At 68.2% G+C, this 223,962-nt stretch carries 203 protein-coding genes, 3 tRNA genes, 8 pseudogenes and 1 riboswitch (1 of these 215 running past the window's edge); of the genes and pseudogenes, 128 read left to right on the forward strand and 86 right to left on the reverse strand.

Features of this window, described 5'->3' with window-relative positions; genetic code table 11:
• Positions 1 to 731: 731 nt before the first annotated feature.
• Both ACWPN3_RS00975 and ACWPN3_RS00980 read left to right on the forward strand, forming a co-directional pair.
• Positions 732 to 3,161 (forward strand): sensor histidine kinase, encoded by a 2,430-nt coding sequence (locus ACWPN3_RS00975; protein ID WP_492242275.1) that lies wholly within the window; start codon positions 732 to 734, stop codon positions 3,159 to 3,161.
• Positions 3,162 to 3,180: 19 nt separating this feature from the next.
• Entirely contained in the window at positions 3,181 to 3,870 is a 690-nt protein-coding gene (locus ACWPN3_RS00980) for a response regulator transcription factor (protein ID WP_158285388.1), read from the forward strand.
• 457 nt (positions 3,871 to 4,327) lie between these two features.
• Here the strand turns inward: ACWPN3_RS00980 and ACWPN3_RS00985 are convergent.
• From ACWPN3_RS00985 to ACWPN3_RS00995, 3 genes and pseudogenes are all read right to left on the reverse strand, one after another.
• Positions 4,328 to 5,506: pseudogene (locus ACWPN3_RS00985) on the reverse strand (HlyD family type I secretion periplasmic adaptor subunit); the annotation flags it as partial.
• Positions 5,503 to 7,296 (reverse strand): type I secretion system permease/ATPase, encoded by a 1,794-nt coding sequence (locus ACWPN3_RS00990; protein ID WP_492242273.1) that lies wholly within the window; start codon positions 7,294 to 7,296, stop codon positions 5,503 to 5,505. The pseudogene ACWPN3_RS00985 and the gene ACWPN3_RS00990, both read right to left, overlap by 4 nt.
• Positions 7,297 to 7,340: 44 nt before the next feature.
• Positions 7,341 to 8,435 carry a hypothetical protein gene (locus ACWPN3_RS00995; protein WP_492242272.1) on the reverse strand — a complete coding sequence of 365 codons (1,095 nt, stop codon included), beginning with the start codon at positions 8,433 to 8,435 and terminating at the stop codon, positions 7,341 to 7,343.
• A gap of 339 nt (positions 8,436 to 8,774) precedes the next feature.
• Here ACWPN3_RS00995 and ACWPN3_RS01000 point away from each other — a divergent pair, with 339 nt between their 5' ends.
• From ACWPN3_RS01000 to ACWPN3_RS01015, 4 genes are all read left to right on the forward strand, one after another.
• On the forward strand, positions 8,775 to 9,476 hold the full coding sequence (locus ACWPN3_RS01000) for a calcium-binding protein (RefSeq protein WP_199237589.1): 702 nt from the start codon (positions 8,775 to 8,777) through the stop codon (positions 9,474 to 9,476).
• A gap of 147 nt (positions 9,477 to 9,623) precedes the next feature.
• The gene (locus tag ACWPN3_RS01005) at positions 9,624 to 10,058 is read left to right on the forward strand and encodes a hypothetical protein (protein ID WP_109446809.1); all 435 of its coding nucleotides are present in this window, start codon (positions 9,624 to 9,626) and stop codon (positions 10,056 to 10,058) included.
• A 70-nt stretch (positions 10,059 to 10,128) separates the two neighbouring features.
• Entirely contained in the window at positions 10,129 to 10,677 is a 549-nt protein-coding gene (locus ACWPN3_RS01010) for a hypothetical protein (RefSeq protein ID WP_492261001.1), read from the forward strand.
• 1 nt (position 10,678) lies between these two features.
• A complete protein-coding gene (locus ACWPN3_RS01015; RefSeq protein WP_492261002.1) occupies positions 10,679 to 10,921 on the forward strand; it encodes a hypothetical protein in 243 nt (80 codons plus the stop codon).
• 62 nt (positions 10,922 to 10,983) lie between these two features.
• Here ACWPN3_RS01015 and ACWPN3_RS01020 read toward each other — a convergent pair whose 3' ends face one another.
• The 3 genes from ACWPN3_RS01020 to ACWPN3_RS01030 all read right to left on the reverse strand — a co-directional run bounded on the left by ACWPN3_RS01020 (position 10,984) and on the right by ACWPN3_RS01030 (position 14,304).
• Positions 10,984 to 11,418 carry an efflux RND transporter periplasmic adaptor subunit gene (locus ACWPN3_RS01020; protein WP_492242270.1) on the reverse strand — a complete coding sequence of 145 codons (435 nt, stop codon included), beginning with the start codon at positions 11,416 to 11,418 and terminating at the stop codon, positions 10,984 to 10,986.
• A 901-nt stretch (positions 11,419 to 12,319) separates the two neighbouring features.
• On the reverse strand, positions 12,320 to 13,609 hold the full coding sequence (locus ACWPN3_RS01025; protein ID WP_492242269.1) for an ABC transporter permease: 1,290 nt from the start codon (positions 13,607 to 13,609) through the stop codon (positions 12,320 to 12,322).
• Positions 13,606 to 14,304 (reverse strand): ABC transporter ATP-binding protein, encoded by a 699-nt coding sequence (locus ACWPN3_RS01030; protein WP_109446816.1) that lies wholly within the window; start codon positions 14,302 to 14,304, stop codon positions 13,606 to 13,608. The genes ACWPN3_RS01025 and ACWPN3_RS01030 overlap by 4 nt, the downstream gene beginning before the upstream one ends.
• Positions 14,305 to 14,496: 192 nt before the next feature.
• Here ACWPN3_RS01030 and ACWPN3_RS01035 point away from each other — a divergent pair, with 192 nt between their 5' ends.
• Positions 14,497 to 16,011 (forward strand): TolC family protein, encoded by a 1,515-nt coding sequence (locus ACWPN3_RS01035; protein ID WP_492242268.1) that lies wholly within the window; start codon positions 14,497 to 14,499, stop codon positions 16,009 to 16,011.
• A 175-nt stretch (positions 16,012 to 16,186) separates the two neighbouring features.
• On the opposite strand, the gene ACWPN3_RS01040 is transcribed toward ACWPN3_RS01035, so the two are convergent.
• Positions 16,187 to 16,750 carry a TetR/AcrR family transcriptional regulator gene (locus tag ACWPN3_RS01040; RefSeq protein ID WP_109446822.1) on the reverse strand — a complete coding sequence of 188 codons (564 nt, stop codon included), beginning with the start codon at positions 16,748 to 16,750 and terminating at the stop codon, positions 16,187 to 16,189.
• A gap of 112 nt (positions 16,751 to 16,862) precedes the next feature.
• On the opposite strand from ACWPN3_RS01040, the gene ACWPN3_RS01045 reads away from it, so the two are divergent.
• Entirely contained in the window at positions 16,863 to 18,272 is a 1,410-nt protein-coding gene (locus tag ACWPN3_RS01045; protein WP_492261003.1) for an amidase, read from the forward strand.
• Positions 18,273 to 18,457: 185 nt separating this feature from the next.
• Here the strand turns inward: ACWPN3_RS01045 and ACWPN3_RS01050 are convergent, their stop codons facing one another.
• Together ACWPN3_RS01050 and ACWPN3_RS01055 are read right to left on the reverse strand one after the other, a co-directional pair.
• Complete coding sequence (locus tag ACWPN3_RS01050; RefSeq protein ID WP_109446826.1) at positions 18,458 to 21,550, reverse strand: efflux RND transporter permease subunit; 3,093 nt, start codon at positions 21,548 to 21,550, stop codon at positions 18,458 to 18,460.
• Positions 21,550 to 22,707: an efflux RND transporter periplasmic adaptor subunit gene (locus ACWPN3_RS01055; protein ID WP_492242266.1), complete on the reverse strand. Its 1,158-nt coding sequence runs from the start codon at positions 22,705 to 22,707 to the stop codon at positions 21,550 to 21,552. Before ACWPN3_RS01055 ends, ACWPN3_RS01050 begins: the two co-directional genes overlap by 1 nt.
• Positions 22,708 to 22,861: 154 nt before the next feature.
• Between ACWPN3_RS01055 and ACWPN3_RS01060 the strand changes: the two genes are divergently transcribed.
• From ACWPN3_RS01060 to ACWPN3_RS01085, 6 genes and pseudogenes are all read left to right on the forward strand, one after another.
• Positions 22,862 to 23,677: an oxidoreductase gene (locus ACWPN3_RS01060; RefSeq protein ID WP_109446828.1), complete on the forward strand. Its 816-nt coding sequence runs from the start codon at positions 22,862 to 22,864 to the stop codon at positions 23,675 to 23,677.
• Between the two features lie 51 nt (positions 23,678 to 23,728).
• On the forward strand, positions 23,729 to 25,153 hold the full coding sequence (locus tag ACWPN3_RS01065) for an MATE family efflux transporter (protein WP_492242265.1): 1,425 nt from the start codon (positions 23,729 to 23,731) through the stop codon (positions 25,151 to 25,153).
• 73 nt (positions 25,154 to 25,226) lie between these two features.
• Positions 25,227 to 25,805 carry a TetR/AcrR family transcriptional regulator gene (locus ACWPN3_RS01070; protein WP_109446832.1) on the forward strand — a complete coding sequence of 193 codons (579 nt, stop codon included), beginning with the start codon at positions 25,227 to 25,229 and terminating at the stop codon, positions 25,803 to 25,805.
• Between the two features lie 47 nt (positions 25,806 to 25,852).
• Entirely contained in the window at positions 25,853 to 26,476 is a 624-nt protein-coding gene (locus ACWPN3_RS01075) for a TetR/AcrR family transcriptional regulator (RefSeq protein ID WP_247873004.1), read from the forward strand.
• 112 nt (positions 26,477 to 26,588) lie between these two features.
• A complete protein-coding gene (locus ACWPN3_RS01080; RefSeq protein ID WP_146208046.1) occupies positions 26,589 to 26,807 on the forward strand; it encodes a hypothetical protein in 219 nt (72 codons plus the stop codon).
• Positions 26,808 to 27,065: 258 nt separating this feature from the next.
• Positions 27,066 to 28,058: pseudogene (locus ACWPN3_RS01085) on the forward strand (two-partner secretion domain-containing protein); the annotation flags it as partial.
• A gap of 211 nt (positions 28,059 to 28,269) precedes the next feature.
• On the opposite strand, the gene ACWPN3_RS01090 reads toward ACWPN3_RS01085, so the two are convergent.
• From ACWPN3_RS01090 to ACWPN3_RS01105, 4 genes are all read right to left on the reverse strand, one after another.
• Positions 28,270 to 29,031: an ABC transporter permease gene (locus ACWPN3_RS01090; protein WP_109446834.1), complete on the reverse strand. Its 762-nt coding sequence runs from the start codon at positions 29,029 to 29,031 to the stop codon at positions 28,270 to 28,272.
• Positions 29,028 to 29,954 (reverse strand): ABC transporter ATP-binding protein, encoded by a 927-nt coding sequence (locus tag ACWPN3_RS01095; protein ID WP_492261004.1) that lies wholly within the window; start codon positions 29,952 to 29,954, stop codon positions 29,028 to 29,030. Before ACWPN3_RS01095 ends, ACWPN3_RS01090 begins: the two co-directional genes overlap by 4 nt.
• Positions 29,955 to 30,040: 86 nt before the next feature.
• Positions 30,041 to 31,306, reverse strand: coding sequence for a sensor histidine kinase (locus ACWPN3_RS01100; protein WP_492242262.1), 1,266 nt, complete (start codon positions 31,304 to 31,306; stop codon positions 30,041 to 30,043).
• 355 nt (positions 31,307 to 31,661) lie between these two features.
• Positions 31,662 to 32,354, reverse strand: a complete 693-nt coding sequence (locus ACWPN3_RS01105) for a response regulator (RefSeq protein ID WP_492242261.1) — start codon at positions 32,352 to 32,354, stop codon at positions 31,662 to 31,664.
• 209 nt (positions 32,355 to 32,563) lie between these two features.
• On the opposite strand from ACWPN3_RS01105, the gene creD reads away from it, so the two are divergent.
• Positions 32,564 to 33,847 carry a cell envelope integrity protein CreD gene (gene creD / locus ACWPN3_RS01110; RefSeq protein WP_492242260.1) on the forward strand — a complete coding sequence of 428 codons (1,284 nt, stop codon included), beginning with the start codon at positions 32,564 to 32,566 and terminating at the stop codon, positions 33,845 to 33,847.
• Complete coding sequence (locus ACWPN3_RS01115; RefSeq protein ID WP_492242259.1) at positions 33,844 to 35,160, forward strand: glycoside hydrolase family 3 N-terminal domain-containing protein; 1,317 nt, start codon at positions 33,844 to 33,846, stop codon at positions 35,158 to 35,160. Before creD ends, ACWPN3_RS01115 begins: the two co-directional genes overlap by 4 nt.
• Positions 35,161 to 35,268: 108 nt before the next feature.
• On the opposite strand, the gene ACWPN3_RS01120 is transcribed toward ACWPN3_RS01115, so the two are convergent.
• The 7 genes and pseudogenes from ACWPN3_RS01120 to dapA all read right to left on the reverse strand — a co-directional run bounded on the left by ACWPN3_RS01120 (position 35,269) and on the right by dapA (position 40,450).
• Complete coding sequence (locus tag ACWPN3_RS01120; RefSeq protein WP_042700347.1) at positions 35,269 to 35,685, reverse strand: DUF3830 family protein; 417 nt, start codon at positions 35,683 to 35,685, stop codon at positions 35,269 to 35,271.
• A 48-nt stretch (positions 35,686 to 35,733) separates the two neighbouring features.
• Positions 35,734 to 37,158, reverse strand: coding sequence for a dihydropyrimidinase (hydA, locus tag ACWPN3_RS01125; RefSeq protein WP_492261005.1), 1,425 nt, complete (start codon positions 37,156 to 37,158; stop codon positions 35,734 to 35,736).
• Positions 37,159 to 37,204: 46 nt separating this feature from the next.
• Positions 37,205 to 37,621 (reverse strand): FCD domain-containing protein, encoded by a 417-nt coding sequence (locus ACWPN3_RS01130; RefSeq protein WP_492261127.1) that lies wholly within the window; start codon positions 37,619 to 37,621, stop codon positions 37,205 to 37,207.
• A gap of 45 nt (positions 37,622 to 37,666) precedes the next feature.
• A pseudogene (locus ACWPN3_RS01135) lies at positions 37,667 to 37,825 on the reverse strand (GntR family transcriptional regulator); the annotation flags it as partial.
• An 83-nt stretch (positions 37,826 to 37,908) separates the two neighbouring features.
• Entirely contained in the window at positions 37,909 to 38,604 is a 696-nt protein-coding gene (locus tag ACWPN3_RS01140; protein WP_098737327.1) for an amino acid ABC transporter permease, read from the reverse strand.
• 77 nt (positions 38,605 to 38,681) lie between these two features.
• The gene (locus tag ACWPN3_RS01145; protein ID WP_492242256.1) at positions 38,682 to 39,509 is read right to left on the reverse strand and encodes an ABC transporter substrate-binding protein; all 828 of its coding nucleotides are present in this window, start codon (positions 39,507 to 39,509) and stop codon (positions 38,682 to 38,684) included.
• A gap of 47 nt (positions 39,510 to 39,556) precedes the next feature.
• Positions 39,557 to 40,450 carry a 4-hydroxy-tetrahydrodipicolinate synthase gene (gene dapA, locus ACWPN3_RS01150; protein ID WP_109446850.1) on the reverse strand — a complete coding sequence of 298 codons (894 nt, stop codon included), beginning with the start codon at positions 40,448 to 40,450 and terminating at the stop codon, positions 39,557 to 39,559.
• Positions 40,451 to 40,587: 137 nt separating this feature from the next.
• On the opposite strand from dapA, the gene ACWPN3_RS01155 reads away from it, so the two are divergent.
• The 3 genes from ACWPN3_RS01155 (at position 40,588) to ACWPN3_RS01165 (ending at position 45,148) form a co-directional block, all read left to right on the forward strand.
• A complete protein-coding gene (locus tag ACWPN3_RS01155; protein WP_492242255.1) occupies positions 40,588 to 43,545 on the forward strand; it encodes an FAD-dependent oxidoreductase in 2,958 nt (985 codons plus the stop codon).
• Positions 43,546 to 43,605: 60 nt separating this feature from the next.
• Positions 43,606 to 44,334 (forward strand): amino acid ABC transporter ATP-binding protein, encoded by a 729-nt coding sequence (locus tag ACWPN3_RS01160; protein ID WP_492242254.1) that lies wholly within the window; start codon positions 43,606 to 43,608, stop codon positions 44,332 to 44,334.
• Between the two features lie 121 nt (positions 44,335 to 44,455).
• Entirely contained in the window at positions 44,456 to 45,148 is a 693-nt protein-coding gene (locus ACWPN3_RS01165) for a GntR family transcriptional regulator (protein WP_492242253.1), read from the forward strand.
• Positions 45,149 to 45,197: 49 nt separating this feature from the next.
• Here the strand turns inward: ACWPN3_RS01165 and ACWPN3_RS01170 are convergent.
• A pseudogene (locus ACWPN3_RS01170) lies at positions 45,198 to 45,503 on the reverse strand (DUF6537 domain-containing protein); the annotation flags it as partial.
• Between ACWPN3_RS01170 and ACWPN3_RS01175 the strand changes: the two are divergent.
• On the forward strand, positions 45,503 to 46,933 hold the full coding sequence (locus ACWPN3_RS01175) for an MATE family efflux transporter (RefSeq protein ID WP_492242252.1): 1,431 nt from the start codon (positions 45,503 to 45,505) through the stop codon (positions 46,931 to 46,933). The pseudogene ACWPN3_RS01170 and the gene ACWPN3_RS01175 sit on opposite strands and share 1 nt — an antisense overlap.
• Positions 46,934 to 46,944: 11 nt before the next feature.
• Here ACWPN3_RS01175 and ACWPN3_RS01180 read toward each other — a convergent pair whose 3' ends face one another.
• Positions 46,945 to 47,886 (reverse strand): AraC family transcriptional regulator, encoded by a 942-nt coding sequence (locus tag ACWPN3_RS01180; RefSeq protein WP_492261006.1) that lies wholly within the window; start codon positions 47,884 to 47,886, stop codon positions 46,945 to 46,947.
• Here ACWPN3_RS01180 and ACWPN3_RS01185 point away from each other — a divergent pair.
• Genes ACWPN3_RS01185 through ACWPN3_RS01195 form a run of 3 tightly spaced genes read left to right on the forward strand, consistent with a single transcriptional unit; the run spans position 47,872 to position 51,130 of the window.
• Positions 47,872 to 50,037 (forward strand): FUSC family protein, encoded by a 2,166-nt coding sequence (locus tag ACWPN3_RS01185; RefSeq protein WP_492242250.1) that lies wholly within the window; start codon positions 47,872 to 47,874, stop codon positions 50,035 to 50,037. The genes ACWPN3_RS01180 and ACWPN3_RS01185 overlap by 15 nt on opposite strands.
• Positions 50,034 to 50,249, forward strand: a complete 216-nt coding sequence (locus ACWPN3_RS01190; RefSeq protein WP_492242249.1) for a DUF1656 domain-containing protein — start codon at positions 50,034 to 50,036, stop codon at positions 50,247 to 50,249. Before ACWPN3_RS01185 ends, ACWPN3_RS01190 begins: the two co-directional genes overlap by 4 nt.
• Complete coding sequence (locus ACWPN3_RS01195) at positions 50,246 to 51,130, forward strand: efflux RND transporter periplasmic adaptor subunit (RefSeq protein WP_492242248.1); 885 nt, start codon at positions 50,246 to 50,248, stop codon at positions 51,128 to 51,130. The genes ACWPN3_RS01190 and ACWPN3_RS01195 overlap by 4 nt, the downstream gene beginning before the upstream one ends.
• Positions 51,131 to 51,171: 41 nt before the next feature.
• On the opposite strand, the gene ACWPN3_RS01200 is transcribed toward ACWPN3_RS01195, so the two are convergent.
• Both ACWPN3_RS01200 and ACWPN3_RS01205 read right to left on the reverse strand, forming a co-directional pair.
• Positions 51,172 to 51,696, reverse strand: coding sequence for a hypothetical protein (locus tag ACWPN3_RS01200; RefSeq protein ID WP_492261007.1), 525 nt, complete (start codon positions 51,694 to 51,696; stop codon positions 51,172 to 51,174).
• Between the two features lie 97 nt (positions 51,697 to 51,793).
• Positions 51,794 to 52,543 (reverse strand): SDR family oxidoreductase, encoded by a 750-nt coding sequence (locus tag ACWPN3_RS01205; protein WP_492242246.1) that lies wholly within the window; start codon positions 52,541 to 52,543, stop codon positions 51,794 to 51,796.
• 97 nt (positions 52,544 to 52,640) lie between these two features.
• Between ACWPN3_RS01205 and ACWPN3_RS01210 the strand changes: the two genes are divergently transcribed.
• Positions 52,641 to 53,576, forward strand: a complete 936-nt coding sequence (locus tag ACWPN3_RS01210; protein ID WP_492242245.1) for an AraC family transcriptional regulator — start codon at positions 52,641 to 52,643, stop codon at positions 53,574 to 53,576.
• Between the two features lie 21 nt (positions 53,577 to 53,597).
• Here ACWPN3_RS01210 and ACWPN3_RS01215 read toward each other — a convergent pair whose 3' ends face one another.
• The 8 genes from ACWPN3_RS01215 to ACWPN3_RS01250 all read right to left on the reverse strand — a co-directional run bounded on the left by ACWPN3_RS01215 (position 53,598) and on the right by ACWPN3_RS01250 (position 61,346).
• Complete coding sequence (locus ACWPN3_RS01215; protein ID WP_492242244.1) at positions 53,598 to 54,431, reverse strand: enoyl-CoA hydratase; 834 nt, start codon at positions 54,429 to 54,431, stop codon at positions 53,598 to 53,600.
• A 40-nt stretch (positions 54,432 to 54,471) separates the two neighbouring features.
• Positions 54,472 to 55,539, reverse strand: a complete 1,068-nt coding sequence (locus ACWPN3_RS01220; protein ID WP_492242243.1) for an ABC transporter ATP-binding protein — start codon at positions 55,537 to 55,539, stop codon at positions 54,472 to 54,474.
• Positions 55,536 to 57,302: an ABC transporter permease gene (locus ACWPN3_RS01225; RefSeq protein WP_492242242.1), complete on the reverse strand. Its 1,767-nt coding sequence runs from the start codon at positions 57,300 to 57,302 to the stop codon at positions 55,536 to 55,538. The genes ACWPN3_RS01220 and ACWPN3_RS01225 overlap by 4 nt, the downstream gene beginning before the upstream one ends.
• Positions 57,303 to 57,419: 117 nt before the next feature.
• Positions 57,420 to 58,124 (reverse strand): ABC transporter substrate-binding protein, encoded by a 705-nt coding sequence (locus ACWPN3_RS01230; RefSeq protein WP_492261008.1) that lies wholly within the window; start codon positions 58,122 to 58,124, stop codon positions 57,420 to 57,422.
• Between the two features lie 412 nt (positions 58,125 to 58,536).
• Positions 58,537 to 59,289, reverse strand: a complete 753-nt coding sequence (locus tag ACWPN3_RS01235) for an SDR family oxidoreductase (protein ID WP_492242240.1) — start codon at positions 59,287 to 59,289, stop codon at positions 58,537 to 58,539.
• Between the two features lie 2 nt (positions 59,290 to 59,291).
• Positions 59,292 to 59,753, reverse strand: coding sequence for a MaoC family dehydratase (locus ACWPN3_RS01240; RefSeq protein ID WP_492242239.1), 462 nt, complete (start codon positions 59,751 to 59,753; stop codon positions 59,292 to 59,294).
• Positions 59,750 to 60,166 (reverse strand): Zn-ribbon domain-containing OB-fold protein, encoded by a 417-nt coding sequence (locus ACWPN3_RS01245; RefSeq protein WP_492242238.1) that lies wholly within the window; start codon positions 60,164 to 60,166, stop codon positions 59,750 to 59,752. The genes ACWPN3_RS01240 and ACWPN3_RS01245 overlap by 4 nt, the downstream gene beginning before the upstream one ends.
• Positions 60,167 to 60,176: 10 nt before the next feature.
• A complete protein-coding gene (locus tag ACWPN3_RS01250) occupies positions 60,177 to 61,346 on the reverse strand; it encodes a thiolase C-terminal domain-containing protein (protein WP_492261009.1) in 1,170 nt (389 codons plus the stop codon).
• 447 nt (positions 61,347 to 61,793) lie between these two features.
• Here ACWPN3_RS01250 and ACWPN3_RS01255 point away from each other — a divergent pair, with 447 nt between their 5' ends.
• The 17 genes and pseudogenes from ACWPN3_RS01255 to urtE all read left to right on the forward strand — a co-directional run bounded on the left by ACWPN3_RS01255 (position 61,794) and on the right by urtE (position 84,720).
• Positions 61,794 to 62,996: a CaiB/BaiF CoA transferase family protein gene (locus tag ACWPN3_RS01255; RefSeq protein ID WP_492242236.1), complete on the forward strand. Its 1,203-nt coding sequence runs from the start codon at positions 61,794 to 61,796 to the stop codon at positions 62,994 to 62,996.
• A 122-nt stretch (positions 62,997 to 63,118) separates the two neighbouring features.
• Entirely contained in the window at positions 63,119 to 64,045 is a 927-nt protein-coding gene (locus ACWPN3_RS01260) for a LysR substrate-binding domain-containing protein (protein ID WP_492242235.1), read from the forward strand.
• A 70-nt stretch (positions 64,046 to 64,115) separates the two neighbouring features.
• Positions 64,116 to 65,625: pseudogene (locus tag ACWPN3_RS01265) on the forward strand (malonate--CoA ligase).
• Positions 65,622 to 66,122, forward strand: coding sequence for a thioesterase family protein (locus ACWPN3_RS01270; protein WP_492242234.1), 501 nt, complete (start codon positions 65,622 to 65,624; stop codon positions 66,120 to 66,122). Before ACWPN3_RS01265 ends, ACWPN3_RS01270 begins: the two are co-directional and overlap by 4 nt.
• Positions 66,123 to 66,213: 91 nt before the next feature.
• Entirely contained in the window at positions 66,214 to 67,620 is a 1,407-nt protein-coding gene (locus tag ACWPN3_RS01275) for an ABC transporter substrate-binding protein (protein WP_492242233.1), read from the forward strand.
• Entirely contained in the window at positions 67,617 to 71,501 is a 3,885-nt protein-coding gene (locus ACWPN3_RS01280) for a sigma 54-interacting transcriptional regulator (protein WP_492261010.1), read from the forward strand. Before ACWPN3_RS01275 ends, ACWPN3_RS01280 begins: the two co-directional genes overlap by 4 nt.
• A 164-nt stretch (positions 71,502 to 71,665) precedes the next feature.
• On the forward strand, positions 71,666 to 73,021 hold the full coding sequence (locus ACWPN3_RS01285; protein WP_109446914.1) for an extracellular solute-binding protein: 1,356 nt from the start codon (positions 71,666 to 71,668) through the stop codon (positions 73,019 to 73,021).
• A gap of 87 nt (positions 73,022 to 73,108) precedes the next feature.
• A complete protein-coding gene (locus tag ACWPN3_RS01290) occupies positions 73,109 to 75,958 on the forward strand; it encodes an ATP-binding cassette domain-containing protein (RefSeq protein WP_492261011.1) in 2,850 nt (949 codons plus the stop codon).
• A gap of 12 nt (positions 75,959 to 75,970) precedes the next feature.
• The gene (gene gph, locus ACWPN3_RS01295) at positions 75,971 to 76,654 is read left to right on the forward strand and encodes a phosphoglycolate phosphatase (RefSeq protein ID WP_492242228.1); all 684 of its coding nucleotides are present in this window, start codon (positions 75,971 to 75,973) and stop codon (positions 76,652 to 76,654) included.
• The gene (locus ACWPN3_RS01300) at positions 76,648 to 77,175 is read left to right on the forward strand and encodes a histidine phosphatase family protein (protein ID WP_492242227.1); all 528 of its coding nucleotides are present in this window, start codon (positions 76,648 to 76,650) and stop codon (positions 77,173 to 77,175) included. Before gph ends, ACWPN3_RS01300 begins: the two co-directional genes overlap by 7 nt.
• 285 nt (positions 77,176 to 77,460) lie before the next feature.
• Positions 77,461 to 78,630 (forward strand): transporter substrate-binding domain-containing protein, encoded by a 1,170-nt coding sequence (locus ACWPN3_RS01305; RefSeq protein WP_109452788.1) that lies wholly within the window; start codon positions 77,461 to 77,463, stop codon positions 78,628 to 78,630.
• A gap of 22 nt (positions 78,631 to 78,652) precedes the next feature.
• Complete coding sequence (locus tag ACWPN3_RS01310; protein WP_158285391.1) at positions 78,653 to 79,258, forward strand: ANTAR domain-containing response regulator; 606 nt, start codon at positions 78,653 to 78,655, stop codon at positions 79,256 to 79,258.
• A gap of 541 nt (positions 79,259 to 79,799) precedes the next feature.
• Positions 79,800 to 81,047: a transporter substrate-binding protein gene (locus ACWPN3_RS01315; protein WP_492242226.1), complete on the forward strand. Its 1,248-nt coding sequence runs from the start codon at positions 79,800 to 79,802 to the stop codon at positions 81,045 to 81,047.
• Between the two features lie 55 nt (positions 81,048 to 81,102).
• On the forward strand, positions 81,103 to 81,972 hold the full coding sequence (gene urtB, locus ACWPN3_RS01320; protein WP_109446928.1) for an urea ABC transporter permease subunit UrtB: 870 nt from the start codon (positions 81,103 to 81,105) through the stop codon (positions 81,970 to 81,972).
• A 162-nt stretch (positions 81,973 to 82,134) separates the two neighbouring features.
• Positions 82,135 to 83,271, forward strand: a complete 1,137-nt coding sequence (gene urtC, locus ACWPN3_RS01325; protein WP_109446930.1) for an urea ABC transporter permease subunit UrtC — start codon at positions 82,135 to 82,137, stop codon at positions 83,269 to 83,271.
• 14 nt (positions 83,272 to 83,285) lie between these two features.
• A complete protein-coding gene (urtD, locus tag ACWPN3_RS01330; RefSeq protein ID WP_109446932.1) occupies positions 83,286 to 84,035 on the forward strand; it encodes an urea ABC transporter ATP-binding protein UrtD in 750 nt (249 codons plus the stop codon).
• Complete coding sequence (urtE, locus tag ACWPN3_RS01335; RefSeq protein ID WP_492261012.1) at positions 84,028 to 84,720, forward strand: urea ABC transporter ATP-binding subunit UrtE; 693 nt, start codon at positions 84,028 to 84,030, stop codon at positions 84,718 to 84,720. Before urtD ends, urtE begins: the two co-directional genes overlap by 8 nt.
• Positions 84,721 to 84,802: 82 nt before the next feature.
• Here the strand turns inward: urtE and ACWPN3_RS01340 are convergent, their stop codons facing one another.
• Positions 84,803 to 85,033 carry a hypothetical protein gene (locus tag ACWPN3_RS01340; protein ID WP_492261013.1) on the reverse strand — a complete coding sequence of 77 codons (231 nt, stop codon included), beginning with the start codon at positions 85,031 to 85,033 and terminating at the stop codon, positions 84,803 to 84,805.
• On the opposite strand from ACWPN3_RS01340, the gene ACWPN3_RS01345 reads away from it, so the two are divergent.
• From ACWPN3_RS01345 to ACWPN3_RS01365, 5 genes are all read left to right on the forward strand, one after another.
• Complete coding sequence (locus ACWPN3_RS01345; protein ID WP_492261014.1) at positions 85,032 to 85,877, forward strand: aliphatic amidase; 846 nt, start codon at positions 85,032 to 85,034, stop codon at positions 85,875 to 85,877. The two genes, ACWPN3_RS01340 and ACWPN3_RS01345, sit on opposite strands and share 2 nt — an antisense overlap.
• 354 nt (positions 85,878 to 86,231) lie before the next feature.
• Complete coding sequence (locus ACWPN3_RS01350; RefSeq protein WP_492261128.1) at positions 86,232 to 86,762, forward strand: CbbQ/NirQ/NorQ domain-containing protein; 531 nt, start codon at positions 86,232 to 86,234, stop codon at positions 86,760 to 86,762.
• Between the two features lie 41 nt (positions 86,763 to 86,803).
• Positions 86,804 to 88,570, forward strand: coding sequence for a nitric oxide reductase activation protein NorD (locus ACWPN3_RS01355; protein ID WP_492242222.1), 1,767 nt, complete (start codon positions 86,804 to 86,806; stop codon positions 88,568 to 88,570).
• Positions 88,571 to 88,733: 163 nt separating this feature from the next.
• Positions 88,734 to 88,976 carry a DUF4167 domain-containing protein gene (locus tag ACWPN3_RS01360; RefSeq protein ID WP_098737411.1) on the forward strand — a complete coding sequence of 81 codons (243 nt, stop codon included), beginning with the start codon at positions 88,734 to 88,736 and terminating at the stop codon, positions 88,974 to 88,976.
• A gap of 332 nt (positions 88,977 to 89,308) precedes the next feature.
• Positions 89,309 to 91,726: a PAS domain S-box protein gene (locus ACWPN3_RS01365; RefSeq protein ID WP_492242220.1), complete on the forward strand. Its 2,418-nt coding sequence runs from the start codon at positions 89,309 to 89,311 to the stop codon at positions 91,724 to 91,726.
• A gap of 16 nt (positions 91,727 to 91,742) precedes the next feature.
• Here ACWPN3_RS01365 and ACWPN3_RS01370 read toward each other — a convergent pair whose 3' ends face one another.
• Positions 91,743 to 92,540 (reverse strand): phosphodiesterase, encoded by a 798-nt coding sequence (locus tag ACWPN3_RS01370; protein ID WP_109446945.1) that lies wholly within the window; start codon positions 92,538 to 92,540, stop codon positions 91,743 to 91,745.
• A gap of 233 nt (positions 92,541 to 92,773) precedes the next feature.
• On the opposite strand from ACWPN3_RS01370, the gene ACWPN3_RS01375 reads away from it, so the two are divergent.
• The 10 genes from ACWPN3_RS01375 (at position 92,774) to ACWPN3_RS01420 (ending at position 102,142) form a co-directional block, all read left to right on the forward strand.
• The gene (locus ACWPN3_RS01375) at positions 92,774 to 94,075 is read left to right on the forward strand and encodes an alanine racemase (RefSeq protein WP_492242219.1); all 1,302 of its coding nucleotides are present in this window, start codon (positions 92,774 to 92,776) and stop codon (positions 94,073 to 94,075) included.
• Between the two features lie 21 nt (positions 94,076 to 94,096).
• The gene (locus tag ACWPN3_RS01380) at positions 94,097 to 94,765 is read left to right on the forward strand and encodes an amino acid ABC transporter permease (protein ID WP_109446949.1); all 669 of its coding nucleotides are present in this window, start codon (positions 94,097 to 94,099) and stop codon (positions 94,763 to 94,765) included.
• Between the two features lie 14 nt (positions 94,766 to 94,779).
• Positions 94,780 to 95,430, forward strand: coding sequence for an amino acid ABC transporter permease (locus ACWPN3_RS01385; RefSeq protein WP_109446951.1), 651 nt, complete (start codon positions 94,780 to 94,782; stop codon positions 95,428 to 95,430).
• Positions 95,417 to 96,145: an amino acid ABC transporter ATP-binding protein gene (locus ACWPN3_RS01390; protein ID WP_109446953.1), complete on the forward strand. Its 729-nt coding sequence runs from the start codon at positions 95,417 to 95,419 to the stop codon at positions 96,143 to 96,145. The genes ACWPN3_RS01385 and ACWPN3_RS01390 overlap by 14 nt, the downstream gene beginning before the upstream one ends.
• Positions 96,146 to 96,226: 81 nt before the next feature.
• Positions 96,227 to 97,030: a transporter substrate-binding domain-containing protein gene (locus ACWPN3_RS01395; protein WP_109446955.1), complete on the forward strand. Its 804-nt coding sequence runs from the start codon at positions 96,227 to 96,229 to the stop codon at positions 97,028 to 97,030.
• A 34-nt stretch (positions 97,031 to 97,064) separates the two neighbouring features.
• The gene (locus ACWPN3_RS01400; RefSeq protein ID WP_109046903.1) at positions 97,065 to 97,409 is read left to right on the forward strand and encodes a RidA family protein; all 345 of its coding nucleotides are present in this window, start codon (positions 97,065 to 97,067) and stop codon (positions 97,407 to 97,409) included.
• Between the two features lie 76 nt (positions 97,410 to 97,485).
• On the forward strand, positions 97,486 to 98,520 hold the full coding sequence (locus ACWPN3_RS01405) for a M14 family metallopeptidase (RefSeq protein ID WP_109446958.1): 1,035 nt from the start codon (positions 97,486 to 97,488) through the stop codon (positions 98,518 to 98,520).
• A 43-nt stretch (positions 98,521 to 98,563) separates the two neighbouring features.
• On the forward strand, positions 98,564 to 99,670 hold the full coding sequence (locus ACWPN3_RS01410) for a LacI family DNA-binding transcriptional regulator (protein WP_492242218.1): 1,107 nt from the start codon (positions 98,564 to 98,566) through the stop codon (positions 99,668 to 99,670).
• 197 nt (positions 99,671 to 99,867) lie between these two features.
• On the forward strand, positions 99,868 to 101,325 hold the full coding sequence (locus tag ACWPN3_RS01415) for a serine hydrolase (RefSeq protein ID WP_492242217.1): 1,458 nt from the start codon (positions 99,868 to 99,870) through the stop codon (positions 101,323 to 101,325).
• 208 nt (positions 101,326 to 101,533) lie between these two features.
• Positions 101,534 to 102,142: an undecaprenyl-diphosphatase gene (locus ACWPN3_RS01420; protein ID WP_109446964.1), complete on the forward strand. Its 609-nt coding sequence runs from the start codon at positions 101,534 to 101,536 to the stop codon at positions 102,140 to 102,142.
• Between the two features lie 242 nt (positions 102,143 to 102,384).
• Here the strand turns inward: ACWPN3_RS01420 and glmS are convergent, their stop codons facing one another.
• The 4 genes from glmS to ACWPN3_RS01440 all read right to left on the reverse strand — a co-directional run bounded on the left by glmS (position 102,385) and on the right by ACWPN3_RS01440 (position 108,345).
• Positions 102,385 to 104,211: a glutamine--fructose-6-phosphate transaminase (isomerizing) gene (gene glmS, locus ACWPN3_RS01425; protein WP_492242215.1), complete on the reverse strand. Its 1,827-nt coding sequence runs from the start codon at positions 104,209 to 104,211 to the stop codon at positions 102,385 to 102,387.
• A gap of 65 nt (positions 104,212 to 104,276) precedes the next feature.
• Complete coding sequence (gene glmU, locus ACWPN3_RS01430) at positions 104,277 to 105,629, reverse strand: bifunctional UDP-N-acetylglucosamine diphosphorylase/glucosamine-1-phosphate N-acetyltransferase GlmU (protein WP_109446968.1); 1,353 nt, start codon at positions 105,627 to 105,629, stop codon at positions 104,277 to 104,279.
• 685 nt (positions 105,630 to 106,314) lie between these two features.
• Positions 106,315 to 106,725 (reverse strand): hypothetical protein, encoded by a 411-nt coding sequence (locus ACWPN3_RS01435; RefSeq protein WP_492242214.1) that lies wholly within the window; start codon positions 106,723 to 106,725, stop codon positions 106,315 to 106,317.
• A 714-nt stretch (positions 106,726 to 107,439) separates the two neighbouring features.
• Positions 107,440 to 108,345 (reverse strand): DUF3108 domain-containing protein, encoded by a 906-nt coding sequence (locus tag ACWPN3_RS01440; RefSeq protein ID WP_492242213.1) that lies wholly within the window; start codon positions 108,343 to 108,345, stop codon positions 107,440 to 107,442.
• Positions 108,346 to 108,551: 206 nt separating this feature from the next.
• Here ACWPN3_RS01440 and ACWPN3_RS01445 point away from each other — a divergent pair.
• The 4 genes from ACWPN3_RS01445 to ACWPN3_RS01460 all read left to right on the forward strand — a co-directional run bounded on the left by ACWPN3_RS01445 (position 108,552) and on the right by ACWPN3_RS01460 (position 110,726).
• Positions 108,552 to 108,626, forward strand: a tRNA-Val gene (locus ACWPN3_RS01445).
• 216 nt (positions 108,627 to 108,842) lie between these two features.
• A complete protein-coding gene (locus ACWPN3_RS01450) occupies positions 108,843 to 109,007 on the forward strand; it encodes a sugar tyrosine-protein kinase (RefSeq protein WP_098737443.1) in 165 nt (54 codons plus the stop codon).
• A 196-nt stretch (positions 109,008 to 109,203) separates the two neighbouring features.
• The gene (panC, locus tag ACWPN3_RS01455) at positions 109,204 to 110,112 is read left to right on the forward strand and encodes a pantoate--beta-alanine ligase (protein WP_492242212.1); all 909 of its coding nucleotides are present in this window, start codon (positions 109,204 to 109,206) and stop codon (positions 110,110 to 110,112) included.
• A gap of 203 nt (positions 110,113 to 110,315) precedes the next feature.
• A complete protein-coding gene (locus ACWPN3_RS01460) occupies positions 110,316 to 110,726 on the forward strand; it encodes a flagellar basal body-associated FliL family protein (RefSeq protein WP_109446978.1) in 411 nt (136 codons plus the stop codon).
• A 79-nt stretch (positions 110,727 to 110,805) separates the two neighbouring features.
• On the opposite strand, the gene oxlT (ACWPN3_RS01465) is transcribed toward ACWPN3_RS01460, so the two are convergent.
• The gene (gene oxlT / locus ACWPN3_RS01465; RefSeq protein ID WP_492242211.1) at positions 110,806 to 112,113 is read right to left on the reverse strand and encodes an oxalate/formate MFS antiporter; all 1,308 of its coding nucleotides are present in this window, start codon (positions 112,111 to 112,113) and stop codon (positions 110,806 to 110,808) included.
• Between the two features lie 415 nt (positions 112,114 to 112,528).
• On the opposite strand from oxlT (ACWPN3_RS01465), the gene ACWPN3_RS01470 reads away from it, so the two are divergent.
• The gene (locus ACWPN3_RS01470) at positions 112,529 to 113,173 is read left to right on the forward strand and encodes a thiamine phosphate synthase (protein ID WP_492242210.1); all 645 of its coding nucleotides are present in this window, start codon (positions 112,529 to 112,531) and stop codon (positions 113,171 to 113,173) included.
• A 154-nt stretch (positions 113,174 to 113,327) separates the two neighbouring features.
• Positions 113,328 to 114,017 carry a GntR family transcriptional regulator gene (locus tag ACWPN3_RS01475; RefSeq protein WP_109446984.1) on the forward strand — a complete coding sequence of 230 codons (690 nt, stop codon included), beginning with the start codon at positions 113,328 to 113,330 and terminating at the stop codon, positions 114,015 to 114,017.
• Between the two features lie 60 nt (positions 114,018 to 114,077).
• On the opposite strand, the gene pyk is transcribed toward ACWPN3_RS01475, so the two are convergent.
• On the reverse strand, positions 114,078 to 115,544 hold the full coding sequence (pyk, locus tag ACWPN3_RS01480) for a pyruvate kinase (RefSeq protein WP_492242209.1): 1,467 nt from the start codon (positions 115,542 to 115,544) through the stop codon (positions 114,078 to 114,080).
• A 200-nt stretch (positions 115,545 to 115,744) separates the two neighbouring features.
• On the opposite strand from pyk, the gene ACWPN3_RS01485 reads away from it, so the two are divergent.
• The 4 genes from ACWPN3_RS01485 (at position 115,745) to ACWPN3_RS01500 (ending at position 118,988) form a co-directional block, all read left to right on the forward strand.
• On the forward strand, positions 115,745 to 116,527 hold the full coding sequence (locus ACWPN3_RS01485; RefSeq protein WP_492242208.1) for an NUDIX hydrolase: 783 nt from the start codon (positions 115,745 to 115,747) through the stop codon (positions 116,525 to 116,527).
• A 184-nt stretch (positions 116,528 to 116,711) separates the two neighbouring features.
• Positions 116,712 to 117,260 carry an NAD(P)-binding domain-containing protein gene (locus tag ACWPN3_RS01490; RefSeq protein ID WP_492242207.1) on the forward strand — a complete coding sequence of 183 codons (549 nt, stop codon included), beginning with the start codon at positions 116,712 to 116,714 and terminating at the stop codon, positions 117,258 to 117,260.
• Positions 117,257 to 118,102, forward strand: coding sequence for a PEP/pyruvate-binding domain-containing protein (locus tag ACWPN3_RS01495; protein ID WP_492261015.1), 846 nt, complete (start codon positions 117,257 to 117,259; stop codon positions 118,100 to 118,102). The genes ACWPN3_RS01490 and ACWPN3_RS01495 overlap by 4 nt, the downstream gene beginning before the upstream one ends.
• On the forward strand, positions 118,062 to 118,988 hold the full coding sequence (locus ACWPN3_RS01500) for a PEP-utilizing enzyme (RefSeq protein ID WP_492261016.1): 927 nt from the start codon (positions 118,062 to 118,064) through the stop codon (positions 118,986 to 118,988). The genes ACWPN3_RS01495 and ACWPN3_RS01500 overlap by 41 nt, the downstream gene beginning before the upstream one ends.
• Positions 118,989 to 119,034: 46 nt before the next feature.
• Here ACWPN3_RS01500 and ACWPN3_RS01505 read toward each other — a convergent pair whose 3' ends face one another.
• Together ACWPN3_RS01505 and ACWPN3_RS01510 are read right to left on the reverse strand one after the other, a co-directional pair.
• Positions 119,035 to 119,964: a histone deacetylase family protein gene (locus tag ACWPN3_RS01505; RefSeq protein WP_492242205.1), complete on the reverse strand. Its 930-nt coding sequence runs from the start codon at positions 119,962 to 119,964 to the stop codon at positions 119,035 to 119,037.
• Positions 119,965 to 120,045: 81 nt separating this feature from the next.
• On the reverse strand, positions 120,046 to 120,501 hold the full coding sequence (locus ACWPN3_RS01510; RefSeq protein ID WP_492242204.1) for a CBS domain-containing protein: 456 nt from the start codon (positions 120,499 to 120,501) through the stop codon (positions 120,046 to 120,048).
• Positions 120,502 to 120,928: 427 nt separating this feature from the next.
• Between ACWPN3_RS01510 and ACWPN3_RS01515 the strand changes: the two genes are divergently transcribed.
• Positions 120,929 to 121,150 (forward strand): hypothetical protein, encoded by a 222-nt coding sequence (locus ACWPN3_RS01515; RefSeq protein WP_109446998.1) that lies wholly within the window; start codon positions 120,929 to 120,931, stop codon positions 121,148 to 121,150.
• Positions 121,151 to 121,239: 89 nt separating this feature from the next.
• Here the strand turns inward: ACWPN3_RS01515 and ACWPN3_RS01520 are convergent, their stop codons facing one another.
• Positions 121,240 to 121,683 carry a GNAT family N-acetyltransferase gene (locus ACWPN3_RS01520; protein ID WP_085084000.1) on the reverse strand — a complete coding sequence of 148 codons (444 nt, stop codon included), beginning with the start codon at positions 121,681 to 121,683 and terminating at the stop codon, positions 121,240 to 121,242.
• A 475-nt stretch (positions 121,684 to 122,158) separates the two neighbouring features.
• Here ACWPN3_RS01520 and oxlT (ACWPN3_RS01525) point away from each other — a divergent pair, with 475 nt between their 5' ends.
• From oxlT (ACWPN3_RS01525) to ACWPN3_RS01555, 7 genes are all read left to right on the forward strand, one after another.
• On the forward strand, positions 122,159 to 123,463 hold the full coding sequence (gene oxlT, locus ACWPN3_RS01525) for an oxalate/formate MFS antiporter (protein ID WP_109447002.1): 1,305 nt from the start codon (positions 122,159 to 122,161) through the stop codon (positions 123,461 to 123,463).
• Between the two features lie 287 nt (positions 123,464 to 123,750).
• Positions 123,751 to 124,494 (forward strand): sulfite exporter TauE/SafE family protein, encoded by a 744-nt coding sequence (locus ACWPN3_RS01530; RefSeq protein ID WP_492242203.1) that lies wholly within the window; start codon positions 123,751 to 123,753, stop codon positions 124,492 to 124,494.
• 226 nt (positions 124,495 to 124,720) lie between these two features.
• The gene (locus ACWPN3_RS01535) at positions 124,721 to 125,749 is read left to right on the forward strand and encodes a 2-dehydropantoate 2-reductase (protein WP_109447006.1); all 1,029 of its coding nucleotides are present in this window, start codon (positions 124,721 to 124,723) and stop codon (positions 125,747 to 125,749) included.
• A gap of 88 nt (positions 125,750 to 125,837) precedes the next feature.
• Positions 125,838 to 126,335, forward strand: coding sequence for a CBS domain-containing protein (locus ACWPN3_RS01540; protein ID WP_109447008.1), 498 nt, complete (start codon positions 125,838 to 125,840; stop codon positions 126,333 to 126,335).
• Positions 126,336 to 126,475: 140 nt separating this feature from the next.
• The gene (locus tag ACWPN3_RS01545) at positions 126,476 to 127,645 is read left to right on the forward strand and encodes a Re/Si-specific NAD(P)(+) transhydrogenase subunit alpha (protein ID WP_492242202.1); all 1,170 of its coding nucleotides are present in this window, start codon (positions 126,476 to 126,478) and stop codon (positions 127,643 to 127,645) included.
• Positions 127,646 to 127,658: 13 nt separating this feature from the next.
• A complete protein-coding gene (locus tag ACWPN3_RS01550; RefSeq protein ID WP_042704241.1) occupies positions 127,659 to 128,078 on the forward strand; it encodes an NAD(P) transhydrogenase subunit alpha part 2 in 420 nt (139 codons plus the stop codon).
• A 4-nt stretch (positions 128,079 to 128,082) separates the two neighbouring features.
• Entirely contained in the window at positions 128,083 to 129,477 is a 1,395-nt protein-coding gene (locus tag ACWPN3_RS01555; protein ID WP_492242201.1) for an NAD(P)(+) transhydrogenase (Re/Si-specific) subunit beta, read from the forward strand.
• A gap of 70 nt (positions 129,478 to 129,547) precedes the next feature.
• On the opposite strand, the gene uraD is transcribed toward ACWPN3_RS01555, so the two are convergent.
• Together uraD and puuE are read right to left on the reverse strand one after the other, a co-directional pair.
• Complete coding sequence (gene uraD, locus ACWPN3_RS01560; RefSeq protein ID WP_492242200.1) at positions 129,548 to 130,060, reverse strand: 2-oxo-4-hydroxy-4-carboxy-5-ureidoimidazoline decarboxylase; 513 nt, start codon at positions 130,058 to 130,060, stop codon at positions 129,548 to 129,550.
• A gap of 8 nt (positions 130,061 to 130,068) precedes the next feature.
• A complete protein-coding gene (puuE, locus tag ACWPN3_RS01565) occupies positions 130,069 to 130,998 on the reverse strand; it encodes an allantoinase PuuE (protein WP_492261017.1) in 930 nt (309 codons plus the stop codon).
• A gap of 184 nt (positions 130,999 to 131,182) precedes the next feature.
• Between puuE and uraH the strand changes: the two genes are divergently transcribed.
• From uraH to ACWPN3_RS01585, 4 genes are all read left to right on the forward strand, one after another.
• Entirely contained in the window at positions 131,183 to 131,545 is a 363-nt protein-coding gene (gene uraH, locus ACWPN3_RS01570; protein WP_492242198.1) for a hydroxyisourate hydrolase, read from the forward strand.
• A gap of 124 nt (positions 131,546 to 131,669) precedes the next feature.
• Positions 131,670 to 133,439: a glyoxylate carboligase gene (gene gcl / locus ACWPN3_RS01575; RefSeq protein WP_492242197.1), complete on the forward strand. Its 1,770-nt coding sequence runs from the start codon at positions 131,670 to 131,672 to the stop codon at positions 133,437 to 133,439.
• Positions 133,440 to 133,622: 183 nt separating this feature from the next.
• The gene (locus tag ACWPN3_RS01580) at positions 133,623 to 134,543 is read left to right on the forward strand and encodes a LysR family transcriptional regulator (protein WP_109451036.1); all 921 of its coding nucleotides are present in this window, start codon (positions 133,623 to 133,625) and stop codon (positions 134,541 to 134,543) included.
• A gap of 226 nt (positions 134,544 to 134,769) precedes the next feature.
• Positions 134,770 to 136,485 carry a methyl-accepting chemotaxis protein gene (locus ACWPN3_RS01585; protein WP_492242195.1) on the forward strand — a complete coding sequence of 572 codons (1,716 nt, stop codon included), beginning with the start codon at positions 134,770 to 134,772 and terminating at the stop codon, positions 136,483 to 136,485.
• Positions 136,486 to 136,488: 3 nt separating this feature from the next.
• On the opposite strand, the gene ACWPN3_RS01590 is transcribed toward ACWPN3_RS01585, so the two are convergent.
• Complete coding sequence (locus ACWPN3_RS01590; protein ID WP_109451039.1) at positions 136,489 to 137,322, reverse strand: IclR family transcriptional regulator; 834 nt, start codon at positions 137,320 to 137,322, stop codon at positions 136,489 to 136,491.
• A 129-nt stretch (positions 137,323 to 137,451) separates the two neighbouring features.
• Between ACWPN3_RS01590 and ACWPN3_RS01595 the strand changes: the two genes are divergently transcribed.
• From ACWPN3_RS01595 to ACWPN3_RS01625, 7 genes are all read left to right on the forward strand, one after another.
• Positions 137,452 to 138,306 carry a GntR family transcriptional regulator gene (locus ACWPN3_RS01595; RefSeq protein WP_247873250.1) on the forward strand — a complete coding sequence of 285 codons (855 nt, stop codon included), beginning with the start codon at positions 137,452 to 137,454 and terminating at the stop codon, positions 138,304 to 138,306.
• A 43-nt stretch (positions 138,307 to 138,349) separates the two neighbouring features.
• On the forward strand, positions 138,350 to 140,113 hold the full coding sequence (oxc, locus tag ACWPN3_RS01600; protein ID WP_492242194.1) for an oxalyl-CoA decarboxylase: 1,764 nt from the start codon (positions 138,350 to 138,352) through the stop codon (positions 140,111 to 140,113).
• Between the two features lie 46 nt (positions 140,114 to 140,159).
• Positions 140,160 to 141,374, forward strand: a complete 1,215-nt coding sequence (frc, locus tag ACWPN3_RS01605) for a formyl-CoA transferase (RefSeq protein WP_492242193.1) — start codon at positions 140,160 to 140,162, stop codon at positions 141,372 to 141,374.
• A 320-nt stretch (positions 141,375 to 141,694) separates the two neighbouring features.
• Entirely contained in the window at positions 141,695 to 142,894 is a 1,200-nt protein-coding gene (sucC, locus tag ACWPN3_RS01610; RefSeq protein ID WP_492242192.1) for an ADP-forming succinate--CoA ligase subunit beta, read from the forward strand.
• A 1-nt stretch (position 142,895) separates the two neighbouring features.
• The gene (gene sucD / locus ACWPN3_RS01615) at positions 142,896 to 143,771 is read left to right on the forward strand and encodes a succinate--CoA ligase subunit alpha (RefSeq protein ID WP_492242191.1); all 876 of its coding nucleotides are present in this window, start codon (positions 142,896 to 142,898) and stop codon (positions 143,769 to 143,771) included.
• 124 nt (positions 143,772 to 143,895) lie between these two features.
• Entirely contained in the window at positions 143,896 to 144,813 is a 918-nt protein-coding gene (locus ACWPN3_RS01620) for an IclR family transcriptional regulator (RefSeq protein WP_098737493.1), read from the forward strand.
• A gap of 423 nt (positions 144,814 to 145,236) precedes the next feature.
• Positions 145,237 to 146,235: an NAD(P)H-quinone oxidoreductase gene (locus ACWPN3_RS01625; RefSeq protein WP_492261018.1), complete on the forward strand. Its 999-nt coding sequence runs from the start codon at positions 145,237 to 145,239 to the stop codon at positions 146,233 to 146,235.
• Positions 146,236 to 146,309: 74 nt separating this feature from the next.
• On the opposite strand, the gene ACWPN3_RS01630 is transcribed toward ACWPN3_RS01625, so the two are convergent.
• From ACWPN3_RS01630 to ACWPN3_RS01640, 3 genes are all read right to left on the reverse strand, one after another.
• Positions 146,310 to 147,776, reverse strand: coding sequence for a hypothetical protein (locus tag ACWPN3_RS01630; protein ID WP_492242189.1), 1,467 nt, complete (start codon positions 147,774 to 147,776; stop codon positions 146,310 to 146,312).
• Between the two features lie 12 nt (positions 147,777 to 147,788).
• Positions 147,789 to 148,394: a BON domain-containing protein gene (locus ACWPN3_RS01635; RefSeq protein ID WP_492242188.1), complete on the reverse strand. Its 606-nt coding sequence runs from the start codon at positions 148,392 to 148,394 to the stop codon at positions 147,789 to 147,791.
• 222 nt (positions 148,395 to 148,616) lie between these two features.
• Positions 148,617 to 149,459, reverse strand: coding sequence for an N-acetylmuramoyl-L-alanine amidase family protein (locus ACWPN3_RS01640; protein WP_492242187.1), 843 nt, complete (start codon positions 149,457 to 149,459; stop codon positions 148,617 to 148,619).
• Between the two features lie 257 nt (positions 149,460 to 149,716).
• Here ACWPN3_RS01640 and ACWPN3_RS01645 point away from each other — a divergent pair, with 257 nt between their 5' ends.
• A complete protein-coding gene (locus tag ACWPN3_RS01645) occupies positions 149,717 to 149,884 on the forward strand; it encodes a hypothetical protein (protein WP_199235334.1) in 168 nt (55 codons plus the stop codon).
• A 156-nt stretch (positions 149,885 to 150,040) separates the two neighbouring features.
• Here the strand turns inward: ACWPN3_RS01645 and ACWPN3_RS01650 are convergent, their stop codons facing one another.
• Positions 150,041 to 150,427, reverse strand: coding sequence for a hypothetical protein (locus tag ACWPN3_RS01650; protein WP_492242186.1), 387 nt, complete (start codon positions 150,425 to 150,427; stop codon positions 150,041 to 150,043).
• Positions 150,428 to 150,650: 223 nt separating this feature from the next.
• Here ACWPN3_RS01650 and purU point away from each other — a divergent pair, with 223 nt between their 5' ends.
• Complete coding sequence (purU, locus tag ACWPN3_RS01655; RefSeq protein WP_109449702.1) at positions 150,651 to 151,517, forward strand: formyltetrahydrofolate deformylase; 867 nt, start codon at positions 150,651 to 150,653, stop codon at positions 151,515 to 151,517.
• Between the two features lie 28 nt (positions 151,518 to 151,545).
• Here purU and ACWPN3_RS01660 read toward each other — a convergent pair whose 3' ends face one another.
• Positions 151,546 to 152,349: a response regulator gene (locus ACWPN3_RS01660; RefSeq protein WP_109449705.1), complete on the reverse strand. Its 804-nt coding sequence runs from the start codon at positions 152,347 to 152,349 to the stop codon at positions 151,546 to 151,548.
• A 947-nt stretch (positions 152,350 to 153,296) separates the two neighbouring features.
• On the opposite strand from ACWPN3_RS01660, the gene ACWPN3_RS01665 reads away from it, so the two are divergent.
• From ACWPN3_RS01665 to ACWPN3_RS01675, 3 genes are all read left to right on the forward strand, one after another.
• Positions 153,297 to 153,800, forward strand: coding sequence for a hypothetical protein (locus ACWPN3_RS01665; RefSeq protein WP_109449707.1), 504 nt, complete (start codon positions 153,297 to 153,299; stop codon positions 153,798 to 153,800).
• A 355-nt stretch (positions 153,801 to 154,155) separates the two neighbouring features.
• A complete protein-coding gene (locus ACWPN3_RS01670) occupies positions 154,156 to 155,400 on the forward strand; it encodes an AMP-binding protein (RefSeq protein WP_492242185.1) in 1,245 nt (414 codons plus the stop codon).
• On the forward strand, positions 155,325 to 155,789 hold the full coding sequence (locus ACWPN3_RS01675) for an AMP-binding enzyme (protein WP_492242184.1): 465 nt from the start codon (positions 155,325 to 155,327) through the stop codon (positions 155,787 to 155,789). Before ACWPN3_RS01670 ends, ACWPN3_RS01675 begins: the two co-directional genes overlap by 76 nt.
• Before the next feature lie 5 nt (positions 155,790 to 155,794).
• Here ACWPN3_RS01675 and ACWPN3_RS01680 read toward each other — a convergent pair whose 3' ends face one another.
• The gene (locus ACWPN3_RS01680; protein ID WP_492242183.1) at positions 155,795 to 156,658 is read right to left on the reverse strand and encodes a ChbG/HpnK family deacetylase; all 864 of its coding nucleotides are present in this window, start codon (positions 156,656 to 156,658) and stop codon (positions 155,795 to 155,797) included.
• A gap of 86 nt (positions 156,659 to 156,744) precedes the next feature.
• Positions 156,745 to 157,695, reverse strand: a complete 951-nt coding sequence (locus tag ACWPN3_RS01685; protein WP_492242182.1) for a DMT family transporter — start codon at positions 157,693 to 157,695, stop codon at positions 156,745 to 156,747.
• A gap of 398 nt (positions 157,696 to 158,093) precedes the next feature.
• On the opposite strand from ACWPN3_RS01685, the gene ACWPN3_RS01690 reads away from it, so the two are divergent.
• From ACWPN3_RS01690 to ACWPN3_RS01725, 8 genes are all read left to right on the forward strand, one after another.
• Positions 158,094 to 159,692 carry an ABC transporter substrate-binding protein gene (locus ACWPN3_RS01690; RefSeq protein WP_109449711.1) on the forward strand — a complete coding sequence of 533 codons (1,599 nt, stop codon included), beginning with the start codon at positions 158,094 to 158,096 and terminating at the stop codon, positions 159,690 to 159,692.
• A gap of 222 nt (positions 159,693 to 159,914) precedes the next feature.
• On the forward strand, positions 159,915 to 160,925 hold the full coding sequence (locus ACWPN3_RS01695; protein ID WP_109050116.1) for an ABC transporter permease subunit: 1,011 nt from the start codon (positions 159,915 to 159,917) through the stop codon (positions 160,923 to 160,925).
• A 9-nt stretch (positions 160,926 to 160,934) separates the two neighbouring features.
• Complete coding sequence (locus tag ACWPN3_RS01700; RefSeq protein ID WP_199237671.1) at positions 160,935 to 161,846, forward strand: ABC transporter permease subunit; 912 nt, start codon at positions 160,935 to 160,937, stop codon at positions 161,844 to 161,846.
• A gap of 4 nt (positions 161,847 to 161,850) precedes the next feature.
• Positions 161,851 to 162,840, forward strand: a complete 990-nt coding sequence (locus tag ACWPN3_RS01705) for an ABC transporter ATP-binding protein (RefSeq protein WP_098737512.1) — start codon at positions 161,851 to 161,853, stop codon at positions 162,838 to 162,840.
• Positions 162,840 to 163,865, forward strand: coding sequence for a peptide ABC transporter ATP-binding protein (locus tag ACWPN3_RS01710; protein WP_492242180.1), 1,026 nt, complete (start codon positions 162,840 to 162,842; stop codon positions 163,863 to 163,865). Before ACWPN3_RS01705 ends, ACWPN3_RS01710 begins: the two co-directional genes overlap by 1 nt.
• Positions 163,866 to 163,981: 116 nt before the next feature.
• Positions 163,982 to 164,683: a hypothetical protein gene (locus ACWPN3_RS01715; protein ID WP_492242179.1), complete on the forward strand. Its 702-nt coding sequence runs from the start codon at positions 163,982 to 163,984 to the stop codon at positions 164,681 to 164,683.
• Between the two features lie 111 nt (positions 164,684 to 164,794).
• Positions 164,795 to 165,283, forward strand: a complete 489-nt coding sequence (locus ACWPN3_RS01720) for a YajQ family cyclic di-GMP-binding protein (RefSeq protein ID WP_098737515.1) — start codon at positions 164,795 to 164,797, stop codon at positions 165,281 to 165,283.
• 218 nt (positions 165,284 to 165,501) lie between these two features.
• Positions 165,502 to 165,909: a hypothetical protein gene (locus ACWPN3_RS01725; RefSeq protein WP_455183455.1), complete on the forward strand. Its 408-nt coding sequence runs from the start codon at positions 165,502 to 165,504 to the stop codon at positions 165,907 to 165,909.
• 82 nt (positions 165,910 to 165,991) lie between these two features.
• Here the strand turns inward: ACWPN3_RS01725 and ACWPN3_RS01730 are convergent, their stop codons facing one another.
• Complete coding sequence (locus tag ACWPN3_RS01730) at positions 165,992 to 166,204, reverse strand: hypothetical protein (RefSeq protein WP_492242178.1); 213 nt, start codon at positions 166,202 to 166,204, stop codon at positions 165,992 to 165,994.
• A 389-nt stretch (positions 166,205 to 166,593) separates the two neighbouring features.
• Here ACWPN3_RS01730 and oxlT (ACWPN3_RS01735) point away from each other — a divergent pair, with 389 nt between their 5' ends.
• Positions 166,594 to 167,889 carry an oxalate/formate MFS antiporter gene (gene oxlT, locus ACWPN3_RS01735; RefSeq protein ID WP_109449722.1) on the forward strand — a complete coding sequence of 432 codons (1,296 nt, stop codon included), beginning with the start codon at positions 166,594 to 166,596 and terminating at the stop codon, positions 167,887 to 167,889.
• 13 nt (positions 167,890 to 167,902) lie between these two features.
• Here the strand turns inward: oxlT (ACWPN3_RS01735) and ACWPN3_RS01740 are convergent, their stop codons facing one another.
• The 3 genes from ACWPN3_RS01740 to ACWPN3_RS01750 form a co-directional block, all read right to left on the reverse strand.
• Complete coding sequence (locus tag ACWPN3_RS01740; protein WP_109449724.1) at positions 167,903 to 168,793, reverse strand: S49 family peptidase; 891 nt, start codon at positions 168,791 to 168,793, stop codon at positions 167,903 to 167,905.
• 63 nt (positions 168,794 to 168,856) lie between these two features.
• Positions 168,857 to 169,591 (reverse strand): tRNA1(Val) (adenine(37)-N6)-methyltransferase, encoded by a 735-nt coding sequence (locus tag ACWPN3_RS01745; protein WP_492242176.1) that lies wholly within the window; start codon positions 169,589 to 169,591, stop codon positions 168,857 to 168,859.
• A 44-nt stretch (positions 169,592 to 169,635) separates the two neighbouring features.
• A complete protein-coding gene (locus ACWPN3_RS01750; RefSeq protein ID WP_109449728.1) occupies positions 169,636 to 169,842 on the reverse strand; it encodes a putative signal transducing protein in 207 nt (68 codons plus the stop codon).
• Between the two features lie 117 nt (positions 169,843 to 169,959).
• On the opposite strand from ACWPN3_RS01750, the gene ACWPN3_RS01755 reads away from it, so the two are divergent.
• The 3 genes from ACWPN3_RS01755 to ACWPN3_RS01765 all read left to right on the forward strand — a co-directional run bounded on the left by ACWPN3_RS01755 (position 169,960) and on the right by ACWPN3_RS01765 (position 171,511).
• Entirely contained in the window at positions 169,960 to 170,976 is a 1,017-nt protein-coding gene (locus ACWPN3_RS01755; protein ID WP_492242175.1) for a polyprenyl synthetase family protein, read from the forward strand.
• Positions 170,977 to 171,122: 146 nt separating this feature from the next.
• Positions 171,123 to 171,199: transfer RNA gene (locus ACWPN3_RS01760), tRNA-Pro, on the forward strand.
• A 235-nt stretch (positions 171,200 to 171,434) separates the two neighbouring features.
• Positions 171,435 to 171,511 (forward strand) — tRNA-Pro (locus ACWPN3_RS01765).
• 90 nt (positions 171,512 to 171,601) lie between these two features.
• Here ACWPN3_RS01765 and ACWPN3_RS01770 read toward each other — a convergent pair.
• Complete coding sequence (locus ACWPN3_RS01770; protein ID WP_492242174.1) at positions 171,602 to 172,390, reverse strand: metallophosphoesterase family protein; 789 nt, start codon at positions 172,388 to 172,390, stop codon at positions 171,602 to 171,604.
• Positions 172,391 to 172,708: 318 nt separating this feature from the next.
• Between ACWPN3_RS01770 and ACWPN3_RS01775 the strand changes: the two genes are divergently transcribed.
• Both ACWPN3_RS01775 and ACWPN3_RS01780 read left to right on the forward strand, forming a co-directional pair.
• A complete protein-coding gene (locus tag ACWPN3_RS01775) occupies positions 172,709 to 173,971 on the forward strand; it encodes an ABC transporter substrate-binding protein (protein ID WP_492242173.1) in 1,263 nt (420 codons plus the stop codon).
• 185 nt (positions 173,972 to 174,156) lie between these two features.
• Positions 174,157 to 174,914 (forward strand): IS5 family transposase gene (locus ACWPN3_RS01780; protein WP_492241372.1). Its coding sequence is split into 2 segments (ribosomal slippage): positions 174,157 to 174,481 and positions 174,481 to 174,914, totalling 759 coding nucleotides; the frame shifts between segments, so codons are not numbered across the junction.
• A 66-nt stretch (positions 174,915 to 174,980) separates the two neighbouring features.
• On the opposite strand, the gene ACWPN3_RS01785 is transcribed toward ACWPN3_RS01780, so the two are convergent.
• Together ACWPN3_RS01785 and ACWPN3_RS01790 are read right to left on the reverse strand one after the other, a co-directional pair.
• Positions 174,981 to 175,625: a trimeric intracellular cation channel family protein gene (locus tag ACWPN3_RS01785; protein WP_492242172.1), complete on the reverse strand. Its 645-nt coding sequence runs from the start codon at positions 175,623 to 175,625 to the stop codon at positions 174,981 to 174,983.
• Positions 175,626 to 175,698: 73 nt separating this feature from the next.
• The gene (locus tag ACWPN3_RS01790) at positions 175,699 to 176,259 is read right to left on the reverse strand and encodes a hypothetical protein (RefSeq protein ID WP_492242171.1); all 561 of its coding nucleotides are present in this window, start codon (positions 176,257 to 176,259) and stop codon (positions 175,699 to 175,701) included.
• Positions 176,260 to 176,422: 163 nt separating this feature from the next.
• Between ACWPN3_RS01790 and ACWPN3_RS01795 the strand changes: the two genes are divergently transcribed.
• Both ACWPN3_RS01795 and cueR read left to right on the forward strand, forming a co-directional pair.
• Entirely contained in the window at positions 176,423 to 178,861 is a 2,439-nt protein-coding gene (locus ACWPN3_RS01795) for a heavy metal translocating P-type ATPase (RefSeq protein ID WP_492242170.1), read from the forward strand.
• Positions 178,861 to 179,259, forward strand: coding sequence for a Cu(I)-responsive transcriptional regulator (gene cueR / locus ACWPN3_RS01800; protein WP_492261019.1), 399 nt, complete (start codon positions 178,861 to 178,863; stop codon positions 179,257 to 179,259). Before ACWPN3_RS01795 ends, cueR begins: the two co-directional genes overlap by 1 nt.
• A gap of 254 nt (positions 179,260 to 179,513) precedes the next feature.
• Here the strand turns inward: cueR and ACWPN3_RS01805 are convergent, their stop codons facing one another.
• Together ACWPN3_RS01805 and ACWPN3_RS01810 are read right to left on the reverse strand one after the other, a co-directional pair.
• Entirely contained in the window at positions 179,514 to 179,699 is a 186-nt protein-coding gene (locus ACWPN3_RS01805) for a hypothetical protein (RefSeq protein WP_492242168.1), read from the reverse strand.
• 256 nt (positions 179,700 to 179,955) lie between these two features.
• Positions 179,956 to 180,087, reverse strand: coding sequence for a hypothetical protein (locus ACWPN3_RS01810; RefSeq protein WP_492242167.1), 132 nt, complete (start codon positions 180,085 to 180,087; stop codon positions 179,956 to 179,958).
• On the opposite strand from ACWPN3_RS01810, the pseudogene ACWPN3_RS01815 reads away from it, so the two are divergent.
• Positions 180,038 to 180,586 (forward strand): annotated as a pseudogene (locus ACWPN3_RS01815) (MFS transporter); the annotation flags it as partial. The gene ACWPN3_RS01810 and the pseudogene ACWPN3_RS01815 sit on opposite strands and share 50 nt — an antisense overlap.
• A gap of 193 nt (positions 180,587 to 180,779) precedes the next feature.
• Complete coding sequence (locus tag ACWPN3_RS01820; protein WP_492261129.1) at positions 180,780 to 181,277, forward strand: MFS transporter; 498 nt, start codon at positions 180,780 to 180,782, stop codon at positions 181,275 to 181,277.
• Positions 181,278 to 181,281: 4 nt separating this feature from the next.
• Here the strand turns inward: ACWPN3_RS01820 and ACWPN3_RS01825 are convergent, their stop codons facing one another.
• The 4 genes from ACWPN3_RS01825 to metX all read right to left on the reverse strand — a co-directional run bounded on the left by ACWPN3_RS01825 (position 181,282) and on the right by metX (position 184,272).
• Complete coding sequence (locus tag ACWPN3_RS01825) at positions 181,282 to 181,875, reverse strand: PRC-barrel domain-containing protein (RefSeq protein WP_492242165.1); 594 nt, start codon at positions 181,873 to 181,875, stop codon at positions 181,282 to 181,284.
• A gap of 221 nt (positions 181,876 to 182,096) precedes the next feature.
• Positions 182,097 to 182,351 carry a DUF3072 domain-containing protein gene (locus tag ACWPN3_RS01830; RefSeq protein WP_109449749.1) on the reverse strand — a complete coding sequence of 85 codons (255 nt, stop codon included), beginning with the start codon at positions 182,349 to 182,351 and terminating at the stop codon, positions 182,097 to 182,099.
• 77 nt (positions 182,352 to 182,428) lie between these two features.
• Positions 182,429 to 183,037, reverse strand: coding sequence for a methionine biosynthesis protein MetW (metW, locus tag ACWPN3_RS01835; protein WP_109449751.1), 609 nt, complete (start codon positions 183,035 to 183,037; stop codon positions 182,429 to 182,431).
• A gap of 20 nt (positions 183,038 to 183,057) precedes the next feature.
• On the reverse strand, positions 183,058 to 184,272 hold the full coding sequence (gene metX / locus ACWPN3_RS01840; RefSeq protein ID WP_492242164.1) for a homoserine O-acetyltransferase MetX: 1,215 nt from the start codon (positions 184,270 to 184,272) through the stop codon (positions 183,058 to 183,060).
• Between the two features lie 177 nt (positions 184,273 to 184,449).
• Between metX and pheA the strand changes: the two genes are divergently transcribed.
• Together pheA and hisC are read left to right on the forward strand one after the other, a co-directional pair.
• Complete coding sequence (gene pheA / locus ACWPN3_RS01845; RefSeq protein ID WP_492242163.1) at positions 184,450 to 185,346, forward strand: chorismate mutase; 897 nt, start codon at positions 184,450 to 184,452, stop codon at positions 185,344 to 185,346.
• Positions 185,347 to 185,497: 151 nt separating this feature from the next.
• Entirely contained in the window at positions 185,498 to 186,589 is a 1,092-nt protein-coding gene (gene hisC, locus ACWPN3_RS01850; RefSeq protein WP_492242162.1) for a histidinol-phosphate transaminase, read from the forward strand.
• Positions 186,590 to 186,653: 64 nt separating this feature from the next.
• Here hisC and ACWPN3_RS01855 read toward each other — a convergent pair whose 3' ends face one another.
• From ACWPN3_RS01855 to ACWPN3_RS01885, 7 genes are all read right to left on the reverse strand, one after another.
• Positions 186,654 to 187,934 (reverse strand): amidohydrolase family protein, encoded by a 1,281-nt coding sequence (locus ACWPN3_RS01855; RefSeq protein ID WP_492242161.1) that lies wholly within the window; start codon positions 187,932 to 187,934, stop codon positions 186,654 to 186,656.
• The gene (locus tag ACWPN3_RS01860) at positions 187,934 to 188,857 is read right to left on the reverse strand and encodes an ABC transporter permease (protein WP_109449759.1); all 924 of its coding nucleotides are present in this window, start codon (positions 188,855 to 188,857) and stop codon (positions 187,934 to 187,936) included. The genes ACWPN3_RS01855 and ACWPN3_RS01860 overlap by 1 nt, the downstream gene beginning before the upstream one ends.
• A gap of 6 nt (positions 188,858 to 188,863) precedes the next feature.
• Positions 188,864 to 189,913 (reverse strand): ABC transporter permease, encoded by a 1,050-nt coding sequence (locus ACWPN3_RS01865; RefSeq protein WP_492242160.1) that lies wholly within the window; start codon positions 189,911 to 189,913, stop codon positions 188,864 to 188,866.
• Positions 189,903 to 191,459, reverse strand: coding sequence for an ABC transporter ATP-binding protein (locus tag ACWPN3_RS01870; RefSeq protein ID WP_492261020.1), 1,557 nt, complete (start codon positions 191,457 to 191,459; stop codon positions 189,903 to 189,905). The genes ACWPN3_RS01865 and ACWPN3_RS01870 overlap by 11 nt, the downstream gene beginning before the upstream one ends.
• Before the next feature lie 28 nt (positions 191,460 to 191,487).
• Entirely contained in the window at positions 191,488 to 192,513 is a 1,026-nt protein-coding gene (locus ACWPN3_RS01875; RefSeq protein ID WP_492242158.1) for a BMP family protein, read from the reverse strand.
• Positions 192,514 to 192,800: 287 nt separating this feature from the next.
• Positions 192,801 to 192,980 (reverse strand): DUF2256 domain-containing protein, encoded by a 180-nt coding sequence (locus ACWPN3_RS01880; RefSeq protein WP_492242157.1) that lies wholly within the window; start codon positions 192,978 to 192,980, stop codon positions 192,801 to 192,803.
• On the reverse strand, positions 192,977 to 193,864 hold the full coding sequence (locus ACWPN3_RS01885; RefSeq protein WP_199237673.1) for an IclR family transcriptional regulator: 888 nt from the start codon (positions 193,862 to 193,864) through the stop codon (positions 192,977 to 192,979). Before ACWPN3_RS01885 ends, ACWPN3_RS01880 begins: the two co-directional genes overlap by 4 nt.
• A gap of 189 nt (positions 193,865 to 194,053) precedes the next feature.
• Between ACWPN3_RS01885 and ACWPN3_RS01890 the strand changes: the two genes are divergently transcribed.
• The 8 genes from ACWPN3_RS01890 to ACWPN3_RS01925 are packed head-to-tail and all read left to right on the forward strand — an operon-like array spanning position 194,054 to position 200,791.
• On the forward strand, positions 194,054 to 195,148 hold the full coding sequence (locus ACWPN3_RS01890) for an ABC transporter ATP-binding protein (protein WP_492242156.1): 1,095 nt from the start codon (positions 194,054 to 194,056) through the stop codon (positions 195,146 to 195,148).
• Entirely contained in the window at positions 195,145 to 196,050 is a 906-nt protein-coding gene (locus tag ACWPN3_RS01895) for an ABC transporter permease (protein WP_109449769.1), read from the forward strand. The genes ACWPN3_RS01890 and ACWPN3_RS01895 overlap by 4 nt, the downstream gene beginning before the upstream one ends.
• Positions 196,051 to 196,054: 4 nt before the next feature.
• Positions 196,055 to 196,849 carry an ABC transporter permease gene (locus ACWPN3_RS01900; protein ID WP_109449772.1) on the forward strand — a complete coding sequence of 265 codons (795 nt, stop codon included), beginning with the start codon at positions 196,055 to 196,057 and terminating at the stop codon, positions 196,847 to 196,849.
• Between the two features lie 40 nt (positions 196,850 to 196,889).
• The gene (locus ACWPN3_RS01905; protein ID WP_492242155.1) at positions 196,890 to 197,180 is read left to right on the forward strand and encodes a (2Fe-2S)-binding protein; all 291 of its coding nucleotides are present in this window, start codon (positions 196,890 to 196,892) and stop codon (positions 197,178 to 197,180) included.
• Positions 197,177 to 198,565, forward strand: a complete 1,389-nt coding sequence (locus ACWPN3_RS01910; RefSeq protein ID WP_109449776.1) for an FAD-dependent oxidoreductase — start codon at positions 197,177 to 197,179, stop codon at positions 198,563 to 198,565. Before ACWPN3_RS01905 ends, ACWPN3_RS01910 begins: the two co-directional genes overlap by 4 nt.
• Entirely contained in the window at positions 198,565 to 199,683 is a 1,119-nt protein-coding gene (locus ACWPN3_RS01915; RefSeq protein ID WP_492242154.1) for an NAD(P)/FAD-dependent oxidoreductase, read from the forward strand. Before ACWPN3_RS01910 ends, ACWPN3_RS01915 begins: the two co-directional genes overlap by 1 nt.
• Before the next feature lie 45 nt (positions 199,684 to 199,728).
• Positions 199,729 to 200,211, forward strand: coding sequence for an extracellular solute-binding protein (locus ACWPN3_RS01920; RefSeq protein ID WP_492261021.1), 483 nt, complete (start codon positions 199,729 to 199,731; stop codon positions 200,209 to 200,211).
• Positions 200,212 to 200,230: 19 nt separating this feature from the next.
• Positions 200,231 to 200,791 carry an extracellular solute-binding protein gene (locus tag ACWPN3_RS01925; RefSeq protein ID WP_492261130.1) on the forward strand — a complete coding sequence of 187 codons (561 nt, stop codon included), beginning with the start codon at positions 200,231 to 200,233 and terminating at the stop codon, positions 200,789 to 200,791.
• Positions 200,792 to 200,848: 57 nt separating this feature from the next.
• Here ACWPN3_RS01925 and ACWPN3_RS01930 read toward each other — a convergent pair whose 3' ends face one another.
• A complete protein-coding gene (locus ACWPN3_RS01930) occupies positions 200,849 to 202,240 on the reverse strand; it encodes a class II 3-deoxy-7-phosphoheptulonate synthase (RefSeq protein ID WP_109449780.1) in 1,392 nt (463 codons plus the stop codon).
• 321 nt (positions 202,241 to 202,561) lie between these two features.
• Between ACWPN3_RS01930 and ACWPN3_RS01935 the strand changes: the two genes are divergently transcribed.
• On the forward strand, positions 202,562 to 203,926 hold the full coding sequence (locus ACWPN3_RS01935; RefSeq protein WP_492261022.1) for an AmpG family muropeptide MFS transporter: 1,365 nt from the start codon (positions 202,562 to 202,564) through the stop codon (positions 203,924 to 203,926).
• Positions 203,927 to 203,975: 49 nt separating this feature from the next.
• On the opposite strand, the gene ACWPN3_RS01940 is transcribed toward ACWPN3_RS01935, so the two are convergent.
• From ACWPN3_RS01940 to ACWPN3_RS01955, 4 genes are all read right to left on the reverse strand, one after another.
• The gene (locus ACWPN3_RS01940; protein WP_109449782.1) at positions 203,976 to 204,872 is read right to left on the reverse strand and encodes a manganese catalase family protein; all 897 of its coding nucleotides are present in this window, start codon (positions 204,870 to 204,872) and stop codon (positions 203,976 to 203,978) included.
• Between the two features lie 303 nt (positions 204,873 to 205,175).
• Positions 205,176 to 205,658, reverse strand: a complete 483-nt coding sequence (locus ACWPN3_RS01945; RefSeq protein ID WP_492261023.1) for a hypothetical protein — start codon at positions 205,656 to 205,658, stop codon at positions 205,176 to 205,178.
• 174 nt (positions 205,659 to 205,832) lie between these two features.
• Positions 205,833 to 207,200, reverse strand: a complete 1,368-nt coding sequence (gene gor / locus ACWPN3_RS01950) for a glutathione-disulfide reductase (protein WP_109453064.1) — start codon at positions 207,198 to 207,200, stop codon at positions 205,833 to 205,835.
• Between the two features lie 132 nt (positions 207,201 to 207,332).
• A complete protein-coding gene (locus ACWPN3_RS01955; protein ID WP_492261024.1) occupies positions 207,333 to 207,842 on the reverse strand; it encodes a flagellar basal body-associated FliL family protein in 510 nt (169 codons plus the stop codon).
• A gap of 417 nt (positions 207,843 to 208,259) precedes the next feature.
• On the opposite strand from ACWPN3_RS01955, the gene ACWPN3_RS01960 reads away from it, so the two are divergent.
• Positions 208,260 to 209,453, forward strand: a complete 1,194-nt coding sequence (locus tag ACWPN3_RS01960) for a nicotinate phosphoribosyltransferase (protein ID WP_247873170.1) — start codon at positions 208,260 to 208,262, stop codon at positions 209,451 to 209,453.
• Between the two features lie 142 nt (positions 209,454 to 209,595).
• Here the strand turns inward: ACWPN3_RS01960 and deoA are convergent, their stop codons facing one another.
• The 8 genes and pseudogenes from deoA to ACWPN3_RS02000 all read right to left on the reverse strand — a co-directional run bounded on the left by deoA (position 209,596) and on the right by ACWPN3_RS02000 (position 215,153).
• Positions 209,596 to 210,915, reverse strand: a complete 1,320-nt coding sequence (gene deoA, locus ACWPN3_RS01965) for a thymidine phosphorylase (protein ID WP_109449786.1) — start codon at positions 210,913 to 210,915, stop codon at positions 209,596 to 209,598.
• Between the two features lie 3 nt (positions 210,916 to 210,918).
• Positions 210,919 to 211,170 carry a hypothetical protein gene (locus ACWPN3_RS01970; protein WP_492261025.1) on the reverse strand — a complete coding sequence of 84 codons (252 nt, stop codon included), beginning with the start codon at positions 211,168 to 211,170 and terminating at the stop codon, positions 210,919 to 210,921.
• Positions 211,151 to 211,759 (reverse strand): deoxyribose-phosphate aldolase, encoded by a 609-nt coding sequence (gene deoC, locus ACWPN3_RS01975; protein ID WP_492261026.1) that lies wholly within the window; start codon positions 211,757 to 211,759, stop codon positions 211,151 to 211,153. The genes ACWPN3_RS01970 and deoC overlap by 20 nt, the downstream gene beginning before the upstream one ends.
• Positions 211,756 to 212,589, reverse strand: coding sequence for a purine-nucleoside phosphorylase (locus ACWPN3_RS01980; RefSeq protein ID WP_492242151.1), 834 nt, complete (start codon positions 212,587 to 212,589; stop codon positions 211,756 to 211,758). Before ACWPN3_RS01980 ends, deoC begins: the two co-directional genes overlap by 4 nt.
• A gap of 15 nt (positions 212,590 to 212,604) precedes the next feature.
• A complete protein-coding gene (cdd, locus tag ACWPN3_RS01985) occupies positions 212,605 to 213,024 on the reverse strand; it encodes a cytidine deaminase (protein ID WP_109449792.1) in 420 nt (139 codons plus the stop codon).
• A 4-nt stretch (positions 213,025 to 213,028) separates the two neighbouring features.
• Positions 213,029 to 213,670 (reverse strand): ABC transporter permease, encoded by a 642-nt coding sequence (locus ACWPN3_RS01990; protein ID WP_492261027.1) that lies wholly within the window; start codon positions 213,668 to 213,670, stop codon positions 213,029 to 213,031.
• A 34-nt stretch (positions 213,671 to 213,704) separates the two neighbouring features.
• A pseudogene (locus ACWPN3_RS01995) lies at positions 213,705 to 214,004 on the reverse strand (ABC transporter permease subunit); the annotation flags it as partial.
• A gap of 3 nt (positions 214,005 to 214,007) precedes the next feature.
• Positions 214,008 to 215,153 carry an ABC transporter permease gene (locus ACWPN3_RS02000; protein WP_492242149.1) on the reverse strand — a complete coding sequence of 382 codons (1,146 nt, stop codon included), beginning with the start codon at positions 215,151 to 215,153 and terminating at the stop codon, positions 214,008 to 214,010.
• Positions 215,154 to 215,332: 179 nt separating this feature from the next.
• Between ACWPN3_RS02000 and ACWPN3_RS02005 the strand changes: the two genes are divergently transcribed.
• The 8 genes and pseudogenes from ACWPN3_RS02005 to ACWPN3_RS02040 all read left to right on the forward strand — a co-directional run.
• On the forward strand, positions 215,333 to 215,665 hold the full coding sequence (locus tag ACWPN3_RS02005; RefSeq protein ID WP_492261028.1) for a (2Fe-2S) ferredoxin domain-containing protein: 333 nt from the start codon (positions 215,333 to 215,335) through the stop codon (positions 215,663 to 215,665).
• Between the two features lie 131 nt (positions 215,666 to 215,796).
• Entirely contained in the window at positions 215,797 to 216,711 is a 915-nt protein-coding gene (locus ACWPN3_RS02010) for a DMT family transporter (protein ID WP_492242147.1), read from the forward strand.
• A gap of 33 nt (positions 216,712 to 216,744) precedes the next feature.
• Positions 216,745 to 216,859: riboswitch (TPP riboswitch) on the forward strand.
• A gap of 81 nt (positions 216,860 to 216,940) precedes the next feature.
• Entirely contained in the window at positions 216,941 to 218,092 is a 1,152-nt protein-coding gene (locus tag ACWPN3_RS02015) for an ABC transporter substrate-binding protein (protein ID WP_492242146.1), read from the forward strand.
• Between the two features lie 4 nt (positions 218,093 to 218,096).
• A complete protein-coding gene (locus ACWPN3_RS02020; protein WP_492242145.1) occupies positions 218,097 to 218,969 on the forward strand; it encodes a branched-chain amino acid ABC transporter permease in 873 nt (290 codons plus the stop codon).
• Positions 218,962 to 220,686, forward strand: a complete 1,725-nt coding sequence (locus tag ACWPN3_RS02025; protein ID WP_492242144.1) for a branched-chain amino acid ABC transporter ATP-binding protein/permease — start codon at positions 218,962 to 218,964, stop codon at positions 220,684 to 220,686. Before ACWPN3_RS02020 ends, ACWPN3_RS02025 begins: the two co-directional genes overlap by 8 nt.
• A pseudogene (locus ACWPN3_RS02030) lies at positions 220,683 to 221,383 on the forward strand (ABC transporter ATP-binding protein). Before ACWPN3_RS02025 ends, ACWPN3_RS02030 begins: the two are co-directional and overlap by 4 nt.
• 126 nt (positions 221,384 to 221,509) lie before the next feature.
• A complete protein-coding gene (locus tag ACWPN3_RS02035; RefSeq protein WP_492242142.1) occupies positions 221,510 to 222,943 on the forward strand; it encodes a hypothetical protein in 1,434 nt (477 codons plus the stop codon).
• Between the two features lie 61 nt (positions 222,944 to 223,004).
• Positions 223,005 to 223,962 carry the 5' portion of a chloride channel protein gene (locus tag ACWPN3_RS02040; protein ID WP_492261029.1) on the forward strand. Its footprint extends 884 nt past the window's final position, so only the first 958 of its 1,842 coding nucleotides appear in the window; it begins with the start codon at positions 223,005 to 223,007; the stop codon falls past the right edge of the window.

Below are 223,962 nucleotides of genomic sequence, written 5' to 3' on the forward strand. Positions count from 1 at the left end.
CGAACATCACGTGGGACTGCCGCCCTGTCTCAAAGTAATTACCTCATTCTGCTATCTTATAGAATTCGCTCAATGCCTGTGAGTCGGTAAATGAAACGAATTGCAACCTCTTGAACAGTTGGCTTTTCGTTATCTTTCACTATCTTTCACTTCCTTTCAGAAGGTTTCATCATCCAATTAGTTGAAAGAAATTATGTTTCTTGCTCTGCGTTCGATTCGTTCGACGCGGCTGTGCTTCGGCTGACGAATGTCACGGTTGCGTGCGAGGGATTGCAGCACCGCTCCTCTTCCGAGGATGGCGTGTTCAATGAAGCGTTGCGGCAGCCGATTCGAGGCGGTGGCTTCCAGGAACACCACCCATGCCTCTCGAAATGAGCGCTTCCTGGCGGCAGTTATTTCAAAAGGCGGCAGCTACCAGTAATTGTCTCGAAGCGGAGTGGCCTGAGCTTTTTCCAGATCGGGCTTTCGAGCTTGCCGACGCCGGAATTCTTTTTGTTGGAGACGGGCGATAAGACCGCCCTAATATTTCATCCTGCTTTTATGTTTCACAATCTTTCATTTTCCGGCTGGCGGCTAGCCTGTATGGTGCCGATGGAAGCCAGAAGTCCGGTCATCCTTGAAGGTCGAAAGCGGATCCTTATGGAGGCGAAACGGAAGGCCGCTCATCGGCGGCGTGAGGCTTTCGCCGCCGGATGGCGGGAGAGAAACTCGTGGATCGGGATGTGCGGCGCGTGAAACGGCATTGGATCGCGGCGTGCAGCCTCATCGCCCTGTGCCTGAGCCTGGCCACCACCATAGTGCGGGCGGAACCCGTGCTGGTCGACGGCCGGGACCGTGTGGAGCTGTCGGATTTTTCCATGCGGCGCGATCCGGGTCGGCGACTGTCGATCGATGACCTGCGGGGAGGCGAGGCAGGCTCGTTCACGCCGTCTTCCCGCCTGTCCCAGGACTATAGCCTCGGAATCACCCGCGACGCCTTGTGGCTGCGGACCGAGATCGAGGTTCTTCCCGCGGCCGCCGGGCGCCGCATCCTCACCCTGGCGGTGCCCAACTTCGACCGGATGGAGGTGTGGGCCTCCTGGAGCGTGTCGCCGGACCCGGTCGCGGTCCTGGGCGACCGCGTTCCGCAGTCGCTGCCGGTCCGCCGCAATGCGGCCTTCATCGATCTGCCGGCGGGGCACCACACCCTGTGGTTCCGGGGGGTGACCAGCGGCTCGATGGCCGTCCCGCTCGATCTCTGGCGTCCTGGCGCCCTGATGCGGACCGAGCAGGTCGAGAACCTGATGCATACGGCGCTGATCACCATCGTCGTGCTGCTGGGGGTCGTCGCCCTGGCGCTGGCGGTGGCGCTGACCAGCGTGGCGCTGGCGTTCTACGGCGTTTCGGCTCTTGCGGCCGCCGGACACATCCTGGCGATGACCGGCCTGGACAGGCTGCTGTGGGGGCGGCACGTGCTGCCCGGTGACAACAATCCCTTCGTCTGGCTGGTCGTCTCGGGAGCGTTCGGCATCGGGTTCCTGTTCGCGGCGCTGCCGATGCGCCGCGATGTCCGGTGGATCGCCCCGATCCTGGCGACGCCGATCCTGTTCGGTGTCCTGATGCTCGCGGTCTACGATCTGTTCATCGAGGGCGACCTGGAGCCGGACGTGATCCTGCGCCCGCGCAACCTTGCGCTGCTGATCCTGGTGACGGGTCTTGCCGCCAGCATCCAGTCCTGGCTGGCCGGCGGGCACCGGGCCGCGCGTTACATGATTGCCGGCTGGACGGTGCTCGCGGCCGGCAACGTGGTGACGGCGCTGCGCAATGCCGGCATCGTGCCGTGGGTGGAATCGACCTACTTCCTGCCGGTCTACGCGCCCATGGCCGAAATGCTGCTGTTCGGGGCGATGATGGCGGCGCAGTTGCGTCTGCTGCGGGTGGAGAAGGACAACGCCCAACGTGCCCTGGTGGTCGCCCTGCGCCGCAACGAGGCCGAACTGGCGGACCGGGTGACGCAGCGCACGGCGGCGCTCGATCACGCCAACATGGCGTTGCAGGATCGCGAAGCGCAGCTTCGCCGGACCCTGGAGGCGGTGCCGCTCGCCATCGTCATCAGCCACAGAACCCGCGTGACTCCCCTCTATGCCAACCGGCGCGCGCGGGAGTCGCTGGGGGGCAGCGATCTCTATCACGATCCCGCCGACCGCGACCGGCTGCTGACCCTGCTGGAGCGCGACGGGCGGGTGGAGAACGCCGAGATCGAGATGCTGGACGCGGCCGGCATCCGGTTCTGGGCGCTGGCATCGATGGTGCCGCTGGACTACCAGGGCCAGCCGGCCCGGCTGCTCGCCGTCAACGACATCACCAGCCGCAAGCAGCTCGAACAGGAGCTGACAAAGGCGAAGGAGATGGCCGACGCCTCCGTCGCGTTGGAACGGGCCGCCCGCGAGGCCCAGCGCCAATTCCTCGCCATGATCAGCCACGAGTTCCGGACGCCGCTGGCGGTGATCAGCACCGCTGCCCAGAACATGGCGCTGACGGCCGGGGACGAGGCCACCGTACAGCGTGTGCAGCGGATCGAACGGTCGGTGCGCCATATGAACGGCATGATCGACGCCTGCCTGCTGGACGACCGTATCGAGGGGGCGGGCCTGATGCTGCGCTCCAACCGGTTCGATCCGGCAGCTCTGCTCCGCCGGATCGTAGAGGCGGCCGAAGGGGCGTCTCCGCATCACACCTTCGCCGTGAGGCTCGACGACGTGCCGGACCTGACCGGTGACGAACCGCTTCTGGGCATGGCGCTGGCCAACCTGATCGAGAACGCGGTGAAATATTCCGGCCCGGCCAGCGTGATCGAGGTCGGGCTGCGGCGGGAGGGGCACGAGACCGTATTCTGCATCGCCGACCGGGGGCCGGGCATTCCGGAGGGCGAGCGTGAGCGCATTTTCGAGAAATATTACCGGGGAGCCGGCTCCGCACGTATTCCGGGAGCGGGGCTGGGGCTGCATCTGGTCCGCCATATCGTGTCGGCCCATGGCGGCACTGTCGGCATGCGGAACCGGCCGGACGGGGGGACGCTGTTCACGATCCGGCTGAACGTCCTGGAAGACCTGCCGGCGGATGGCGATGACGGATTCGGCTGGGGAAGCATCCCGGAGAGGGCGAAGAACGGAAATGGCTGAGACTGGAGGGCCCGCGGCGATGCTGGACGTGCTGGTTGTCGAAGATCATGCGGATCTGAGCGAGGAGATTGTCTCCTATCTCCAGGCCCGCGGCATGACCGTGCGCGCTGCCGATTGCGGCCGGGCGATGGATCGGGCCATCGCCGAGCGTCGTCCCGACCTGATCCTGCTCGATCTCGGCCTGCCGGAGGAGGACGGCGTATCGATCGCCCAACGGTTGGCTGCCGGTGTCCGGCCCGGCGAACCCGAACTCGGCGTGGTGATGATCACGGCGCGCGGTCGTGTCGAGGACCGCATTCTGGGCCTGAATGCCGGAGCCGACATTTATCTGGTCAAGCCGCTGGACATGCGCGAACTGGAGGCTGCCATCGGCTCGGTGGTGCGTCGTCGCCGCGGTCCGGCCGGCCCCGCCGCGCTTGCCCAGCGCCCATGGCGTTTGGAAGCAACGCACTGGCGTCTGATGACGCCGGGCGGAAAGGCGGTCGCCCTCAGCGACGCCGAGGTCAAGCTTCTGGCGCCCTTCTTCGAGTTCCCCGAGCAGGTGATCCAGCGGCGCGTGCTGGCCGAGCGTCTGATGGTGGACGACCGCAGCATCGACCTGCTGATTCACCGGCTGCGCCGGAAGGTGGAGGGCGAGGCCGGGGAAAGCCTGCCGGTACGGACCTTGCGGTCTCGTGGCTATGCCTTCGCCGCACCTGTCGCACCTTGAGGAAGCGAGCGGGTCCCCATTTCCGGTTCACCCTCGCCGCCGGCGTCAGGACGAGGCAGCCGTCAAAGCGGCGCTCACCCTGCCCTGGAGCAGCGGGCAGGCGGAGGGGCAGGTCAACAAGCTGAAGCTGATCAAGCGTCAGATGTACGGACGCGCCAGCTTCGATCCGCTGCGCCGTCGCGTCCCCCTTGCAGCCTGATCCACGCAAAGTGCGGGAGAACCGGAAAACGGGGACCATCTCACAGATCGGATTTGCGGCATAACCGGAACCAGAGCCAAGCTTGTTCCAGCCGCAAATCTGTCCGGGAAACCGGGACTGTCTCCCTATTCTTCGCGGAACGCTTTCCGGAAGCCGTCCTCGATGGGCTGCACGAGGTAGTGCAGCAGTGTGCGCTCCCCGGTGACGATCAGGGTTTCCACCGGCATCCCCGGCAGCAGACGGATTTCCGGGGAGACGGTCGAGCTGGCCGGGATCGACGGCGACGCGGGCCTGATAATAGGGCTGTCCGGTCCGCTCGTCCGTCACCGCGTCGGCAGAGACGCGGAACACCGTGCCGTCCAGCTGCGGTGTCGTGCGGCTCTTGAACGCGCTTAACACCACCTTGGCGGGCAGCCCGGTATGGACCACGTCGATGTCCGTCGGGCTGATGCGGGCGTCGACCACCAGGCGGTCATCCAGCGGCACCAGGTCCAGCACCGTCTCCCCCGGCGACACGACCGCCCCGGACGCGAAGCGGCGCAAGGCCATCACCGTGCCGGCCTCCGGTGCAAGCAGATCGCGCCGGTCCAGGCGGATGCGGGCGGCCGACAGTTTTTCCTCCGTCTCGGCACGACGGATCTGCACGTCGCGCAACTCCGCCGCCACCTCGCTCTGCCGGTCGTCGCGCAGGGTGAGGATCTCCTGCTCGGCCTGGGCGATGCCCTCGCGCGCTTGGGCAATGCGGTTCGCGAGGTCGCCCTGTCCGCCTTCCAGATCGACCGCCTGCCGCATCAGGGCGAGCAGGCGCGGCTTGCGCTCCAGCCCCTTGTTGACCATGTCGGCGACGGCCTCGGTCTCTTCCCGGATCAGGGCCAGCTGCCTGAGCCCGGCCCGGCGCTGGTCCTCCAAACCGGCGATCTGTGCCTCCAGCTGCGCGATGCGCTGCCGGGTCATCAGGATGCGCCCATCCAGGCTGGCTTTGCGGCTGGTGAAGATGCGTTCCTGTCCGGCGACGATCTCCGCCACCGCCGGATCGCCGGCGCCAAGGCGTTGCGCCAGGAGCGGGATCGGCGCAAGCGACAGGGCACCGTCGCGCTCGGCCAGCAGGCGGGCTTCCTGGGTCAGCAGGGAGCAGAGTTGCCCATCCAGCAGCGTCGCGGTGGACCGGGCCTCCAGATCGTCGAAGCGGATCAGGGGCTGTCCGGCGTTGACCCGGTCGCCGTCCCGCACCAGGATCGCCGCAATGACGCCGCCGTCCAGATGCTGCACGGCCTTGCGGTTGCTGTCCGCGGTGATCGTTCCGGACGCGACCGCGGCGCTGGCAAGCGGCGTGAGGGCCGCCCAGGCACAGAAGCCGCCGAAGCCCGCCAGCGAGAGTGCCAGCCCTGCGGCGACAAGGCGCCCGACCGGCGGGCGCGCCAAGGGATCCCCGGTCATTCTGGCTCCACGCTGTGCAGTTTCGGCACCGGTGCCGCAGGAGGTCCAATCCGGTCGCCCGCAGCGTCCGGTAGCGCCGGCCGGGCCGCCACCGGATGCATCGTCCGGCGTTTCAGAGCGTCCAGAACCTCGGCGCGCGGGCCGAATGCTTCGATCCGGCCATCGCGCAAGGCCAGGATGCGGTCGACCTGGGCCAGCGTGCCGGGGCGGTGGCCGATGACGACCACGCAGGCCCCACGGTCCTTCAGGGCAGTGATTGCGCGGTTCAACGCCTGCTCGCCCTCGGCGTCCAGACTGGCGTTCGGCTCGTCCAGCACCACCAGCTTCGGAGCGCCGTACAGCGCGCGGGCCAGCGCCACCCGCTGGCGCTGGCCGCCGGACAGGAAGGCGCCGCCGTCGCCGACCTGGGTGTCGTATCCCTGCGGCAGGCGCAGGATCATGGCGTGGCAGTCGGCCTGGGTCGCAGCCTCCACCACGGCCCGGGGATCGGGGTCGCCCATCCGGGCGATGTTCTCCGCCACGCTGCCGGCGAACAGCTCCACGTCCTGCGGCAGATAGCCGATGTGCCGGCCGACGTCGTCGCGCCGCCACTGGAACAGGTCCGCCCCGTCGAGCCGCACCACCCCGGCAAGCGGCGGGTGCAATCCGACCAGCAGGCGCGCCAGCGTGGATTTGCCGGCAGCCGACGGCCCGATGACCGCCAGGGCTTCTCCCGGCCGCGCGTCGAACGAGATGTTGTGCAGCACGGCCCGCCCCGGCGTCGCGCCACCCGGTTCCCCGCCCTGTTCTCCTCCGCCGATGCGGAAGGCGACGTTGCGCACGGTGAGCTGTCCGACCGGCTTTGGCAAGGGCAGTCCGGGCACGCGCCGCCGTGGCCGCAGGAAGGCGGCGGACAGGCGCCGCCAGGCGTCCCGCCCGGCGCTGACCTGCCGCCAGCCGCCGATGGCCTGCTCGACCGGGGACAGGGCGCGCCCGACCACCAGGGAGGAGGCCATCATGGAGCCGGCGCCCATCTCGTGGCGCACCACCAGCCAAGCCCCGGTGCCGAGCAGGACCACCTGCACAAGCTGGCGCACGAACTTGGTGACGTTGAGCAAGACCGCACCGCGGCGATGGGCGCGGTCCTGCGCATCGAGGGCAAGGCTGTGGTCGCGGCCCCAGCGGCGGGCGAGCCCGGGCAGCAGATGCATGGCATCGACCACCTCGGCATTGCGCAAGGCGGCCTCGGCGGTGGCGACCGCGCGGTTGCTGGCAACCGTCGCGTCGCGCAGGCAGGTGCGGGTGACCCGGTCGTTGACCAGCGCCAGGGCGAACAGCAGCAGGGCGGAGGCCACCGCCAGATGCCCCAGCACCGGGTGGAGCGCGTAGATCAGCGCGAGGTAGACCGGGACCCACGGAACATCGAACAGGAAGGCGGCGCCGTTGCCGAGAACGCTGTGCAGCGTGCCGAGATCCTTCAGCATCGCTGTCCCGTCCCGCCGCCCGAGCAACGCCGCCTCGACCATGCGGTCCAGGACCGGTGGGGCGAGGCGGCGTTCCAGCCAATCGCCGAGCGTGCCCAGCAGACGGGCCCGCAAGAAATCGAGCGCGCTCAGTAGGGCAAGGGCGCCGGCGGTGATCAGCGACAGGAACAGCAATGTCGGCAGGCTGCCGGAGGGCAGCACACGGTCGTAGACCTGCATCATGTAGAGTGACGAGGCCAGCATCAGGATGTTGATCAGCAGGCTGAATCCCGTTGCCCAGACCAAGGGGGCCCGGCAACGGGACAGAAGGCCAGCCGTGTCCGTCACGTCGACGCCATCCGGAGGGCCGGAACATGGCGGCTGTCGCACGCTCAGCCATCCTGAGGGTCGCGGGGGGCGGCCTTCTGCGAAGCCGCCGCAGTGTTGGTGCCCGTCTTCAGGGCCTGGAGCATGCTTTCGGCCGCACCGGTCGCCGACCCGGCGTCGGCCGACGCCGAGCCGTTGAACGGGCTGGCCTGCTGCGACGCCGAACGGGCGGTGAGCGCCGATTGCAGCATCGACAGGGCCGCCGCGGCGTTGGAGCGGTCGGCGGCGGGGCGCGGTTCGGCTGTGGCTGCGGCGGTTGCGGGCGTCGGCGGCGCATCGGGTTGCGAAGTGGCCTGGGGGGCGGAGTTGTGGGCGGCCTGGGAGGTCGCTTTCGCGGACGCGGCCGGTTCGGCCCCGGCGGCATAGCGGGTAAAGGCGGACTGGTAGACCGACGCGTCGAAACCCATCGACGTCAGCTTGTCGTAAGCCTTGAATTCCTTCGACTGGGTGTCGTCGGTCGGCAGCTGATCCGCGCCCTGCTGGTCGGCATACCGGTCCCGCCGGCTCGAAATGACGAAGCCCATGCTTTGCCCCATCTCTTCGAGGGCGTTCCCGCTGTCGGCGTATTTCGCCTGGGAGGCCTCGAACGCCTTGCCCGCCTGCCTGACCTGCACGGCATAGTCCGCGTCCGAGACCTGGCCCTTGCCGTGGGCCTGGTCGAGAGCGGACATGGCGGCAAGCGCGCGGTCGCCGGCCTGTCCCCGCTCGCCCACCTGACGGCTCAGGTCCGCCATTTTCTGACCCGCCTGCGCTTCGCCTGCCGTCGCCGGGGATTGCGTCATGAAGAGGTCGAACCCTGCCGTCTTGGCAAGATGGTTCAGGCCGTCGACGACCTCGTCGGCACTCATCTTGCCCGAGGTCACCAGCCCTTCCAGCATCCCGCGGGCCTTCGGGTCCAGATACTGGAAGGCATCGGCCGCGGGACCTTTGAGCGCCTTGGCGAGCTTCCCCACGGACACGCTGTCGCCGGTCGGGGTGCCGGTGCCGGCCGAAACGGAGGATGGGGTGGTGGAGGGCGCCGAGTCCGCAGCGCGCCGGGTTCCACCTGCCGAAGACAACGGTGCGGGGGATCGCCCGATATGATCGATAGACATGGTCATTTCCCCGTCCTCCGGTTGATATTCTCTCCGGCCAGATTCCTTTCACAAGATTATTAGCGAAATGTTAAAATTCCATGGTTCATAATCAAATAGCGTCAGGTCAAAAGAGTAGGAGAAAGAGAATAGAATTCTAATCGTTAGAATTCTAAGGAATTTTCAGTGAAACCCTTGTAACCATGCAATCTTCCGCATGAAAACGCGGGAAAAGATTTGAAACCAAACTAAGTTGATTAAAAATCTCTATATACAACCCTTTGGACGTAATTTATAAGCGTTACCACCGCCACGACATCGCGGCGTGTGCAAATGCAAGAAATTTTACTACCGGAAAGGCATCCAATGACGACGTGGTTTGGCGGTCCCGGGAACGATGTTCACGATGCTCTCCCGGATGAGACGACGCTCTATGGCGGTGCCGGTAATGACGATCTGCTTGGAACGACCAGCGCAGATCTCATCTCCGGCGACGATGGAAATGACACGCTGTATGGGTGGAGCGGAAACGACACCATCTATGGCGGAACCGGGGACGACCTTCTTTACGGCAACAATGAAAACGATCTGCTGGTGGGGGAGGCCGGAAACGACACGCTCGTCGGCGGCAACAACAACGATACTCTCTATGGCGGTGCCGGAAACGACCTGATCTACGGCGACGGCGGGGATGCGCTGGGACAGGATGTCCTGGCCGGCGGGGCCGGAAGCGACACCTTGTACGGTGGGGCTTACAACGACACCTATCTGTTCACCTTCAACGCCGATGGACAGGATTACATTTCCGACAGTTCAGGGGAGTACGACACTCTGAACATCGGCGGGGTCACGAACATCTCCGGCCTGGAGTTCCATCGGGCGACCTATTACAGCTCCAGCAACGATTCCAATGATCTCGTCGTCCAGCGGGTGGGGGACAGCGCCGTCAGCGAGTTCGTTTACATCGACAATTACTGGAGCGGGACGGCGCCGGGCGCCGGGCGCGTGGAGTATCTCTACGTTGGCGGAACCACTTACTGGTTCAACAGTGTCACGCAGAATCTTTGACCTTGCGCGCTGACGAAGCATTTCGCCGCTGACTTCGGTCCATTGGCGGTCATCGGTGCGATGGCCGCTTCAAAACATTCTCAAGGCTTGCCTGCCGCAGGAACGATCTGCCGGACAGGCCGCCGCAAAGGCAAAAAGGATTCAAAAATGAACGCCATTCTCAAGGGTGCCGTCGGCTTTGCGGTCGCGTCGTTCGTCTCGCTGGGGGCCGGCGCGGCTTCGGCGCAGTCCGCCGCGACGCTCACGCTGAAGGACAACACCGCCGTGTCCTTGACCTACCAGACCAGCAGCTGCGTCGGCACCCTCAATCAGTCCTGGCCGTCCTCGATCCTGGCCGGTTCGTTCGCCACCCGCACGGCCACAAGCTCGCTGACGTCGAACGGGTGCAGCGTCACCTATCAGCGGGCCGACAATGGCCGTTCCTGCCGCTTCGTCGCCACGCGGCTCCGCAGCTCGCTGACCGGCCCGTGGAATTACCCGACGGTCAACACGACCGCCAGCGGCAGCGGGATCACCTGCACCTACACCATCACCAGCGTCAGCTCGAACGGCGACTGGGCCGTGACGCTGAACGTGAACTGATCGTAGCCCGGGCGTCCGGCCGCATCGCGTGGCGGCCGGACGCCTCTCTTTTCCAAGGAGGGATGTTGCGATGATGATCTCCGGCCAGAGCGTGGCAAGCACCGCCGTCACGGTTAAAAGCGCGAAGGTCTCTGCGGACGCGCGCGCGAACGCGACGGCGGACGGCGGGGCCGCCACCGCCACCGCCACCGCCACTGCCTCCGCCACCGCCGGGGGGAGCGCGGTGAAGAAGGACTTCGCCACCGTCGCCAAGGACGCCCGTGCCGCGCTCGATGCCGTTTACCAGCAGCGCGGCAAGGCCATGGACATGCACACGTCCGGCAAGGACTGGGAAGCCGCCTTCCAGGGCATGGACCGTCGCGCGCTCTATGCCGTCGCCAGCAATGCGGGCGGCCAGTTCAGCAAGGACGAGCAGGGCGCGGCCGACTTCCTGATGGGAAAGCAGGTGGAGCAGGCGCAGGGCATCGATTCGGCCAATCCCGCCAGCATCGCCGCCTTCCAGGGAAATCTTGCGAACGCGATGAAAGCCGGGGCCAAATTCCTCGAACTCGGTCAGCGACGAGGAAAAGCAATCGGTGAACTGGGCCATGTCCCGCGCGTCGATGCAGCAGAGCCATGAAATGCTTGCGGAACGGGACGGGCAGCCGGTTGAGAACCTGGACAGCGACAATCCGCTGGTCAAGGTCATCAAGGCCGCGTTGAGCGCGGCAAAAGGCGACCCCGCCCGCGAGCGGAGCGAAGGCCGCATCGACAGTCTGGAAAGCCTGAAGAGCCAGCCCTGGGCGAAGGGCCTCGAAACGCAGATCGACCAGGCCCACCGCGCCTCGACCAAACAGGGGTCCCTGCTTGACAGCAAGGTGTGACGGAAGGGGTGTGACGGAAAAGCCGTGACGGGACTGGGCAGGGCAGGCCGCAGGAAAGCCGCTCAGGGCGGCGCGACCACGACCCTGTCGCCCACCCGCACGCCGTCGCGGATTTCCACACCGGCCGGCGTCGCCTCGCCGAGGGTGACGGGAACCTCCTCCTCGGCACCGCTCGCCGGATCGCGCCGAAGCACCGCGGGTCCTGCGGCGGTGCGCCGCACCGCTTCGGGCGGCAGGACGATGCCGGCCGGGTTGTCGTGCAGGGTGATCGACAGGGCGGCCGACATGCCGATGCGCACGGGCGTGCGCTGCTCCTCCGTCAGCGACGGCAATTCCACCCGCAGGGCGAAAGACGCGCCCGGCGCCCCGTTCTCCGCCGGCGTCGCCTGATGCGCGACCCAGGCGAGGCGCCCATGCAGCGGGCCGCCTGGAAAAGCGTCGCCGGTCACCGTCACCGGCTGGCCGACGCGCAGGCGGTTGACGTCCATCTCGTCCACGCGCGCCGTTACCGCCACGCTTTCCAGTTCGGCGATCAGAAGCAGAATCTCGGTTTCCAGTCACGCTGCTGCCGGTCTCCACGGCGGTGGCGCCCGTCTGGGCGGTTGCCGGCGGCTTCAACACCAGCCCGGATACCGGCGCCGCCACCGTGGCGCGGCCGCGCTGCTCCTGCAAATCCGCGAGCCGGGCAGTCGCGGAGGCGAGGTCCAAGTCCGCCAGGCGGCGGGCCTCCGCTCCGCCGCGGCGGAGCAGGGCGTCCAGATCCTCGCGCGCCGTCGCCAGGGCGGCGGCCTGGCCCTCCGCCTGATGGCGCAGATCCTCGTATTCCTGGCGAGGGATGATGCCCTGGTCGATCAGTGGCTTGGCGTCCCGCAGGCGCCGTTGCGCCTGGGCGGCGTCGCGTTCCGTGCCGGCGACCTGACGGCGGGCGCGGGACACCTCGGCGCCGCGGGACCAGTCGGCCAGTTCCCCGACCCGCTGCGCCGCCTTCAGCATGGTGGCTTCGGCGTCGCGCAACCGCAGATCCAACTCGAAGGAATCCATGACGAACAGCGGCTGGCCGCGCTCCACGCGCTCGCCATAGGCGAATCGCTTGTCCCGAACCATGCCGCCGAACGGCGCGATGACGTTCACCGTGCGGGCGGGCTCGATGGTGCCGACCAGGGAGAGGCGTGCCGTCACGGGCGTGGCTTGCGCGATGATGGTGGCGCCCGGCGCATGTTCCGGTGCTGCCTGTGCCACCATCGCCGGGCCGGACCTGTCCCCCCCGGGAAACAGGCCGGTGCCGGGCGAGGCGGCCCAGCCACCGAGCGCGGCCACCGCAGCCACTGCCGCCACCCCCACGACCTTCGCCATGCCGATCCTGGGCGATCCCGTCATGCCCGCAGCTTCCTTCATGGCTCACTCTCCCCGCAGGGCCTGGATTGGATCGAGGCGGGAGGCGCGCAGGGCCGGCAGGATGCCGAAGAGCAGGCCCACCAGCACCGACATGCCCAGTCCCAGCGGCAAGGCCGCGGCCGGCAGCGCGAAGGGCCAGCCGGCGGACCGCGCATAGACCGCCGCCGCTGCGATGCCGAGCACGGTGCCGAGAATCCCGCCGCCCAGCGACAGGACGGACGCTTCGACCAGGAACATGCCCAGTATGTCGCGTGGCCGTGCGCCGAGCGCGAGACGGATGCCGATCTCCCGCCGCCGCTCCACCACGCTCATCAGCATGACGTTCATCACCCCGACGCCGCCGACGATCAGCGAAATCCCGCCGACCGCCGCGAGCAGCAGCGTATAGACCTGCATCTGCTCGGCCATGGCGGCGATCATCTGGCGGGCGCTCTGGACCACCACGGGGCGGGGATGGGGGGCATCGGCGAAATGCGCGGCCACGGCGTGCCGTGCCGCCGTGTCGTCGGTGTCCGGTGCCATGCGGGCCACCAGCGCCGTCAATCCGGTGTCCGCGGCGATGCGCCGCAGGCCGGGGAGGGGAACGAGCGCTGCGCCGTTCAGGTCGACCGGAAGCAGCGGGTTGGGGAGCGTTTCCTCCAGGATGCCGATGACCGTGTAGCGGTATCCGCCCAGGCGCAAATCGTCGCCGACCGCCGGACCGGCTCCATCCGGGCCATCATTCCAGCCGTCCTTCCGGCCGCCATCGCCGCCAAGCTTCCGGGCCAGCCCGCCGCCCAGCACCACGAAGCTTTGCGATCCGTCGAACGCGGACAGGAACCGCCCTTCGGCCATGCGCAGACGTGCCACCGCCGCAAGGTCGCCGGTCACCCCGGCCACGCTTGCCACCGCGCGGGCGCGTCCGTGCGCCAGTTCCATTCCGGTGACGGCGATGGGAGCGACCGCCACCAGTCCGGACCGCCCGAGCAGTGCCGAGGCGTCGCCTGGCATCAGCGGCGCCGGCCGGCCGGCCTGGGCGGTGTCCGCCTGGATCGCCAGCAGGTCGGTGCCCATCGCCCGGAACTGGCCCAGCGCCTGCCGCTTGGCGGCGTCACCGACGCCAAGCATGGCGATGACCGCCGCCGTGCCGATCCCGATGCCCAGCAGCGCCAGCAAGGATCGCTGCCGTACCGCCCGGAGGTTGCCGAGCGCGTCGGCCACCAGCGCACGCCACAGGCCGGGACCGCCAGCCTCCTCCGGCTCCGCCGCATCCGTTCCGGCAGGAAAAGAACCGGTCGTGGGCGATCCGGTCATGCGCTTGGCGTCCGGGATGCCGCGTCCTCCGGGGCGGCCACCCGGCCGTCCCGCATGAGGATGCGGCGCGGGCAGCGCGCGGCAATGGCAGGGTCGTGCGTCACCACGACGATCGTCACGCCGGTGTCGGCATTCAGTGCGGCGAACAGGTCGATGATCCGCCGGGCCGACTCGCTGTCCAGGTTGCCGGTCGGCTCGTCGGCCAGGAGCAGCCGGGGCTTGCCGACAATGGCGCGGGCGACGGCGACGCGTTGCCGCTGGCCGCCGGACATGGCATCGGGCCGATGATGCGCGCGGTCGGCCAGCCCCACCCGCTCCAGGGCCGCCATCGCCCGGTCGCGGCAGGAGCGCGGCGAAAGGCCCCGGTACAGGAAGGGCAGGGCCACATTGTCCAGGGCCGACAGCCGGGGCAGCAGATGGAAGGATTGGAAGACGAAGCCGATGCAGCGGTTGCGCAGCCGGGCGCGCCGGTCCACCGATGTCGCGCCCAAATCCTCGCCGTCGAACAGGACGCGGCCGGCGTCCGGCCGATCCAGCAGCCCCAGCAGGTTGAGCAGCGTCGACTTGCCCGATCCGGACGATCCGGTGATCGCGCAAACCTCGCCCGCCCGGATGGCGAGCGACACGTCGCGCAGCACCGGGACCCGCGCCGCTCCGGTGCCATAGGTTTTGTGAACGCCCGTAAGGTCGAGCATGGGCAGGCCGTCCCGCTTCGATGCACCGCCCGAAGGCTGTGCAGCTTCTAGCCTGTACGCACATCGCTTGCAAGCATGGGTGGAGAAAACAATCGTCTTCCGTTAATCTTCCAACCCTGTTTCAAGGCGGATGGGGAAGGGCTGGGCGGTTTGGGAGCGGAGTTTGCAACGTGTGAGGGCCGTCTCGCGGTCTTGATCGCGCTGGCGGGTGCCTTGCTGGCCGCCGCCTCGCTTTGGGCCGGCACCGTCCGGGCGCAGACCGTGCCCGTGCGGTCCTATGCCCAGCCGGGCACGCCGGTGCCGGCGGTTGTTCCGGGACCGGAGCTGCCCCTGACCCTGCCGGAAGCGGTCTATCTGGGCCTGCGCCAGAATTCGGCGGTGCGCGGCGCCTATCTGCAACGGGTCCTCGACAGCTTCAACCTGCGCGTCGCGGAATCGCTGTTCTCGCCGAAAGGCGTCCTCATCACGTCGGCGCTCATCGACCGCACCGGTTCCAGCCGGAACGGCGAACTCCGTGCGGCACCCACGGTGCAGTTGCTGACCCCGCTTGGCACCACCATCAGCTTCGGCTGGGATGTCGGCCAGCGGGCACGGCGCCAGACAGGAAACGGGCAGGTGGGCAACGGCATGCTGGCCGGCAGTTCCGACCTGACCCTGAGCGTGATCCAGCCTTTGCTGAGGGGCGCCGGCCCCGACGTGGCGACGGCGCCGCTCCGTCAGGCACGGCTTGAGGAACGCTACAACCGGCTCCGCCTGAAGAGCACCGTCGCCAACACGGTGACCGAGATCGTCGGCGCCTACCACCAGTTCCTCCAGGCCCGCCAGCAGATCGCGCTCGCCCGCACTGCGCTTGACCGCGCCCGCGGGCTGGAGACCACCAACCAGGCGCTGATCCGTGCCGGCCGCATGGCGGAGGCGGAGCTGGTCCAGGCGCAATCGACCGCGGTGAACCAGGAACTGGCGGTGTTGCAGGCCGAGAGCGGCTTCGACGCGGCGCGGCTCCGCCTGCTTGGCCTGCTGGCGCTCGACCTGAACACGCGGATCGTTCCGTCGGACCGGCTGACGGCCGAGCCTGTCCGGGTGGAGCTGGAGACCGCGCGGGCGCTCGCCTTCGAGAACCGTCCCGACTATCTGTCGCAGATCATCTCCAACGAGGCCGCCAAGATCGGGCTGGACGTCGCCCGGAACCAGCGGCTGTGGGACCTGACGGTGGTTGCAGGGGTCAGCCTGCCCGGCAGCGGCCGAACGGGGCTGCGCGCCAGCGAACGCCTGCCGAGCACCAAGACCGATCTGCGGGGCGGCATCCAGCTGAGCATCCCCATCAACAACCCGGCCATCGAGCAGCAGGAGGTGCAGGCCACCGTCGGCCTGCGCCAAGCCGAGGTGCAGCTCGACCAGTTGCGGATCCAGGTGGAGACGCAGGTGCGGGATGGCGTGCGCGACCTCGAGGCCTCCTGGCGCCGTTACACGCTGAGCCGGCGCTCACGGGACCTGGCGGAGCGGACGCTGGCGGTGGAAACGGTGAAGCTGCGGGCCGGGCGCTCCACCAACTTCCAGGTCGTGGCGTTCCAGGACCAGCTGCGCGCCGCCGAGGGCGCGGAGCTGGGCACGCTGATCGCCTATCTGGACAGTCTGGTGGCTCTCGACCAACTGCTCGGCACCACGCTGGACACCTGGCGCATCGAGCTGAACGACACCGCCCGATAAGGCCATCCCGTTGCTTTGGCCACCAGTTGCGACACCGTCAACTCGCCCCGGATCGCCTCCAGCGCCACCTTCGCCTTGAACTCCGCGGAATACCGCGTCCGTTTCCCCGTCATCGGGGCCGTTCTTCCTCGTGGCGAACCAAGCTTATCCGACTGTCCGGGAAACGGGGACCAGCTCAGGCTGCAATGAGCCCTGAGCTTCGGTAGCTTTCGATCAGCGCATCGAACACTGAGATGTCCGCTCGGCTTCGAGCAAGCAGTTGAGCTCCGGCGACGGCCGCGAAGATCGCGCGCGCCTTGGCTGCATTGGCTTCGACACGAGAGCCGTTCGCGGCGGCCAGCGTCCTTGCAAGCCAATCCACGTTGACATCGGTAAAAGCCTGGACCTCGGTCTTCACCGCATCGGGAAGATCATCGTACTCGGCGGACATGAAGCTGCAGAGGCATAGGCGGTTTTCGCGCTCCAGCGAGCGCCGGAAAATCCGGGAATAGGCCTGCAACGCCCGTGTCGGATCCCCGGTCTCGATCAAGAGCGCTTCAAGGTCGGACGCGGTGGTCTCCCAGTAGCGCTTCGCCACCGCGGCACCAAGGTCGGCCTTGCTCGGGAAATGATGATAAATGCTCGCCGCTTTGATGCCCACGGCACTGGCAAGCTCACGATAATTCATGCCGCCATAGCCATGCGCCTGCGCGATGTCGGTCGCTGCGGCGAGTATCGCCTCCCTGGAGTTCGTGCTCATCTTCGTCCCTTGGACCAATCGGCGTTGTGACCTACCGGCTGTTAGTTAGGGCTTGACGGTCCAGAATGGAAGATCTAAATCTGTCACCTATCGAACGTTAGGTAGGTGCACCATGAGCGATGATGTCTTCTTTTCCGATGCCACCCGGCTTGCCGAACTGATCCGCACCCGCGAGGTCTCGCCGGTCGAGGTCGTCCAGACCCATCTCGACCGGATCGCGGCGGTAAATCCCAAAATCAACGCCATTGTCACCATTGCCGGTGGTGCACTCGATGCCGCCAAGGCAGCAGAGGCTGCGGTGCTGGCGGGCGAAGAGCTTGGCCCGCTGCATGGCGTCCCCTTCACGGCCAAGGATTCGATCGATACGGCTGGCGTAATGACGCAACGCGGCTCGCCGATCTTCAAGGGGCGCATCCCCGACATGGACGCGACCAGCGTTGCGCGGCTGAAAAAGGCGGGTGGCATTCTGCTCGCCAAAACCAACCTTCCTGAATTCTCGTATTGGATTGAAAGCGACAACCTGCTTTCCGGCCGTTCCAACAATCCCTGGGACCTGGAGCGGACGCCGGGCGGCTCAAGCGGTGGCGAGTCTGCGGCGATCGCGGCGGGCATGTCGCCGCTCGGTCTCGGCACCGACCTCGCCATCTCGGTTCGCGGCCCCGCCGCCCAGACCGGCATCGTGTCTCTCAAAGCAACGCACGGGCGCGTCCCGATGACGGGCATCTGGCCGCGTGCGCCGCGCCGTTTCTGGCACGTAGGCCCGATGGCTCGCAGCATTCGCGATCTGGCGCTCGCCTTCTCACAGCTTTCAGGCCCGGACGGTCACGACGCTTTCTCGACCAGCGCCGCCCGGTTCGACGCCGGCGTCGGTCGTCAGCCCTACCGCCAGCTGCGGGTGGGCTGGATGGTCGAGCCGGGCTTCGGGCCGGTCGATCCCGAGGTCGCTGCGACCGTCAAGGCGGCCGCCGAGGCTCTCGCGACCCTTGGCATCCATGTCGAGCAGGTACGGATCCCTGCGTTGGAGCGCGACTTCGCCCTCGACGTGTTCAACAAGCTCCATGTGATGGAGATGAAGCCCGCCTTCCGCATGGCGACGGCCGGCCGTCGCGACGACGAGCTTTACAAGATGGCCAAGACCATGCTGTCGCTGCCAGACACATCGATGGACGATTTCATCGAGGCTGAGCAGGCGGCGGAGCGCCTACGCGATGGCTACGCGGGATATTTCCGCGGGTATGACGCTCTGATCACGCACGTCCTGCCCATTCCTGCGCACAAGCATGGGCAGGACGAGTTCGTGATCAACGGCCAAAAGGTCGATGCAACCTACCTCCAGGGCGCGACCGTGCCGCTCAACATCACCGGCCTGCCTGGTATTGCGATGCGGTTCGGCACGAGCAACGAGGGCCTGCCGATCAATGTGCAGATCGTCGGAAGCTGGTTCGCGGAGTCGACGATCCTGCACCTCGCGACTCTGCTGGAGGGCGTAAGTCCCGTTCGCGGGGGCCACCCAACTCTTTGAGGTCAATCCGCAGCCGGAAGCTGCATGCTTCCGGGTGAAATATTTCCGTTGATCGCGGAAAAGGAAAGCATGCGCTCCTCTTCAACATGCAAATAGCGAGTTTTCGCATGTTGTCGGTCAAAGGGTCGATTGGCGGACACAATGAGAGGTGGTTCCCCGTTCCGGAGAACCACCTCGAAAGCACTTCAGATCAAGCCGAGACCGGCCTGTGGGCTGGACGTCTCCTCGACCGCCGCCGGCTTGATGCGGAACCATGCCGCATAGAGAGCGGGGAGGAAGAGCAGGATCAGCACCGTGCCGACCGCCGTGCCGCCGATCAGCGTGTAGGCCATAGACCCCCAGAAGACCGAATGCGTGAGGGGGATGAAGGCCAGCACCGCGGCAAGAGCGGTCAGGATCACCGGCCGCGTCCGCTGCACCGTGGCTTCGATGACGGCGTGGTAATCGTCGAGACCGGCCGCCTGGTTCTCCTTGATCTGTTCGGTCAGGATCAGCGTGTTGCGCATCAGGATGCCGGCCAGACCGATCAGCCCGAGGATGGCGTTGAAACCGAAGGGCTGGTTGAAGGCGAGCAGCATCGGCACGACGCCGACGACGCCGAGCGGTGCGGTCAGCAGGACCATGGCCATCATCGAGAAGGACCGCACCTGCAGCATGATGAAGACCAGCATGGCGGCGATCATGACCGGGAAGACCTTGCCGAGGGCGGTGTTGGCCTTGGCGGATTCCTCGATCGACCCGCCCGCTTCGATGCGATAGCCGGCCGGAAGCGAGGCGATCAGCGGCTGAAGGGCCGTCATGATCTGCTTGGAGACCTCCGGCGGCTGGGTCGCCTCGTTGTAGTCCGAGCGGATGGTGATGACGGATGTCCGGTCCCGGCGCTTCATCATCGGCTCTTCCAGCCTGATGTCGGCATGGCCGATCTGGTCGAGCGGGATTTGCTGGCCGGTGCGGCTCGTCAGCGAGAAGTCGGCAAGACGCGCCGGGTCCAGGCGTTCGCCGCCGGCGCTGCGCGCCACGATGGGGACGTTGCGGATGTCCTCGCGCACCTGGGTGACGGCGATCCCGGTCAGAAGGAACTGGAGTTGCTGGCCGACCTCGGCCGGAGAGAGACCGATGAGGTTCAGGCGATCCTGGTCGGGCGTGAAGCGGAGCACCGGCGTGCGGTTGCCCCAATCCCGGTTGGCCTGCCGGACATCCGGCACGCTCCGCATGATGGCGAGGGCCTTTTCGGAAATGTCGTAGAGCTTTGCCGGATCGGGGCCCATCACCCGGAATTCGACCGGGAACGGCGTGTAGGGGCCGAACACGAGCTGGGTGACGCGGACATAGGCCTCGGGCACCAATCCCTGCGCCACCGTCTGCCGCAGCCGGTGCTTCAGGGCCTCGCGCGTCTCGGCGTCCGGGGTGAGCACGACGATCTTGGCGAAGGCGGGATCGGGCAGTTCGGGCGACAGGGCGATGAAGAAGCGGGGCGCGCCCTGGCCGACATAGCTGGTGACGATCTTCGCCTCCGGCTGATCGGCCAGCCAGCGTTCTATCTTCTGGACCGAGGCCGTCGTCGTCTCTATGCTGGTGCCTTCCGGCAGGCGGACCTCCACCAGCACCTCGGGGCGGTCGGAGGTCGGGAAGAACTGCTGCTTCACGCCGCCCATGCCGACGATGGCGACGGCAAAGGCGAGGCCGACGACGACGCAGGTCACGATCTTGTGGCGCACGGCGAAGCCGATGATCCCCCGCAGGCGCCGGTAGTTCGGGGTGCCGTAGATCGCCTCGTGACCGCCGGCGACCGGTTTGATCGCCGGCAGCATCTTGACGCCCAGATAGGGCGTGAAGACCACCGCCACGATCCAGGAGACGATGAGGGAGAAGCCCACGACCCAGAAGATGTTGCCGGCATACTCGCCGGCGGTCGAGCGCGCGAACCCCACCGGCAGGAAGCCGGCGATCGTCACCAACGTCCCCGACAGCATCGGCGCCGCCGTGTGGCTCCAGGCGTAGGCGGCCGCCCTGATGCGGTCGACGCCCTCCTCCATCTTCACCACCATCACCTCGATGGCGATGATGGCGTCGTCCACCAGCAGGCCGAGCGACAGGATCAGCGCGCCGAGCGTGATGCGGTCGAAGAAGCGCCCGCTTTCCAGCATGATCAGGAAGACGACGGCGAGCGTCAGCGGGACGGCGGCCGCCACGACGATGCCGACGCGCCAGCCGAGGCTGAGCAGGCTGACCAGCAGCACCACGCCCAGCGCCATGGCGAATTTGATCATGAATTCGTCGACCGCCGAGGCGATGTTGACGGCCTGATCGGTCACCTTGTCGAGCGTCATCCCGAGCGGAAGCGACCGCGCGATGCCCGCCGCCCGGTCCTCCAGCGCCTTGCCGAGCGCCAGGCCGTCCCAGCCCTCCTGCATCACCGCCGCCAGCATGACGGTGGGTTCACCCTGGTGGCGGATGATGTAGGTCGGCGGATCCTCGTAGCCGCGGCGGACCTCCGCGATGTCCGACAGCTTCAGCGTCCGCCCGGCGGCGACGATCGGCGTGTCGGCGATCGCCTGCACGCCGTCATAGGCGCCGTCGATCCGGATGAAGACCTGCGGCCCCTGGGTGTCGATGGACCCTGACGGCGTGACGGTGTTCTGCCGCTGCAAGGCGGCGATGATGTCCTGGGCCGACACGCCGAGCGTCGCCAGCCTGGCATAGGAGAACTCGACGAAGATCCGTTCCGGACGCTCGCCCAGGATGTTGACCTTCTTGACGCCGGGCACATGCAGCAGGTCCTGGCGGATCGTCTCCGCCTGCCGGGCCAGCTCGCGCATCGGCAGGCCCTTGGCCTTCAGCGCATAGAGCGCGAAGCTGACGTCGGAATATTCGTCGTTGACGAAGGGGCCGAGCACGCCGGGCGGCAGGTTGCGCGTCTCGTCGCCCATCTTCTTGCGGGCCTGGTAGAACTCCTCCTGCACCTTGGCCGGCGGCGTGCTGTCCTTCAGCGTCAGGGTCATATAGGCGTAGCCGGGCCGGGTCGTCGTCTCCACCCGGTCGTACCAGCTCAGTTCCTGAAGGCGTTTCTCCAGCGGTTCGGCGACGAGATCCTGCATCTCGCGCGCGGTGGCGCCCGGCCACACGCTGGTGACGGTCAGGGTCTTGATGGTGAAGGAGGGGTCTTCCGCCCGGCCGAGCATGACGAAGGCGAAGGCGCCCCCCGCCGCCAGCAGGAGGATGAAGAACAGGGTGACGGCCCGTTCACGGACGGCGATGGCGGAAAGATTGAGGCTCATCACCGGCCTCCGCTCTCGGCGGCGGTCCTGACGCGGACCCCGTCCTGGAGAAGATGGGCGCCGAGCGACACCACCGGGTCGCCGAGGCCGAGCCCGGAGATCACGGCGGTGTCGCCACTCACCCGGACCAGCCGGACCGGCTGGAAGCGCACCGTCGAACTGGCGCGGTCCAGGGTCCAGACACCGGTTTTCCGGCCATCGTCCAGCACGGCGCCCAGCGGCACCTGCATGTCCGCCTGACCTGTCCGATCCACTGCCCGATCCACTGCCGGATCCATTGCCCGGCCCGCCGTCCATCCGGCCAGCCTGATGGTGACCGTCGCGCCGAGCGGTGCCGAGGCGGCGTCGCCATCGAGCACGTAGCGCGCCTCGTAGGTGCGGGTCTGGGCATCGGCGGCGTCCGACAGCTGGCGCAGACGCGCACCGTAGCGCTGCCCGTCGGTGCCATAGAGGCTGGCCTCGGCCGGCGAGCCGATCTGCGGCCGGATGGTTTCGGGCAGCGCCACCACCGCCTCGCGCGGGCCGGCCTGGGCGATCCGGACGACGGTCTGGCCGGCGGCGACGACCTGTCCCGGCTCGCCCAGCGTTTCGACCACCGTGCCGTCGCTGTCGGCGACCAGGACCGAATAGGTCGCCTCGTTCTCGGCGACCCGCGCATCGGCTTCCGCACTGGCGAGCTGCGCCCTGGCGGTGTCCAGCGCGGCCTTCGCCTGTTCATGACGCTGCCGGGTGGCCCAGCCGTCATTGACCAGACTGGCGTAGCGCCGCTCGTCCGCCTGGGTCTGCACGGCCGTTGCACGCGCCGCGGCGACCGCGTTGCGCTTCGCCGTGAGGGCGAGGCGCAGGTCCGTCTCGTCGATGCGCATCAGCGGCTGGCCGGCCTTGACCGGCTGCCCGACCGTCGCCAGCCGCTCGATGATCTTGCCGGGGACGCGGAAGCCGAGATTGCTCTGCACCCTCGCCCCGACGACGCCGGTGAAGCCGCGCTCCGATCCGGCGACCGGAACCGCTGCGGCAAGCCGGACGATCGGCGCCTCCTGCCGGGGATCGCTCACCGCCGACGCCTCCTGTGTGTGCATGGACAGCGTCACGACCGCGGCAGCGCCGAGCGCCACCGTCAGAACGCCACCCGCCACGACCATGGGTCTCTTTTTCATGCCCGCCGCCTCGATCAAATTAGATTGCGTACGACATCTATATTGATTATAGAGGTCGAACGCAATCTAAATGACAGGGCGCTCTTGCATGGCGGCACCGCCATCGGGGCGCTTCCGGGGCCCACCCCGACACGAGGAAGAAAGAGAGACATCGATGGCAAAGATCGAACGTGGCATCGCGCTGGTGACGGGCGCATCGTCCGGCATCGGCCACGCGGCGGCCAAGGCCCTGCAGGCCGCAGGATTCGATGTGTTCGGAACCAGCCGTCACGCGGATGCCGAAGGCCCCGAGGGCGTCACCATGCTGACCTGCGACGTCACCGACGACGCTTCCGTGGCCGCGCTGGTCGATGAGGTGCTGGACGACGCCGGCCGCATCGATCTGCTGGTCAACAATGCCGGCGTCGGGCTTTTCGGCGGTGCGGAGGAGTCCTCGCTCACCCAGGCGAAGGCGTTGTTCGACGTGAACATGTTCGGCGTCATCCGCATGACCAACGCCGTGCTGCCGATCATGCGGCGCCAGAAAAGCGGCAGGATCGTCAATCTCAGCTCGGCGCACGGATTCATTCCGGCCCCCTATTTCGCACTCTACGCGGCGACGAAACATGCGGTGGAGGGCTACTCCCAATCGCTTGACCATGAACTGCGCACGCTCGGCATCCGGGTGACGCTGGTCGAGCCCGCCTACACCCGGACCTCGTTCGACGGGAACCTCTTCAAGCCGGACCGCTCGCTCGACGCCTATGCGTCCGCGCTTGCCGGCGTGACCGTGGCCGTCGAGGACGCGATCGGGAAGGGCGACACGCCCGAGACCATCGCCGAAACCATCGTCAAGGCCGCGACGGACTCCGATCCGAAGCTTCGCTACCCGGCGGGGAAACTGGCCCGGCAGGTCAGCCTCCTGCGCCGCTTCGTCCCGGCCGCCGCCTTCGACAAGAGCCTGCGCAAGATGCTGCGGCTGCCGGTCTGATCCCGTTTTTGGGAACAAACCCGTCACATCCGCTGCAAGGAAGGAGAGTCCATGACCGCCCTGTCCCGTCGGGAGGGTCCGGCGACGCCGGCGCCCACCTACAAAGTGCCGCCCGGCGTTCTCGACGGGCCGGTGGTGCCGACGATGCTCCGCCTGGCGGTCCCGACGACCCTGGTGCTGGTCGTCCAGACGCTGGTCGGGGTGGCCGAGACCTGGTTCGTCGGCTTTCTCGGGACCGATGCGCTCGCCGGAGTCGCCCTGGTCTTTCCCGTGCTCATGCTCATGCAGATGATGGCGAATGGCGGCATCGGCGGCGGCGTCTCCTCGGCCGTCGCGCGGGCCTTGGGGGCGAAACGCCACGAGGATGCCGAAGCGCTGCTCTGGCACGCGGTCGTCCTGGCCGGCGCATTCGGCCTGCTCTTCACCGTGGCGGCTCTTCTCGCCGGACCGACCCTCTATCGGGCGATGGGAGGAACCGGACCGGCGCTGACGGCGGCGCTCGCCTATTCCGGGGCCGTGTTCGCCGGCTCCATTCCGGTCTGGCTCACCGCCCTGCTGTCGTCGGTCCTTCGCGGTGCCGGGAATGTGAGGGTGCCGGCGCTCGTGATCTCGGCCGGCACCGTGCTCCTCCTCCTGCTGTCGCCGGTCCTGATCTTCGGCTGGGGCCCCTTTCCCCGTCTCGGCGTTGCCGGCGGCGGGGTTGCGGTGGTCGTCTACTATCTGGTCGCGGCGCTTGCGCTGACACTGTATCTGCGCTCTTCACGGAGCCTGCTGAAGCTCAGGGCCGTTCCCCTGCGCGCCCGCCTGTTCAAGGATATCCTCGGGGTCGGCTTCCTGTCGGCGATCGGCACCGTCCAGGTCAACCTCACCGTCACCCTCGTCACCGCCGCGGTCGGCCGGTTCGGCGCCGATGCCATCGCCGGGTACGGCATCGCATCGAGGCTCGATTACATCCAGATTCCGCTGATCTTCGGGCTCGGCACCGCCTTGGTCACCATGGTCGGCCACAACATCGGGGCCGGGCAGCCGGCGCGGGCGCGCCGCATAGCCTGGAGCGGTGCCGCCATCGCCTTCGGGATGACCGAGGCCATCGGCCTTGCCGCCACACTCTGTCCGCAAGCCTGGATCGGCCTGTTCAGTGACGAGCCACAGGTACTGGCGATGGGCACCCTCTATCTGCGGACCGTGGCGCCGGTTTACGGCGCGGTCGGGTTGGGGCTGGCGCTCTATTTCGCCAGCCAGGGAGCCAAGCGCGTCCTGTTTCCCGTCCTGGCCGGCACCGTCCGCATGATCGTCGCCGCCGTCATCGGCTGGGCGGCGGTGATCTGGTTCGGTGCCGGACTGTCGACCCTGTTCCAGATCACCGCCCTGGCCGCGCTCTCATATGGGCTTCTGACGGCCGCCGCGATGATGGGGGGTGCCTGGGGCCGGCATCACGCGTCCCATCCGCCAGTTCGGAGACGTCCTGCGGAGTAGGTCGAGGTGGAGAATTGTGTCGGTCATCCATATCTCCTATAGATGTCAGTCGAAATCTAAATAGGAGCATACCATGCGTGTGAGTCGCGTTCAGGCTGAGGAAAACCGGCAGACCGTGATCAACGTGGCGAGCCGTCTTTTTCGGGAGCACGGTTTCGACGGCATCGGTCTCAAGGATTTGATGGAGGCGGCGGGCCTGACCCAGGGTGCCTTCTACAAGCAGTTCGCCTCTAAGGAGGATTTGGCGGCTCAGGCGTCGACGCGGGCGTTGGAGAGCGCTTACTGCCGATGGACGGCGGCGGCCACAGCAAATCCAGAGGATCCGCTTGGCCCGGTGATCGGCTTCTATCTCAGCGCCGGGCACCGCGAGGAAAAGACCGACGGTTGCCCAATCGTGGCGCTCGGTTCCGACGCCGCCAGACACGGCGCCGCGGTGAAGACGTCGTTCGAAGCCGGGATCAGGGCTCATCTCGACATCCTCGAACGGCTGATTTCGGAAACGCAGGGCGAAGAGTTCAAAAGCAAGGCGATGGCAATTCTTTCACTGATGGTCGGTGCGCTGACGCTCTCGCGTGTCGTCAACGATCCCGGCCTTGCTCAGGCCTTTCTGGATACGGCTGCTGCGCAGGTCCGAAATATTGCCGCCGCGTGACCGGGCATGACCACACCGTGAACTGGTCGATCGGAGGGTGTTTGACCATGCCAGCAGGTACATCCGCCCGGCGGACCGCAATCCTGACGATCGCCGGCAGAACCTTTCTTCGGCAGGGCTATGCCGATGCCTCGATGGATGGTATCGCCGCCGAGGTGGGCGGCTCCAAGAGCACCCTCTATCGGTATTTCCCTTCCAAAGCGGCGCTGTTCGCAGCCTATGTCGAGGAAATCGGGACGTTGACCTGGTCCGCCCTTGCCGCTGTACAGGTGGAGGAAAAGGGAACCGAGGCTGTGCTGGAGGACACGGCGCGGGCCTATCTGGACTTGATACTGTCTCCTTCAGCGCTTGCCGTGACCCGCCTCGTGATGGCTGAAACCGGTCGTTTCCCGGAGATCGGCCGCATCTTCTACGAGCGCGGAATTCGGCGCGCGGAGAGTCAGATCGCAGCCATATTGCAGCGTTTGGCAGAGCGGAGCGACAAACCCGGCTGGGACTTTCTGGCACTGCCCGGCGCTGCTGCTCATTTCCGGGCTCTCTGTGAAGCCGGTCTGCATGAGGAATGCCTGTGGGGTGTATTCGAATCGGCTTCCCCGGAGGATGTCGGCAGCGTCGCCCAGCAGGCGGTCGCCCGCTTCCTGCGAGGCTGTCTGAGACAAGTATATCTCTGATTTTCAAAATAATGAGAAGAAACGGACGGAATTTTCCCGTATATCCGTCAAAGGCTGATAGTGCGAACAGTCTGATCTGGAAAGACCGGAAAGTCGCGGAGGTGAGAGACAAGTGCCTGAAGCGGCAAGCTCGCCATCAGTCGGAAATGTGGGAGCCTACAGCCGAAATGCTCCACTTGCTCATGCCGGTTTCCGATGGTTTGGCGTCACTGAATTTACGATTGGTCATTACGTCAAAGACGACGGCAAGGTCATTGCCTGTGCTGGACTCATTTTTGAAATGAAACGGCAAAGTTCCGACACGCTAATCAATGATTTTGTGCCTTTATAGCCGTCAAAGCTTGGGACGGAACTCGCACTCTGGGTGCATAAAACACACACAGGCTGGCGGCCTGACACGAACCTGAAACAAGCTTAATCCAGCCGCCGAACTGTCCGGGAAACGGGGCCATCTCACATGAATACGGGATGTCCCATAGGTAGAACGGGCCATACACTCCTCCCCAAAATTGATGAAACCTATGCCGTCCGGATCATCCTGGCGGAGGCGATCATCGACGGCGGCTGAGCGAATGGGAGCGTCGGCAGCATGACCTGGAAGGGGTGGTTGAGCGTCATTCTGAGCACGAGCAGCTTGACCAGCCTGTTGGTCCTGAACGGCCCGCTGTCGGCGCAAACCCTTCCGACCGGCGGGGAATTCGTGGCGGGAAGCGGCGGCATCGCCACCACCGGCGCGACCATGACCGTCACCCAGCAAGGCAGCCGTGGCATCGTCAACTGGAACGGCTTTTCCATCGGCCAAGGCGCCAAGGTCGCGTTCGAGAATGGCAGCGGCGCCACCCTCAACCGGGTCGGCGGCGGCAATCCGTCGGCGATCGCCGGTTCGCTGACCGCCACCGGCTCGGTTTATCTGATCAACCCCGCCGGGGTGGTGGTCGGCCCCACCGGCACCGTGACCACCGGCGGCAGTTTCGTCGCCAGCACCCATGACGTGCCCAGCGACGATTTCATGTCGGCCAAGCCGTTGACCTTCAAGGGCGACAGCACGGCCAAGGTGGAAAATCTCGGCGCCATCTCTTCGTCCGGCGGCGACGTCCTGCTGATCGCCCGCGAGGTGTCCAACAAGGGAAGCTTGTCCGCGCCGAATGGAACCGCCGCCCTTGCCGGCGGACATGAGGTGCTGCTGACCGAAGGGGGCGACAGCCGGCGGGGACGGGTGCTGGTGCGGGCCGGAACCGGCCAGGTCGACAACCAGGGAACCGGAATCGGGCCGGACCGCCTTGCGTTGCTGTGCCACAGCCCCGATCATTTCAGTCATCTGAACAGCTATGGCGAGATCGACATCGCGCTCGATCCCATTCCCTACAACGGCACCACGACCACTTGCGAGGCGTTGTGGATGGGCGTGCCGATGCTGACGCTCCCCGGTGATCGCCATGCCGCGCGGGTGGGCGCCAGCCTGTTGACCACCGCCGGTCTGACCGGCTGGATTGCCGCCGATGAGGAGGATTTCGTGGCCAAGGCGGTGGCTCTGGCTGCCGATCCCGATCATCTGGCGACGGTTCGCCAAGGACTGCGCGGTCGTCTGATCGCGTCGGATTCTGTGCGATGCCCAACGATTTGCCGAGCGGTTCGAGGCGATGTGCCTTTCCGTGGTGCAATCTCGTTCGCAACAGGATTGAAGGGGCTGACGCTGCCCGAAGCGGAGAGGACCCGGCCGCGGACCGAGGCCGGGCGGGCGGTTCACCCGCCGGGGCCTCTCCTTGACTGCTCTGGGCGACGCCGGTGGCCGGTCAGTTCTTCAGCTTGTAGCCCGTGCGGAAAATCCACCATACGACGGCAAGGCAGATCGCCAGCAACAGGGCGGTCATGCCGAGGCTCAATCCGACGGGCATGTCGGCGGCGCCGTAGAAGCTCCAGCGGAAGCCGCTGACCAGATAGACGACCGGATTGAACAGGGTGACCGTCTGCCAGAACGGCGGCAGCATGTTGATCGAATAGAAGCTCCCGCCCAGGAAGGCGAGCGGCGTCACGATCAGCATCGGCACGATCTGCAGCTTTTCCCAGCCGTCGGCCCAGATGCCCAGAATGAAGCCGAGCAGGCTGAAGGTCACCGATGTCAGCACGAGGAAGGCGACCATCCAGACCGGGTGGGCGATGGAGAAATCCACGAACAGCCGCGCCGTCAGCAGGATCAGCGTTCCAAGGATGAGGGACTTGGTCGCCGCCGCGCCGACATAGCCGATCACCGTCTCTAAGGCGGAGACGGGGGCCGACAGCAGCTCGTAGATCGTGCCGGAATAGCGCGGCATGTAGATGCCGAAGGACGCGTTCGACACGCTTTCCGTCAGCACCGACATCATGACGAGGCCGGGGACGAGGAACGCGCCGTAGCTGACGCCCTCGATCGATGCGAAACGCCCGCCGATCGCCGCCCCGAAGACGACGAAATACAGCGAGGTGGAGATCACCGGGCCGGCGATGCTCTGCGCCAGCGTGCGCCAGGTGCGGGCCAGCTCGAAGAGATAGATGGCCTTGATCGCATGAAGGTTCATGCCCGCTCCCTCACCAGATTGACGAAGATCTCCTCCAGGGAGCTTTCTTCGGTGCGCAGGTTCGTATAGGTGATGCCGTGGTCGCCCAGCTTGCGGAGAAGCCCGGCGATGCCGGTGCGCTCCTGCTGCGTGTCGAAGCTGTAGACCAGCTCCCGCCCGCCCTCCGACAGGGTCAGGGGATAGTCGGCGAGTTCGGCCGGGATGGCGCCCAGGGGGCTCTGCAATTGCAGGGTCAGCTGCCGCTTCCCCAGCTTCTGCATCAAGGCGGCCTTTTCCTCCACCAGGACGATCCGGCCGCCGGAGATCACGCCGATGCTGTCGGCCATCTCCTCCGCCTCCTCGATATAGTGGGTGGTCAGGATGATGGTGACGCCGCTGTCGCGCAGGCGACCGATCATCTCCCACATGCCGCGGCGAAGCTCCACATCCACGCCGGCGGTCGGCTCGTCCAGGAACAGGATGCGCGGCTCGTGCGACAGCGCCTTCGCGATCAGCACGCGCCGCTTCATGCCGCCGGACAGTGCCATGACCTTGGTGTCCTTCTTGTCCCACAGGGACAAATCCTTCAGGATCCGCTCGATCACCGCGGGGTTGGGCGGCTTGCCGAACAGGCCCCGGCTGAAGCTGACGGTCGCCCAGACGCTCTCGAACGATTTGGTCGTCAGCTCCTGGGGGACCAGGCCGATCAGCGACCGCGCGGCGCGCCAGTCGCGCCGGATGTCGTGGCCGTCCACCGTCACGCTGCCCGACGTCGCCCGGACGATGCCGCAGACGATGCTGATCAGCGTCGTCTTGCCGGCGCCGTTGGGACCGAGCAGCGCCAGGATCTCGCCGCGCCGGATGTCGAGATCGACTCCTTTCAGGGCCTGGAAGCCGGATGCGTAGGTCTTCTCCAACCCACGAATCTCAATTATAGGCTGCATATCTTTCCTCGGCTTGGGGCCAATTCCCGGCTGCGGACGCCACCAGGGCGGGGCCACCATAGCGCTCCGCGGCGCCCGGCGGAATTTTACCTGCGTGGTAGGACCCGGCGCAGGGCGACCTCGAACAGCGCGCCGCGGTCCGACGGCAGCAGGGCGATGCTTCCGCCATGGGCCTCCACCAGCCCCCGCGCGATGGTAAGGCCGAGACCGGTGCCGCTGCGGTCGCGCGCGGTGGTGAAGAAGGGGACGAAGACGCGGTCGGCATTGGCCGGCGAGATGCCCGGCCCGTCGTCGGCAACCCGCAGGATCGCCCGCCCGCCCTCGGCCCGCAGGGTGACGGTCACCCGCGCGTCGGCGCCGGCATGGTGTCTCGCATTTTCGATCAGGTTCGCCAGGACGCTTTCCAGGGAGTCCTGCCCGATGGCGACCGGCAGCGAGGCCGGCAGCGACGCGTCCGCGCCATGACGTTCGGCCAGACGGGCGGCGACCGGCACGGCGTCGGTCACCGCGGCGTCGGTCACGGCCATCACGTCGGCACGGGCCAGCTCCAGCAGGCGGCGGACGAGGCGGGACAGCCGTCCGGCCTCGGCGTCCATGTTGGCGAGGAAGCGGTCGCGGTCTTCGGCCGGCATGCTGTCCATATGGTCGCGCAGCAGCTCGACGGTGCCGCGGATGGTCGTCAGCGGCGTCTTGAACTCGTGCGAGACATGGGCGGCGAAGTCGCGGATATAGTCGGCCCGCTCCTCCAGCGTGCTGGCCATCCGGGTCAGCGCGTCCGACAGTTCGGCGACCTCGCGCACCACCGGGCGGGGCAGCGGGACCATCACGCCCCGTTCGCCGTCCGCCGTGCGCTTCGCCAAGCCCGTGACCGCGCGCAGCGGGCGGGCGATGGCGACCGTCCCCAGCCGCGCCAGCACCCCCACCGACACCAGCAGCAGCACCGCCAGCCCGGCGAGGTGCCAGCGCTTGCCGTAGAGGGTGTCGGCGATGCTGCGCGGCGTGCGCGACACCACCACCACGCCGACGACGCGCCCGTCGTCGAGCACCGGCTGGGCGGTGAAGACCCGCACCGACCGGCTGCGGTCCGGCACGGCCGGGCTGTCCGACCCGGACCGGTAGCTCACCCTGTCGTGACTTGTGCGTTCGCGCAGGACGCTGGCGGCCTCGCCGGCCAGGGCGCGGCGGACCTCGTCCTGCCGTTCCAGGGACAGGCCCATCTCCTCGCCGGTGCTGGCGACGACCACGCCCCGGCGGTCGGTGATCCGCATGCCGGCCAGGGTGATGCGCTGCGCCTCGCGCAGGATCGGGCCGAGCGTCGCTCCGGCAATGGCGGCGGACGGGTCGCTCGCCATCGCCGGGACCGGATCGGGGGCGGGGGAAGGATCGGATCCTCGGCAAGGTCGAGGCTGGCGAACCGCGGCGTCCAGGGCGGATCGAAGCCCGGCGGGCGTGTCCAGGCCGGATCGACCGAGGGGCCGAGCGCCTCCGCCTGTCCGCCGGCGCGGCGCCAGGCGTCGCGGTAGAAGGCCGCCACCACCCCGGCCTGGGCGATCAGTTCTGATTCGGTCTGGCGGATCAGGGCGCTTTCGTAGAGACGCAGGATCCACAGGCCGCTCAGCGGCAGCACCAGCGCCGCCACCGTCATGACCAGCAGAACGGTTCCGATGGACGGCCGCCGCGCGGATGGCGACCTCCCGAAAGGCGACCTCATCGGCAGTCCGACAGCTTGTAGCCCAGCCCATGCACGGTCTCGACCGGAGCGCCGCCGACCGCCTGGAATTTGGCCCGGACCCGGCGGATGTGGCTGTCCACCGTGCGGTCGGCGACATAGCGTTCGGTGGCGTAGGCGCCGTCCATCAGCGCGTCGCGGCTGAACACCTTGCCCGGCCGGTCGGCGAGGGTGCGCAGCAGGCCGAACTCGGTGGCGGTCAGCACCACCTCCGTCTCGTCCCAGAAGGCGCGCACGCCGTCGAGGTCCAGGCGCAGGCGGTTGTGGCGGAGGACCGGTGCCGGAGCCTCGGGAGCCGGCGGCTCCGGCGGGACCATCCGGCGCAGCACCGCCTTGACCCTCGCCGTCAGCTCGCGCGGCGAGAAGGGCTTGGTGACGTAATCGTCGCCCCCCAGTTCGAGGCCGAGAATCCGGTCGATCTCGTCGTCGCGCGACGACAGGAAGATGATGGGGACCCGGCTCTCCCGGCGCAGCCGGCGGCAGACCTCGGTGCCGTCCATCTCCGGCATGCCGATGTCGAGCAGGATCAGGTCGGGAGAGTCCGCGTGGGCCAGCGCCAGCCCCCGGACGCCATCCCCGGCCTCGACCACGGCGAAGCCCTCCCGGTTCAGGGCGAAGCGGACGATGTCGCGGATGTGGGGATCGTCGTCGATCAGCAGGATCTTGGTCATGGCAGCGCAAGCCTATCCGATAATCTGCACAAGTTCTGCACGGAGATTCCTTCCCGGCTGCACAACCGCGTCATCGCCGCGGCATGCCGGGACGCCACGCTGGGGGCCTGTCTCCCTTCCCCTCGTGGAGTGTCCGAATGACCGTGCCGCCTGATTCCCCACCCAGTCCCGCGCCTGCTTCCCCACCCGCGCGCCGGAACCGCCGGTCCGTGAAGTTCCTGCAGATCGTCCTGCTTCTGGTGGTGACCCTCATCGCCGGCCTGCCGGTCTCCGGGATCATCGGCGAACGCTCCGACCGGCAGGCCGAGATGCAGGAGGAGCTGGCGCGGAGCTGGAGTCCCGAGCAGACCGTGCGGACGCCGGTGCTGGCGGTGCCCTATCTCGCCGCCGACGGCAAGACCCGCGGTTACCTGAAGATCGCGCCGGCGACCCTGGCGACGCAGGCGGCCCTGGCGCCCGAGCGCAAGAGGCGCGGCCTGTTCTCCGCGACCGTCTATACCGCGGCGCTGGAGATGACCGGCAGCTTCGCGGTCCCGTCCGCGTCCAGCCTGGAGAAGCTGGTCGGGCGCGGCGGCTCCATCTCCTGGCAGGACAGCGTCTTCCTGCTCCAGCTGTCGGGGCTGGCCGGCATGACGGCCGAGGACCGCGTGGTCTGGAACGGGGAGACCATCCCCTGGCGCGGCTGCCAGGAGCTGGTCGCCCGCGCCGAGGATTGCTGGGGCGCCGCGCTCGCCGCCCGTCCGACGATGGCGGCTGCCCCCGCGGCAAGCGTGGAGATGAAGTTCCAGGCGACGGTGACCCTGCGCGGCACCGGGGCCTTCCACCAGACCCTGGACGGCCGGCAGGCGACGGCGGCCATCAGGGCGCCGTGGCCGACGCCGAGCTTCGTCGGCACCGTGCTGCCGTCCGACCCGACGGTGACCGCCGATGGCTTCGAGGCGCGGTGGACCGTCTCCGACTATTCCAGGCCGCCGCTCCGGTCCGACGCGGCGCTGCTGGACTCCGCCGAAGCCCAGTATCTCCCCTCGGTCGGCGTCGAGCTGCTGGAGGCGGTTCCCACCTACCGCATGATCAACCGTGCCTCGAAATACGCCAGTCTCTTCGTCGTGCTGTCCTTCACGGTCTATGCGCTGTTCGAGCTTCTCTCCAGCGTGCGCATCCACATCGTCCAGTATGGCCTGCTCGGGCTGTCGATGACGCTGTTCTCCCTGCTGCTGGTGTCCTTCGCCGAACCGTTCGGCTATGTCGCCGGCTATTGGATCAGCGCGGCGCTCGTCCTGGTCCAGGCGACGGCCTACACCGCGGCGGTCACCCGGCGCGCCGGTCCGACCCTGGTCTTCGCGGTGGCGCTGGCGGGCCTGTTCGCCTTCCTCCACCTCCTCATCGGGCTGGAAAACTACTCCCTGCTGGTGGGGACGGTTGCCCTGTTCCTGGTCCTGTCGGCGGTCATGGCCGTCACCCAGCGCGTGGACTGGCAGGGAGATGAGTCGTGAGGGCTTTCGTCTGGTGGGTCGGCGGCCTGCTGCTGGCTCTTGCCGGCGCCAACATCCACGATCCCTACCTGACCCCGGTCAAGGGCTGGTCGCTGCCCGTGATTGCGGCGGCCGGGCTGTGCGGCCTGCTGGTCCTGCGGCGGCCCCCGCTGCGGAAGGGCGTCGGCGGGCGGCCGGCGCTGGTACTGCTCTGGCTGGCGGTGCCGCTCTGCACGGTGGGGGCGGAGGCGGTGTTCCAGATCCGCAAGGCGCATGTCCTGGCGATGCAGGAGCCGCTGGCGGCCGGGCTGGGGCGGCACTTCATCGTCGGCTACCGGCGGGTCGCGGAGGTCGAGGCGCTGGCGGCGCGCGGACTGATCGGCGGGGTGTTCGTGTCCCGGCACAATCTGGCCGGACGGTCGGCCGAGGAACTGCGCGACGAGATCGGCCATTTGCAGGAGATCCGGCGGCGGGCCGGGCTGCCGCCGCTGGTGGTGGCCGCCGACCAGGAGGGCGGCATCGTGTCCCGGCTGTCGCCCTGGCTGCCGCATCGCCCGGCCCCGGCGTCGCTGGCCGGCCTGCCCGCCGAGGAGCGCCGGGCCGCCGCCCGCGCGCTCGGGCAGGCGCATGGGCGGGACCTGCAATCGATCGGCGTGACCGTCAACCTCGCGCCGGTCCTCGACCTGCGGCGCGACCGTCCGCCCGATCCGCTGGATTTCCACAGCCTCATCTCTCAGCGGGCGATCTCCGACGATCCGGAGGTGGTGGCCGAGGTCGCCGCGGCCTATGCCAGGGGCGTCACCGACGGCGGCGTCCGGCCGACGGCGAAGCATTTCCCCGGGCTGGGCCGGGCGCAAAGCGACACCCACCATTTCCGCGCCGTCATCGGCGAACCGCGCGAGGTGCTGGAGGCGACCGACTGGTTGCCCTTCCGCCGCGTGCTGGCCGGCGATCCGCAGACCCTTCTGATGGTCGGCCACGCCATCGTGGCGGCCGTCGATCCCGACCGGCCGGCCTCCCACTCGCGTCTGCTGATCGACGGGGTGATCCGCCGGGATTGGGGGTTCGACGGGCTGATCGTCACCGACGACATGGTCATGACGCCGGTCTATCAGTACGGTCTGTGCCGGGCCGTCGTCGAGGCGCTCAACGCCGGGGTCGATCTTCTGCTGTTCGCGCTCGACGGCAGCCAGTTCTACCGGGCCATGGCCTGCGCCATGGACGCCGGGAAGCAGGACCGGCTGGATCGGGCCATGCTGGCGGCGAGCGGCAGTCGCCTGGAAGGCTCCGGACAGTCCGGACCGATGAGCCGTGATCTCGCACTGGGCCGGTAAAGGGAATCGGCGGGGTTCTCACTGGGGAGCTTGGAGCTTGTTCGCGGCAGGCGCATCCCTGGCGGCGGGGCCGAGGCAGGCCCCGCGGCGCCAATGCCCTCTGCCGCGTCAGCGCGCCAGTTCGAAGCGGATCGGCTGCGCGCCCTGCCACAGGGTGCGCTTGCCGAGTTCCGCCAGGTTCTCCAGCCCGTCGGTGATGGTGATGAAATGGTTGCCGGCGAGCTGGCCCATCTTGCTGGAGAACTGGACGCCGCCATAGGCCAGCAGGATCTCGGTCTCGCTGATGCCGCCGGGATAGAGGATGATCTGGCCCGGCGCCGGGTGGCTGGTGTGGTTCTCGTAGCCGAGGCCGAAATCGGTGTCGCCCAGCGGAATCCAGACGCCTTCGCCGCTCCAGCGGACATGGACGATCTGGCCCTCGTAGGGCAGCAGGCTGCGGAATTTGGCGCAGGTCTTCGGCGCGGCGGCCGTCTCGAAACGGGCCCCGAAGGTGAAGGGGCCGGCGGTGATGGTCAGGGCGTCCATGCTGGATGATCCTCGCGTCTAAAATTCAAAAAATGGGCAATCGTCTTTTCAGGCGGCGCCGACCTTCGGCCGCGCCAGATCCGGGGTGTCGCAGTGCAGGAAGGCGCCGCGGCCGGGCTGCGCCACGCAGGCGCCCTTCTCCACCACCACCTCGCCGCGCGACAGCACGGTCTCCGGCCAGCCGGTCACCTCCAGCCCCTCGTAGGGGGTGTAGTCGACATTGTGGTGCAGCATGGCGTTGGTGATGGTGACCTTGCGGTCCGGGTCGTAGATGACGATGTCGGCGTCGGCACCGATGGCGAGGCTGCCCTTGCGCGGGTGCAGGCCGTACATCTTGGCCGGGTTGGTCGAGGACAGCTCGACGAAGCGCTGGAGGCTGATGCGGCCCTTCTTCACCCCCTCCGAGAACAGGATCGGCAGCCGCGTCTCGATGCCCGGCACGCCGTTGGGGATCCAGTTGAAGGGCGTGTCGGCGCCGTGCAGCATCTTGCCCTTGGGATCCTGGTAGCGGAAGGGCGCATGGTCGGACGAGACGATGTGGAAGGTGCCGCCGGCCAGCGCGTCCCAGACCGCCGCCTGGTTGGCCTTGTCGCGCGGCGGGGGAGAGCAGATGCACTTGGCCCCCTCCATGCCGTGGCCGTGCAGGTCATGCTCGGTCAGCACCATGTATTGCGGGCAGGTCTCGGCGTAGATGCGCATGCCGCGGCCCTGCGCCCAGTGGATCTGCTCGATGGCCTCGCGGCCGGAGACATGGACGATCAGGATCGGCACGTCGGCCAGCTCGGCCATGGCGATGGCGCGGTGGGTCGCCTCGCGCTCCACCAGCATCGGTCGGGAATCGGCGTGGTAGCGCGGTGCCGTGTGGCCGGCGGCGAGCAGCTTGTCGGTCAGCCAGCCGATGAAGTCGGCATTCTCGGCATGGATCATCGCCATGGCGCCGTCGCGCCGGGCGACGCTGAGCAGCTCCAGCACCTGCCGGTCGTTCAGCTTCATGTCGTCGTAGGTCATGTAGATCTTGAACGACGTGTAGCCGTCCCGGATCAGCGCCGGCAGATCCTGGCCGAGCAGCTGGTCGGTCGGGTCGCTGACGATGAGGTGGAAGGCATAGTCGATCACCGCCTTGCCGTCGGCCCGGCGGTGGTAGTCGGTCACCGCGTCGCGCAGCGACTGGCCCTTGAACTGGCAGGCGAAGGGGATGACCGTCGTGGTGCCGCCGCAGGCCGCCGAGCGGGTGCCGGTCTCGAAATCGTCGGCCGACTGCGAGCCGTCGCTGGTCGGCTGGTCGAGGTGGCAATGGCCGTCGACGCCGCCGGGCATCACGAGTTTACCGGTCGCGTCGATCTCGCGGGTGCCCGGCCCCAGCCCGGCGCCGATGGCGGCGATGCGGCCGCCGATCACGCCGAGGTCGGCGGCGAACACGTCGGACGCGGTGGCCAGCGTGCCGTTGCGGATTACGGTGTCGAACTGCGGCATGGAACTCTCCCTCGGTCCCGAAGGACGGGTCTTGCGGTTGCCGGGATTAGAGGAAATAGCCGCCCGGATTGGCCTCTGTGGCGATGGCGCGGCGGGCGTCATCCTGGAGGTTGCGCAGATGCGCCAGCATGGCGGCCTTGGCGGCGGCGGCGTCGCGCCGCTCCACCGCGTCCAGCACCGCCCGGTGCTCCGTGTCGATCTCGCCCTTGCGGTGGAAACTGCTGGAGATGCGGAACAGCCGGGCGACCACCCGCATGCGCGTGATGGTCTCGGCCAGCGTCGCGTTGCCGCTGACGCGGGCGAAGAAGCTGTGGAAATGGTTGTCGTAGAGCCAGTGCTGCATGTCGTCCTCGCCGTCCTCCAGCGCCTCGAGCCCGTGCCGCAGCTCGGCCAGATCGGCGTCGCCGACCAGCGGCACCGCGGTTTCGATGGCGTGGCACTCCAGCAGCTCGCGCATCTGCATGCACTCGAAGAACTCGCGGGCCGAGACGATGCGGACGCGGTAGCTGCGCTCGCTGGTGCGCTCCAGCAGCCCCTCGCCGACCAGCCGGACCAGCGCCTCGCGCATCGGCGTGCGCGACACGTTCAGCCGCTCGGCCAGCCGCCCCTCCGGCACCTCGGCACCGCCGGGGATCTCGCGGCTGAGGATCAGCTCGCGCAGGTGCGCGAAGGCGCGGTCGCCGAGGTTGGCGGTCCGGGAGGATGGCGGGAGGGCCGGGGGGAGGGGAGGAACTCATGGCAGAGCGCCCTTCACTGGCCGTCGACGATGGCGATGTTGCGGTAGGCGCGGCCGAAATGACGCTCGATGCGGCGCTGGACGATGTCCCACAGCGAGGTCATCAGCAGGTAATAGAGCGCGGCGACCGTGAACAGCTCCAGCACCATGAAGCGCTCCTGGATGAGCAGCTGGGTGCTGCGCAGCAGCTCCTCCATCGAGATGACGGAGGTCACCGAGGTCGTCTTCAGCAGCCCGTTCACGCTGTTGCCCAGCGCCGGAATGATGATGCGGACGGCCTGCGGCAGCACGATATAGGCCATCACCTGGGCCGAATTCAGGCCGAGCGCCCGGCCGGCATTGCTCTGCCCGGCGGCGACGCCGAGGATGCCGCCGCGGATGATCTCGGCCAGATAGGCGGCCTCGTTGAGGATCAGGCCGATCAGCGCCGATTCCGTCACCGACAGCTTGATGCCGATCTGCGGCAGGCCGGTGTAGATGATGATGAGCTGGACCAGCAGCGGGGTGCCGCGGAACACCCAGATGTAGGTCTGCGCCACCCGTGCGACCCAGCGATAGGGCGACAGCCGCAGCAGCGCCAGCACGCAGCCGAGCACGAGGCCGCCGGCGATGCCCGCCAGCGTCAGCCACAGGGTGGTGATCGCTCCGCTGAACAGATACCCGTTGAACAGGTACTCGAAGAAACCGTCCCAGTTCCAGCCGCTGGTCATTCCCTCACCCTTTCACTCTTGTCCGATGCGCGGGCGGCGGCGGGAACGGGTCCCTGCCGCCGCCCGCGTTATGCGTCTCACATGCCGGGGCCGTTGACCTTGAAGGCGCCGTCGTTGGGCAGCAGGCCGTACTCGTCCATCAGCTTCTTGTACGAACCGTCCTTCTGCATGTCGTTGAGGACGCCGACCACGGCCTCGCTCAGCGTCTTGCTCTTCATCGCCAGGGCGACCGGGGTCGGGAACAGGCCGTGCAGGGCGCGCTCGAAATCGCCGCGCTTGGCGTATTCCGCCGCCGTCGGGTCGATAGCCACCGACGCCTCGGTCTGGCCGGCGCGCAGCGCCTGATAGGCGGTGGCGAAATTGTCGAAGGTCTTGATCTCGATGGGCTTCAACCCCTTGGCGACGACCATCTTGTCGAGTTCGCGCAGCTTGCGCTCCTCGAAGCCGCCCAGCTCGACACCGACCGGACGGCCCGACAAATCCTCCGGCTTGGCGATCTTCAGCGGGTTGCCCTTGGTCACCGAAATGCTGATCGCCTGCGATTCATAATTGATCATCGGCATCATCTTGGCCCGTTCCTCGGTCCAGAAGATGCCGGTGTTGATCAGGTCCCAGCGGCCGGCCTGGAGGCCGGGGATCATCGCCGAGAACTCGATGCGGACATATTCCGGCGTCAGGCACAGGCGCTTGGCGATCTCGTTGCCCAGCGTGATGCGCATGCCCTTCAGCTGGCCGCTGCTGTCGACGAACTGCATCGGCGGCAGGGTCGGGTTGGTCGACATCACCAGCGTGCCGGGCTTGACCAGCTCGGAATCGGCGACTGCCGGCTTGCAGGCGGTCTGGGCAGCAGCGGGGAGGGCGAACAGGGTCAGGCCGGCGGCGATCAGCAGCGTGCGAATGGTCATCGTAAACCCCTTTTCTCGTGTTCGGATCTCGGATGCGGGCGAAGCGGTCAGGCGAGGGAGTCGATCAGGCCGTAGGCCGCCAGATCGGCGCGCAGGGCCAGGGCGTCGGCCTCCGGCAGCGGCAGGCGCGGTGCGCGGGGGTCGCCGACCGGCAGCCCCATCATGCCGAGCCCGGTCTTGGAGGCGGCGACGTAGCGGTGGCCGCCGACCCAGCGGACGATGGGCAGCATCTTCTTGTAGAGCGCCAGCGCCTGCTCCTTGTCGCCATGGTCGGCCACCAGCTCGAACAGGCGGGCCGAATCGCGCGGGATCAGGTTGGAGCAGACGGCGACCCAGCCCTGGGCGCCGAGCCAGAAGGATTCATAGCCGAGAATGCCGGCGAACACCGTCATGCGGTCGCCGCACAGCTCGATGATGTCGCGGACCCGCGTCACCTCCAGCGTCGATTCCTTGATGTAGAGGACGTTGTCGATCTCGCTGAGCCGCGCGACGATGGGCGGGGTGAGGTCGACGTTGGCGGTCGCCGGGTTGTTGTAGATCATCACCGGCAGCGAGATCGCCTCGCCGATGCGGCGGTAATGCTCGAACAGTTCGTCGGGTGTCGGCGAGCTGTAATAGGGCGGGATCACCATCACCCCGTCGGCGCCCATGCTTTCCGCTTCCTTGGCCAGCGCGACGGCGTCGCGCGTCCATTCGGCGCCGGTGCCGATCAGCACGGGCACGCGGCCCGCCGCCTCGGTCACGCAGATTTCGATGACCTGCGCCCGCTCCTCCGGCGTCATCGACAGGAACTCGCCGGTGCTGCCGAGCGGGATCAGCCCGTGGATGCCCTGCTCGATCTGCCAGTTCACCAGCTTCTTCAAGGCCGGAACGTCCACAGCGCCGCCGTCGGCGGTGAAGGGGGTGATGAGGACCGTGTAGGTGCCGCGCAATGCCGTCATGGGTTCCCCCAAGCTCCTGCCTAATTTTTGACCTTGCCTAAATACTACTCGTATACTACCTGTATACAGGAATCCAGCGCTAATTGACGCAGCCTCGAAAAGCGCTTTCCACCGCACCCGGACAAAGCCGACCGCCCATGCGCCTCGAACATCCAAGCGTCCGCCGCGACGGCGCCCCCATCGAGATCACCTATGACGGCGAGCGGATTCCCGCGCTGGCCGGGGAGACGGTGGCGGCGGCCCTGGCGGCGCACGGCGTCGCCGCCTACCGCCACAGCCGCGACGGCGGCCGGCGCGGCCTCTATTGCGGCATGGGCGCCTGCTTCGAGTGCCTGGTGACGGTCGACGGCAAGGCGAGCCAGCGCGCCTGCCTGACCAAGGTGGCGGATGGCCAGACCATCCGCTCGCAGCCGCCGGCCGGCACGCCGGAGGATCCGCTGGTCGCGCTGGTGCCGCCGCCGGTGGGCGATGCGCCGGAGGAGCGGGTGGTCGATGTGCTGGTGATCGGCGCCGGGCCGGCCGGTCTGGCGGCAGCGACAGCGGCGGCAAGGCGCGGTGCCGGGGTGGTGGTGCTGGACGAGCGGCCGCAGAGCGGCGGCCAGTATTTCAAGCCGCTCGCCCCCTCGCACCGTGCCGACCGGCCGACCGACCGCCAGTTCCGGGCCGGCCTCGCCCTGCTCGACGCGGCGAAGGCGGCGGGTGCTGCCATCGTCCAGGAGGCGACGGTGTGGGGTGCCCATGCCCCCGACGAGGTTGTCGCCGTCGTCGACGGGCGCGAGACCGTCTACCGGCCGCGCCGGCTGGTGATCGCCGGCGGCGCCTATGAGCGGCCGGCGCCTTTCGCAGGCTGGACGCTGCCCGGCGTGATGACGACCGGAGCCGGCCAGACCCTGGCGCGCGCCTACCGTGTCGCGCCCGGGCGAAAGGTTGTGGTCGCCGGCAACGGCCCGCTCAATTTGCAGCTGGCCTGCGAGCTGGTGGAGGGCGGCGTCGCGGTGGCCGCCGTGCTGGAAAGCGCGCCGCGCCCGTCGCCCGCCCAATGGCGGCAGATGCTGACCGCGCTGCGCGCCGCCCCCGGCCTGATCGGCGACGGCGCCCGCTATATGCTGACGCTGCGGCGCGCCGGGGTTCCGGTGCTGTGGGGGCATGGGGTGGTCGCGGCGGAGGGGGAGGGCAGGCTGGCACAGGTGCGCTATGCCCCGCTTGGCGCCAACGGCGCTGCCCGGCTGGAAGAGGCCGTCACCGTTGCCGCCGATGCCCTGTGCCTGGGATACGGCTTCATCCCCTCGACCGAGATCGCCCGCGCGCTCGGCTGCGCCCATCGGCTGGTCGAGGACCGCCATCTCGGCTATCTCGCCACCGAGATCGCGGTGGACGGCGCCACCAGCGTGCCGGGTGTGTTCGCAGTCGGCGACGGCGTCGATCTCGGCGGGTCCAGGGTGGCGCAGGCGCGCGGACGCCTCGCCGGCATCGCCGCCGCCGCCCAGCTCGGCCTGAGCGACAGCGACCCGGAGGAGGGCCGGCGGGTGCTGGCCGATCTGCGGCGGGCCGAGGGCTTCCAGGCGGCGCTGTGGTCGATCTACCAAGCGCCGCCGCCGCGGCTCGACATTGTGCCCGACGACGCCATGCTGTGCCGTTGCGAGGAAGTCACTTTCGGCCAAGTCCGCACCGAGATCGCCGCCGGCCATGACAGCCTCGCGGCGCTGAAGCGCAACACCCGGCTCGGCATGGGGCGCTGCCAGGGCCGCTACTGCGCGGCGACCGCCGCCCTGCTGCTGGAGCAGGCGACCGGCAGGAAGCGGGCGCCCGAGCAGTATCTGGCGCCGCGCCTGCCGGCCAAGCCGACGCCGGCCGGCGCCTTCGCCTTCGAGAAGCCGGAATGGGGCGGCCACCAGCGCGCCATCACGCCCAACCTCGCCCGTCCGCTGGAGGATGGGCCGCTGCCCGACCAGGAGGCGGAGATCCTGATCGTCGGCGGCGGCGTGGTGGGATCCTGCCTCGCCTATTACCTGACCCAGGCCGGGCGCGACGTGCTGGTGGTCGAGCGCGGCGACACCAATTTGCAGGCCTCGGGCGCCAATGCCGGCAGCCTGCATGTCCAGCTGCTGTCCTTCGATTTCGGCGCCAAGGCCGAGGCGGGGGGCGGACCGGCGGCGGCGACGCTGACGCTCGGCCCGCGCTCCATCGCCTTGTGGCGGGAACTGGAGACGGCCTGCGGGGCGGACTTCGAACTGGCCGTCACCGGTGGGCTGATGGTGGCGGACAGCCCGGCCGGCATGGAGTTCCTCCGCGCCAAGGCGGCGCTGGAGCGGCGCTACGGCGTCGAGAACGCCATCATCGACGCGGCCGAGCTGCGCCGCCTCGCCCCCGCCTTGTCCGACGGGCTGATCGGCGCCGAATACGCCCCGCAGGAGGGCAAGATCAACCCGCTGCGCGCGACCTACGCCGTGCTGGAGCAGGCGCGCCGCCAGGGCGCCCGCTTCCTGCGCGGGGTGAATGTCACGGGCATCGCCGCTTTGCCGTCCGTCGAGGGCGGCGGCTGGCGGGTCGAGACCTCGCGCTGCCGCATCCGCGCCAAGCAGATCGTCAACGCCAGCGGCCCGTGGGCGCGCGAGACCGGGCGGCTGGTCGGCATTGACGTGCCGGTGCACAGCGCGCCCCTGCAGATGATCGTCACCGAGCCGGCGCCCAAGCTGGTCGGGCAACTGGTCGCCCATGCCGACCGCCATCTCAGCCTGAAGCAGGCGGTCACCGGGGGCTTGATCATCGGTGGCGCCTGGACCGCCGTTTTCGACCCGGCGCGCCGCTTCAACACGGTGTCGCGCTCCAGCATCGAGGGCAATCTGTGGGTCGCCCGCCATGTGCTGCCGCAGATCGCCGGGCTGCATGTGGTGCGCGCCTGGGCGGCGATGAACATCAACATCGACGGCGCGCCGATCCTCGGCCCGGTGCCGGGACTGCCGGGCTTCTTCAACACGGTGACGTCCAACGGCTTCACCCTGGCGCCGGTCGTCGCCCGCATGACCGCCGACCTGCTGCTCGACGGCCGCACCGACATCGACCCGACGCCCTTCCTGATCGACCGGTTCGGCTGAACCGTCCTCTCATCCGCCCCGCTCATCCGTCCAACGCCCCCATCGCCAAGAGAAGCCCCCATGATCGCCATCGAGAATGTCAGCAAGAGCTACGGCACCTTCCAGGTCCTGAAGGACTGCACGACCACCGTGCGCAAGGGCGAGGTGGTGGTGGTCTGCGGCCCCTCCGGGTCGGGCAAGTCGACGCTGATCAAGTGCGTCAACGGGCTGGAACCCTTCCAGTCGGGCCGCATCGAGGTGGACGGCATGGATGTCGGCGCACCGGGCACGAAGATGTCGGCGCTGCGGGCCCGCGTCGGCATGGTGTTCCAGAATTTCGAGCTTTTCCCCCACCTGACCATCATGCAGAACCTGACCCTGTCGCAGCGCAAGGTGCTGGGCCGCCAGACGGACGAGGCCGTGGCGAAGGGCGAGGCGCTGCTGGCGCGGGTCGGGCTGGCGAGCCAGGCGCACAAGTTCCCCGGCCAGCTGTCCGGCGGCCAGCAGCAGCGCGTCGCCATCGCCCGCGCCCTGGCGATGGACCCCATCGCCATCCTGTTCGACGAGCCGACCTCGGCGCTCGACCCCGAGATGATCAACGAGGTGCTCGACGTGATGGTCGAGCTGGCGAACGAGGGCATGACGATGATCTGCGTCACCCACGAGATGGGCTTCGCCCGCAAGGTCGCCCACCGGGTGATCTTCATGGACCATGGCAGCATCATCGAGGACTGCACCAAGACCGAGTTCTTCGAGACCCAGCGGTCGGAGCGCGCCGCCCAGTTCCTCGCCAAGATTTTGCAGCACTGATCCCCGCCCGGGCGCGGCACCGCCCCCCATCCCCCCGGCCGGGCCGATCAGAACCTTTGCAGGACAACGGTTCGTCTGCTTTGTTAGGGGAGAAGATCAGCGTCAGGTGGCAGGACTTGGTATGAGCATGGACATGGAGGCTTCAAAAGCCGAAGGCCCCAAGGCCGCGACGCCGGCCACCGCCGGCGTCAACCTGGCGAGCATGGCCTACCGCACCATCCTGGAGATGATCCTCGACCGCCGCATCCCGAGCGGCGAGGTGATCGTCGAAGACCGGCTGGCCACCGCACTCAGCATCTCGCGCACGCCGATCCGCGAGGCGCTGGTGCGGCTGGCGAGCGAAGGGCTGATCCGCAAGGAGTTCAACCGCCCCTACCGGGTGCGCGAGGTCTCCAACCGCGAATATTTCCAGAGCATGCGCCTGCGCGAGATCCTGGAGGGGGAGGCCATCGCCGCCGCCGCGTCCAGGGTCGATCCGGTCCGCCTGCAGGCGATGAAGGCCGAGATGCTGCGGCTGCGCGACGAGCCCAAGATCCGCTTCGAGGACCATTGGGCGGCCGACGAGGAGCTGCACACCCTGATCGCCGAGGCCTCCGGCAACGCGGTGCTGGCGCAGATCATCCGCGACCTGCGGGTGACGACGCGCCTGTTCGAACTGTCCGGCCTGCCGTCGCGCATCCGTCCCGACTGCGACGAGCATCTCGACGTGATCGCGGCGCTGGAGAGCGGCGATGCGGCGGAGGCGCGGGCCGCCATGGAGCGGCACATCCGCAGCCTCGCCAAGGACGTGCTGGGCGAGATCGCCAAGAGTTGAGCGGGTCGCTCTGAGCGGCCCGCGGAGCCGGTCCGCGACGCCGGCGTTCCGCGGTGCGCCCGAACGGATCAACCGGCATTCCGCGCAGTCCTTTGAGTTTCGCCGGCACTTTGAACATGGTCGGCATCCAGGGACGATAGGCACTCTTCCTCACGTGGCCTGTCCGCTCGTCGCGGCCCGCAAGCAGGGGAGGAGCCGGATGGAAGCGCAGGCGGAAGCCGGCGGGCGAAGCGGTTTGCCGGCGGTCTCCGCTTGCGGCAGTGTGGCCAGGGACGACTTGATGGGAAAGGCGGCGAACCAATCTCTGACCCCAGAGGTCGCCATCCCAGTGCCGCCCAAGAGGAGACCGCTGCAATGGCCGAAACCGCCGTAGGGCGCTTCACCACCGGTTCGCCGATGCGCCATGTGATGGTGATGACCGCCACCGGCTCGGTCGGGCTGATCGCGGTGTTCGCCGTCGATCTGCTGAACCTGTTCTACATTTCACTGCTGGGCGAACGCGAGCTGGCGGCGGCGGTCGGCTTCGCCGGCACCGTCCTGTTCCTGCAATCGTCGCTGTGCATCGGGCTGTCGATCGGCGCCGGAGCGCTGGTCGCACGCGCCATCGGCGGCGGCCGGCGCGTGGAGGCGGCGAGGCTGGCGGGATCCAGCCTGATTCTGACCGCACTGGTCGCCGCAGCGGTCGGCCTGCTGACCCTGCCGCTGCTGGGGTCGGCGATGGATTTGCTGGGCGCCAGGGGAGCCACCAGGGAGCTTGCCGTCGGCTACCTGACCATCCTGTCGCCGACCCTGCCGCTGCTCGGCCTTGGCATGGGCTGTTCGGCGATGCTGCGGGCGCAGGGCGATGCGCGCCGCGCCATGACCGTCACGCTCTATGCGGCGCTGTTCACCGCGGCGCTGAACCCGATCCTGATCTTCGGCCTGCGGCTGGACCTGACCGGTGCGGCGGTGACGGTCGTGCTGTCGCGCTGCCTGCTCGCCGCCGTCGGCTGGCACGGCGTGGCGCGGGTGCACCGGCTGGTCGCCGCACCGGGCTGGACCGGCCTGCTGACGGATGCCGGGACGCTGGCCGGCATCGCCGGTCCGGCGGTCCTCACCAACCTCGCCACCCCGGTCGCCGGCGTCTATGTCACCACCAGCATGGCGCGTTTCGGCGATGCGGCCATCGCCGGGGCGGCCATCGTCGACCGCCTGGTTCCGGTCGCCTTCGGCACCATCTTCGCCCTGACCGGTGCCGTCGGCCCGATCCTTGCGCAGAATTTGGGGGCCGGCCGCCCCGACCGGGTGCGCGCGACCCTGCGGGCCAGCCTGGCGCTGATCGTCGTCTGGGTGCTGGCGGTCTGGCTGGGTCTGTTCCTTGCCCGCGATCTGGTGGTGGGCGCCTTTTCCGCCGAGGGCGTGTCGGCTGATCTGGTCCGCCTGTTCTGCACTGTGGTGGCCGGCGGGTTCCTGTTCGTCGGCTTCCTGTTCGTCGGCAACGCCGCCTTCAACAATCTGGGCTTCCCCCTGCTGGCGACCGGGTTCAACTGGGGCAGGGCGACGCTGGGGACCATGCCGTTCGTTGCGGTTGGCGGCTGGCTGGGCGGGGCGCCGGGGGTGCTGATCGGACAGGCGGCGGGATCGGTGCTGTTCGGCATCGCGGCGGTCCTGGTGGCGTTCCGGGTGACCGGGCGGCTCGGCCGGAGCGGAGGCGGCCCGGCACCGGAGGCGGTGGCGGTGCCGGCCGACGTTCCGCTGTCCGGCAAGGCGGCGGTCGCGCTGGCCGTGCAGGTCAACCGGCCGTGAGGCGGCATCGCTTACCTGACACCCGGCTTGCTCTTCCCTGTCCGTGACCCCGGCAGCCTCGCCCTGCGCTGGGTAAAATATTGTGCCGGCGTGCTTCCCAGGGCCTTCTTGAACATCGTGATGAAGGCGTTGACCGATTCGTAGCCGAGCGTGTCCGCCACCGTCTGCACCGCGGCCCCGCCGGCCAGTTCGCGAAGCGCCACGACAAGGTGAAGCTGCTGCCGCCAGCGCCCGAAGGTCAGGCCGGTCTCGCGCAGCATCAGACGGGCCAGCGACCGTTCGCTCATGGCGACGCGTTTGGCCCACTCTGCCAGGGTGCTGCGGTCGGACGGTTCGACCGTCAGGGCATCGGCGATCGTCCGGATCTTCGGATCGTTGGAGATGGGCAGGTTGAAGTGTTCGCGCGGCATCGCGGCCAGCTCGTCCAGCGTCACCCGTGCAAGCCGGGCGGCATGGCTGTCCGGCAGATAGTCCAGAACCTCGCCGGTCAGCCGGTTGACCAGCTCCCGCACCAGCGGAGAGATCGACAGGGTGCAGCAGAGCTCGGGCAGGTTTGCCGCTCCCGGCTCGACGAACAAATAGCTGAGCCGGGCATTCGCCGTCGTCCTGACGCTGTGCGGCATGCCGCCCGGAATCCACACCCCGCAATCGGGCGGCACGATCCAGATCTCGTCGTCCGCGGTGCAGGTGACGGCGCCATGCAGCGCCAGAATCAACTGTCCCCGCCGATGCACGTGCACCGGCACTTCCGCCTCGTAGTCCGCGAAGTCGAGCAGGCGTGCGACGGCAGGCCGGTCCGCGAGATCGGGGTCGAAGACGGAAACGGCGGACCGTGACCCGGACATCGCATTCGGCATGATCGGTTTTGGCAGGATTAAAGGATTTTTTGACAGGATACCTAATTTATCTGGCTGCGCAACGCGCCGATACTCGGGGGCATGAGAACCCACCATCCTTCGGACCGGCTCCTGACCGCCACGATCGCGCTGCTGCGGAGCGATGCCGACGCGCTGCTCTTCTCGGCGAAAAGCTTCGCCGCGGCGATGCTGGCCTATTACATCGCGCTGCGCGCAGGGGTGCCGAAACCCTCCTGGGCCATCGTCACCGTCTACATCGTGTCGCAGAATTCGGCCGGCGCGTCGCTCGGCCGCGGCGTCTACCGCTTCGCGGGCACGATTGTCGGGGCGGTGGCGACCGTGGCGATCGTCCCCTGTTTCGTGAACGATCCGCTTGTGTGCAGCGTGGTCCTCGCCGGCTGGATCGGCCTGTGCCTCTATTTCTCGCTGCTCGACCGCACCGCGCGGGCCTATGCCTTCGTGCTGTCCGGCTACACCGCCAGCCTGATCGGCTTCCCCGGCGTGTTCCATCCCGCCGCCATCTTCGACACGGCGTCGGTGCGGGTCCAGGAGATCTCCATCGGCATCCTCTGCGCCGTCCTGGTCCATCGCTTCGTCCTGCCGAAGCGCATGACCGGCCAATTCACCGCCAAGCTGTCGGCGACGCTGCGGGACGCCCGCCGGCTGGCGGGCGATGCGCTGCATGGACGCTCCGGGCAGGGGTTCCGCCGCGACCGCGACCGGCTCGCCGGCGATCTTCTCGCCCTGCAAGGGCTGGCCGCTCACCTGCCCTACGATCCGGTGCCGGTGACGCCGAGCCTGGAGACGCTGCACCTGATCCATGACCGGCTTGCGCGGCTGCTTCCGCTCGCCACGGAGGTCGGGGACCGCATCCATGCGCTGCGCAGCGGAGACCGCAGTTTGCGCAACGAGCGGCCAAACGAACTGGCCGACGAGCTGGCCGCGCTGCTGGATGGTGCGGGGGATTGGCTCGCCGCCGCCGATGCGGCCGGGCGGGATGCCGTCGCGATCCGTCTGATCGATCGTGCCCGCACGCTGCGGACACGCCTCGCCGCGGAGGCCGCGACGGCCGGCGACAGGCTGGCGGCCAACCTCGTCGGCCACCTCGCCGAGATGATCGGCCTGCTTCACGAGTGCGACCGGCTCGGACGGATCGTCGGACGGAGCAGTGCCCGGACCGCCCTTGCCGCCACCCGGCCGCCGGACGCCGCATCGCACCGGCGCGCCGGGCGCGCGACGGGCTACGTCTATCACCGCGACCCCTGGATGGCCGCCCGGAGCGCGCTGGGCGCGGTCGCCGGCATCGTCATCGGCTGTGCGTTCTGGATCTGGTCGGCCTGGCCGGAGGGTGGGCTGGCGGTGTCGATCCTGGGCGTCTGCTGCGCCCTGTTCGGCAATGTCGACACGCCGGCGCCGAATGTCGTCAAATACATGACCGGCTCGGTCGTCGGGGTGGCGGTCAGCCTGGTCTACAGCTTCGCCATCCTGCCCCGCGTGACGGATTTCGCCGGTCTCGCCGCGGTGCTGGCACCAGCCTTCCTGGTCGCCGGCTCGCTGCAAGCCCGGCCGCCGACGGCCTACATGGCGCTCGGCATCACGTTGACGATCCCGATCCTGTCGGGACTGGGCGCCAGCTATGCCGGCGACTTCGCCGGGTCGCTCAACAGCGTTGTCGCGCTGTTCGCGGCAACAGGATTTGCCGTCGCCAGCATGAGCCTGTTCCAGACCATCCCGGTCGATGCGGCAATCGGTCGGCTGCTTCGGCTGAACCGGCGGGATGTCAGGCGACGGGCCCTGGGCGGCGCACCCGACGAGGCGCTGTGGACGAGCCTGATGATCGACCGGACGGCGCTGCTGCTGCCGAGGCTCCGGCTGTCCGGGACGTCCCACCCGGATGTGCTCGACGACACGCTGCACCATCTGCGCGTCGGTCACGCCGCCGGCCGGCTTCATCGGGCGATCCGGCATCTCGGCGCGAATGACGGGGAGATCGCTCATGACGGGTTCGAGCTTCTCACCGCGATTGCCCTGCGCTTCGGCCCCGGATACCGGGCGGGGCCGTCGGATGCCACGGCCCTGCACCGGCGCATCGAAGCGCTGGCGGCGCGGATTGCCGACAGCCCGCCTGCTGATGGCCCGCCTGCCGACAGCCCTGTTGCCGACCGTGCTTTGCTGCTCGACCTGCTCATCGACCTCCGGTTCGCCCTCGGTCCGGGCGGGGCGGTGTCTTGGGAGACCGACCGATGATCCCCGATCTCGATTTCGGGGGAGTCTTCCTCCCCGGTCTGCTGGTGCTTGCCGTGGCGGCGCTCGCCGGAACCGTCGCGCTGGTCCGTCTCTTCGCGGCTGCGGGGCTCTTCCGCCTGACCGCCAGCCGGCCGCTCGTCGAACTCGCCATTTTCGCCCTTCTCTACGGCCTGCTTTTGCAGGCTCTGCCCTCCAGCGGAACATTCCAATGAAAGCTGTGCTGTCCCTGCTCGGGCGCTATGCCCTGACCCTGTGCTTCGGCACGGCTGCCGCCGTCGTGGCTTTGCAGGTGTGGAACCGCCACGAGCAGACGCCGTGGACGCGGGATGCCCGGGTGAGCGCGGAGGTGGTCCAGATCGCGCCGGAGGTCTCCGGGACCGTGGGCGCCGTCTCCGTCGCCGACAACCAGTATGTGCATCGCGGCGATGTCCTCTATGCGATCGACGCCGCGCGGTTCTCGCTCGCGGTGGCGTCCGCACAGGCCGAGGCGGAGGGCCGGCGCCAGGACATGCTTGTCCGGCAGGCGGCGGCGCGGCGGCGAAGCCAGCTCCGCGAGGTCATCTCGCAGGAGGATGTGCAGCAGACGGCCGGCGCCGCGGCACAGGCGGCGGCGACCTATGACGGCGCGGTGGCGGCGCTCGATCTCGCCAGGCTCAACCTCGCGCGGGCGACGATCCGGGCACCGGTCGACGGGTATGTCACCAATCTGCGGCTGCGGCCCGGCGACTATGCCACGGCCGGCGTGACGAAGATCGCCATCCTCGACGCCACCAGCTTCTGGATCACCAGCTATTTCGAGGAAACCAAGCTGCGGCGGATCCGTGTCGGCAGCCCGGCGCGGATCATGCTGATGGGCTTCGACGAGCCGCTGTCCGGCCATGTCGACAGCATCGGCCGCGGCATCGAGGACAGCAACGGAACGCCGGGACACCTCGGCCTGCCGAACGTCGAGCCGACCTTCAGCTGGGTCCGCCTCGCCCAGCGCATCCCGGTGCGCATCCACATCGACCGGGTGCCGCCCGGCGTCGAGCTGGCGGCGGGCATGACGGCGACCGTCGCCATCGGGTCCACAACGGACCCCGACGCGCTGTGACCGGCCGCATCGGCAGTCGCGTCAGGCGTCGCGACTGCCACTCAGGGCGGCGGGGGCAGCCGGTCGCAGGCGATTTCGACCGGGTAATCGGCGAAGAAGACCGGAAAGGCCCCATGCTCGGCGTGCCCGAGCATGGCGACATACCAGCCGGCATAGGCCCAGTCCGCACCCTGGCCGTCGCGGGCGATCTCGGGAAACCGCTCGACGAACTTCGCGGCGAGGTGACGGGCGGACTCCTGCGCCGAATCCTCCCATCCGAAATAGCGGTCCTTCTGGCCGGTGCTGTAGCTGGCGACCTGCCGGCTCCAATCGAGCGGCTCCCATCCGTTCGCGGCGACATTGCCCGCCGGCGTGACGTGGCAGCGCCAATGGCATCCCGACGGGGCCATGCCGGGGGCGATCCTGAGACGCTGATACCCGACCTTGTGAAGCTCGCCCACCATGGCGAGCAGGCGGCCGGCCCAGCGGATGGCCGGATCGGTGGGCGGAGACAGCGACACCGGCATGACCTGCGCTCCGTCCATCCGCATCTCCTTCCATGATCGACCGGTCGCCGATTCAGCCATCGCCGCTCCGGCCTTGCAAGCCTCCAGGGACAGCCCGGCCCCCGACCGTCAAGCGGCGGCTTCGCGCAGCCACCGCCGCATCGCGGTGTTCCGGAGTTCAGCCGGCCTCGGCCATCCATGCTTCGGCATCGGCGCCTGCGGGGATGCGCAGGGGCACCGAGGGATCGGTCGCAGTGCGCCAGATCGCCTGGGCGACATCCCCGGCATGGGTCACCGGACCCGCGCTGTTGCGCATTCCCGTCAGCATGCGCTCGATCAGCGGCTGGTAATCGGGGTCGTCGAGGCCGCGCAGATGCCGGCGCGCGCTGTCGCCGAACTTCGTTTCGGGCGAACGGCCGGGCATCACCAGATGCACCCGGATACCGAAGGGCTCCAGTTCGACCGCCAGGGATTCGGTGTACGCATCCACCGCGGCCTTGCTCGCGCGATAGACGCCGATCAGCGGCAGCGGCTTGAGGAGGGCGGCCGAGGTGACGTTGATCACCACGCCGGCACGGCGTTCGCGGAACTGCGGCAGCGCGGCCTGGAGCATCGCCAGCGTGCCGAGCGTGTTGGTCTCGAAGAGGGATTTCGCCGTTTCCGGGCTCGTCAGCTCCACCGGGACGGGTGCGCCGAAACCGGCATTGTTGACCAGCACGTCGATTGGACCGGCATCGCCGATCACCCGATCGATGCTGCTCCGGTCGGTGATGTCGAGCGGCAGGACGCGCAGACGCTCGGACGCGGGCAGCATGTCGGCGCGCCCGTTGCGCGTCGTCGCGACGACAGTCCAGCCGCGGTCGAGGAAGAGCCGGACGGTCTCAAGGCCGAAGCCGGATGAGCAGCCGGTGATGAGGATGGTGGACATACGAGGCCTCGTTTCAGGGGTGTGGCCTGCATGCTAGCCAGAGGAGGCAGGACGGTATACGGTCGGACGTCCTTATTTCTAAGCAGATGGTCCTGATTTGCGCGTCGATCCGCTTGCCGAAGTCGTCAGCCTCCTGAAACCCGCCGCACGGTTTTCCAAATTCGTGGAGTGCGCCGGGTCCTGGCGCATCCGGCGCGAGGGCACCGGCGAGCCGTTCTATTGCGCGATCCTGGAAGGCAAGTGCCGGATGATGGTGAACGGACACACGCCGGCGGTGCTTGAAGCCGGGGATTTCGTGATGGTCCCGGCCATGCAGGAACTCATCAACGAGAGTCCGGTGCCGCCTCCGCCCGGTGTGTTCGAAAGGCCGGCGGAGATCGGGCCCGGCCATTTTCGGGCAGGATGTGCGGAGGGGTCGCCGGATCTGCGCATGCAGATCGGGCACTGCGTTTTCGATTCGCCCGACGCCCCGCTTCTGGTGCCCCTGCTGCCCCGCACGGTAATCGTCCGCGGCGAACCCCGTCTTCTGACGGTGATGCAACTCGTCAGCGATGAATCGCGGGCGCGCAGGTCGGCCCGCGACCTCGTCCTGGAGCGGTTGCTGGAGGTGCTGCTGATCGAAGCGTTCCGCTGCGCCGGCAGTGTGGAGGGCGCACCGGGCCTGGCGAGCGGGCTTGCGGATCCGCGGCTGGCCGAGGCGTTGGGCGCAATGCACGCCGAGCCGGGCCGCGGCTGGACGGTGGCCGACCTCGCCGCCGAAGCGGGCATGTCGAGATCCGCCTTCTTTGCCCGCTTCAACCGGGTCGTCGGCGTGGCGCCGATGGAATATCTGCTCTCCTGGCGCATGGCGCTGGCCAAACAGCTTTTGCGCGACAGCGAATTCGGGGTCGAGGAGGTTGCGGAGCGTGTCGGCTACAGCTCGGCCAACACGTTCACCGTCGCCTTCACGCGCTTCCAGGGCGTTTCGCCGGCACGCTACTCACGGTTGGCCGAGGCCAGCGAAGGCCCGGCGTCTGCGAAGGATTGGCGCTGAGTTTTCAAATCCGCGCGGCACTCATCTCCCGCTCCAGACCGGGGGGCGCTTTTCCAGGAACGCGGCGATGCCCTCCTGATAGTCGGCCGACAGGTAGCAGCGGCGCAGCAGGTCGCCGTCGATGTCCCGCGGCAGGCTGTTGTCGCGCAGCCGGCGCAGCCCCTCGCGCGTCGCCCAGAGGGTCAGGGGGGCCAGCGCGGCCAGCTCCTCGGCCACCTGCTGGCCATGGGCGGTCAGCTCGTCCTCGCCGGCGACGACGGTGCGCACCGCCCCGGCCGCCGCCAGATCGTCAGCGCCCAGCAGGCGGGCGCTGAAGATCATCTCCCGTGTCCGCACGGTGCCGAGCAGCGCCGACAGCCTCGCCAGATTCTTGACGCTCAGGCAATTCCCCACCGTGCGGGCGATGGGGAAGCCGAAGCGCACCGACGGCGAGGCGATGCGCACGTCGCAGCAGGAGGCCAGCAGCGCCCCCTCGCCGATGCAGGGGCCCGAGAGGACGGCGACCGTCGGCACGCGCACCGCCTCCAGGGCCATCGCCGCCGCCTCGGCACGGGTTTCCAGGATGGTGAAATCCTCGGGCGAGGAGACGCTTTGCAGGCAGGACAGATCGGCCCCGGCCATGAAGGCCGGCTTGTCGCCGGCCGCACCGGTGAGGGCAAGCGCCTTCACAGTGGGATCTGCATCGACCGCCCGGCAGATCTCGATCAGCCGGTCCTCCATCCAGGGGGTCATGGCGTTGCGGGCGCGCGGGCGGTTGAAGATCACCCATTCCACGGCACCGCGCCGCTCCGTCAGGATTTCGGGTGCAGGTTCGGGGGCGGCGCCCGTCGGGGCGCCGGTCGTCGGATCGGTCATGATCGAGGATTTCCTTGAAAGGCCGCCAGGGGGAAGGCCGTCAGGCGGAGGGGGCCAGGATTTGGCAGGCGTCGATGGGGAGATGGACCGTCGTCGCCGCACCCGGTCCGTAACGCCGTTCCGGCGGCACGAAGGCGCGGATCGTCCGCCCTTCGCCGATGTCGACCAGCACGTCGCGATGCTCGCCGAGATAGGCGGAGCGGACGATCGTGCCGGGCAGGCTGTTGCAGGACAGGCCGCCGTCATCGTCCAGCCGCACCTTGGAGGGGCGCACGCAGAGCGAGACGGACCCGCCGCGCGCCACCCCGCTGCGGTCGGGAGCGGTCAGCACGCGGCCGCCGATGCGGATGCTGCCCTCGCCCTCGCCGGTGCCGGCCAGCTCGTTGTTCGAGCCGATGAAGCGGGCGACGAAGGCGTTGGCCGGCCGCTCGAACACATCCTCGGGCGTGCCGAACTGCTGGACCGCCCCCGCCTGCATCACGGCGATGCGGTCGGCGGTGACCAGCGCCTCCGACTGGTCGTGGGTGACGTAGACGGTGGTGATGCCCAGGAGGTCGTGGACCTGGCGGATCTCGAAGCGCATCTCCTCGCGCAGATGGGCGTCGAGGTTGGACAGCGGCTCGTCGAGCAGCAGGATGGAGGGCTCCACCACCAGCGCCCGGGCCAGCGCCACGCGCTGCTGCTGGCCGCCCGACAGCTCGGACGGGTAGCGGTCGCGCAGGCTCTCCAACCGGACGGTGCGCAGCGCGCGGGTCAGCCGCTCGGCGATCTCGGCCTTGGGCAGGCGGCGGATGCTGAGCCCGAAGGCGACATTCTCGGCCACCGTCTTGTGCGGCCAGACCGCATAGTTCTGGAAGACCAGCGAGATGCCGCGCCGCTCCGGCGGCAGCACCCCGCGCGGCGAGGAGAGCAGCACGTCGTCGGCCCAGATCTCGCCCTCGGTCGGGGCCTCGAAGCCGGCCAGCAATTGCAGGGTGGTCGATTTCCCGCAGCCCGACGGTCCCAGCAGCGCCAGCAGCGTGCCGTTGGGAACCTGGAGGTCAATGCCGCGCAGCGCGGTGTAGCTGCCGAAGGACTTGCGCAGATTGGTGATGCGGATGCCGCTCATGAGGGAACTCCGGCCGCCGTGGCGGTCTTGCGGGAGGTGCGCCGGGCGCCGGTCAACCCGGCCAGCGGGCGGGCCACCGCCACGAGGAACAGCGTGATCAGGAGGAGAAGGACGCTCATCGCGCAGACGGCTTCGTAATTGCCGCCGTCCTTGGCGTTGTAGATCAGCGTGGTCATCACGTTGGTCTTCGGTGTGATCAGGAAGACGGCGACCGACAGCTCGCGGATGATCGGGATGAAGACCAGGAACCAGCCCGACACCAGCCCGCCGCCCATCAGCGGCAGGGTGATCGACAGGAAGGTCCGCGCCTCGCCGGCGCCCAGGCTGCGGGCGGCGCGCTCCAGCTCTGGCCCGATGCCCTTCAGGATCGAGCCGCCATGGGAATAGGCGATCGGCAGGAAGGTGGCGGCGAAGGCGGCGATCAGCAGCAGCGGCGTGCCGTAGAGGTTGAGGGGGGCGCGGGTGTAGGCGGCGAAGAAGCCGACCGACAGGACGATGCCGGGGATGACGATGGGCACCGTCGCCACCGCCCCCAGCAGGGAGGCGCCGACCATCAGCCGCCGCTCGACGATGTAGGCGACCAGCGTGCCGAGCGCCACGCACAGCGTCGCTCCCAGCGTCGAATAGACCAGCGAATTGACGATGGCGGTGTGGGTTTCAGAATTGCCGAAGACCGCCCACCAGTACCAGTAGAGGGACAGGTTCTCCCAGCTCAGCCCCTGGCCCCAGGCGCGGGTCAGCGACACCGTCAGCAATGCCGCGTAGGGCAGGAAGACCGACAGCAGCGGCACCAGCAGGGCAAGGAACAGCGCGGGCCAGCGCCAGCCGCCGAGCCGGATCTGCCGCCCGGCGCGCGTCTTGCCGGAGATGGTGACGTACTGCTTGCGGCCGAGATAGCGGCGGCGCATCCAGAACAAGGTACCGGTGACCAGCAGCAGCGGCATGCAGTAGGCGGCGGCCAGATAAATCTCCGGCGGGAACAGCTGGTAGAACTCGGCCAGCTTGGTGGTGACCACCGGGATGCCGGTCGGCGTCAGCAGGAAGGCCGGGACGCCGAACAGCGTCAGCCCCTGGATGAAGGACAGGATGAAGCTGGCGATCACCGCCGGTGCGGCCAGCGGGATGGTGATGCTGGCCATCGTCCGCAGCACCCCGCAGCCCAGCGTCGTCGCCGCGTCCTCCAGCTCCACCGCCATCTCGTCGAGCGCGCTCGACACCATGGTGAAGCTGTAGGGGACGGTGTAGATGCCGCAGACGAAGATGGCGCCGGCCATCGAATAGATGTTCAGCGGCGTCCCGGCACCCTCGCCGGCCAGCCAGCGCCATGCCGTGTTGAGCCAGCCCGAGTTGGGCGCGGCCAGCAGGATCCAGCCGGTGGCGCCGATGAAGGACGGGGTGACGAAGGCGGTCAGCGTCAGGACGCGGATGGTGCGGCGCAACGGCAGGTCGGTGCGCGACACCAGCCAGGCCAGCGGCACGCCGATGCCGACCGCGATCACCGCCGTGGCGGCGGCCAGGATCAGGGAATTGACCAGCGGCTCGATCAGCTCGGCCGACTGGACGACGCGCGCGTAGTTGTTCAGGGTCCAGGCGCCGGTCGCGTCGTCGTGCAGGCTGTTGAACAGCACCCAGCCGAAGGGCTGGACCACCAGCAGCACCAGGAGAAGGATGACGGCGCCGAGGACCGCCGCCTTGACGAGCGGCACCCGCGCCATGACGGGACGGGCTTCGGCGTCGCGGGAACTGGTTGAAATGACCCCCATTGGGTCCGCCTCCCGTTGCCAGGGATGGGCCCTGCGGCCCAGCATGATGGAGTGTTCCCGAACCGGCGGCCGGGTGGCAACCGCCGCCGGTCCGGGATTTGGAACCTTTCGGGGAGGCTAACGCACCAGCTCCTTCCACTTTGCGATGCCTTCGGCCACTTCGGCGGCGAGGTCGTCGCCGCTGTTTCGGTACCATTTCAACTGGTCCAGCGAGCGGCCCTCGGCCCAGGCGACGTCGGTGCGCAGCGTCGGCCAGTAATTCTTCGACAGGATGTCGGAGACCTCCTTGGAATAGAGGAAGTTGGTGAACAGCCGGGCGGCGTTGGGGTGGGGAGCCTTCACCGGGATGCCGGTCAGGCCGAGGTTGAGGATGGCGTCGTCGGTGGGCACGCTGACGTCGATGGGATTGCCCGCCGCCTTCTGGGTCAGCGTGTAGCTGAAGGGCGCGCCGGATCCGACCACGCGCTCGCCGGCCAGGATGTCGGTGACGGTGTCGACGTTGGACTGGCCGACCTTCGGCTTCTGCTGGCCGAAGCGGCGCAGGTAGTCGTCGCCGTACTTGCGGCGGATGGCGACCACCCAGCTCGCCACGTCGCCGGAGAAGGCGGGGCTGCCGGTGGTGATCTTGCCCTTCCACTGGTCCTCCAGCAGCGCCGTCCAGCTCGTCGGCGGGGCGGACACCTTGCCCGGCGCGTAGTTGATGCTGGTCAGGCTGATGGCGCCGACATGGTACATGGCGTCCTTGTCCAGCCCCTTGAAGGCGGTGGGCAGCATGGCCGCGTCGGGCGGGTCGTAGGCGGCCAGCGCACCGATCTTCTTCAATTCGGTGTAATGCAGCAGGTTGGTGGTGCCCAGGGAGTTCGCATTCGGCGACGCCGTTCTGCAATTCCAGCCGCAGGCGGGTGTAGACGGTCTGCGAGGCCTGACGGAGAAGCTGGACCTCGATGCCCGGATACTTCGCCTTGAAGGCGTCGCGGATCGCCTCCATCGTCTGCTGCTCGTAGGAGCCCCAATAGAGCGTCAGCGCGCCTTCCTTGCGGGCGGCGGCGTAGAGCGGATCGTCCTGCGCTGCCGCCAGCCGGGCGAAGCCGGTTCCGGCGAGGCCGGCGGACAGCAGCGCCGCCCCGGCCAGTCCACCCGTCTTCAGAAGCCCGCGGCGAGAGATGTCCGTCATGTTCGTCGTCCCTGTTCGGTGTTGCGTGGATGCCGTTTTCGGCTTCGTTGGTTTTCGTGCTCAGTAGTCGCCGGTGGTGGCGCCGCCGTCGGCGACGATGGTCTGGCCGGTGATGTAGGAGGCATCGTCCGACGCCAGGAAGGCGACGATGGCGGCGATCTCCTCCGGCTTGCCGAGCCGGCCGATGGGGGTCTTGCCGACCCATTGCGCGCGGATCGCGTCGGGCACGCCCTCGACGATGCTGGTCTCGACCACGCCGGGGGCGACGGCGTTGACCAGGATGCCGCGCCGGGCGCCCTCCAGCGCCGCCGTCCGCGTCAGCCCGACCACGCCGGCCTTGGACGCCGAGTAGTTGGCCTGCCCGAAGGTGCCGAGCATGGCGGTGGAGGCGATGTTGACGATGCGGCCCCAGCCGCGGTCGCCGACCAGCCTGAAGGCGGTCTGGCAGCCGAGCCACGTGCCGCGCAGGTTGACGTCGAGGACGGCGCTCCACTCCGCATCGCTCATCTTCACCAGCGAGCGGTCGCGGACGATGCCGGCGACGTTGACCAGGATGTCGACGGCGCGCAACGGCTCGGGCAGGGCGGCGACGGCCGCCTCCCAGCCCGCCCGGTCGGCCACGTCGAGCTGCACGGCGAAGGCGTCGGCGCCGCCGTCGCGCAAGTCCGCGGCGACCCGCTCCGCCGGGTCCAGCCCGATGTCGGCGACGATGACGGCAGCACCCTCGGCCGCCAGCCGCTCGCACACCGCGCGGCCGATGCCGCCGCCGCCGCCGGTCACGAAGGCCGTGCGGCCCTTCAGACGATCCTGCATGCTCATTCCGTCACCCGCCCCTTGGCTTGTCGTGCGATGGACAGGACGTCCTCGCCCTCCTGCACCGTGTCGCCCGTCTGGTTGCGGACGGTGATGCCGACGCGGACGATGCCGCGGTCGGGCTTCGAGGCGCTGGGGCGGACCTCCAGCACCTCGGCCTCGTACTGGATGGTGTCGCCGGCGAAGACCGGGCCGACGAAGCGGCGGCGGGTCTCCAGAAAAGCCAGGATCGCCCAGTCGTCGATGGCGGAACGCAATCCGGTGCTCATCGAATGGGTCAGCATGCCGTGGGCGATGGTGCGGCCGAAGCCGTTCGCTTTTGCCGCCTCGGCGTCCATGTGCAGCGGGTTGAAGTCGCCGGTCAGCCCGGCGAACCAGACGATGTGCGCCTCGGTCACGGTGACGCGGCTGGACAGCGCGCGGGCGCCCGGTTCGATGTCGTCGAGGTGGATGGGGTCGGTCATGCGTCGCTCCCTGATGCGTCGCCGGGGGGCCGGAAGATCGGCAGGCTGATGGTCTCGTCCAGGCGATGGAAGGCGACGGCCAGCGGCAGGCCGGTGCGCAAGCTCCCTTCGGCGATGCCCTCGACCCGCGAGAAGACGATGACGCCCTCCTCCAGCCGGACCAGGGCGCAGGTGTAGGGATCGCCGCGGCTGTTGCCGCGATGGACGACCGAGTAGGACAGCAGCTCGCCGCGCCCGCTCGCCTCGACCCAGTCCGGGGTGGCGTGGGGCGCGTGGATGGAGTGGGCGCGGGGATACCACTGGTACAGCCCGGTCTCCGGGCAGCGCTGGATCAGGAAGCGACCCTCGCGCGCCGCTTCCCAGAAGGGGGCGGAGGTCTCGTCGAGGATCGGCAGGGTCGTCATGGCGGTCATTGATGCCCCCTTAGACGGCGAGGATGGCGGTGGCGGCGGAGCAGAAGGTGCCGCCCAAGCCGTGGGCCAGCGCGACCTTGGCGTCCGGCACCTGGATGCCCGGAGCGTCGCCGCGCAGCTGGCGGACGCTCTCGATCAGGGTGAAGATGCCGCGCTTGCCCGGATGGTTGGAGGAGAGCCCGCCACCGTCGGTGTTGGTCGGCAGGCTGCCGCCATCGGCCGACAGGGCGCCGGCCGCGACGAAGGGGCCGCTCTCGCCGCGCCCGCAGAAGCCCAGATCCTCCAGCGCCAGCATCGGCGTGATGGTGAAGGCGTCGTAGATCTGCGCCACATCGATGTCGGCGGGGGTCATCCCGGCCATGGCGAAGGCGCGCGGGCCGGACAGGGCGGCGGGGGTGGAGAGATCGTCGGGGATCTGGCTGTTCTGGGTCCGTGCGACGGCGGCGCCATAGCCGGCGAGATAGACCGGGCGGCGCTTCAGGTCGCGCGCCCGTTCGCGGCTGGTCATCACAAGGGCACCGCCGCCGTCGGTGACGACGCAGCAGTCCAGCCGGTGCAGCGGCGAGGCGATCATCGGCGAGGCCAGCACGTCGTCCACCGTGATCGGCTTGCGCAGCCGGGCCTGGGGATTGGCGGCGGCGTGGCCGCGGAAGGTGACGGCGACCTGGGCCAGCTGTTCCGGCGTCGTGCCGTAGAGGTCCATATGGCGGCGGGCGAACAGGCCGTAGGTCGAGATCAGCGTCGGCGCATAGGGGATCTCGTACTGGCCCGGACCGGCCGGGAAGACGAAGGGGTCGAAGGACGGGGTGGAGAGCGGCCACCAGCGCGGACAGGCGGCATAGCTGATGACCACGACCTCGGCCAGCCCGGTGGCGATGGCGGCGGCGGCCTGACCGGCTTGCAAAATATAGGAGCAGCCGCCGACGTCGGTGCTGTTCACATAGGTCGGCTGGATGCCGATATATTCGGCCAGCTCGATGACGTCCATCGTGCCGCCGCCCTCGGCCCAGTCGCCGGACGCCGCGCAAAGCCCGTCCACATCCGACAGCGCCAGCCCGGCATCGTCGAGCGCGCCCAGGATGCATTCCATCTGGAGGGCGAAGGGATGGACCCGCGGCGCGTCCCGGCGGGGGACTCGATAGGCGCCGACGATGGCGGTCTTGCCCGAAAGCTGCTTCACGCGCTGGTCGTCCTTTCATGGTTGCAGGCTTTCACGGTTGCAGGAGCCCTGGCACCGGCGGCGGGGCGTCGGCGTGCAAAGAGGGGTTCGTCGAACAAGTATTGGAAGACAGGGCGACGGGGCGGCACGGGGAACGCGAAGATGTCCCGGCGTCCATCATAGAACTCGATCGCCGCCGGTGCGCTGCCGGCAAGATCGAGAATACCGGACACCCTCCGTGTCACAAGCAGAAAAAAGTGTGCGCTCCGGTGCATGGAGCGCACCAATGACCGGCGGCCGTCCGGTGCGTTTGCTGCACCGGATTGGGCCAAACTAAGCGATTGTTTTCGGAGCGCGGCGGCGCAAGCCTTTGGGCATGCCTTTCCCGTCCAAACTCCGGTCGGCGCCTTGCGGCGCGGCCATCTCCGGCCCGGACCACCGGTGCCCGGCAGCCCCGAAGGACCGCTCATGACCAACACGGAAACCCAACGCCGGGACGGCCCGCTGGCCGGCGTGCGCGTTGTCGATCTCACCCACATGTTGGCCGGCCCCTACAGCACCTGGCTGCTCGGCGCGCTGGGCGCCGACGTCATCAAGATCGAGCGTCCGGGCAAGGGCGATTTCACCCGCGTCATCGCCCCGTTCAGCGACGACGAGAGCATTTACTTCATGAGCGTCAACCGCAACAAGCGGAGCCTTACGCTCAACTTGAAGGAGGAGAAGGGAAAGGAGATTTTCAGGCGCATCGTCGCCACCAGCGACGTGCTGGTGGAGAACAACCGGGCCGGCACGATGGACCGGCTGGGGCTGGGCTACGACGACCTGAAGCCGGTTAACCCGAAGCTGGTTTACGCCTCGATCTCCGGCTTCGGGCAGGATGGCCCCTACCGCCACCGGCCCTGCTTCGACGTGGTGGCACAGGCGATGTCCGGCATGATGAGCATCACCGGCGAGCCCGGCGGCCAGCCGGCCCGCGTCGGCGCCTCCATCGGCGACATCGGGTCGAGCCTGTTCGCCACCATCGGCATCCTGTCGGCCTTGCAGAAGCGGGCCGCCACCGGGGAGGGCAGCTTCGTCGACGTGGCGATGCTGGATTGCCAGCTGGCGCTGATGGAGAACGCCATCGCCCGCTATCTGAATGCCGGCGACGTGCCGCGGGCGCTGGGCAGCCGCCATCCGCTGATCGCGCCCTTCCAGTCCTTCCCCACCGCCGACAAGCCCATCGCCGTCTGCGTCGACACCAACGAGCAGTGGGAGCGGCTGGTCGGCGCCATGGGGCTGCAACATCTGCTCGCCGACCCGCGTTTCCTCACCGGCTCCCTCCGCAACGCCCATCACGCCGAGCTTGAGCCGCTGCTCGTTCCGGTCTTCGCCGGCCGCAGCCGCGACGAATGGCTGGAGCGGCTGGAGGCGGCGGACGTGCCGTCCAGCCCGATCAACAGCGTGGCCGACGCGCTGGTCGACCCGCAGGTGGTCCACCGCGGCATGGTGGTGGAGGTGCCGCCGAACTCCGGCAAGCGCTTCGCCGCCGTGCCGATCCACATGCAGGGCGCTCCGCTGGCGGCCGAGGCCCCGGCGCCGCGGCTGGGCGAGCACACCGACGCCATCCTGGCCGAGTTGGGCTTCGCCGCCGCCGAAATCGAGGCGTTGCGCAGCGCCGCGGTGGTGTGAGGATGGACGGGCGGACGCCGAAGGAGGGGGGCGGAAACGGGGCGCGTGCGGTGCTGGCGAAAATGCTTCATGATGGCATCGGATCCGCACCGTTGCACACCGCCCCGCCGCATATCGCCCCGATGACCCAGCCCCGCATGGCGCGCCGCCTTCCTCCACTCCTGGCACTCCGTGCCTTCGACGTCTTCGCCCGGCTGGGCACCGTGCGCGCCGCCGCCGACGAGCTGGCGGTGTCGCACACAGTGGTGTCCCGCCACATCCAGAACCTGGAGCAGTCCGTCGGCGTCAAGCTGGTGGCCAAGTCGGGGCGCGGCCTGTCCCTGACCCGCGAGGGCACCCGCTTCGCCGCCCAGATGCACCGCGCCTTCGATCTGATCGCCGACGCCAGCAACGAGCTGCGCAACGGCGGGATCGAGGCGGTGCACATCTGCTGCCTCGCCGGCCTGGCCTCGCGCCGCCTGCTCGGCCGGCTGCCGGATTTGGAAGCGGCGATGGACGGGCGCGAGGTGATTTTGCAACCGACCTCCGCCCGTCCCGACTTCAGCCGCGGCGAGGCCGATGTCGAAATCATGTATCTGGAGGATGGCGCCGCCGCCGTTGCCGAGGGGCTGCGCGCCGAGATGTTCGCAAAGCCGCGCATCCTCGCCATCGCCAGCCCGGAGTTCAAGGCGCGTTATCCCGACGTGCGGACCCCCGCCGATCTGGTCGGTCTGCCGCTGATCCACGAGCAGTCCACCGGCATGTGGGAGGCGTGGCTGGAGGAGGCAGGCGTCGGCGAGCTGCCGCGGCTGCGCGGCCCGCGCCTGTGGCAGGCCCATCTGACCATCGAGGCCGCCCGGCTCGGGCGTGGCGTGGCGCTGGTCAGCGACCTGCTGGTCATCGACACCCTCGCCAGCGGCGAGCTGGTGGAGATGGTGCGCAGCGACGTCACCATCGGCGGCTATTACCTGATCGCCCCGGCGCAGAAATGGAACACGCCGGTGATCGCGGCGATCCGCCAATGGCTGCGCGACGTTTTCCCTCCATCGGTGCCAGAACCGATCTCCTGACAGCCCGGTCTCCTGAATTTCACCATCCGGGGCGCCGCCGCCCGGCTCCCGGCCATCGCGGAACCCGACCATGCCCAACCACTCCCTGTTCGACCAACTGCTGAACCCGGCCACCGACCCGGCCCGCCTCGCCATCGAGACCGCGGACGGCGGGCGTCTCACCCATGGCGATCTGCGCGCCGCCACCGGCCGCATGGCGAACGCGCTGGTCGCCGCCGGCGTGCGCCCCGGCGACCGCGTCGCCGTGCAGGTCGAGAAGTCGGTCGAGGCGCTGGTGCTCTACCTCGCCTGCCTGCGGGCCGGGATGGTCTATCTGCCGCTGAACACCGCCTACACCCCGGCGGAGCTGGGCTATTTCGTCGGCGACGCCGAGCCGGCCCTGGTGGTCTGCGACCCGGCGCGTCTCGACGCCACCACGGCGCTGGCAGGGACCGTTGCGGTGCGCACGCTGGACGCGCGCGGGCAGGGCAGCCTGACCGAAACGGCGGCCGGACAGCCGGACGAGTTCGCCACCGTTGCGCGCGGGCCCGACGATCTGGCCGCCATCCTCTACACCTCGGGCACCACCGGGCGGTCGAAGGGGGCGATGCTGACGCAGGAGAACCTGCTGTCCAACGCGCGGGTGCTCCAGACCGAATGGCGCTTCGGGCCGGACGACGTGCTGCTGCACGCCCTGCCGATCTTCCACACCCACGGGCTGTTCGTCGCCTGCAACCTCGTGCTGCTGTCCGGCGCCTCGATGGTCCTGCTGCCGCGTTTCGACCCGGCCGACGTGCTGGCCCGGCTGCCGGCCGCCACGGTGATGATGGGGGTGCCGACCTTCTACACCCGCCTGCTCGGCCAGGAGGGGCTGACGCCCGAGGCCTGCCGGTCGATCCGCCTGTTCGTCTCCGGCTCCGCCCCGCTGCTGGCCGAGACCCACCGCGCCTGGGAGGAGCGCACCGGCCACCGCATCCTGGAGCGCTACGGCATGACCGAGAACCGGCATGCTGACCTCCAACCCGTATGACGGCGACCGCGTGGCCGGCACCGTCGGCTTCCCGCTGCCGGGCGTCGAGCTGCGCATCGCCGACCCGGCGACCGGCGCGCCGCTTGCCGGCGACGCCATCGGCGCCATCGAGGTGCGCGGTCCCAACGTCTTCAAGGGCTACTGGCGCATGCCGGAGAAGACGGCGTCGGAGTTCCGGCCGGACGGCTTCTTCATCACCGGCGACCTCGGCCGCATCGACGGCCGGGGCTATGTCCACATCGTCGGGCGCGGCAAGGACCTGATCATCAGCGGCGGCTTCAACGTCTATCCCAAGGAGGTCGAGGGCGAGATCGACGAGCTGCCCGGCGTTCTGGAAAGCGCCGTGATCGGCATCCCCCATCCCGATTTCGGCGAGGCCGTCGTCGCCGTCGTGGTTGCGGACGGCACCGCACCCGTCACCGAGGCCACCGTCGCCGCCGCCCTGAAGGACCGGCTCGCCCGCTACAAGCAGCCCAAGCGCGTGGTGGTGGTGGCCGAGCTGCCGCGCAACAGCATGGGCAAGGTGCAGAAGGCGCAGCTTCGCGATACCCACGCGGGGGTGTTCGGATGAGCGGCGCCGTCCTGCCGCCTCTTCCCACCGAAATCCTGACCTCCGGGCCTTTGCGGGTCGCGGAGGAATGGATCGACCTCTACGGCCACATGAACATGGCGCGCTATGTCGCCCTGTTCGACGAGGTCGGCTATGCGCTCCAAGAGCGCTGGGGGCTGGGGGAGACCTACACCGGCGAGACCCGGAAGGGGCTGTTCGTGGTCGACGTCGCCGTCAGCTACAAGCGGGAGCTGACCGCCGGCACGCCGCTGACGCTGGCGCTGCGGCTGCTGGAGGCCGACACCAAGCGTCTGGTCAGCCTGATGGAGCTGCGCCGCGGCGACGACGGCACGCTGGCCGCGACGATGGAGCAGCTGTCCGTCCACGCCGACCTGACGACGCGGCGGGTCGTCCCGTTCGATCCGCCGGTGGCGGAGCGCTTGCGCGATCTGGCGGCCGTCCATGGCGCGCTGCCGCTGCCGGCCGGTCACCGGCGCCGGCTGACCTGCCGGGGGTGAGGCCGGCGGCAGGAATTTTGCTGGCTATCAAAACAATACTGCCGCATGCAAGCTGTCCCACATCGGGAAGTCGTTGTCGGTGGACACAAGCATGGTCGGTCGTCTTGGCGTTTGGGTGGTGCGGACGCTGGCGGGCGTGGTCCTGCTGCTGCCGGGTGCCGGGGCTTCCGGACAGGAGATGCCGGGCGGGGCGGAGGCGATCACCGTCCTGACCTCCTTTCCCGCCGCCTTCTACGAGCCGGTGCGCGACGCGTTCGAGCAGGCCTATCCCGACCGGCGCCTGCATGTGATCAACACCAAGACCACCGCGGCGATCACCCAGTTGCAGGATCGCGTGGCGAAGGACGTCGACGTCTTCTGGGCATCGGCCCCCGACGCCTTCGAGGTGCTGAAGGCCGCCAGGCTGCTGGCGCCGGTGGCGCCGCGTCCGACCGGCGCCCCGGCGACCGTCGGCAACCAGCCCATCGACGACCCCGACGGCCTCTATCTCGGCTTCGCGCTGTCGGGATACGGGCTGATCTGGGACCAGTCCTATCTGGACCGGCATGGCCTCGCCGCCCCGTGCCGCTGGGAGGATCTGCGCCGGCCCGGCTATGCCCGGCATCTCGGCATCACCTCGCCGTCGCGCTCCGGCACCATGCATCTGATGGTGGAGACGGTGCTGCAACTGCATGGCTGGGAGCGCGGCTGGGCGACCTGGCTGGAGATCGCCGGCAATCTGGCGACGGTGACGGCGCGCAGCTATGGCGTGGTGGAAGGCGTCGGCAAGGGGCGCTTCGGCATCGGGCTCGCCATCGATTTCCTCGGGCAGGGGACAAGGCAGGAGTCCGGGCCGCGCGAGAGCGGGGAGTTGGGCACTCTGCGCTTTGCCTATCCGGCCGACGGCGTGTTCCTGCCGGCCAGCGTGGCGGTCCTGCGCACCGCCCCCAATCCGGCGGGGGCGAACCTGTTCATCGACTTCCTGCTGTCGCCGGCCGGGCAGGCCCTGATGCTGCGTCCCGACATCGGGCGGCTGCCGGTGCGGCCCGATGCCTATGCCGCCGCCCCCGCCGGCTATCCGGCCCCGTATGCGCGGGAGACCGGCGACGACCTGTTCCTCTTCGACCGCGCCTTGTCCGGCCGCCGCTATGAGCTGGTCAACCTGCTGTTCGACGAGCTGATCACCTTCCGCGTGAAGACGCTCAACCGGGTCTGGCACCTGATCCATCAGGGCGAGAGCCGTCTTGCGGCAACCCCCGATCCGACCGCGCGCGACCTGTTGCGCACCGCCCGCGAGGCGGCGACGACGATCCCGGTCGATGCCGCCCAGGCCATCGACCCGGCCTTCTCCACCGCCCTGCGCCGGCCGGCGCGCGGCATGCCGGTGTCCGCCCGGCAGGGCGATCTGGAGGAGGAGTGGCGCGCCTTCTCGCAGAATCAGTTGGAAACGGCGCTGTCGGCGGCGGAACGCGCGCTGGTGATCCTGCGCGCGGCGGCTGGCGAAGGGGTCTGGCCGTGAGTGCCGTGGCGACGCCCTCGTCCGGTGGCTTGTCCGGCCGGCCGGGCAACGGTGCGGGCAGGCTGCGCTTCGGCATCCGGGTCCGGCTGTTCCTCGCTTTCGTCGCGGTGGCCACCCTGTCGGTGGTGGCCTGCGCGCTCGGCTGGCTGTCCTACGACCGGCTGGGCGGCACGCTGGACGAGTTCGCCGAAAGCCATCTGCCGGCCCTGGGCGTGGCGGCCAAGCTGGCGGAGGAGGGCGGCGCCATCATCGCCACCGCCCCCATCCTGGCCGGCAGCCGGACCGAGGACGAGATGGACGCGATCCGCGACACGCTCGGCCGCCGCCTGACCACCCTGAGGGCGCTGACCGACGCCATCGAGGGCGGCGTTCCCGGCCTGCGCCCGGTGGTGGATTCGCTGGGCCGCAATCTGGCGGCGCTGGACGGCACGGTGCGCCAGCGGCTGGCGCTCGGCCGCCGGAACCAGGAGGCCATCGAGCGGCTGCGCTGGCTGCATGCCGATTTCCTCGACGAGATCGATCCGCTGGTCGCCGACGCCCGCTTCAACATCCAGAGCGCGCTCACCACGGTGGAGAGCGGGAAGCCGTCGGCCGATGCCGTCCGCATCCTGCGCGAGGAGAACCGGCGCAGCGAGGCGCTGTTGCAGATCGGCGCCAACGGAAACCTCGCGGTCGGGCTGGTCGCGCGGGCGGCGACGCTCGCCACGGCGGAGCTGCTCGACGACAATGCCGGCTTCCTGGACGAGACCGCCGACCGGCTGCAACGCGACCTGACGGCGCTGGCCGGCTGGGCGGACGGCGTCTCGCTGCGGCAACTGGTGGGCCAGCTTCTCGACCTCGCGCGTGGGGCCGACGGCAGCGTGCCGGCGCTGCGCCGGGAGGAGCTGGAGACGGCGGCGCGCGGACAGGCCCTGCTGGCGGAGAACCGCGACATCGTCGCCCGGCTGAACGGGCTGATCGCCCGGCAGGTCCAGGCGGTGGAGCAGGATTCCCGCGCCGCCGCCGCCCGCTCCGCCGGGGCGGTGGCGTTCGGCCGCTCCGCCCTGCTGGCGAGTGCGCTGGTCAGCCTGCTGGTGGCGGTGCTGGTGGCCTGGCTCTACGTCAACCGCAACCTGATCTCCCGCCTGACCCGGCTGGGCGATGCCGCCCGCGCCATCGCCGCCGGCGACCTCAAGGCCGACATTCCGCTCGGCGGCGGCGACGAGCTGTCGGACATGGCGGCGGCGCTGCTGGTCTTCCGCGACACCGCCATCGCGGTGGAGGAGGCGAACGCCCAGGCGATCATCGACAATGCCCAGGCCGGGCTGGCGATCACCGACGCGCAGGGCGTGATCGAGTTCGTCAACCCGCTCGCCGCAGCGCTGATCGCGCCGCCGCCCGGCGTCCGGGCCGGGGAGGGGGAGGCCGGGCGCCTTGCCGACCGGCTGGATGCGGAGGCCGCCGCCCGCCTTGCGGCCTTCTTCGCCCGGGCGCCGTTCGCTCAAGCACCCGACGGTGCAGGCGGTCCGGCGCCCACCCTGTCGATCCTGGCGACCGGGCGCCGTCCGGACGGCGGGGCGGTTCCGGTGCAGGTCGGCGTCCGTCCCTTCTGGCGGCGCCAGCGGCAGCGCTTCATCGTCACGCTCACCGACATGACCGAGCGGCTGGAGGCCCAGCATGTGCTGGAGCGCACGGTGCAGGAGCGCACCACCGACCTGCGCGCCACCAACGACCGGCTGGAGCGCGCCATCGCCGAACACCAGCGCACCGAACGCGAGCTGCGCGAGGCGCAGGCGGAGCTGGTGCAGGCCGGCAAGCTGGCGGCGCTCGGCCAGCTTGCCGCCGGGGTCGGGCACGAGCTGAACCAGCCGCTCGCCGCCATCCGGTCCTACGCCCACAACGGCCGCAAGCTGATCGGGCTGGGCCGGGTTGAGGAGGCCGAGGGCAATCTCGGCAAGATCGCCGACCTGACGGCCCGCATGGCGAACATCACCAACCACCTGAAGCGCTTCGCCCGCCGTCCCGACAGCCGGCTGGGGGCCGTGGAGTTGGCGCCGGTGATCCAGGGTGCCCTGTCGCTGTTCGGCAACCGCCTGCGCGAGGAGGCGGTCGCGGTCGAGCTGGCGCTGCCGGACGCCGACCCCGCCTCCGGCACGCCCTTGCGGGTCCGCGCCGAGGAGGTGCGGCTGGAGCAGGTGCTGGTCAATCTGCTGAGCAACGCGCTGGACGCCGTGGCCGGCGCGCCGGTGCGCCGCATCCTGATCCGCGCAGAGGTCGTGGAGGAGGGGGAGGAGAGCGGGGGCGAGGAGGGCGGCGCCGTCCGCATCGAGGTGCGGGACAGCGGCTCCGGCATCGCCGCCGATCCGGTCGCCCAGAATCTTCGATCCCTTCTTCACCACCAAGCCGGTGGGGACGGGGCTGGGTCTCGGCCTGTCGATCTCCTACAACATCGTCCGCGACTTCGGCGGCGTGCTGTCGGTGGCCGAGAGCGGCCCCGATGGAACCGCCTTCGTCCTCACCCTGACCCGTGCGTGAAAGTCTTGCCCATGACCGTCCTGCTGATCGACGACGACCCGGAAGTGCTCGATTCCAGCCGCCGAACGCTGGAGCTGGAGGGCTTCGCCGTCGAAGCGGTGACGGAGCCGGAGGCCGGGCTGGCCCGGCTCGGCGCCTCCTGGCCCGGCGTGGTGGTGACCGACGTGCGCATGCCGGGGATGGACGGCTTCGCCCTGCTGGAGCGGGTGCGCGCGGCGGATGCCGAGGTGCCGGTGGTGCTGGTCACCGGCCATGGCGACATCGCCATGGCGATGCGCGCGGTCCGCGAGGGCGCCTACGACTTCATCGAGAAGCCGGCCGAGCCCGACCATCTGGTCGAGGTGGTGCGGCGCGCGCTCGCCCATCGCGGGCTGGTGCTGGAGAACCGCCGCCTGCGGGCGCAGCTGGCGGAGGGCGGGCCGGAGGGGCGGATCATCGGCCGGTCCCCGGCCATCGAGCATCTGCGGGCCGCCGTGGCGAACCTCGCCGACGCCGAGGTCGATGTCCTGCTGTTCGGCGAGACCGGGACGGGGAAGGAGCTGGTCGCCCGCAGCCTGCACGAGGGCGGCCGGCGGCGCGCCGGCAATTTCGTGGCGCTGAACTGCGGCGCCATGCCCGACACCATCATCGAGAGCGAGCTGTTCGGGCATGAGCCGGGCGCCTTCACCGGGGCGCAGGGGCGGCGCATCGGCAAGCTGGAATATGCGGCGGGCGGCACCCTGTTCCTCGACGAGATCGAGAGCATGCCGATGCATCTCCAGGTCAAGCTGCTGCGCGTGTTGCAGGAGCGGGCCATCGAGCGGATCGGCGGCAACCGGACGATCCAGCTGGACCTGCGGGTGGTGGCGGCGACCAAGGTGGATCTGCTGCGGCTGGCGGCGGAGGGGAAGTTCCGCGAGGATCTCTATTACCGCCTGAACGTCGTCACAGTGCCGCTGCCGCCCTTGCGCGAACGGCGCGGCGACGTGGCGCTGCTGTTCCGCCATTTCCTCGACGCGGCCCTGGCGCGGTCGCGCCGGACGCCGCCGCCGCTCGATCCTGTCCTGCTGGCGCGCCTCGCCGCCCATGGCTGGCCCGGCAATGTCCGCGAGCTGCGCAATGTCGCCGAGCGGGTGGCGCTCGGGCTGGGCGACGGGCTGGCCACGGTCGGCGCTTCCGCCGCATCTGCCGGCATGACGGAATCGGCGGAGATCGAGCCGCTGGCCGACCAGCTTGACCGCGTCGAGAAGCAGCTGATCGAGGATGCGCTGGCCCGTTGCGGCGGCCGGGTCGGCGAGACGGCGGAACGGCTGGGGATCACCCGCAAGACGCTGTACCTGAAGATGCGCCACCACGGGCTGAGCCGGGACGATTTCGCGGAGGAGTGAAAAAGCAGGGGCTGGAATGTTCCCCGCATTACCCAGTCGCCTCCGCCGATGTTCCCGTCCTGACCCATCGATGATGTGCGAAGCCAGAGCGTGCAAGGGCTGACCGTCTGGCATGCCGATTGCTGAATGGGCGAGCATAAGACATCAAGGGAGGGACAACACCCATGCTTCGCACCTCGCGCAACCTGCGCAACGCCGCCGCCGCCCTGGGCGTCCTGCTGCTGTCCGGCACCGCCGCCTTCGCGCAGGATGCCAGCGGCAAGCTCGTCATCGTCACCTCTTTCCCCAAGGACATGACGACCGCCTTCCAACAGGCCTACCAGAAGGCCAACCCCAAGGTCACGGTCGAGATCCTGAACCGCAACACCAACGCGGGCGTGAAGTATCTGCAGGAAACCGCGTCCAACAACGGCGTCGACCTGTTCTGGGCGTCGGCCCCCGACGCCTTCGAGGTGCTGAAGGGCGCCGGGCTGCTCCAGCCCTACAAGCCCAAGGTGGAAGGGATCCCCGAGAAGGTCGGCGCCTATCCGGTCAACGATCCCGAGGGCATGTATGCCGGCTTCGCCGCGTCCGGCTACGGCATCATGTGGAACAGCCGCTACATGAAGGCCAACGATCTGCCGATCCCCAAGGAATGGGCCGACCTGACCAAGCCCGCCTATTACGACCATGTCGCGATCTCCGCCCCGTCGCGCTCCGGCACGACGCACCTGACCATCGAGACGATCCTCCAGGGCGAGGGCTGGGAAAAGGGCTGGCGCACCAACAAGGAGATGGCCGGCAACTACCGCACCATCACCGAGCGCAGCTTCGGCGTGCCGGACGGGGTGAATTCCGGCGCCTTCGGCGTCGGCATCGTCATCGACTTCTTCGCGTTGTCGTCGCAGGCCTCGGGCTTCCCGGTGGAGTTCGTCTATCCGACCGTCACCACCATCGTCCCGGCCAATGTCGGCGTCGTGAAGAACGCCCCCAACAAGGCCGCCGCCGAAGGCTTCGTCGACTTCCTGCTGTCGCCCAAGGGGCAGGAGGTTCTGCTGGAACCGGCGATCCGCCGCCTGCCGGTCAACCCGGTCACCTACGAGAAGGCCCCCGCCGGCTATCCCAACCCGTTCAAGGACAAGTCGCTGGGCTCGCAGGTGAACTTCGACGTCAACGTCTCGCAGGCCCGCTACAACGTGGTGGACGCGCTGTTCGACCAGCTCGTCACCTTCCAGCTCGACGACCTCAAGGCGGCGACCCAGGCGATCCACAAGGCCGAGGCGGCGCTCGCCAAGAAGCCGAACGACAAGGCCAAGGCCCTGCTGGGCGAGGCGCGCGACCTCGTCGCCGCCATGCCGGTGACGGCGGAGCAGGCCGCCGATCCGCAACTGGCCGGCGCCTTCACGGTGGAACGCAAGTCGGCCAAGGACGCTGTGCCGGAGCGCCAAGCGCAGGTCGAGCAGAAGTGGGCCGCCTTCGCCAAGGAGAACTACGCCAACGCCCGCAAGAAGGCCGACGAGGCGGCTGCCCTGGCGCGTTGAGCCTGATGCGCTGACGCTGGTTGCGTCCAGCCTAGGGGGGCGCTCCAAGAGCGTCCCCTCCTTTCTCCTCAGCCGACAGGCCTTTCCATGACGTCACTTGCGCTCACGCGCGACCGCATCGCGCGCGTGCGGCCGGGGCCGGCGCTGGCCGCGCTGCTGATCGCCGCATTCCTGCTGCTGTTCCTGGTCGTTCCGGTCGTCCAGGTCATCTTCGTCGCCTTCCAGGACAAGACGACCGGGGCCTTCACCCTGGTGAACTTCGCCGACTTCTTCCAGAACGACCTGTTCATGCGGTCGTTCGGGAACTCCTTCTACGTCTCTGCGATGTCGGTGGTGGTGGCGAGCCTGCTGGCGCTGCCGCTGGCTTACCTGACCACGCGCTTCGAGTTCCGCGGCTCGGTGCTGATCCAGAGCCTGGGCATCATCCCGCTGATCATGCCGCCCTTCATCGGCGCGGTGGCGATGCAGCTGCTGTTCGGGCGCAACGGCTCGGTCAACCTGCTGCTGCGCGACCATTTCGGCTTCTCGATCCCCTTCATGGAGGGGCTGAACGGCGTCATCTTCGTCCAGAGCATCCATTATTTCCCCTTCATCCTGATCAACCTGTCGGCCAGCCTGAAGAACATCGACCGGGCGATGGAGGAATCGGCGCAGAATCTCGGCTGCCACGGCTTCCGCCTGTTCCGCCGTATCGTCTTCCCGCTTGCGATGCCGGGCTACGTCGCCGGCGCCTCGCTGGTCTTCATCAAGGTGTTCGACGATCTCGGCACGCCGCTCCTGCTGAACGTCAACGACATGCTGGCGCCGCAGGCCTACCTGCGCATCTCCTCCATCGGCATCGCCGATCCGATGGGCTACGTCATCTCGGTCGTGCTGATCGCCTGCTCGCTGCTGGCCTTGTGGGTGTCGGCGCTGGCGATGCGCGGCAAGGACTACGCCACCGTGCAGCGTGGCGGCGGCGGTCTTGCCAAGCGGCGCCTGAAGCCGCTGGAGATGGTGGCGGCCTACGGCATCGTGCTGCTGATCCTGGTGCTGGTGCTGGCGCCGCATGTCGGGCTCGGCCTGTTGTCCTTCGCCACCATCTGGTCCTTCAGTCCGCTGCCCGACGCCTTCACCCTGAAGCACTACCACACCGTCTTTTCCGAGAGCGGGCAGTACATCACCAACACGCTGCTCTACGCCTCGCTGGCGGCACTGCTCGACGTGGTGATCGGCACGGCCATTGCCTATCTGGTCCTGCGCACCAAGCTGCCGGGCCGACAATGGCTGGACTACATCGCGATGGCGGCGCTGGCAGTGCCGGGCGTCGTGCTGGGCATCGGCTATCTGCGCAGCTTCTACGGCCTGCCGATGCCCTTCACCGGCCAGCCGCTGTCCAACTTCTGGCTGATCCTGGTCTTCGCGCTGGCGATCCGCCGCCTGCCCTACGCGCTGCGCGCCTGCACCGCCGCCTTGCAGCAGGTCAGCTCCTCGCTGGAGGAGGCGGCCGAGAGATCTCGGCGCCACCAAGCTGCGGACGGTCGGGCGCATCGTCGTGCCGCTGATGTCCGGCGGCATCCTGGCCGGCTTCGTCACCAGCTTCGCCACCGCGGCGGTCGAGCTGTCGGCGACCATCATGCTGGTGCATTCGCAGAGCGACGCGCCGCTGGCCTACGGCCTCTACGTCTACATGCAGTCGGCGGCCGGCCGCGGTCCGGGGGCGGCGCTCGGCATCTTCGCCGTCATCATCGTCGGGCTCGGCACCTATCTGTCGCACGTCGTCATCGAGCGCGGCCGCCGCGACCGCGGCCAGGACCACTGAGGGAAACCATCGTCATGAACCACCAGTTTTCCCCGGCTGCGCTCGCCGCCCAGATCGAGAGCGTCGGCGTCGACATCGAGGGCGTCAACCTGTCCTACGGCAGCAACCATGTGCTGAAGGACGTGAACCTCGCCATCAAGCCGGGCGAGTTCTTCGCCTTTCTCGGCCCGTCCGGCTGCGGCAAGACCACGCTCTTGCGGCTGATCGCCGGCTTCAACACCGCCCAGCGCGGCGAGGTCCGCATCGGCGGACGCGACATCTCCGGCCTGCCGCCGCACCGGCGCGACGTCGGCATGGTGTTCCAGAGCTACGCGCTCTGGCCGCACATGACCGTCCGCCGCAACGTCGCCTTCGGGCTGGAGGAGCGCCGTGTCCCCCGCGCCGAGATCGAGCGGCGGGTGGACGCCGCGCTGGAGCTGGTCGGGCTGAAGCATCTGGCCGACCGCCGCCCCTCGCAGTTGTCGGGCGGCCAGCAGCAGCGCGTGGCACTGGCGCGCACCGTGGTGATCGAGCCGAAGATCCTGCTGCTCGACGAGCCTTTGTCGAACCTCGACGCCAAGCTGCGCGTGCAGATGCGCCAGGAGCTGCTGAGCCTGCAACGCAAGCTCGGCCTGACCACCATCTTCGTCACCCACGATCAGGAGGAGGCCAACACGATCTGCGACCGCATCGCGGTGATGGAGGACGGGCGGGTGCAGCAGGTCGGCACCCCGCAGGATCTCTACGACCATCCGGCCAACCTGTTCGTCGCCGGCTTCCTCGGCACCGCCAATGTGCTGGACGGCGCGGTGCGGGACGACGGGGCCGGGGGCCGCGCCTTCGTCGGCACCGGCTTCACCCCGGTGGCGCTGCCGGCGGCGGGCGTTGAGACTGGGGCCGGGGGCAAGCTGATGTTCCGGCCGCAGAACCTCGCCATCCGCGCCGATGGCCAGCCGCCGGCGCCCGGACATGCCCGGCTGACCGGCACCGTCCGCCACCGCGAATTCCTCGGCGCGTCGATCCGCTATGCGGTGGATGTCGGCGGGCAGCTGGTTCAGGTGGACGCGCCGCATCAGGCGGGCGATGCTCTGCTCCCCCCGGATGCCCCGATCATCCTCGACCTCGCGGCCGACAAGGCCCGCTTCCTCCGCCAGTAAGGTGCCGCAACCGTGACCGATACCGTGAACCGCCCCACCATCCGCGCCGTCGCCTTCGACCTCGACGGCACGCTGGTGGACAGCGTGGCCGACCTGATGCATGCCTCCAACGCCCTGCTGGCCGAGCTGGGGCGCCCGCCGGTCGATCTGGCGGCGGTGCGCTCCTTCGTCGGCGACGGAGCGCCCAAGCTGGTCGAGCGCGTGCTGGCCGCCACCGGCGGGGTTCCGGCTGCGGACGAGACCGCCCGCTGCGTCAAGCGCTTCCTGGCGATCTACGAGGCCGACCCCAGCGCCCACAGCACGCTCTACCCCGGCGTCGCCGAAACGCTGGGCCGGCTGGCGGAGGCCGGGCTGCGGCTCGGCGTCTGCACCAACAAGCCGATGGCGGCGACCCTGCGGCTGCTCGACGATCTGGGCATCGCCGGCCGCTTCGCCGCGGTGGTCGGCGGCGACAGCTACCCGACCCGCAAGCCGTCGCCGGAGCCGGTGCTGGGGCTGCTGGAGCGGCTGGAGGTCACACCGGCGGAGACCGTCTTCGTCGGCGACAACGAGCATGACGTGGCAGCCGCCCGCGCCGCTGGGGTGGCGCGGGTGCTGGTGGTGCCCTACGGCTACGCCCGCGTCCCGCTCGACGGCCTGCCGCATGACGGCATCCTCGGCGGCTTCGCCGATCTGGCGGAGCGGCTGTCATGCTGAGGTCGGTGATCTTCTGCCGGCACGGCGAGACGGAGAGCAATCTCGGCGGCTGGCTCGCCGGCTCCAAGGACGTGGCGCTGACCGAGCGGGGCCGGGCGCAGGCGCAGGAGGCCGCCGCGAGCCTGCGCGCCGGAGGACAGTCGGTGGCTGCGGTCCACAGCAGCCCGCAGCGCCGGGCGCTGGAGACGGCGGGCATCCTGGCGGAGGCGCTGGGCGTTCCGGTGATTCCCGTGGCTGGGCTGGAGGAGCGGCGCTGGGGCGATCTCGAAGGCGGCGCCATCCCGGCCGACCTGCTGCGGGAGGAGGTTCCGAACGGCGAAAGCCTGACCGGCTTCCGCGCCCGCGTCACCGAGGCGCTCGACGGGCTGCCGGTGCCCGGCGACGGCGGCCCGCTGCTGGTCGTCGCCCATGCCGGCACCTGGCCGGTGCTCTGCCGCTGGATGGGGGTCGAGTCCGACCTGCTGTGGCCGCCCAACGCATCGCCCGTCACCCTGACGCGGGAGGGGGTGGCGGCCCTGTGAGCGACCGTGTGAGCGGCCCTGCGAGCGGATGCCGGGCAAAACAGGAGTCGCCAAGCAATCCGTCCTTGTCATAGTATGGACGCACATATCTGTCCGACGTCACGCCAGGGGGCCGCAGCTGGGTTTCAGCGGGTCCCGACGTGATGGAGCGGGCCGGAGCAATGGCGCTCCAATCCGGGCCGACCGCCCTGATTGGGGCTTTTTTTGTTTTATTTTCAACCGGACAGCTGCCGGTTGGCCTGGGTGTGGATTACGGCTGCGAGTTCGACGAAGAGGTGGATGCAGATGGAGTGTACCCCCAAGAGCGGTGAACCATGGCGGGTCGGCGTGCTGTTCTCGCAGACCGGGGTCACGGCGGGAATCGAACGCACCCAGCTCCAGGGCACGCTGATGGCGATCGAGGAGATCAATGCCGGCGGCGGGGTCAACGGCCGGGAGATCCTGCCCATCGTCGAGGATCCGCGGTCCGACCCGGCGCTGTTCGCGGCACTCGCCGAGCGGCTGATGACCGAGGAGCGGGTCGGCGTCCTGTTCGGCTGCTACATGTCGAGCACGCGCAAGGCGATCCTGCCGGTGGTGGAGCGGCGCAACGGGCTGCTGCTCTATTCGACCCTCTATGAGGGGTTCGAGTGCTCGCGCAATGTCATCTACACCGGCGCCGCCCCCAACCAGAATGGTCGGCAGCTGGCCGACTATCTGACGCGGGAGTATGGCAGCCGTGTCTACATGGTGGGATCGGACTACATCTATCCCTATGAATCCAGCCGGATCATGCGGGATCTGGTGCTCCAGCGGTCGGGCAAGATCCTGGCGGAGAAATATCTGCCGCTGAATGCGACGCAGAAGGCATTCGCCCCGGTCATCCGCGACATCCGGCGCAAGGAGCCGGACTTCATCTTCTCCACGGTGGTCGGCGCCGCCACCGCCCATCTCTACCACGCCTATGCCGAGGCCGGGTTCGACCCGGCGCGGATGCCGATTGCCAGCCTGACCACCAGCGAGGCGGAAATCAGCGACATCGGCGTCGCCGCCTCGCGCGGGCATGTCACCGCCGCTCCCTATTTCGATTCCATCGACAGCGAGGCCAACCGCCGCTTCGTCGCCCGCTACCGCGAGCGGTTCGGGGAGCATGAGCGGACCAACGCGTCGTGCGAGGCCGCCTATTTCCAGGTCCATCTGTTCGCCCAGGCCCTGCGCATCGCCAACTGCATGGACACCGACCGGCTGCGCGACGCCATCTTCGGGCAGGAATTCGATGCGCCGCAGGGGCGGGTGCGGATCGATCCCGACAACAACCACACCTACCTGTGGCCGCGCGTCGGCCGGGTCGATGCGGATGGCCGGTTCGAGATCGTCGCGGAGTCGCCGGTGGCGATGAAGCCCGATCCATATCTGGTGGATCACAACGCTGCCGGCGATGCGGACATCCGCTGGCGGCGGCAGGCCACGGTCTGACCGCAAACGGGGCGAACGCCGCATGTCGATCAACCTGCTCCGCGACATCCGTTCCTTTCGCGTGGTGGTCATCCACCCGCAGGACGCCGAGGCGGAGGAGCTGCTGCGCCAGCTCCACCGCATCGGCTGCCAAGCCCGGTCCGAATGGCCGCCGCCCAAGGACCGCCCCAGCGGCGTCGACCTGATCTTCCTCGACATGACCCAACTGCTGTCGGGGCAGGGACGGCTGTCCTGGTCCAGCGCCGACGACGGGCCGCCCATCGTCGCCGTGCTGGATTACGAAAGCCCGACCGTGCTGAAGGCTCTGGTCGATTACGGAGTGCGCGGCTTCGTCAGCAAGCCGATCCGCGCCTTCGGCCTGCTGACCACCATGTTCATGGCCCACCGTGCCGCGGAGGGCGAGCGCGGCATGCGCAAGCGCCTGCACAAGGTCGAGCAGCGGCTGGACGGCATCAAGAAGGTCAGCAAGGCCAAGGCGATCCTGATCGAGCAGCGCCGCATCACCGAGGAGGAGGCCTATCGCTTCATCCGCGAGCGCGCCATGGCCCGGCGGACGACCATCGAGGCGGTCGCCGCCGCCATCATCGACGCCAGCGAAATGCTCATGGCAGAAAATCCGAGCCGCTGACCATTTTTGATGTTGACGGTGAGGCAGCGCACTGTGCATCTTACTAAGCAAGTGAAGCAAATCGCCCGCGTCCGCCAATGATGTCGGATCGACGGGCAGGCGATGAAGCCCCTGAAGGTGTCACAGCCTTGCCGGGGCTTTTTTTGTGCTTGAACCTGACGTACCGACGCTCACTCCGGCACCACAGATGCGAGGGACGCCGATGGATGGGTTTGTGCAGGGATAAGTTCGACTGTTCAGTCTTTGCGGATTGACGCGGCGATCAGCTTGTCGCGCAACGGATTGTTTTGCCCGGCGCCTCATTCATTGGCTGTCGGCAAGAACAACACTGCATGATCGACGCCACCATTCGTTGAGTATTTTAAAATCAGCTGACACGACTTGAGACCGCACCAGGCACACCCCCGCCGATGACGCCGGGAGCTCGTGCCGAGGCAATGAAGCCCCAGCAGGCCGCCGGCCTGGGTGGGGCTTTTTTTGTGCGCTCTCCTGTCCGTGCCGAAGAACTGCCCAAAACAGGCAAACGAGGAGGAAACGCGTCATGACCTTCACACGGCGTAATTTTCTGAAATCGACGGCCGTCGCCGGGGTAGCCGGATCGGTCGGCTTCCCGCACATCTGGATCAAGGACAGCGGCGCCGCCTGGGCGGCGAACGGCGAGATCAAGGTCGGCGTCCTCTTCTCGCTGACCGGCACCACCGCGGTCGTCGAGAAGTCGATGCACAACGCCACCATGATGGCCATCGACGAGATCAACGCCGCCGGCGGCATCAACGGGATGAAGCTGACCGCAATCGTCGAGGATCCGGCCTCCGACCCCGCCACCTTCGCCGACAAGTCCAACAAGCTGGTGCTGAACGACAAATGCGTCAGCGTCTTCGGCTCCTACACCTCCGCCTCGCGCAAGGCGGTGCTGCCGGTCTTCGAGAAGCGCAAGAACCTCTACTGGTATCCGACGCTTTACGAAGGCCGCGAGTGCTCGAAGAACGTCATGTACACCGGTGCGGTGCCCAACCAGCAGCAGAAGGACTTCATTCCCTGGCTGGTCAAGACGTTCGGCAAGAAATTCTACCTGATCGGCTCCAACTACATCTATCCCAAGGAAGAGAACAACGTCTGCAAGATCCTGCTGAAGGAGCTGGGCGGCGAGGTGGTCGGCGAGGAATACGTGCCGCTCGGCCATTCTGAATTCGGCTCGGTGCTGAACAAATTCCGCGAGACCAAGCCGGACGTGATCTTCTCCACCGTGGTCGGCGACAGCGTGATCGCGCTGCACAAGCAGTACAAGGCGGCGGGGTTCAGCCCGGACAGGATGCCGATGGCGAGCCTGACCACGTCGGAGGTGGAGATCGCGGCGATGGGCGGCGAGTATGCCGCCGGCCACTTCACCTCCGCCCCCTATTTCATGGGCCACCAGTCCAAGGAGAACGAGGTCTTCGTCGAGAATTACCGCAAGCGCTTCGGCAAGGACTCGGTGACGCACTTCGTGTCTGAGGCGGCCTATTTCCAGATGCACCTGTTCCGCAAGGCGGTGGAGAAGATCGGCAAGGGCGACATCAGCCCCATCGCCGTCCGCGACGCCACCGCCGGGCTGGAGATCATGGCGCCGCAGGGCAAGGTGAAGGTCGATGGCGACAACCTGCATTGCTACCTGTGGCCGAAGATCGGCCAGGCCCAGGCCGACGGCCAGTTCAAGGTCATCCAGCAATCGTCGGACTGGGTGAAGCCGGAACCCTACTGGGCCTATCCGGGCCAGAGCTGCACCAAGGACGGCCTGAAGGGTGCGTGAGCAATGAACGGCCAGGGGAGGGCGTCGCCCGACGCTCTCCCCGTCGGAGGGGCTTATGGATATTTTCTTCGGTCAACTCTTCACCGGGCTCAGCATCGCGTCGATCCTGCTGCTGGTGGCGCTCGGGCTTGCGATCATCTACGGCGCGATGGGGGTGATCAACCTCGCCCATGGCGAGTTCGTCATGCTGGGCGCCTACGGCACCTGGTTCCTCCAGTCGCAGTTCGGCCTGCCGCTGATCCCCTGCCTGCTGCTGGTGTTCTTCATGGTGGCGGCGGCCGGCTGGGTGGTCGAGAGCACGGTGGTCCGCTTCCTCTACCACCGGCCGCTCGACACCATCCTGGCGACCTGGGGCATCGGCATCATGCTGCAACAGGCGGTGCGCCTGTCCGCCGGGGCCGAGCTGCGCTATGTCCAGACGCCGGAGTTCCTGTCCGGCAGCATCGACATTGCCGGGGTCGGCATCCCCAGCTACCGCCTGTTCATCCTGGCACTGACCGCCGCCCTGCTGGCGCTGACCTGGTTCGTCATCCAGCGCACCGAGTTCGGCATGAAGCTGCGCGCCGTCACCCAGAACCGCGAGATGGCCAGCTGCTACGGCATCAACAGCGCCAGGATCTACAGCCTGACCTTCGCCTTCGGTTCCGGCCTCGCCGGGCTGGCCGGGGCGCTGGTGGCGCCGATCAAGAGCGTGGCGCCGGACATGGGCACCAACTTCGTGGTCGATGCCTTCATGGTGGTGGTGGTCGGCGGGGTGGGCAGCCTGATCGGCACGGTGGTCAGTTCCGGCCTGCTCGGCAGCGGCACCGCCGGCATCGCCTTCCTGCTGAACGACACGCTGGCAAAGGCGCTGGTCTTCCTGGCGGTGGTGGTGCTGGTCCGCTTCCGTCCGCAGGGCCTGTTCGTCGACCAGCGGCGCCGGTGAGGGGGGCCGAAGGCGATGACCATCCTCCCGTTCCCCGACGACCTCCCCCACGACCGGCCCGCCACCCTCGGTCAATCAACTCCCAGCCAGCCAAATCTCCGCCAACCCGATCTTCAAAGCCGGGCCGGTTCCCCGGTCGGTCCCGTCGTCCGGAGCCCGCTCATGTCGAAATCGACCCTGTCGCGCAGCAAGCCCTACGCCCAGCTCGCCGCCTATCTGCTGTTCTGCGCCGTCATCCTGGCGGTTCCCAGTTTCGTCACCGACGCCTTCCTCCTGAACAAGTTCGCCCGCTATCTGGCGCTCGGCCTGGCCGCCGCCGCGCTGGCCTTGAGCTGGGGCTATGCCGGCATCCTCAACCTGGGGCAGGGGGTCAGCTTCGGCATCGGCGCCTATGCCATCGCCATGCATCTGAAGCTGAAGACCAGCCCGGTCCACACCGGGTCGGCCGGGCTGCCGGACTTCATGGTGTGGAACAACCTCGACCACCTGCCCTGGTTCTGGCAGCCCTTCCATTCCAGCCTGTTCGCGGTGGCGGCCGGCATCCTGGCGCCGGTGGTGGTGGCGCTGCTGCTGGGCTCCTTCATGTTCCGGGCGCGGATCGCCGGGGTCTATGTCGCCATCATCACGCTCGCCATGCTGGCGGTGGTCAATCTGCTGTTCATCGACCAGCAGGCCTACACCGGCGGCTTCAACGGCATCACCGATCTGGCGTGGCTGGAGGCCGGCAGCGTCACCTTCGATCCCTACAGCCCGGCCTTCTACTATCTGTCCGCCGGGGCGCTGTCGCTGTGCCTGCTGCTCGGCCTCGCCTTCACCCGCAGCAAGGCCGGGCTGATCCTCCAGGCGATCCGCAACGACGCCGACCGGGTGCGCTTCTTCGGCTACGACGTCGCCGCCTACCAGTCGCTCGCCTTCGCGGTGTCGGCCGGCATGGCCGGGCTGGCGGGCATGCTCTACGCCATGGTGCTGGAATTCGCCTCGCCCACCTTCATGGGGGTGCCGCTCAGCCTGTCGATGGTGATCTGGGCGGCGGTCGGCGGGCGCGGCTCGCTCTTGGGGGCCGCCATCGGCGCCATTCTGGTCAACTTCATGCAGGGCAGCCTGTCCGAGAGTTTCCTCGACACCTGGCAGCTGATCCTCGGCGGCATGTTCATCCTGGTCGTGGTCTTCCTGCCCAACGGCCTGTCGAGCCTGATCGGCATCCTGGCCGACCGCCTGACCCGCCCAGCGCGGCAGACGCCGGACACCGCCCTTGCCGCCCTTTCCGAGGCGCCGCGTGCCGGCCGCACGCCGAGTTGAAGGAGACGATCCTCATGGCCTATCTCGAACTCCACGGGCTGGAAGTCAGCTTCGACGGCTTCAAGGCGGTCAACGGCCTGGATCTGGCGGTCGAGCGCGGCGAGCTGCGCTGCCTGCTGGGCGCCAACGGGGCCGGCAAGTCCACCACGCTGGACCTGATCTGCGGCCGGACCCAGCCGACCGGCGGGCGCATCCTGCTCGACGGGCAGGACATCACCAGTGCGCCGGAATACCGGCGCGCCCGCCATGGGGTGGGCCGCAAGTTCCAGGTGCCCAGCGTGTTCAGGGAACTGACGGTGCGCGAAAATCTGGAGGTCGCGCACTCCCGGCATCCCGGCCCGGCGCGGACGATCCGCCTGTTCCCCGGCATCCGCCTCGACCGGCGCATCGCCGAGGTGCTGGAGATCGTCGAGCTGGCCGACGAGTTGGACACCCGGGCCGCCTTCCTGTCGCACGGCCAGACGCAATGGCTGGAGATCGCCATGCTGCTGGTCCAGGACAGCGCCCTGATCCTGATGGACGAGCCGACCGCCGGCATGACCATCCAGGAGACCGGCAAGACCTCGCGCATCTTCCAGCGGCTGCGCGGCCGGCACACGCTGATCGTGGTCGAGCACGACATGGGCTTCGTGCGCGAGATCGCCGAGACCATCACCGTGCTGCACCAGGGCAAGCGCCTGTCCGAAGGATCGATCCGGCAGGTGGAGGAGGATCCCAAGGTGCGCGAGGCCTATCTTGGAAGCGGGGGCATCTCCCATGCTTGACATGACCGACGTCTATTCCTTCTACGGCAGCAGCCCGGTGTTGCAGAATGTCAGCTTCGCGGTGCCCAGGGGCAGCCTGCTCAGCGTGCTGGGCCGCAACGGGGTGGGGAAGACCACGCTGATGCGGACCGTCATGGGGCTGACCGACCGGGTCACCGGCCGGATCGGGCTGGGCGGCAGCGACATCCGGGGTGAGCCGACCCACCGCCGCGCCGGTCTCGGCATCGGCTATGTCCCGCAGGGGCGCGGCATCGTCGGCAAATTCACCATCCGCGAGAACATCCTGATGGGCAGCTTCGCCCGACCGGACGGCAAGCGCGAGATCCCGCCGCTGGTGTTCGAGATGTTCCCCTATCTGCGCGACAACCTGAACCGGAAGGGCGGCGACCTGTCCGGCGGCCAGCAGCAGCTGGCGATCGCGCGGTCGCTGGCGGCGAAGCCGCAGATCCTGCTGCTGGACGAGCCGACCGAGGGCATCCAGCCCAACATCGTCGAGCAGATCCAAAACGTCATCATGACCCTGAACCGCCAGCACGGCATCACCGTCGTGCTGGTCGAACAGAATGTGAGGTTCGCGCGGCAGGCCTCCGACCTCTTCCTGATGCTCGACAAGGGGCGGGTCGCCGCCCACGGGCCGACGGAAAGCCTGACCGACGATCTGGTGCACCGGCACATGGCGGTCTAGGCCGCAGTTCCGGTCCCACTCCCGCCACCCCCGAAACACGGGTTCGCCGTCCAGCCTCGCGCCGGGACGGGACGCCCCTTCCTTATCGATCCACAGACCAGAAAGGGAATGCACCATGTTGCACGGCGATATTTCCAGCAGCAAGGACACCGTCGGCGTCGCGGTCGTGAACTACAAGATGCCGCGCCTGCACACCAAGGCCGAAGTTCTCGACAATGCCCGCAAGATCGCGGAGATGGTCCAGGGCATGAAGGTCGGCCTGCCCGGCATGGATTCTGGTGATCTTCCCGGAATATTCGACCCACGGGATCATGTACGATTCCAAGGAGATGTACGAAACGGCCTCGGCCATCCCCGGCGACGAGACCCAGATCTTCGCCGACGCCTGCCGCAAGGCGAAGGTCTGGGGCGTTTTCTCCCTGACCGGCGAGCGGCATGAGGAGCATCCGCACAAGGCGCCCTACAACACGCTGATCCTGATGAACGACAAGGGCGAGATCGTCCAGAAATACCGCAAGATCATGCCGTGGGTTCCCATCGAAGGCTGGTATCCCGGCAACTGCACCTTCGTCACCGACGGGCCAAAGGGGCTGAAGATCAGCCTGATCATCTGCGACGACGGCAACTATCCGGAGATTCGGCGCGACTGCGCCATGAAGGGTGCGGAGCTGATCGTCCGCTGCCAGGGCTACATGTATCCGGCCAAGGAGCAGCAGGTCATCATGTCCAAGGCGATGGCCTGGGCCAACAACACCTATGTCGCGGTGGCGAACGCCGCCGGCTTCGACGGGGTCTATTCCTACTTCGGCCATTCCGCCATCATCGGCTTCGACGGCCGGACGCTGGGCGAGTGCGGCACCGAGGAGAACGGCATCCAGTACGCCCAGCTCTCCACCTCGCTGATCCGCGACGCGCGCAAGAACATGCAGTCGCAGAACCACCTCTTCAAGCTGGTCCACCGCGGCTACACCGGCAAGATCAACTCCGGCGAGGATTCCAAGGGCGAGGCGGCCTGCGCCTACAGCTTCTACCATGACTGGATCAACGATCCGGAAGGCACCCGCGCGCGGGTCGAGGCGATGACCCGCGGCACCGTCGGCACCGAGGAATGCCCAATCGACGGCATCCCCAACCTGGAAACCGCCCTGCATCGTTGAGGGGTCGGGCTGGGTCGCGGCGGGTGTCGGGAGACGCCCGCCGCCTCTCTCCGAAGCGGGACCAATCATGAGGAGACGTGCCGATGGCGCTGGATGCACACCGGATTCCGGAGGAGCCCTATTACCGGCCGGTCGCCGGGGAGGTGGCACTGTTCGAGGCCGCCTATGCGGCGCGCATGCCGATGATGCTGAAGGGCCCCACCGGCTGCGGCAAGACCCGCTTCATCGAGCATATGGCATGGCGGCTCGGCCGGCCGCTGGTGACGGTGGCCTGCCACGAGGACATGACCGCGTCGGATTCTGGTCGGGCGCTTCCTGCTCGATCCCGGCGGCACGGTCTGGCACGACGGGCCGCTGACCCAGGCGGTACGCCATGGCGCCATCTGCTATCTCGACGAGATCGTCGAGGCCCGCCAGGACACCACCGTCGTCATCCACCCGCTGACCGACGCCCGCCGGATCCTGCCGCTGGAGAAGCGCAACGAGCTGGTCCAGGCCCATCCGGACTTCCAACTGGTGATCTCCTACAACCCCGGCTACCAGAGCGTCCTGAAGGATCTGAAGGAATTGACCAAGCAGCGCTTCGCCGCCATCGAGTTCGGCTACCCCGACGCCACGGTGGAGGCGGAGATCGTCGCCCATGAATCGGGTGTCGCCGCCGGTACCGCGGAGCTGCTGGTCCGCATCGCCGCAAGCTCGCGCAACCTGAAGGGCCATGGGCTTCAGGAAGGGGTGTCCACCCGCATGTTGATCCATGCCGGCCGGCTGGTCGCGCAGGGGATCGCGCTGGAGACCGCCTGCCGGATCGCGCTGGTGCTGCCGATCACCGACGACGCCGACGTGCGGGACGCCTTCTCCGCCGCCGTGTCGGCGGCGATTGCCTGAGACGTCCCTCGTTGGAGAGAGAGACCAAGACCGGAGACCAGATGCCCGACGACCAGTCGCGTCAATTTCCCGCGGACCAGTTTCCCGCCGACACCGCCTTTTCCTCCGTTGAGCGCCGGCTGGTCGCCTATCTGGTCGCGCTGTGGCGGTTGCGGGTGCCGATCCGCCATGCCAAGCCGGATGCCGCCGGCAACCCGCCGCGGCGGGTCAGCCTGTCGGACGGGCTGATCTGGATGCCCGGCACCTTCCGCGGCGTCGATGGCCACCGCTCCGGCGCGTTGTTTCGCGCCGCCCTGGTCCATGCCGGGGCGCATCTGCGCTTCACCGGCCCGCGCTTTCCCGCCGCCGGGCTGAAGCCGTTGCAGCTGGCGCTCGTCTCGCTGATCGAGGATGCCCGCGTCGAGCAGCTGGCGATGCGCGAGCATCCCGGACTGCTGCGGGTCTGGCGGCCCTTCCACGTCGCCGAGCCGGACGGCGCCGGCACGGCCCCCGCCCTGATGGCGCGGCTGGCCCGCGCGCTGATCGACCCTGACTACCGCGACGACGACGCCTGGGTCGCCAAGGGCAGGCGGCTGTTCTTCGCGGCGGAGTCCGACTGGCACAGCCCGGCGCTCAGCCGCCGGATCGGCGGGCTGCTCGGCAACGATCTCGGCCAGATGCGGGTGCAGTTCAATTCCAAGGATCATGTCGTCGAGCCGGCCTACCGCGACGACAACATCGGCCTGTGGGACCATGGCGAGGCGCCGCCCACCCCGCCCAGCGACGCCGAGACGGTGTTCGAGGCCTTCCGCACCGAGCAGGAGGAGCGCGACCGCGGCCGCCCCGACGATCAGGTCGGGGAGGGCGCCACCCCGGCGCGGCTGTCCGCCGCCGATGTCCCCGCCCGCGCGGTGGGGGAGGAGGAGATCACCGCCCCGCCGGTACGTTACCCGGAATGGGACTACCGCGTCGGCATCGACCGTCCCGACTGGGTGGTGCTGAACGAACGGCGGAGCGAACCCGGCGACCCCGCCGCCATCGCCCGCATCGTCGAACGCCATCAGGCGACCGCCGACCGGCTGACCGCGCTGGTCCGCTCGGCCAAGGTCAGCCGTCCGGTGCGGCTGCGCCGCCAGCCGGAGGGCGACCGCATGGATCTGGACGCCTGCATCGACGCGATGGTCAGCCACCGCCGCGGCGAGGCTCCCGATCCGCGGGTGCATGAGGTGCTGGTCCGCCGCAACCGCGACCTGTCGGTCCTGCTGCTGCTCGACGTGTCCGCCTCGACCGGCGATCCGGTTGCCGGGGGCGGGCGCAGCGTGCTGTCGGTGGAGCGGGAGGCCGCGACCCTGTTCGCCCAGGCGCTGGACGGGCTGGGCGATCCCTTCGCCATCCATGCCTTCCGCTCCAACGGGCGGCAGGACGTCAGCTATTACCGGATCAAGGCGTTCCACCAGCCCTACGACGACGCGGCCAGGGGGCGGCTGGCCGGATTGAAGGCCGGTCTGTCCACCCGGCTCGGCACCGCGCTGCGCCATGCCGGGCGGCTGCTGGAACGGCAGGCGACCCATCGCCGCCTGCTGCTGGTGGTGACCGACGGCGAGCCGTCGGACATCGACGTCGCCGACCGCCGCTATCTGCTGGACGACGCCCGTCGCGCCGTGCTGGGGCTGGCGGCGCGGGGGATCGACTGCTTCGTGATCGGGCTCGACCCCCAGGGCCGCGACTACCTGACCCGGATGTTCGGGGCCCGCAACGTCATGGTGATCGACCGCGCCGACAAGCTGCCGGAGGTGCTGCCGACCTTCTATCTGCGCCTGTCGACGTGATGGGTTCGGCCGGGCCGGCGGAACCGGGCCGAACGGCGTGACGGCGGATGTCGTCATTGCCGAGACGCCACAGAATTTTCGCGCATCGCGGCGATGGGCAGCGTAGACTCCGCCGGATCGGAGGATGCCCCTCCCTGTCCCCTCAAGGAAGTCCGTAAGACCCATGCCACCCTCCAGGCCCCGCGTACCAGTGCCGCGACCGAACTTCAGCAAGTCCCGCTCCAACACCGGCGCATCGACCGGGGTCCGGCCGGCGCCCGCCCGTGTGAACGGATCGGCGCTGCAAAAACAGACCCAGTGGCTCGCCCGCGCCACCGATGCCGAACGCACGGGCGACAGTGTGGAAGCGGAGCTTTGCCGGCAGTATGCCGAGCATTGGTTTCGCGTCTCACGCGGCCAGGATTGAAAGCAGCCTGTCGCCAAGGCGAGCGAATTGACGTTTCCACCAGGCAGAGGCGGTCGCCGCCGTCTTCCCCGCAGCGTGAGCCGACCTTGTCCGGGACAGTCCCACCGTCTATAAACGGGCATGCCTCAGCGGAAGACTGCTCCAGCCCCACCCGGTTCCGAACGCCGAGCCGTTGCCGGACGACTGCCGGCTGAGAGCCGGACGCGCAGGCAGGGCAGAGGGTCAGCGACCGCATGAGCACCCATTTGCCGGACCTCGAGGCGTGCGATTGGAGCGCAACCCCGCTCGGACCGCGTGAGAGCTGGAGTCCCGCCCTCGAGGCGATCTTCACCATGATGCTCGGATCCCCCTTCGCCATGTGCGCGACCTGGGGACCGGAACAGACGCTGCTCTACAACGCCGCCTATGTTCCCTTCCTGGGCAAGCGCCACCCGGCGGCGCTGGGGCAGCCGATTGCCGTCGTCTGGTCCGAGGTGTGGGACACGATCGGCCCGCTCATCGCGCGTGTGCTGGAGGGCCAGTCGGTCAGCGTCACCGACATGCACCTCGTGATGACCCGCAACGGCAGCGAGGAGGACACATGGTGGACCTTCGCCTACAGCCCGCTGCGCGATCGCGGACGGGTCGTCGGCATGCTCGACATCGCGACGGAAACGACGGCAGGGGTCATGGCGGCCAGGCAGCGCGACGCCGTCGAGGCGGAACTGCGGGCGCGCAACGTGGCGCTGGAGCAGGAGGTGGCCGCCCGCACCGAAGCCGGCAACCGGTTCTCCACCCTCATTCAGCATCTTCCGGTCGCGGTGTGCCTGTTCGACGCCGATGGGCGGGCGCTGCTGTCCAGCCCGCTCTATCGCGAACTCCTGCCCGATCAACCCATCCCCTCCAGAATGACGAAGCAGGAGGAGGCCGACCGCTGGCGCAGCTTCGACGCCAACGGGGAGCGCCTTCCGCCCAGCCGTTATCCCGCCGCACGCTCCCTGCGCGGCGAATTGGTCTCTCCCGGCATCGAATTCCTCCACCGAAAGACGGATGGAACCGAGCGCTGGTTCGCCGTCAGCAGCGTGCCGCTGACGGACGGCGCCGGACAGGTCACCGGCGCCATCGCGATGCTGGAAGACATCGACCATCGCAAGCGCGCCCTGGAGACCGCCCGCACCGATGCCGAACGGGTCCAGCTGGCCCTGTCGGCCGGCGCGATCATCGGCACCTGGTTCTGGGACATCGCGACCGACCGCTTCACCATCGACGAGGCGTTCGCCAAGGCCTTCGGGGTCGATCCGGCGCTCGGGCGCGAGGGCATCAGCCTGGCGCAGATGGTCGAGACCGTGCATCCGGACGACCGGGCCGGTCTGGCCAAGGCGGTCGGCGAAGCGGTTGCGCGGGGTGGCCGCTATGCCCACCAGTACCGCGTCCGCCGGCATGACGGACGCTATTACTGGATCGAGGCCAACGGGCGCGTCGATCACGGCGCCGACGGGACGCCGCTGGGCTTTCCCGGCGTGCTCATCGATGTCGAGGAGCGGCGCACGATCATAGCGGAGCGCGACCGGGCGATTGCGGAGCTGCGCGCCCTCAACGACACCCTGGAACAGCGCGTCGCCGAGCGCACGGCCGAGCTGATGCAGGCCGAGGAGACGCTGCGGCAATCGCAGAAGATGGAGGCGGTCGGCCAGCTGACCGGCGGCATGGCGCACGACTTCAACAATCTGCTCCAGGCGATGTCGGGCTGCCTTCAACTGGTCGGGCGGCGCGCCGGCCATGTCGCCGGGGTACAGAAGGTCCTTGAGTCCGGCCATCAGGCGGTGGACCGCGGCGCCAGCATGATCCGGCAGCTGATGGCCTTCTCGCGCCGCCAGAACCTCGAACCCGAAGCCTTCGACGTCCGCGACCGCCTGCTGGGGATGCGCAGTTTCCTCGACCGGGCGCTGCGCGCGGACATCCGGCTGGAGTTCGATCTGGAAGCCGGCTTGTGGCCGGCGATGGCCGACCCGGTGCAGTTCGAACTGGCGATCCTGAACCTCGCCACCAACGCCCGCGATGCCATCGCCGGAGCCGGCCATCTGCTGATCGGTGCCGGCAACGTCGAGCAGTGCGGCGAGCATGGCCTGTACGGCTCCTTCCTGCGGATCTGGGTGCGGGACAGCGGCCATGGCATGGCGCCGGCAACGCTGGAGCGGATCTTCGAACCCTTCTTCACCACCAAGGCGGTGGGCCAGGGCACCGGGCTGGGGCTGGCGCAGGTCTACGGCTTCTGCCGGCAATCCGGCGGGATCGCGACCGTCGACAGCGCGGAGGGGCAGGGCACCGTCGTGACGCTGCTGCTGCCGCGTGCCGAGACGATGCCCGCGGTGGCGGTCGATGCCCAGCGGCCCGTGGTCGATGGCGGCGGCGCCAGCGTGCTGCTGGTCGAAGACGACCCGGTGGTGGCGCTGGTGATCGTCGCGGCGCTGGAGGAAATGGGGTATCGGGTCAGCCGCGCCGCGAACGGGGAAGAGGCGTTGCGCCTGTTGCGGGACGGGGAAAGGCCGGACCTGCTGTTCAGCGACGTGGTGATGCCGGGCGAGATCGACGGCCCGGCCCTGGCGGCGGCGGCGCGGGCCCTGCTGCCCCGGCTGGCGGTGGTTCTGACCACCGGCTACAGCGAGGACCGGGCCGGGTTGAAAGGCTTCCCGGTGCTGTCGAAGCCCTACCGGATCGAGGATCTGGCGCTGACCCTGCGCCAGGAGATCGACCGGAACGCTAAACTTTAGAGCAAGCCGCCTATTTTCAAAAGAACGGCAGGGGGCCGGGAAAGTTGCCGACGGGCACGAGGTGTGTGACCAGCCCCGCGCCCTCCTGCCAGCGGTGAAGCAGGAAGGCCGGCGGCTCGACGTAGGAGGCCGGCTCGGCATCCGGTGCGAGCCGCAACGCGATGGCCGTCGTCGTGCTGGGGGCCGTGACCAGCACCGTCCCGGCAAAGCGGGCCAGCATGAAGCGGTGGACATGCCCGCACAGAAGCCGCTCGACCTGGGGATGGGCGGCCAGCACCGCCGCCAGACCCATGCCGTTCCGGCAATTGTACGCGTCGATGCAGGCGATGCCGCTTTCAAGGGGCGGCTGATGCAGCATGACGAGCGTCGGCCGCTCCGGCTCCTCCGACAGGCGCGCTGCGAGCCAGGCGCAGGCCTCCTCGCTTGCCTCCCCATGATGCTCGCGGGGAACGGTCACATCGAGGCCGAGGATGCGCAGCGGCCCTTTGTCGCCCACAGCGAAGTGGAGAGGCCCCGTTGCCGGCAGGTATGAGTGATCCGCGAAGGCCGTCCGGAACGCGTCCCGGTCATCGTGATTGCCCGGCAGCAGCAGGACCGGCTGGCGAATGGACCGCAGTGCGGCGCGCGCCTGCCCGTACTCGGCCGCGGTGCCGCGGTCGACGATGTCGCCGGTGACGATCACGAGGTCGGGTGCCGGATCGAGCGCGTTCAGCTGACGAACTGCGGCGTCGAACATCGCGTTCGAGTCGACCAGCCCCTGGTACAGCTCGCCCCGCGGGCGGATGTGGGGATCGGACAGATGGGCGATCAGCAAGGCGGCGGTCCCCGGTCGTGGTTTCGGTCAGCCTAGAGGGTCGGGACCGTTTTCAAAAGCCGATGAGCCGGCTTCGCGGTAGGGCCCGTCACGGTTATCCCGCCGGACACAAAGCCAGATTCTTTCCGAATGCATGATGACAACGTTGTCATTGCATCCATGCGGCGCTATGATAACGTTGTCATCGGACGTTCGACGCTTCGTCCTCATCTGGCTGATCAGGATTGCCGCCCATGAGCCTGTTTCTCGATGCGCTGCTCGACAGCGGTTTGGACGACACCATCCGCGGGGTGCCGCCGGGGACGGCGCCGCTGCAGCTGCGCGATGTCGGCGCCCAGAACTGGCGGCCGGCTGCCGGCGACATGGCGCTGCCGGTCCTGACGCTCGACGAGGACGCGTTTGCCGCCAACCGCGACCTGATCCTTGCCTATGCGCGACAGCACGGTGTGGCACTCGCCCCGCATGCCAAGACGCCGATGGCGCCGCAGATCGCGTCGGGACTGGTGGAGGCCGGGGCCTGGGGCGCCACCGTCGCCAATCTGCAGCAGGCCGCCGTGCTGCTGCGCGCCGGCGTGACCCGGCTGATCCTCGGCAACGAGATCGGCGGCATCGCCAGCGGCAGACGGCTGGGCGCTCTGCTCGCCGCCCACCCCGACGCCGACCTGCGCGCCTTCGCCGACTCCCCGGCGGCGGTTGAGACGCTTGCCGCCGCCGCCAAAGCCGCCAGCCGTCCGCTGGCCGTCCTGGTCGAAGTCGGCGCCGGCCGCGGCGGCGCCCGCGACCGCACGGCGGTGGACGCGATCCTCACCGCGGTGCTGCTGCATCCCGGCCTGCTGGTTCTCGACGGCGTCGCCACCTATGAGGGGGCTGTCGCGACCTCCGATCCGGCCCAGACCGCCGCCAACATCGCCGCCCTGATGGAGCGGACGGCGGAGGCCTTCGCCCTGGTGCGCGCGCTGGCGCCGGAGCGGCCGCTGCTGCTCACCGCCGGCGGATCGGCCTTCTTCGACATGGTGGTCGCCGCCCTGGCGCCGGTTGCGAAAGCCGACGGCAACGCCACGCTGGTGCTGCGCAGCGGTGCCATCTTCTTCCACGACCACGGCACCTACGAACGCGCGCTCGGCGCGCTGGACGCCCGGCAGGGTTTCGCCTGCGGCGGGGCGACGGCCGCCGATTTCCGCCCGGCCCTGCGCCTGTGGGCGGAGGTGCTGACCCGGCCGGAGCCGGGGCTGGCGATCTGCGGCTTCGGCATGCGCGATTCCTCCTTCGACCAGGATTTGCCCCGCCCGCTGCGCATCCACCGCGACGGCGTGGCGCTGCCGGCGGACGGGCTGCGGGTGACGCGGCTGAACGACCAGCACGCCTTCGTCGCCGTGCCGGCCGGCACCGATCTTGCCGGTCACGATCTGGCAGTCGGCGACATCGTCGAGTTCGGCATCTCCCACCCCTGCACCTGCATCGACCGCTGGCGGGTGCTGTTCGGCCTCGATGCCGACGGGCGGGTGTGCCGTGCCTACCGCACCTTCTTCGGCTGACCCGAGACGGCCAGATTCCCCATGCAGACATTGAATTTCCAGCAGCTCTGGCGCTATCAGGACCAGCTGATCGACGGCACGCTGCACACGCTGCTGCTGACCCTGGTGGCCGCGGTCCTCGGCACCGCCATCGGTGTCGCCGCGGCGGCGGCGGTGCGCAGCGGGCCGCGTCCGGTGCGCTGGGCGATCCGCGGCTATGTCGAGCTGATCCGCAACACGCCGTCGCTGATCCAGCTGTTCGTGGTCTTCTTCGTGCTGCCGGGCTTCGGCCTGCGGATGGGGGCCTTCGAGGCGGCGTCCATCGCGCTCGGTCTCTATTTCGGCGCCTACTGCACCGAGATCGTCCGTGCCGGGCTCGATGCCATCCCCGGCAGCCAGGTGGAAGCGGGCCAGTGCCTGGGGCTCTCGCGCTGGCAGGTGTTCCGGTACATCGTGCTGCCGCCCGCCCTGCGCAGCGTCTATCCCGCCTTCACCAGCCAGTTCGTCCTGCTGCTGCTCGGCACCTCGCTGGCCTCGCAGATCTCGGCGGAGGAGCTGTTCCACACCGGCGGCTTCATCGAGACGCGCACCTACCGCAGCTTCGAGGTTTATGCCGTGATCTGCGGCATCTACTTCGCCCTGGTGATGACCTTCAAACTGCTGTTCGCCGCGGTGGGGCACCTCGCCTTCCGCTGGCCGGTTCGGCGCTGACGGAGACACCGGCCATGCGTTCCTTCTCCCTCGGCGACCTGCTGTCGCTGCTCAGCGCCCTGCAATGGACGGCCGTCCTCGTCCTCATCGCACTCGGTTTCGGCGCGCCGCTGGCGCTGGCGCTCGCCCTGATGCGGACCAGTGCCAGCCGCGCGCTGCGCTGGACCGCCACCGCCTTCCTGCAACTGGTGCAGGGCGTGCCGCTGCTCGGCCTGCTGATGTTCTTCTATTTCGGCATGCCGGTCTTCCTCGGCATCGAGATGCCGCCGCTGGTCGCCGTCGGCATCGCCATGACCGTATACACCGCCTCCTTCCTCGGCGAGATCTGGCGCGGCGGCATCGAGGCGGTGAAGCACGAGCAGTGGGAGGCCGCCGCCTGTCTCGGCCTGTCGACCTGGCACCAGTTCCGCTACGTCATCGCGCCGCAGGCCTTCCGCATGGCGCTGCCGCCGACCGTCGGCTTCCTCGTCCAGCTGATCAAGGGCACCTCGCTGGCCTCCATCGTCGGCTTCGTCGAGCTTGCCCGTGCCGGCCAGCTGGTCAGCGCCGCCACCTTCCAGCCCCTGCTGGTCTACTCGATCGTCGCGGCGATCTATTTCGCCGCCTGCCTGCCGCTCACCCTGTGGGCCCGTTCCCTGGAGGTCCGTCTCAATGGCGCTCGTTGACATCCGAAACGTTACCAAGAGCTATGGGTCGACCCAGGTGCTCAAGGGGGTGTCGCTCGACATCAAGGAAGGCGAGATCGTCACCATCATCGGCAAGTCGGGCTCCGGCAAATCGACCCTGCTGCGCTGCATCAACGCGCTGGAGCGCATCGACGGCGGCGAGATCACGGTGGAAGGCCAGCCGGTGCGCACCGACATGCCGAACCTGCGCGACTTCCGCCAGCGCGTCGGCATCGTCTTCCAGGCCTTCAACCTGTTCCCCCACATGACGGTGGAGCGCAACATCACGCTGGCGCCGGTCCTCAACAAGCGGATCGCCAAGGCCGACGGCCGGGCGCTGGCGCTGGACGTGCTGGAGCGGGTCGGGCTGGCCGACAAGATCGACGCCTTTCCGGCCCAGCTGTCCGGCGGGCAGCAGCAGCGCGTCGCCATCGCCCGCTGCCTCGCCATGAAGCCGCACCTGATGCTGTTCGACGAGGTGACCTCGGCGCTCGACCCCGAACTGGTCGGCGAGGTGCTGAAGGTGATGGAGGACATGGCACGCCAGGGCATGACCATGGTGCTGGTCACCCACGAGATGGGCTTCGCCCGCAACGTCGCCTCCAAGATCGTCTTCATGCACCAGGGCCGCGTCTGGGAAGAGGGGCCGCCGGCCGAACTCTTCGCCAACCCCCGCACACCCGAATTGCAGAGCTTCATCGCCTCCGTCCGCTGAGGCGCTGCCGTGCCATTCGCCGAACCAACCACCGGTTCCCTGCCGAGGACCGGACAACCACCAGAACAGAGGAGCAATGTCGTGAGACTCTTCCGGACCCTCGCCGCCGCCGTGGCGGTCTGCGCCACCGTCGCGCTCTCCGCCGCCGCCCTGCCGTCCGCCGCCAAGGCCGATGCCCTGCAGAACGTGCTGTCGGCCGGCAAGCTGCGCGTCGGCGTTCTGATGGACGCCGCCCCCTGGGGCTTCAAGGACGCCAAGGGCGAGGCCGCCGGCCTCGACATCGACTTGGCCAAGCTGATGGCCGCCGACATGGGCGTGAAGCTGGATCTGGTCCAGGTGACCGGCGCCAACCGCATTCCCAGCCTGCTCGCCAACAAGGTCGACGTGCTGATCGCCGCCGCCGGGGCCACGCCGGAGCGCGCCCAGCAGGTGACCTTCACCCAGCCCTACGCCGCGGTCAATCTCGGCGTCTACGGGCCGAAGTCGATGGCGAACGCCAGCGATCCCGAGGGTCTGAAGGGCCACAGCATCGGCGTCGCCAAGGGCTCGACGCTCGACATCTGGCTGACCGACAACGCTCCCGGCGCCAAGCTGGTGCGCTTCGAGGACACCCCCGGCGCCATCGCCGCCTATCTGGCCGGGCAGGTCGAAACCTTCGCCGAGAACAGCGCCATCGCGCTGAAGGTCGCGCAGGACAATCCTGGCAAGGAGGTCGAGCAGAAGTTCCTGATCCGCCAGTCGCCGGCCCATGTCGCCGTCCGCCACGGCGAACAGGATTTGGTCAACTGGATCAACACCTTCCTGTTCTACAACCGCCTGAACGGCAAGCTGGGCGCCCTGCAGATGACGTGGTTCAAGGAAAAGCAGACGCTTCCGCAGATGTAACCCGCCGTTCGGCATCCAAGAGAGGTTCTTTCCGATGATCACCAGGTTCCAGGTCGGTTCGCGCATGAGCCAGGCCGTCGTCTGCCAGGGCATGGTCCACATCGCGGGCCAGGTCGCCAACAACCGCACCGGCTCCATCCACGAGCAGACCCGCGACGTGCTGGCCAAGATCGACGCCCTGCTGGAGGAGGCCGGCAGCGACAAGTCCAAGCTGGTCGCCGTCAACGTCTTCCTGCCGCACATCACCGACTTCGACGCCATGAACGAAGTCTATGACGCCTGGATCGACCCGGCCAACCCGCCGGCCCGCGCCTGCACCGAGGCGCGGCTGGCCGACCCCGACCTGCGCGTCGAGATGACGGCGCTCGCCGCCCTGTAAGCGGGCTTCCTCGGTGAACCGGAAGGGGCGCCGGGCAACCGCTGCCAAGGCGCCCCTCCGCCAGAAGGTTTTTGGAATGCACACTGGCCTCTACCACGCGCTCGATTTCGCCGCCGACGGCAAGTCGCTGGATTTCCTCAGCATCCCGTTCTCGGTGGACCGCTCCCCCTATTATCAGGTGAAGGTTCCGGTCTGCCGCGTGCGCAACGGGACGGGTCCGCGCGTGCTGCTGATGGCGGGCAACCACGGCGACGAATATGAGGGCGAACTGCTGCTGGGCCGGCTGTTCCGCCGCCTCGATCCGGCGCGCATCCGTGGCGAGGTGACGATCCTGCCGGTCGCCAACGCCCCGGCGGCGATGGCGGCGCGGCGCCGGTCGCCGCTGGACGAGGGCAACCTCAACCGCGCCTTCCCCGGCGACCCCGCCGGCACGCCCACCTTCCGGCTGGCGTATTTCCTCGAACATGAGCTGTTCCCGCGCCACGACGTGGTGTTCGATATCCATTCCGGCGGCACCTCGATGGCCCACCTGCCCTGCGCCCTGATCGAACGGCAGGGCACGCCGGACCGGCTCGGCCGCGCGCTGGAGCTGATGCGGGCGCTCGGCATGCCCTACGGATTCGTGGCGGAGAACGGGGCGACAGCGCCGACCTCGATGGCCGCCGCCGCACGGGCCGGCGTCATCGGCATCAGCGGCGAGTTCGGCGGCGGCGGCACTGTGACGCCGGAGACCATGGCCTACACCGCCCGCGCCATCGACAATCTGCTGATCGCCGTCGGGTTGACCGACGCGCCGGTTCTCTCGGTTCCGGCACCGGTTCCGGCGCCGATGCAACTGCTTCAGCTTGACAGCCATCGGCAGGCGATCTACGCGCTGCGGCGCGGCTGGTTCGAGCCGGCGGTCGATGTCGGGGCGCGGGTCGCCGCGGGCGATCTCGCCGGCTGGTTCCACGACCTGACGCGGCTCGACCAGCCCGAGGAGGAACTGCGCTTCGAGGAGGCGGGCATCGTCATTTCGCGGCGCCTGCACAGCGACAGCGAGGCCGGCGACTGCCTGATCCAGGTGGCCCGTCCGGTGGAGGAGGCGGGCATCCTGGGGCGCGCGGCCTGACCGGGCGGCATCGCAGGGACAGGCGGCCAAGGAGACGGGCGACATGAGTGAGAGCAGCGCGGCCAAACGTCCGCCGACCATCGACGACGTCCTCCGCCTCCGCGCGGCGGAACCGGTGCCGTCGGCAGATGGGGACGCCACCGGTGACGCCGCTGGGGGGCCGGCTCCGACGCGCATCGTCGAGATCGCCCGGCTGGCCGGGGTGTCGCCGATCACCGTGTCGCGCGCCCTGCGCCAGCCGGAGAAGGTGGCCGAGGCCAAGCGCCGGAAGATCCTGGAGATCGTCGAGCGCACCGGCTACGCCACCAACCCGCATGCCCGCGCCCTGCGGTCGGGCCAGTCGAACATCGTCGCCGCCTTCGTCTCCAACCTGCAAAGCCAGCAGTTCTGCCTTGCCGTGCAGGGCTGCGGCGAGGTGCTGGAGCCGCAGGGCTACCAGCTGATGATCGGGCAGACCTCCTACTCCTACGCCAAGGAGACGACGATGATCCAGTCGCTGCGCGAGATGCGGCCGGCGGCGGTCATGTTCACCGGCGTCATCGAGATCGAGGAGAACCGGCGGGCGCTGCGGGCGCTCGGCATTCCGATCATGGAGACCTGGGCCTATCCCCGTGACCCTATCGACATGCTGGTCGGCTTCTCCAACATCGACGGCGGCCGTCTGGCGGCCGAGCATTTCGCCCGGCGGGGCTACCGCCGCGTCGCCTATATCGGCCGGCGCAGCGGCCGCGGTGCTCTGCGCCTCACCGGCTTCCGCGAGGGTGCCCGCGCCGCCGGGCTCGACATCGCCGCCGAGCTGTCGGTCGACAGGGTGACCAGCATGGTCGATGGCCGCCGTGCGCTGGCCGAGCTGCTGTCCCGCAAGGCGGCGGTCGAGGCGGTGTTCTGCGCCAACGACCTGCTGGCGACCGGCGCACTGCTGGAGGCACGCCGGCTGGGCATGCGCCTGCCCGACGACATCGCCATCCTGGGATTCGGCCACAATGACGTGGCCGAGGAGCTGCCGCCCGGCCTGACCACCATCGGCATCGACAGCCGCGACCTCGGCCGGCAGGCCGGGGCGATGATCCTGCAACGGATGCGCGGAGACATGCCGCCGGAGCCGATCCGTGCCGTCGAACTGACGCTGACCCATCGCGGCAGCAGCTGAGACGGGGCCGCCGGTCTGCGTGCCCGAGACTTTGTCCGACACTGATTGCGTGAGATGCTCTTAAGCCGAGTCCTGCCGATTGGCTGCATCGCCGCTCATCGGCAGTCAGCGCGGCAGGCCAGGCCGATGAGCGAGCGGGGAAGCATGGCGAACCGATGCCGGCATGGTGTCAGAAGAATTGCCTGCGCACCGCTGCCATGACGCACCTGTCATCGAATGGCCCGGTCGTGTCGGCCGCTCCGGCCGACCCTGCGCTCGAAGCCCGTATCCAGCGGATCGCAGCCGGTCTTCCGCCGCCGGTGATCGTCGCCGGTGAACCGGCCGACTGGCCCAGTCTGGCTGCGCACATGAGTTTGGCTGCGCGCATGGCGGCGCTGCATGTCCCTGGTGTCAGCGTTGCGGTCATCCATGAGGGTCGTCTGGCCTGGACGCGCGGTTTTGGGAACGTCACGGTCGGCGGCTCTCCGGTGACCGCCGACACGCTGTTCCAGGCGGCGTCGATCAGCAAGCCGATCACTGCGCTGGCGGTGCTGAGGCTGGTTCAGGACGGTCGGCTTGGCCTTGACGCCGACGTCGACAGCCACCTCGTTTCCTGGCACATCCCGCCTGCCGCCGGGTCGACCGCCGTCACTGTCCGCGGATTGCTGAACCATAGCGCGGGGCTGACCGTGCACGGGTTTGCCGGCTATCCGGCCGGTCAGCCAGTCCCGACGCTGGGTCAGGTGCTCGATGGCATCGACCCGGCGAACTCGCCGCCGATCCGCGTCGGCCAACCGCCGGGCACCGCATGGCGGTATTCAGGCGGCGGATATACGGTGCTTCAGCAGCTGTTGATCGATGTCACGGGCGAGGCGTTCCCCGTTCACATGGAGCGGGCGGTCCTGGGTCCATTGTCGATGACCGACAGCACATTCGCACAACCTCTTCCCGTCGACCGTGTCGCCGAGGCGGCGACACCCTACGGTTTCGATGGAAAGCCGGTCGAGGGCGGTCCCCACATCTATCCGGAGATGGCAGCCGCCGGGCTGTGGTCGACACCGTCCGACCTGGCGCTGGTTATCATGGCGCTCCAGCGCGCCTGGTCCGGCCGGCGCGATGAGGTGCTGTCGCCTGACATGGTCAAAACAATGCTGACGCCCGGTCTTGGCGGCTTCGGCCTGGGGTTTGGACTCGATGGCGGCGGAAAGGGCGGTGGACCAGACCCCTGCTTCTTCCACAGCGGGCTCAATGCCGGCTTTTCGTGCGTGATGGCGGGTTTCGTGGGCGGCAGCCAGGACGGAGCCGTGATCATGACCAACGGCTCTGCCGGGGCTGTCGCTCATGGCCTGCTGCGCGCGATTGCCGAGGAGTACGATTGGCCGGCGTTCCGGCCGGTCGAACGCCGGCTCGGTATCGCCGACCCGGCATTCTACGCCCGTTTGGCTGGCCGCTACCGCCTGCCCGATTTCGAGATCGCTGTCATTGCCGATGGCAATCGCCTGTACGGTCGGGTCGGCAGCGATCAGGTCGAGATGTTTTCCCTTGCCGGCACCGACGAATTTTTCCTGAAAGTCGATGTTTCGACGATCGCCTTTCGTATGCCTGCCGCCGGTCCTGCAACGGCGCTGGTTCTTCGGACCGGGAGCATCGACCAGACGGGGCTGCGGATCGATTGACGTTCGGCCGGTGCCGAGGTTGTGCCTCGCCGCGTCAATGACGACCGTTTTCATCGGGGGGGCCGATTGGAGCGTTCGCTATCCTCATCGCTCTCCCGGACTCAGCCGAACGCCCCGGTCCTGACCGTTCGCGCCCAGGCATGTGCAAGCGCCACGGCCTATCTGTCTGCCCTGCCTGTCATCGAATCGAAACGATCGGACCCCGCTTATGGAAGCTCTGAACCAACATCTGTTCCTTCTGCTGAACGCTCCATCCGATCCGCCGGCCGGGCTTCTCATGCTGGCGCGCTTTCTGGCGGACGATGTGGTGGTGCTGGTCGCGGCCCTGGTCGCGGCGCTGTGGGTGTGGGGACGGCAAGACGGACGCGCTGTCCTGGTCGGTGCCGGATGCGCCCTGCTGACGGCGGCGCTGGTCAACGCGGCGATTGGCGCGCTCTGGCATCATCCGCGCCCCTTCGTGCTCGGGTTGGGGCATCAGCTGATCCCGCATGCCGCGGATTCATCCTTCCCCAGCGATCATGCGACCTTCATGTGGACGATCGGGATCAGCCTGCTGCTGCGGGGGTCCTGGCAACGGCTGGGCTGGGGGATGATGACCTTCGGGATGGGCGTCGCATGGGCGCGCATCTATCTTGGCGTTCACTTCCCCCTCGACATGGCGGGTGCGCTTCTGGTTTCCGCCACCGCGTCCCTGCTGGTCATTCCGGCACGCCCCATCGTTGACGGAGTGCTGACGCCGGCCATCGTCCGGCTTTACGAGGGAACCGTGCGGTTGCTGCATCTGCCCGCCGCCCTGTTCCCGCTGGACCGCAAGTGATGGTTTGATGGGATCGTGCTCCCGAACCGCCTGGATCGGGAGCCGGACCCTTGCCGACATCGGGGGCAGGGCTCGAACCCGGGCCGAGCCTCGCTATGTCGCCACGCTGTCGGGGAAACGGGGATCATCCCAAACGGCCGAGCGCGCTCCCGTGGAGGCGTTTCCAGAAATGGGGAAACGCTTTCCCGGGAGCGCTGACGCTCATGCATACGCAGACACTTTGTTCGCGGAGAATGGCCCGCTTACTCCACCGTCACGCTCTTTGCCAGATTGCGCGGCTGGTCCACGTCGGTGCCCTTCAGCACGGCGGTGTGATAGGCCAGCAGCTGCACCGGGATGGCGTAGAGCAGCGGGGCGACCAGCGGGTCGCAGGCCGGCAGCTCGACCGACCAGCGCACCTTGTCCTTCAGCTTGTCGATGCCCTTGCGGTCGGCCAGCAGCAGCACCTTGCCCGACCGCGCGCAGACCTCCTGCACGTTCGACACGACCTTCTCGAACAGGGCGTCGGACGGCACCAGCACGATCACCGGGACATTGTCGTCGATCAGCGCGATCGGACCGTGCTTCAACTCGCCGGCGGCGTAACCTTCCGCGTGGATGTAGCTGATCTCCTTCAGCTTCAACGCCCCTTCCAGGGCCAGCGGATACATGGCACCGCGACCGAGATACAGCACGTCGCGGGCTTCCGACACCTCCTGCGCCAGCTCCTTCAGCCGCTCGTCATGGGCCAGCACGTCGGCGGCACGGGCGGGCACTTCGCGGAGCGCGTGGGCGATCTGCTGCATCCGCTCCTGGTCGATGGCGCCGCGGGCGCGGCCGACGGTGACGGCAAGGCAGGCCAGCGTGGTCAGCTGGGTGGTGAAGGCCTTGGTCGAGGCCACACCGATCTCCGGGCCCGCCATGGTGTAGAGCACCGCGTCGGATTCCCGCGCGATGGTGCTTTCCGGGGCATTGACGATCGACAGGATCTTCTGGCCCTGGCGCTTGCAATAGCGCAGCGCCTCCAGCGTATCCAGCGTCTCGCCCGACTGCGAGATGAACAGGGCGATGCCGCCTGGCGGCAGCGGCGCCTCGCGGTAACGGAACTCGGACGCGATGTCGACCTCGACCGGGATGCGGGCCAGCGTCTCGAACCAGTATTTGGCGACGAAGCCGGCGTAATAGGCGGTGCCGCAGGCGACGATGGTCAGCTTCGACGCACCGGCCAGATCGAACGGGAAGTCCGGCAGGGTGAAAGTGCCGGTCTCCGGGTTGATGTAGGCGTTCAGCGTGTCGCCGATGACCTGCGGCTGCTCGTAGATTTCCTTGAGCATGTAGTGGCGGTAGCCGTCCTTGCCGATCAGGGCGCCGGACACCGCCGTGGTCTTCACCGGCCGCTCGACCACCGCATCCGATGCGTCGTGGACGATGGCGGCGGTGCGGCTGACCTCGACCCAGTCGCCGTCCTCCAGATAGCAGATGCGGTTGGTCAGCGGCGCCAGCGCGAAGGCGTCCGACGCCAGGTACATCTCGCCGTCGCCATAGCCGATCGCCAGCGGCGTGCCGTGGCGGGCGCCGATCATCAGCTCATGCTCGCCGGCGAAGATCAGCACCAGGGAGAAGGCGCCGGTGAAGCGCTTGAAGGCGGCGGCCGACGCCTGGACCGGGGTCATGCCCTGCCGGTCCAGGTAGTAGGTGACGAGATGGACGATCACCTCGGTATCGGTGGCGCTTTCGAAGACGTAGCCGTGGCCGGTCAGCTCGTCCTTCAGCTCCTGGTAATTCTCGATGATGCCGTTGTGGACGACGGCGACACGCTTGGTGGCGTGCGGGTGGGCGTTGTTCTCCGTCGGGCCGCCGTGGGTGGCCCAGCGGGTGTGGCCGATGCCGACCGTCCCGGACAGCGGCTGGTCGCGCAGCTTCATGTCCAGGTTGGCCAGCTTGCCCTCGGCGCGGCGGCGCTCGATATGGCCGTTCACCAGGGTGGCGACGCCCGCGCTGTCATAGCCGCGGTATTCGAGCCGGCGCAGGCCCTCCACCAACCGGGGGGACGCGTCGTGGATGCCGTTGATGCCGATGATGCCGCACATGGACCTGATGCTCCTGAAAAAGGTGCCGGCTGACGAGCCGGAGAGAAACGGATCCCGGACCGATCCTACGCCTTTTTTGCTTTCTCGTTTTGCTTCCGTTCGCGAAAACGCTTTGCCCAGCCGGCGTACGCCTTCTGGTTGCCGCGGGCGACCACCAGCGCGTCGGCCTCCACCGCCATCGTCACCACGCTGCCGGCGCCGACAATGGCACCGTCGCCGATGACGACCGGGGCGACCAGGGCGCTGTTGGAACCGATGAAGGCCCCGGCGCCGATCTCCGTCCGGCTCTTGGAGAAGCCGTCGTAATTGCAGGTGATGGTGCCGGCGCCGATGTTGGCCTTGGCCCCGACGCGGGCGTCGCCGATGTAGGTCAGGTGGTTGGCCTTGGCCCCGGCTTCGATCACCGCGTTCTTCACCTCGACGAAATTGCCGATGTGGGCGTCCGGGCCGATCTCCGCACCCGGGCGCAGCCGGGCATAGGGGCCGATGACGGCGCCACTGTCGATGCGCACGCCTTCCAGATGGCAGTAGGGCTTGATTTCCACCCGGTCGGCGACCGTCACGCCGGCACCGAAGAAGCAGCCGGGGCCGACCACCACGTCACGGCCGAGCCGGGTGTCGACGCTGAGGAAGATGCTGTCGGGGTCGATCAGCGTGGCGCCGTTGTCCATCGCGGCTTTGCGCAGGCGGCGCTGCAGCAGCTTCTCCACCTCCGCCAGCTCGGCGCGGGAATTGACGCCGACCACCTCGGCCGGAGCGGCCTCCACCACGGCGCAGGCCATGCCGGCGCGGCGCGCGATCTGGACCACGTCGGTCAGGTAATATTCGGACTTGGCATTGTCGTTGCCGACGCTGCCGATCAGGTCGACCATGCGCGCGCCGTCGAACGCCATCAGCCCGGCGTTGCACAGGGTGACCGCGCGCTCCTCCTCGCTGGCGTCGAGATATTCGACGATCTTCTCCAGCCCGCCGCGGGCGTTCAGGATCAGGCGGCCATAGGCGCCGGGATCGTCGGGGCGCATGCCCAGCACCACCACGGCCGGGTCGGCCGCCTGCCGGCGCGCCTGCACCAGCGCGCGCAGCGTGTCCGGCGTCACCAGCGGCGTGTCGCCGTACAGCACGATGACGTCGCCGGTGAAGCCCTCCAGCAGGCCGAAGGCTGCGCGCACGGCGTCGGCGGTGCCGCGCTGCTCGTGCTGGACCGCGGTGGGGTAGGGGGCGACGGCGGCGGCCACGCTGTCCATGCCGGGGCCGACCACGACCACGACATGGTCGGGGTCGAGCGTCTTCACCGCGGCCAGCACATGCCCGACCATCGGCCGGCCGGCAACCCGGTGCAGCACCTTGGGCAGATCGGATTTCATGCGTGTGCCCTTGCCGGCGGCGAGGATCACGCAGGCGAGCGGACGATGGGCCATGGTGATGTTCCTGGTCGAGCCTTGAAGTGGAAGGGAAAGCCGGTCGATGAAGGCGCCGTACTTGAGCCGGTAAACGTTAAGACATCGCTGCTGGAAAGGACGGCGCTTCTACCGGAGTGGGCGCCGCACCATCCGCATTTCCGAGAATGGTGTGCCACAGCACAGCATGGAAGCCCAAGTCAACTTTTGTTTCAATCTGCAATAAACAAATGTTTCCAACGGGTTACCTGCCAGGTTCCCCCATGACTCCCGTCGGTTCGCCCGGTCGCATGGGTTTCGTGATCCTTCAGTGACATGTATCCGATGACGGTCGTGATCTCCAGGGCAGGACATCCGAATTCCGCCGGCAGAGAGGATGATTCCTTTCACAGATCACGGAAATGTTTCCTTTCAGTTCCGGCCGATTTTTCTTGCCAGGATCAGGGCGCCGCCAAATCCTATTCTGTCCCCGAGGTGTCCGGGAGCGGCGTTGAACAGTATTGTCACCGAAGTAGCGTTTCGCTTCCCCTGCGTCAATTCGGCCTTTAGGTCCGCGCGGCACGGTACCCACAGCCGGCTACACGGTCTTTTTCCGAGTAGCCAGGACCGCAGAGCCGTCATAGTCATGCCGCCGTCCGGCCGGCGAGGTCCGATGACGTCTGGCCAATGCACGGCTGCCGGCACCATGGCGCGGTGCAGGGAGCTTTCAGGCTGTGGGAGGGCCGGAAGATCCGTCCTTCTGCCGCAGTGCCTTGAGCAGGGCAGCCCGGAGGGTCTCGGGCGAGCAGGGCATCTCCAGCAGGATTCCGCTGAAGGCGCCGGCTTTCCAGCGTTGCAGAAGGCTGGAATCCCCGGTAATGCCGATCCATGGCAGGGGGTAGCCGATTTCGGCTTCAAAGCGGCTGGCCAGCTGGTCGCCGGTTTCCTGGCCGTTCGTCGGAGGAAGAAGCAACACCGTCGGACGGAGATTGTCTGCCCTGGTGTCGGCAATGATGTCATCCAGGTTGTCGCCGGAAACGACTTGGCATCCCCAGGATTCCAGCAATGCTTCGACGCCAAGGCGCAGAACGGCGTTCTGCTCCAACACAACGACGGTGTTCCCTTTGATTGCCGGCACTGTGCGAAGCCCTCCAGCCGTGAGTGGTCCGGAACATTTCCCGAGACGGTAACTCGGGGGCCTGGGTGGACATTGCATACGGTCTCAACTTTGTCATTAACCTGTGATGGCTTCAACCGACAGTAGGTTCGAGGCGCGATGTCCACCGACCGCGGGGCGATCCGGGTTCGGATAGCGACGGGTACATACACCGATACTATCCCTTTGAACGGAAGGGGTATCCCTCAGGACCCGCGTGCCGGAACCGCAAAGCCCCTAGACTGGCAAGGGTCGATCCGGCGCTGCCGGGCGACGGGACGCCGATCCGGGGGAGGACGCGCCATGATGCAGGACGATGCCCTGACAGCCGGCTCGCTGGCTTTCACCGTTCTGCTGCTGACGTTGGCCGCAGCCGGCAGGCACGACAATCAATCAAAAACCTGCCGGGTGCGGGTCGGACGGCGGCGTGTTTCGCGGCCGTCCGGCCAGCGTCATGGCGGCAGCCGATGGGAAGGAACTCCACCATGGCCTCTCGCATGGCTCGGATCGTTCATATGGGCAAACTTGGCGGCTTTGCGGCGTTGCTGGACGGCAGGATGCTCGAGCTGGAAGGCTGTTTCCTCTGGCCGTCGGCCACGGCGCTGAGCGACGCGGGGCGGCGGGCCGGCATTGCGCTGTCCGATCTGGTCCTGGACACCCGATCCACAACGGGACCGGCCGGGCCGGCTGCCGCGGTCAGCGCACGGTCTGCGGCGAGGCTCCGGCCCGGCGGTCTGCCGCTGGCGGCGTGACGCCGGTCAGATGGACCACCACGCTGCCGAAATCGCTGTCCGTCTCCAGCCGGACCGGCAGCGGCGGATAGCCGGCGGCGACCGGGGCCAGCCACAGATTGACCGGCGGCCGGTCGGCAGGATTGTTGCGCTGCCAGAAGCGGCCGCCCGACGATGACCGGGCATAGCCGGCCACCGGCTTGTAGCTCACGCGGCATTGCTGGGCGACGCCGGAGAAGATCGAGTAGCGCGACGGGTCGACGATCCGCCGCCCCACCTCGCTGAACACCATGTCGTAGCGGCGGCGGCCGTCGAACACCGGCAGCGACCGGTCGCAGCCCTCGCTCGCGCCCACCGCGAACAGCAGGTCGAGCACGGCGGTCAGCGGATCCAGCGTGCCGCGCTGCAGGTCCGGCGGCACCGTCTCGCGGTCGTCCTTGTCCGCCGGCGGCGTGACGCTGGTGGAAATCTCGCCCTGCGGTCCGTAGGTCAGCGTGACGTTGCGCGGTTCGCCGCGCAGCTGGCTGGTTTGGCGGTGGCTGTCCGGCCGCAGATCGTCGCCGCGGACATGGCCGTCGCTCTCGGAGTCGGTGCGCCAGCTGAACAGCCGGCCGATGGTGCCGCCGGTGACCGCCGACACGGCGATGCGGTAGCGGTCGCCGGCCACGTCCAGCGTCGCATTCACGTCCAGCGCGGTCACCCCGCCGACGAAGACCCGGTAGGTCGCCTTCACCGGCTCCGCCGACGCCACGGCCGTTGCCAGCGGAAGCAGGGGCAGTGAGAGGCCGGCCGCAATCAGGGCCGTCCGGGCAGGGCAGAGGAGATGGCAGAGGAGATGGCGGGGAAGGCGGCGGGGGCTGGGCTGGGGCACGGTCCAAAGCTCCTGCGGTCGTCGTGTCGGTTCGGGGGCGACGTTTTCGGGGGTGTCGTTTCGGGTGGGCAATCTTTTTTAAGATGGGGATGAATCTGACGCTTGACACCCGTTGGGGAAGGCCGTAGAAACCCGCCCACCGCAGCGGCGGGGCCGACGAAAGACGGTCGCGGCGCAAAAGAGTTCGGTACAGAGTTTCAGGGTTCGGGCGCGTAGCTCAGCGGGAGAGCATTCGCTTCACACGCGAAGGGTCACAGGTTCAATCCCTGTCGCGCCCACCATTAAAAAGGCTCCGGACAATAGTCCGGAGCCTTTTTTGCTTTCCGCTCCTGTCTGACCGCAGTTGCGTGCGCTGGCGCGGACCGGCACAGCCAACATCGCAAAATCCTTATGTAATGGGCGATCCCGCGGTCGATTGACGCAGATCAGCCCCTTTTGCGCTGCAATAGGCTAGACAGGGCATCATTCCTGTCACCCGCTTCGGAAAGCCAACTCACATGGACGATACCCGTATCGCTTTGCTGTCTCTCGCCCTGCTGGTCGCCGTCCTGGCCGTCATCATCGGTTCGGTGATCCTGGTGCCGTCCTTCACCGCGCTGCTGGCGACTCTGCTCGCCTGGGCGAATCTAGCCTATCTGGTCGGCATCACCTTCAAGCGCTGATGGCCAAGCGCTGATGGCCAAGCGCCGATAGCCGGTAGCCGATCCGGAACCGCGGCGGAGAGGGAGGCCGCCCTCTCCGCCGCGGCTGCCGAACCATGACGGTTCGGCAACAGTCTGTCCTGCGGAAAGCTTTTCTGGACAGGAACGGTCCGTCGGGGTATCCAGCGCCCGTTTCGCTGTGCCAAGGACCGACGCCATGACACCGACCGCCGCCCCGTCGTCTTCCAATCCGATCGGCACCCTGTCCGCCGGCACCCTGCCGGTCCTGCGGACGGTCGAGGATTTGCGGTCGCAGGTCGCCGCCTGGCGCCGGGAGGGGCTGACCGTTGCACTGGTGCCGACCATGGGCGCCCTGCATGATGGCCATCTGGGCCTTATCCGGCGCGGTCGCGAATTGGCCGACCGGGTGGTGGCCAGCGTCTTCGTCAACCCGACCCAGTTCGCCCCGCACGAGGATTTCGACCGCTACCCGCGCGATGAGGACGGCGATGCCGCCAAGCTGGCCTCGGCCGGCTGCCATGCGCTCTATGCGCCGACCGTGCGCGCCATGTATCCCCAGGGCTTCGCCACCGCCATTTCGGTCGGCGGTCCGGCGGAGGGGCTGTGCGGCACCTTCCGGCCGCAGATGTTCGGCGGCGTGGCGCTGGTGGTGACCAAGCTGTTCCTCCAGGCCCTGCCCGACGTGGCGGTGTTCGGCGAGAAGGACTATCAGCAGCTGATGGTGATCCGCCGCTTCACCCGCGACCTCGACATTCCCGTCCGGGTCGAAGGGCTGCCGACGGTGCGCGAGGCCGACGGGCTCGCCATGTCCTCGCGCAACGCCTATCTCAGCGCCGACGAGCGTGCCCGCGCGCCCGAACTGAACCGGGCGCTGACCGCCGCCGCCGCCGCGCTGGCGGGTGGGGCGGAGGTCGACGGTGCGCTGACCGGCATCCGCGGCCGCATCGCCGAGGCCGGCTTCGGCACCATCGACTATGTCGAGCTGCGCGACGCCGAAACGCTGGAGCCGGTGAGCGCCGTCACCCGGCCGGCCCGCCTGCTGGCCGCCGCCTGGATGGGCAAGGCCCGGCTGATCGACAATGTGCCGGTGATCCCCGCCGGCTGACCGGCCGAAGATTAGGCCCCCAACATTGGGGGCCTGAACATTGGCCGTTGCCGGCATGATCGGCATTTGACCGGCATTTGTTGTGCGCCTAGCATTCCCGGACGGGCAGGATCCCCGATGGGTTTCGTGGCCCCCGCGATGGGGGCGGAAAGGCCACTTTGCGGCTCGTTCGTCGCAACCGGCAGGGGGAAACGGTTTCCCTGATGCCAATCCTTCTGACCGGCCTGCTGCTGGTGCTGGCGGCGTTGGGGGGCACCGCCGCTTTGGTCGCCACCCGCAACCGCGCCCCGGCTTCCCAGACACAGCTGGGACCCGACAAGAAATACGCGGCGCTGCCGCTGATGACCTTCAGCCTGGGCGGCAACGATGCCCGGATGGTGGACGTCAAGGTGCTGCTGGAGATCGACCCGTCGGTGGACGGCAAGGTGGCCGACCCCTATGTCCCCCGCATCACCGACCGGCTGTCCGACCGCATGCGCCAGCTCGACCCGCAGCAGCTGACCGGCGCCGACGGGGCGATGCTGATGAAAAGCACGATTGCCGGGGTCCTCGACCGCGAACTGCGCGGGGTGCGGGTGAGGGAAATCCTGCTCGACCGGATGGTGGTCAGGTAGCAACTCCCCAAAAAAGAAGCCCGGCCCCCGCGGACTGTCCGCAGAGGCCGGGCGGCTCGTGCAGCCGTTCGTTTGGTTTTCAGTCGGCCAGCCGGGTGGTCAGGCGCGGGGCGGTGTTGCTGGCCGCCGCGACATAGCGGGCGCGCAGCGGCTTCAGGACGAACAGGGCGAGGAAGGCGGCCAGCGCGTTGACGATGGCGACGCTGTAGAAGACGGTCTGCCAGCTGCCGGTCGCCTCGACCATCAGGTTGCCGACGGGCACCAGCAGCGCGGCCACGCCCTTGGCGGTGTAGAGAAGGCCGGCGTTGGTGGCGGCGAAGCGCGACCCGAAGGTGTCGCCGCAGCAGGCCGGAAACAGGCTGAAGATCTCACCCCAGGCGAAGAACACCAGGCCGGTCAGGATGACGAAGGCGACCGGGTCGGCACCGTATGCGCTGAGCGCCATCACGCCCACCGCCTCGATGGTGAAGGCGATGAACATGGTGTTCTCGCGCCCGATATGGTCGGACACCCAGCCGAAGAAGGGCCGCGTGATGCCGTTCATCACCCGGTCGATGGACAGCGCGAAGGTCAGCGCCGGCAGGGTCAGGCCCAGGATGCTGACCGGGGCATCGATCAGCCCCATGTCGGTGGCGATGGGGCCGAGCTGGGCCGTCACCATCAGGCCGCCGGCGGCGACCATGGTGAACATGCCGTACATGATCCAGAAGACCGGCGTCCGCAGCATCTCCTGCGGGGTGTAGTGGCGGCGCTGCGGGGCGGAGCCGCCGCGCGCCTGCCCGTAGCCGTGCTTTGGCGGGTCGGCCATGAACCAGGCCAGCACCAGGATGACCATCCCCTGGCCAAGCCCGAAGGTCATGAAGGTGTTCTCGAAGCCCGAGGTCTCGATCATGGTGGCGATCGGCACGACGGTGAGGGCGGAGCCGGCGCCGAAGCCGGCGGCGGTCAGGCCGGCGGCCAGACCGCGGCGGTCGGGGAACCATTTCAGCGCATTGCCGACGCAGGTGCCATAGACGCCGCCGGCGCCGATGCCGCCGATCACCGCGGCGAGATAGAGCAGGGTCAGCGAATCCGCCACCGCGTTCAAGGCCCAGGACAGGGCGCACAGCGCGCCGCCCACCAGCACGACGATGCGCGGACCGAACCTGTCGACGAACCAGCCCTCGACCGGCACCAGCCAGGTTTCGGTGACGATGAAGATGGTGAAGGCCACCTGGATCGCGGTGCGGCCCCAGCCATGCTTGTCGTCGATCGGCTCGACGAACAGGGTCCAGCCATATTGCAGGTTGGCGATCATCGACATGCAGACGATGCCAATGGCCAGCTGCATCCAGCGCCCGCCCCAGGGTGCGACCTGGGCCGTATTGCCGTGCGTGTCACGCACCATGTCCTTCCTCCCCATTGCACCCGACATGTTCTGTTCGGCGACATGTTTCGTTCGGATTGCCGGACCCCGGGCTCCCGCGTGGCCGCAGTGTTGGTGTGGCCGCATCGTTGCGTTCTGAGGTCCGGTCCGGAAAAAAGGTGACGGGCTGGGGCTCTCTACCACCAACTTAGGGTTGCTGGCATGCCAAATGCCCCATGCCCGCCCCTACGATCATCAGTTTGACGGATGATGTCAATACGAACCATTTGCCGGACGGACAACGGGCATGCGGATTGTCGATTTGTATCCATTGGATTTCCGCAGAGTGGGAAAATGACCGTCTCGGAACTGGCCGAAAGAGACGGGCCCTGCGATGATGACCGGCCCAACGGAAGGACGCGGTGCCATTTCACCTCCCGTCTCACATCCCCTGTCATTGCCCGAGCCGCCGCTGCTGGCGATCACCGACCGCCGGCTGGCCGACCGGCCGATGCCGCAGGTGGCGGAGCGTCTGTTCGCCTGTGGCGTGCGCTGGCTCTCCTTGCGGGACAAGGACTTGCCGGATAGGGAAAGGCTGGATTTGGCTCGCGCACTGATTGCATGCGCCCGTCCGTGGGGAGCCCGCGTCACCCTGCATGGCGATCCGGCGCTGGCCGCCGCGGCCGGCGTGGACGGGGTGCATCTGCCAGCCCTCGGCGATCCGGCGGCGGCGCGCGCGCTGCTCGGGGCCGGGGCCCTGATCGGGCTGTCTCTCCACGACTCGGACGGTGCGGCGGCGATGGAGCGGGCGGCCGGGCAGGTCGATTATGTGACCGTCTCGCCGGTTTTCCCCTCCGCCAGCAAGCCGGGCTACGGGCCCTGCCTGGGCGAGGCGGGTGTGCGGCGATGGGTGGATCTCGGGGCGCGCTGCGGCGTGCCGGTGATCGGGCTGGGTGGTCTCGACCGGGCGGATGCGGTGGCCGGATGCCGGGCGGCCGGGGCCGCGGGCGTTGCGGTGATGGGGCTGGCGATGCGCGACGCGCAGGCGCTCAAGCCTCTGCTGGCGGCGCTGGCGGCGGCGGGGGACGATCTGCCGCGCTGAGGCCGGCCGTCGGCGCGCTTCACGCCTGTCCCCCTGGACATTTCAGCGCCTTGCATGCATCTGGTATGTAGGATACGAAAACGCCGAAGGTCCCGAACCGGGGACCCGCCTGGCGGCGCCGCAACGTCCGGCGAGACATGAGGACATCCACTCCATGACCTTTCCCGCTCTCAACGTCCAGCCCCTCGACACCGGAACCACCTTCCGCAGTCAGGTCTATCACGCGCTGAAGCAGGCGATCACGGAGATGGACATCTATGACCATGACCGCGAGATCCGGCTGGACGAGCGGCAGCTCAGCGACAAGCTCGGCGTCAGCCGCACCCCGATCCGCGAGGCGCTGACCCTGCTGGAGCAGGAGGGCTTCATCCGCCTGCAGCCGCGCCGCGGCATCTTCGTCGTCCGCAAGACCAAGACCGAGATCGTCGAGATGATCCAGGTCTGGGCTGCACTGGAGAGCATGGCCGCCCGCATGGCCGCCGACCATGCCCCGGCCGCCGAGATCCACAAGCTGTGGGACCTGTTCGGCAGCTTCGAGCAGCGCAGCCCGAAGGACCATGTCGGCGAATATTCCGACGCCAACATCGCCTTCCACAAGAGCATCATCCAGCTGAGCGGGTCGAAGCTGATCCAGGACGTCACCGACAACCTGTTCATCCACATGCGGGCGATCCGCAAGCTGACCATCGGCCAGGAGGACCGGGCCGAGCGCTCCATCCACGACCACCGCGCCATCATCAAGGCGCTGGAGGACCGCGACGCCAACCTCGCCGAACGGCTAGTGCGCGAGCACACCATGGGTCTGGCCGCGCATGTGGAGAAGCACTGCGACTTCCTGGAATGACTGTTTGGGAGTGAGGACCGGGCCCAGGGCGGTTCCCGCCGCCCTGGCCGCAGCTCGCCTTCAAGCGGGCACCGCCTCCTTCTGCGCCGTTTCCAGCTTCGGCACATCGTCGCCGTCGATGGTCACCACCCGCAGCGAGTTCGTTTTGCCCGGCGTGCCGAAGGGAACGCCGGCGGTGATCACCAGCGACTGGCCGGACTTGCCGATGCCGGTCTCCGCCGCCGCCGTCAGCGCACGGCCGACCATCTCCGAGAAATTCGCCACGTCGTCGGTCAGCACGGCATGGACGCCCCAGGCCAGCGACAGCCGCCGCGCCGTCGCCTCGTTGGCGCTGAGGCCGAGGATCGGCACGCTGGGCCGCTCGCGTGAGGCGCGCAGCGTGGTCGAGCCGGTGGTGGTGTAGGTGACGATGGCGGCGGCGCTGATGGTTTCCGCCACCTGTCGCGCGGCGGCGGTCAGCGCGTCGGGGGCGGTCGCCTCCGGGCTGGGATGGTCGGCATCCATGATGCGGCGGTAGAGCGGGTCGCCCTCCACCCGGCGGACGATGCGCTCCATCATCGCGACCGCCTCGACCGGATAGCGGCCGGAGGCGGACTCCGCACTCAGCATCACCGCATCGGCCCCGTCATAGACGGCGTTGGCGACGTCGGAGGCCTCGGCGCGGGTCGGGGTCGGCTCCGACACCATCGATTCCAGCATCTGGGTGGCGACGATCACCGGCTTGCCCATGGCGCGGCTGAGCCGGATCATCTTCTTCTGCAGGCCCGGCACGTCCTCCGGCGGCAGTTCAACGCCGAGGTCGCCGCGCGCCACCATCACCGCGTCCGACAGCTCGATGATGCGGTCGAGTGTCGGCAACGCTGCCGGCTTCTCGATCTTGGTCATCACATGCGCGCGGTTGCAGATCAGCTCGCGCGCTTCCAGGATGTCCTCCGGCCGCTGGACGAAGCTGAGGCCGATCCAGTCGACCCCGAGGTCGAGCCCGAAGGCGAGGTCGCTGCGGTCCTTCTCCGACAGGGCGCTCAGCGCCAGCGCCGCACCCGGCACATTGACGCCCTTGCGGTCGGACAGGGTGCCGCCGGCCACCACCTCGGTCTCCGCGAAGTCGGGGCCGCAGTCCAGAACGCGCAGACGGATGCGGCCGTCGTTCAGCAGCAGGTCCAGGCCGGCCTCCAGGCTGGCGAACACCTCCGGGTGGGGCAGGCAGACGCGGCGGCTGTCGCCCGGCCGGCGGTCGAGATCCAGGCGGAAACGGTCGCCGATGGCGAGATCCACCGGCCCGAAGCCGAAGGTGCCGACCCGCAGCTTCGGCCCCTGGAGGTCGAGCAGGACGCCGATCGGCCGGCCCATGGCCTTTTCGGCGGCGCGGATGCGGGCGAAGCGCTCCGCATGTTCGGCCTGGGTGCCGTGGCTGGCGTTCAGGCGGAAGACATTCACGCCCGCCCGGGCGAGCGCCGTGATCTGGCTTTCCGACGAGCTGGCGGGGCCCAGCGTGGCGACGATCTTTGTGCTGCGGTGAAACGGCATGACGACAGCCTTCCTCCGCCCGGCCCTTTGCGAAAAGGGGCGGGACTGGCGAACGATGATGAGTTGAGGGTCGGTGTTGGCCCGATGCTGGAAGTCCTAGGCCGGACGGTCAAACGGCGCCCGATCCTTATTCCGCATCGTGAGAGTGGTTCCACCTGCCGCACATGGACAGCCGGCCGGCCCGTCGGCGACACTGGGGCATGCCCGAGACCGCGCCGCAAAGCCCCGTTCCACCCCATCCCGCCGCCACGCTGATCCTGTTGCGGGACGGGCTTGAGGGGCTGGAACTGCTGGTGATGGAACGCCATGCCGGCCTGCGCTTCGCCGCCGGCGCCACCGTCTTCCCCGGCGGCCGGCTGGAGGCGATGGACCATGATCCGCAGTGGCGTCGGTTCTGGCCGGATGGAGACCCGCCGGCCGATCTGGCGCATCGCGTCGCCGCCTTGCGGGAGTGCGCGGAGGAATGCGGCGTGCTGCTGTCCCGCGATCCGCTTGCGTCCGGCGCTCTCGACGATTTGCGCCGGGCGCTGGCGGCGGGGGAGGGATTCGCCGCGGCGCTGGCGCGGGCAGGGGCTGTCCCCGCCCTCGACCGGATGGCGCCGCTGGCACGCTGGGTGACGCCGGAGACGCTGCCGCGCCGCTTCGACACGCTGTTCTATCTGGCTCCGGCACCGGAGGGACAGCAGCCGGTCTGCGACGGCGGCGAGGCGGTCGGAACCCTGTGGGCGAGCCCGCGCCGCCTTCTGGCGGAGGCCGGGGCCGGACAGCGGCGGCTGGTCTACGCCACCCGGATGACCCTGCTGCGGCTGGCGGACTGTGCCGACAGGGCGGCGGCGATGGCCCTTGGCCGTCCCGGGCCCGACTTTCCGCCGCCGATCATGCCGCGTCTGGTTGAAACCCCGACCGGTCCGGTGCTCCGCATTCCGGAGGGCTGCGGCTTTTCGCCACTGGAGACCCCGGCCGAAAATGTTAGGCTTGGGTAAGATTAGGTAAGTCGGAACCGGTTTCCGCGATGTGAAAATTGCGCGATGGTGCTATTGTGCGACGCGGAATGCGCAATCAATCTCCAGACTGACGCACGGTGCCGGATCCCGCTGAGGGGAATGGCGGCAGGGGCGGAGGCAGGAGGATCGCGCAATGGATGTCGGGTTCGTCGGAAACGGGGAGATGGCCGATGCGATCATGGATAGGCTGCGGCAGGCCGGGCACCGGCTGCATCACGACCGCCATGGCCGCGGCGCGTTCCGTCACCAGGCCGGGATGTGCGACGTCGTGATGATGCTGTTGCCCGATGTCCGCGCGGTCGAGGCCGCCCTGTTCGGCGACGCCCGTTTCGCGAACGACGGCTTTGCCGGCGCACTGCCGCCGGGCACGCTGGTGATCGACCTGTCCCGCATCCCGCCCGCCGAGGCTTCGGCCAACGCCGCGCGGCTGTCCGGCATGGGGGTGCTGACCGCCGATGCGCCGCTCCCTCCCGGTTTTATCCCCGGCTTTGCCATCGATCTGGGCGGCAGCGATGCGGCCTGCGCGCGGGCCGAACCGCTGCTGCGGCTGTTGAGCGATGGCGTCGTCCGTGCCGGAGGACCCGGTGACGGGCAGCGGGCGCATCTTGCCCGGACTGCGGACAGGAAGAACGACGATCCGGATGGACTGCACCGGCTGCTGCGTCTGATGGCCTTCGACGGGCCGGCCGAACCCATGTTGAGTGCATCATGAACAGCTTGACCGCTCCCGACATCGCCACGCTCCGCCATCCCGCCGCGCTCGTCCCGGCCGCTCTCGTTCGGGCCGCCGTACCGGACGTGATCGTGCCCTTCGGGGCTGGGCTGGGCGCCGGACCGGGCGATGGCCGGGCCGATGTCGGGCGGCTGGGCAACAAGGGCGCGCGTCTGGTGGAGATGGCGGCGCTGGGCATTCCGGTGCCGCCGGGCTTCGTCATCGCCGCGGAGGCCGGGCGCGGGCTGGGGGCGCAGGATGCGCTGCCGGTCGGCCTGATCGAGCGGATCGACGGCGCCGTTTTGGCGCTGGAACGGCAGGCCGGGGGGCGTTTCGGCGATGCCGAGCGTCCGCTGCTGCTGTCGGTCCGCTCCGGTGCGGCGGTGTCGATGCCCGGCATGATGGACAGCATCCTCAATCTCGGCCTCAACGACCGCAGCGTCGAGGGGCTGGCGGCGACGTCGGGCGACGCGCGCTTCGCCTATGACTGCTATCGCCGGCTGGTCCAGTCCTTCGGCTGCGTGGTGATGGGCGTGCCCGGCCACCGGTTCGAGGCGCTGCTGGACGAGCACAAGGAGGAGCGGGCGCTCCAGCGCGACGGCGACCTGACGGCGGAGGACTGGCGCACCCTGCTGCCGTCCTTCCTGCGGCTGGTGGAGACCCGTTGCGGCCGGCCCTTCCCCCAGGATCCCGCCGAACAGCTGCGTCTGGCGGTGGCGGCGGTGTTCCGGTCCTGGATGAACCCGCGGGCGGTGGCCTTCCGCGCCCTGCACGACGTTCCGGAGGATTCTGGGAACGGCGGTGACGGTGCAGGCCATGGTGTTCGGCAACCGCGGGCCTGATTCCGGCACCGGCGTGCTGTTCACCCGCGACCCCTCGACCGGCGCCCCCGGCCTGTGCGGCGAGTTCCTCGCCGACGCCCAGGGCGAGGATGTGGTGTCCGGTACCTGCGACCCCGACCCGCTGAGCGCCAGCCAAGCGAATCCCGGCCGCTCCATGGAATGCCGCCTGCCGTCGGCCTATGCCGAGCTTTGCGCGGTGGCGGACCGGCTGGAGCGTGCCTTCGCCGACATGCAGGACATCGAGTTCACGGTGGAGGGCGGGCGCCTGTTCATCCTGCAATCGCGCAGCGGCAAGCGGTCGTCCGAGGCGGCGGTCCGCATCGCCGTCGATCTGGCGGAGGAGGGGATCATCGCCCGCGACGAGGCGGTGCGCCGCGTCGATCCGCAGGCGCTGGACGAGCTGCTGCGCCCGACCCTGACGGCCGATGCGCTGGCGGCGGCCATCGCCACCGGCCTGCCGGCCTCGCCCGGAGCGGCCACCGGCCGGGCCGCCTTCACCACCGACGAGGCGGTGCGGCTGTCGCGCGGCGGGGCACCGGTGATCCTGTGCCGGCCGGAAACCTCGCCGGAGGACATCCACGGCATGCAGGCCGCGGTTGGCGTCGTCACCGCCCGCGGCGGCTTCACCAGCCACGCCGCAACGGTCGCCCGCGGCATGGGCCGGCCCTGCGTCTGCGGCGCCCGCATGCTCCGCATCGATGTCGAGGAGGGGGTGATGCGGGTCGGCGAGGTGACCATCCGCACCGGCGACCTGCTGACCATCGACGGCAGCAACGGCGCCGTGGTGCTGGGGGCGGCCCCGTTGCAGCGGCCGGCCCCGGACGGCGCGACCGCCCGGCTGCTGGACTGGGCGCGCGCCTGCGGGGTGGGGCAGGCGACGGATTGAGAGGACAGGGGGCAGGCTTGCGCGCCTGCTCCCCATCCAGCGCTCCTTAGGCGCGCATCAGCGCCGTCAGATGGGCAGCGCAGCCTTCCGCCAGACCGGTGGCGTCATAGCCGCCCTCCAGCGCCGACACCACGCGGCCGCCGCAGACGCGGTCGGCAAGCTCGACCAGCTTGCGCGTCACCCATTCAAAATCCTCGTTGGTGAGGCCGAGCTGCGCCAGCGGATCGCGCTTGTGGGCGTCGAAGCCGGCGGAGATCAGCAGCAGTTCCGGCTGGAACGCCTCCAGCGCCGGCAGGATGACGCGCTCCACCGCCTGGCGGAACTCGACGGAGCCGCTGTAGGGCTCCAGCGGCAGATTCAGGATGTTGCCGTCGACGCCGCGCTCCCAGGAATTGCCGGTGCCGGGATAGAGCGGCGACTGGTGGGTCGAGGCGAAGAACAGGTTGGGGTCGTCGGCGAACATCGCCTGCGTGCCGTTGCCGTGATGCACGTCGAAATCGACCACCGCGACGCGGGTCAGCCCATGGATTTTGCGGGCATGCTCCGCCCCGACGGCGATGTTGTTGAAGACGCAGAACCCCATGGCGCGGGCGGGTTCGGCATGGTGGCCGCAGGGGCGCACCGCGCAGAAGGCGTTGGTCGCCTCGCCGGCCAGCACGGCATCGACCGCGGCGCAGACCGACCCGGCCGCCCGCAGGATCGCGCCGCGCGACCCTGGCGACAGCAGCGTGTCGCCGTCCAGCCGCTGATAGCCGTCGGCCGGGACCGCGGCCAGAACCGCATCGACGTAAGCGCGTTCATGGACGCGCGACAGCTGTTCCACATCCGCTTCGGGAGCGGACCGGCGCTCCAGGTCGCGGAACTCCGGCCGATCGAGCACCTGCCACACCACGGCCAGCCGTTCCGGCGCCTCCGGGTGGCCGGGGCCGGTGTCGTGCGCGAAGCAGTCGTGATGGGTGAAGATCAGGGTGGTCACGGAGGGTCACTCCCATGGCAAAGGCGCCGCCGGACTGGATGTGCCGGCGGCGCCGCGGTCGGGTGGGGTGGGTAAGACGGATCAGTGGGCGTAGGTGGCCGCGGACGGCGGCTCCGCGACCGCGGTGACGGTGCCGTCCAGCTCCTGCAATTGCAGCCGGGTGAAGTCGCGGGCGCTGACGACGCCGACCAGATGACCGTCCTCCAGAACCGGAAGATGGCGGATGTGGTGCTGCTCCATCAGCTGCAAGGCCTGCCGCACGCTGTCGGACGGGGCGCAGGTCACCGGCTGGCGCGTCATCAGCTGCGACACCGGCATCGCCATCAGCGAGCTGCCGCGCTCCAGCAGGGCGTGCACGATGTCGCGCTCCGACAGGACGCCGGCCAGCGTGTTGCCTTCGGTGCGGCAGACGTCCTTGACGACCAGGGCGCTGATGTTCTCCGCCTTCATCAGGCGGATGGCGTCGGCGACCGTCGCACTGGTCCGCACGGCGACGACGCGGGCTTGCTTGGTGCGCAGGATGTGTTCGACCTTCATGGCGGGACTCCTGATCGGCTGCGGCTGGCGGGAAAGCCATCTGTGGGGCGGCCCGTCTTCAGGGCCGGCAGGGCGCCCGGCCGGGCGTCTTGCTTTGAATATGGTATGCCAAATACTGTACGCCAATCAAACAATTTCGATGGCCAATGTTGGCGGCGGCCCTAATTTTCAGGCCGTCTCATACGATGGTGCAGCGCAACGGGCTGCGCTCTGTTGGCTCATGATACCAACGCAGCACAGCGCAACAGTTGGTAATGCGATATGTTTGTTGCGCATGCAAATGGACGGAGGCATGCGGTATGCGCATGTCCGGCATCATGTACCTTGTATACCAAAAAACTTGAACCAATTGCTGCGCTGCGTCATAACGGAACGGTCACGCCGAAGCCGACCAAACAAAAAAGCACCCCACCGAGACACTGGAGCGATGAACATGTTGGAAATGCTGGTTCTGGCGCTTGTGCTGTCCGTCTTCGGCGGCACGGTCCATTACATTCTGTCGATGCAGATCGCCAATGCGGGCAAGACGCAGCGCGATTTCTCCTCAGCCCCCCTTCGCCTCGCCAATCCGACCGAAGCCGATCTCAAGGAACCCGAAGACGAACTGCCGCCGGGTCCGGCCTGGGCGAGCTTCCCGCGCGCCTTCTGATCCGCGCCTCTTCCTTCCTGTCATCGTGAGAAAGACGGCCTCCCAAGGGCCGTCTTTTTCGTTTCCGGTCTTCGGGTGTCTTTCCCCGGTCAGGCGAGCGGCAGCACCAGCTGGAAGCTTTTGATGGTCATCCGCTTGCGGTGGTAGAAGCGGTGGGCCTCGCCGCGCTGGATGCCGGAGATGATCTCCATCTGGGCGCAGCCGCGCTCCCGCGCCTCGCCGGCAAGCCAGTCGAACAGCTTGTCGCCCAGCCCGTAGGAGCGCTTGGCCGAGCTGGTCACCAGATCCTCGACATACATATAGCGACCGCGCGACAGCGTCTCGTGGACGCGGAAGCCGCCACAGCCGGCGATTTCGCCATCCAGCCGCAGCAGGGCGAGGTTGTAGCCGTCGTCCATCTGGCGGCGGATCTGCGCGCGGTAGGCTTCGGGGTCGGTCATGTGGGTCCGCAGCTCCTTCATGATCGGGTAGCTGGCGGCGATATCGGCATCGTCACGCGCCACGACGATCTCAATGTTCTGCTGCTGGTCCATGGCGGTCGACTCCTTATCAATATGGGTTCTGCCCGGATGGCATCGGCGCCGGCGGTCCGTCCCTGGCGCTGGCATACCATATGCCAGTAGATTGTCCGGCCGAAAGCTGGCCTGCCACACTTTCCGCGTGCCGGAAAACCAATAGCCGGCAGCAGGCCCCGCAGCGACACGAATGCAGCCTGCGGAAACAGTTCGTGCCTTCCACTAATCGCTTGCGCGGCATTCGGCATCTGGTATACCATATTGATAATTCCAGATCGGATCAGGACCGCACCGATTTGGCGGGGGGCGAAAATCCGCCTCCCACAGCAGTGCAGCGCCCCGGGGCCGCATCCCCGCCGCGCTGTCACTCAGAGCAAACAACAGCATCAAATTCCGAAGCATCTCAGAAGACACCCAAAGAAAACGCCTAAAGCATCAAAACAGAAGCGACGCCCGAATCGGCAGAGAACCGCTTCCTAGGAGGAGATAGAAGATGCAGCATACGAATTCGGAGGCGCAGGGAGCACCGCTCGGCGGCCGCTGGATGCAGTTGGTCATCGGCGTGATCTGCATGTCGATGATTGCGAACCTGCAATATGGCTGGACGCTGTTCGTCAACCCCATCGATGAAAAGTATCATTGGGGCCGTGCCGCCATTCAGATCGCCTTCACCATTTTCGTCGTGACCGAAACCTGGCTGGTGCCGGTCGAGGGCTGGTTCGTCGACAAGTTCGGTCCCCGCATCGTCGTCGTGGTCGGTGGCATCCTGTGCGCCCTGGCCTGGGTCATCAATTCGTTCGCCGACTCGCTGGCGCTGCTCTACATCGGTGCGGCCGTGGGCGGCGTCGGTGCCGGCGCCGTGTACGGCACCTGCGTCGGCAACGCGCTGAAGTGGTTCCCGGATCGCCGCGGCCTGGCCGCCGGCCTGACCGCCGCCGGCTTCGGCGCCGGTTCCGCCCTGACGGTCGTTCCGATCGCCAACATGATCCAGACCTCCGGCTTCGAGCAGACCTTCCTGGTGTTCGGTCTGGGCCAGGGCCTGATCGTCTTCGCGCTGGCCTGGTTCCTGAAGGAAGCCGACCCGGCCCTGCTGCCGAAGACCAAGAGCAACATCGTTCAGAGCCGCCGCAACTACACCCCGCAGGAGACGCTGAAGTCGCCGGTCTTCTGGGTGATGTACCTGATGTTCGTCATGGTCGCCGCCGGCGGTCTGATGGCCACCGCCCAGCTCGGCCCGATCGCCAAGGACTTCCACCTCGACGGCATGCCCGTCAGCATCATGGGCCTGACCCTGCCGGCGCTGACCTTCGCCCTGACCATCGACCGCGTGCTGAACGGCGTGACCCGTCCGTTCTTCGGCTGGGTGTCCGATCATATCGGCCGTGAAAACACGATGTTCGTCGCCTTCGCCATCGAAGCGGTCGGCATCCTGGCGCTGAACCAGTGGGGTCACAACCCGGTCGCCTTCGTCATCCTGACCGGTCTGGTGTTCTTCGCCTGGGGCGAGATCTACAGCCTGTTCCCGTCCTGCTGCGCCGACAGCTTCGGCTCGAAGTTCGCCACCACCAACGCCGGCCTGCTCTACACCGCCAAGGGCACCGCGTCGCTGGTCGTTCCCTTCGCCAACGTGATCGTGTCCTCCACCGGCAGCTGGCAGGCGGTGTTCTTCTTCGCCGCCGCGGTCAACGCCATCGCCGCCTTCATGGCCCTGTTCGTCCTGAAGCCGATGCGTGCCCGCCAGATCGCCGAGGACACCACCCAGCCGGTCGGCAAGCTGGCGGCCGAGGGCGCCGACTGAAAGCACCGCGGACCGTCCGCCGAGAGAGTTCCCGTTGACCGGGGGGCCAGCCGGAACTCTCAATAAGGGCGGAACAGTTACCGCCGAAAAAAAACGACAAACCGGCATCGGGACCACCGCATTGGTCCCGGTGTCGGTTTGTCGCGTTTTGGGGGGCAGGCCGTGAACCGCATCCACGACCCGCACCTCCGACTGACAGGTCCCGGCAGAGAACGCTGGGAGACTGATATTCTGTATACAGAATACGGGTTGCATCGTCAACACGGATCGAAAGGGGTGGGTCGGTCATGTTGGGTATTCTTGTCCTGATGCTGGCGGCCTTCTGTTCCGGCGCGCTCAACGCCGTCGCCGGGGGTGGCGCCTTCATCACCTTTCCGGCCCTGCTGTTCGCCGGCGTGCCGCCGGTGGCCGCCAACGCCTCCAGCACCGTGGCGCTGTTTCCTGGGCAGGCGGCCAGCAGCTGGGCCTATCGCCGGGAGATCGCCGCCGGCGGCCAGGTCAATGTCCCGGTCTTCGCCGCCCTCAGCCTTGTCGGCGGGCTGGTGGGCGCGCTGCTTCTGCTGGTGACGCCGAACGCGACCTTCGCCCGCTTCGTGCCCTGGCTTCTGCTGTTCGCCACCTCCGTCTTCGCCATCGGCGCCTATGCGCCGGGCATCGTGTCCCGGCTGCGGCTGGGCGGGCGCAGCGTGCTGGTGGTGCAGTTCCTGATCTCGATCTATGGCGGTTATTTCGGCGGCGGCATCGGCTTCCTGATGCTGGCGGCGCTGACCCTGTTCGGGCTGCGCGACATCCACGCCATGAACGGGTTGCGGCTTTTGCTGGCGATGTTGATGAACGCGGCGGCGGTCGGCACCTTCATCGTCGCGGGCGCCGTGTCCTGGCCGGAAACCGTGGCGATGGCCCTGGCGGCGGTGGTTGGCGGCTATGCCGGCGCCATGGGGGCGAAGCGGGTCGATCCCAAGCTTCTGAAGACCTTCGTGGTCATCATCGGAACGGTGCTGACCCTGTACTTTTTTGCGAATGGAGCCTGATCCGGACCGGGTGTGGACGGCGTCCGCAATCTCAACCGTGCCCCCACATTCCGCATTGACATACGGTATGTGGTATACCAAACTCCAGACACAGTTTGCGCGACAGACTGTTGGATGCCGCTGCAAAGCAACCGGTCAGCCGATGGATGCGGCCGGTGTGGGCAGGCTGGCGTCGTCCAGCCCCACAGCATTCAAAAAGTGAAATCGGGGGAGAGGGGAATCCGGCATGAAGATTTGCATCTACGGATCCGGGGCCATCGGCGGCTACCTCGGCGTTCGCCTGCATCAGGCAGGTGCCGAAGTCAGTCTGGTGGCGCGTGGCGCGCATCTGGCGGCGATGCGCGAGAACGGCGTCACCTTGCTGATGGGGGAGGAGAAGACCGTCGTCCACCCCCGCTGCACCGACAACCCGGCCGAACTCGGCCCGCAGGATTATGTGATCGTCGCGTTGAAGGCCCACTCCGTCCCCGGTGTCGTGCCCGCGATGCAACCGCTGCTCGGTGACCACACCGCCGTCGTCACCGCGGTCAACGGCATTCCCTATTGGTATTTCTACGGCACCGGCGGCGAGTTCGACGGCCGCACGCTGGAAACCGTCGATCCGGGCTCGGTCCAATGGAACGGCCTGGGTCCGCAGCGCGCCATCGGCTGCGTCGTCTATCCGGCGACCGAAGTGGTGGAACCGGGCGTCATCCAGCATGTCTATGGCGACAAATTCTCCCTCGGCGAGCCGGACGGGTCGAAGTCGGACCGCGTCGTCGCCCTGTCGAAGGCGATGGAGGCCGGCGGCCTGCGCGCGCCGGTGCTGGACCGCATCCGCGACGAGATCTGGCTGAAGCTGTGGGGCAACCTCTGCTTCAACCCGATCAGTGCGCTGACCCACGGCACGCTGGAAGTCATCTGCGGCGACGCCGACACCCGCGCCGTCGCCAAGGCGATGATGCTGGAGGCCAAGGACATCGGCGACAAGCTGGGCGTCCATTTCCGCGTCGATGTGGAGCGCCGCATCAACGGCGCTGCCGCGGTGGGCGCGCACAAGACCTCGATGCTCCAGGATCTGGAGCGCGGCCGGCCGATGGAGATCGACCCGCTGCTGTCGGTGGTGCAGGAGATGGGCCGCATGGTGGGCGTGCCGACGCCGACCATCGACGTGGTGCTGGCGCTGGTGAAGCAGCGCGGCGAGACCGCCGGCTGCTACAGCCGGCCGCAGCCCGCTGCTCCCGCCCGCACGCCGGAAGCGGTGGCGGCCCAATAACCAAGTCAGGGCAACCAAAGTCAGGCGACGCGGCCGGCGCAAACCCGGACAGGGTCCGCGCCGGCCGCCTCAAGGGGGGTGGAGCGTCATGAAGGTCGAGGACATTCTCCGCAAGAAGGGCACGCGCATCGGAATGGTGCGCATCAATGAAACGGTCTCCACCGCGCTGCGCCTGATGAAGGCGGAGAACACCGGCGCGCTGGTGGTCAAGGACGTCTGCCGCACCGAAGGCAACACGGTGGTCGGCGTCATTTCCGAACGCGACGTCGTCCGCGCTCTGGTCGACCGCGGTCCCGCCATCCTGGAGCAGGCGGTGTCGGCGCTGATGACGCGCGATCCCTACTGCTGCAGCCCGTCGGACTCCGTGCGCCATGTGCTGAGCCTGATGGACGAGCATGGCATCCGCCATGTTCCGGTTCTGGAAGGCTCGACCCTGGTCGGCGTCGTCAGCGTCCGCGACCTGATCCGCCGCCAGTTGGAAGAGCTGTCGGGCGAGGGCGTTCCGGTCGCCGCTGCAACGGCTGCCGCCACGGCCGCCGCCACGGCCGCCGAGGGCTGGGACTTCCCGGTCGTTGCCAACCAGTGAGTGTTGCGGGTGGGGCCGGCGCATGTCCGCCGCCCCACCCGAGTTGCCGCTTCGGCGCTTGCCCGCCCTGATCCGGCCCTGGCCCGGACGCGGGCCGATTATTGCCCGCCGCCAAGGCCGGCCTTCGAAAGCAAAACGACATGAAGATCGCGATACCCAGGGAGCGCCGCCCGGGCGAGCGCCGCGTCGCCGCGTCTCCCGAAACCGTCAAGAAATTCAAAGCCCTCGGTCTGGATGTGGTGGTGGAGAGCGGGGCCGGCCTCGGTTCCAGCCTTCCTGACGCAGCCTTTGAGGCGGCGGGGGCCGCCATCGCCGCCGACCAGGCTTCGGCGCTGGCCGATGCCGACATCGTGCTGAAGGTCCAGCGCCCGCTCATCGCTGCGGAAGGTGGTGAGGACGAACTGGCGCTGATCCGCAAGGGCGCGCTGCTGTTCGCCATCCTCAATCCCTACAACAGCCGCGACCATGTGAAGGCCTACGCCGATGCCGGCGTCAACGCCTTCGCCATGGAGTTCATGCCGCGCATCACCCGTGCCCAGGTCATGGACGTGCTGTCCTCCCAGGCCAACCTCGCCGGCTACAAGGCCGTCGTCGATGCCGCCTCGGAATATGGCCGCGCCTTTCCGATGATGATGACCGCCGCCGGCACCGTGCCGCCGGCGAGAGCCTTCATCATGGGCGTCGGTGTCGCCGGCCTCCAGGCCATCGCCACCGCCAAGCGCCTCGGCGCCATCGTCTCGGCCACCGACGTGCGCCCGGCGGTGAAGGAGCAGGTTCAGTCGCTGGGCGGCAGCTTCGTCGCAGTGGAGAACGACGAGTTCAAGCAGGCCGAGACCGCCGGCGGCTATGCCAAGGAGATGTCGGACGACTACAAGCGCCAGCAGGCAGCCCTGGTCGCCGAGCACATCAAGAAGCAGGACCTCGTCATCACCACAGCACTGATCCCCGGCCGCAAGGCGCCGATCCTGGTGACGGCGGAGCATGTGGCGTCGATGAAGCCGGGTTCGGTGATCGTCGATCTGGCGGTGGAGCAGGGCGGCAACGTCGAGGGCGCCAAGCTGGGCGAGGTGGTGACCACGGCCAACGGCGTGAAGATCGTCGGCCACGCCAACTATGCCAGCCGCATCGCCGAGAGCGCCTCGCTGCTCTACGCCAAGAACCTGCTGGCGCTGCTGACGTCGCTGCACGGCAAGGAAACGGGCGTCTCCGTCAACTGGGACGACGAGATCGTCAAGGCCATCGCGCTGACCCGCGACGGCGCCATCGTGCATCCTGCCTTCGCGGACGCCCGCGAAGCGCAACCCGCGTGAGGAGGCGGATCCCATGGAACACCCGGATCCCGCAAGCAACATCGCCGCGTTCCGCCAGACCCTGGCGGCGCTGACCAATCAGGTCGACGCGCTGGCCGTGCAGGTGGCGCAGCTGTCGCCGGTCCCGGTGACCGAGGCGGCAAGCCATGGCAGCTTCTTCGTCACCGGCCTGACGGTGCTCGTTCTGGCCTGCTTCGTCGGCTATTACGTCGTCTGGCGCGTCACTCCGGCCCTGCATTCGCCGCTGATGGCCGTCACCAACGCCGTGTCGTCGGTCATCATCGTCGGCGCGCTCGTCGCCGCCGGCCCGGCCGGCTTCGGTTTCTCCAAGGTCCTGGGATTCCTTGCCGTCATCCTGGCATCCGTCAACATCTTCGGCGGCTTCCTCGTGACCCAGCGCATGCTCTCCATGTTCAAGAAGAAGGGCAAGTAAGACCATGGAAACCTTGTCCGCCCTTCTCTATCTCGTCGCCTCCATCTGCTTCATCATGGCGCTGCGCGGGCTGTCCAGCCCGGAGACCTCGCGCCAGGGCAACATCTACGGCATGGTCGGCATGACCATCGCCATCCTGACCACGCTGGCTTCGCCCATCGTCCAGTCCTACTGGATGATCGTGCTCGGCATCGCCATCGGCGGCGCCATCGGCTATGTGGTGGCCAAGAAGATCGAGATGACGGCGCTGCCGCAGCTGGTCGCCGCCTTCCACTCGCTGGTCGGTCTGGCCGCCGTCTTCGTGGCGCTCGCCGCCTTCTACTCGCCGGAGGCCTACGGCATCGGCCTCCGCGGCGCCATCGCCAAGGGCTCGCTGATCGAGATGGCGCTGGGCACCGCGGTGGGTGCCATCACCTTCACCGGCTCCATCGTCGCCTTCGCCAAGCTCCAGGGTCTGGTCACCGGCAAGCCGCTGGTCTTCCCGATGCAGCATCCGCTGAACGCGGCGCTCGGCGTGCTGACCGTCATCCTGATCGGCTGGCTGGTGCAGTCGAACGCCGATGTCGCGATGTGGCTGATCGTCATCGTGGCGCTGGCGCTGGGCTTCCTGCTGATCCTGCCGATCGGCGGCGCCGACATGCCGGTGGTCATCTCGATGCTGAACAGCTATTCCGGCTGGGCGGCCTGCGGCATCGGCTTCACCCTGCAGAACAACCTGCTGATCATCACCGGCGCTCTGGTGGGATCCTCGGGCGCGATCCTGTCCTACATCATGTGCAAGGGCATGAACCGCTCGATCTTCAACGTCATCCTCGGCGGCTTCGGCGGCGAGGCGGCGGGTGCCGCGGCCGGTGCCAAGGGTCCGCAGGGTTCGGTCAAGGCCGGCTCTGCCGAGGACGCCGCCTACATCATGAAGAATGCCCAGTCGGTGATCGTGGTGCCCGGCTATGGCATGGCGGTGGCCCAGGCCCAGCATGCGCTCCGCGAAATGTCCGACGCGCTGAAGCACGAGGGCGTCGACGTGAAGTACGCCATCCACCCGGTGGCGGGCCGCATGCCCGGTCACATGAACGTGCTGCTGGCCGAGGCCAACGTGCCGTACGACGAGGTGTTCGAGCTGGAGGACATCAACCGCGACTTCGGCACGGCGGACGTCGCCTTCGTCATCGGCGCCAACGACGTGACCAACCCGGCGGCCAAGACCGACCCGACGAGCGCCATCTACGGCATGCCGATCCTGGACGTGGAGAAGGCCAAGACGGTGTTCTTCATCAAGCGCGGCATGGCCGCCGGCTATGCCGGTGTCGAGAACGAGCTGTTCTTCCGCCCCAACACCATGATGCTGTTCGGCGACGCCAAGAAGGTCACCGAAGAGGTCGTCAAGGCGATGGAAGCGTAACGGACACTGCGACGGAAAAAGCGCGCCGCTCCGGTTGGGGCGGCGCGCTTTTTCGTTTCTGGAGTGGGTGTTATCCCTTCACCAGATCGTCCAGCCGGAAGCCGGCGATCTTGTAGATTTCCTCCAGCGCTCGGCCGAATTCGACATCGGGCTCGTTCGCCACGCGCTCGCGCATCGCCGCCAGGATTTCCTGCTTGCTGCTGAAGCGCACCGCCATGATGAAGGGGAAGCCGAAGCGTTCCCGGTAGGCCCGGTTCAGGTCGCGCTGTTCCTGGGCCTCCGCCTCGGTCAGCTCGTTCAGGCCCGCTTTGGCCTGCTCGGTCTGCGAGAAGGCGGTCAGATTGGCCGGGCGGCTGGCGCGGTCGGCAAGGTCGGGGTGGGACAGGATCAAGGCATGCTGCCGCTCCGTCCCCGCCCTGCGCACGATGCCGGTCATCGCCGCGCGCAAGGCCGCGGCATCGGCGAAGGGGCGCTTGTCCCAGGCGGCGTCCGCCACCCAGGGGCTGTCCTCGAACACCGCACCCAGCGCCGCGACGAAGTCGGCGCGGTCCATCCGGTTCAGGTCGTCCAGGCTGTAGGGCATCTGCGTTCTCACGTCGCGGTGTAGGGGTGTTCGGCGATCCAGTGGCGGGCGATGTCGAGCCGGGTCGCCACCCACGCCTTGTCATGGCTGCGCACATAGTCGAGGAAACGCGCCAGCGCCGCCGCGCGGCCGGGACGCCCGACCAGACGGCAATGCAGGCCGATGGACATCATCTTCGGCGCCGTCTCGCCTTCCGCATAAAGCGTGTCGAAGCTGTCCTTCAGATAGGCGAAGAACTGGTCGCCGCTGTTGAAGCCCTGGTTGGTCGCGAAGCGCATGTCGTTGGCGTCGAGCGTATAGGGCACGATCAGCTGCGGCCGGCCATGGCTGTCGTCCCAATAGGGCAGATCGTCGGCATAGGAATTGGCGTTGTAGACGAAGCCGCCCTCCTCGGCGACCAGCCGCCAGGTGTTCGGGCTGCACCGCCCGAGATACCAGCCGAGCGGCCGTTCGCCGGTCACGCGGGTGTGGATTTCGATGGCGCGCAGCATGTGCTCGCGCTCCACCTCGGCCGGCAGATGCTGGTAGTCGATCCAGCGCCAGCCATGGGTGGCGATCTCCCAGCCGGCGGCCTTCATCGCGGCGACCACCTCGGGATTGCGCTCCAGCGCCATGGCGACGCCATAGACGGTGACCGGCAGGTTGCGCTCGGTGAACAGGCGGTGCAGCCGCCAGAAGCCGGCGCGGGAGCCGTATTCGTAGATCGACTCCATGTTCATGTGGCGGGCGCCGGGGATCGGCTGCGCGCCGACGATCTCCGACAGGAAGGCCTCCGACGCGGCGTCGCCATGGAGGACGCAATTCTCGCCGCCCTCCTCGTAATTGATGACGAACTGCACCGCCACGCGGGCGCCGCCCGGCCAGTTGGCCTGCGGCGGGGTGGCGCCATAGCCGATCATGTCGCGGGGATAGCCCTGGGGATGGGCGGTGTCGGTCATCGTCGTCTCGCCTTCACGCTGCGGTCGAAGCGGAACCTACGCTAAGCCATTGGCGGCAGGGGGTTCAATCGGCCGATTGGGCGCGGGGGTGAAGACAGTTTCCGGATTTTCGCGGGTGGGCAGGGGAGGGGACTGGGCTTAAGCTGCGGCATCCAGAGATGCATCGTTGCGGAGACCGTACCCCATGGGCCGCCTGACCACCCACGTCCTCGACATCGCCGCCGGCCGCCCGGCGCCGGGCATGCGCATCCGCCTGACCTCGCTCGACACCGGCACCGTTCTCGGCGAGTTCACAACGAACGCCGACGGCCGGCTCGACGCCCCGGCGCTCCAGGGCGAGGATTTCAAGTCCGGCCGCTACGAGCTGCTGTTCATGGCCGGCGAGTATTTCCGCCGCATCGGCGCGATCTCGGGCGCCATTGACGGTGATGGCCCGGACTTCATCGACGAGGTGCCGCTGCGCTTCGGCATCAAGGATGCGTCCCAGCATTACCATGTGCCGCTGCTGGTTTCGCCTTGGGCCTACTCCACATATCGCGGCAGCTGACGCTCCTCCCCGTTCGGCGCTGCTTTCCAGCCTGTGGAAAAGGCAACCCGTTGATTTGCCGTACCCACCATCCGCGCGCTTAGCTGTCCTCAGCAACAATCGCGTTTGGTGAGGAGTTCGAGCGATGGCGAGAATGACGGCGGCGGAAGCGGCGGTGCGGGTGCTGGAGCGGGAGGGCATCGACGTCTGCTTCGGCGTCCCGGGCGCCGCGATCAACCCCTTCTATGCGGCGATGCAGCGGCGCGGCACGATGCGCCATGTGCTGGCCCGCCATGTCGAGGGGGCCTCGCACATGGCCGAAGGCTACACCCGGGCCAAGGCCGGCAACATCGGCGTGTGCATCGGCACCTCCGGCCCGGCCGGCACCGATATGATCACCGGCCTCTACTCGGCCATCGCGGACTCGATCCCGATCCTGTGCATCACCGGCCAGGCGCCGCGTGCCCGCCTGCACAAGGAGGATTTCCAGGCGATCAACATCGCCGACATCGCCAAGCCGGTCGCCAAATGGGCGGTGACCGTGCTGGAGCCGGCGCAGGTGCCCTACGTCTTCCAGCAGGCCTTCCACCTGATGCGCAGCGGCCGTCCCGGCCCGGTGCTGATCGACCTGCCCATCGACGTCCAGATGGCCGAGATCGAGTTCGACGACGAGACCTACGAGCCGCTGGCCGTCTACAAGCCGTCCGCCACCCGTGCCCAGGTCGAGAAGGCGCTGGCGATGTTCGCGGCGGCGGAACGTCCGCTGGTCGTGGCCGGCGGCGGCATCATCAACGCCGACGCGTCGGACAAGCTGGTGGAGTTCGCCGAGCTGCTCGGCGTGCCGGTGATCCCGACCCTGATGGGCTGGGGCACCATCGCCGACGACCATCCGCTGATGGCCGGCATGGTGGGCTTGCAGACCGCCCACCGCTACGGCAACGCGACGATGCTGAAGTCGGACTTCGTGCTGGGCATCGGCAACCGCTGGGCCAACCGCCACACCGGCTCGGTCGAGGTCTACACCAAGGGCCGCAAGTTCGTGCATGTCGACATCGAGCCGACCCAGATCGGCCGCGTCTTCATGCCCGACCTCGGCATCGTGTCGGATGCCGGCGCGGCACTCGACCTGTTCATCGAAGTCGCGAAGGAGTGGAAGGCCGAGGGCCGCTTCAAGGATCTCGCCGGCTGGGTCAAGGATTGCCAGGGCCGCAAGCGGTCGATGCACCGCCGCAGCGACTTCGATCAGGTGCCGATGAAGCCGCAGCGCGTCTATCAGGAGATGAACAGCGCCTTCGGCCAGGACACCACCTACGTCACCACCATCGGCCTGTCGCAGATCGCCGGCGCTCAGTTCCTGCACGTCTACAAGCCGCGCCACTGGATCAACTGCGGCCAGGCCGGCCCACTGGGCTGGACCCTGCCGGCGGCGCTCGGCGTGCGGGTGGCCGATCCGAAGCGGCGCATCGTCGCCCTGTCCGGCGACTACGACTTCCAGTTCATGATCGAGGAACTGGCGGTCGGCGCCCAGCACAAGCTGCCCTACATCCATGTGCTGGTGAACAACGCCTATCTCGGCCTGATCCGGCAGGCGCAGCGCGCCTTCCAGATGGACTTCCAGGTCCAGCTGTCCTTCGAGAACATCAACGCGCCGGAGATCGGCGTCTATGGCGTCGACCATGTCGCGGTGGCCGAAGGGCTGGGCTGCAAGGCGATCCGCGTCACCGAGCCCGACCGCATCCAGGAGGCGTTCACCCAGGCCCAGGCCTGGATGGACCAGTATCAGGTGCCGGTCGTCGTCGAGCTGGTGCTGGAGCGGGTGACCAACATCTCGATGGGCGCCGACATCGACAGCGTCACCGAGTTCGAGGAGACGCTGGACCTGCCGGTGGACGAGAGCGAGACCGTTCTGGTCTGACGATCCGCTTCCATCCCGTCCGACCGGAAAGCCGCCGGGGCGCAGACGCGCTCCGGCGGCTTTCGTTTGGGCAGGCTTGCTGCGTCGCGGAAATTCCCTCTCCGCGGCACCCGTGCTAGCGTCCCTTCCGACCCGTGAACCCACCGGTCCGGCCCAATCGTCTGGCAGGGAGTCCGCGCGAGCATGGCGTTGCTTGAGAACATGCGCATCTTCGTCCGCGTCGTCGAACTGGGCAGCCTGTCGGCCGCCGGGCGGAACCTGCGCATGTCGCCGGCCATGGTCAGCCACCGCATCCAGCAGCTGGAAACCCATCTCGGCGTCCGGCTGCTGAACCGCACGACGCGGCAGTTGCAGGCGACCGAGACCGGCATGGATTTCTACCAGAGCTGCCTTGAGGTTCTGGAGGCGGTGGAGCGTGCCCACAGTAGCATCGCCGCCGGGTCCGGCGTGCCGTCGGGCAGCGTGCGGGTAACGGCGCCGCTGGGCTTCGGCCGCCGCATCCTGTCGCCGCTGGTCCCCGACTTCTGTGCCGCCCACCCGCTGGTGGAGGTGCGGCTGCGCCTGTCCGACCATTTGCTCGACCTGCTGCGCGAGGCGGTCGATGTGGCGGTGCGGATGGCGGCGCTGAAGGATTCCAGCTTCGTCGTGCGCAAGATCGCCGACGTGCGCCGCGTGCTGGTCGCCGCCCCCTCCTACCTGTCGGAACGCGGACGGCCTGAAAGGCCGGCGGATCTGTCCGGCCACAACTGCCTGCTCCTGCGCTTTCCCGGCACCCAGCAATATCAATGGAGCGTGCTGGAGGGCGGCGAGCCGGTGAAGCTGCCGGTGTCGGGCCGCTTCGACGCCGACGACGGCGACGTGCTGACCGGCTGGGCGCTCGACGGGCGGGGGATCGCGATGAAACCGCTGTGGGAGGTGGCGGAGCATCTCGCCAGCGGCGCCCTGGTGCCGGTGCTGCCCGATTTTCCGCCGGAACCGGTGACGCTGGCCGTGCTCTATCCCCATCGCGCGCTGGTTCCGGCCAAGGTGCGGGCCTTTGCAGACCATATGGTGCCGAAGATCAAGTCGGCCCTGCTGGGAATATCGCCGGAGACGATCCTGTGATCGGCCCTGTGACCGGCGGTGCCCGGCCCTAGGGATAATCCCGACTGGCCGGGTCGGATGCTTTATCTATCCTTCCTGGCGCTGCCGTATGCTGAGGCCGTGCCGCCAGGATACTTTGTTTCCCGAGACGGATCCGTTCGTGGTCCACCTCGGGAATGAAGTGGTAAAATGGGAAACCATGGCCCTTCCGCATCCGTCCGGCGCGACGCGAGGAAGGGAGGACTCCATGTTTCTGTTCACCAAGGGTGTTAGCTGCGAGCGGGCCAAGCTGGACGCGCTCGACCGGTCGCAGGCCGTCATCGAATTCGCAATGGACGGCACGGTGGTGGATGCGAACAGGAATTTCCTGGAGGCGATGGGCTATCGTCTGGACGAGGTGAAGGGGCGTCCGCACAGCATGTTCGTCGATCCCGACTATGCAAAGAGCACGGACTACTGCGATTTCTGGGGCGAACTGCGGGCAGGCCGCTTCCAATCGGCGGTGTTCCGGCGGATCACGAAGTCGGGCCGGGAAATCTGGCTGCGGGCCACCTACAACCCGATCCTCGGCGCCGGCGGGCGGGTTGTCGGCGTGGTGAAGTTCGCCACCGACATCACCGAGGCGAAGCTGAAGGAGGCCGATGCCAACGGCAAGCTCGCCGCCATCGAGCTGTCCCAGGCGGTGATCGAGTTCGGTTTGGACGGCACCATCCTGACGGCCAACCGGCGCTTTCTCGACCTGATGGGCTATCGGCTGGAGGAGGTGCAGGGGCGGCATCACAAGCTGTTCCTCGATGGTGTGGATGCCGCCGATCCGGCCTACAGCGCCTTCTGGGAGAAGCTTGGCCGGGGAGAGCATCAAAGCGGCGAATTCCGGCGCCTGACCAAGAGCGGCGAGCAGGTCTGGATCCAGGCCACCTATACGCCGATCCTCGACCCGACCGGGAAACCGTGGAAGATCGTGAAGTTCGCCACCGACGTGACGGAGCAGCGGATTCGCAACGCCGACTTCCGCGCCCAGATCGAAGCGATCAACCGGTCGCAGGCGGTGATCCACTTCAAGCCCGACGGCACGATCCTGGATGCCAACGACAACTTCCTGAAGGCGATGGGATACCGGCTGGATGAGGTGGTCGGGCAGAACCACCGCATGTTCGTCCCCCCGGAACAGCAGAACAGCGCCGAATACCGCGAGTTCTGGGACATCCTGCGCAGCGGGACATTCCACACCTCCCTCTACCGCCGCCGTGCCAGGAACGGGTCCGACGTGTGGATCAACGCCAGCTACAATCCCGTGCTGTCCGAGACGGGGGAGGTGCTGAAGGTGGTGAAATTCGCCACCGACGTGACCGGCATGATCAGGTCGCGTCTGGAGGCCATCGAGTTTTCCAAGCAGACGGTCCAGAAGGTCACCGACGTCGCCGGATCCGTCGAGCAGATGTGCGCCTCGGCGACGCGGATTTCCGCCGACATCCTGAAATCGCGCGAGGTGGTGGATGAGATCGACCGGCGCACGGCGGCGGCGGACAGCGCCACCGGCCGTCTGAACGAGGCGGCGGCGGCGATGGACGGTGTTGCCAAATTCATCGACGCCATCGCCTCGCAGATCAAGCTGCTGTCGCTGAACGCCACCATCGAGGCGGCGCGGGCGGGCGAGGCCGGCCGCGGCTTCGCGGTCGTGGCGACCGAGGTGAAGTCGCTGGCCGAACAGACCTCCGGCGCCACCGAGCGGATCGGCGTCGAGATCGTCGCCATGCAGGAGGTCGTCCGTCAGGTGGTCGAGGCGCTGGGCGGCATCGCCCGGTCGGTGGACAGCGTGAAATCCACGGTCCACGGCGTCGCGACCGGTGCCGAGGAACAGATGGCCCTGACCGACGGCGTGGTGTCCAACATGCATCAGGCCCAGAGCGGCGTCGAATCGATCAACCGCAATCTGGAAGAGATGCTGATCCGGGCGCGCTGAGCCTCACACCCCGCGCGAGCGCACCAGCAGCACGCGCGCCTCCTCCGCTGCGCGGTGCAGGTGGGGCAGGAACTGCACCTCCATCTCCGGGCAGGTGACGCGGGCGGCCTGGGCGCTGATGTTCATCGCCGCCACCACCCCGCCGGCGGCGGTGCTGATCGGCACGGCGATGGAGCGCAGCCCCAGCTCCAGTTCCTGGTCGACCAGCGAGAAGCCGCGGTCGCGCACCCGCTCCAGCTCGCGCTTCAGCGCGTCGGGAGCGGTGATCGTCCGTTCGGTGAAGGGCTTCAGCGGCACCCGCGCCAGATAGGCGTTCAGCTCCGCCTCCGGCAGCGCCGCCAGCAGGACCCGCCCCATCGAGGTGCAGTAGGCCGGCAGGCGGCTGCCGACATTCAGCCCGACCGACATGATCCGCTTGGTCGCCGCACGGGCGATGTAGACGACGTCGTCCTCGTCCAGGACGGCGGCGGAGCAGGATTCCTGCACCGCCCCGCTGACCTGCTCGATCAGCGGATCCAGGATCGTCGCCAGCGGGGCCGACGACAGGAAGGAATAGCCGAGCGCCAGGATCTTCGGCTTCAGATGGAAGGTCCGGCCGTCCGACCCGGCATAGCCCAGCTGCATCAGCGTCAGCAGGCAGCGCCGAGCCGCCGCCCGCGGCAGGCCGGTGATCTTGGCGATGTCGGCGATGGTCAGGTTCGGCTCGCGCTCGGTGAAGGCGCGAATCACAGACAATCCCCGCGCCAGCGAGGTCATGAAGTTCGGATCCGACGCCTCTTCCGCCGCGCCGGCGGGTGACTTGTCTGCGGCCCCGGCCAGATGCTGGGTTTCGGCCATGCGCGGGTTCCTTCGCTATGAGCGATCCTGAAGGGTCAAATTAGGGCGATTACCGCGCAATAGCCAGAAAAATCGAACAGAATCGACCGCAACTCCGTCGGCAGCAGAAATAGTTCGAGGTGCCCGCAATTGGCCTTGCGGGTGTCTGGCATCTGGTATACCGTATCGATAATTCAAAAACGACGCGCCACTCAGTACCAAGGGCCAAGGGCGATCGTCCGAACGCTCGCACGAACAACGCTCACGACAACAAGCGGCGCCGATGGCGTCGGCGCGCAAAGGGTCGGAAACGTGATGAACCGGGAAAGATTCAGTGTCGAACCCCTCGAACAGGGGATGAGCTTCAAGGCCAAGGCCTACCAATCGCTGCGACAGGCCATCACGCAGATGAACATCTACGGCCAGAGCAACGAGATCAGGTTGGACGAACGCCGTCTGTGCGAGGCGTTGGGTGTCAGCCGCACCCCGGTGCGCGAAGCGATGGCGCTGCTGGAACAGGAGGGGTTCATCCGCTCCCAACCGCGGCGCGGGATCTTCGTGGTGCGCAAGACGAAGGCCGAACTGGTGGAGATGATCACGGTGTGTGCCGCCCTGGAAGGCATGGCGGCACGCCTGTTCGTCGAAAACGCCACCACGGAGAAGCTGGAACTCCTGCACGCCGCGTTCGACAAATACACGAAAGCCGAGTTGGCGGAACATGTCGCGGAGTATTCCGACGCCAACATCGTCTTCCATCAAAGCATCGTCCAGGCTTCGGGCTCCGCGCTGATCTCGGACCTGACCGACCGCTTCTTCATCCATATGCGTGCGATCCGCCGCGCGACGATGGGCCTCGGCGACCGTGCCGACCAGTCCATCCACGAGCATCGGGACATCATCGAGGCGCTTGCCGCCCGCGATGCCGATCTCGCGGAACGCCGCGTCCGGGAACACACGCTCGGTCTCGCACAGTACGTGGAACGGCATTGCGCCTTCCTCGACTAACCAACTTTGAACCTTTTTGGAGCCTCGGGGAGGAGTCACCCATATGTCTACTGCGGCTGCAACGATCACTAAGAACCAGGCCACGGAAGCATCTGTTGTCGAAGACGCGCCGGCGCTGACCGACGGCTTCCAGCTCGTCATCGACGCGCTCAAGCTCAACGACATCAACAACCTGTATGTCGTCCCCGGTATTCCGATCTCCGACCTGCTGCGCATGGCGCAGGCCGAGGGCATGCGGGTCGTCTCGTTCCGCCACGAACAGAATGCCGGCAACGCCGCCGCCATCGCCGGCTTCATGACGAAGAAGCCGGGCGTCTGCATGACGGTGTCGGCGCCGGGCTTCCTGAACGGCCTGACCGCGCTGGCGAACGCCACCACCAACTGCTTCCCGATGATCCTGATCAGCGGCTCGTCGGAGCGCGAGATCGTCGATCTCCAGCAGGGCGACTATGAGGAGATGGACCAGCTGGCCATCGCCAAGCCGCTGTGCAAGGCCGCCTTCCGCATCCTGCACGCCCAGGACATCGGCATCGGCGTGGCGCGTGCCATCCGCGCCGCCGTGTCGGGCCGTCCGGGCGGCGTCTATCTCGACCTGCCGGCCAAGCTGTTCTCGCAGGTGATGGACGCCGCGGAAGGTGCGAAGTCGCTGGTCAAGGTGGTCGATCCGACCCCGGCGCAGTATCCGTCGGCCGAGGCGGTCAACCGCGCGCTCGACCTGCTGAAGGGCGCCAAGCGTCCGCTGGTGATCTTCGGCAAGGGTGCCGCCTATGCCCAGGCCGACGAGACCATCCGCTCCTTCGTCGAGAAGAGCGGCATTCCGTTCCTGCAGATGAGCATGGCCAAGGGCCTGCTGCCCGACACCCATCCGCAGTCGGCCGGTGCCGCCCGCTCGCTGGTGCTGCAGGAAGCCGACGTGGTCATGCTGGTCGGCGCGCGGCTGAACTGGCTGCTGTCGCACGGCAAGGGCAAGACCTGGGGCAAGCCCGGCTCCAAGAAGTTCATCCAGGTCGACATCGAGCCGCGGGAGATGGACAGCAACGTCGAAATCCATGCTCCGCTGGTCGGCGACATCGCGTCGGTCATGGAAGTGATGCTGAAGGGCATCGACGGCGGCCTGACCCCGCCGACCGACTGGATGGCCACCGTCGCGGCCAAGCGTGAGCAGAACGTTGCCAAGATGGCGCCGAAGCTGATGAGCAACGCGTCGCCGATGAACTTCCACGGTGCGCTGGGCGCCCTGCGTCGCGTCATCAAGGAGCGCCCCGACGCCATGCTGGTCAACGAGGGCGCCAACACCCTCGATCTGGCCCGCGGCATCATCGACATGTACGAGCCGCGCAAGCGCCTCGACGTCGGTACCTGGGGCGTGATGGGCGTCGGCATGGGCTATGCCGTCGCCGCGGCGGTGGAGAGCGGCAAGCCGGTTCTGGCCGTCGAGGGCGACAGTGCCTTCGGCTTCTCCGGCATGGAGGTGGAGACGATCTGCCGCTACAACCTGCCGGTCTGCATCGTCATCTTCAACAACAACGGCATCTATCGCGGGACCGACGTCAACCCGACCGGCGGCGTCGACCCGTCGCCGATGGTCTTCGTCCCCGGCTCCCGTTACGACAAGATGATGGAAGCCTTCGGCGGCGTCGGCGTCCATGTCACCAACCCGGACGAGCTGTACCGCGCTGTCAACGAGGCGATGGACAGCGGCCGTCCGACCCTGATCAACGCCGTCATCGACCCGGCCGCCGGCACCGAAAGCGGCAACATCGGCAGCCTCAATCCGACCAGCTCGGTCCGCAAGATGCCGTCCTAAAAACAAACGCCGACCGACACGACTTAAGAAGCAGGGGGAGAAATACATGGGCAAGGCACTTCAGGGCGTGCGGATTCTCGACTTCACGCATGTGCAGTCGGGACCGACCTGCACCCAGTTGCTCGCCTGGTTCGGCGCCGACGTCATCAAGGTCGAACGGCCGGGCGAGGGTGACATCACCCGCAGCCAGCTGCGCGACCTGCCGGACGTCGACAGCCTGTATTTCACCATGCTGAACCACAACAAGCGGTCCATCACCCTCGACACCAAGACGCCCAAGGGCAAGGAGGTGCTGGAGGCGCTGATCAAGACCTGCGACGTGATGGTCGAAAACTTCGCCCCCGGCGTGCTCGATCGCATGGGGTTCACCTGGGAGCGTATCCAGGAACTGAACCCCGCGATGATCGTCGCGTCGGTGAAGGGCTTCGGCCCCGGGCCGTTCGAGAACTGCAAGGTGTACGAGAATGTCGCCCAATGTGCGGGCGGTGCGGCCTCGACCACCGGTTTCGACGACGGCCCGCCCATGGTCACCGGCGCCCAGATCGGCGACAGCGGCACCGGCCTGCATCTGGCGCTCGGCATCGTCACCGCACTCTACCAGCGCAAGGAGACCGGCCGCGGCCAGAAGGTGCTGGCCGCCATGCAGGACGCCGTGCTGAACCTGTGCCGCGTCAAGCTGCGCGACCAACAGCGTCTGGCCCACGGGCCGATGAAGGAATACCCGCAATACCCGAACGGCGAGTTCGGCGACACGGTGCCGCGTGCCGGCAACGCGTCGGGCGGTGGCCAGCCGGGCTGGATCCTGAAGTGCAAGGGCTGGGAGACCGATCCCAACGCCTACATCTACTTCATCGCCCAGGCCCCGGTCTGGAAGTCGATCTGCAAGGTCATCGGCAAGGAAGAGTGGATCACCGATCCCGACTACGCCACCCCGGTGGCCCGCCTGCCGCGCCTGATGCAGATCTTCGGCACCGTCGAGGAGTGGACCAAGACCCTGACCAAGTTCGAGGTCATGGACCTTCTCAACAAATACGACATTCCCTGCGGCCCGATCCTGTCGATGAAGGAAATCGCCGAGGACAAGTCGCTCTACGAGAACCGGCACGCTGGTCGAGGTGGAGCATCCGACCCGCGGCAGCTACCTGACGGTCGGCAACCCGATCAAGCTGTCCGACAGCCCGACGGAAGTCACCCGTTCCCCCCTGCTGGGCGAGCACACCGACGAAATCCTGCGCGACGTCCTGGGGTTCGGCGAGCGTGAAATCGTCGAGATCCGTGACAGCGGCGCCATCGGCGTCGTCGAGAGGCTGGCGGCGGAGTAACAGTCTCCGCCTTCTTCCCCCACCCTCTCCGCTTCGGCGGGAGAGGGTGGGGGAGGACCGGCACCCGATGTTTGAAAAGCCTGCCGATTTTTAAAAAACCCGCTTCCCCTCTTCCCGACCGTCCCCTTCCCGGTCGCTCAAGAGCCGAAGCGGGAGCCGAAGCCCGGACTTTTAAAAATCCGCCGCCCGTCAGCCGAAGAATTTCCGGCTCCCCGCGGTCTCCAAAAGACAATTCCCGACTGGGACAGAGACGAAAACCATGAACATTCACGAATATCAGGCCAAGGATCTGCTGCGGGGGTACGGCGTCGCCGTTCCGCGCGGCGGCGTGGCCTTCACCCCGGAAGAGGCTGCATCGGTCGCCCGCGAACTCGGCGGTCCGGTCTGGGTGGTGAAGTCGCAGATCCATGCCGGTGGCCGCGGCGCCGGCCGGTTCCAGGACAATCCGGGCGGCAAGGGTGGCGTCCGCGTCGTCAAGTCGGTCGAGGAGGTCGCCTCCAATGCCGCCGAGATGCTCAATCGCGTCCTGGTGACCAAGCAGACCGGCCCGGCCGGCAAAGAGGTCAAGCGTCTCTATGTCGAGGAAGGCGCCGACATCAAGCGCGAGCTGTACCTCGGCCTGCTGACCGACCGCGGCACCGGCCGCGTCACCATCATCGCCTCAACCGAAGGCGGCATGGAGATCGAAGAGGTCGCCCACAACACGCCGGAGAAGATCGTCAAGGTCGCGGTCGACCCGGCCACCGGCATCCAGGGCTACCACACCCGCAAGGTCGCCTTCGCGCTCGGCCTGGAAGGCAAGCAGGTCGGCGCCGCCGCCAAGTTCATCCAGGCCGCCTACAAGGCCTTCGTGGATCTTGACTGCGCCATCGTCGAGATCAACCCGCTGATCGTCACCGGCTCGGGCGACATCCTGGCGCTCGACGCCAAGATGAACTTCGACGACAACGCCCTGTTCCGTCACAAGGACGTGGCCGCCTTGCGCGACGAGGCGGAAGAAGACCCGGCGGAGATCGAAGCCGCCAAGCACGAGCTGAACTACGTCAAGCTCGACGGCAACATCGGCTGCATGGTCAATGGCGCCGGCCTGGCGATGGCGACCATGGACATCATCAAGCTGTACGGTGCCGAGCCGGCCAACTTCCTCGATGTCGGCGGCGGCGCCACGAAGGAGCGCGTCACCGCGGCCTTCAAGCTGATCCTGTCCGACAGCGCGGTCGAAGGCATCCTGGTCAACATCTTCGGCGGCATCATGCGCTGCGACGTGATCGCCGAGGGTGTGGTCGCCGCGGCGCGCGACGTGAAGCTGCATGTGCCGCTGGTGGTGCGCCTGGAAGGCACCAATGTCGCGCTCGGCAAGAAGATCCTGGCCGAATCCGGCCTGCCGATCCTGTCCGCCGACAATCTGGACGACGCAGCCAAGAAGATCGTCGCCGCCGTGAAGAAGGAGGCCGCGTAACATGGCTGTTCTCGTCGACAAGAACACGAAGGTGATCTGCCAGGGCTTCACCGGAGCCCAGGGCACCTTCCATTCCGAACAGGCCATCGCCTACGGCACCAAGATGGTCGGCGGCGTCACGCCGGGTAAGGGCGGGGCCAAGCACCTCGACCTGCCGATCTTCGACACCGTCGCCGAGGCGGTCGAGAAGACCGGCGCCAACGCCTCCGTGATCTACGTGCCGCCGCCGTTTGCGGCCGACGCGATCCTGGAAGCCATCGACGCCGAGATCCCGCTGGTGGTCTGCATCACCGAGGGCATCCCGGTGCTGGACATGGTCCGCGTCAAGCGCGCGCTCAGCGGTTCGGCCACCCGCCTGATCGGCCCGAACTGCCCCGGCATCATCACGCCGGACGAGTGCAAGATCGGCATCATGCCGGGCCACATCCACAAGCGCGGCAAGATCGGCATCGTCTCGCGCTCCGGCACGCTGACCTATGAAGCGGTGGCGCAGACCACGGCGGCCGGCCTCGGCCAGACCACCTGCATCGGCATCGGCGGCGACCCGGTCAACGGCACCAACTTCGTCGACAGCCTGGAGCTGTTCGTGAAGGACCCGGAGACCGAGGGCATCATCATGATCGGCGAGATCGGCGGCGACGCCGAAGTCCGCGGCGCCGAGTTCATCAAGGCCTCGGGCACCAAGAAGCCGGTCGTCGGCTTCATCGCCGGCCGCACGGCTCCTCCGGGCCGCCGCATGGGCCATGCCGGTGCGGTGATCTCCGGCGGCAACGACACCGCCGACTTCAAGATCGACTTCATGAAGTCGGTCGGCATCGCCGTCGCCGACAGCCCCGCCAGCCTGGGCTCCACCATGCAGTCGATTTTCAAAGGGTAACCAGTCCCCCGCGGGACCGCCGTCCGCGACGGTCCCGCGGCCTTAGCCAAGCCTTCTGTCACTCACGCCATCAGCCGCAACAGACAGGCGCAACCAACGCGCCGGACCCCGAGGGAGATGGGACATGAAAGCGCAAGCCCAAAACAGCATCCTGGCCCGCCGCATCATCCACGACGACCCCAGCGAGGGCGCCGCGGCAATCATCAAGACCGCGATCATCGAGACGCCGCGGGTGAAGAACGACAACGGCAAGGAGGCCAAGGCCGAGCGCGGCCAAGTGGTCCAGTCGCTGTGCCGCGCCCTGAACATCCTGACGATCCTGGGTTCCAACGACGGTCCGATGACGCTGACCGAGCTGTCGGAGGCCGCGAACCTGTCGCCCTCCACCACCCACCGCCTGCTGACGACGCTGCAGTACGAGCGCTATGTGCGCTTCGACCAGAGCGCGCGCGGCTGGGTGGTCGGCGTGCAGGCCTACATGACCGGCGCCAACTTTCTGAAAACCCGCAATCTGGTCGATGTCGCCCGCCCCCGCATGCGCCGCCTGATGGAGGAGAGCAGCGAGATCGTCAATCTGGCGGTCGAGGAGAATGGCGAGGCGCTCTATCTGGCCCGCGTCGGCGGTCCCCGTGCCGCCCAGGTCGCGGTGCCGCAGGCCGACCGCACGCTGCTGCACTGTTCCGCCGTCGGCAAGGCGCTGCTGGCCGGCATGCCCGAGACCAAGGTGCAGACCATCGTTACCCAGCGCGGCATGCGCCAGTTCACCCGCAGTACCCTGTCGTCGCTGCCGGCGCTGTACCGCGACCTGACGCTGGTCCGCACCCGCGGCTATGCCCTGGACCAGGAGGAGCGGGTGTCCGGCCTGCGCTGTGTCGCCGCTCCGATCTTCGACGAGAATTCCCGTGTGATGGGGGCCCTGTCGCTGTCCGGCTCCAGCCGGCGCATCGAGGACGCGCGGCTGCGCGCCCTGGGCGAGATGGTCAAGCGCGCCGCCGCGGCGGTGACGCAGGAGCTGGGCGGCCGCGTGCCGGTTCCCAACTGACCCGTTCCTCACAAGGGGCAAGCAGACGCCTAGAGCAAGAGAACGCCAAGAGCTGACGGCAGGTGGTGCACGTTGGCATTCCTCCCTGGCGCACTCAGGGCCGCATTCCTCACGGGATGCGGCCCTTTTCTTGAGAAAAGAGGCGTTTCCACGGAATGGAAAAGCGTCTTTTTTCTCGGGAAAATCAGCGGGACCCGTGCGATTGTCTGTCTCGGGAAAGGCGTTCCTTTCTCATCGGGCGGATGTGTTGTTTTGCATGTTCGCGCTTCTCTCGGAGACTGGCCGTGCTGTGTGCAGCACGGCCATTTTTTTGACTTTTCCGCAGGGCGAAATCGGATCCATCGCCGCGTGGACTGGCCGTCCGCCGCGACGACACAGTGCCCCCCAAATCTTTCACAAGAACAGGGCAGGGGAGTGATCCGAATGGCAGACTCAAGACTGATGACGGCAATCGAGGTGAGCCAGCCCGGCAAGCCGGAGGTGCTGGTCCCGGCGCGCCGCCCGGTTCCCGATCCCGCACCCGGCGAGATCCGCATCGCCGTCCAGGCCGCCGGCGTCAACCGGCCGGACGTGCTCCAGCGGCTCGGCAAGTACAACCCGCCGCCGGGCATCACCGACATCCCCGGCCTGGAGGTCGCCGGCATTGTCGATGCGCTGGGCGAGGGGGTGGAGGGCTGGCGCATCGGCGATCCGGTCTGCGCCCTGCTGGCCGGCGGCGGCTATGCCGAGTATTGCGTGGTGCCGGCGGCGCAATGCCTGCCGATCCCCGACGGCCTGTCGATGGCCGAGGCGGCGGCCCTGCCGGAAACCTTCTTCACCGTCTGGTCGAACGTGTTCGAGCGCGGCGCGCTCCAGCCCGGCGAGGCGCTGCTGGTCCATGGCGGCACGTCGGGCATCGGCACCACGGCGATCCAGTTGGGAGCGGCCTTCGGCGCGCGGGTCTTCGCCACCGCCCGCGGGGCGGAGAAATGCGCTGCCTGCGTCCGGCTGGGTGCCGAACGCGCCATCGACTATGCCGAGGAGGATTTCGTCGCGGTGGTCAAGGAAGTGACCGGCGGTGTCGGCGTCAATGTGGTGCTGGACATCGTCGGCGGCGATTACGTCGCCCGCAGCATCGACGCTCTGGCGGTCGAGGGCCGCTATGTCTGCATCGGCTTCGTCCGGGGGGCGACGGCCAATGTGAACTTCTTCCCCGTCATGACCAAGCGGCTGGTGCTGACCGGCTCGACCCTGCGGGCGCGGCCCATCGCCTACAAGCAGGCGGTGGCCGAACAGTTGAAGGCCCGCGTCTGGCCGCTGGTGGCCGCCGGCACGGTCAAGCCGGTCGTCCACGAGGTCTTCCCGCTCGCACAAGCCGCCGACGCCCACCGGCTGATGGAAAGCAACCAGCATGTCGGCAAGCTGGTGCTGGCGGTGGGGTGAGCGGAAGCTCTCTCAGATCCAGCAATCCCCTCTCCCCCCTGGGGAGAGGGGAATCTCAAGAGGTCGCTGCACCCTCAATCCAGCATCGGCAGTCCGGTCTCGATGCGGACCAGCGCGGCCAGCAGCGGGGCGCCGATGTCGCGGCGGACGAAGTTGCTGGCCTTCTCCGCCGCGTTGATCGCCAGCTGGAAGGTCCGGCGCCAGCGGTCGTCGTTGTAGAAGGCCTTCTCCGCCTTGGCCCGCTGCGCCAGCAGGCCGGGGCGGCGGCCGGCGGCCTCGTCAGTCAGCTTGTTCAGGCGGTTCATGAGGTCGTTGGCGATGGCCGGCTCGCCGCGCTTCATCGCCGCCTCGATCAACTCGGCATAGGCCTCGCCGCGGGTGTCGATGTCCGCCACCTGATCGGCGTAGGCGACCGCCATGCCCGCCTCGCCGCGCTTGGCCAGCCGCCCCAGCACCGCCGGGATGGTCCAGGGATTCTCGTCCTGCACGGTGCTGAGCAGGCCCAGCGCCAGCTTCGGCTCGCCGATGTCGGCTGCCGCCACCGCCAGTTCCGGCGGGCAGCAGTCGCCGCGGGTTTCCTTGAACTTGGAGAACTGCGTCTCGACCGTGTTCAGGAACAGGGTGCGGGCCTGCGCCTCCTTGCCGGCGCGCAGCAGCGTCTGGGCGACCAGCCCCAGCTCCCAGGCGCAATTGTGGCTGGAGGCATAGCTCTTGGCCTCGTCGGCCAGCGCGTTGGTCAGGCCGCTGTCGCCGCGCCACGCCGCCGCCTTGGCGATGTCGGCGATGTTGTAGATGCGGGTCGAGCAGTCGTTGATCTGCCGGGTGATGTCGAGTGCCAGCGGCGACTGCCCCATCAGCGACAGGGCGCGGGCGACGAACAGATCCTGGCCGGAGCTGTCGGCGACGCCGCCGCGGCGGACCGCGCTGACGAAGGGCGCCATGATCTCCTTGGCGCGGCCGGTGTCGCCCAGCTGCTGGTAGGCGACGGCCAGCGACAGCCAGTCCCAGCGCGCCGCGTTGATCGGCGTCTCAACCGGCGGCAGCATCTCGCCGATGCGGTGGAGGAAGCACAGGCTGTTGAGCTGGTCGTTGCAGACCAGCGCGCGGATGCGCGAGCGGAATTCGTAGAAGTCGAAATCGCCGACGAACTGGTTGGTGACGAGCTGAACCGCCAGCGGGCTGTCGGGATACTTCGTCACGATGTCGTTGAACAGCTTGTCCGCCTCCTTCAGCAGGCGGCCCTCCTCGGCGACGTCATAGGTGTTGTCGGCCTGACGGATCAGCTGCAAGGCCTGGACGAACAGGCGGTTGGCCGGGCCCGGCGTGCCGGCGGCCGGGTTGTCCGCCCCGCCGCCGTCCTGGTCCAGCGCCAGCACGGTCTGCTTCGCCCCATCCGGTTGCCCGGCCATGTCCTGTGCGGCCTGTACCGCCGCGTCCTGCGCCGGAGCGGGACCGGCCGCGAACGCCGCCGGCAGGCTCAAGGCTGCGGCGACGGCTGCGGTGCGGAGAACGGCGAGGACACGGGATAGGGCGGAGGCCATGGCGGTCGGGGTTCAACCCTGGATGTTTGGGTTCGGGAGCAGACGGACGTAGCTGACGACGCGTTGGACGTTGGGCACCGACCGGGCGTGCTGGAGCGCGCGGTCCAGCTCTTCCTGTGACGCCGCGACACCCATCAGATAGACAACGCCATCGACGGTATCGATGCTGTAGTTCTGGCTATGAATATCCGCATCGAAGGTGATGCGGCTGCGGATCTGGGTCGAAATCCAGGTGTCGCGGGCGGTGTCCAGGATGCTGGACCCGTTGTCGATCTGGATTTCGTTGATGACTTCCTTCACGCCCTGCGCCTGCCAGACGAGGCGCACCGCGTCGAGCCGCATCTGCGCGTCGGCGGCGCGGCCGGTCAGCAGGACGCGGCCCTGATCGACGGTCAGCCCGATGCGGTTGGTCAGGTCGATGGAATGCTGCAGCCACAGCGAGTTGATGCGGGCGCGGATTTCCGTGTCGCTGACGAAGCCGCCGAAGCCGCGCTCCTGCGTTGCCACGACGGCGGTCCCGCCCGCGGCACCCAGCACCAGCGGCCCGCAGCCGGCCAGCGAGACACCGGCGGTGCAGGCGAGCGCGAAGACTGTCCAAAGGCGGCTCGAACCCGTCACAGTGTGCCTCCCTTCGCCTGCGTGGCCAGCGCCGGGCGGAATCGGCGCGCGGCCGGAAAAAGTCACGGCGGAACGGTCTTTGCAATGGGGAAATTCGAGGCTTTCACCAGTCATCGTCACTTTGTCCCGATGTGATGCACGGATGTTGCAGTCGCTGCGAGTGCGAAGGAGTGGCCGCGGCAGAAAATCCGCCGCAGCGCCTCATGCAGTTTCGGTGTGAAATCAGGCGAAAGCTGGGCTGGAAAGCACGCCGGCGATTTCACGGGCCAGGACGCGGGAAACCACCCGCCGGGCGGTCGCGTCGCGCAGGATTTCCTCGTCCCTGGGATTGGACAGGAAACCGGTTTCCACCAGAACCGACGGCACGTCCGGCGCCTTCAGCACCGCGAAATTGGCCGCCCGCATCGGGTTCTCGAGCAGGCGCAGCTCCTTGCCCGCCCCCTCCACCAGGATCTGGCGGGCGGCCAGCGAGGCATGGCGGGTGTGGCGCGCCGTCAGGTCCATCAGGATGTCCTTGACGATCCGGCCGCCGCCGACCGCCCCCGGCTTGCCGAAGCGGTCGGCTTGGTTCTCCTGCTGGGCGAGGCGGGAGGCGAAGGAGTCCGATGCCTTTTCCGACAGGATGTAGGCGGACAGGCCGCGGGCGTCCGCATTGGGGGCGCTGTCGGCGTGGATCGACACGAACAGGTCGGCCCCGGCCTCGCGCGTCAGCGCAACCCGGTCGTCCAGCGCCAGGAAGCGGTCGTCCCGCCGCGTCAGCCTGGCGGCGACGCCATGCCGCTCCGCCAGGATGCGCGCCACGTCGCGGGCGATGTCCAGCGTCACCTCCTTCTCGAAGGTGCCGCGGGTGCCGATGGCGCCGGGATCGTTGCCGCCATGGCCGGGATCGAGCATCACCAGCCGCGACCGCGACGATGTGCCGCCGGCCGGTTTGCGGTCGGGCTGCCGGCCCGACGCCTGGGCGCTGCCCGAACCCAACGGCTGGGCCAGCGCCAGGCCGGCGGCGCCGAAGGCGGTTAACCAAAGCTTGCTGAGCCCGAGCCCAAGCAGCTGTCGTCGATCCATGGCCAAAAATACCGTGCTGCAAAGGAGGGAAGTCATCGGCACCAAGCCGTGCCATCCGTTCATCTAGCCTGAATCATTAACCAATGCGGCGGCGCAAAAGTATTGTCAAGGCCGGCCAGATTACCGTTTCTGAATATTTGTGGGCATTCGGTAACCGGCGCAGACTTGACGTGCCGAGGATTCGACAGAGGTCATTGGTTGCTTGAAGGCGAATTGAAAAAGCGCTAAAATTTTAGCGATCAGCTCGGGAGGTGTCGATGTTGAGGAAAGCACTGTTCAACATCATCCGGCAAGAGCAGCGCGATATCGAGGACAAGCTCGAACGCGAAGAGCAGCAGCAGAGTCCTGACGTCCGCCGGATCGTCGGCCTGCAACAGGAGGCCACCAGCCTGCGTCGTGAGTTGGAACATTTCCACGACGTCTGACCCCGGCCACGGCTTTGGCCGACCGGCGTCTTTTGGATAGGTCGCCACTGAATTTTGTGACCGACGGGTCGCGCCCCCTTCTCCGCCGGATCGCGGGGAAGGGGATTTTTGTTTCCGAAGTCTTGTTTCCAGGGAAAAGGGCGAAACCCCGGCGTCTTACCCCAGCTTGGCGTATCCGCGTTCGATCACCCGCTCCGCGGCCTCGTAAACCGCCAGCATCTGCTCGTAGGCCGCGCGCAGGCGGGCGAGGTCCGCGACGGCGGCAGCGTCCGGGTGGCGGGACTCCGTCATCTTCAGGCCGGCACGGATATAGTCGGCGCGCAGTTCCGCCACCCGCACCGCCATCCGCAGGAAGGAGTCGCGGTTGAGGTTCGGCAATTCGCGGCCGATGACCTCGCAGTTGGCTTCCAGGATCGCGGCATCCATGTTTTCCAGAAAATGGCGGATGCGCTGGCTGCGGCTGCTGTCGGCGGCATCCGCCGTCATCAGCTTGTCGACCTTGCCCTTGGTGTATTCACCGATGATCTTGCCGCCGGATGCCATGGTCGACCCCGTCTTCCTCCGCCGGCCTGGCCCGGCCGCCGTCGCCGATTGTCGCACCGCCGGTCCGGCGATTCCAGAGCGGTGTGGACCGCCCGGCATCGGCGGCACACGCGCTTGACGGTACAGCCATGTGCACAGTCGCTCATGAAGCGGGTGCAACATCGCGGCGTTCGTGCTAGGGAAGCCTCCCCCTTTTCTTGCTGTACGCCATGGTGGACGCGCGATGTCTGAGACCGGCTCCGACTATATCCTCACCGTTTCCTGCCCCGACACCGTCGGCATCGTCTTCGCGGTGTCCGGCTTCCTGGCGGAGCGGAGCTGCAACATCATCGACAGCGCGCAGTTCGGCGACCGCATTTCCGGCCTGTTCTTCATGCGCGTCAGCTTCAACGGCAACCCGGCCGGGCAGACCAAGGCGCAGCTGGAAGCAGACTTTGCGGCGCAGGTGGCCGAGCGCTTCGGCATGACCTGGAAGATCCACGACGCCCGGCGCCGCCCGCGCGTGCTGATCATGGTGTCGAAGTTCGGCCACTGCCTGAACGACCTTCTGTACCGCTACCGCACCGGCTATCTGCCGATCGAGATCCCAGCCATCGTCTCCAACCACCGCGATTTCTATCAGCTGGCGGCGTGGCACAACATCCCGTTCCACCATCTGCCGGTCGCGTCCGACAACAAGGCGCAGCAGGAAGCCCGCCTGCTGGAGATCGTCGACGAGGAGAAAATCGACCTCGTGGTGCTCGCCCGCTACATGCAGGTGCTGTCCGGCGCGCTGTGCGAGCGGATGGCCGGCCGGGTGATCAACATTCACCACAGCTTCCTGCCCAGCTTCAAGGGCGCCAAGCCCTACCACCAGGCCCATGCCCGTGGCGTGAAGCTGATCGGCGCCACCGCGCACTATGTCACGTCCAACCTCGACGAAGGCCCGATCATCGAGCAGGAGGCGGAGCGTGTCGACCATACGATGACGCCCGACGACCTGGTGGCCATCGGGCGTGATATCGAGAACATCGTGCTGGCCCGTGCCGTCCGCTACCACGTGGAGCATCGTGTGCTGCTGAACGGCAACAAGACGGTGGTCTTCCGCTAAAGCCTCCCGAGTGAAGCGGTGCCGCCCCTCAATGGGGCTGCGCCGCCTCGCGGGCATCTTCCGGCTGCGGCATGAACACGGCCCGCGTGATCGCCTGTTCGATCTGGTCGCGGGTGAAGGGCTTCGGAATCACCGGGCCCAGATGCTCCAGCCCGTGCTTGGCCAGATCGTCCGGGAAGGCGGTGACGAAGATCACCGGCAGGAAGCGGCGGGCCCGCAGCTCGCGCGCCACTTCCAGCCCGTTGTCGCCGTCGGCCAGCCGGATGTCCATCAGGGCCAGCGTCGGCCGGTGTTCCGCCGCCAGCGACAGCGCCTCGTCCATCGTCGCCGCGTTGCCGCAGACGATGTGGCCCATGCCGCGCACCGTTTCCGCCAGATCGTAGGCGATGATGGCGTCGTCCTCGACGATCAGGATGGTGGCGGTCAGCCGGGCACGGACACGCTCGCGGGCGTGGGTCAGCCGCTCCATCGCATCTTCCGGGGCGATGCCCAGAACGGCGGCGGCCTCGCCGACCGGCAGATCCTCCAGATTGACCAGCAGGTAGAGCCGGCGGTCGGTCTCCGCCAGCGTCATCAGCGCCGATTCCACCGGATGATAGGGCGCGACCGCGGGGGGCGAGCCGTCTTCGTCCTGCAGTTTGTGCAGATGGCGATAGAGCGGGCCGCGCGACGTGTCGTCGCCACGGCCGTTCTCAGCCTCGTCCGCCTCCAGATACCATTCCAGGGTGCGGGTCACCAAGGCGTCCCCCCGCCCGTTCGTCCCGGTCAGCGCGCGGGCGTAACGGCGCAGGTAGGGCAAATGCTGCATGAAGTGACCGGTGTACTGCTCCATCTCTCTCCCCGTGCCTTTCTGCGGCGCGTGTTCCTGGCATCCACCCGATATGCCGTTTCCGGGATCCCGGATACGGCCGGTGCAACTCGATCTCTTCCGGGCGCCTGTTCCCGGTCCGCATGTCCGGCGCTGAAATCCGGCGACCGGACCGCCTGGGCGGCCCTGCCGGGGATCACGACGCCATCGCCGCTGCTTCGATCAGCAGACTGACTCATCCCGAGCTGCAGCGGTGGAGTTCATATGGCGCAGTCCGCGGCCTAACGGGAGTGAACCCGAAAGATTTATTCGAGATACCGACAACGGGTTACTCAGTATGCATAATATGAAGCAAGGCCGGATGTCGCCCGCCCGGCCTTGCGGGCGGCCTATGACCGGCATGGCATTAGGGATGCCGGAGGGGCGGACTTAACCGTTCGGAAAGGCTTACAAGCCCACTCTGTCTTTGCCCTCCGGCATCGGTCTTTCCGCTGCCGTGCGAGGGCGAGGCGAGTGTTCCCGATCCTCGTGCGCGCCGGCCAACCCCCAGGCCGGCGCGTTTTTCTTGTTCGCCAAGGCAGCGATTCAAACCGCCGACCGTCCCCCTTGGGAACCAACCGTCAGCGGCGGTGTTGGGATCGGCATGGTGTGATTCCTCCCTGAACCGCCAATCCTAGTCGCCGCCGGGCGCCGCCGCGACATCACGCGGGTGGCGCCGGCGGCGAATTTTTATCTGCCAAGATAACGGCCATGTCGCCGCCTCGCTTCTGTCAATCGGGGACTTTCACAAGCCGGCGCTTGCAACGCGTTTAATCCAACGTTAAGGACATCGGCACACGGTTGGGGCATGGCGTCTTTGGGCGCGCCCTCCGTTTCAAGGCCGGCGGACCTGTGCCGGCCGGGGTATCGCGTGGGCTGCCGCATCGGGTCCGGGTTTGTGCATGGAAGACCAAGAGTTGGATCGGTCCCTGATGGACGGCATTCCGCCGGATGAGCTGGCCGACTTCGCCCGGTGGCGGGAGCGCGTGCGCGGCACGAACATTTCCGAAAAGACGCTGCTGGCGACCGACTATCTCAATCACTTCAACGAAATCGTGATGCTGATCGAGATGATCCCGGACATGCCGGACATGCTGGAGGAATGCCGCATCTGGCAGCCCAAGAGCTATGCCGAGCATTTCCGCGACAGCGGCTTCTCCGACAAGGAGCTGGCGATCGAGGCCTACGGCCATGTGCCGTCCAAGTTCCTCCGCCCTTTCGAGGACACCATCGCCCAGGCCCATCAGGTGATCGCCCACACGCTGGAGCGGATCGGCACCGACATCGACAGCGGCGATCCCGACAAGCTGCGGGTGGACTGCCAGACCTCCGTCGCGATGATCCACCGCATCATCCAGATCGCCAACGGCATCATCCACGGCACCGCCCATGTGATGGAGCAGGGCGAGATCGATCTTTACCTGCAGAACGGCTGACGATCGGTACGCCGACCCGTACTTTCGTTCCAAATCATGCGTCTTACCAACGAAAAACTGGCCTTTTCAGTCACTTGCCCCGGCACGAATGGCGATTGATGGTGCACCCACCATTCGTTCGTTGCATGGCTCACTTGCTCCCCCTGGCACTATAGTCGGATCATAAAAGATAAGACGGAGGCGTGTTCATGCGTCCTCTGCGGGGGGAGATGGAGCATTGCCCATGAAGGGATGCGCATTCGCGCCGGCCGATGGCATGGCCGTGTCTGAACCGCGCGTGTGGCGGCCGGGTCCGCCCACCGATCACGCCGGCCCCATTCTTCCCGTCCTGCAACGGGGGGAGATGACGCAGCGCATGACGCCATCCGGACATTTGGACAGCTTCACCCGTGACCGGCTGCCGGCACCGTCACAGCGCCCCGACCTGATTCTCGACCGTCCGGAACTCCAGTATCCGCAGCGCCTCAACGCGGTCTCCGTCCTGATCGACGGCTGGCGCGAGCGCGGCTGGGACGGCCGCCCCTGCCTGATCGGCGGCGACGGCGAGGTCTGGAGCTATGGCCGGATGCGCGACACCGTCGACCGCATCGCCCGCGTGCTGACCGAGGATTACGGGCTGGTCACCGGCAACCGCGTCCTGCTGCGCGGCCCCAACACGCCGATGCTGGCCGCCTGCTGGCTGGCGGTGATCAAGGCCGGCGGGGTGCTGGTGCCGACCATGCCGCTGCTGCGCGCGCCCGAGCTGGCCGACGTGCTGAAGCGCGCCTCCATCGACATGGCGCTGTGCGACACGCATTTCCTCGACGATCTGGAAGAGGCGGCGCTGCCCTCGCTGCGCATCGTCGGCTTCCGCGACGGCGAGCTGGAACACCGCATCGCCACCAAGCCGCCCGGCTTCGAGGCCGCCGACACGGCGCAGGACGACGTGGCGCTGATCGCCTTCACCTCCGGCACCACCGGCACGCCGAAGGCCGCCGCCCATCTGCACCGCCATCTGCTGGCGATTTCCGACCTGTCGCCGCGCTCCGTGCTGGGGACGACGGCCGAGGATGTGTTCTGCGGCTCGCCGACGCTGGCCTTCGCCTACGGGCTGGGCGGGCTGCTGCTGTTCCCGCTGCGCATCGGCGCCTCGGTGATCCTGCTGGAGCGCGGGACCGCCGACCGGCTGATCGAGGCTGCCACCCGCCACAAGGCGACGGTGATGTTCACCGTGCCGACCGTCTATCGCGGCATGATCGGCCGCATGGCCGCCGACCCGGCGCTGGCGAAGGGGCTGTCCGGCCTGCGCCTCTGCATCTCGGCCGGAGAGCCGCTGCCGCAGCAGACCTTCGAGGGCTGGCGCGACGCCACCGGGCTTGAAATCCTCGACAGCCTGGGCACCACCGAGCTGCTGAACGCCGTGCTGCATGCCGTGCCCGGCAATGTGCGCCCGGGCTCCACCGGCAAGCCGGTGCCGGGCTATGAGGCGATGGTGGTGGACGACCAGTTCCGCCGGCTTCCCCCGGTCAGGTCGGCCGGCTGGCGGTGCGCGGGGCGACCGGCTGCCTCTATCTCGACGACCCGCGCCAGGAAAGCTATGTCCAGCAGGGCTGGAACCTGACCGGCGACGCCTTCCACGTCGATGAGGACGGCTTCTTCTGGTACCACGCCCGCACCGACGACCTGATCGTCTCGGCCGGCTACAAGATCTCCGGGCTGGAGGTCGAGAACATCCTGCTGAGCCACGACGCGGTGCAGGAATGCGCGGTGATCGCCGCGCCCGATCCGGTGCGCGGCACCATCCCCAAGGCCTTCGTCGTGCTGCGCGACGATGTCCGCCCCGACGAGCGTCTGGCGGAGGAGCTGCAAAGCTTCGTCAAGGACCACATCGCGCCCTACAAGTACCCCCGCGCGGTGGAGTTCCTCGACGCCCTGCCGCGGACGGAGACCGGCAAGGTCCAGCGCTTCAAGCTGCGCCGCCGCGCCTGGCAGCCGGACGAGGCGGAGTAGCGCTCCTAGCGGGAGAAGCCGGCGAAGCGGGTCAGCCGGATGTTGCGCGCCTCCAGCAGGGCGGCGAACTCCGGCCCGCGCAGATAGTCATATTCGGCGCGCCGCGGTTCGACCAGCGTGTCGACGCGGCGCAGCTCATCGTCGGGCAGGCCGGGGTGCACCATCACCAGCGTCCGGCCGCCGATCCCGTCCAGAAAACGGGACATCAGCTCGGCGAAGGGGTGGCTGCCGGCAAAGTCGTAGACTCCGGCGAAGCGGTCGTTGGCCGGGATGCCGCGGTCCCGCACCATGCGCCTCAGCCCGCCGCCCAGCCCGCCGATCAGCAGCGTCTTCGGCACCGCCACGCCCCGGCGCAATACCGCCGCCACCGGCTCGCCGCACAGGCGGACATAAGCGCCGGGCAAGGCGGCCAGCGCCTCCGCCACCGCATCGCGGACGACCGGCAACTGGTGGATGTGCTGGTGGCCGTCGATATAGTCGGGCGGCCCGCCCCAGGCGTCGGTGAAGGCGGCGATCTGGCGCGACAGTTCGTCACGGATCTCCGCCCGTGCCGCCGGCGCGTTCAGCCTCCCGCGATAGGCCCAGCCCATCAGCCGCCCCAGCGGCGGCAGCCGCCCGTCCGGCGCCAGCGTCGGCATCGGTCCCAGCGGCGGCTGGTCGGTCAGGGTGAAATGCAGCCCGACATCCGCCTTGCCCTTCAACTCGCGCAACGCATCCGCCCCGCTGCGCCAGTGCGGGCAGAGGCTCATGACCGAGGTGGCGGTCAGCCGTCCCCGGGCGATCAGGTCGCGGATGGAGGCGTTGACGCCGGGAGCCAGCCCGTAATCGTCGGCGCAGAGCAACAAGTGGGTGGGGGCGGTATCGGTCATGGCCGGACGGGTGCGGGTGGCGAAGGTCCGGCCAAGATGGGAGGGCGGCCCGTGGCGATCAAGCAATACCGGTCCGGCGATGCCGCTCAGGCCGCTTTGCCGGCTGGTTCCGCCGCCGGCTTGCGGGCCTGCAGGGTGGCGAGCATCACGCCGGGCAGCACCAGAAGCACGCCCATCAGATGGAAGCCCTGCAACGGCTCGGACAGCATCAGCCAGGAGGCCAGCGCCGCCCACAGCGGCGACACGTACAGCGCGGTGGAGGCGCGCGCCGCCCCCATCATCACGATGGTCTTCTGATAGGCCAGCAGAGCCAGAACCGAGGCGAACAGTGCCACCGCGACGATCGACAGGACGGTGGAGACGGTGACGGGGACCGGCCGCACCGCCACCGTCTCCCACGCATAGAAGGGCGCCAGCACCAGCACGCCGGCCAGCGCATTGGCGGCGAAGGCGGTGACCACCGGCAGGGGTGTGCCCGATTGCCGCAGCAGGATGGTGTAGACCGACCAGGACACCGCCCCGGTCAGCACCAGCAGGTCGCCGCCGTTGAAGGACAGGTGCCGCAAGGCCTCCAGATCGCCGCGGGTCAGGATCACCAGCACGCCGGCCATCGCCAGCAGGATGCCGAGGATCTGCCGCAGCCGGATGGCGTCGCCCAGCCAGACCGCGGCCAGCGCCAGGATCATCGCCGGGCTGGTGGTATAGATCAGGCTGGCGTTGGTGGCGCTGGTCCGCTCCAGCCCGTAATAGACGATGGCGCCCGAAATCCCCTGGCCCAGCACGCCCAGCAGCAGATAGCGCCGCCATTGCGCCCTCAATCGGTGGCGGTGGGCCAGCAGGCCCGGCAGGGCGAAGGGCAGCACGATCAGGAAGGCGATCAGCCAGCGCCAGAAGGCCAGCCCGATCGGCGGCACCACATGCGCCGCCGCCCGCCCGACCACCGGGTTGGAGGCCAGCAGTGCCGACCCGACGATGTAGAGGCTGTAGGCGGCCAGCGGTCCGGACCGCAGGGAGGACGGCAGAAGCGGAAAGGGCATGCCGGACCGGTATCCGAAAAATGGTTCCATCACAGGTGCAACCCAGCCTAGCATGGGGCTTGCCGCCGGACTTCACGGCGGGTGCGCATGGCAGCCGACCGCCTCCATCGGCTGCGCGCATTTCCCCGGCGACCCACCCGCATGGCCTGATTCGCAGGGGCATGAGGCTGCCGGTTCGGTCAACCGGATGGTTGGCTTTGCAACTGTTTCGTTTTCGGGGGCGAAAATGTATCCATACGGACGTATTGGCGCCACGAATTGTGCTCTGCGCCACGGTATAGCCACGTATGCATGTAGGCGTTGACAGGCGCCTTGGGCACGCGCCAAATGGCGGCGCTATTTCATAGGCGTTCTGGCAAATTTCCATACGCTCCAATCGGAATCGGGAGGCAAGACGAATGAAGCGCATCCTGCTGGGTGCCGGGCTTGGTATGGCCGCGGCGCTGGCGCTGTCGGCGCCGGCCCAGGCGGCGAAGACCCTTGTTTATTGCTCCGAGGGTAGCCCCGAAAACTTCAACCCCATGTTGAACACGACCGGCACCAGCTTCGACGTTGCTCTTCCGGTCTACAACAATCTCGTCCAGTTCGAGCATGGCGGCACCAAGGTCGTTCCCGGCCTGGCGGAATCCTGGACCATCTCCGACGACGGGCTGGTCTACACCTTCAAGCTGCGCGCCGGTGCCAAGTGGCACAGCGTCGGCGATTTCAAGCCGACCCGCGATGCCAACGCCGAAGACGTGATCTTCTCGTTCGAGCGCCAGTGGAAGCCGGATCATCCCTTCCACAAGATCTCCGGCGGCGCCTACGATTACTTCAACGACATGGCGATGCCCAAGTTGTTGAAGTCGATCGAGAAGGTCGACGACCTGACGGTCAAGTTCACGCTGAACGCGGTCGAGGCGCCGTTCCTGGCCAACCTCGCCATGCCGTTCGCCCCGATCATGTCGGCCGAATATGGCGCGATGCTGCTGAAGAAGGGCACGCCGGAGAAGCTGGACCAGGTTCCGGTCGGCACCGGTCCCTTCCAGTTCGTCGCCTACCAGAAGGACGCCGTCATCCGGTACAAGGCGTTCGAGCAGTATTGGGGCGGCAAGCAGCCGCTCGACAACCTCGTCTTCGCGATCACGCCCGATGCGGCGGTTCGTCTGGCCAAGCTGAAGGCCAACGAATGCCAGATCATGCCGTATCCGAATCCGGCCGACATCGACGGCATGAAGAAGGACACCTCCATCGTCGTCCAGGAGCAGGAAGGCCTGAACGTCGGTTACGTCTCCTTCAACGTGACGAAGAAGCCGTTCGACGACGTGCGGGTCCGCCGCGCCGTCAGCATGGCGCTCGACAAGAAGGCGACGGTCGCCGCGGTTTATCAGGCTGCCGGCGTCCCGGCCAAGAACCCGATCCCGCCGACCATGTGGTCGTACAACAACGCCATCGAGGATTATCCCTACGACGTCGAGCGCGCCAAGAAGCTGCTCGCCGACGCGGGCTATCCCAACGGCTTCGAGACCGACCTGTGGGCGATGCCGGTGCAGCGCCCGTACAACCCCAACGCCAAGCGCGTCGCCGAGATGATGCAGGCCGATCTGGCCAAGGTCGGCATCAAGGCGAAGATCGTGCAGTACGAGTGGGGTGAGTACCGCAAGCGGATGCAGCAGGGCGAGCACCAGATGGGCATGCTCGGCTGGACCGGCGACAACGGCGATCCGGACAACTTCCTCTACACCCTTCTGGGTTGCGAGGCTGCGCGTCCGGGCGGCAACAACCTGTCGAAGTGGTGCAACAAGGAGTTCGACGACCTCGTCGTCCAGGCCAAGCGCACCACCGACATCGCCGCGCGCACCAAGCTGTACGAGCAGGCGCAGGTCATCTTCAAGGAAGAGGCCCCGTGGTACACCATCGCCCATTCGGTGGTTTACATGGGCCTCGCCAAGAATGTCGTCGGCTACAAGATGGACCCGTTCGGCATCCATCGCTTCGAAGGCGTCGACCTGAAGTGATGCGTGACGCGCCCCTGCAAAAAGGGGGTGCGGCGCCGGGTGTACCGGGTTGGAGGCCTTGGGGTTCCGCGCCTCCAACCCTTTGAACAGAGTGGCATTCCCAACCCTGCGCAAGCGGGGAAGGGCCGGAGTGGGGGCAGGTGCCCCTGATGGAACGGGGCGTTGCCAAGTCAGCGCTCCGTTCCAGTTTTCACCGTAGTTTTAAAAAACGAGTACCCGTCGATGCTTCGCTTCATCCTGACGCGGGTAAGCTTGGTGATTCCGACTTTTCTCGGCATCACCTTTCTGACCTTCATCCTGATCCGGCTGGTTCCCGGCGACCCCATCGAGGTGCGCGTCGGCGAACGGGGTATCGCGCCCGAACGGCTGGCCGCCCTCCGCCATGAACTGGGTCTCGACCAATCGCTCTGGCAACAGTTCCTCGATTATGTCGGCAACGTGCTGTCCGGCGATTTCGGCCTGTCGCTGGTCACCCACAATTCGGTGCTGAGCGAATTCATCACCCTGTTCCCGGCGACGCTCGAACTGGCGCTCTGCGCCATGCTGTTCGCGACGCTGGTGGGCTTGCCGGCCGGCATCCTGGCGGCGGTCAAGCGCGGGTCGCTGTTCGACCATGGCGTGATGGGCGCCAGCCTGACCGGCTATTCCATGCCGATCTTCTGGTGGGGCCTGCTGCTGATCCTGTTCTTCTCGGTCGCGCTGGGCTGGACCCCGGTCTCGGGGCGCCTGGATCTGGTTTATTACGTGGAGCCGGTGACCGGCTTCATGCTGATCGACACGCTGATGGCCGGCGATTACGAGGCGTTCCGCTCGGCGTTGTCGCATCTGATCCTGCCGACCATCGTGCTGGGCACCGTGCCGCTGGCCGTGGTGGCGCGCATGACGCGCTCGGCCATGCTGGAGGTGCTGGGCGAGGATTACATCCGCACCGCCCGTGCCAAGGGCCTGGACAGCGGCCGGGTCATCGGCATGCATGCGCTGCGCAACGCGCTGATCCCGGTCGTGACCGTGATCGGCCTGCAGGTCGGCACGCTGCTGGGCGGCGCAATCCTGACCGAGACCATCTTCTCCTGGCCGGGCGTCGGCAAATGGCTGATCGAGTCGATCAACCGCCGCGACTATCCGGCCCTGCAGGGCGGCGTCCTGCTGATCGCCACCTCGGTGATCCTGGTCAATCTGCTGGTGGACGTGCTGTACGGCGTCCTCAACCCCCGCATCCGTCACGCGCGGTGAGGCCAATCCATGTCCGCTGAAACCTCGACCAACGCAGAATCCGCAGTCACAGTGTCGCGCCCGCCGCACCCGCTGACCGAGTTCTGGTATCACTTCAAGCAGAACAAGGGCGCGCTCGGCGGCCTGGTGGTGATCGCGCTGATCGCGCTGATCGCCATCTTCGCCGGCGTCATCGCCCCGCACCACCCCGACATCCAGTACCGCGACGCCATCCTGACCCCGCCGGTCTGGCAGGAGGGCGGGAGCTGGAGCTACATCCTGGGCACCGACGACATCGGCCGCGACATGATGTCCCGCCTGATGTACGGCGCGCGGCTGTCGATGATGATCGGCCTGATCGTCGTCACCCTGTCGCTGGCCGTCGGGCTGGGGCTGGGGCTGGTCGCCGGCTTCTTCGGCGGCATGGCCGACGTGCTGATCATGCGCGCCATGGACATCCTGTTGGCGCTGCCGTCGCTGCTGCTGGCAGTGGTGGTGGCCGCCATCCTCGGGCCGGGGCTGGTGAACGCCATGCTGGCGGTGTCGGTGGTGGTGATCCCGCACTATGCCCGCCTGACCCGCGCCGCCGTGCTGGCCGAGGTGAACAAGGACTATGTCGTCGCCTCACGCGTCGCCGGGGCCGGGCCGCTGCGCCTGATGCTGATCGTGGTTCTGCCCAACTGCGTCGCTCCGCTGATCGTGCAGGCGACGCTGGGCTTCTCCACCGCCATCCTGGACGCCGCGGCGCTGGGCTTCCTCGGCCTCGGCGCGCAGCCGCCGACGCCGGAATGGGGCACCATGCTGGCCTCCTCGCTGCAGTTCCTCCAGCGCGCCCCCTGGGTCGTGACCTGGCCCGGCATCGCCATCCTGGTGACGGTGCTGGCCTTCAATCTGTTGGGCGACGGTCTTCGCGACGCGCTCGACCCCAAGCTGAAGCGTTGACCTCATGCCTCTTCTCGACATCAAGAACCTGTCGGTCGAGTTCACCACCCGCGCCGGCACCTTCCGCGCGGTGGATGGCATCGACCTGACCGTGGACGAAGGCGAGGTCGTCGGCATCGTCGGCGAATCCGGCTCCGGCAAGTCCGTCACCTCTCTCGCGGTGATGGGGCTGCTCGGCTCCAACGGCCGCGTCGTCGCCGACCGGATGATGTTCGGCGGCCGCGACCTGCTGACCATGCCCGCCGCCCAGCGCCGGAAGATCACCGGCAAGGACGTCGCCATGGTCTTCCAGGAGCCGATGACCAGCCTGAACCCCTGCTTCACCGTCGGTTTCCAGATCATGGAGACCCTGCGGGTGCATGAGGGGCTGTCCGGCAAGGCGCTGCGCAACCGCGCCATCGCGCTGCTGGAGCAGGTCGGCATCCCCGCGCCGGAGACACGCCTGTCGGCCTTCCCGCACCAGCTGTCGGGCGGCATGAACCAGCGCGTGATGATCGCCATCGCCATCGCCTGCAACCCGCGCCTGCTGGTGGCGGACGAGCCGACGACGGCGCTGGACGTCACCATCCAGAAGCAGATCCTCGACCTGCTGGTCCAGCTGCAGCGCGAACGCGGCATGGCGCTGATCCTGATCACCCATGACATGGGCGTGGTGGCGGAGACGGCCCAGCGCGTCGTCGTCATGTATGCCGGCCAGGTGGCGGAGACGAGGCCCGTCCAGTCCCTGTTCGAGCGGCCGCGCCATCCCTACACCGGCGCCCTGCTGGACGCGCTGCCGGAGCGGGCGCTCGGCAAGCGCCGTCTGCCGACGATTCCCGGCATGGTGCCGGGCATCGCCGACCGGCCGGCCGGCTGCCTGTTCAGCCCGCGCTGCCGCTTCGCCGACGCGCGCTGCCGGGCCGAGCGCCCGGCGCTGTTCGATGTGGACGACGGGCGCGCGCGCTGTTTCTACCCGCTGCCGGACGGCCATCCCGCCGCCGGGGAGGCGCTGTGATGACCATCCGGACCGAAACCCAGAACGAACCCCATATCTTCGAGGCCTCGGCCGGCAATTCGGTCGTGCTGGAGGCCCGCGACCTTCGCAAGCACTATGCGGTCAAGCGCGGCGCCTTCAAGCCGATGGCGACGGTGAAGGCTCTGGACGGCGTGTCCTTCCGCCTCCAGGCCGGCAAGACGCTGGCGGTGGTCGGCGAATCGGGCTGCGGCAAGTCGACGCTGGCCCGCTCCGTCACCATGATCGAGCCGCCGACCTCCGGCGAACTACATTATGACGGCCGCGACGTGGTCGGGCGCAGTGCCGCGGAGATGAAGGAGCTGCGCCGCACGGTGCAGATGGTCTTCCAGAATCCCTACGGCTCGCTGAACCCGCGCAAGACGGTCGGCTCCATCCTGACCGAGCCGCTGGTCATCAACACCGCCATGGACAAGCACGAGCGGCGCGACCGCGCGGTGGCCATGATGGGGAAGGTGGGCCTGCGCCCCGATCAGGTCGACCGCTATCCGCACATGTTCTCCGGCGGCCAGCGCCAGCGCATCGCCATCGCCCGCGCCCTGATGCTGAATCCGCGCGTCGTCGTCGCCGACGAGCCGGTGTCGGCGCTCGACGTGTCGATCCAGGCGCAGGTGCTGAACCTGATGATGGATTTGCAGGAAGAGCTGAACCTCGCCTACCTGTTCATCTCCCACGATCTCAGCGTGGTGCGGCACATCGCCAACTCGCTGATGGTGATGTATCTGGGCAAGCCGGTGGAGCATGGCGCCAAGGACGTGGTGTTCACCCGTCCGCGCCATCCCTACACCCGCATCCTGCTGGCGGCGACGCCGCGGGTGAACCCGGATCTCCGCCTCGACCGGGTGGTGCCGAAGGGCGAACTGCCGTCGCCGCTGAACCCGCCGCCGGGCTGCGCCTTCCACAAGCGCTGCCCCTTCGCCACCGAGCGCTGTTCGGCGGAGGTTCCGCCGCTGCGCCCCGTCGATGAGCGGCTGGTGGCCTGTCACTACGCCGAAAAGATGGACTGACCGGCGGCAGGACACGTGCCCTTTCGGTCTGCCCTGACGATGAGCCCGGCCCCCCTTGCGGCGGCCGGGCTATCTTTGCTCCACTGAAGCGGCCTCCCTGCGATGGAGTCCGCATCATGGCCCTTCGCCGCCTTGCCGCCTTCTGCCTGCCGCTCCTCCTTGCCCTTGCCGATCCAGCCGCTGCGGCCAGCGTCGACTGTGCCCGGGCCCGCGCCGGAACAGGGGCGGCGGAGGGAAAGCCGATCTGTTCGACACCGGCGCTCGGCGCACGGCTGCGCATGGTTCCGCAGACCGAAGGGCAGCCGGGCAGCCGCCTCCATATCTGGGCCGAGCGGCCGGAGATCGCCGATCCGGCCACGCCCGGAGCCGCGTTCTTCAATGAGACGGTGCGCCGTTTCGTCGAGGGCGAAGTCCGCTCGTTCCGCGAAAGCTCGGCCGATCTGCCGGAGGGGATCGAGGCGGAGCTGGTCCTGACCGCCGATGTCCACGTCGTCGCCCCCGGTCTGCTGTCGGTCCAGTTCCTGGGTGAAGGGGTGCAGGGCAACGGCTTCCGCTACGCGGCGGCGCTGACGGTCGATCTTGTGCGCGAGCAGGTGCCGACACCGGCGCAGATGTTCGGCACCGCCTCCTGGCCGGCGACTGCGATTTCCGCCTGCCGGGCGGCGCTCGGCCCCGATCTGGCGGCGGAGTGCGACGGCCCCGACCTGACGGATCCGCGCAGCTGGCGGTTCGAGCCGGACCGGGCGGTGGCGACCCTGTTGCTGCCGGGCAAGGAGTTGCGGGAAATCGCCCTGCCGTTCCATCTGCCCGTCCGGTGAAATGCCCATCACTGAAACAGAGGGGGCAAAGCGGCTGTTGAGTGCGGCGGCCGTCTTCTTTACGGTTGGCCCGATTCGTTTCTCAGCAGTCCTATCAGGGAGAGTGCCGCCATGCCGTCGTTCGACATCGTGTCCGAGACGGACGTCCACGAGATCGACAACGCTCTCGCCGGCGTCCGCCGCGAGATCGAAACCCGGTTCGACTTCAAGGGCTCCAAATGCACGGTGGAGCGGACCGAGAACGAGATCGTTCTGCTGGCCGACGACGCGCCGAAGCTGGCGCAGATGCAGGAACTGCTGCGCGTCTATGTGACCCGCCGCAAGCTCGACGCCGCGGCGCTGGACTTCACCGCGCAGCCGCAGCGCGCCGCGGGTGATGCCCTGCGCCACACCGTGACGATCAAGCAGGGGATCGCGCAGGATCTGGCGAAGACCATCGTCAAAGGGATCAAGGACAGCAAGATGAAGGTCCAGGTCTCGATCCAGGGCGACGAGCTGCGGGTGACGGGCAAGAAGCGCGACGACCTGCAGGACGCCATCGCCGTGGTCAAGCGGATGGGCATCGAGCAGCCCTTGCAGTACCAGAACTTCCGCGACTGACCTCCAGCCGGCTTGGTCCCGGCCCGGTTCGGCCCGACCCGGCAAGGCGAGGCAAGCCTTGCCGGGCGGCTGGGAATCTTCTGCCGGGTGGCTGGGAAATTTTTGCCGGTCAAATCGTCGCAGGGGCGGCGCCGGCCCTTGTGAATCGCCGGTTGTGGTGATGGCGTGATTTTTGCGTGTGTCCCTGCGGTTCGCCACAAACCGCCGGGGATGGTCCCATGTCGATGATGGCCAACAGCGAGGCCACGCAAGCCATGCGCATCAGGGCGGAAGACGTCCTGGAGCGCAAAGGGACGTCCGCGTCCCGGCAGGCGGGTGCGCTGGCCGGCCAGTTCGCGGCGATGCTGGAAACCCTGAACGGGGTCGGGGAGGGCGACGCCTCCGGTGCCGGTGGCACGGGAGTGGTGGCGAACGCCCAGCCCTCCGTCCGCCTCGGCGTCGGTGCTGTCACCCTGTTCGCGCAGGAGGACGGGCAGGGCGGGGCCGGCATGGCCGCCTCATCCCCGGTGCCCGACCCGCAGGACCCCGCGACCGCGATGCAGGTGGTGGAAAGCGCCATCCAGACCGGCAATGGGGCCAATTTCCGCTGGCTCACTACCCTGCTGACCCAGAACTCCGCAGCCTGATTCCTGCTGCCTGATTTCTGCGGCCAGTACTCTGCGGCCAGATTTCTCCGGCCTGAGTCCGGCCGCGTCGAGAAATCTCCGTTCAGAACCCCCGGCCGAACTCGGCCCAAGACATCGCGACGTCCGGCGACTCCGGCTTGCGCTTGCCGCCGCCATGGCGGGTGCGGAAACCGGCGAACAGATCCGGCAGGGCGATCTGCGGGAATGCCGCGGGACAATAGACTCCCGCAGGGGCGAAGCCGGCGGGAGCCAGAGCGGCGGAACCGGCGAACAGGCGGGTCAGGATGCTGGACATCGTGCGATTTCCCCTGGCTGCGGCTCAGCTCGTCAGCGCCGGTGAACATGGACCGATGATGCGCCTCTCTCTGCACCGCAACAAGATATTATGTATACCAGATACCGTATTTCAAATATGTGTGCGCCGCATGGCTCTGCCTTGACAGTTCTGTTCGCAAGGCAAGCAATCGGTGCATGTCTGCTGCCGTGAAAAAGCGAGACTTTTCAACGCATTCCACGATGTGGAAAAGAATAACGCATTCGGTATCCGGTATTTGGAATACGGATTGTTGAGGCGCACAGTCATGTCCGAACGGCGCAGGACGCGGTGCGATGCGGGTGGCCCGCCACAGCGGACAGCCACACCCCGCCGGTCCTGCGCCCCCACGCTCAATGGGACTTTGGGGCATGACCACAGAGACGACCGAAGACCGCGGTCTTCTGCACAACAAATGGTTCCAGCTCAGCGTCGGCCTGCTGTGCATGGCGATGATCGCGAACCTGCAATATGGCTGGACGCTGTTCGTCGATCCCATCGATGCCAAGCATGGCTGGGGACGCGCGGCCATCCAGATCGCCTTTTCCATCTTCGTCTTCACCGAAACCTGGCTGGTCCCGGTCGAGGGCTGGTTCGTCGACCGCTACGGCCCGCAGGTGGTGGTTCTGGTCGGCAGCCTGCTGGTCGGCGGCTCCTGGGTGATCGACAGCCAGGCCACGTCGCTGCCGATGCTCTACACCGCGGCGGTGATCTCCGGCATCGGCGCCGGCTGCGTCTATGGCACCTGCGTCGGCAATGCGCTGAAATGGTTCCCGCAACAGCGCGGCCTCGCCGCCGGCGTCACCGCCGCCGGCTTCGGCGCCGGTGCCGGCGCCACGGTCATTCCCATCGCCAACATGATCGCCAGCCAAGGCTACGAGCAGGCCTTCCTGGTCTTCGGCATCGGGCAGGGCGTGGTGATCTTCGTGCTGTCCTTCTTCCTGCGCAAGGCGCCGAAGTCGAGCGGCCCGGTGCGCAAGAGCGGGCTTGCCCAGACCAAGATCGACCATCCGCCGTCCCGCGTCATCCGCACCCCGGTCTTCTGGCTGCTCTACGTCATGTTCGTGATGGTGGCCTCCGGCGGACTGATGGCGGCGGCCCAGATCGCGCCGATCGCCCATGACTTCCACGTCGCCGATTCGCCGATCAACATGTTCGGCCTCGTCCTGCCGGCGCTGACGCTGGCGATCTCCATCGACCGCATCCTCGACGGCGCTGGCCGGCCCTTCTTCGGCTGGGTGTCCGACCGCATCGGCCGCGAGAACACCATGTTCATCGCCTTCGGCATCGCCGCACTCGCCATCATCCTGGTGACGCAGCTCGGCCGCAACCCGGTGATGTTCGTGATCTTCACGGCGATGTTCTTCTGCGTCTTCGGCGAGATCTACAGCCTGTTCCCGGCCACCGCCGGCGACACCTTCGGCTCGAAGTTCGCGGCGACCAACGCTGGCATGCTCTACACCGCCAAGGGCACGGCGGCGCTGCTGGTCCCGCTCAGCAGCATCATCGCCAGCCATTTCGGGTGGCACGCCGTGTTCTACATCGCCGCCAGCTTCAATCTGGTCGCCGCGGTGCTGGCGCTGTTCGTCCTAAAGCCACTGCGCGCGGCCTTCATCCAGGCCGACGACTACGGGCTTCAGGCGGCACCGGCCACCGCCGAGCGCTGAGGGCGGGTTCTCCTCAACGCCCCAGCTTCGCCCAGGCCGCCCAATCGTCGAGAGAGGTGCGGGCGGCCGCGACCAGGGCATCGGCAAAGGCTTCCTGCGCCCCGGCCTCCAAGGCCGGGGCGTCGCCATATCCGGCGCGCAGTCGCAGCCGCCGCAGCATGCCGCCCTCCTGCTGCACCACGCGCAGCCGGACCTTCTCGCCGAAGCGGCCGCGCATGACGGAGCGGAGGTCGCCCAGCCCGTCGATCAGCCCGAGCGCCAGCGCCCGGCGCCCGGCCCAGAAGGCACCGGAGAACAACTCCTCCTCCGGCCCGGTCAGGCGGGTGCCGCGACGGGCCCGCACCATCGCCTTGAACGCCTCGTGCACGTCGGCCTGGAGGGCCTTCAGATGGGCGACCCCGTCCTCCCGTTCCGGCGAGAAGGGGTCGAGCAGCACCTTCTTGTCGCCGGCGGTGTAGAGGCGCCGTTCGATGCCGTGGCGCTCGATCAGCCCATGCAGCCCGAAGCCGGACGACACCACGCCGATGGAGCCGACGATGGAGCTTTCGTCGGCCCAGATCTCGTCCGCCGCGCAGGCCAGCCAGTAGCCGCCCGAGGCGGCGGCATCCTCGCAGAAGGCGAAGACCGGCACCTTCTTCTCCTCGGCCAGATCGCGGATCCGCTTGGCGATCAGCGCCGACTGCACCGGCGACCCGCCCGGCGAGTTGACGACCAGCGCCACCGCCTTCTGGTCCTTGGGCGCGAAGGCGCGTTCCAGCAGCGGGGCGACGCCGGCCAGCGTCAGGCCGGAGCGCAAGGGGCCGCCCTGGCCGATGACCCCGGTCAGGCGGACGACGGACACCAGCGGCCCGGCCTTGCGCCAGGGGCCGAAGGGGAGTTTGGCGAGGAGGGATTTCAGGCTCATGCCGGCAGAGATGGGATTGAAGTCTCCCGATTGAAAGGCGCAGGTCCCGTTAAATTGGCCCCGCTAAATGGTGAGCGCTTCCGCGTCTCGCAGCACCCGCTCCGCCTCCGGGCTATAGCCGCCTTCGGCCCTGTGCACCGTCAGGCCGGCGGTCAGGCGGGCCGGCGCCCTGCCGCCCTTGCGCGCGACCAGCAGCAGCCGCTTGGCCTCCACCCCCGGCTTGGGCCACAGGGGCACCAGGACCAGGCTGCCGAAGCGGCCGCGCAGTGCCTGCAGGATGTCGTCGATCCGGTCGGCGCGGTGGACCATGGTCAGGGTGCCGCGCGGCTTCAGCATGCGGTTGGCGAAGCGCACCCAGTCGGCCAGTTGCGCCGTCCCTTCGACATTCGCGGCGGCCTTCCAGCCGTCGGGCGGGACGCTGGCGGCACCGGCCTTCAGATAGGGCGGGTTCATCATCACCCGGTCGAATCCGGCGCTGCCGAGCGCGTCCGGCGGTGCCAGCAGGTCGCCTTCCACCACCGTCACCCGCTCCGCGACACCGCTGAGCGCGGCATTGCGGCGGGCGAAGGCGCAGGCATCGGCCCGCTGTTCCAGCCCCACAACAGACACACCCGGCACCCGGACGGCGAGGCAGAGTGCCGCAGCCCCGGTGCCGGTGCCGACATCCAGCACCCGCTCGCCGTCGCCGGCGGCGGTGATGGCGGCGAGGAAGACCGGATCGATGGCGGCGCGATAGCCGCCGTCGGGCTGGAGCAGCCTGACCCGGCCGTTCAGCAGGAAATCCACGGGTAAAGCCACTGGCGCTTCGATGCTTTGTTCCGGAACCGGAAGGATCGTGCCGTTCACGCTTCGCCGGCCTCGCGCAGGATGCGGACGGCCTGTGCGGCGTCGTCCGTATCGACCATCAGCCGCCGCGGAATGGCACCGATGGACCCCTCGAGGATGCTGGTGTAGCTGTCCAGCACGATGGCCTCGATCCCGGCATCGGCAAGCAGGGCGACCAGCCAGGACAGGCGGACGGGATCGGTGGTGCGCAGCAGTTCGGTCATGGTTTCTCGAAAGGACGGGCGTCTCGAAATAACGGCCCCCTGCGGACTTGACCGAAGAGCCTAGGCCGTTATGCTCCCTAGCGCAAATTCTGGCGTCAATCATCCGTGGAGTCGACCTTGGCGGTCGTGACCAACTTCGAGCCGAAACGGCGCAAGTCTACCCCGCTCGACGACCTGACCGCTTTGGTGGCCGAGGACCTCAGCGCCGTCAACCAGATCATCCTCGACCGCATGCAGTCGCAGGTCGAGATGATTCCCCAGCTGGCCGGCTATCTGATCGCCGCCGGCGGCAAGCGCCTGCGTCCGGTGCTGACGCTGGCGGCCGCCAACCTGTGCGGCTACCAGGGCGAGCATCACCGGCTGTTGGCCGCGGTGGTGGAGTTCATCCACAGCGCGACCCTGCTGCACGACGACGTGGTCGACGAGAGCGACCTGCGCCGCGGCATGGCCTCGGCCAACGCGGTGTTCGGCAACAAGGCCAGCGTGCTGGTCGGCGATTTCCTGTTCTCCCGCGCCTTCGAGATGATGGTGGAGGTGCAGTCGCTCGACGTGCTGCGCATCCTGTCCGGTGCCTCCGCCATCATCGCCGAGGGCGAGGTGCTGCAGCTGCGCACCACCAACGACACCGAGACCAGCGAGCAGGCCTATCTCGAGGTCATCAAGGGCAAGACGGCGGAGCTGTTCGCCGCCGCCTGCCGCGTCGGCGCCGTCGTCGCCAACCGCCCGCAGGCGGAGGAGCTGGCGCTCTACGATTACGGCATGAATCTCGGCATCGCCTTCCAGCTGGTCGACGACGTGCTGGATTATTCGGCCCTGCAGGCGAAGCTCGGCAAGACGGTCGGCGACGATTTCCGCGAGGGCAAGATCACCCTGCCGGTGGTGCTGGCCTTCCGTCGCGGCAATGACGAGGAACGCGCCTTCTGGCGCCGGGTGATGGAGGAGCTGGACCAGAAGGACGGCGACCTCGAACATGCCCAGGCGCTGATGGCCCGCCACAATGCCCTGAAGGACACGGTGGAGCGTGCGCGCCATTACGGCTCCATCGCCCGCGACAGCCTGGGGCTGTTCGCCGACGGGCCGGTCAAGCAGGCGCTGATGGAAGTCATTGATTTCGTGATCGATCGCGATTTCTGACAAGGCTGCGGCGAGGGTGGATCGACGGTCCTGATCTTTTTGACGATGATGCATTTTTTGCGTTGCGCACCCGGTCCGGACCGTTTATACACCCGCTCCACCGACGGACGGCGCACTCCACAGTGACAGGCCGGCGGTGACAGGACCGGAGAGTAGCTCAGCCTGGTAGAGCACTGCTTTCGGGAGGCAGGGGCCGGAGGTTCGAATCCTCTCTCTCCGACCATAAGGACAAGGGCTTCCGGAGAAATCCGGGAGCCCTTCGTCGTTTCAGGGCCATTGTTTCAGGGCTGCGGTCCGGTGGGGCGGAACAGCCGGAAAAAATGCCCCTACAAAACAGCATGGCAAAAATGCAGCGCGCAGGCTGTGACTTTGCATTGCGTCGCCGGCCGGAACCGTTTATACACCCGCTCCACCGACGGACGGCGCACTCCACAGTGACAGACCGGCGGTGACAGGACCGGAGAGTAGCTCAGCCTGGTAGAGCACTGCTTTCGGGAGGCAGGGGCCGGAGGTTCGAATCCTCTCTCTCCGACCATAAGGACAAGGGCTTCCGGAGAAATCCGGGAGCCCTTCGTCATTTCGGGCCATCATCTTGGGGCCATCGTTTCAGGGCCGCGCCAGACCCTCACACCGTGCACAGGAAACGCCGCTCCGTCCCTTCCAGCACCAGGGCGGTCAGGCGGTTGGTGGCGTAGGCGCCGGTGTCGATGCCGATGCGGTTGGGCAGCAGTTCCGGTTCCGGCGCGATGGTGTGGCCATGGACGACCATTTTGCCATGGTCGGCACGCGACGCCAGGAAGGCCTCGCGGATCCACAGCCGGTCCTGGTCCTCCTGCCGGTCGAGCGGGACGCCGGGACGGACGCCGGCATGGACGAAGTGGTAGTCGCCGATGGTCAGATGGTTGCGCAGGCCCGTCAGGAAGGCACGGTGATGGGCGGGCAGCAGGCTGTTCAGCATCAGCTGCGCTTGTTGCAGATGTTCAACCGGCGCATCGGGGTCGGGGGCCGGGATGCCGTAGCTCTCCAGGGTCGCGTCGCCGCCGTAGGTCAGCCAGCCGGGGGCGACGCGCAGGTCCGACAGGAAGCCCAGCATCGTGTCCTCATGGTTGCCGCGCAGGAACACGGCGCCGAAGGCCGGCGGCAGCCCGCAGGCCAGCCGTTCGATCACCAGCCGCGAATCCGGGCCGCGGTCGACGTAATCGCCGAGGAAGACGAGGTATTTCAGCAGGTTCGGCGCCTGGTCGGCATCGCGGGCGATCTGGCCCAGCATCTGGTCCAAGAGGTCGAGCCGGCCATGGATGTCGCCGACCGCATAGACGCGCATGCCGCGCGGCACCGTCGCCGGTCCGGTCCGCCCGGCCGAGGAAACGCCCGACGTGGCATCAGCCCACAGTTTCCGTGCCAAGCTCAACACGCGGCAGTTCTCGTTTTTGTCACAGTGCACCCACTCAGCTGTGTCCGGGCCGCCGGCTCTTCAAGGGGGCGACGGGGCTTCTTCTGTTGCACCGCATTCACGCCATTCGAGGCGATGGCGAGCACTTCGGCGAGGGTGACGGTCCGGCCGCTGTAACGGGCATGTGGTTTCAATCCATTGCGAAACGTAGGGCCATTGCGAAACGAAGGGCTTCGGCGATTCCACTTTGACATGGAGGGGGGACGCGGTGAACTCTTCGGTCGATCAGAGCGGACCCGATCCGCAGTGCGTCCAGCCAAAAAAGGCCCCCGCAGCATCATGACCAACGACCATAAGAACCGCTCCACCGGAGGATTCGCCCTTTCCCGCCGCACGCTGGGGCAGGCCGCCATTGCCGGCGGCGTGCTGGCCGGCTTCGGCCGTGCGCCGGTCTTCGCGCAGGACACCACGCTCAAGGTCGGCGTGCTGCTGCCGCGTTCCGGCCTGCTGGCCCAGGCGGGCCAGGCCTGCCAGCGCGGCGCCGACATCGCGCCGGCGGTGCTGTCCGAACTCGGCTACAAGGTCGAGGTGATGTCGGCCGATACCGAATCGAACGCCGACGTCGCCCGGTCGCGCACGGAAAAGCTGATCAACGACGGCGCCCATGTCATCGTCGGCGCCTTCGACAGCGGCCAGACCGCGGCCGCCGCCCAGGTCTGCGAACAGCGCGGCGTGCCGCTGGTGATGAACATCGCCGCCGCCGACAAGCTGACCGAGCAGGGCTACAAGACCGTCTTCCGCAACTTCCCGACCTCCACCATGCTGGTGACGAACGGGATGTCGCTGATGAAGGATCTGTTCGCCGCCACCGGCACCACGCCGAAGACGGCGGTGTTCCTGCACGCCAACGACACCTTCGGCATGGCGAACAAGGCTGCCATCGACGCGCTGTTCCCCAAGCTGGACATGCCGTTCCAGATCGTGGAGTCGATCTCCTACGATCCCAAGGCGCAGGATCTGGCGGTCGAGGTGGCGAAGGCCAAGGGCACCGGGGCCGAGCTTGCCATCGTCACCACCCGCGCCAACGACGCCATCATGATGGTGCGCGAGATGGTGAAGCAGCGCTGGGAGCCCAAGGGCATCGTCTCCCCCGGCTCGCCCGGCCTCTATGACGAGCAGTTCTACAAGGTGCTGGGCAAATACGCCGACTTCGCCATCACCAACCTGCCCTGGTACGATCCCAAGGCGGCGATGACCAAGCGGGTCGAGGCGGCCTTCAAGAAGCAGTTCCCGAACGACCGCTTCGAGGGCTACGCCTTCAACGTCGCCTTCACCTTCGAGGCGATCCTGATCGCCGCCGACGCCTTCAAGCGCGCCGGCACGGCGGAAGCGTCGGCGATGCTGGCGGCCCTGCGCCAGACCAACCTGTCTGACAAGCTGATGGTCGGCCCGGCGATCACCTTCGACGACAAGGGCCAGAACACCAACCTGATCTCCGCCTGCATCCAGAACCACAAGCTGCGCCCGACCGTGGTGCTGCCGAAGGCCTCGGCCGAAGCAGAGCCGGTGTTCCCGATGCCGGGCTGGGGCAAGCGGGCTTGATTTGACCTCATGTGACCATCCCCTCTCCCCCCTGCTCACGCGCAAACTTCGTTTGCGCTGACGCGACAGGCGGACCTGTGGTCCGCCGAAAGCGGGGAGAGGGCTAGGCCCAATCGACATTCATGGTTCCCATCGGGACTGAGTTGTGATTCATGGGTTTCCGCTATTTTGAGGCGGAGCTGTCGATGGGGATCAAACGCTACGAACTGACGGATTCCCAATGGGCACGGATTTCAGGATTGCTGCCCGGCAAGGTTGGCGATCCCGGCCGCTCGGGTGGCGATAATCGTCTGTTCGTCAATGGCTGCCTGTGGGTTCTCCGTTCCGGCGCCCACTGGTGCGATCTGCCTGAACGATATGGCAAGTGGAAGACGGTCCACCGCCGTTTCAGCCGCTGGTGCCACGCCGGGGTCTGGGAGCGGGTGTTCGAGGCGCTGACTGCCGACCGGGATAACCAGTACCTGATGATCGATAGCACGATCGTGCGTGCGCATCAGCAGGCGGCGAGCGGAAAAGGGGGGCCAAGGATCAGGCGCTGGGGCGTTCCCGAGGAGGATTGACCACCAAGATCCACATGCTGGCCGATGCGCTCGGCCGACCTCTGCGCTTGATTGTCACCGCCGGACAGGTCGGCGACATCACTCAGGCCGAAGCCTTGTTGGAAGGGCAGTCCGGCGCCGCTGTCCTCGCCGACAAAGCCTATGACAGCAATGCCTTGCGGGAGACGATTGCCGCCATGAATGCCAAAGCCGTCATCCCCTCCAACCGCTCTCGCAAGCTCATCATTCCTCATGATGCCGAAGCCTACAGACATCGAAACCGCATCGAGCGATGTTTCAACCGCCTCAAGCACTTCAGGCGATTCGCCACTCGCTACGACCGCAGGAAAATACACTTCAATGGCTTTCTCAGCCTCGCAAGCATCTCAATTTGGCTGAGGTGATTGTCGATCCGACCTAGGGTGAGGGGGATGCGCAGCAGGATTTCAACAAGAAACCTGCTGCGTCTTTCAACTCCCCGGCGCCCGCGGTGCGCTCCAGTTGCGCAGCACGCTGACAACGCGCAGCGTGAACACGGCGAGCGCACCGACCACCGCGACCGGCACCGGCGGCAGGTCCAGGCGGTTGCCGGCGATCACCACCGCGGCCCCCAGCAGCGAGGCCATGGCATAGATCTCCTCGCGCAGCACCCGTGGCACCTCAGCGACCAGCAGGTCGCGCATCGCCCCGCCGCCGCAGGCCGTCATCACTCCCAGAAGGGCGGCCGGCAGCGGGCTCAGCCCATAGGCCAGCGCCTTGCCGCAGCCGGCGACGGTGAACAGCCCGAGGCCGGCGGCGTCCAGCACCATCACCGGCTTGCCCAGCCGGTTGATCGGGCCATGGAACAGGAAGGCGGTCAGCCCGGCGGCCAGCGCCACCATCAGATAGCTGTCGTCGCGCAGGCTGGCCGGCGGCAGCGCGCCGATCAGCAGGTCGCGCACCACGCCGCCGGCCAGCGCCGCCGCCAGCGACAACACCATCACCCCGAACAGGTCCAGCCGCTTGCGCACCGCCAGCGTGCCGCCGCTGAGGCCGAAGACGAACACGCCGATGAAATCCATCACCGTCAGCAGGGCGGAGAGGTCGGTCGGCATCGGAATGGGAAGCGGCGGCATGGGCGGGCTCTGGCAAAGTCGTGTGCCCAGCGATTGAGCACAGCCGCGCCCGCCACGCCAAGCGAAACCTCCGCTACACCGTGTCGGGCACCGACAACCGGATGCCCATCCGCCGCGCCTCCAGCATGAAGGCGCGGGTCATCTGCAACAGGTCGGTGCGCCAGTAGAGCTGGGTCAGCGGCTCGTCCAGGAAGTCTTCCGGCAGCATGGCGTAGCAATAGGTCTCCACCACCCTGATGTCCTGTTTCCAGGGATCGACGCCGTCGCGCCAGCCGATGGTCCAGCCGGCATGGCCGGCGCCGATGGCCCAGCGTTCGAAATGCGGGGCGATGGTGTTGCTGTCGATGGGGTCCTTCACCGGCACCTGATAGAGCGCGACGAAGCGCCGGACATTCAGTTGAAGCCGCATCAGCAGCGAATCGCCAAAGGCGCCGATGCGATAGAGGCAGTCGGGCGAGCCGGGGGCATGGCTGAAGGTCACCTCGGCCCGCCGCAACTCGCTCAACGGCGTGGCGGACGGGGCATCGGCCAGCGGCGGCGTCTCATACTCGACGGCCCGCAGATCCTCGACCACGTCATGGGTCAGCATGTGGGAAACGCGGCTCTGCGCCTCGGCGATGGTCAGGCGGGTCAAGGGGCTGGTCCCTTCGGGCAAGTTGCAAAGCGGTCAGGAGACGAACGCCCCGGTCGGACTTTTGTTCAGGGACCGGCCAATCTGCGTCGATCCGCCCCTTGACCTTCCAATTGCTGGAAGCCCCATATCCCGTCATGCCGAGCGGAATCGAAGGAGAACCGGCATGACCACGACCCAGCACGACAGCAGCCCTGCGACGACCGCCGATCTCGACCTCGGCGTGTCTGGCATGACCTGCGCCTCCTGCGTCCGCCGGGTGGAGAAGGCGCTGGGCCGGGTGCCGGGCGTCACCGCGGTGTCGGTCAATCTGGCGACGGAGCGGGCGCGGCTGAGCTTTGCCGGAACGCCCGACGCCAGGGCCGCGGCGGACGCCGTCGAGGCTGCCGGTTTCCATGCCGAACGGCGGGAGTTCGACCTGTCGGTCACCGGGATGACCTGCGCCTCCTGTTCCGGCCGGGTGGAAAAGGCGCTGACCCGCTTGCCCGGCGTCGACTCGGCATCGGTCAATCTGGCGACCGAGCGCGCCCATGTCGTCGCCTTCGCCGGAAGCCTCGATACCGCCGATCTGGTCGCGGCGGTGGAGAAGGCCGGCTATGGCGCCGCCCCGGTCGCGCAAGGCGGCGAGCAGGCGGAAGAGGAGCTGCGGGCCGACCGCAGCCGGCGCGAGCTGCACCATGTGCTGATCGCGGCGGCGCTGTCGCTGCCGCTGCTGGCCGGCATGGCCGGCGACCTGTTCGGGGCGGACTGGATGCTGCCCGGTCCGGTCCAGCTGGTGCTGGCCAGCGTCGTGCAATTCTGGCTCGGCGCGCGTTTCTACCGCGCCGGCTGGAATGCGCTGCGGGCGGGAGCCGGCAACATGGACCTGCTGGTGGCGCTCGGCACCTCGGCGGCCTGGGGGCTCAGCCTCTATTTGATGCTGACCGCGCATCCGGGGCACGAGCCGCATCTCTATTTTGAAGCCTCTTCCGTCCTCATCACTTTCGTGCTGTTCGGCAAATGGCTGGAGGCGCGGGCCAAGGGCCAGACGGCGGCGGCGATCCGAGCCCTGATGGATTTGCGCCCGGCGACCGCCCGGCTGCGCCGCGACGGCGTCGAGACCGAGGTGCCGGTGGAGCGCGTCCGTGTCGGCGACCATGTGGCGGTCCGCCCCGGCGAGCGGGTGCCGGTCGACGGGCGGGTGGTCGAGGGCAGCGGCGGTGTCGACGAATCGATGCTGACCGGCGAGAGCCTGCCGGTCGACAAGGAGCCGGGTGCGCGCGTCACCGGCGGCTCGATCAACGGCGACGGCCTGCTGGTGGTGGAGACCACGGCGGTCGGCACCGAGACCATGCTGGCGCAGATCGTCCGCATGGTGGAGGGCGCCCAGGCATCAAAGGCGCCGATCCAGCGGCTGGTCGACCGGGTCAGCGCCGTGTTCGTCCCGGCGGTGCTGGCGGTGGCGGCGCTGACGCTGGCCGGCTGGTGGATCGTCGGCGGCGATCTGGAAACCGCCATCGTCACCGCCGTCTCGGTGCTGGTCATCGCCTGCCCCTGCGCGCTGGGTCTGGCGACGCCGACCGCGATCATGGTCGGCACCGGCGTTGCCGCCCGCCACGGCATCCTCATCAAGGACGCCGAGGCGCTGGAGCGCGCCCATGCCCTGACCGCCGTCGCCTTCGACAAGACCGGCACGCTGACCGAAGGCAAGCCGCGCGTCACCGACCTGATCCCGGCAGACGGCACCGGTGGCGAAACCCTGCTGCGCCTTGCCGCCGCCCTCCAGGCCGGCAGCGAGCACCCGCTCGCCCACGCTCTGCGCGATCGCGCTGCCGCCGCCGGCATGGCGCCGGGGGCCGCAACCGATTTCCGCGCGCTGGCCGGCCGCGGCGTCAGCGGCACGGTGGCGGGACGGCGCCTGCACCTCGGCAATGCCCGCGCGGTGGCGGAGGCCGGCTTGCAGCCGGGCGCCCTGGCCGGACCGGCCGACGCGCTGGCCGCATCCGGCCGCACCCTGTCCTGGCTGTTCGAGGTCGGCGAGGCGCCGCGCCTGCTCGGCCTCGTCGCCTTCGGCGACACGGTGAAGGACAGTGCCGTCACGGCCATCGCCTCGCTGAAGGCACAGGGGGTGGAGCCGGTGATGGTGACCGGCGACGGCCAGGGGGCCGCCCGCTCCGTCGCGGCGGCGTTGGGCATCAAGCGGGTGTTCGCCGAGGTGCTGCCCGGCGACAAGGCTGCCGTGGTCGCGACCCTGAAAGGGGAGGGCAAAACTGTCGGCATGGTCGGGGACGGCATCAACGATGCGCCGGCGCTGGCCGCCGCCGATGTCGGCATCGCCATGGCGACCGGCACCGACGTGGCGATGCACAGCGCAGGCGTCACCCTGATGCGCGGCGACCCGCGCCTGGTCGCCGGCGCCATCGACGTGTCGCGCCGGACCTATGCGAAGATCCGCCAGGGGCTGTTCTGGGCCTTCGCCTACAATGTGATCGGCATCCCGCTGGCGGCGTCCGGCAACCTCAGCCCGGTGCTGGCGGGTGCGGCGATGGCGCTCAGTTCGGTCAGCGTGGTGGTGAACGCCTTGACCCTGCGCGGCTGGACGCCGCCAAAAAGCGAGGATGCGTGATGAAAGACGGCATGACCATCGGCGACGCCGCCAAGGCATCGGGCGTCAACGCCAAGCTGATCCGCTATTACAAATCCATCGGCCTGATCCCGGAGGCCGGGCGGACGGCGTCGGGCTATCGCGTCTACAGCGACCGTGACGTGAATGTGCTGCGCTTCGTCAAGCGGGCGCGGACGCTGGGCTTCGGGATCGAGCGCATCCAGAAGCTGGTCGGGCTGTGGCAGGACCGCTCGCGCTGCAGTTCCGAGGTCAAGCGGATCGCACTCCAGCACATCGACGAGCTGGAGGCGAAGATCGCCGAATTGCAGGCGATGCGCGACACGCTGCACGAGCTGGCCGACGCCTGCCACGGCGACGAGCGGCCGGACTGCCCGATCCTGAAGGATCTGGCGTCGTGAAAGAAACTCCCCACGCGCGTTGTCCCCCTCTCCCCCTGGGGAGAGGGTTAGGGTGAGGGGGATGCGCGGCAAGGATTTTCAAAGGTCGCGCAGTCCCGGTCCCCAGTATATCCACCCCATGCCTCCCCCTCACCCCGACCCTCTCCCCGGAGGGAGAGGGGGAAATCCCCATGGTGAAAGGGCGTTGCCTACCGCTTCGTCTTCGGATCATGCGTGTAGTGACGGTCGGTCGCGTCAATGCGCTTGCTCATGCCTCACCGATCCTGCTGGTAGCCTTGATGGGTTGTGTTCTGCCGGCTGTTGCCCTGCTGGCCCTGCTCCTTGGTGTTGGGCGCGGCGCGGTTGCCGGTGCCGTCGTCGGGCGAGGCGCTGGTCGCCGGCTCGCCGGGACCCTTGTCGCTGCGGCCTTCGGGCGGGACGGGCGGGATGTGCTTGGTCATGGTGGCGCTCCTATTGTTGGCTCGCGTTCTCTTCCAACAGAGGGGCGTGGGACGGGTTCCGGCCGGACAGAGACCCAGCCCTGCGCCCGGCCTCCGCAATGCTTTCATGCGAAATTGCTGCGACCGCGCAGAGTGGATCGGACTCTATGCTGATCCCCACCATGCCAGATCTTCCCGTCCAGCCTCTCGCCCCCGCCCAATCCGCACCCCGCAAGCCGCCCGTGACGGCGTCCGACGGACTGCCGATCCCGCAGCGCTATTGGGCGATGACGGCGATGACCGTCGCGCTGATCATGGCGGTGCTGGACGGCGTGGTCGCCAACATCGCCCTGCCGACCATCCAGCGCGAGTTCGCGGTCGATGCCGCCAGCGCCATCTGGGTGGTCAACGCCTATCAGCTGGCGGTCACCGTCTCGCTGTTCCCGTTCGCGTCGCTGGGCGACATCATCGGCTACCGCAAGGTCTACTGGTTCGGGCTCGCGCTCTTCACCGTGGCCTCTCTGGCCTGCGCGCTGTCGCCGAACCTGCCGGTGCTGACCGCCGCCCGCGTCGTGCAGGGCATCGGCGGCGCCGGGATCATGAGCGTCAATCTGGCGCTGGTCCGCCACATCTACCCCTCCACCCATCTCGGCCGCGGCGTCGGCTACAACGCGATGATCGTCGCGGTGTCCTCCGCGGCGGGCCCCAGCCTCGCGGCGCTGATCCTGTCGGTGGCCTCCTGGCCCTGGCTGTTCGCCGTCAATGTGCCGCTGGGGCTGGCGGCGCTGGCGGTGGCGGCGCGGGCGATGCCGGCGTCCAACCCGGCCGGTCACCGCTTCGACTGGCTGAGCGCCGCGCTGAACGCCGGCATGCTCGGCCTGCTGATCGTCGGCTTCAAGGGGGTGGATGGCAGCCAGCCTTATTGGCTTGTCGCGGCGGAACTGCTGGCGGCCCTGGCGCTCGGCGCGACGCTGGTGCGGCGCGAACTGGCGCAGGCAGCCCCCCTGCTGCCGGTGGATTCTGCTGCGCCGCCCGGTCTTCGCCCTGACGGTCGTCACCTCGGTCTGTTCCTTCGCCGCGCAGAACATCGTCTTCGTCGCGATGCCCTTCTTCTTCGAGGATGTGCTGAACCGGTCGCTGACGGAATCCGGCCTGCTGATGACGCCCTGGCCGCTGGTGGTGGCGCTGGTCGCCCCGATCTCCGGCCGGCTGGCCGACCGCTACGAGCCGACGCGGCTGGCGGCGGCGGGCCTGCTGGCCTTCGCTGCCGGCCTCGCCCTGATGGCGCTGCTGCCGTCCGACCCGTCGACGCTGGATGTGGTCTGGCGGATGGCGCTGGCCGGCTTCGGCTTCGGCTTGTTCCAGACCCCGAACAACAAGGTGCTGGTCAGCAGCGCGCCGAAGGAGCGCAGCGGCGGCGCCAGCGGCATCCAGGCCACCGGCCGGCTGCTGGGCCAGACGCTGGGCGCCGCCACGGTCGGACTGGTCTTCACCGCCATCGGCAAGGCGGACGGCAGCGTCGTCGTGCTGTGGCTTGGCGCCGGGCTGTGCCTCTTCGCCTGCCTGACCGGCATCTTCCGCCGCCGCCCGGCCGCCTGACCGGTTACGGCTTGGGCTGCTGGCTTTCCGGCCGGGTCAGCGTCGGCTCGTCGCCATAGGCGAAGGTCGGCGCCTTGTCGAGGTCGGCCTGCCCGATGTCCAGCATCGGCCCGTCGGGACCGTTGGCGAGCGCGCCGGCCGGTAGCGCCACCAGCTTCTCGCCCAGCCCCAGCACCTCGTTCGGCGCCATCACGATGCGGTCGACCCGGTCGCCGCTGCTGTCCATGGTGAAGTCGAGGATGCGGCCGGCCATCTGCCCGTCGCGGGTGCGCAGCTCCGTCCCCACCATCGCCCGCGCCTGCTCGGGATTGAGCGCTGCGGAGGGCAATGCCGCCACCGGCGGCGAGGAACCCTGCGCGCCCGTCACCGATCCCGTCACCGGCCCCGTCACCGGCGCTGCGGGGTTCTGCACCTCACGCGACGGCGCTTCGCCGCTGACCCCCGGCGGGGAGGCGATCTGCCCGGTCGCCGGTTGGTCGTCCGGCCGCGGCGCGGTCATCAGCGGCGGCGAGGCGGCGACGCCCGGCGCGGTCTGGGCAAAGGCGGTGCCGGTCAGCAGCAGCGCCGCGGCCGGAACAAGCATGAGGGGGCGGAGCATGAGGGCGACCCTTCCGTTCGGATTCAGGTATCGCCCTGGTTAACAGCGGAAGGTGGGGTTGGGTTGCCGACATGAATCCGCGCTCGTCTCCCTCTCCCCCCGGGGAGGGGGGCGGGGTGAGGTGGATGCACATGTTGGATTCTTGCTGGAGGGCCGCCGCGCGCCCCCCTCACCCTAACCCTTTCCCCGGGGGGAGAGGGGATCTTCCGCTGCCTCCCCACTCACTTCCCGCGGCCGGTCTTGTCCTGCAACGCGTCGATGCGCTTCGACGCCTCGGCCTTGGTCAGGCCGTCATCGAAGGATTCGCCGGCCTCCTCGCTCAGCGTCTTCAGATAGGAGGCCTGGGCGCCGGTCATCGGCTCGTCGCCGGTGGTCCAGTCGTCGGGGTTCTTGTCGCGATTGGACGTGTCTTCGCCGGTCTTCGGATTCTCGTGGCCGGCATGGTCATGGGTATCGGCGGTGTGCTTGGTCGTCATGATGCGTGCCTCTCGAAAGGGAACGCATCATGAACAAACCTGAAGGCGGAAGGTTCCCGCCCCCTGGCCCGGCCCCCTCAGCCGTTGCGCCGCAGCAGGAAGACGCCCTGTTCGCCCAGCAGGTTGGCGAAGCCGGAATGGGCGTGGCTGGTCACCCGGCCGGCGCGGTCGATGATCCGCGTCTGCTCGATGGTGATGCTCATCTCCTCCGTCAGCACGACGAAGTCGCGCAGCGTGCAGAAATGGATGTTGGGCGTTTCCCACCACTGGTAGCCCAGCTTTTCCGTCACCGGCATGCGGCCGGTCAGCATCAGCTGCATGCGGACGCGCCAATAGCCGAAATTCGGCACCGAGACGATGGCGCGCCGGCCGATGCGGCACAGCATCTCCAGCACGTCGCGCGGCTGCTTCATCGCCTGAAGCGTCTGGCCCAGAATGACATAGTCGAAGGCTTCCGCCGGATAGTCCTTCAGGTCGGTCTCGGCATCGCCCTGGATCACCGACAGGCCGTGCGCCACGCACTGGCGCACTCCGTCCATGCTGAGTTCGATGCCGCGCCCGTCGACATTCTTGGTGTGGGCCAGGTAATCCAGCAGGGCGCCGTCGCCGCAGCCGACGTCCAGCACGCGGCTGTTCGGCTCCACCATCTCGGCGATCAGCTTCAAATCGTCGCGAATGTCCACCATGGTCGGTTGTCTTGTCTCACTCAGCGCGCGCGGCGGCGGACGGACAGGCCGCGATGCTCGGCGCAGCCCTCCAGGAAGCCGTGGATGACCTGATGGAACTCCGGCTCGTCCAGCAGGAAGGCGTCGTGGCCCTTGTCGGTCTCGATCTCGACGAAGCTGACATTCCCGGCGACGGCGTTCAGCGCATGCACGATGGCCCGCGATTCCGAGGTCGGGAACAGCCAGTCGCTGGAGAAGCTGGCAAGGCAGAAGCGCACCGGCGTGGTCTTGCCCCCCGGCCGGAAGGCGTTGGCCAGCGTGCCCCCGGCATCGGCGGCGAGGTCGAAGTAATCCATCGCGCGGGTGATGTAGAGGTAGGAGTTGGCGTCGAAGCGTTCGACGAAGGCCGCCCCCTGGTAGCGCAGGTAGCTTTCCACCTGGAAATCGGCGTCGAAGCCGTAGGTGATCGCCTTGCGGTCCTGCAGATTGCGGCCGAACTTGCGGTGCAGGGCCGTTTCCGACAGGTAGGTGATGTGCGCCGCCATGCGGGCGACGGCCAGGCCGGCCTCCGGCTTGGTGCCTTCCAGCAGGTAATTGCCGCCGCGCCATTCCGGGTCGGCCATGATCGCCTGGCGTCCGACCTCGTGGAAGGCGATGTTCTGCGCCGAATGGCGGGCGGCGGTGGCGATGGGCACCGCGGCGAACACCGATTCGGGGTAGGCGACCGCCCATTGCAGCACCTGCATGCCGCCCATCGAGCCGCCGATGACGCAGAACAGCTTTTCGATGCCGAGATGCTCGACCAGCAGCTTCTGCGCCCGCACCATGTCGCCGATGGTCACGACGGGGAAGGACAGGCCATAGGGCTGGCCGGTGGCGGGATCGAGATCCTTCGGCCCGGTGCTGCCCAGGCAGCCGCCCAGCACGTTGGAGCAGATGACGAAATAGCGGTCGGTGTCCACCGGCTTGCCGGGGCCGACCAGCATCTCCCACCAGCCGGGCTTGCCGGTGACCGGATGCCTCTCCACCACGAAATGGTCGCCGGTCAGGGCGTGGCAGATGAAGATCGCGTTGGACTTGTCGGCGTTCAGCGTGCCGTAGGTCTGGTAGGCGATCTGGAAGCCGCCGATCTCCACCCCGCTGTCCAGCCGCATCGGCCGGTCCACCGCCAGACGCACGCGCTTGCCCGGCATGACCTGTTCGTTGGAAGCGGGGGCGGGGGCATTGGGGGCGGAGCTGTCGAGGGCCGCGGACATCTCGTTTCGTGCCTTGTCGGAAGCCTTGTGGCGCCTTGATGGGAACCGTCAGGGAGCTGTGGCGGAACGGGAGCGTATAGCTACGAAGCCGGCCTTCGGAGTGTCAATGTTTTCTTTGATTTCAGGGCGCATGCGGACTACTACTAACCGGCTCTGCATTCGATGGTTTTTTGACCCATGGCTTCCGCCCGGACCCCGCTCGACGATTTGCGCCGCGAAATCGACCAGATCGACGACGCGATCCATGACCTGCTGATGCGACGCGCCGCCGTGGTGGAACGCATCGGGGCGGCCAAGGGCAATGGCGCGGCCGAAACCGGCGCCCAGCCCATCTTCCTCCGCCCGGCGCGGGAGGCGACGATCCTGCGCCGCCTGATGGCCCGCCATGCCGGCACCTTCCCCGCCCAGGTCGTCGTCCGCATCTGGCGGGAGATGATCACCGCCTTCACCCGCATGCAGGGCCCCTTCGCCGTCGCCGTCTATGCGCCGGAGGACCGCCGCGGCTTCTGGGACGTCGCCCGCGACCATTTCGGCGGCTTCGTGCCGATGACCGCCGTCAACACTCCCGCCGCAGCGCTCCGCGCCGTGTCGGAGGGGACGGCGACGGTCGCCGTGGTGCCCTATCCGGCCGAGGACGATTCGGATCCCTGGTGGCGCTTCCTGGTGTCGGCCGACGCCGGCCGGCCGCAGGTGGTGGCGCGTCTGCCCTTCGGCGGGCGCGGCAATGCCCGCGGCGAGAACCGCGACGCGCTCGCCATCGCCGCCGTCCCGCACGAGCCGACCGGCGACGACCGCACCCTGCTGAGCATCGAGATCGGCGGCGACCTCAGCCGCGGCCGCCTGAAGGATTCGCTGGAGGCCTGCGGCCTGCCGCCGGTCGGCTTCTGCACCTGGCATCCGGCCGGCCACGCCACCGGGATGAGCGGCGGCGGCCCGTCGGTCCATCTGGTCGAGATCGCCGACTTCGTCGGCCAGGGCGACCCCCGCCTCGCCAAGCTGCTGGAACGCTCGGGCGACATCCCGGTGCGGGTCAACGTCGTCGGCGGCTATGCCGTGCCGCTCGCTCTGGGCTGATGTGCGCGAATGAGGCGAGCCGCCGGGGCTGCTCCTGCCTTATCCTGCCGGCCCTCCGTGGAACGTTGGAACAGGGCCGCCGGAACTGTTCCATCCTGTTCCACCCCATCCTTGAACCGCCCATCCACCAGCGTCGGAAGGTAAGCAGACCATGACCCAGCCGAACGGCCCGCAGCCGCGTCCGGGGATTCTCGACATCGCTGCCTATGTCGGCGGCGAGCATCAGGGTCATATCCGCCTCGCCTCCAACGAAGGGGCGCTGGGGCCGAGCCCGAAGGCGATGGAGGCCTATGCGGCGGCGGCCGGGACTCTGCACCGCTATCCGGACGGCGGCTCGGCGGCGCTGCGCGGCGCCATCGCCAAGCGCTTCAACCTGGATGCCGACCGCATCGTCTGCGGCGCCGGGTCGGACGAGATCATCAGCCTGCTGATCCGCTCCTATGCCGGGCCGGGCGACGAGGTGCTGTATTCGCAATACGGCTTCCTGATGTACCCGATCGGCGCCAAGTCGGTCGGCGCCACCCCGGTGACCGCACCCGAGGACGGGCTGACCGCCAGCGTCGACAATTTGCTGGCCCGCGTCACCCCGCGCACCCGTCTGGTCTTCCTCGCCAACCCGAACAACCCGACCGGCACCTATCTGCCGGCGTCGGAGGTGGCGCGGCTGCATGCCGGCCTGCCGCCGGACGTCATCCTGGTCATCGACGCGGCCTATGCCGAGTACATGAACAAGGACGACTACACCGCCGGCGAGGAGCTGGTGGAGCGGTTCCCCAACGTGGTGATGACCCGCACCTTCTCGAAGATCTTCGCGCTGGGCTCGCTGCGCATCGGCTGGTGCTATGGGCCGGCCGGGATCGTTGACGTGCTGAACCGGGTGCGCGGCCCCTTCAACGTGTCGAACGCCGCCCATGTCGCCGGCGTCGCCGCGGTTGAGGATGCCGAGTTCCTCGACCGCTCCCGCCGCCACAACGAGCAGTGGCGCGAGTGGTTCTCCGCCACCGTGCGGGAGCTGGGGCTGACGGTGCACCCCAGCGTGACCAACTTCGTGCTGGTCGATTTCAAGGGCCAGCCCGCCGGCAAGGACGACGCCGAGGCCGCCCGCCAGTTCCTGAAGGCCCGCGGCATCCTGGTCCGCCAGATGCCGTCCTACGGCCTGCCGAGCTGCCTGCGCGTCACCATCGGCACCGAGCAGGAGATGCACGCGGTTGCCGACGCGCTGCGGGACTTCCTGAAGGCGTAAAGGTTTTCCGAACAAAGAAAAGCCCGCCGGAACAGCTGTTCCGGCGGGCTTTTTTGTGCTGGTCTTATCCCCGGTTCAGCAGGAAATCGACCATCTCCGGCCGCCCCGGCAGGTCGAGCCTGGCCTGCACCGGTTCGCAGCGGCTGACGATCCGGCCGCGGCGCAGCACGAACAGGCGGGCGGCGCGGGTGCGGATCGCCTCCACCGGGTTGCCGGCCTGGAGCACCACCAGATCGGCGTTGCAGCCCGGCTCCAGCCCGTAGCCGTCCAGATGCAGCAGCCTGGCCGGGTTGACCGTCACCGCGTCGAAGGCGGCCTTGATGCCGTCCTGGCCGGTCATCTGCCCGACATGCAGCCCCATCTGCGCCACCTCCAGCATGTCGCCGGAGCCCAGCGGATACCAGGGGTCCATCACGCAGTCATGCCCGAAGGCGACGGTCAGCCCTGCCGCCATCAGCTCCGGCACGCGGGTCATGCCCCGGCGCTTGGGGTAGGTGTCGTGGCGGCCCTGGAGAACGATGTTGATCAGCGGGTTGGCGATCACCCCCAGCCGCGCCTCCGCCATCAGCGGGATCAGCTTGGAAACATAGTAGTTGTCCATCGAATGCATCGAGGTCAGGTGCGACCCCGTCACCCGGCCGTGCAGCCCCAGCCGCTGCGTCTCGTAGGCCAGCGTCTCGACATGGCGGGACAGCGGGTCGTCGCTCTCGTCGCAATGCATGTCGACCAGCAGCCCGCGCTCCGCCGCGATCTCGCAGAGCAGCCGGACCGAGGCGGCGCCGTCGGCCATGGTGCGCTCGAAATGCGGGATGCCGCCGACCACGTCGACGCCCATGTCGAGCGCCCGGACCAGCAGCTCCTTCGCACCCGGCGCTCGGAGAACACCGTCCTGCGGGAAGGCGACCAGCTGAAGGTCGAGGTAGGGCGCGACGCGCTTCTTGACGTCGAGCAGGGCTTCGGTCGCCAGCAGGCGCGGATCGCAGATGTCGACATGGCTGCGGATCGCCAGCAGCCCGCGCCCGACCGCCCAGTCGCAGTAGGCGAGCGCTCGCTCGACGATGGCGTCCTGGGTCAGCTGCGGCTTCAGCTCGCCCCACAGCGCGATGCCTTCCAGCAGGGTGCCGCTTTGGTTCACCCGCGGCAGGCCGTAGCTGAGCGTGCTGTCCATATGGAAGTGGGCATCGACGAAGGGCGGGCTGACCAGCCGGCCGGTGGCGTCGATCTCACCAGCTGCCTCGCCCGCCAAGTTCGCTTCGACTGCGGCGATGCGACCGTCCTTGATGCCGATGTCGATGCCGCTGCGGCCATCCGGCAGGGTGGCGCGGCGCAGGATCAGGTCGAACATCAGCGTTCTCCTTTGCGGTACGGGATCATCAGGGCGCGCGGGTAGGAGGCCCGGCGGGCCACCAGCACCAGCGCCAGGATGCTCAGCAAATAGGGCATCATCAGGAACAGCTGGTAGGGCAGGACGCCGCCGCTCGCCTGCTGCAGCCGCAATTGCAGCGCGTCGAACACCGCGAACAGCAGGGCGCCGAGCAGAGCCTTGCCCGGCCGCCAGGAGGCGAAGACCACCAGCGCGATGCAGATCCAGCCGCGCCCGTTGACCATGTTGAAGAAGAAGGCGTTGAAGGCCGACAGGGTCAGGAAGGCGCCGGCCAGCGCCATCAGCGCGCTGCCCGCCACCACCGCGCCGATGCGGATGGCGGTGACGTTCAGCCCCTGCGCCTCGGCGGCTGCCGGATTCTCGCCGACCATCCGCACCGCCAGCCCGACCGGCGTGCGGTAGAGGACATAGGCGACCACCGCGACCAGCAGGAAGGCGAGGTAGGTCAGCGGCGTCTGGGCGAGCGCGCCCGGCAGGGCCAGCGGCTGGAACGGCTCGACGGTCGGCGGGGTGCTGGCCTGCGGCAGGACGAGGCGGTAGACGAAGTAGGACAGGCTGGTGCCGAGCAGGGTGACGCCGATGCCGGTCACATGCTGCGACAGGCCGAGCGGCACGGTCAGCGCCGCATGCAGCAGGCCGAGCAGCGCGCCGCAGGCAGCTGCGGCCAGCACGCCGGTCCACAGGTCTGCGCCCTGATAGACCGCCATCCAGCCGGCCATGGCGCCCAGCGTCATGATGCCTTCGATGCCGAGATTGAGCACGCCGGCCCGCTCGCACACCAGCTCGCCCAGCGTGCCCAGCACATAGGGGGTGGCGATGCGCAGCACCGCGGTCCAGAAGGCGGCCGACAGCAGGATGTCGAGGATGGTCGACAGGAAATCCATAACCCCTTACCCCCGCCGCAGCCGGTAGCGCGCCAGCAGCCCGGCGACCAGCATGCAGAGCAGGCTGGTTGCGACCAGGACGTCGGCGATGTAGTTGGGAACCGGCATGGCCCGGCTCATGGCGTCGGCGCCGACGAAGATGCCGGCGATGAACAGCGCGGCCCCGACCACCCCGATGGGGTGCAACTGGGCCAGCATGGCGACGACGATGCCGCTGTAGCCGAAGCCCGGCGACAGGTCGAGCGTCAAGTAGCCTTTCAGCCCGCAGACCTCCGCCGCGCCGGCCAGCCCGGCCAACCCGCCCGACAGCAGGGCGGTGCGCAGCATGACCCGCGTCACCGGCATGCCGGCGAAGGCGGCCGCGCGCGGGTTGGCGCCGACCGCGCGGTTCTCGTAGCCCCAGATGGTGCGGGTGTCGATCAGCCACAGCAGCACCGACAGGCCGAGCGCGATGGCGAGCCCGGCATGCAGGCGGGTGCGCGCCACCAGCTTGGGCAGTTCCGCCGCTTCGGTGACAGGGGCCGACTGCGGCCAGCCCATCCCCATCGGGTCCTTCAAGGCCCCTTCCAGCAGCAGCGACACCAGCAGTAGCACGACGAAGTTCAGCAGCAGGGTGGTCACCACCTCATCGACGCCGAAGCGGACCTTCAGCACCGCCGGACCGAGCAGGGTGACGCCGCCCGCCGCCATGCCGGCGATCATCACCACCGGGATCAGTGCCCAGGCCGGCAGGTCGAGCATGCCGCCGCCGACCACCACGGCGGCCAGCGCGCCCATGTAGAGCTGGCCCTCCGCCCCGATGTTCCACAGCTTGGCGCGGAAGGCGACGGCGGCGGCCAGCCCGGTCAGGATCAGCGGGGTGGCGCGGGTCAGCGTCTCGGTCAGGGCGAAGCGGGAGCCGACGGCGCCCTCGAACAGCAGGCCGTAGGCACGCAGTACCGGCGCGCCGGTCCAGGCGACCAGCAAGGCGCAGAGCGCCAGCGCCGCCACGACGGCGCCCACCGGCGCCAGCAGCCGCAGGGCGAGCGGGGTATCGGTGCGCGGTTCAAGCCGCATCAACAGTCTCCGGCAAGATGTCGCGCAAAACGTCCCAATGCCCGGCCATCAGCAGGCCGAGCTGGCTGACCGACACCCGGTCATGCGGCAGCAGCGGGGTGAGCCGCCCGTGATAGGCGACAGTGACGCAGTCGGCCAGCGCCAGGATCTCGTCCAGATCCTCGGAGATCAGCAGGACCCCGGCTCCGGCGGTGCGGGCGTCGAGCAGCCGGCTGTGGACGTAGGACACCGCACCGATGTCGAGGCCGCGCGTCGGCTGGCTCGCCAGGATCAGGTCCGGCCCATGGGCCAGCGTGCGGCCCAGGATCAGCTTCTGCATGTTGCCGCCCGACAGCAGCTGCGTCCGTGCATCGGGACCGGGGCAGCGGACGTCGAACTCCTCGATCACCTCGCGGGCGTAGGCCCGCGCCGCCCCGCGCCGCAGCAGGCCGAAGCGTGAGAAGGCGGAGTCGTGGTAGCGTTCGGCGATCAAATTCTCCCACACCGCCATGGCGCCGACCAGACCGGCGCTGTGCCGGTCCTCCGGGATGCGGGCAACGCCGCGCCGGACCATGTCGGCGGGGTCGCCATGTTCCACCACGCTGCCCTTCAGGGACAGCCGGCCGGAGTCGGGGCGGGTCAGGCCGCTGACCAGTTCGGCCAGCGCCGTCTGGCCGTTGCCGGACACTCCGGCGATGCCGACCACCTGACGACGGTGCACCGTCAGATCGACCCGATCCAGCAGCGGACGACCATGGCCGGAAGCCACCGTGACGCCCGCCAACTCCAGCACCGGCTCGCCGGGGCTGAGCGGGGCGGGGGCCGGCGGCTTGACGCTGCGGCCGACCATCAGCTCGGCCAGCTTCGCACGGTCGGTGGAGGCGGTGGCGTGGGTGGCGACCAGCTTGCCGGCGCGCAGAACGGCGACGGTGTCGCTGGCGGCGAAAACCTCGTTCATCTTGTGGCTGATGAAGACGACGGCGAGCCCGTCGGCGGTCAGCTTGCGCAGGGTCTCGAACAGCCCGGCCGATTCCTGCGGCGTCAGCACCGCGGTCGGCTCGTCCAGGATCAGGATGCGGGCGTCGCGGTAGAGCGCCTTCAGGATCTCCGCCCGCTGGCGCTCGCCGACCGACAGCTCGCCGACCGGCGCGTCCGGCCGCACCTCCAGCCCGAAGCGCTGCGACAGGTCGAGCAGCCGGCGGCGGGCAGCACCCCGGTCGGAGCGCCAGCGCCACAGCGATTCGGTGCCGACGGCGATGTTGTCCAGCACCGACAGATTGTCCGCCAGCGTGAAATGCTGGTGGACCATGCCGATGCCGGCCTCCAGCGCCGCGCGGGGGGAGCCCGGCGGCAGCGGGCGGCCGAACGCCTCGATGGTGCCCTCGTCGGCGACGTAATGGCCGAAGAGGATGTTCATCAGGGTGGTCTTGCCGGCGCCGTTCTCGCCCAAGAGCGCCAGCACCTCGCCGGCGCGGAGCGTCAGCGAGATGTCGTCGTTGGCGAGCAGCGGGCCGAACCGCTTGGAGATGCCGGCGAGCCGGAGGACGACCTCCGGCCCACCTTTCATAGGGGATGACATCGGGATGCGCCGGGCGTCACATCGTCGACTTCGGCTCGGCATCGTTGACTTTCACGGTGAACTTGCCGTCGCGGATCTGCTGCTCGCGCTCCTTCACCTTCGCCTTGATGGCGTCGGGAACCTTCGACTCGAAGGTGCCGAGCGGCGCCAGGCTGGAGCCCTTGTGCGCCATCATGCTGTAGGGGCCGTAATCCTCGGCCTTGTAGCTGCCGGCCTTCACTGCGGCGATGGCGCGTTCGACCGACGGCTCCATGTGCCAGAGCGCGCTGGCGACGACGGTGTCGGGATATTGCGGCTGGGTGTCGATGACGTTGCCGATGGCGAGCACCTTGCGCTCCTTGGCCGCGTCGGACACGCCGAAGCGCTCGGCGTACATCACGTCGGCGCCGCGGTCGATCATGGCGAAGGCGGCTTCCTTGGCCTTGGGCGGGTCGAACCAGGAGCCGATGAAGCTGACCGAGAACTTGACCTGCGGGTTGACCTCCTTGGCGCCTTCCATGAAGGCGTTCATCAGGCGGTTCACCTCGGGGATCGGATAGCCGCCGACCATGCCGATGACGTTCGACTTGGTCATGCCGCCGGCGACCATGCCGGACAGGTAGGCCGGCTCCTGGATGTAGTTGTCGAAGACCGAGAAGTTCGGCTCCTGCGGCTTGAAGCTGGAGCCCATGACGAAGGCGGTCTTCGGATAGTCCTTGGCGACGGCGCGGGCGGCGCGCTCCACCCCGAACACCTCGCCGAAGACCAGCTGCTGGCCGGCTTCGGCATACTGGCGCATCACGCGCTCATAATCGGTGTTGGCGACCGACTCGGCCCAGACATACTCGATGTCGCCGCGGTCGGCGGCGGCCTTCAGCGCGACATGGATGCGGCTGACCCACTGCTGCTCGATCGGCACGGTATAGATGCCGGCGACCTTCACCTTGCTTTGCGCAAATGCCGGCAGGGAGCCGCCGGCCGCCGCTGCGAAGGCAACCGCGGCCACACCGCACAGCACCGCACGGCGCGTCATACCCCCGGCCGCCTTGCCAAAGACGTTCATCGCCCGATCCCCCATCCCCCGAACCGACATCATGAGTCCCCTTCGTCGCTGAGTATCGTTGGTCGCGTATCGTTGGCCGCCGTCACCGGCGGCAGTATGGCCGAGCCGCCAAGCTCATGAATACTCGGGAATGTGCCCGTAAATCCATGGACCCGTGCGGCCGCAATTTCGAATGCAACGGAAATGCCATCTGCTGGGAGCGCCGCCCATCTCGCCGGCAGATGCCTCCGGATGGTCAGAATGCTGGCATGTGATTGAATAAAGGGCAAATCTTCCTGACGATCCGGTCAGGATCGCGGCGCGTCGTCCTGCCGTGTCCCGTCGCGCTTGCGGGCGTCGCCGCGGCAGCGGTCGGAGCAATATTTCACCTCGTCCCACACCCGCTCCCATTTTTTCCGCCAGGTGAAAGGACGGTTGCAGACCGGGCAGGTCTTGGTCGGCAAATCGGCCTTCTTCACGCCCTTCATGCCGGGCCGCCGCCCAGGATCGCGGCGGGACGGCGCAGGACGGGGTCGAAGGGGTTCAACTGGCGGCTGATCGCAGCGGATTCGCGTTTCAGGATGTCGACCACCACCGGCAGCCGTTCCTCGTTCAGACGCTCGCTGATCGTGCCGACGCTGAGCGCCGCCACCGCGTAGCCGTCGCGGTCCAGCACCGGAACCGCCACGCCCGACATGCCGGGGAGCAGGCCGGTGGACCGGCTGGCATAGCCGAGATCGCGCACCCGCGCGATTTCCGTGCGCAGATAGACCTCGTCGATGATGCCGACGCCCTGCATGCGCGGCAGGTTGAAGCGGATGACCTCCTCCCGCTCCTCCGCATGCAGGAACGCCATGATGGCGAGGCTGCCCTGACCGACGCCCAGCGTCACCCGGCCGCCGATGTCGCCGGTGAAGGAGCGGATGGGGAAGGGCCCCTCGCTGCGGTCCAGGCACACCGCATCGAAGCCGCTGCGCACCAGCAGGAAGATGGTGTCGCGCAGGGTCGCCGACAGGCGCAGCAGGATCGGCCGGCAGATGTCGCGCAGGTTGTTCGGGTTGCCGGCCTGCGCCGCCAGCCCGAACAGGTCGATGCCCAGCCGGTAGCGCTTGGTCGCCTTGTCCGCCTCCGCCATCCCCTCTTCCACCAGGATCTTCAGCAGGCGGTGGACGGTCGGCGGGGTGAGGTCGAGCGCGCGGGAGATGTCGGTCAGCCGCGCCCCCGCCTCGTTGGAGGAGGCCAGCAGGCGCAGGATCGCCAGCCCGCGTTGCAGGCTGGACTTACTGCCCGCCTCGTCGCTGCCGGCAGTTTCGGCGCCGGCGCTCTCGACACCCGCACTCCCTTTTGCCCTGCGGCGGAGGTCGGCGGTCATGTTTGGCTCCGTTCTGAAAATCGGTGATGTTGGCCGCCCCATCTATTCCGGATATCGGAAGCTTTTGCAAAATCTTTTCTGTTGGTGGAAAAAGCGGATTGACGCGACAGGGGGTGCGGCGGAACCATTCGGGCAACAGGTGAGGCCCGGAGACCGAGGCCAATTGTCGCAAGAGGGAGAATTCCCCCCGTGTCGTTCCTCGAATTGAAAAACATCACCAAGCGTTACGGCCCGCTGACCGCGGTCGGCGACGTGTCGCTGTCGGTGGAGAAGGGCGAATTCGTCTCGCTGCTCGGGCCTTCGGGCTGCGGCAAGACCACGACCCTTCAGATGATCGCCGGTTTCGTCGAACCGTCGGCCGGCACCATCCGGCTGGACGGGCGCGACATCACGCGGGCCAAGGCGAACAGCCGCGGGCTGGGCATCGTGTTCCAGAGCTACGCGCTGTTCCCGCACATGACCGTGTTCGACAATGTCAGCTTCGGCCTGGAGATGCAGCGCGTGCCCAAGGGCGAGCGCAAGCCGCGGGTGGAAGAGGCGCTGTCGCTGGTCCACCTCTCCCCCTACGCCAAGCGTTACCCGCGCGAGCTGTCGGGCGGCCAGCGGCAGCGCGTGGCGCTGGCCCGCGCGCTCGTCATCCGCCCGCCGGTCCTGCTGCTGGACGAGCCGCTGTCGAACCTGGACGCCAAGCTGCGCGAGGCGATGCAATTCGAACTGCGCGAGATTCAGCGCAAGGTCGGCACCACCACGGTCATGGTCACCCACGATCAGGCGGAAGCCTTCTCGATCAGCGACCGCGTCGTGGTGATGGAGGCCGGGCGCATCACCCAGATCGACCAGCCCTACCGCATCTACGAGCACCCGGAGACGGAGTTCATCTCCCGTTTCGTCGGCAAGACCAACCTGCTGCCGGGCAAGGTCGTCACCGCGACCGGCGCCGGCGCCACGGTGTCGCTGGCCGGCATCGCCGTGCCGGTGGAAACCCCCGGCCTGTCGGTGGGCGAGACGGTGACGCTGTGCATCCGTCCGGAAAAGCTGCATCTGGCAGCACCGGCGGGCGGGCTGCTGACCGGCCGCGTCGCCGACCGCTACTTCCTGGGCAGCCAGTGGCTCTATCACATCGACGGGCCGCTCGGCACGCTGATGGTGGTGACGCCGAACGATGGCTCCACCCCGGCGGAGCAGGGTGCCCCGGTCGGGCTGGACTGGTCGCCGTCGGTCGTCCGCGTCCATCGCGGCGCCATGGCGGAGGCGCCGGATGTTGCCCTTGAGGTGACGGGATGAGCGCAACCCTTCCCGATGCCGCCCCGGCCTCGCCGGGTGAGGAGACGCCGGAACGTCGGTTCCCGACCGCCCCGCTGTTCCTGTCGGGCCCGGCGGCGCTGCTGTTCGCAGCACTGGTGCTGACCCCGCTGTTCCTGACGGCGCTGCTGTCCTTCAACCAGTTCGACTATGCGACCGGGCGCACCGGCGGCTTTACGCTGGAGCATTATCTGGCGGTGGTGACCGACGAGTATTACCTGGAAATCTTCCTGCGCACCTTCCGGATCTCGGCGCTGGCGACCGCCATCTGCGTGGTGATCGGCGTGCCGGAAGCCTACATCCTCAGCCGGATGAGCAACCCCTGGCGCTCCATCTTCCTGCTGGTGATCCTGGCGCCGCTGCTGGTGTCGGTCGTCGTCCGCGCCTTCGGCTGGAGCATGCTGCTGGGGCCGGAGGGGCCGGTCAACGGGGCGCTGATCGCGCTCGGCATCGGCCGGATGAAGCTGCTCTACAGCGAGGGCACGGTGGTGGTGGCCCTGGTCCACGTCATGCTGCCCTTCATGGTCATCCCGGTCTGGACCTCCTTGCAGAAACTGGACCCGGCGGTGGAGCAGGCGGCGCTGTCCTTCGGCGCCTCGCGCGCCACGGCCATCGTCCGCGTGGTGGCGCCGCAGGTCCTGCCTGGCATCCTGTCTGGAAGCCTGATCGTCTTCGGCCTCAGCGCCAGCGCCTTCGCCATCCCAGGGTTGCTCGGCGGGCGGCGGCTGAAGATGGTCGCGACCGTGGTCTACGACCAGTATCTGAGCGACCTCAACTGGCCGATGGGGGCGGCGGTCGCCGTCATCCTGCTCGCCGCCAACCTGATCATCATGCTGACCTACCACCGCATGGTGGAAGGCCACTACCGCCGCCGGCTGGGGTGACGCCATGACCCGCAACGGACCCGCCGCCCTGTTCTTTCACACTCTCGTCGTCATTTTCATGCTGGCGCCGCTGGTGATCGTCTGCCTCGTCGCCTTCACGCCGGAAAACACCCTGTCGCTGCCGACCAGGGGCTTTTCGCTGCGCTGGTTCGAGGCGGTGTTCCACCATCCGGACTTCGTCCAGTCCTTCTGGAACAGCCTGTGGCTCGCCGTGCTGTCGGCGACGCTGGCGGTGGCGCTGGCGGTGCCGGCCTCGCTCGCCATCACGCGCTGGGAGTTTCCTGGCCGCGGCTTCCTCAATGCGCTGTTCCTGTCGCCGCTGATCATCCCGCATCTGGTGCTGGGCGTCGCCATGCTGCGGCTGTTCGCCGTCGTCGGCGCCGCGGGCAGCTTCGGCTGGCTGGTGGCGGCGCATATGGTGATCGTCACCCCCTATGTGATGCGCCTGCTGATCGCCGCCATCTCCGGCTTCGACCGTAGCGTGGAACAGGCCGCCTTCTCGCTCGGCGCCAGCGAGGCCACCGTGTTCCGCCGCGTCACTCTGCCGATGATCCTGCCCGGCGTCACCGGCGGCTGGCTGATCGCCTTCATCAACAGCTTCGACGAGCTGACCATGTCCATCTTCATCACCTCGCCGTCCACGGTGACGCTGCCGGTGCGGATGTACATGTACGCCACCGAATCCATCGACCCGATGATGGCGGCGGTTTCGGCGCTGATCATCGGCATCACCGCGGTCGCCGTGCTTCTGCTCGACCGTGTCTATGGGTTGGACCGCATCTTGGTCGGCCAGCACTGAGCGTCCGCTCCGGCCGTCCTCTCCTCGGAGACCAGTCATCATGGCTTTGCTGCAGCGTGTGGCCGAACAGGGCCGGCGCGTGGTCCGCTTCACCCTCGACGGGCGTCCGGTGGAGGCGCTCGAGGGCGACACCATCCTGACGGCCATGCTCACCAACGGCGACCGGCTGCGCCGGACGGAATTCGCCGACACCCCGCGCGCCGGCTTCTGCATGATGGGCGCCTGCCAGGATTGCTGGGTGCGGACGGAGGAGGGCGAGCGGCTGCGCGCCTGCGGCACCTTCATCGCCGACGGCATGCGCCTGTTGAGCGGCGGGGAGTGGACGCAGTGAGCGAATCTCTTCTCCCTCCCGTCATCGTCGGCGCCGGCCCGGCCGGCATCCGCGCGGCGGAACGGCTGGTCGCCGCCGGCCTGCGCCCGGTGGTGGTCGACGAGGCGGCGCGCTGGGGCGGCCAGATCTACCGCCAGCCTCCGGATGGCGGCTTCACCCGGCCGAAAAGCGCGCTGTATGGGTTCGAGGCCGGTAAGGCCGACGCGGTTCACCGTGCCATGGCGGCGATCCGCGACCGGGTCGACTACCGTCCACGCACGCTGGTGTGGAACTGCGAGGCAGGCGCGCTCGACCTGCTGAGCGATGGGGCGAGCGAGACTCTGCCCTTCAGCCATCTGATCCTGGCGACGGGCGCCACCGACCGCGTGCTGCCCTTCCCCGGCTGGACCCTGCCCGGCGTCTTCACGCTCGGCGGGTCGCAGGTCGCGCTGAAGTTCCAGGGCTGCGCCGTCGGCCGGCGGGTGGCCTTCCTCGGCACCGGGCCGCTGCTCTATCTGGTCGCTTACCAGTATCTGAAGGCAGGCGTCGAGGTGGCGGGGGTGTTCGACACCACGCCCTTCGCCGCCCAGGCCCGCGCCACCGCCGGCATGCTGCGCGACCCGGCGACGCTGGCGAAGGGGCTGCTGTTCGTCGGCTGGTTGCGCGCCCACGGCGTGCCGATCCACAACGGCGTCCGTCCGGTGCGTGCCGAGGGTGCGGAGCGGGTCGATGCGCTGGTCTGGCGCGATGCCCGTGGGCAGGAACGGCGCACCTCCTGCGACGCCGTCGCCTTCGGGCTTGGTCTGCGGTCGGAAACCCAGCTGGCCGACCTCGCCGGCTGCCGCTTCCGCTTCGACGAGGCCGACCGGGCCTGGCTGCCGGAGCGGGACGGGGCAGGGCGCAGCTCGGTTGCTGGCGTCTATCTGGCCGGCGATGGCAGCGGCATTGCCGGTGCCGACGCGGCGGAACTGGCGGGCGAGCGCGCGGCGCTGGCCCTGCTGGAGGATCGCGGGCTGCCGGTCGAAGCCGCAAGGGTCAAGGAGCTGGACGGTCGTCTCGCCCGCATCGCCGCCTTCCGCCGCAGCCTGTCGGCCGCCTTCCCCTTCCCGGCGGACTGGGCGGACGCTATTGCCGACGACACGATGATCTGCCGCTGCGAAGGCATTACCGCCGGTGCGGTGCGCGAGGTCGCCCGCAGCGGACAGGCCCGCGAGATGAACCGCGCCAAGGCGCTGACCCGTGCCGGCATGGGCCGCTGCCAGGGCCGCATGTGCAGCGCCACCACGGTGGAGCTGCTGTCCCGCACGCTCGGCACCGGGCCGGATGGGGTGGGGCGCCTGCGGGCGCAGCCGCCGATCAAGCCGCTGCCGGTCTCCGCCGGTGCCGAGCGGCGGGAGGTCGCGTGATGCGGGAACGGATCGAGTGCGATGTCGCCATCGTCGGCGGTGGGATCGTCGGCGGGTCGGCGGCGCTGTTCCTGCGGCAGGCCGGCCTGTCGGTGACGCTGCTGGAACGCGACTGGTGCGGCGCCAAGGCCAGCGGCGTCAATTTCGGCGGCGTGCGCCGGCAGGGCCGCCCACTGGAGCAACTGCCGCTGTCCCAGCGCGCCCACGCCATCTGGGGCCGCCTGCCGGAGCTGCTGGGCACCGACGCCGAATATATCCGCTCCGGCCATCTGAAGCTGGCGCGCAGCGAACCCGATCTTGCCTCCCTGATCGACTACCGCGAGCGCAGCCAGGGTTTCGGTCTCGGGCTGGAGATCGTCACGGGCGAGGAGTTCCGCCGCCGTTGGCCGGCGCTGGGCGACCGGGCCATCGGCGGCTCGCTCTGTCCGGAGGACGGTCACGCCAACCCGCGCCTCGTCTCCCCCGCCTTCGCCCGTGCCGCTGCCAGGCTGGGTGCGGTGGTGCGCGAACAGACGCCGGTCGACCGGGTCGAGAAGGACGGCGACCGCTTCGTCCTGCTCAGCGGCGACGTTCTGGAGGTGCGCGCCCGCTTCCTGCTGAACACCGCCGGAGCCTGGTCCCGGCGGGTGGCGGAAGCCTTCGGCGAGCCGGTGCCGCTGGAATCGCTCCATCCCAACATGGCGGTGACAGAGCCGCTGCCCCGTTTCCTCGACGTCAACATCGGGGTGGAGGGCGGCGGCGTCTATGGCCGGCAGGTGCCGCGCGGCAACATGGTGGTCGGCGGCGGGCGCGGCTTCGCGCTGGATGCCGACCGCGCCCGGCCGCAGCGCGACGCCGTGCTGACCCTGATGCGCGACGCGGCGGAGCTGTTCCCGCAGCTGCGCCACGCCCACGTCATCCGCTGCTGGACCGGGGTGGAGGGCTATACGCCCGACCGCAACCCGATCGTCGGCCCCAGCCGAACCACGCCCGGCCTGTTCCACGCCTTCGGCTTCTCCGGCGCCGGGTTCCAAATCGGCCCCGGCGTCGGCCAGACGCTGGCCGAACTGGTCACGACCGGCGGGACGCCGATGCCGCTGGAGCCCTTCCGCATCGACCGCTTCAAACCGACCGCCTAAGATCCCATCCCCAGTCTTCTCCCCTTGGCCTATTGGAGGACGTGCATGCCCACCTTGCGTTCCCTGTCGCTCACCGGTCTCGCCACGGTTGCCATCACGGCCGCCGCCGCCCTCTCCACCCCCGCTGCCGCCCAGACCAAGACGGTCTACATCGGCATGAATGGCGGCACGATGGAGAAGACCTACACCGAGAACGTCTTCCCCGCCTTCGAGAAGGCGACCGGCATCAAGGTGGTGGTGGTTCCCGGCACCTCGTCCGACATCCTGGCCAAGCTGCAGGCCCAGAAGGACAATCCGCAGATGCACGTCGTTTTCCTGGACGACGGGCTGATGTACCGCGCCATCGGCATGGGCCTGTGCCAGAAGATGGACAGCTCGCCGGTGCTGAACGACGTCTACCAGTCCGCGCGCCTGAAGGGCGACATGGCGGTCGGCGTCAACATGGGCATGACCGGTCTCGCCTATAACAAGGCGATGTTCGACGAGAAGGGCTGGGCGCCGCCGACCAGCTGGATGGATTCTGGCTGATCCCAAGTACAAGGGCAAGATCGTCGTCCAGTCGGCCGCCAGCAGCTCCTTCGGCCTGCACGCCTTCCTGATGTACAACCGCATCAAGGGCGGCACCGAGGGCAATGTCGATCCGGGCTTCACCACCTGGCGCAAGACCATCGGCCCGAACGTGCTGGAATACATCCCCAGCTCGGCCAAGATCGCCGAGATGGTGCAGACCAACGAGGCGGCCATCTTCCCGCTGACCCCGACCGGCGTCGGCAGCCTGAAGGCCAAGGGCATCCCGGTGGAATACGCCCAGCCCAAGGAAGGCTCGGTCGTCCTGATGGTCGGCGAGTGCGTCGTCGCCAAGAACCCGGACAACGAGGCCGCGCAGAAGCTGGCCGCCTACCTGCTCGGGCCGGAGGCGCAGCTCGCCGCCCTGCAGTACGGCGCGCAGATCCCGTCCAACACCAAGGTCACCGCGCCGGCCGACGTCGCCGACGAGATGAACAAGTTCCAGGGCTACATGAAGAACGCCGTCACGGTGGACTGGGACGTCATCAACGAGAAGCGCCCGGATTGGAACCAACGCTGGAACAAGGAAATCGAACGGTAATCGGGACATGAAAAAAGGGGGCGGAAACGCCCCCTTTTCTTTTTGCCGAAACAATGCTTACTCAGCCGCCACCGCGGCGCGGCGCCGGGCCTCGCGGGACTGGCGGCCTTCCTTCAGCTTCTCCGACAGCAGGAACGCCAGTTCCAGCGACTGGCTGGCGTTTAGGCGCGGATCGCAGGCGGTGTGGTAGCGCAGAGCCAGATTGTGATCGGTGATCGCCTGGGCGCCGCCCGTGCACTCCGTCACGTCCTGGCCGGTCAGCTCGAAATGCACGCCGCCGGCATGGGTGCCTTCGGCCTGATGCACCTCGAAGAAGCCGCGCGCCTCGGCCAGAACCCGCTCGACGGGGCGGGTCTTGTAGCCGGTGGTCGACTTGATCGTGTTGCCGTGCATCGGGTCGCAGGACCACACCACCGTGCGGCCTTCGCGCTGGACCTTGCGCAGCAGCGGCGGGAACTTCTCCGCCACCTTGTCGGAGCCCATGCGCACGATCAGCGTCAGGCGCCCGGCCTCGTTGGTCGGGTTCAGGATGTCGATCAGGCGGATCAACTCGTCCGGGTCGGTGGTCGGGCCGCACTTCAGGCCGATGGGGTTCTTCACCCCGCGCAGGAACTCGACATGGGCGCCGTCGGGCTGGCGGGTGCGGTCGCCGATCCACAGCATGTGGGCCGACACGTCGTACCAGTCGCCGGTGGTGCTGTCGACGCGGGTCAGCGCCTGCTCGAACGGCAGCAGCAGCGCCTCATGGCTGGTGAAGAAGTCGGTCTCGCGGATCTGCGGGGTGGTCTCCGCGGTGATGCCGCACGCGGCCATGAAGGCCAGCGTCTCGTCGAGCCGGGTGGCCAGCTCCTGGAAATGCTCGCCGGCCGGCGACTTCTCGACGAAGCTCAGCGTCCACTGATGGACCTTGTGCAGGTCGGCATAGCCGCCCTGGGCGAAGGCGCGCAGCAGGTTCAGCGTCGCGGCGGCCTGGGTGTAGGCCTGCATCATGCGCTCCGGATCGGGAACGCGGGCGTCGCTGGTGAAGTCGAAGCCGTTGACGATGTCGCCGCGGTAGGACGGCAGGTCCACCCCGTCGATGGTCTCCATGTCGGCCGAGCGCGGCTTGGCGAACTGGCCGGCCATGCGGCCCACCTTGATGACCGGGATCGAGGCGCCGAAGGTCAGCACCACGGCCATCTGCAGCAGGACGCGGAAGGTGTCGCGGATGTTGTTGGGGTGGAACTCAGCGAAGCTCTCGGCGCAATCGCCGCCCTGCAGCAGGAAGGCCTGGCCGGCGGCGGCCTCGGCCAGCTTGGCCTTCAGACGGCGGGCCTCGCCGGCAAAGACGAGCGGCGGATAGGAGGACAGGCGCTGTTCGACCGCCTCGACCTTGGACAGGTCGGGATAAGTCGGCAACTGCTTCGCCGGTTTCGTCCTCCAACTGGCGGGTGTCCAACGCTCGACCATGACGCGCCTGCTCTTCCTTGACGATTGCGGAACGGGGGCCGGGCGGGCGGCGAACGACCGGCGGCTGAACCCGTGGGAGGTACTCTATAGCGCGACTCGAGGAAACTTTTCCATAGTTTCGGCTCCCTTGCCGGCAATGCTGTGCCGCGGGCATAGGCCGCCTGCCACCGGGGGTGATTTCAGATGAAAGGAAATTCGCGTCGGACCCTTGCGCTCCTGCCCGATGGGCAGGGACCGGATCGGCAGGGGCCGCTGGCGGCGGATGCCCGCGGCCTTTATACATCGGGGGCAATGGACCATCCCCCGAGAGGAGCCTTCCCGGTGAAACCGACATCCTGGCGGACAACGCGCCTGTCCTCCTGGGGGCAGGCCCTGGCGGTCTACCGCGACCCGCGCGTGCTGGCGATCCTGTTCCTCGGTTTCTCCGAAGGGCTGCCGCTGGCGCTGACCGGCGCCACGCTGAATGTCTGGCTGACCGAGCAGGGCGTCAGCCGGACCAACATCGGGCTGTTCGCGCTGGTCACCATGCCCTATGCGCTGAAATTCCTGTGGGCGCCGCTGATCGACCGGCTGCGCCTGCCGGTGATGACGCGGCTGTTCGGGCGTCGTCGCGGCTGGGCGCTGACGGCGCAGGCGGCGCTGATCGCGGCATTGCTGGGGCTTGGGACCACCGATCCGGGGCAGGATTCGTGGTGGACCGCCATGTGCGCGGTGCTGGTCGCCTTCTGCTCGGCCAGCCAGGACATCGTGGTCGATGCCTATCGCGTCGAGGTGCTGGAGGAGAACCAGCAGGCCGCCGGTGCGGCGGTTCTGGTGCTGGGCTATCGCTTCGGCATGATGGCGGCGGGGGCGGGCGCCCTCTACATCGCGCAATTCCACGGCTGGCGCACGGCCTACGAGGTGATGGCCGGGCTGGTCCTGGTCGGTATGGCGACCGTCCTGCTGTGCCGCGAACCGAAGGAGCCGCCGCCGAACGCCCGCGAAAAACTGATCGCCGAATGGCTGGGCCGCCGGCCGCATCTGTCGGGCCGCAACGCCGTGCTTCTCGCCTGGATTTACGGTGCGGTGGTGGCGCCCTTCGCCCAGTTCACGGAGCGGCGCGGCTGGGTGGTGATCCTGGCCTTCATCGCCAGCTACAAGCTGGGGGAGGTTCTGGCCGGCCAGATGTCCTCGACCTTCTACATCAGCCTGGGCTTCACCAAGGTGGAAATCGCCAACGTCAGCAAGCTGTTCGGCCTGTGGGCGACCATCGCCGGCGGCCTGCTGGGCGGCTTGCTGGTGGGGAAGGTCGGCGTACTGCGCGGCCTGATGATCGGCGGCATCCTGCAGATGGTGTCGAACTTCGGCTATGTCCTGCTGGCCTGGAGCGGCAACGACGTGTCGATGCTGGCGGTCACCGTGGCGGTGGAGAATGTCTGCGGCGGCATCGCCACCTCGGCCTTCGTCGCCTACCTGTCCAGCCTGTGCAACGTTGCCTACACGGCGACCCAGTATGCGCTGCTGTCCAGCCTGTACAAGCTGGGCGGGGACCTGTTCGGCGCCTCGTCGGGCTGGCTGGCGGAGCGGATGGACTGGGTCAGCTTCTTCCTGCTGTCGATGGCCGGCGCCATTCCGGCCCTGTGCCTGCTGACCTGGCTGATGGGCCTGCACAGGCGCGAGGAAGAGGCCGCCGTCCCCGCACAGTGACGGGGACGGCGATGCCGGAGGAGCCTGTTATCAGCCTCCGCCATTAGCCTCAGGTGGTGCTCTTGGTCTTGCCGGCGCCCGGCCCGGCGCCCAGGTCGGCGCCGGTCAGCGGATCGGAGTCCGGCTTCGACATGGTGCGGGCGGCCACGGCATTGACTGCCGCCAGTTCCGACGCGGCGAGCTTGACCGTCGGGTTGCCGTCGCCGCCGTTGACCGGGGCGTCGCCCATCTTGACGTCCACGAACTCCCACTGGGCGCCCTGGTTCCAGGGGCCGCGCATGTCGCCCTCGCCCTGGCTGGTGTTGTAATACTTGTCGGTGTATTCCGGTTTGCCCGGCAGTTTGCCCGGCGGGAAGTTGTTGTCGATGGCGTAGAGCGCTTTTTCGAAGCTCTTCTGATGGGCGATCTCGCGGGTCATCAGGAAGCCCAGTGCATCCTTCACGCCGGGATCGTCGGTGACGTTGATCAGGCGCTCGTAGATGATCTTCGCGCGCGCTTCCGCCGCGACGTTGGAGCGCAGATCGGCCGTCGGTTCGCCGATGCTGTCGATATAGCCGCCGGTCCACAGATGCCCGGCCGAATTCACCAGGGCCGGACCGCCGCCATACAGCAGCGACAGGGTGTGGCTGCCATTGCCCTGGGTGATGTTGGCGTACAGGTCGGCGGTCGCCTCCGCACCCTCGGCCAGCTTGCCCTTGGCGCCCTTGGTCAGCATCGCCACGATGGACCCGATGATTTCAAGGTGGCTCAATTCCTCGGTCGCGATGTCGATCAGCAGGTCCTTGCGGCCCGGATCCTCATCGGCCAGACCCTGCGTGAAATAGCGCATGGCCGCAGCCAGCTCTCCCTGCGGGCCGCCGAACTGTTCAAGCATCAGGCTGGCGAGCACCGGATTCGGCTCGGACACGCGGACCGTGTACATGAGCTTTTTGTTGTGCATGAACATGCGAGGAATTCCTCCTGGGTCAGATGGCCCGCCTTGCAGGGGCCGCGGATCGGGGCGACCGGGTCCGGACCGGATCGCTTCATGTCCTCAACCCAGGATTTTTAGAAGCGTTCCAGGAAGAATGCCTGTTTCGGAGTGCTATGCCGGATGGATCACAATGGCGGCGGGAACGATTGCCTTCCGTATAGAGGAAGCCCGTATAGGCCATGATCGTGAAGCAAAACGCCCACGCCGGATTTCACATCCGGGTGGGCGTCCTTGCCGACCGGTGTCTGAAGACACCGGCCTGTGTCGGCGGAGACCTTACTGCGCCTGGGCGCGGCAGGCTTCCAGGGCAGAAATAGCCTTGCGGGTGTCGTCGAGGTAATAGGTGTAGGCGTAATCGTCGCCCTTGCCGTCGATCTCCATGTAAAGCTCGCGGCCGTTCATCAGGGCGTCGATCGCCTTGGAGGTCGCCGGGATGCCGACGACGGCCATCGTCTTGTCGATGGCGGCACCCGGAACCTTGTCGCTCCACTTCTTGTCGACCGACAGGGAGATCGAGAGATTTTCCTTCTCCTTCAGCTTCCAGGCCGAATCGCCGAAGATCAGAACCATCGCCTGGCCCTTGTTGGTATAGGCCAGGGCGATGGTCGCGGTGTCCTTCGAGTCCGTCTTCCACTCCTGCGTGATGGCGCAGTCCTTGTCGATCTTGACGTCCCACACGCCGATCTTGGTCTGGGCCTGAGCCGCACCGACCGAGGCGAACGCCGCAACGCAGGCAGCCGCTGCAAAAATTCCACGCATGTTTGGAGCCATTCCCTGGAAAAATTGTTCGTGCCGCCATGGTAGGTACCACAATCGGCCAAGGTCCAGGGATTTCCGGTCCTTATTGGCATACACCGGGTGCCATGAGCGGAAGACTCCACTCATGGCCCCGTTGCGGAAGGTTTGCCGATGCCTTGCGGCAGGGCTGTCCGCTCAGATTTTCTTTTCCGGCTCCGCCTTCTCGCGCATCAGCACGAATTCCTCCGCGGTGGAGGGATGAAGCGCGATGGTGCGGTCGAAATCGCGCTTGGTGGCACCGCAGTTCAGCGCGATCGCCAGTGCCTGCATCATCTCGGGCGCGTCCATGCCCATCATGTGGCAGCCCAGCACGCGCTGGCTTTCGCCGTCCACCACCAACTTCATCAGCACCCGCTCGTCGCGGCCGGACAGGGTGTGCTTCATCGGACGGAAGCCGGCCTTGTAGATGTCGACCTTCGCGTACTTCTCCCGTGCCTGCATCTCGGTCAGGCCGACGGTGCCCAGCGGCGGCAGCGAGAACACGCCGGTCGGCACATTGTCGTAACCGATGTGCATCGGGTTGTCGTTGAACAGCGTCTCGGCCAGGGCGCGGCCCTCGGCGATGGCGATGGGGGTCAGCGCCATGCGGTCGGTGACGTCGCCGATGGCATAGATGTTGTCGACGGAGGTGCGCGACCACTCGTCGACCGGGATCGCACCGGCCTCGTCCAGGGCGATGCCGACCTCTTCCAGGCCCAGATTCTTCGTGTTCGGCCGGCGGCCGGTGGCGGCCATCACCAGACCGGCGGAATGTTCACGGCCCATATGGTCGGTCAGGGTATAGCCGCCGGGGCCCTTTTCCAGCTTCGCCGGCTTGCAGCGCGAGATGATGTTGATGCCGCGCTTGCTCATTTCCTGCGCCAGGGCGACGCGGATGTCGTCGTCGAAACCGTTCAGCAGATCGTCGCCGCGGATCATCAGAGTCACTTCCGCACCCAGACCGCGGAAGATGCTGGCGAACTCCACCGCGATGTAGCCGCCCCCGACGATCAGGACGGAGTGGGGAAGCGTTTCCAGATGCAGCGCCTCGTTGGAGGTCACGGCATGCTCCATCCCCTCCACCTGCGGCAGCGTCGGCCAGCCGCCGGTGGCGATCAGGATGTTGCGGGCGGTGTAGCGCTTGCCGTCGACCTCCACCGTATGGCGGTCGACGATCCGGCCGAACCCCTCATACAGGGTGACGCCGGAATTCTTCAGCATATTGATGTAGATGCCGTTCAACCGGTCGATCTCGCTGTCCTTGCGCGCGATCAGCGTTTCCCAGTCGAAGGACGGCATGGGCGCGCTCCAGCCATAGCCGGCGGAGTCCTCGAAGCCGTCGCGGAACTGGGCGGCGTAGACCAGCAGCTTCTTCGGCACGCAGCCACGGATCACGCAGGTGCCGCCGACGCGGCTGCCTTCGCAGATCGCCACCTTGGCGCCATAGGACGCAGCGCGCCGGCTGGCGGCGACGCCGCCGGACCCCGCCCCGATGGTGAAGAGGTCGAAATCGAACTCGGCCACGGCCGTCTCCTTCCGCAACTGGACCCTGATCCTGCAAACAATTCCCCCGGACGGTTCCTGCGAACGGTCGGGGGCCTGTTCACTGTGGACCGGCAGCATATGGGGAGGTGCGGGGTGTTGGGAAGCGCGCCCTCAGCGCAGCAGCATGTCCTGGATCAGGACTTGTCGAAGCTTCAGTGGGCGCATGGTCTTGTTGGCGACGTAGCGCAGCGCGTCCTTGATGTAGACCTGCCCGTCGGCCCCGCGCAGTTCGGCCGGATCGACCTCCAGCAGGCGCCGGCCCATGGCATCGGCGATGCGCGGCAGGTGGGGCGTCACCGCCTCCATCGGGGTTGCCGGATCGAATTCCAGCACGGCACGCAGCCGCAATTCCTGCAGGCGGCGGCCGTCGTTCAGCGTGATGGTCAAAGTGGGCAGGGCGGCATAGACGGCTGGCGAAAGCTCGACCCGCGCCGGAGGATGGGCGCCCTGGGCGGGGGCCGGACGCAGCAGCAGCACACCGCCGACCCCGGCGCCGGCAAAGGCGAGCATCAGACCCAGCAAGGCCAGGACGATCCGGTTCCCGGTGCCATCGAAGGAGGGCAGGCCGCTCCGGTTGGATTTGGCGAATTCCAATTCCGCGGACATTGCTGCCTTGCTCATTCCGCTCTGCCTGGATGTTGCCGACGAACCGGTGCGTGAAACCTTAAAAGCGCGGAAGTGGTAGGTCAAATAAAGGTATTTTAGTGGATTTTTCCTTTGATTGTCGAAGGACGGCCGGATTTCGACTGCGGACTTGCGGTGTAGCCTTCGGCGGCAGTCGATGTATTCAATGACGGCCGCAATCCTGCTTCCCGCAGAAAATGCAACGCAGCCATCCACCACGGGTTGGCCGGATGGGAAGCCTCTTCCCCCGTCCGGCCGGGACGTATAATGCTGGGATACCAACACAACCGGCCGGCTGCCCTGTCCGGGGGCCGGACCATGACGACGAAGCACTGCAACGCCATGCGCAGACCGATGCGTGGAACCATGTGCAGAGCCATGTGCAGACAGGGGCGAAAGGCGAGGGTGACGGGTATGAGCGACACCGACAACCGTTCAGCTGGCAACCAAGCGGCCGGCAGCCGGAAGGCCGGACATGGGCCGACGGCTCTTCTCCCGCCCTCCGCCTCGGTTCCCGACTGGACGGACACCTATTTCCGCCGCACGAAGGAAGCGGTGGGCAAGTTCGGCGACAAGACCGTGACCTACGCCATCTTCATGCGGCGTCCCGTGGTCTGCGCCCCGCGCCTTGCGGTGGAGTGGCTGGAGGCGGTGGCGCGCGAACGCAACACCGGCTTCCAGATCGAGCTGAACTACCCCGAGGGCAAATGGGTCGGCGCCGGCGAGCCGATCATGTACATCACCGGCTCCTTCTACCATCTGGTCGATTGCGAGACGATCCTGTTGCAGAAGCTGGGTCCGGCCAGCGTCGCCGCCTACAATGCCTTCACCATGTGCGCCGACCTGCCGAAGGTCGCCTTCCTCGCCATGGACGCCCGTCACTGTGCCGGGACGGAGATGGCGGAGATGATGGCCTATGCCGCTTCCGTCGGATCCGACCGGGCGAAGCGCAAGGTCGGCGCCAAGGGCTTCATCGGCAACGCCACCGACGCCACCGCCCCCTATTTCGGTCAGGAGAAGGGCATGGGCACCATGCCGCACGCCCTGATCGGCTATGCCGGATCGACCGTGCGCGCGGCGGAGATGTTCCACGAGACCTTCCCCGACCTGGGCCTGACCGTGCTGGTCGATTATTTCGGCCGCGAGATCACCGACGGGCTGGAGGTCTGCCGCCGCTTCCCGCAACTGGCCGCCCAGGGCAAGCTGTCGCTGCGGCTCGACACCCCCGGCGGCCGCTTCGTCGAGGGGCTGGACCCGCCCGGCTCCTACGCCGTGCTGGAGCGACATGCGCCGCACGCCATCCGCGGCTATCGCGACGAGACGCAGCTGCGCTACCTGATCGGCACCGGCGTGTCGGCGGCGGCGATCCATTACGTTCGCGAACGGCTGGACGATGCCGGCTTCCCGGCGGTGAAGATCGTCGCCAGCAGCGGCTTCGGCCCGGCCAAGTGCCGGCTGATGGCGGAAGCCAACGCGCCGGTGGACATCATCGGCACTGGCAGCTACCTGCCCGAACGCTGGACCGAGACCTACGCGACCGCCGACATCATCGAGTATGACGGCGAGCGCCGCGTGAAGGTCGGCCGCGAGTTCCTGTTCCGGCGGTAGGGTCCTGTCTCACATCCCGGATCCCCTCTCCCCCCCGGGGAGAGGGTTAGGGTGAGGGGGATCCGCTTCGTGGCTCTCTTCGGCTACGCCGACCCCCCTCATCCCGACCTTCTCTCCAGGGGGAGAAGGAGTTAAGTGCACCTCACCCCAGACGCTTCGCGATCAGCGGCCCGCGCGCGGGCGCCGTGTCCGTCACCGTGACCGACGCGCGCAGGCGGCGTTCCGCCTCGTCGGCCTGGGCCTCGCTGCGGGCGTGCAGGATCGCCAGCGGACGGTCGCCCGGTCCGACCGCGTCGCCCAGCCCGGCCACCGCGTCGAAGCCGACGGCGAAGTCGATGGCATCGGTCGTTTTGGTCCGGCCGCCACCCAGCGCAACCACCGCCATGCCGACCCCGCGGGTGTCGATGGCGCCGACGAAGCCAGCTTGTTCGGCGAACAGCGGGCGGACGATGGGCGCGCGTTCCAGATGGCGGTCGGGCTGCTCCAGCAGGTCGGCCGGCCCGCCCAGCGCCGCCACCATGCGGGCGAAGCGCTCCGCCGCTTCACCGCTGGCGATGGAGCGGTCGGCCATCGCGCGGCCCGCCGCGGCGTCCGGCGCCAGCCCGGCCAGCGCCAGCAGTTCGGCGGCCAGCGCCGCCGTCACTTCGTAGAGCCGCGGGTCCGCCGGTTCGCCGCGCAGGATGGCGAGGCATTCCAGCATCTCCAGCGCATTGCCGGCGCTGCGGCCCAGCACCTCGTTCATGTCGGTCAGCAGGGCCACCGCCGGCAGGCCGGCTCCCTTCGACACCGTGACGATGCTATCGGCCAGCGCCTCGGCATCCGAGAAGCGCTGCATGAAGGCGCCGCTGCCGAACTTCACGTCCATCACCAGCGCGTCCAGCCCGGCCGCCAGCTTCTTCGACAGGATCGAGGCGGTGATGAGGTCGAGCGATTCGACCGTCGCCGTCACGTCGCGGATGGCGTAGAGCCGCTTGTCGGCAGGGGCAATGTCGTCGGTGGCGCCGATCACGGCGCAGCCCACCTCCTTCACCACCCGGCGCAGCAGCTCGTTGTCGGGCTTGGCGCGGTAACCGGGGATGCTCTCGAACTTGTCGAGCGTGCCTCCGGTGTGGCCGAGGCCGCGGCCCGACACCATCGGCACGAAACCGCCGCAGGCGGCCAGCATCGGCGCCAGGATCAGGCTGACCTTGTCGCCGACGCCCCCCGTGGAATGCTTGTCGATCACCGGACCGGGCAGGTCGAGCGACCTCCACTCCATCACCGTGCCCGAATCGCGCATGGCGCGGGTCAGCGCCACCCGTTCGTCCAGGCTCATGCCGCGGAAGAAGACGGCCATGGCGAAGGCCGATGCCTGGGCCTCCGACACGCGGCCGTCGGTGAGGCCGCGGACGAAGTCCTGGATGGTGGCGGCGTCCAGCGGCTGGCCGTCGCGCTTGGCGCGGACGATTTCCTGCGGAAGCATGCCTCAGTACCCTCCCGCCGGGGCAGGCTCGCGTTCGCCCTCCCGTTCGCCGTCCTGCTCGCCATGACCGGCGGCCGACAGCAGCGCGTCGAGCAGGCTGGAGGCTCCGAAGCGGAAGGTCTGCGGCGTCGCCCAGCCATCCCCCAGGATATGGTCGGCCAACGCCAGATAGCGCGCCGCCTCCGCCGCGTCGCGGATGCCGCCGGACGCCTTGAAACCGACCTTCTTTCCCGATTCATAGATGCTGTCGAGCATCACCGCCGCGGCCGGCAGGGTCGCGGCCGGCTGAGTTCTTGCCGGTGGAGGTCTTCAGGAAGTCGGCGCCGGCGGCGATGGCGTCGCGCGAGGCCCAGGCCAGCAGGTCGGCGTCGGGGAAGGCGCCCGATTCCAGGATCACCTTCAGCAGCACCTTGTCGCCGCAGGCCTCGCGGCAGGCCTTCACGACATTGATCGGCTGGGTGCGGGCGCCGTCGATGAAGGCCTTGTAGGGCAGAACCACGTCGATCTCGTCGGCCCCGTCGGCGATGGCCCGCCGGGTCTCCGCTGCCACCGAGGCGGCGTCGGCCTCGCCGGTCGGGAAATTGACCACGGTGGCGATCTTCACCGGTGTGCCCTCCAGCGCCTTGCGGGCGGTGGGGACGAAGCGCGGCCAGACGCAGACGGCGGCGACCGGCCCCACGGGCGTGACGGCGCGGGCGCAGAGATCCTGCACCACGCGGTCGCTGTCGTCGCCGTTCAGGCTGGTGAGGTCGAGCATGCCCACGGCACGGCGCGCCAGATCGGCGTCGGACGGGGCGTTGGCGCTGGCGTCCAGCGCGCTTTGCAGGTCGGCAGACAGTTTCATGACCGGGACCCGTCCTTCTCATGCAGGCGTTCGAGGAAGCCGACCAGCAGGCGCTCCAGGTCGGCGGCTGCCGCCGAGGCGGCGGTCAGGGTCTGGTGATGGTCGACCGGCCCGTCGCCGAGCCCGACGCCCAGATTGGTGACGACGGCACAGCCGACGACCCGCAGGCCGCAATGGCGCGCGACGATGCATTCGGGAACGGTGGACATGCCGACCGCGTCGGCGCCCAGCAGCTTCATCATCCGCACCTCGGCCGGCGTCTCGAAGGACGGGCCGGGATAGGCGGCATAGACGCCTTCCGCCAGATCGATGGACAGGCCGGCGGCGACATCCTTGAGCAGGCCGCGCAGTTCCGGATTCCAGGCATCGGTCATGCTGGGGAAGCGTTCGCCGAAGGCCTCGTCGTTCGGACCGGTCAGCGGGTTGCTGCCCAGCAGGTTCAGATGGTCGCTGATCGCCATCAGCCGGCCGGGTCCGACCTCCAGCCGCAGGGAGCCGACGGCGGCGGTCAGCACCAGTGTGTCGCAACCCGTCAGCTTCAGCGCCCGCACCGCGGTCTTCAGCGCATCGAAGCCGTTGCCCTCATAGGCGTGGACGCGGCCCTGCATGCAGGCGACCTCGACCCCGCCGAGCTGTCCCACCACCAGCCGACCGGCATGGCCGGACACGCTGGGGATCGGGAAACCGGCGATGTCGGTGTAGGGAATGGCAACCGCGTTGGCGATGCGGTCGGCGATGCCGCCCAGGCCGGAGCCCAGCACGATGCCGACCCGCGGCCGATGGCCGGAGGCACGGTGGAGGATGTCCGCGGCGGCGCGGGCTGCGGTCATGTCGGGAAACTCCGCTCAGAAGGCTAAATTGGTGGGGCCGAAGGATTCGGGCAACAGGGTTTCCAGCGGAAAGCTCCGCCGCAGGCCGGCCGGGTCGCAGATGTGGATCGGCGTGTCCGGGGATGCAAATTCGCGGATGCGCTGGCGGCAGCCGCCGCAGGGGGTGCAGATCTCCTCCGCCCCCGCCTCGCCACCCATCACGACGATGGCGCGGATGCGGCGGTCGCCGGCGGTGACCATGGCGCCGATGGCGCTCGATTCCGCGCATTGTCCTTGCGGATAGGCCGCGTTCTCCACATTGCAGCCGGCGAAGATGCGGCCCGAGTCGCCGAGGATCGCCGCACCGACCTTGAATTTGGAATAGGGGGCATGGGCGTTCTCGCGCGCGGCGCGGGCCGCTTCGATCAGCTGCGGCAGCTCTGCGGTGTCGGCCATCGGCTCAGCGTTCCTTCACATAGGGGATGCCGCTCGCCTTGGGGGCGATGGCCTTGCCGACGAAGCCGGCCAGCAGCAGGACGGTCAGCACATAGGGCAGCATCTGGATGAACTGAACCGGGATGACGCCGATGCCCGGCAGGACCACGCCCTGGAGGCGGACCTGCACCGCGTCGGTGAAGGCGAACAGAAGGCAGGCGAACAGGGTCGGCCCCGGCCGCCATTTGCCGAAGATCAGAGCCGCCAGCGCCAGATAGCCCTTGCCGGCGGTCATGTCGCGGACGAAACCGGCGCCATGGCCGGTGGAGAGATAGGAGCCGGCCATGCCGGTCAACACGCCGGTGACCAGCAGCGCCTGATAGCGCAGCGTCGCCACCGACAGGCCGGCGGTGTCGACCGCCGCCGGGTTCTCGCCCACCGCCCGCAGCCGCAGCCCGAAGCGGGAGCGGTAGAGCACCCAATGGGTGGCGATCACCAGAACCAGCGTCACCCAGATCAGGATGTTGTTGCCGTTGAACAGCTCGCGGTAGACCGGCCCCAGCACCGGGATGCCGGACAGCGCCTCCACTCCCGGCAGTTCCACCGCGGGGATGCGCGCCTGGTTGGGCAGCAGCGGAGTTCTGGCCGCCCTGCTTGAACCAGGCATAGGCCAGCGTCGGCGCCAGCCCGGCGACCAGGATGTTGATCGCCATGCCCGACACCACCTGATTGCCGTTGTGGGTGATGCAGGCGAAGCCGTGGACCATCGCCAGCGCCACCCCGGCGGCGATGCCGGCCAGCAGCCCCAGCCACGGGTTCAGCGTGGCTGAGGCGACGGCGGCGGAGAAGAAGGCGCCGGCCAGCATCTTGCCTTCCAGCCCGATGTCGACCACGCCGGCCCGCTCGCAATACATGCCGGCGAAGGCGGCCAGCACCAGCGGGGTCGCCACGCGGATGGTGGCGCCCAGAAGCTGCAGCGCCAGAAGCAGCGCGTCTTCCATCGCTCAGCTCCTCCCCGTTTCGGCGGCGGCGGTGCCGCGGCGGCGGAACAGCGCCTCCACCTGCGGCTTGAACAGGTTCTCCATCGCACCGGCGAACAGGATGACCAGACCCTGGATGACCATCACCAGCTCGCGGTTGATCGTGGGGTATTCAAAGGACAGCTGGCCGCCGCCCTGCGCCAGAACCCCGAACAGCAGGGCCGCCAGAATGATCCCGACCGGATGGTTGCGCCCCATCAGCGCCACGGCGATGCCGACAAAGCCGACGCCGCCGGTGAAGTTCAGGATCACCCGGTGCTGCACGCCCAGGATCTCGTTCACGCCGACGAAGCCGGCGAGCGCGCCGGAGATCAGCATGGCGATGACGATGTTGCGCGCCGGCGAGATGCCGGCATAGACCGCCGCCCGTTCGTTCCGGCCCACCGTCCGCAGCTCGTACCCCCAGCGGGTCCGGCGCAGGAAGATGTGGAACAGCAGACAGCAGGCCAGCGCCCAGAGGAAGGACAGGTTCAGCGGCGAGGCGGGAATCGCGATGCCGAACCAGCCGAGCGCCCGGTCCATCGACGGCAGCCAGACGCCGGGGTCGAACTCGCGGGTTTCCGGCGACTGGCTGCCGGGGCGGATCAGCACGTCCACCAGCAGCCAGGTCATGATCGACGCGGCGATGAAGTTGAACATGATCGTCGTGATGACGATGTGGCTGCCGCGCTTGGCCTGGAGCCACGCCGGGATGAAGGCCCAGGCGGCGCCGAACAGGGCCGAAGCCAGCACCGCCAGCACGGCCACCACCGGCCAGGGCCAGCCGGTCAGCGCCAGCGCCACCAGCCCGGCGCCGAGCCCACCCAGATAGGCCTGCCCCTCGCCGCCGATGTTGAACAGCCCGCAATGGAAGGCGATGGCGACCGCCAGTCCGGTGAAGATGTAGTCGGTGGTGTAATAGAGGGTGTAGCCGATGGCCTCGGGATATCCCAGGGCCTCCGACACCAGCAGCGACAGCACGTCCACCGGGTTCTCGCCGATCACCAGGATCACCAGCCCCGACAGCACGAAGGCGGCGACGAGGTTGAGAACCGGCAGCAGCGCATACCCGACCCAGCCCGGCACCGCGCCCGGCTGGCCCTTCCCCGATCCGCTCAGCAGCACCGGCATCTCCTGGATTGCCCCTTGCCGGGGATTCTTAACCGCCAATGCTCTGCCGACCAAGCGTTTCGTGATGTGAGAAAGCCAATGGGCACCGGGACTTGGAAGCGTCACAAAAGTCTTGCCGCAACGCAGCATTCTGGCATGCTTCTTACCCATAAAATTTTTATGGCTATGGAGCATGACCGATGCCGCTCGACATTCCGCAGACCTTCCGCCACCACGTCTTCTGCTGCGCCCAGCAGCGCCCGCCCGGCCATCCGCGCGGCAGCTGCGCCGCCAAGGGCGCGCATCCGCTGTGGCAGCGGCTGGATCAGAAAATCCAGGGCAAGGGGCTGGCCGACGTCGGCATGGCGATGACCGGCTGCCTCGGCTTTTGCTCCGCCGGGCCGCTGATGGTGGTGTATCCGGAAGGCATCTGGTACCGGCCGGAAACCCCTGAGGACATCGACGAGATCGTCGACTCGCATCTGGTGAAGGATAAGCCGGTCGAGCGGCTGGTGATGGTTCTGACGCGGTGAGGCGAGCGGGCGCTTCACGCCACTCCCTGAAAGTGCCGGCGCCTACCAGACCTGCGGTTGCGGCATTGGGACACAGGCGCATTTGCCCATAATGTGGGCATCTCCCGCCATTGCCGTTCCGAACCGATTTCATGACCGACGCCGAAACCGCCGACCTGCTGCCTGCCGAGGCCGATTCGGTTCCCTATGCCGTCGGCTGCTTCCTGGGCGCGATCCTGCTGTTCGCGGCGATGGACACGCTGATCAAGTTCCTGACCGCCGATTACCCGGTGCCGCAGCTGATGTTCGTGCGCTCGCTGGTCGCCTTCCTGCTGGTGGGCGGCTACACCCTGACCTGCGGCGGCGGGATCGCGGCGATGCGGACGCGGCGGCCCCTGGGGCATGTCTGGCGCGCCTTCGCCGGGCTGATCTCCATGGGATGCTTCTTCTATGCCTTCCGCGAATTGCCGCTGGCCGACGTCTATGTGCTGAGCTTCGCCGGTCCGCTGTTCATCACTGCACTGTCGGCGCCGCTGCTGGGCGAACCGGTGGGCTGGCGCCGCTGGGCCGCCGTGGTTGTCGGGTTCGGCGGCGTGGTGGTGATGGCGCAGCCGTCGGCCGGGGCGCCGCTGGTGCCGGTGCTGGTCGGGCTGTGCGCCGCCCTGTTCTATGCGCTGGCGGCCCTGGCCGTGCGCGGCCTGTCGCGGACGGAAACCAGTGCCTCCATCGTGCTCTACCTGCTGCTGACGACGACAGTGGTCAGCGGGGCTCTGGCCGTGCCGGTCTGGACGGCGCCGACCGCCTTCGCGCTGGGGTTGATGGCGCTGGTCGGGGCCATCGGCGCCGGGGCGCAGGTGCTGCTGACCCAGGCCTTCCGCCGCGCGCCGCCGGCGGTGGTGGCGCCCTTCGAATATACCGGCATGGTCTGGGCCAGCCTGTTCGGCTGGCTGGCGTTCGGCGACCTGCCGACCGTGCCGGTCCTGGCCGGCGCCATGGTCATCATCGGCAGCGGGCTCTACATCCTGCATCGTGAAACCATAGTGGCGCGCCGCCGGTTGGGTTCTTGACAGGACGGGGCCGGCGGCGACACTCTCGCCGCCTGTTCACGGCTGGGGTGCCCGTGCGGATGCCGGTTCGGCAATCGCAGGGGCTGAGACAACACCCATCGAACCTGATCCGGGTCATGCCGGCGAAGGGAGCCGACCGGAACCCGACGGACCCGCTGAAAGCTGCTGCGAAGCGCCCCGTCTCCTCCGCGTCGCCCCAACCGCCGGCGCGTGTTGAGGAGTATCGGTCATGCGGCGCGCGCTTCCCCTCCTGATCGGCCTGCTGGCCGCATCCTCCTGCCTGTCGTCCGTCTGCCTGTCGTCCGCTGCCCGTGCCGACGACACGCTGTCCTTCCCGGTGCTGGTGCCGCTGACCGGCTTCCTGTCGCTGGAGGGCACCAGCCAGCGCAATGGCGCCGTCCTAGCGCTGAAGCAGACGCCGGCCGGAATCGCCATCGCCTCGGAGGTCGTCGATACCGGCACCTCGCCCGAGGCGGCGGTGACGGCGCTGGAACGCGCGGCCGGCCGCGGCACGGTCGGGGCGGTCGCCGCCAGCATGCTCGGCACCCAGATGCTGGCGATGCTGCCGCTGGCGGGCGAGCTGAAGCTGCCTCTGGTCACCGTGTCGGGCACCGCCTCGATCACCGAGCAGGGCAATCCCTGGGTCTTCCGCTTCTTCCCCGGCGACGCGGTCACCAAGGCCGCCCATGCCCGTTATGTGGTGGAGGAGCTGGGCAAGCGGCAGCCGGCCGTCATCTACCAGACCACCGCCTACGGCCAGAGCGGCAAGGCCCATCTCGACGCCGCCTTCAAGGCGCTGGGCGTCACGCCCGTCTTCGAGGAGGGGGTGGATCCGGCGGCCAAGGATCTGCTGCCGGTGCTGACCAAGGCGCTCGCCGCCAAACCGGACGTGCTGGTCCTGCACCTGCATTCCGGACCGACCGCGCTGCTGCTGCGGCAGGCGGCGTCCAGCGGCGTGACCCTGCCCATCGTCGCCGGCTCCGCCATGCACCAGCCGAGCACCGCGGCCCTGCTGGAACCGGCGGAACTCAAGGGCGTCTGTGCAGAGACCGCGGCCTCGCCGATTTCCGGCGGCACGCCGGAGGTCAAGGCCTTCACCGACGCCTACCGTGCCGCCTTTGGCAAAGAGCCGGACGCTTTCGCGCTCGGCCAGTATGACGGCATGACCATGGTGCTGGAGGCGGTGAAGGCCGGCGCCCGGTCGCCGGACGCCATCCGCAAGGCGCTGTCCGCCGAGACGTTCCAGGGTCTCGCCATGACTTACAAGTCCGACGGCAAGGGCAACATGGCCCATTCCGCCGTCATCGTCTGCTATGACGGGGCCAGCCGGGTGCCGGTGCTGGCGAAGCGGTACGACGACCCGACGCTTGCGGCGAAGTGAACGGATGGCGGCGCTTCAACTGCTGGTCAACGGGGTGGCGCTGGGGGCGGCCTACGCCCTGGTGGCGCTGGGCTTCGTTCTGGTGCTGAACGCCACCTCGGCGGTGAATTTCGCCCAGGGCGATCTGGTGATGGCCGGCGGGCTGCTGGCGGTGGCGGCGGCGCCGCTGATCCCGCTGCCGGGCATCGTCCTGCTGCCGGTCGTTCTGGTGCTGATGGCGGCGCTGGGGCTGCTGCTGGCGCTGGCGGCCTATCTGCCGCTGCGCCGCCGGCCGCCGGTCTCGGTCTTCATCAGCACCATCGCGGTCGGCATCATCCTGCAGAACGGAGCCGCCATCCTGTTCGGGCCGGAGCCGCGCGCCGCACCGCCGCTGTTCGGCGACGATACGCTGCACATCGCCGGGTTGGCGGTGCCCGAGCAGTCGCTTGCCATCGTCGCGGTGGCGGGGCTGCTGATCGGGGCGCAGCAATGGGTGTTTGCCCGCACGCAGTTGGGCCGCCGGTTGCGCGCCACGGCGCAGGATCCGGAGATGGCGCGCGCCTGCGGCGTGCCGGTCACCACGATGATCCTGGTGACCTTCGCCATCGGGGCGGCCTGTGCCGGCGCGGCCGGGCTGCTGCTGGCCAACCGCTATTTCGTCACGCCGACCTCGGGCAGCGACCTGATCCTCAAGGCCTACATCGCGGTGACGGTGGGGGGCTGGGGCTCCGTGCCGGGCGCGGTGGTGGGGGCGCTGTTGATCGCGCTGTTCGAGGTGGGAGTATCGTTGGTGCTCTCATATCCGGCGGCGTTGGGCGCGCTGTATCTGACCTTGCTGGCGATTCTGGTGCTGCGTCCGCAAGGGCTGTTCGGCGAAGCGGTGCGGCGCCGTGGGTGAACGGCACTCTCCGGCCGAGACTGTCGCGCTGATCGCTGGCGCGCTTGCCCTGCTGGTCTATGCGCTGGCCTTCGCGTCCCCCTATGGCCTGCGCGTCCTGACCGTCGCCGGGGTCTATGCGCTGGCGACCTTCGGATTCCAGATCGTCTTCGGGCTCGGCGGGGCGCTGTCGCTGGCGCAGGGCGCCTTCTTCGGCGTCGGCGCCTATGTGACTGGTATCCTCGGCAGCCGCTTTGGGCTCCGTTTCGAGGTGACCTTCCCGCTGTCGATGCTGGTGCCGCTGCTGCTGGCCCTGCCGGTCGGTCTGGCGGTGCTGCGGCTGGAATCGCATTACTTCGCCCTGGCGACGCTCGGCATCGCCCAGGTCCTTCATCTGCTGGCCGTCAACCTGCCGGAGCTGACCGGCGGCTCCAATGGGCTGGCCGGGGTGCCGGCCGCGGTGCTGTTCGGCTGGGCGGTGCCGCGCGGGCTGCCGATGGCCGGGCTTGTGTGGGGGCTGGTCGCTCTCGGCGGGCTGATCGGCTGGCGGCTGGCGCGGGGTCGGCTTGGCCGGTCGTTGACGATGCTGCGCGACGACCCGCTGGCGGCGGCAACGCTGGGGCTCGATGTCGGGCGGCTGCGGCTGATCGCCCTCGGCATCAGTGCGCTGTTCGCCGGGGCTGCCGGGGCGCTCGCCGTCCACACCCAGCGCGTCGTCTCGCCGGAGGTGCTGGAATTCCCGGTCATGGTCTCCATCCTCACCATCGCCATCGTCGGCGGGCGGGGACGGATGGCCGGGGCGGTGCTGGGCGCCGTGCTGTTGCTGCATCTGCCGGAATGGTTCCGCTTCCTGGAGCGCGGCTATCTGGTCGTCTACGGCGTGGCGCTGCTGGCGACCGTGGTGCTGGCGCCGGACGGTCTCACCGGCCTGCTCGACCGCATCGCGGCCCGCCTGTTCAGCCGCCGGACGCGGGCTTCGGTCGAGTCGAAGGAGCCGCCGCGTCCGCAAAACTCGCCGGACGGGCTGGCAGTCGACGATCTGCGCAAGTCCTTCGGCGGTGTGCGGGCGGTGGACGGCGTGTCGCTGGAGCTGCGGCCGGGCAGCATCACCGGGCTGATCGGGCCGAACGGCTCCGGGAAATCCACGGTGATTAACCTGCTGTCGGGACTGGAACGGCCGGATGCCGGGCGGGTGCGGCTCGGCGGGCGCGACGTCACCGGGCAGCGTGCCGACCGGCTGGCCCGCGCCGGACTGGCCCGAAGCTTCCAGGCGGCGGCTTTGCCGACTGGTGCCGGCGTGCTGGAGGCGGTCGCCGCCGCGCGGCTTGCCATCGATCCCGACGCCCGTACGGCGGCGGCGCATGCCCGCTGGGCGCTCGACCGGCTGGGCGTCGGCAGCCTCGCCGGCCAGGGCTGCGACGGGCTGCCGGCGGCGCTGCGGCGGCGGGTGGAACTGGCCCGGTCGCTGGTCCGCCGGCCGGCGGTGCTGCTGCTGGACGAACCCGCCGCCGGCCTGACCGACGGCGAGAAGGCGGAACTGGCGGCCCTGCTGCGCGAACTGGCGCAGGAGGGCGTGGCGATCCTGCTGGTGGAGCATGACATGGGCTTCCTGTTGCCGCTTGCCGGCCGGGTGCTGTGCCTCGACCGCGGCCGGGTCATCTATGACGGGCCGGCCGGCGGCGTACGCCGGGATCCGGCGGTGGCCGCTGCCTATCTCGGCCGGGCGGTACCGGCATGAGCGCGCTGCTGTCCATCCGCGGCCTGAGCGCCGGCTATGGCGGGGCAAGCGCGCTCGACGAGGTGTCGCTGAGCCTTGCGGCGGGGGAGACGGTGGCGCTGCTCGGCGCCAACGGGGCGGGCAAGTCGACCCTGCTGAAGGCCCTGCTCGGCCTTGTGCCGGCGCGGGGGAGCTTCGCTTCGATGGGGCGGACATCGGCGGCCTCGCCACCGAGGCGCGGGTCCGGCGCGGCATCGGCTATGTGCCGGAAGGGCGGCGGGTCTTTGCGGGAATGAGCGTGCGCGACAATCTGGAGGTCGCCGGCCTGCCCGCCGGACGCGACCGCGCACGGGATGTCGAGCGCGTCTTCGCCCTGTTCCCCGACCTTGCCCTGAAGAGCCGTGAGAGCGCCTGGCGCCTGTCCGGCGGCCAGCAGCAGATGCTGAGCCTGGGGCGCGCGCTGATGCGCCGGCCGCGCCTGCTTCTGCTGGACGAGCCGTCGCTCGGCCTGTCGCCCAAGCTGGCCGACGAGCTGTTTGCCGCCGTCCGCCGCATCGCCGACACCGGCACGGCCGTGCTGCTGGCCGAGCAGAGTGCTGCCCGCGCTCTGGCGGTCGCACCGCGCGCCGTGCTGCTGCGGCTGGGGCGCGTCGTCGGCGACGGGCCGGTGGCGGCGCTGTCGGACGAGAGGCTGCGCGAGACCTTCTTCGGCGGCTAGGCGCCTGCCTATGCGTGTCCTGTGCAACAGGTGTCTGTTTCGTGCCACAGGACGGGCGGTTGGACTTGCGGACGGGGGCAGGCGCGGATAGCTTCGCCGCCACAACCATCTATGGATTACCTCGTCATGACCGCCCGCTTCGCCGCATCGCTGTCCGCGCTTCTCCTGCTGGGGGTGGCGTCGGCTCCGGCGATGGCCGAACTGGTGCCGGTGCAGCCGACAATTCCTCCCGCCGCCTATTACGGACTGCCCGAGCCGGAGGCCGAGATCGTCGTTCCCGGCGGCCCGGTGCAGGACGCCAAGCCGGGCAGCGCGCCGAACTCTGCCCCGAACACTGCAGCGGGCAAGCCGGCCGCCAACCCGTCCGCTCCGGCCCCGGCCAAGCCCGACGGGCCGGGCGAGCTGATCGAGAGCTGGGACGGCGGGGCCGCCAAGAAGAAGGACGGCAGCTTCGCCTATTGCGTGGCGGAGGGGGAATTCACCACCGGCCATGTGCTGATGTTCGCGCGCAGCCCGAAGGGCGAGACCAACATCGGCATCGGCATCCCCGGCGCCGACCTGCCCAAGGGCGGCGAGTGGCCGGTGACCATCGAGGTCGACAAGAAGCTGAAGCGGGAGCGGACCGCCGTCGCGTCCCAGCCGGACATGCTGGTGGTCTCCAACGGCAAGGACGAAGAGCTGATCAACGCCCTGATGGGCGGCAACGAGCTGGTGGTGTCGTCGGCCAGCGACCGCATCGTCTTCAAGCTGGCCGGCACCAAGAAGGTGCTGGGCGACCTGAAGACCTGCGTCGACAAGGGCGGCAACGTTCCGCCGATCAAGGTCGCCGCCGGCCGCCCGGCGGACAAGGACCGCAAGAACCGCCTGCCGGAAGGGCTGGACAGCCTGCTGACCGCCGCCGGCGTCCATGACGCCGAGCTGGTGCCGATGGACAAGGTCCCGCAGGACCGCCGCCCGGCCGACGTCGCCTGGCGCTTCGGCCCCATCGTTGGCGGCATCCGCGAACGCGCGGTGGGCGAAGGCGCCAGGATCGACGAGCTGTCCGACAGCTTCGCCGAGGCTATGAAGCAGCGTTGCGAGGGCACGCCGACCGTCGTCCTGAACCAGTCCGAGCAGGCGGGGGCCGTCTGGCTGCGCACCGGATCGGTCGACTGCGCGATGCCGCAGGGCAAGCTGCACGTCACGTTGAACTTCCTGCTGTCGCAGCGCCGCCTGTTCACCGTCATCTTCCACGAGGCCGGCGAGCCCGACGTGCAACTGGCCGACAAGGTGCGCGACAACCTCGCCCAAGTGCTGCGCCGTGCCGGCCTCGCCCCGGCTCCCGCCGTCACCGACGCGACGCCTGCCCAACCTGCGCCCACTCAGGGTGCACCGGCCCAACCCGCACCGGCCCAACCCGCACCGGCCCAGACTGCACCGGCCCAGACTGCGCCGGCACCGGCGGTGCAAGCTCCCGCACCGGCTCCCGCTGCCCCTGCGGCCACCCCTGCGGCCACCCCTGCGGCCCCCGTTCCGCCGACGGTGAAGCCGCAATCGAAACCGCAACCGTCGAAGCCCTGACGGAACTCACGCCCTTCCGGCCCATTGACCCTATACGGAAGGGCCATCGATCAGCGTGACCATGCCTGACAACTCCGCGTCCACCGACGGCGTGGGCGACAACGCCCGCGCCGGAAGCGATCCCTATGCGGCGCTCGATGCCTCAGCCGCCACCACCGTGTCCGAGCGCTGGAGCGTGCGCAACAGCGCGCTCGCCGTGGTCGTGCTGGCCGCACTGGTCGGCGGCGTAGTCGGGCTGGCGGTCGGCCTGCTGCATGAAGCGGTGCTGTTGATGCAGACACTGGCCTTCGACCTGCCCGATGGCGAGCGGCTGGGGCAGGGCGCGCCGGACCTGCTGCGCACACTCGGCGTGCCGGTGGTGGGCGGTTTGCTGCTGGGCATCCTGTCACTGCTGGTGCGGCGCTGGCGCCCCAACGCCATCGTCGACGCGGTGGAGGCGAACGCGCTCTACGGCGGCAAGATGTCCCTGATCGACAGCCTGCGCCTGACGGTGACCACCGCCCTGTCCAACGCGTCGGGCGCATCGGTCGGCATGGAGGCGGCCTATACCCAGGCCGGCGCCGGGCTGGCCTCATCGCTGGGCCAGCGGTTGCGGCTGCGCCGGGCCGATCTGCGCACCATGGTCGGCTGCGGGGCGGCGGCGGCCATCGCCGCGGCCTACCATGCGCCGCTGGCTGGGGCCTTCTACGCTTTTGAACTGGTGTTGGGCGGCTACACCCTGGCCGTGCTGGCCCCGGTCGGAGCGGCGGCGGCGCTGGGGGTGGCGGCGTCGGCCCTGCTGACCGGCGGCGAGGTGCCGCTGGCGCTCGGCCGGCCGGTGGTGATCGCCGGCTGGGATTACGCCGCCTGCGGTGTCGTCGGCTTCCTGGCCGGCTGGCTCAGCATCCTCGCCATGCAGGCGGTGACGGTGGCCGAACGCGGCTTCAACCGCCTGCCGGTCCCGCGCTGGATGCGCCCGGCCATCGGCGGACTGATGGTGGGCGCGCTGGCGCTGGCGGTTCCGGCGGTGATGGGAAGCG

The organism is Azospirillum sp. UENF 111221 (genome assembly GCF_058780625.1).

Bases quoted from the DNA above. Each gene is read 5' to 3' on its own strand.
- ACWPN3_RS00980 (WP_158285388.1), top strand. From the start codon at position 3,181: ATGCTGGACGTGCTGGTTGTCGAAGATCATGCGGATCTGAGCGAGGAG.
- ACWPN3_RS00995 (WP_492242272.1), bottom strand. From the start codon at position 8,435: ATGACCATGTCTATCGATCATATCGGGCGATCCCCCGCACCGTTGTCT.
- ACWPN3_RS01000 (WP_199237589.1), top strand. From the start codon at position 8,775: ATGACGACGTGGTTTGGCGGTCCCGGGAACGATGTTCACGATGCTCTC.
- ACWPN3_RS01005 (WP_109446809.1), top strand. From the start codon at position 9,624: ATGAACGCCATTCTCAAGGGTGCCGTCGGCTTTGCGGTCGCGTCGTTC.
- ACWPN3_RS01010 (WP_492261001.1), top strand. From the start codon at position 10,129: ATGATGATCTCCGGCCAGAGCGTGGCAAGCACCGCCGTCACGGTTAAA.
- ACWPN3_RS01015 (WP_492261002.1), top strand. From the start codon at position 10,679: ATGCTTGCGGAACGGGACGGGCAGCCGGTTGAGAACCTGGACAGCGAC.
- ACWPN3_RS01025 (WP_492242269.1), bottom strand. From the start codon at position 13,609: ATGACCGGATCGCCCACGACCGGTTCTTTTCCTGCCGGAACGGATGCG.
- ACWPN3_RS01030 (WP_109446816.1), bottom strand. From the start codon at position 14,304: ATGCTCGACCTTACGGGCGTTCACAAAACCTATGGCACCGGAGCGGCG.
- ACWPN3_RS01040 (WP_109446822.1), bottom strand. From the start codon at position 16,750: ATGAGCACGAACTCCAGGGAGGCGATACTCGCCGCAGCGACCGACATC.
- ACWPN3_RS01045 (WP_492261003.1), top strand. From the start codon at position 16,863: ATGAGCGATGATGTCTTCTTTTCCGATGCCACCCGGCTTGCCGAACTG.
- ACWPN3_RS01050 (WP_109446826.1), bottom strand. From the start codon at position 21,550: ATGAGCCTCAATCTTTCCGCCATCGCCGTCCGTGAACGGGCCGTCACC.
- ACWPN3_RS01055 (WP_492242266.1), bottom strand. From the start codon at position 22,707: ATGAAAAAGAGACCCATGGTCGTGGCGGGTGGCGTTCTGACGGTGGCG.
- ACWPN3_RS01060 (WP_109446828.1), top strand. From the start codon at position 22,862: ATGGCAAAGATCGAACGTGGCATCGCGCTGGTGACGGGCGCATCGTCC.
- ACWPN3_RS01065 (WP_492242265.1), top strand. From the start codon at position 23,729: ATGACCGCCCTGTCCCGTCGGGAGGGTCCGGCGACGCCGGCGCCCACC.
- ACWPN3_RS01070 (WP_109446832.1), top strand. From the start codon at position 25,227: ATGCGTGTGAGTCGCGTTCAGGCTGAGGAAAACCGGCAGACCGTGATC.
- ACWPN3_RS01075 (WP_247873004.1), top strand. From the start codon at position 25,853: ATGCCAGCAGGTACATCCGCCCGGCGGACCGCAATCCTGACGATCGCC.
- ACWPN3_RS01090 (WP_109446834.1), bottom strand. From the start codon at position 29,031: ATGAACCTTCATGCGATCAAGGCCATCTATCTCTTCGAGCTGGCCCGC.
- ACWPN3_RS01095 (WP_492261004.1), bottom strand. From the start codon at position 29,954: ATGCAGCCTATAATTGAGATTCGTGGGTTGGAGAAGACCTACGCATCC.
- ACWPN3_RS01100 (WP_492242262.1), bottom strand. From the start codon at position 31,306: ATGGCGAGCGACCCGTCCGCCGCCATTGCCGGAGCGACGCTCGGCCCG.
- ACWPN3_RS01105 (WP_492242261.1), bottom strand. From the start codon at position 32,354: ATGACCAAGATCCTGCTGATCGACGACGATCCCCACATCCGCGACATC.
- ACWPN3_RS01120 (WP_042700347.1), bottom strand. From the start codon at position 35,685: ATGGACGCCCTGACCATCACCGCCGGCCCCTTCACCTTCGGGGCCCGT.
- hydA (WP_492261005.1), bottom strand. From the start codon at position 37,158: ATGCCGCAGTTCGACACCGTAATCCGCAACGGCACGCTGGCCACCGCG.
- ACWPN3_RS01130 (WP_492261127.1), bottom strand. From the start codon at position 37,621: ATGCAGATGCGCGAGCTGCTGGAGTGCCACGCCATCGAAACCGCGGTG.
- ACWPN3_RS01140 (WP_098737327.1), bottom strand. From the start codon at position 38,604: ATGACCAGCGGCTGGAACTGGGACGGTTTCTTCGAGTACCTGTTCAAC.
- ACWPN3_RS01145 (WP_492242256.1), bottom strand. From the start codon at position 39,509: ATGACCATTCGCACGCTGCTGATCGCCGCCGGCCTGACCCTGTTCGCC.
- dapA (WP_109446850.1), bottom strand. From the start codon at position 40,450: ATGACGGCATTGCGCGGCACCTACACGGTCCTCATCACCCCCTTCACC.
- ACWPN3_RS01155 (WP_492242255.1), top strand. From the start codon at position 40,588: ATGCGCCTCGAACATCCAAGCGTCCGCCGCGACGGCGCCCCCATCGAG.
- ACWPN3_RS01160 (WP_492242254.1), top strand. From the start codon at position 43,606: ATGATCGCCATCGAGAATGTCAGCAAGAGCTACGGCACCTTCCAGGTC.
- ACWPN3_RS01165 (WP_492242253.1), top strand. From the start codon at position 44,456: ATGAGCATGGACATGGAGGCTTCAAAAGCCGAAGGCCCCAAGGCCGCG.
- ACWPN3_RS01175 (WP_492242252.1), top strand. From the start codon at position 45,503: ATGGCCGAAACCGCCGTAGGGCGCTTCACCACCGGTTCGCCGATGCGC.
- ACWPN3_RS01185 (WP_492242250.1), top strand. From the start codon at position 47,872: ATGAGAACCCACCATCCTTCGGACCGGCTCCTGACCGCCACGATCGCG.
- ACWPN3_RS01180 (WP_492261006.1), bottom strand. From the start codon at position 47,886: ATGGTGGGTTCTCATGCCCCCGAGTATCGGCGCGTTGCGCAGCCAGAT.
- ACWPN3_RS01190 (WP_492242249.1), top strand. From the start codon at position 50,034: ATGATCCCCGATCTCGATTTCGGGGGAGTCTTCCTCCCCGGTCTGCTG.
- ACWPN3_RS01195 (WP_492242248.1), top strand. From the start codon at position 50,246: ATGAAAGCTGTGCTGTCCCTGCTCGGGCGCTATGCCCTGACCCTGTGC.
- ACWPN3_RS01200 (WP_492261007.1), bottom strand. From the start codon at position 51,696: ATGGCTGAATCGGCGACCGGTCGATCATGGAAGGAGATGCGGATGGAC.
- ACWPN3_RS01205 (WP_492242246.1), bottom strand. From the start codon at position 52,543: ATGTCCACCATCCTCATCACCGGCTGCTCATCCGGCTTCGGCCTTGAG.
- ACWPN3_RS01215 (WP_492242244.1), bottom strand. From the start codon at position 54,431: ATGACCGATCCGACGACCGGCGCCCCGACGGGCGCCGCCCCCGAACCT.
- ACWPN3_RS01220 (WP_492242243.1), bottom strand. From the start codon at position 55,539: ATGAGCGGCATCCGCATCACCAATCTGCGCAAGTCCTTCGGCAGCTAC.
- ACWPN3_RS01225 (WP_492242242.1), bottom strand. From the start codon at position 57,302: ATGGGGGTCATTTCAACCAGTTCCCGCGACGCCGAAGCCCGTCCCGTC.
- ACWPN3_RS01235 (WP_492242240.1), bottom strand. From the start codon at position 59,289: ATGCAGGATCGTCTGAAGGGCCGCACGGCCTTCGTGACCGGCGGCGGC.
- ACWPN3_RS01240 (WP_492242239.1), bottom strand. From the start codon at position 59,753: ATGACCGACCCCATCCACCTCGACGACATCGAACCGGGCGCCCGCGCG.
- ACWPN3_RS01245 (WP_492242238.1), bottom strand. From the start codon at position 60,166: ATGACCGCCATGACGACCCTGCCGATCCTCGACGAGACCTCCGCCCCC.
- ACWPN3_RS01255 (WP_492242236.1), top strand. From the start codon at position 61,794: ATGACCAACACGGAAACCCAACGCCGGGACGGCCCGCTGGCCGGCGTG.
- ACWPN3_RS01260 (WP_492242235.1), top strand. From the start codon at position 63,119: ATGACCCAGCCCCGCATGGCGCGCCGCCTTCCTCCACTCCTGGCACTC.
- ACWPN3_RS01270 (WP_492242234.1), top strand. From the start codon at position 65,622: ATGAGCGGCGCCGTCCTGCCGCCTCTTCCCACCGAAATCCTGACCTCC.
- ACWPN3_RS01275 (WP_492242233.1), top strand. From the start codon at position 66,214: ATGGTCGGTCGTCTTGGCGTTTGGGTGGTGCGGACGCTGGCGGGCGTG.
- ACWPN3_RS01285 (WP_109446914.1), top strand. From the start codon at position 71,666: ATGCTTCGCACCTCGCGCAACCTGCGCAACGCCGCCGCCGCCCTGGGC.
- ACWPN3_RS01290 (WP_492261011.1), top strand. From the start codon at position 73,109: ATGACGTCACTTGCGCTCACGCGCGACCGCATCGCGCGCGTGCGGCCG.
- ACWPN3_RS01300 (WP_492242227.1), top strand. From the start codon at position 76,648: ATGCTGAGGTCGGTGATCTTCTGCCGGCACGGCGAGACGGAGAGCAAT.
- ACWPN3_RS01305 (WP_109452788.1), top strand. From the start codon at position 77,461: ATGGAGTGTACCCCCAAGAGCGGTGAACCATGGCGGGTCGGCGTGCTG.
- ACWPN3_RS01310 (WP_158285391.1), top strand. From the start codon at position 78,653: ATGTCGATCAACCTGCTCCGCGACATCCGTTCCTTTCGCGTGGTGGTC.
- ACWPN3_RS01315 (WP_492242226.1), top strand. From the start codon at position 79,800: ATGACCTTCACACGGCGTAATTTTCTGAAATCGACGGCCGTCGCCGGG.
- urtB (WP_109446928.1), top strand. From the start codon at position 81,103: ATGGATATTTTCTTCGGTCAACTCTTCACCGGGCTCAGCATCGCGTCG.
- urtC (WP_109446930.1), top strand. From the start codon at position 82,135: ATGTCGAAATCGACCCTGTCGCGCAGCAAGCCCTACGCCCAGCTCGCC.
- urtD (WP_109446932.1), top strand. From the start codon at position 83,286: ATGGCCTATCTCGAACTCCACGGGCTGGAAGTCAGCTTCGACGGCTTC.
- urtE (WP_492261012.1), top strand. From the start codon at position 84,028: ATGCTTGACATGACCGACGTCTATTCCTTCTACGGCAGCAGCCCGGTG.
- ACWPN3_RS01345 (WP_492261014.1), top strand. From the start codon at position 85,032: ATGTACGATTCCAAGGAGATGTACGAAACGGCCTCGGCCATCCCCGGC.
- ACWPN3_RS01340 (WP_492261013.1), bottom strand. From the start codon at position 85,033: ATGATCCCGTGGGTCGAATATTCCGGGAAGATCACCAGAATCCATGCC.
- ACWPN3_RS01355 (WP_492242222.1), top strand. From the start codon at position 86,804: ATGCCCGACGACCAGTCGCGTCAATTTCCCGCGGACCAGTTTCCCGCC.
- ACWPN3_RS01360 (WP_098737411.1), top strand. From the start codon at position 88,734: ATGCCACCCTCCAGGCCCCGCGTACCAGTGCCGCGACCGAACTTCAGC.
- ACWPN3_RS01365 (WP_492242220.1), top strand. From the start codon at position 89,309: ATGATGCTCGGATCCCCCTTCGCCATGTGCGCGACCTGGGGACCGGAA.
- ACWPN3_RS01375 (WP_492242219.1), top strand. From the start codon at position 92,774: ATGAGCCTGTTTCTCGATGCGCTGCTCGACAGCGGTTTGGACGACACC.
- ACWPN3_RS01380 (WP_109446949.1), top strand. From the start codon at position 94,097: ATGCAGACATTGAATTTCCAGCAGCTCTGGCGCTATCAGGACCAGCTG.
- ACWPN3_RS01385 (WP_109446951.1), top strand. From the start codon at position 94,780: ATGCGTTCCTTCTCCCTCGGCGACCTGCTGTCGCTGCTCAGCGCCCTG.
- ACWPN3_RS01390 (WP_109446953.1), top strand. From the start codon at position 95,417: ATGGCGCTCGTTGACATCCGAAACGTTACCAAGAGCTATGGGTCGACC.
- ACWPN3_RS01400 (WP_109046903.1), top strand. From the start codon at position 97,065: ATGATCACCAGGTTCCAGGTCGGTTCGCGCATGAGCCAGGCCGTCGTC.
- ACWPN3_RS01405 (WP_109446958.1), top strand. From the start codon at position 97,486: ATGCACACTGGCCTCTACCACGCGCTCGATTTCGCCGCCGACGGCAAG.
- ACWPN3_RS01410 (WP_492242218.1), top strand. From the start codon at position 98,564: ATGAGTGAGAGCAGCGCGGCCAAACGTCCGCCGACCATCGACGACGTC.
- ACWPN3_RS01415 (WP_492242217.1), top strand. From the start codon at position 99,868: ATGACGCACCTGTCATCGAATGGCCCGGTCGTGTCGGCCGCTCCGGCC.
- ACWPN3_RS01420 (WP_109446964.1), top strand. From the start codon at position 101,534: ATGGAAGCTCTGAACCAACATCTGTTCCTTCTGCTGAACGCTCCATCC.
- glmS (WP_492242215.1), bottom strand. From the start codon at position 104,211: ATGTGCGGCATCATCGGCATCAACGGCATCCACGACGCGTCCCCCCGG.
- glmU (WP_109446968.1), bottom strand. From the start codon at position 105,629: ATGGCCCATCGTCCGCTCGCCTGCGTGATCCTCGCCGCCGGCAAGGGC.
- ACWPN3_RS01450 (WP_098737443.1), top strand. From the start codon at position 108,843: ATGGACGATACCCGTATCGCTTTGCTGTCTCTCGCCCTGCTGGTCGCC.
- panC (WP_492242212.1), top strand. From the start codon at position 109,204: ATGACACCGACCGCCGCCCCGTCGTCTTCCAATCCGATCGGCACCCTG.
- ACWPN3_RS01460 (WP_109446978.1), top strand. From the start codon at position 110,316: ATGCCAATCCTTCTGACCGGCCTGCTGCTGGTGCTGGCGGCGTTGGGG.
- oxlT (WP_492242211.1), bottom strand. From the start codon at position 112,113: ATGGTGCGTGACACGCACGGCAATACGGCCCAGGTCGCACCCTGGGGC.
- ACWPN3_RS01475 (WP_109446984.1), top strand. From the start codon at position 113,328: ATGACCTTTCCCGCTCTCAACGTCCAGCCCCTCGACACCGGAACCACC.
- pyk (WP_492242209.1), bottom strand. From the start codon at position 115,544: ATGCCGTTTCACCGCAGCACAAAGATCGTCGCCACGCTGGGCCCCGCC.
- ACWPN3_RS01485 (WP_492242208.1), top strand. From the start codon at position 115,745: ATGCCCGAGACCGCGCCGCAAAGCCCCGTTCCACCCCATCCCGCCGCC.
- ACWPN3_RS01490 (WP_492242207.1), top strand. From the start codon at position 116,712: ATGGCCGATGCGATCATGGATAGGCTGCGGCAGGCCGGGCACCGGCTG.
- ACWPN3_RS01495 (WP_492261015.1), top strand. From the start codon at position 117,257: ATGAACAGCTTGACCGCTCCCGACATCGCCACGCTCCGCCATCCCGCC.
- ACWPN3_RS01510 (WP_492242204.1), bottom strand. From the start codon at position 120,501: ATGAAGGTCGAACACATCCTGCGCACCAAGCAAGCCCGCGTCGTCGCC.
- ACWPN3_RS01515 (WP_109446998.1), top strand. From the start codon at position 120,929: ATGAACATGTTGGAAATGCTGGTTCTGGCGCTTGTGCTGTCCGTCTTC.
- ACWPN3_RS01520 (WP_085084000.1), bottom strand. From the start codon at position 121,683: ATGGACCAGCAGCAGAACATTGAGATCGTCGTGGCGCGTGACGATGCC.
- oxlT (WP_109447002.1), top strand. From the start codon at position 122,159: ATGCAGCATACGAATTCGGAGGCGCAGGGAGCACCGCTCGGCGGCCGC.
- ACWPN3_RS01530 (WP_492242203.1), top strand. From the start codon at position 123,751: ATGTTGGGTATTCTTGTCCTGATGCTGGCGGCCTTCTGTTCCGGCGCG.
- ACWPN3_RS01535 (WP_109447006.1), top strand. From the start codon at position 124,721: ATGAAGATTTGCATCTACGGATCCGGGGCCATCGGCGGCTACCTCGGC.
- ACWPN3_RS01540 (WP_109447008.1), top strand. From the start codon at position 125,838: ATGAAGGTCGAGGACATTCTCCGCAAGAAGGGCACGCGCATCGGAATG.
- ACWPN3_RS01545 (WP_492242202.1), top strand. From the start codon at position 126,476: ATGAAGATCGCGATACCCAGGGAGCGCCGCCCGGGCGAGCGCCGCGTC.
- ACWPN3_RS01550 (WP_042704241.1), top strand. From the start codon at position 127,659: ATGGAACACCCGGATCCCGCAAGCAACATCGCCGCGTTCCGCCAGACC.
- ACWPN3_RS01555 (WP_492242201.1), top strand. From the start codon at position 128,083: ATGGAAACCTTGTCCGCCCTTCTCTATCTCGTCGCCTCCATCTGCTTC.
- uraD (WP_492242200.1), bottom strand. From the start codon at position 130,060: ATGCCCTACAGCCTGGACGACCTGAACCGGATGGACCGCGCCGACTTC.
- puuE (WP_492261017.1), bottom strand. From the start codon at position 130,998: ATGACCGACACCGCCCATCCCCAGGGCTATCCCCGCGACATGATCGGC.
- uraH (WP_492242198.1), top strand. From the start codon at position 131,183: ATGGGCCGCCTGACCACCCACGTCCTCGACATCGCCGCCGGCCGCCCG.
- gcl (WP_492242197.1), top strand. From the start codon at position 131,670: ATGGCGAGAATGACGGCGGCGGAAGCGGCGGTGCGGGTGCTGGAGCGG.
- ACWPN3_RS01580 (WP_109451036.1), top strand. From the start codon at position 133,623: ATGGCGTTGCTTGAGAACATGCGCATCTTCGTCCGCGTCGTCGAACTG.
- ACWPN3_RS01585 (WP_492242195.1), top strand. From the start codon at position 134,770: ATGTTTCTGTTCACCAAGGGTGTTAGCTGCGAGCGGGCCAAGCTGGAC.
- ACWPN3_RS01590 (WP_109451039.1), bottom strand. From the start codon at position 137,322: ATGGCCGAAACCCAGCATCTGGCCGGGGCCGCAGACAAGTCACCCGCC.
- oxc (WP_492242194.1), top strand. From the start codon at position 138,350: ATGTCTACTGCGGCTGCAACGATCACTAAGAACCAGGCCACGGAAGCA.
- frc (WP_492242193.1), top strand. From the start codon at position 140,160: ATGGGCAAGGCACTTCAGGGCGTGCGGATTCTCGACTTCACGCATGTG.
- sucC (WP_492242192.1), top strand. From the start codon at position 141,695: ATGAACATTCACGAATATCAGGCCAAGGATCTGCTGCGGGGGTACGGC.
- sucD (WP_492242191.1), top strand. From the start codon at position 142,896: ATGGCTGTTCTCGTCGACAAGAACACGAAGGTGATCTGCCAGGGCTTC.
- ACWPN3_RS01620 (WP_098737493.1), top strand. From the start codon at position 143,896: ATGAAAGCGCAAGCCCAAAACAGCATCCTGGCCCGCCGCATCATCCAC.
- ACWPN3_RS01625 (WP_492261018.1), top strand. From the start codon at position 145,237: ATGGCAGACTCAAGACTGATGACGGCAATCGAGGTGAGCCAGCCCGGC.
- ACWPN3_RS01630 (WP_492242189.1), bottom strand. From the start codon at position 147,776: ATGGCCTCCGCCCTATCCCGTGTCCTCGCCGTTCTCCGCACCGCAGCC.
- ACWPN3_RS01640 (WP_492242187.1), bottom strand. From the start codon at position 149,459: ATGGATCGACGACAGCTGCTTGGGCTCGGGCTCAGCAAGCTTTGGTTA.
- ACWPN3_RS01645 (WP_199235334.1), top strand. From the start codon at position 149,717: ATGTTGAGGAAAGCACTGTTCAACATCATCCGGCAAGAGCAGCGCGAT.
- ACWPN3_RS01650 (WP_492242186.1), bottom strand. From the start codon at position 150,427: ATGGCATCCGGCGGCAAGATCATCGGTGAATACACCAAGGGCAAGGTC.
- purU (WP_109449702.1), top strand. From the start codon at position 150,651: ATGTCTGAGACCGGCTCCGACTATATCCTCACCGTTTCCTGCCCCGAC.
- ACWPN3_RS01660 (WP_109449705.1), bottom strand. From the start codon at position 152,349: ATGGAGCAGTACACCGGTCACTTCATGCAGCATTTGCCCTACCTGCGC.
- ACWPN3_RS01665 (WP_109449707.1), top strand. From the start codon at position 153,297: ATGGACGGCATTCCGCCGGATGAGCTGGCCGACTTCGCCCGGTGGCGG.
- ACWPN3_RS01670 (WP_492242185.1), top strand. From the start codon at position 154,156: ATGACGCCATCCGGACATTTGGACAGCTTCACCCGTGACCGGCTGCCG.
- ACWPN3_RS01680 (WP_492242183.1), bottom strand. From the start codon at position 156,658: ATGACCGATACCGCCCCCACCCACTTGTTGCTCTGCGCCGACGATTAC.
- ACWPN3_RS01685 (WP_492242182.1), bottom strand. From the start codon at position 157,695: ATGCCCTTTCCGCTTCTGCCGTCCTCCCTGCGGTCCGGACCGCTGGCC.
- ACWPN3_RS01690 (WP_109449711.1), top strand. From the start codon at position 158,094: ATGAAGCGCATCCTGCTGGGTGCCGGGCTTGGTATGGCCGCGGCGCTG.
- ACWPN3_RS01695 (WP_109050116.1), top strand. From the start codon at position 159,915: ATGCTTCGCTTCATCCTGACGCGGGTAAGCTTGGTGATTCCGACTTTT.
- ACWPN3_RS01700 (WP_199237671.1), top strand. From the start codon at position 160,935: ATGTCCGCTGAAACCTCGACCAACGCAGAATCCGCAGTCACAGTGTCG.
- ACWPN3_RS01705 (WP_098737512.1), top strand. From the start codon at position 161,851: ATGCCTCTTCTCGACATCAAGAACCTGTCGGTCGAGTTCACCACCCGC.
- ACWPN3_RS01710 (WP_492242180.1), top strand. From the start codon at position 162,840: ATGACCATCCGGACCGAAACCCAGAACGAACCCCATATCTTCGAGGCC.
- ACWPN3_RS01715 (WP_492242179.1), top strand. From the start codon at position 163,982: ATGGCCCTTCGCCGCCTTGCCGCCTTCTGCCTGCCGCTCCTCCTTGCC.
- ACWPN3_RS01720 (WP_098737515.1), top strand. From the start codon at position 164,795: ATGCCGTCGTTCGACATCGTGTCCGAGACGGACGTCCACGAGATCGAC.
- ACWPN3_RS01725 (WP_455183455.1), top strand. From the start codon at position 165,502: ATGTCGATGATGGCCAACAGCGAGGCCACGCAAGCCATGCGCATCAGG.
- ACWPN3_RS01730 (WP_492242178.1), bottom strand. From the start codon at position 166,204: ATGTCCAGCATCCTGACCCGCCTGTTCGCCGGTTCCGCCGCTCTGGCT.
- oxlT (WP_109449722.1), top strand. From the start codon at position 166,594: ATGACCACAGAGACGACCGAAGACCGCGGTCTTCTGCACAACAAATGG.
- ACWPN3_RS01740 (WP_109449724.1), bottom strand. From the start codon at position 168,793: ATGAGCCTGAAATCCCTCCTCGCCAAACTCCCCTTCGGCCCCTGGCGC.
- ACWPN3_RS01750 (WP_109449728.1), bottom strand. From the start codon at position 169,842: ATGACCGAACTGCTGCGCACCACCGATCCCGTCCGCCTGTCCTGGCTG.
- ACWPN3_RS01775 (WP_492242173.1), top strand. From the start codon at position 172,709: ATGACCAACGACCATAAGAACCGCTCCACCGGAGGATTCGCCCTTTCC.
- ACWPN3_RS01785 (WP_492242172.1), bottom strand. From the start codon at position 175,625: ATGCCGCCGCTTCCCATTCCGATGCCGACCGACCTCTCCGCCCTGCTG.
- ACWPN3_RS01795 (WP_492242170.1), top strand. From the start codon at position 176,423: ATGACCACGACCCAGCACGACAGCAGCCCTGCGACGACCGCCGATCTC.
- cueR (WP_492261019.1), top strand. From the start codon at position 178,861: ATGAAAGACGGCATGACCATCGGCGACGCCGCCAAGGCATCGGGCGTC.
- ACWPN3_RS01805 (WP_492242168.1), bottom strand. From the start codon at position 179,699: ATGACCAAGCACATCCCGCCCGTCCCGCCCGAAGGCCGCAGCGACAAG.
- ACWPN3_RS01820 (WP_492261129.1), top strand. From the start codon at position 180,780: ATGCCCTTCTTCTTCGAGGATGTGCTGAACCGGTCGCTGACGGAATCC.
- ACWPN3_RS01825 (WP_492242165.1), bottom strand. From the start codon at position 181,875: ATGCTCCGCCCCCTCATGCTTGTTCCGGCCGCGGCGCTGCTGCTGACC.
- ACWPN3_RS01830 (WP_109449749.1), bottom strand. From the start codon at position 182,351: ATGACGACCAAGCACACCGCCGATACCCATGACCATGCCGGCCACGAG.
- metW (WP_109449751.1), bottom strand. From the start codon at position 183,037: ATGGTGGACATTCGCGACGATTTGAAGCTGATCGCCGAGATGGTGGAG.
- metX (WP_492242164.1), bottom strand. From the start codon at position 184,272: ATGTCCGCGGCCCTCGACAGCTCCGCCCCCAATGCCCCCGCCCCCGCT.
- pheA (WP_492242163.1), top strand. From the start codon at position 184,450: ATGGCTTCCGCCCGGACCCCGCTCGACGATTTGCGCCGCGAAATCGAC.
- hisC (WP_492242162.1), top strand. From the start codon at position 185,498: ATGACCCAGCCGAACGGCCCGCAGCCGCGTCCGGGGATTCTCGACATC.
- ACWPN3_RS01855 (WP_492242161.1), bottom strand. From the start codon at position 187,934: ATGTTCGACCTGATCCTGCGCCGCGCCACCCTGCCGGATGGCCGCAGC.
- ACWPN3_RS01860 (WP_109449759.1), bottom strand. From the start codon at position 188,857: ATGGATTTCCTGTCGACCATCCTCGACATCCTGCTGTCGGCCGCCTTC.
- ACWPN3_RS01865 (WP_492242160.1), bottom strand. From the start codon at position 189,913: ATGCGGCTTGAACCGCGCACCGATACCCCGCTCGCCCTGCGGCTGCTG.
- ACWPN3_RS01870 (WP_492261020.1), bottom strand. From the start codon at position 191,459: ATGAAAGGTGGGCCGGAGGTCGTCCTCCGGCTCGCCGGCATCTCCAAG.
- ACWPN3_RS01875 (WP_492242158.1), bottom strand. From the start codon at position 192,513: ATGAACGTCTTTGGCAAGGCGGCCGGGGGTATGACGCGCCGTGCGGTG.
- ACWPN3_RS01880 (WP_492242157.1), bottom strand. From the start codon at position 192,980: ATGAAGGGCGTGAAGAAGGCCGATTTGCCGACCAAGACCTGCCCGGTC.
- ACWPN3_RS01885 (WP_199237673.1), bottom strand. From the start codon at position 193,864: ATGACCGCCGACCTCCGCCGCAGGGCAAAAGGGAGTGCGGGTGTCGAG.
- ACWPN3_RS01895 (WP_109449769.1), top strand. From the start codon at position 195,145: ATGAGCGCAACCCTTCCCGATGCCGCCCCGGCCTCGCCGGGTGAGGAG.
- ACWPN3_RS01900 (WP_109449772.1), top strand. From the start codon at position 196,055: ATGACCCGCAACGGACCCGCCGCCCTGTTCTTTCACACTCTCGTCGTC.
- ACWPN3_RS01905 (WP_492242155.1), top strand. From the start codon at position 196,890: ATGGCTTTGCTGCAGCGTGTGGCCGAACAGGGCCGGCGCGTGGTCCGC.
- ACWPN3_RS01915 (WP_492242154.1), top strand. From the start codon at position 198,565: ATGCGGGAACGGATCGAGTGCGATGTCGCCATCGTCGGCGGTGGGATC.
- ACWPN3_RS01920 (WP_492261021.1), top strand. From the start codon at position 199,729: ATGCCCACCTTGCGTTCCCTGTCGCTCACCGGTCTCGCCACGGTTGCC.
- ACWPN3_RS01930 (WP_109449780.1), bottom strand. From the start codon at position 202,240: ATGGTCGAGCGTTGGACACCCGCCAGTTGGAGGACGAAACCGGCGAAG.
- ACWPN3_RS01940 (WP_109449782.1), bottom strand. From the start codon at position 204,872: ATGTTCATGCACAACAAAAAGCTCATGTACACGGTCCGCGTGTCCGAG.
- ACWPN3_RS01945 (WP_492261023.1), bottom strand. From the start codon at position 205,658: ATGCGTGGAATTTTTGCAGCGGCTGCCTGCGTTGCGGCGTTCGCCTCG.
- ACWPN3_RS01955 (WP_492261024.1), bottom strand. From the start codon at position 207,842: ATGAGCAAGGCAGCAATGTCCGCGGAATTGGAATTCGCCAAATCCAAC.
- ACWPN3_RS01960 (WP_247873170.1), top strand. From the start codon at position 208,260: ATGAGCGACACCGACAACCGTTCAGCTGGCAACCAAGCGGCCGGCAGC.
- deoA (WP_109449786.1), bottom strand. From the start codon at position 210,915: ATGCTTCCGCAGGAAATCGTCCGCGCCAAGCGCGACGGCCAGCCGCTG.
- ACWPN3_RS01970 (WP_492261025.1), bottom strand. From the start codon at position 211,170: ATGCTCGACAGCATCTATGAATCGGGAAAGAAGGTCGGTTTCAAGGCG.
- deoC (WP_492261026.1), bottom strand. From the start codon at position 211,759: ATGAAACTGTCTGCCGACCTGCAAAGCGCGCTGGACGCCAGCGCCAAC.
- ACWPN3_RS01980 (WP_492242151.1), bottom strand. From the start codon at position 212,589: ATGACCGCAGCCCGCGCCGCCGCGGACATCCTCCACCGTGCCTCCGGC.
- cdd (WP_109449792.1), bottom strand. From the start codon at position 213,024: ATGGCCGACACCGCAGAGCTGCCGCAGCTGATCGAAGCGGCCCGCGCC.
- ACWPN3_RS01990 (WP_492261027.1), bottom strand. From the start codon at position 213,670: ATGCCTGGTTCAAGCAGGGCGGCCAGAACTCCGCTGCTGCCCAACCAG.
- ACWPN3_RS02000 (WP_492242149.1), bottom strand. From the start codon at position 215,153: ATGCCGGTGCTGCTGAGCGGATCGGGGAAGGGCCAGCCGGGCGCGGTG.
- ACWPN3_RS02005 (WP_492261028.1), top strand. From the start codon at position 215,333: ATGCCGCTCGACATTCCGCAGACCTTCCGCCACCACGTCTTCTGCTGC.
- ACWPN3_RS02010 (WP_492242147.1), top strand. From the start codon at position 215,797: ATGACCGACGCCGAAACCGCCGACCTGCTGCCTGCCGAGGCCGATTCG.
- ACWPN3_RS02015 (WP_492242146.1), top strand. From the start codon at position 216,941: ATGCGGCGCGCGCTTCCCCTCCTGATCGGCCTGCTGGCCGCATCCTCC.
- ACWPN3_RS02020 (WP_492242145.1), top strand. From the start codon at position 218,097: ATGGCGGCGCTTCAACTGCTGGTCAACGGGGTGGCGCTGGGGGCGGCC.
- ACWPN3_RS02035 (WP_492242142.1), top strand. From the start codon at position 221,510: ATGACCGCCCGCTTCGCCGCATCGCTGTCCGCGCTTCTCCTGCTGGGG.